170 protein-coding genes, 1 tRNA gene, 1 other RNA gene, 2 pseudogenes and 3 riboswitches (1 of these 177 running past the window's edge) are annotated in these 173,317 nt (G+C 44.2%); of the genes and pseudogenes, 76 read left to right on the forward strand and 98 right to left on the reverse strand.

The window, feature by feature from the left end; translation table 11 throughout:
* The 9 genes from GC102_RS13605 to GC102_RS13645 form a co-directional block, all read right to left on the reverse strand.
* Positions 1–217 carry the beginning of an ABC transporter ATP-binding protein gene (locus GC102_RS13605; protein WP_171640366.1) on the reverse strand. 779 nt of this gene lie to the left of the window's left edge, so 217 of the gene's 996 nt are visible here — the first part of the coding sequence; it begins with the start codon at positions 215–217; the stop codon falls past the left edge of the window.
* Positions 210–638 (reverse strand): DUF309 domain-containing protein, encoded by a 429-nt coding sequence (locus tag GC102_RS13610; RefSeq protein WP_171640364.1) that lies wholly within the window; start codon positions 636–638, stop codon positions 210–212. Before GC102_RS13610 ends, GC102_RS13605 begins: the two co-directional genes overlap by 8 nt.
* Before the next feature lie 3 nt (positions 639–641).
* Positions 642–1,439: a GTP diphosphokinase gene (yjbM, locus tag GC102_RS13615; protein ID WP_171640362.1), complete on the reverse strand. Its 798-nt coding sequence runs from the start codon at positions 1,437–1,439 to the stop codon at positions 642–644.
* 26 nt (positions 1,440–1,465) lie between these two features.
* Positions 1,466–2,563 carry a quinone-dependent dihydroorotate dehydrogenase gene (locus tag GC102_RS13620; RefSeq protein WP_171640360.1) on the reverse strand — a complete coding sequence of 366 codons (1,098 nt, stop codon included), beginning with the start codon at positions 2,561–2,563 and terminating at the stop codon, positions 1,466–1,468.
* Between the two features lie 155 nt (positions 2,564–2,718).
* Positions 2,719–3,552 (reverse strand): PRD domain-containing protein, encoded by an 834-nt coding sequence (locus GC102_RS13625; protein ID WP_171640358.1) that lies wholly within the window; start codon positions 3,550–3,552, stop codon positions 2,719–2,721.
* A gap of 17 nt (positions 3,553–3,569) precedes the next feature.
* Positions 3,570–5,018 carry a PTS transporter subunit EIIC gene (locus GC102_RS13630; RefSeq protein WP_246320905.1) on the reverse strand — a complete coding sequence of 483 codons (1,449 nt, stop codon included), beginning with the start codon at positions 5,016–5,018 and terminating at the stop codon, positions 3,570–3,572.
* Positions 5,019–5,160: 142 nt separating this feature from the next.
* The gene (locus tag GC102_RS13635; protein WP_171640356.1) at positions 5,161–6,000 is read right to left on the reverse strand and encodes a carbohydrate ABC transporter permease; all 840 of its coding nucleotides are present in this window, start codon (positions 5,998–6,000) and stop codon (positions 5,161–5,163) included.
* Positions 6,001–6,042: 42 nt separating this feature from the next.
* Complete coding sequence (locus GC102_RS13640; protein ID WP_171640354.1) at positions 6,043–6,948, reverse strand: carbohydrate ABC transporter permease; 906 nt, start codon at positions 6,946–6,948, stop codon at positions 6,043–6,045.
* A gap of 86 nt (positions 6,949–7,034) precedes the next feature.
* On the reverse strand, positions 7,035–8,390 hold the full coding sequence (locus tag GC102_RS13645; protein WP_171640352.1) for an ABC transporter substrate-binding protein: 1,356 nt from the start codon (positions 8,388–8,390) through the stop codon (positions 7,035–7,037).
* A gap of 370 nt (positions 8,391–8,760) precedes the next feature.
* Between GC102_RS13645 and GC102_RS40045 the strand changes: the two genes are divergently transcribed.
* The gene (locus GC102_RS40045) at positions 8,761–8,895 is read left to right on the forward strand and encodes a hypothetical protein (protein WP_281366891.1); all 135 of its coding nucleotides are present in this window, start codon (positions 8,761–8,763) and stop codon (positions 8,893–8,895) included.
* A gap of 145 nt (positions 8,896–9,040) precedes the next feature.
* Here GC102_RS40045 and GC102_RS13650 read toward each other — a convergent pair whose 3' ends face one another.
* The 7 genes from GC102_RS13650 to GC102_RS13680 all read right to left on the reverse strand — a co-directional run bounded on the left by GC102_RS13650 (position 9,041) and on the right by GC102_RS13680 (position 18,650).
* Positions 9,041–10,594: a L,D-transpeptidase family protein gene (locus GC102_RS13650; RefSeq protein ID WP_171690029.1), complete on the reverse strand. Its 1,554-nt coding sequence runs from the start codon at positions 10,592–10,594 to the stop codon at positions 9,041–9,043.
* Between the two features lie 130 nt (positions 10,595–10,724).
* Positions 10,725–12,347: an NHL domain-containing protein gene (locus GC102_RS13655; protein ID WP_171690030.1), complete on the reverse strand. Its 1,623-nt coding sequence runs from the start codon at positions 12,345–12,347 to the stop codon at positions 10,725–10,727.
* 30 nt (positions 12,348–12,377) lie between these two features.
* The gene (locus GC102_RS13660; RefSeq protein WP_171690031.1) at positions 12,378–14,489 is read right to left on the reverse strand and encodes a FecR family protein; all 2,112 of its coding nucleotides are present in this window, start codon (positions 14,487–14,489) and stop codon (positions 12,378–12,380) included.
* A gap of 27 nt (positions 14,490–14,516) precedes the next feature.
* On the reverse strand, positions 14,517–16,364 hold the full coding sequence (locus tag GC102_RS13665) for an adenylate/guanylate cyclase domain-containing protein (protein ID WP_171690032.1): 1,848 nt from the start codon (positions 16,362–16,364) through the stop codon (positions 14,517–14,519).
* Positions 16,365–16,533: 169 nt separating this feature from the next.
* The gene (locus tag GC102_RS13670; protein ID WP_047686106.1) at positions 16,534–16,767 is read right to left on the reverse strand and encodes a ferredoxin; all 234 of its coding nucleotides are present in this window, start codon (positions 16,765–16,767) and stop codon (positions 16,534–16,536) included.
* 74 nt (positions 16,768–16,841) lie between these two features.
* A complete protein-coding gene (mobB, locus tag GC102_RS13675) occupies positions 16,842–17,342 on the reverse strand; it encodes a molybdopterin-guanine dinucleotide biosynthesis protein B (protein WP_171690033.1) in 501 nt (166 codons plus the stop codon).
* A gap of 6 nt (positions 17,343–17,348) precedes the next feature.
* A complete protein-coding gene (locus GC102_RS13680) occupies positions 17,349–18,650 on the reverse strand; it encodes a DNA polymerase IV (RefSeq protein ID WP_171690034.1) in 1,302 nt (433 codons plus the stop codon).
* 214 nt (positions 18,651–18,864) lie between these two features.
* On the opposite strand from GC102_RS13680, the gene cimA reads away from it, so the two are divergent.
* Positions 18,865–20,484 (forward strand): citramalate synthase, encoded by a 1,620-nt coding sequence (gene cimA, locus GC102_RS13685; RefSeq protein WP_171690035.1) that lies wholly within the window; start codon positions 18,865–18,867, stop codon positions 20,482–20,484.
* Between the two features lie 89 nt (positions 20,485–20,573).
* Here the strand turns inward: cimA and GC102_RS13690 are convergent, their stop codons facing one another.
* Positions 20,574–21,107, reverse strand: a complete 534-nt coding sequence (locus GC102_RS13690; protein WP_246320906.1) for a TlpA family protein disulfide reductase — start codon at positions 21,105–21,107, stop codon at positions 20,574–20,576.
* Between the two features lie 226 nt (positions 21,108–21,333).
* Between GC102_RS13690 and GC102_RS13695 the strand changes: the two genes are divergently transcribed.
* A complete protein-coding gene (locus GC102_RS13695) occupies positions 21,334–22,626 on the forward strand; it encodes an MFS transporter (protein ID WP_171690036.1) in 1,293 nt (430 codons plus the stop codon).
* Between the two features lie 47 nt (positions 22,627–22,673).
* Complete coding sequence (locus tag GC102_RS13700) at positions 22,674–23,105, forward strand: M67 family metallopeptidase (protein WP_171690037.1); 432 nt, start codon at positions 22,674–22,676, stop codon at positions 23,103–23,105.
* Here GC102_RS13700 and GC102_RS13705 read toward each other — a convergent pair.
* From GC102_RS13705 to GC102_RS13715, 3 genes are read right to left on the reverse strand one after another with little or no spacing between them, the layout of a single operon-like run.
* Complete coding sequence (locus GC102_RS13705; RefSeq protein ID WP_171640330.1) at positions 23,099–23,833, reverse strand: exonuclease domain-containing protein; 735 nt, start codon at positions 23,831–23,833, stop codon at positions 23,099–23,101. The two genes, GC102_RS13700 and GC102_RS13705, sit on opposite strands and share 7 nt — an antisense overlap.
* Positions 23,834–23,879: 46 nt before the next feature.
* Positions 23,880–24,962 carry a DUF294 nucleotidyltransferase-like domain-containing protein gene (locus GC102_RS13710; protein ID WP_171690038.1) on the reverse strand — a complete coding sequence of 361 codons (1,083 nt, stop codon included), beginning with the start codon at positions 24,960–24,962 and terminating at the stop codon, positions 23,880–23,882.
* 39 nt (positions 24,963–25,001) lie between these two features.
* A complete protein-coding gene (locus tag GC102_RS13715; protein ID WP_171690039.1) occupies positions 25,002–26,387 on the reverse strand; it encodes an ammonium transporter in 1,386 nt (461 codons plus the stop codon).
* A gap of 306 nt (positions 26,388–26,693) precedes the next feature.
* Between GC102_RS13715 and GC102_RS13720 the strand changes: the two genes are divergently transcribed.
* A complete protein-coding gene (locus GC102_RS13720) occupies positions 26,694–27,134 on the forward strand; it encodes a MerR family transcriptional regulator (protein WP_171640324.1) in 441 nt (146 codons plus the stop codon).
* Positions 27,135–27,155: 21 nt separating this feature from the next.
* Positions 27,156–27,848, forward strand: a complete 693-nt coding sequence (locus GC102_RS13725; protein ID WP_171690040.1) for a zinc metallopeptidase — start codon at positions 27,156–27,158, stop codon at positions 27,846–27,848.
* A gap of 54 nt (positions 27,849–27,902) precedes the next feature.
* On the opposite strand, the gene gltC is transcribed toward GC102_RS13725, so the two are convergent.
* Positions 27,903–28,787 carry a glutamate biosynthesis transcriptional regulator GltC gene (gene gltC / locus GC102_RS13730; protein WP_171690041.1) on the reverse strand — a complete coding sequence of 295 codons (885 nt, stop codon included), beginning with the start codon at positions 28,785–28,787 and terminating at the stop codon, positions 27,903–27,905.
* A gap of 161 nt (positions 28,788–28,948) precedes the next feature.
* Here gltC and tpx point away from each other — a divergent pair, with 161 nt between their 5' ends.
* A complete protein-coding gene (gene tpx / locus GC102_RS13735) occupies positions 28,949–29,467 on the forward strand; it encodes a thiol peroxidase (protein ID WP_057306969.1) in 519 nt (172 codons plus the stop codon).
* A 120-nt stretch (positions 29,468–29,587) separates the two neighbouring features.
* Here the strand turns inward: tpx and GC102_RS13740 are convergent, their stop codons facing one another.
* Both GC102_RS13740 and GC102_RS13745 read right to left on the reverse strand, forming a co-directional pair.
* Positions 29,588–29,977 carry a DUF1499 domain-containing protein gene (locus GC102_RS13740; RefSeq protein ID WP_171690042.1) on the reverse strand — a complete coding sequence of 130 codons (390 nt, stop codon included), beginning with the start codon at positions 29,975–29,977 and terminating at the stop codon, positions 29,588–29,590.
* 149 nt (positions 29,978–30,126) lie between these two features.
* Positions 30,127–31,473 carry an Nramp family divalent metal transporter gene (locus GC102_RS13745; RefSeq protein WP_171690043.1) on the reverse strand — a complete coding sequence of 449 codons (1,347 nt, stop codon included), beginning with the start codon at positions 31,471–31,473 and terminating at the stop codon, positions 30,127–30,129.
* A gap of 160 nt (positions 31,474–31,633) precedes the next feature.
* Here GC102_RS13745 and GC102_RS13750 point away from each other — a divergent pair, with 160 nt between their 5' ends.
* Entirely contained in the window at positions 31,634–32,128 is a 495-nt protein-coding gene (locus GC102_RS13750; RefSeq protein WP_171690044.1) for a GNAT family N-acetyltransferase, read from the forward strand.
* A 148-nt stretch (positions 32,129–32,276) separates the two neighbouring features.
* Complete coding sequence (gene xylB / locus GC102_RS13755; RefSeq protein ID WP_171690155.1) at positions 32,277–33,794, forward strand: xylulokinase; 1,518 nt, start codon at positions 32,277–32,279, stop codon at positions 33,792–33,794.
* 57 nt (positions 33,795–33,851) lie between these two features.
* Here the strand turns inward: xylB and ssrS are convergent.
* From ssrS to cshA, 3 genes are all read right to left on the reverse strand, one after another.
* A non-coding RNA gene (ssrS, locus tag GC102_RS13760) (6S RNA) lies at positions 33,852–34,033 on the reverse strand.
* 50 nt (positions 34,034–34,083) lie between these two features.
* Positions 34,084–34,929 (reverse strand): YesL family protein, encoded by an 846-nt coding sequence (locus GC102_RS13765; RefSeq protein WP_171690045.1) that lies wholly within the window; start codon positions 34,927–34,929, stop codon positions 34,084–34,086.
* Between the two features lie 363 nt (positions 34,930–35,292).
* Positions 35,293–36,906, reverse strand: a complete 1,614-nt coding sequence (gene cshA, locus GC102_RS13770; RefSeq protein ID WP_281366890.1) for a degradosome RNA helicase CshA — start codon at positions 36,904–36,906, stop codon at positions 35,293–35,295.
* A 280-nt stretch (positions 36,907–37,186) separates the two neighbouring features.
* On the opposite strand from cshA, the gene GC102_RS13775 reads away from it, so the two are divergent.
* The 5 genes from GC102_RS13775 (at position 37,187) to GC102_RS13795 (ending at position 40,154) form a co-directional block, all read left to right on the forward strand.
* On the forward strand, positions 37,187–37,723 hold the full coding sequence (locus GC102_RS13775) for a DUF4178 domain-containing protein (protein WP_171640309.1): 537 nt from the start codon (positions 37,187–37,189) through the stop codon (positions 37,721–37,723).
* 50 nt (positions 37,724–37,773) lie between these two features.
* A complete protein-coding gene (locus tag GC102_RS13780) occupies positions 37,774–38,463 on the forward strand; it encodes a DUF4247 domain-containing protein (protein WP_171690046.1) in 690 nt (229 codons plus the stop codon).
* Positions 38,464–38,641: 178 nt separating this feature from the next.
* The gene (locus GC102_RS13785; protein WP_246320907.1) at positions 38,642–39,463 is read left to right on the forward strand and encodes a YitT family protein; all 822 of its coding nucleotides are present in this window, start codon (positions 38,642–38,644) and stop codon (positions 39,461–39,463) included.
* A 129-nt stretch (positions 39,464–39,592) separates the two neighbouring features.
* Positions 39,593–39,787 (forward strand): hypothetical protein, encoded by a 195-nt coding sequence (locus GC102_RS13790; RefSeq protein WP_029193437.1) that lies wholly within the window; start codon positions 39,593–39,595, stop codon positions 39,785–39,787.
* A 130-nt stretch (positions 39,788–39,917) separates the two neighbouring features.
* On the forward strand, positions 39,918–40,154 hold the full coding sequence (locus tag GC102_RS13795; protein ID WP_057306978.1) for a Sec-independent protein translocase subunit TatA/TatB: 237 nt from the start codon (positions 39,918–39,920) through the stop codon (positions 40,152–40,154).
* A 46-nt stretch (positions 40,155–40,200) separates the two neighbouring features.
* Here GC102_RS13795 and GC102_RS13800 read toward each other — a convergent pair whose 3' ends face one another.
* The gene (locus GC102_RS13800; RefSeq protein WP_171640303.1) at positions 40,201–41,355 is read right to left on the reverse strand and encodes an MFS transporter; all 1,155 of its coding nucleotides are present in this window, start codon (positions 41,353–41,355) and stop codon (positions 40,201–40,203) included.
* A 108-nt stretch (positions 41,356–41,463) separates the two neighbouring features.
* On the opposite strand from GC102_RS13800, the gene GC102_RS13805 reads away from it, so the two are divergent.
* Together GC102_RS13805 and GC102_RS13810 are read left to right on the forward strand one after the other, a co-directional pair.
* Positions 41,464–42,645, forward strand: coding sequence for a putative glycoside hydrolase (locus GC102_RS13805; protein ID WP_171690047.1), 1,182 nt, complete (start codon positions 41,464–41,466; stop codon positions 42,643–42,645).
* 174 nt (positions 42,646–42,819) lie between these two features.
* Positions 42,820–43,773, forward strand: a complete 954-nt coding sequence (locus tag GC102_RS13810; protein ID WP_171690048.1) for a D-2-hydroxyacid dehydrogenase — start codon at positions 42,820–42,822, stop codon at positions 43,771–43,773.
* A 57-nt stretch (positions 43,774–43,830) separates the two neighbouring features.
* Here the strand turns inward: GC102_RS13810 and serS are convergent, their stop codons facing one another.
* The 5 genes from serS to GC102_RS13835 form a co-directional block, all read right to left on the reverse strand.
* On the reverse strand, positions 43,831–45,114 hold the full coding sequence (gene serS / locus GC102_RS13815; protein ID WP_171690156.1) for a serine--tRNA ligase: 1,284 nt from the start codon (positions 45,112–45,114) through the stop codon (positions 43,831–43,833).
* 306 nt (positions 45,115–45,420) lie between these two features.
* A complete protein-coding gene (gene pfkA / locus GC102_RS13820) occupies positions 45,421–46,389 on the reverse strand; it encodes a 6-phosphofructokinase (protein WP_171690049.1) in 969 nt (322 codons plus the stop codon).
* 34 nt (positions 46,390–46,423) lie between these two features.
* On the reverse strand, positions 46,424–47,449 hold the full coding sequence (locus GC102_RS13825) for a tetraprenyl-beta-curcumene synthase family protein (protein WP_171690157.1): 1,026 nt from the start codon (positions 47,447–47,449) through the stop codon (positions 46,424–46,426).
* 31 nt (positions 47,450–47,480) lie between these two features.
* Positions 47,481–48,113: a hypothetical protein gene (locus GC102_RS13830; protein WP_171640294.1), complete on the reverse strand. Its 633-nt coding sequence runs from the start codon at positions 48,111–48,113 to the stop codon at positions 47,481–47,483.
* 28 nt (positions 48,114–48,141) lie between these two features.
* Positions 48,142–48,456 carry a hypothetical protein gene (locus GC102_RS13835; RefSeq protein ID WP_171640292.1) on the reverse strand — a complete coding sequence of 105 codons (315 nt, stop codon included), beginning with the start codon at positions 48,454–48,456 and terminating at the stop codon, positions 48,142–48,144.
* A gap of 226 nt (positions 48,457–48,682) precedes the next feature.
* Here GC102_RS13835 and GC102_RS13840 point away from each other — a divergent pair, with 226 nt between their 5' ends.
* The 12 genes from GC102_RS13840 (at position 48,683) to GC102_RS13895 (ending at position 62,031) form a co-directional block, all read left to right on the forward strand.
* Positions 48,683–50,017 (forward strand): multi antimicrobial extrusion protein MatE, encoded by a 1,335-nt coding sequence (locus tag GC102_RS13840; protein ID WP_171690050.1) that lies wholly within the window; start codon positions 48,683–48,685, stop codon positions 50,015–50,017.
* 22 nt (positions 50,018–50,039) lie between these two features.
* A complete protein-coding gene (locus tag GC102_RS13845) occupies positions 50,040–51,224 on the forward strand; it encodes an MFS transporter (protein ID WP_171690051.1) in 1,185 nt (394 codons plus the stop codon).
* A gap of 25 nt (positions 51,225–51,249) precedes the next feature.
* Positions 51,250–51,939 carry an ABC transporter ATP-binding protein gene (locus tag GC102_RS13850; RefSeq protein WP_171690052.1) on the forward strand — a complete coding sequence of 230 codons (690 nt, stop codon included), beginning with the start codon at positions 51,250–51,252 and terminating at the stop codon, positions 51,937–51,939.
* Positions 51,936–53,288, forward strand: a complete 1,353-nt coding sequence (locus GC102_RS13855; RefSeq protein WP_171690053.1) for an ABC transporter permease — start codon at positions 51,936–51,938, stop codon at positions 53,286–53,288. The genes GC102_RS13850 and GC102_RS13855 overlap by 4 nt, the downstream gene beginning before the upstream one ends.
* A gap of 12 nt (positions 53,289–53,300) precedes the next feature.
* A complete protein-coding gene (locus GC102_RS13860) occupies positions 53,301–54,404 on the forward strand; it encodes an efflux RND transporter periplasmic adaptor subunit (RefSeq protein ID WP_171690054.1) in 1,104 nt (367 codons plus the stop codon).
* Between the two features lie 86 nt (positions 54,405–54,490).
* The gene (locus tag GC102_RS13865) at positions 54,491–55,138 is read left to right on the forward strand and encodes a nitroreductase family protein (protein ID WP_171690055.1); all 648 of its coding nucleotides are present in this window, start codon (positions 54,491–54,493) and stop codon (positions 55,136–55,138) included.
* A gap of 814 nt (positions 55,139–55,952) precedes the next feature.
* Positions 55,953–57,053: an amidohydrolase/deacetylase family metallohydrolase gene (locus GC102_RS13870; RefSeq protein ID WP_171690056.1), complete on the forward strand. Its 1,101-nt coding sequence runs from the start codon at positions 55,953–55,955 to the stop codon at positions 57,051–57,053.
* Positions 57,031–58,134 carry a DgaE family pyridoxal phosphate-dependent ammonia lyase gene (locus GC102_RS13875; RefSeq protein WP_171690057.1) on the forward strand — a complete coding sequence of 368 codons (1,104 nt, stop codon included), beginning with the start codon at positions 57,031–57,033 and terminating at the stop codon, positions 58,132–58,134. Before GC102_RS13870 ends, GC102_RS13875 begins: the two co-directional genes overlap by 23 nt.
* A gap of 1 nt (position 58,135) precedes the next feature.
* Entirely contained in the window at positions 58,136–58,891 is a 756-nt protein-coding gene (gene dagF, locus GC102_RS13880; RefSeq protein ID WP_171690058.1) for a 2-dehydro-3-deoxy-phosphogluconate aldolase, read from the forward strand.
* Positions 58,884–59,900 (forward strand): sugar kinase, encoded by a 1,017-nt coding sequence (locus GC102_RS13885; RefSeq protein ID WP_171690059.1) that lies wholly within the window; start codon positions 58,884–58,886, stop codon positions 59,898–59,900. Before dagF ends, GC102_RS13885 begins: the two co-directional genes overlap by 8 nt.
* 11 nt (positions 59,901–59,911) lie before the next feature.
* Entirely contained in the window at positions 59,912–60,625 is a 714-nt protein-coding gene (locus tag GC102_RS13890) for a GntR family transcriptional regulator (RefSeq protein WP_376769371.1), read from the forward strand.
* Between the two features lie 80 nt (positions 60,626–60,705).
* Entirely contained in the window at positions 60,706–62,031 is a 1,326-nt protein-coding gene (locus GC102_RS13895; protein WP_171690060.1) for a GntP family permease, read from the forward strand.
* Between the two features lie 182 nt (positions 62,032–62,213).
* Here the strand turns inward: GC102_RS13895 and GC102_RS13900 are convergent, their stop codons facing one another.
* Entirely contained in the window at positions 62,214–62,411 is a 198-nt protein-coding gene (locus GC102_RS13900; RefSeq protein WP_028556542.1) for a cold shock domain-containing protein, read from the reverse strand.
* A 127-nt stretch (positions 62,412–62,538) separates the two neighbouring features.
* Positions 62,539–63,255: a class I SAM-dependent methyltransferase gene (locus GC102_RS13905; RefSeq protein WP_246320908.1), complete on the reverse strand. Its 717-nt coding sequence runs from the start codon at positions 63,253–63,255 to the stop codon at positions 62,539–62,541.
* 85 nt (positions 63,256–63,340) lie between these two features.
* On the opposite strand from GC102_RS13905, the gene GC102_RS40050 reads away from it, so the two are divergent.
* From GC102_RS40050 to GC102_RS13930, 6 genes and pseudogenes are all read left to right on the forward strand, one after another.
* Complete coding sequence (locus tag GC102_RS40050) at positions 63,341–63,475, forward strand: hypothetical protein (RefSeq protein ID WP_281367664.1); 135 nt, start codon at positions 63,341–63,343, stop codon at positions 63,473–63,475.
* On the forward strand, positions 63,435–63,701 hold the full coding sequence (locus tag GC102_RS13910; RefSeq protein WP_171640266.1) for a hypothetical protein: 267 nt from the start codon (positions 63,435–63,437) through the stop codon (positions 63,699–63,701). The genes GC102_RS40050 and GC102_RS13910 overlap by 41 nt, the downstream gene beginning before the upstream one ends.
* A gap of 273 nt (positions 63,702–63,974) precedes the next feature.
* Positions 63,975–64,616: pseudogene (locus GC102_RS13915) on the forward strand (TerC family protein); the annotation flags it as partial.
* Between the two features lie 283 nt (positions 64,617–64,899).
* Positions 64,900–65,082, forward strand: coding sequence for a hypothetical protein (locus tag GC102_RS13920; RefSeq protein ID WP_171690063.1), 183 nt, complete (start codon positions 64,900–64,902; stop codon positions 65,080–65,082).
* A gap of 248 nt (positions 65,083–65,330) precedes the next feature.
* Entirely contained in the window at positions 65,331–67,121 is a 1,791-nt protein-coding gene (pepF, locus tag GC102_RS13925; RefSeq protein ID WP_246320916.1) for an oligoendopeptidase F, read from the forward strand.
* A 158-nt stretch (positions 67,122–67,279) separates the two neighbouring features.
* Entirely contained in the window at positions 67,280–67,597 is a 318-nt protein-coding gene (locus tag GC102_RS13930) for a LapA family protein (protein ID WP_171690064.1), read from the forward strand.
* Between the two features lie 55 nt (positions 67,598–67,652).
* Here the strand turns inward: GC102_RS13930 and GC102_RS13935 are convergent, their stop codons facing one another.
* Positions 67,653–68,465, reverse strand: a complete 813-nt coding sequence (locus GC102_RS13935) for a DUF92 domain-containing protein (RefSeq protein ID WP_171690065.1) — start codon at positions 68,463–68,465, stop codon at positions 67,653–67,655.
* Positions 68,466–68,673: 208 nt separating this feature from the next.
* Between GC102_RS13935 and GC102_RS13940 the strand changes: the two genes are divergently transcribed.
* A complete protein-coding gene (locus GC102_RS13940) occupies positions 68,674–69,861 on the forward strand; it encodes an HD domain-containing phosphohydrolase (RefSeq protein ID WP_171690066.1) in 1,188 nt (395 codons plus the stop codon).
* 66 nt (positions 69,862–69,927) lie between these two features.
* On the opposite strand, the gene GC102_RS13945 is transcribed toward GC102_RS13940, so the two are convergent.
* A complete protein-coding gene (locus GC102_RS13945; RefSeq protein WP_171690067.1) occupies positions 69,928–70,554 on the reverse strand; it encodes a fumarylacetoacetate hydrolase family protein in 627 nt (208 codons plus the stop codon).
* Positions 70,555–70,571: 17 nt separating this feature from the next.
* The gene (locus GC102_RS13950) at positions 70,572–71,849 is read right to left on the reverse strand and encodes a CapA family protein (protein WP_246320909.1); all 1,278 of its coding nucleotides are present in this window, start codon (positions 71,847–71,849) and stop codon (positions 70,572–70,574) included.
* Positions 71,850–72,003: 154 nt separating this feature from the next.
* Here GC102_RS13950 and GC102_RS13955 point away from each other — a divergent pair, with 154 nt between their 5' ends.
* Positions 72,004–72,777 (forward strand): metallophosphoesterase family protein, encoded by a 774-nt coding sequence (locus tag GC102_RS13955; RefSeq protein WP_171690068.1) that lies wholly within the window; start codon positions 72,004–72,006, stop codon positions 72,775–72,777.
* 77 nt (positions 72,778–72,854) lie between these two features.
* Entirely contained in the window at positions 72,855–73,073 is a 219-nt protein-coding gene (locus GC102_RS13960) for a hypothetical protein (RefSeq protein WP_171640252.1), read from the forward strand.
* 383 nt (positions 73,074–73,456) lie between these two features.
* On the opposite strand, the gene GC102_RS13965 is transcribed toward GC102_RS13960, so the two are convergent.
* A complete protein-coding gene (locus GC102_RS13965) occupies positions 73,457–74,092 on the reverse strand; it encodes an O-methyltransferase (protein WP_171690069.1) in 636 nt (211 codons plus the stop codon).
* A 136-nt stretch (positions 74,093–74,228) separates the two neighbouring features.
* Here GC102_RS13965 and GC102_RS13970 point away from each other — a divergent pair, with 136 nt between their 5' ends.
* The gene (locus GC102_RS13970; RefSeq protein WP_171690070.1) at positions 74,229–75,380 is read left to right on the forward strand and encodes a THUMP domain-containing class I SAM-dependent RNA methyltransferase; all 1,152 of its coding nucleotides are present in this window, start codon (positions 74,229–74,231) and stop codon (positions 75,378–75,380) included.
* Positions 75,381–75,686: 306 nt separating this feature from the next.
* On the opposite strand, the gene gloA2 is transcribed toward GC102_RS13970, so the two are convergent.
* The 5 genes from gloA2 to GC102_RS13995 form a co-directional block, all read right to left on the reverse strand.
* The gene (gloA2, locus tag GC102_RS13975) at positions 75,687–76,082 is read right to left on the reverse strand and encodes an SMU1112c/YaeR family gloxylase I-like metalloprotein (RefSeq protein WP_171690071.1); all 396 of its coding nucleotides are present in this window, start codon (positions 76,080–76,082) and stop codon (positions 75,687–75,689) included.
* A 75-nt stretch (positions 76,083–76,157) separates the two neighbouring features.
* Positions 76,158–77,072, reverse strand: a complete 915-nt coding sequence (locus GC102_RS13980; protein ID WP_171690072.1) for an exopolyphosphatase — start codon at positions 77,070–77,072, stop codon at positions 76,158–76,160.
* Positions 77,073–77,207: 135 nt separating this feature from the next.
* A complete protein-coding gene (locus GC102_RS13985) occupies positions 77,208–77,513 on the reverse strand; it encodes a hypothetical protein (protein WP_171640242.1) in 306 nt (101 codons plus the stop codon).
* 102 nt (positions 77,514–77,615) lie between these two features.
* Positions 77,616–77,710: riboswitch (cyclic di-GMP riboswitch) on the reverse strand.
* 110 nt (positions 77,711–77,820) lie between these two features.
* Entirely contained in the window at positions 77,821–79,044 is a 1,224-nt protein-coding gene (locus tag GC102_RS13990) for an MDR family MFS transporter (protein ID WP_171690073.1), read from the reverse strand.
* A gap of 232 nt (positions 79,045–79,276) precedes the next feature.
* Entirely contained in the window at positions 79,277–80,272 is a 996-nt protein-coding gene (locus tag GC102_RS13995; protein WP_171690074.1) for a UCP032817 domain-containing protein, read from the reverse strand.
* A gap of 111 nt (positions 80,273–80,383) precedes the next feature.
* Here GC102_RS13995 and GC102_RS14000 point away from each other — a divergent pair, with 111 nt between their 5' ends.
* Positions 80,384–81,268 carry a TIGR01777 family oxidoreductase gene (locus GC102_RS14000; RefSeq protein WP_171690075.1) on the forward strand — a complete coding sequence of 295 codons (885 nt, stop codon included), beginning with the start codon at positions 80,384–80,386 and terminating at the stop codon, positions 81,266–81,268.
* A 54-nt stretch (positions 81,269–81,322) separates the two neighbouring features.
* On the opposite strand, the gene GC102_RS14005 is transcribed toward GC102_RS14000, so the two are convergent.
* Positions 81,323–82,813 (reverse strand): esterase-like activity of phytase family protein, encoded by a 1,491-nt coding sequence (locus tag GC102_RS14005; protein ID WP_171690076.1) that lies wholly within the window; start codon positions 82,811–82,813, stop codon positions 81,323–81,325.
* 170 nt (positions 82,814–82,983) lie between these two features.
* On the opposite strand from GC102_RS14005, the gene GC102_RS14010 reads away from it, so the two are divergent.
* A complete protein-coding gene (locus GC102_RS14010) occupies positions 82,984–83,478 on the forward strand; it encodes a glutathione peroxidase (RefSeq protein WP_171690077.1) in 495 nt (164 codons plus the stop codon).
* A gap of 167 nt (positions 83,479–83,645) precedes the next feature.
* Here the strand turns inward: GC102_RS14010 and GC102_RS14015 are convergent, their stop codons facing one another.
* Complete coding sequence (locus GC102_RS14015) at positions 83,646–83,867, reverse strand: YuzB family protein (RefSeq protein ID WP_171690078.1); 222 nt, start codon at positions 83,865–83,867, stop codon at positions 83,646–83,648.
* Positions 83,867–84,169, reverse strand: coding sequence for a heme biosynthesis protein HemY (locus GC102_RS14020; protein ID WP_029199372.1), 303 nt, complete (start codon positions 84,167–84,169; stop codon positions 83,867–83,869). Before GC102_RS14020 ends, GC102_RS14015 begins: the two co-directional genes overlap by 1 nt.
* A 217-nt stretch (positions 84,170–84,386) precedes the next feature.
* On the opposite strand from GC102_RS14020, the gene GC102_RS14025 reads away from it, so the two are divergent.
* From GC102_RS14025 to ytvI, 3 genes are read left to right on the forward strand one after another with little or no spacing between them, the layout of a single operon-like run.
* Positions 84,387–84,746 carry a winged helix-turn-helix transcriptional regulator gene (locus GC102_RS14025; RefSeq protein ID WP_029199371.1) on the forward strand — a complete coding sequence of 120 codons (360 nt, stop codon included), beginning with the start codon at positions 84,387–84,389 and terminating at the stop codon, positions 84,744–84,746.
* Positions 84,747–84,784: 38 nt separating this feature from the next.
* On the forward strand, positions 84,785–85,531 hold the full coding sequence (gene map / locus GC102_RS14030) for a type I methionyl aminopeptidase (protein WP_171690079.1): 747 nt from the start codon (positions 84,785–84,787) through the stop codon (positions 85,529–85,531).
* A 19-nt stretch (positions 85,532–85,550) separates the two neighbouring features.
* Positions 85,551–86,663 carry a sporulation integral membrane protein YtvI gene (ytvI, locus tag GC102_RS14035; protein WP_171690080.1) on the forward strand — a complete coding sequence of 371 codons (1,113 nt, stop codon included), beginning with the start codon at positions 85,551–85,553 and terminating at the stop codon, positions 86,661–86,663.
* A 308-nt stretch (positions 86,664–86,971) separates the two neighbouring features.
* Here ytvI and GC102_RS40320 read toward each other — a convergent pair whose 3' ends face one another.
* Positions 86,972–87,754 carry a helix-turn-helix domain-containing protein gene (locus GC102_RS40320; protein ID WP_171690081.1) on the reverse strand — a complete coding sequence of 261 codons (783 nt, stop codon included), beginning with the start codon at positions 87,752–87,754 and terminating at the stop codon, positions 86,972–86,974.
* Between the two features lie 123 nt (positions 87,755–87,877).
* Between GC102_RS40320 and GC102_RS14045 the strand changes: the two genes are divergently transcribed.
* The 4 genes from GC102_RS14045 (at position 87,878) to GC102_RS14060 (ending at position 92,207) form a co-directional block, all read left to right on the forward strand.
* Positions 87,878–90,127, forward strand: a complete 2,250-nt coding sequence (locus GC102_RS14045; RefSeq protein WP_171690082.1) for an FAD-dependent oxidoreductase — start codon at positions 87,878–87,880, stop codon at positions 90,125–90,127.
* Positions 90,128–90,207: 80 nt separating this feature from the next.
* Positions 90,208–90,287, forward strand: a riboswitch (ZMP/ZTP riboswitch).
* Positions 90,288–90,349: 62 nt separating this feature from the next.
* Positions 90,350–91,201, forward strand: coding sequence for a bifunctional 5,10-methylenetetrahydrofolate dehydrogenase/5,10-methenyltetrahydrofolate cyclohydrolase (locus tag GC102_RS14050; protein WP_171690083.1), 852 nt, complete (start codon positions 90,350–90,352; stop codon positions 91,199–91,201).
* A gap of 126 nt (positions 91,202–91,327) precedes the next feature.
* Positions 91,328–91,507: a hypothetical protein gene (locus GC102_RS14055; protein WP_171690084.1), complete on the forward strand. Its 180-nt coding sequence runs from the start codon at positions 91,328–91,330 to the stop codon at positions 91,505–91,507.
* A 499-nt stretch (positions 91,508–92,006) separates the two neighbouring features.
* A complete protein-coding gene (locus tag GC102_RS14060; protein WP_171690085.1) occupies positions 92,007–92,207 on the forward strand; it encodes a DUF2524 domain-containing protein in 201 nt (66 codons plus the stop codon).
* 41 nt (positions 92,208–92,248) lie between these two features.
* Here the strand turns inward: GC102_RS14060 and GC102_RS14065 are convergent, their stop codons facing one another.
* The 7 genes from GC102_RS14065 to GC102_RS14095 form a co-directional block, all read right to left on the reverse strand.
* A complete protein-coding gene (locus tag GC102_RS14065; RefSeq protein ID WP_171690086.1) occupies positions 92,249–92,458 on the reverse strand; it encodes a hypothetical protein in 210 nt (69 codons plus the stop codon).
* 102 nt (positions 92,459–92,560) lie between these two features.
* Positions 92,561–93,436, reverse strand: coding sequence for a M14 family metallopeptidase (locus GC102_RS14070; RefSeq protein ID WP_171690087.1), 876 nt, complete (start codon positions 93,434–93,436; stop codon positions 92,561–92,563).
* A gap of 217 nt (positions 93,437–93,653) precedes the next feature.
* Entirely contained in the window at positions 93,654–94,463 is an 810-nt protein-coding gene (gene racE, locus GC102_RS14075) for a glutamate racemase (RefSeq protein WP_312883265.1), read from the reverse strand.
* Between the two features lie 117 nt (positions 94,464–94,580).
* Entirely contained in the window at positions 94,581–95,567 is a 987-nt protein-coding gene (locus GC102_RS14080; protein WP_171690088.1) for a polysaccharide deacetylase family protein, read from the reverse strand.
* A gap of 86 nt (positions 95,568–95,653) precedes the next feature.
* Positions 95,654–96,073: a disulfide oxidoreductase gene (locus tag GC102_RS14085; RefSeq protein ID WP_047686279.1), complete on the reverse strand. Its 420-nt coding sequence runs from the start codon at positions 96,071–96,073 to the stop codon at positions 95,654–95,656.
* 109 nt (positions 96,074–96,182) lie between these two features.
* Complete coding sequence (locus GC102_RS14090) at positions 96,183–97,346, reverse strand: glucose 1-dehydrogenase (protein ID WP_171690089.1); 1,164 nt, start codon at positions 97,344–97,346, stop codon at positions 96,183–96,185.
* Between the two features lie 18 nt (positions 97,347–97,364).
* Positions 97,365–99,401, reverse strand: a complete 2,037-nt coding sequence (locus GC102_RS14095; protein ID WP_171690090.1) for a glycoside hydrolase family 15 protein — start codon at positions 99,399–99,401, stop codon at positions 97,365–97,367.
* Positions 99,402–99,573: 172 nt separating this feature from the next.
* On the opposite strand from GC102_RS14095, the gene GC102_RS14100 reads away from it, so the two are divergent.
* Positions 99,574–100,233, forward strand: a complete 660-nt coding sequence (locus GC102_RS14100; protein WP_171690091.1) for a helix-turn-helix domain-containing protein — start codon at positions 99,574–99,576, stop codon at positions 100,231–100,233.
* Between the two features lie 122 nt (positions 100,234–100,355).
* The gene (locus GC102_RS14105) at positions 100,356–101,471 is read left to right on the forward strand and encodes a phosphodiester glycosidase family protein (protein ID WP_171690092.1); all 1,116 of its coding nucleotides are present in this window, start codon (positions 100,356–100,358) and stop codon (positions 101,469–101,471) included.
* A gap of 48 nt (positions 101,472–101,519) precedes the next feature.
* Here the strand turns inward: GC102_RS14105 and GC102_RS14110 are convergent, their stop codons facing one another.
* The gene (locus tag GC102_RS14110; protein WP_171640199.1) at positions 101,520–101,891 is read right to left on the reverse strand and encodes a YtxH domain-containing protein; all 372 of its coding nucleotides are present in this window, start codon (positions 101,889–101,891) and stop codon (positions 101,520–101,522) included.
* Between the two features lie 14 nt (positions 101,892–101,905).
* Positions 101,906–102,352, reverse strand: coding sequence for a DUF948 domain-containing protein (locus tag GC102_RS14115; RefSeq protein WP_171690093.1), 447 nt, complete (start codon positions 102,350–102,352; stop codon positions 101,906–101,908).
* Between the two features lie 176 nt (positions 102,353–102,528).
* Here GC102_RS14115 and GC102_RS14120 point away from each other — a divergent pair, with 176 nt between their 5' ends.
* Positions 102,529–103,161 (forward strand): bifunctional 4-hydroxy-2-oxoglutarate aldolase/2-dehydro-3-deoxy-phosphogluconate aldolase, encoded by a 633-nt coding sequence (locus GC102_RS14120; protein WP_171690094.1) that lies wholly within the window; start codon positions 102,529–102,531, stop codon positions 103,159–103,161.
* A 43-nt stretch (positions 103,162–103,204) separates the two neighbouring features.
* Here the strand turns inward: GC102_RS14120 and GC102_RS14125 are convergent, their stop codons facing one another.
* Positions 103,205–103,837: a helix-turn-helix transcriptional regulator gene (locus GC102_RS14125; protein WP_171640193.1), complete on the reverse strand. Its 633-nt coding sequence runs from the start codon at positions 103,835–103,837 to the stop codon at positions 103,205–103,207.
* A gap of 84 nt (positions 103,838–103,921) precedes the next feature.
* Complete coding sequence (locus tag GC102_RS14130) at positions 103,922–104,353, reverse strand: DUF86 domain-containing protein (protein WP_171690095.1); 432 nt, start codon at positions 104,351–104,353, stop codon at positions 103,922–103,924.
* A 271-nt stretch (positions 104,354–104,624) separates the two neighbouring features.
* On the opposite strand from GC102_RS14130, the gene GC102_RS14135 reads away from it, so the two are divergent.
* A complete protein-coding gene (locus tag GC102_RS14135) occupies positions 104,625–105,677 on the forward strand; it encodes an acyltransferase (RefSeq protein WP_171690096.1) in 1,053 nt (350 codons plus the stop codon).
* Between the two features lie 13 nt (positions 105,678–105,690).
* On the opposite strand, the gene GC102_RS14140 is transcribed toward GC102_RS14135, so the two are convergent.
* Positions 105,691–106,356, reverse strand: coding sequence for a tetratricopeptide repeat protein (locus GC102_RS14140; protein ID WP_171690097.1), 666 nt, complete (start codon positions 106,354–106,356; stop codon positions 105,691–105,693).
* A gap of 188 nt (positions 106,357–106,544) precedes the next feature.
* Between GC102_RS14140 and GC102_RS14145 the strand changes: the two genes are divergently transcribed.
* On the forward strand, positions 106,545–106,805 hold the full coding sequence (locus GC102_RS14145; RefSeq protein WP_171690098.1) for a hypothetical protein: 261 nt from the start codon (positions 106,545–106,547) through the stop codon (positions 106,803–106,805).
* 16 nt (positions 106,806–106,821) lie between these two features.
* On the opposite strand, the gene GC102_RS14150 is transcribed toward GC102_RS14145, so the two are convergent.
* Positions 106,822–107,223: a hypothetical protein gene (locus GC102_RS14150; protein ID WP_171690099.1), complete on the reverse strand. Its 402-nt coding sequence runs from the start codon at positions 107,221–107,223 to the stop codon at positions 106,822–106,824.
* A 60-nt stretch (positions 107,224–107,283) separates the two neighbouring features.
* Entirely contained in the window at positions 107,284–109,116 is a 1,833-nt protein-coding gene (locus tag GC102_RS14155) for an SgrR family transcriptional regulator (protein WP_171690100.1), read from the reverse strand.
* 115 nt (positions 109,117–109,231) lie between these two features.
* Here GC102_RS14155 and GC102_RS14160 point away from each other — a divergent pair, with 115 nt between their 5' ends.
* Entirely contained in the window at positions 109,232–109,381 is a 150-nt protein-coding gene (locus tag GC102_RS14160; protein ID WP_156396556.1) for a hypothetical protein, read from the forward strand.
* Here the strand turns inward: GC102_RS14160 and GC102_RS14165 are convergent.
* Positions 109,359–109,874 (reverse strand): VanZ family protein, encoded by a 516-nt coding sequence (locus tag GC102_RS14165; protein WP_171690101.1) that lies wholly within the window; start codon positions 109,872–109,874, stop codon positions 109,359–109,361. The genes GC102_RS14160 and GC102_RS14165 overlap by 23 nt on opposite strands.
* Positions 109,875–109,890: 16 nt before the next feature.
* On the reverse strand, positions 109,891–110,178 hold the full coding sequence (locus tag GC102_RS14170) for a hypothetical protein (RefSeq protein ID WP_171690102.1): 288 nt from the start codon (positions 110,176–110,178) through the stop codon (positions 109,891–109,893).
* 210 nt (positions 110,179–110,388) lie between these two features.
* Here GC102_RS14170 and GC102_RS14175 point away from each other — a divergent pair.
* The 6 genes from GC102_RS14175 to GC102_RS14200 all read left to right on the forward strand — a co-directional run bounded on the left by GC102_RS14175 (position 110,389) and on the right by GC102_RS14200 (position 115,306).
* Positions 110,389–110,461, forward strand: a tRNA-Ala gene (locus tag GC102_RS14175).
* A 1,192-nt stretch (positions 110,462–111,653) separates the two neighbouring features.
* The gene (locus GC102_RS14180; protein ID WP_171690103.1) at positions 111,654–111,968 is read left to right on the forward strand and encodes a hypothetical protein; all 315 of its coding nucleotides are present in this window, start codon (positions 111,654–111,656) and stop codon (positions 111,966–111,968) included.
* A 315-nt stretch (positions 111,969–112,283) separates the two neighbouring features.
* Positions 112,284–112,763: a CBO0543 family protein gene (locus tag GC102_RS14185; RefSeq protein WP_171690104.1), complete on the forward strand. Its 480-nt coding sequence runs from the start codon at positions 112,284–112,286 to the stop codon at positions 112,761–112,763.
* Between the two features lie 74 nt (positions 112,764–112,837).
* Complete coding sequence (locus GC102_RS14190; RefSeq protein ID WP_171690105.1) at positions 112,838–113,059, forward strand: hypothetical protein; 222 nt, start codon at positions 112,838–112,840, stop codon at positions 113,057–113,059.
* Between the two features lie 241 nt (positions 113,060–113,300).
* Positions 113,301–114,806 (forward strand): alginate lyase family protein, encoded by a 1,506-nt coding sequence (locus GC102_RS14195; RefSeq protein WP_171690106.1) that lies wholly within the window; start codon positions 113,301–113,303, stop codon positions 114,804–114,806.
* Positions 114,807–114,892: 86 nt separating this feature from the next.
* A complete protein-coding gene (locus tag GC102_RS14200; protein ID WP_171690107.1) occupies positions 114,893–115,306 on the forward strand; it encodes a VOC family protein in 414 nt (137 codons plus the stop codon).
* Between the two features lie 63 nt (positions 115,307–115,369).
* Here GC102_RS14200 and GC102_RS14205 read toward each other — a convergent pair whose 3' ends face one another.
* Together GC102_RS14205 and GC102_RS14210 are read right to left on the reverse strand one after the other, a co-directional pair.
* Positions 115,370–116,242 (reverse strand): carbohydrate ABC transporter permease, encoded by an 873-nt coding sequence (locus GC102_RS14205; protein ID WP_171690108.1) that lies wholly within the window; start codon positions 116,240–116,242, stop codon positions 115,370–115,372.
* A gap of 109 nt (positions 116,243–116,351) precedes the next feature.
* Positions 116,352–117,302 carry an ABC transporter permease gene (locus GC102_RS14210; protein WP_376769370.1) on the reverse strand — a complete coding sequence of 317 codons (951 nt, stop codon included), beginning with the start codon at positions 117,300–117,302 and terminating at the stop codon, positions 116,352–116,354.
* Between the two features lie 146 nt (positions 117,303–117,448).
* Here GC102_RS14210 and GC102_RS14215 point away from each other — a divergent pair, with 146 nt between their 5' ends.
* From GC102_RS14215 to GC102_RS14225, 3 genes are all read left to right on the forward strand, one after another.
* A complete protein-coding gene (locus tag GC102_RS14215; RefSeq protein WP_246320911.1) occupies positions 117,449–119,263 on the forward strand; it encodes a sensor histidine kinase in 1,815 nt (604 codons plus the stop codon).
* Position 119,264: 1 nt separating this feature from the next.
* Positions 119,265–120,872 carry a response regulator transcription factor gene (locus GC102_RS14220; RefSeq protein WP_171690109.1) on the forward strand — a complete coding sequence of 536 codons (1,608 nt, stop codon included), beginning with the start codon at positions 119,265–119,267 and terminating at the stop codon, positions 120,870–120,872.
* 107 nt (positions 120,873–120,979) lie between these two features.
* Complete coding sequence (locus GC102_RS14225) at positions 120,980–122,656, forward strand: type 2 periplasmic-binding domain-containing protein (protein ID WP_171690110.1); 1,677 nt, start codon at positions 120,980–120,982, stop codon at positions 122,654–122,656.
* A gap of 173 nt (positions 122,657–122,829) precedes the next feature.
* Here GC102_RS14225 and GC102_RS14230 read toward each other — a convergent pair whose 3' ends face one another.
* From GC102_RS14230 to GC102_RS14250, 5 genes are all read right to left on the reverse strand, one after another.
* Positions 122,830–124,428: a response regulator gene (locus tag GC102_RS14230; protein ID WP_171690111.1), complete on the reverse strand. Its 1,599-nt coding sequence runs from the start codon at positions 124,426–124,428 to the stop codon at positions 122,830–122,832.
* A complete protein-coding gene (locus GC102_RS14235; RefSeq protein ID WP_171690112.1) occupies positions 124,364–126,190 on the reverse strand; it encodes a cache domain-containing sensor histidine kinase in 1,827 nt (608 codons plus the stop codon). The genes GC102_RS14230 and GC102_RS14235 overlap by 65 nt, the downstream gene beginning before the upstream one ends.
* 34 nt (positions 126,191–126,224) lie before the next feature.
* On the reverse strand, positions 126,225–127,847 hold the full coding sequence (locus GC102_RS14240) for a type 2 periplasmic-binding domain-containing protein (protein WP_171690113.1): 1,623 nt from the start codon (positions 127,845–127,847) through the stop codon (positions 126,225–126,227).
* 80 nt (positions 127,848–127,927) lie between these two features.
* Positions 127,928–128,815: a carbohydrate ABC transporter permease gene (locus tag GC102_RS14245; protein ID WP_171690114.1), complete on the reverse strand. Its 888-nt coding sequence runs from the start codon at positions 128,813–128,815 to the stop codon at positions 127,928–127,930.
* A 15-nt stretch (positions 128,816–128,830) separates the two neighbouring features.
* Positions 128,831–129,793, reverse strand: coding sequence for an ABC transporter permease (locus GC102_RS14250; RefSeq protein WP_171690115.1), 963 nt, complete (start codon positions 129,791–129,793; stop codon positions 128,831–128,833).
* A 287-nt stretch (positions 129,794–130,080) separates the two neighbouring features.
* Here GC102_RS14250 and GC102_RS39450 point away from each other — a divergent pair.
* Both GC102_RS39450 and GC102_RS39455 read left to right on the forward strand, forming a co-directional pair.
* Positions 130,081–130,596 (forward strand): annotated as a pseudogene (locus GC102_RS39450) (TerD family protein); the annotation flags it as partial.
* 69 nt (positions 130,597–130,665) lie between these two features.
* Positions 130,666–131,340, forward strand: coding sequence for a vWA domain-containing protein (locus GC102_RS39455; RefSeq protein ID WP_312883270.1), 675 nt, complete (start codon positions 130,666–130,668; stop codon positions 131,338–131,340).
* Between the two features lie 45 nt (positions 131,341–131,385).
* Here the strand turns inward: GC102_RS39455 and GC102_RS14260 are convergent, their stop codons facing one another.
* Positions 131,386–133,368 carry a methyl-accepting chemotaxis protein gene (locus tag GC102_RS14260; protein WP_171690117.1) on the reverse strand — a complete coding sequence of 661 codons (1,983 nt, stop codon included), beginning with the start codon at positions 133,366–133,368 and terminating at the stop codon, positions 131,386–131,388.
* A 158-nt stretch (positions 133,369–133,526) separates the two neighbouring features.
* Positions 133,527–134,696, reverse strand: coding sequence for an MFS transporter (locus GC102_RS14265; RefSeq protein WP_171690118.1), 1,170 nt, complete (start codon positions 134,694–134,696; stop codon positions 133,527–133,529).
* A gap of 139 nt (positions 134,697–134,835) precedes the next feature.
* Here GC102_RS14265 and GC102_RS14270 point away from each other — a divergent pair, with 139 nt between their 5' ends.
* The 6 genes from GC102_RS14270 (at position 134,836) to htpG (ending at position 140,129) form a co-directional block, all read left to right on the forward strand.
* Positions 134,836–135,168 carry a winged helix-turn-helix transcriptional regulator gene (locus tag GC102_RS14270; RefSeq protein ID WP_171690119.1) on the forward strand — a complete coding sequence of 111 codons (333 nt, stop codon included), beginning with the start codon at positions 134,836–134,838 and terminating at the stop codon, positions 135,166–135,168.
* 38 nt (positions 135,169–135,206) lie between these two features.
* The gene (locus tag GC102_RS14275; protein WP_171690120.1) at positions 135,207–135,866 is read left to right on the forward strand and encodes an NAD(P)H-binding protein; all 660 of its coding nucleotides are present in this window, start codon (positions 135,207–135,209) and stop codon (positions 135,864–135,866) included.
* Between the two features lie 21 nt (positions 135,867–135,887).
* Positions 135,888–136,247 (forward strand): MmcQ/YjbR family DNA-binding protein, encoded by a 360-nt coding sequence (locus tag GC102_RS14280; RefSeq protein ID WP_171690121.1) that lies wholly within the window; start codon positions 135,888–135,890, stop codon positions 136,245–136,247.
* Between the two features lie 158 nt (positions 136,248–136,405).
* Positions 136,406–137,482 carry an alpha/beta fold hydrolase gene (locus tag GC102_RS14285; protein ID WP_171690122.1) on the forward strand — a complete coding sequence of 359 codons (1,077 nt, stop codon included), beginning with the start codon at positions 136,406–136,408 and terminating at the stop codon, positions 137,480–137,482.
* Between the two features lie 45 nt (positions 137,483–137,527).
* Positions 137,528–138,118: a TetR/AcrR family transcriptional regulator gene (locus GC102_RS14290; protein ID WP_171690123.1), complete on the forward strand. Its 591-nt coding sequence runs from the start codon at positions 137,528–137,530 to the stop codon at positions 138,116–138,118.
* A 130-nt stretch (positions 138,119–138,248) separates the two neighbouring features.
* Complete coding sequence (gene htpG / locus GC102_RS14295; protein ID WP_171690124.1) at positions 138,249–140,129, forward strand: molecular chaperone HtpG; 1,881 nt, start codon at positions 138,249–138,251, stop codon at positions 140,127–140,129.
* Between the two features lie 49 nt (positions 140,130–140,178).
* Here the strand turns inward: htpG and GC102_RS14300 are convergent, their stop codons facing one another.
* Positions 140,179–140,352 carry a hypothetical protein gene (locus tag GC102_RS14300; protein WP_171690125.1) on the reverse strand — a complete coding sequence of 58 codons (174 nt, stop codon included), beginning with the start codon at positions 140,350–140,352 and terminating at the stop codon, positions 140,179–140,181.
* An 82-nt stretch (positions 140,353–140,434) separates the two neighbouring features.
* A riboswitch (cyclic di-GMP riboswitch) is annotated at positions 140,435–140,531 on the forward strand.
* A 39-nt stretch (positions 140,532–140,570) separates the two neighbouring features.
* Between GC102_RS14300 and GC102_RS14305 the strand changes: the two genes are divergently transcribed.
* The gene (locus GC102_RS14305; RefSeq protein ID WP_171690126.1) at positions 140,571–140,762 is read left to right on the forward strand and encodes a hypothetical protein; all 192 of its coding nucleotides are present in this window, start codon (positions 140,571–140,573) and stop codon (positions 140,760–140,762) included.
* Between the two features lie 164 nt (positions 140,763–140,926).
* Here the strand turns inward: GC102_RS14305 and nrdR are convergent, their stop codons facing one another.
* Positions 140,927–141,406 carry a transcriptional regulator NrdR gene (gene nrdR, locus GC102_RS14310; RefSeq protein ID WP_029199331.1) on the reverse strand — a complete coding sequence of 160 codons (480 nt, stop codon included), beginning with the start codon at positions 141,404–141,406 and terminating at the stop codon, positions 140,927–140,929.
* 108 nt (positions 141,407–141,514) lie between these two features.
* Between nrdR and GC102_RS14315 the strand changes: the two genes are divergently transcribed.
* Positions 141,515–141,739 (forward strand): alpha/beta-type small acid-soluble spore protein, encoded by a 225-nt coding sequence (locus tag GC102_RS14315; protein WP_090817514.1) that lies wholly within the window; start codon positions 141,515–141,517, stop codon positions 141,737–141,739.
* A gap of 106 nt (positions 141,740–141,845) precedes the next feature.
* On the opposite strand, the gene GC102_RS14320 is transcribed toward GC102_RS14315, so the two are convergent.
* The 5 genes from GC102_RS14320 to polA all read right to left on the reverse strand — a co-directional run bounded on the left by GC102_RS14320 (position 141,846) and on the right by polA (position 147,756).
* Positions 141,846–142,418 (reverse strand): lytic transglycosylase domain-containing protein, encoded by a 573-nt coding sequence (locus GC102_RS14320; RefSeq protein ID WP_171690127.1) that lies wholly within the window; start codon positions 142,416–142,418, stop codon positions 141,846–141,848.
* A complete protein-coding gene (gene coaE / locus GC102_RS14325; protein WP_171690128.1) occupies positions 142,415–143,011 on the reverse strand; it encodes a dephospho-CoA kinase in 597 nt (198 codons plus the stop codon). The genes GC102_RS14320 and coaE overlap by 4 nt, the downstream gene beginning before the upstream one ends.
* 25 nt (positions 143,012–143,036) lie before the next feature.
* Positions 143,037–143,780: an MntP/YtaF family protein gene (locus tag GC102_RS14330; RefSeq protein WP_171690129.1), complete on the reverse strand. Its 744-nt coding sequence runs from the start codon at positions 143,778–143,780 to the stop codon at positions 143,037–143,039.
* Between the two features lie 97 nt (positions 143,781–143,877).
* A complete protein-coding gene (mutM, locus tag GC102_RS14335) occupies positions 143,878–144,738 on the reverse strand; it encodes a DNA-formamidopyrimidine glycosylase (protein WP_171690130.1) in 861 nt (286 codons plus the stop codon).
* 357 nt (positions 144,739–145,095) lie between these two features.
* A complete protein-coding gene (polA, locus tag GC102_RS14340; RefSeq protein ID WP_171690131.1) occupies positions 145,096–147,756 on the reverse strand; it encodes a DNA polymerase I in 2,661 nt (886 codons plus the stop codon).
* Positions 147,757–147,889: 133 nt separating this feature from the next.
* Between polA and GC102_RS14345 the strand changes: the two genes are divergently transcribed.
* Entirely contained in the window at positions 147,890–148,639 is a 750-nt protein-coding gene (locus GC102_RS14345; protein WP_171690132.1) for an HAD family hydrolase, read from the forward strand.
* Here GC102_RS14345 and GC102_RS14350 read toward each other — a convergent pair.
* A complete protein-coding gene (locus GC102_RS14350) occupies positions 148,625–150,394 on the reverse strand; it encodes a GGDEF domain-containing protein (RefSeq protein ID WP_171690133.1) in 1,770 nt (589 codons plus the stop codon). The two genes, GC102_RS14345 and GC102_RS14350, sit on opposite strands and share 15 nt — an antisense overlap.
* 188 nt (positions 150,395–150,582) lie before the next feature.
* On the opposite strand from GC102_RS14350, the gene GC102_RS14355 reads away from it, so the two are divergent.
* Positions 150,583–152,160: an ATP-binding protein gene (locus tag GC102_RS14355; protein WP_171690134.1), complete on the forward strand. Its 1,578-nt coding sequence runs from the start codon at positions 150,583–150,585 to the stop codon at positions 152,158–152,160.
* Positions 152,161–152,218: 58 nt separating this feature from the next.
* On the opposite strand, the gene phoU is transcribed toward GC102_RS14355, so the two are convergent.
* From phoU to GC102_RS14380, 5 genes are all read right to left on the reverse strand, one after another.
* On the reverse strand, positions 152,219–152,878 hold the full coding sequence (gene phoU, locus GC102_RS14360) for a phosphate signaling complex protein PhoU (protein ID WP_171641475.1): 660 nt from the start codon (positions 152,876–152,878) through the stop codon (positions 152,219–152,221).
* Positions 152,879–152,903: 25 nt separating this feature from the next.
* Positions 152,904–153,668, reverse strand: a complete 765-nt coding sequence (pstB, locus tag GC102_RS14365) for a phosphate ABC transporter ATP-binding protein PstB (RefSeq protein ID WP_036635822.1) — start codon at positions 153,666–153,668, stop codon at positions 152,904–152,906.
* The gene (gene pstA / locus GC102_RS14370) at positions 153,669–154,526 is read right to left on the reverse strand and encodes a phosphate ABC transporter permease PstA (protein WP_171690135.1); all 858 of its coding nucleotides are present in this window, start codon (positions 154,524–154,526) and stop codon (positions 153,669–153,671) included. It lies immediately after the preceding gene.
* Positions 154,523–155,458 (reverse strand): phosphate ABC transporter permease subunit PstC, encoded by a 936-nt coding sequence (gene pstC, locus GC102_RS14375; protein ID WP_171690136.1) that lies wholly within the window; start codon positions 155,456–155,458, stop codon positions 154,523–154,525. Before pstC ends, pstA begins: the two co-directional genes overlap by 4 nt.
* A 158-nt stretch (positions 155,459–155,616) precedes the next feature.
* Positions 155,617–156,525, reverse strand: coding sequence for a phosphate ABC transporter substrate-binding protein (locus tag GC102_RS14380; protein WP_171690137.1), 909 nt, complete (start codon positions 156,523–156,525; stop codon positions 155,617–155,619).
* Positions 156,526–156,821: 296 nt separating this feature from the next.
* On the opposite strand from GC102_RS14380, the gene GC102_RS14385 reads away from it, so the two are divergent.
* Positions 156,822–158,750, forward strand: coding sequence for a methyl-accepting chemotaxis protein (locus GC102_RS14385; RefSeq protein WP_171690138.1), 1,929 nt, complete (start codon positions 156,822–156,824; stop codon positions 158,748–158,750).
* Between the two features lie 114 nt (positions 158,751–158,864).
* Here GC102_RS14385 and GC102_RS14390 read toward each other — a convergent pair whose 3' ends face one another.
* From GC102_RS14390 to GC102_RS14405, 4 genes are all read right to left on the reverse strand, one after another.
* Entirely contained in the window at positions 158,865–159,704 is an 840-nt protein-coding gene (locus GC102_RS14390; RefSeq protein WP_171690139.1) for an MBL fold metallo-hydrolase, read from the reverse strand.
* Between the two features lie 130 nt (positions 159,705–159,834).
* Positions 159,835–160,641 carry a flagellar motor protein MotB gene (motB, locus tag GC102_RS14395; protein ID WP_171690140.1) on the reverse strand — a complete coding sequence of 269 codons (807 nt, stop codon included), beginning with the start codon at positions 160,639–160,641 and terminating at the stop codon, positions 159,835–159,837.
* The gene (gene motA / locus GC102_RS14400; RefSeq protein ID WP_171690141.1) at positions 160,638–161,432 is read right to left on the reverse strand and encodes a flagellar motor stator protein MotA; all 795 of its coding nucleotides are present in this window, start codon (positions 161,430–161,432) and stop codon (positions 160,638–160,640) included. The genes motB and motA overlap by 4 nt, the downstream gene beginning before the upstream one ends.
* Before the next feature lie 24 nt (positions 161,433–161,456).
* On the reverse strand, positions 161,457–161,915 hold the full coding sequence (locus GC102_RS14405) for a MarR family winged helix-turn-helix transcriptional regulator (RefSeq protein ID WP_171690142.1): 459 nt from the start codon (positions 161,913–161,915) through the stop codon (positions 161,457–161,459).
* Between the two features lie 310 nt (positions 161,916–162,225).
* Here GC102_RS14405 and GC102_RS14410 point away from each other — a divergent pair, with 310 nt between their 5' ends.
* A complete protein-coding gene (locus tag GC102_RS14410) occupies positions 162,226–163,092 on the forward strand; it encodes an aldo/keto reductase (RefSeq protein WP_171690143.1) in 867 nt (288 codons plus the stop codon).
* Positions 163,093–163,225: 133 nt separating this feature from the next.
* Here GC102_RS14410 and GC102_RS14415 read toward each other — a convergent pair whose 3' ends face one another.
* From GC102_RS14415 to GC102_RS14455, 9 genes are all read right to left on the reverse strand, one after another.
* On the reverse strand, positions 163,226–163,489 hold the full coding sequence (locus GC102_RS14415) for an HPr family phosphocarrier protein (RefSeq protein WP_171690144.1): 264 nt from the start codon (positions 163,487–163,489) through the stop codon (positions 163,226–163,228).
* On the reverse strand, positions 163,486–165,213 hold the full coding sequence (gene ptsP / locus GC102_RS14420; protein ID WP_171690164.1) for a phosphoenolpyruvate--protein phosphotransferase: 1,728 nt from the start codon (positions 165,211–165,213) through the stop codon (positions 163,486–163,488). Before ptsP ends, GC102_RS14415 begins: the two co-directional genes overlap by 4 nt.
* 29 nt (positions 165,214–165,242) lie before the next feature.
* Entirely contained in the window at positions 165,243–166,400 is a 1,158-nt protein-coding gene (locus GC102_RS14425) for a mannitol-1-phosphate 5-dehydrogenase (RefSeq protein WP_171690145.1), read from the reverse strand.
* Complete coding sequence (locus GC102_RS14430) at positions 166,397–166,834, reverse strand: PTS mannitol transporter subunit IIA (RefSeq protein ID WP_171690146.1); 438 nt, start codon at positions 166,832–166,834, stop codon at positions 166,397–166,399. The genes GC102_RS14425 and GC102_RS14430 overlap by 4 nt, the downstream gene beginning before the upstream one ends.
* A 23-nt stretch (positions 166,835–166,857) precedes the next feature.
* The gene (locus GC102_RS14435; RefSeq protein WP_171690147.1) at positions 166,858–168,897 is read right to left on the reverse strand and encodes a BglG family transcription antiterminator; all 2,040 of its coding nucleotides are present in this window, start codon (positions 168,895–168,897) and stop codon (positions 166,858–166,860) included.
* A 64-nt stretch (positions 168,898–168,961) separates the two neighbouring features.
* Complete coding sequence (locus tag GC102_RS14440; protein ID WP_171690148.1) at positions 168,962–170,395, reverse strand: PTS mannitol transporter subunit IIBC; 1,434 nt, start codon at positions 170,393–170,395, stop codon at positions 168,962–168,964.
* Between the two features lie 444 nt (positions 170,396–170,839).
* A complete protein-coding gene (locus tag GC102_RS14445; protein ID WP_171690149.1) occupies positions 170,840–171,082 on the reverse strand; it encodes a hypothetical protein in 243 nt (80 codons plus the stop codon).
* A 236-nt stretch (positions 171,083–171,318) separates the two neighbouring features.
* Entirely contained in the window at positions 171,319–172,062 is a 744-nt protein-coding gene (locus tag GC102_RS14450) for a LutC/YkgG family protein (RefSeq protein WP_171690150.1), read from the reverse strand.
* A partial coding sequence (locus GC102_RS14455) for a LutB/LldF family L-lactate oxidation iron-sulfur protein (protein WP_171690151.1) occupies positions 172,055–173,317 on the reverse strand: 1,263 nt, incomplete at its 5' end. The genes GC102_RS14455 and GC102_RS14450, both read right to left, overlap by 8 nt.

The raw sequence follows: 173,317 nt of genomic DNA on the forward strand, positions 1-173,317 counted from the left end.
GCAGCAGTCCAGTTAATACTTTCATTGTAGTCGTCTTACCAGCCCCATTCGGGCCAAGAAAAGCCACAATTTCACCTTCAGGTATGGAAAAGGAAACATCGTCCACAGCTTTAACTGTGCGGAACTTGCGGTGAAACAAGCTTTTCAAAGATGCCATGAATCCAGGCTCTCGCTCATGTACTTGATAATATTTGCTCAGCTGACGAACCTCAATCATGGCCTTCCTCCTCTTCATGCCCAGGGGGGTTCAGCTTCAATTTCGCAAGAAGTTCAACCAGCTCATCATCTAGGATATGAATATTGAGGTCATATGGAGCGAACGGTTCTTCCTCTATACGCAGAAGCTTTTTTAAGTACTCCCCACTATCTCGGATCAATCTTTCCAAATCTATGCCGAGCGTATGTGCAGGGTATGGCGCTAGCTTATTTAGTCCTGCGCTAAAGAGCTTGATGGAACCGCTTACGTTTCCATTCGCATGATGATAAAGGCCCACTGCAACCTGCAGTAGACCTTGGTATAAGGGGCTTCGGCCTTCCTCCAGCCAAAGCTCCTCCATCACTTCATGACATTCGAAATAGTCTCGCTGATCATTGAAATAGTATAAGTAAGCCACATATAAACGATCATAGGTACTCATAGATCAGTTATTGTCTCCTTTTTTCGCTCTGGCGATTGCAGCCTCAATATCGGACGACAGATCACTCAAACCTTCTTCCGTCTCCCATATCTCATTAAACCTCAGCTGAAATTGAGCGGCTTCCCGAACTCTATGATAGAAATAAAGTTCCTGAATGTTATTGAGTACGATATTAACCAAATTCGAGTTATCCTCAAACATCTTCTGAGACGCAACAATCTCACCACGAATGCTGGACATTTCCTGATCTAATAGATAAGCAGCCTCGGCTGCTTTACTAAGGCGAGCTCTAACCTCAACTGGCAATTGTTCTTTATATTTATAATTCAGAGAATGCTCGATCGTCGCCCAGAAATTCATGGCGAGTGTCCGAATTTGCACCTCAGCTAATATTCGTTTCATACCTAAAGCGGTTTGAACGGGATATTCGATAATAATATGAAAGCTGCGATAGCCACTCGGTTTCTTATTGGCAATATAATCTTTTTCGTAGACTACATTCATATCCTGTCTGCTGCGAATCAGCTCGGCCAAACGATCAATGTCTTCTACAAACTGACACATAATCCGAATCCCAGCGATATCCTCGATACCGGACTCTAATTGATCCATCGGGACACTCAGGCGTTTCGCTTTCTCCAGTACACTTGATATCTTTTTGACTCGTCCCGTTACGAATTCAATAGGTGCATACTCTTCTCTACTCTTGAGTTCGCCACGCAATGTCTTGAATTTTACTTTTAGCTCCTCCACCGCTTGTTCATAAGGCAGGAGAAATTTCTTCCAATCTCGTCCATCCATCCTTTTATCCTCCATTCTGAATGAAGTCAGTGCTGATCTGCGCCGATTGCCTGGGAAATATGTGTATATCCGTCTCTCCTCAGCAAATCTAGAAGACCTTTATTCAAGCTTGTAAGCATCCCAGGTCCTTCATAAATAAAGCCCGTATACACTTCAACTAAGCTTGCTCCTGCCCGTATTTTGTCATAGGCATCTTGCGCAGTAAATATCCCTCCGGAACCAATAATCGGCAGTTTGCCTTCCGTCAGTTGATAGACACGTCTAATGACTTCCGTTGTTCGCTGCGTTAGAGGCTTTCCGCTAAGTCCGCCTGCTTGCTCGCGATTAGGGTGGACTAGTCCTTGTCTGCTGAGCGTTGTGTTCGTGGCGATAATCCCAGAAATACCGCTATCTTTAATCGTATGCACGGTTAATTCAAGCTCTTCATCCGTGAGATCCGGCGCAATTTTAACCAATACAGGTTTACCTGAATGACCATTCTTCTTCTCTTGAAGCTGCATTTCCGTTGTAACTGCATCAAGCAATCGCTTCAAATCGTTCCCATGCTGTAAATTACGCAAATCCGGTGTATTTGGTGAGCTTATATTCACAACAAAGAAATCACCATATGTATATAACTCCCGAATACATGCTCGATAATCCTCTTCGGCCTGTTCATTCGGTGTCGTCTTATTTTTACCTATGTTAATAGCTACGGGTATGTCACGTTTACCTGTCTTCCTCAGGTTTTTTGCCATCATGTCTGTACCTACATTATTAAAGCCCATTCGGTTGATAAGCGCCTTGTCTTCCGGAAGACGAAATAGCCGCGGCAGCTCATTGCCCGGTTGTGGCTTTGGTGTAATTGTACCTACTTCCATGAAACCAAAGCCTAGTTGTGAGAATCCCTTTACAGCCTTGGCATTTTTATCTAAACCAGCTGCCAGACCTATTGGATTCGCGAATTGTAGTCCCCATAATTGTTGGGCCAAGAGTGGTGAATAGGGCACTCCATACATGGATTTAAGTAATTGCTTCCCACCTGGTAAGCTCCCTAAAGCACTTAGCCCGTCAATCGTAAGATGATGCGCCTTCTCCGGATCCATTCGGAACAAGATTGGTTTTCCTAACTTCTTATACAGCATGTCCTATGCACTCCGTTCTCTAATGACTCTAACAGTCAGTTTAGCTGACAACGTACAAATATGCAATCCACTGAAAGGCATTTCGCCTCTATTTCAAACAAAAAATCCCTGCTCCATGAAGGTTGCAAGGGAATCCAGATTAGCTATTTAACCACCTATGCTTCGGTACGTTGCAGCAGTCGTTCCAGATGCATCGTCAAGTAACCCGTTTCATCGTCAGGCACTTCTAATTGGAGAGAATCACTCAGCATGAGAGATAATACCTTCGCCTTCACATAGGTGTCTCCATACTCCTCTTTAATCTTTTCAAGCAGCGAGTTCTGGAGTGTCTTTTTTTGTTTGACCCGTTCAATAACACCTTTTAAATGACTAATGAACCGCAGCGTTGAGAATGAATCATCGAAATTAAAGCCCAATTCTTTGGCTGACTCAATCGTTTGCGATACGACTCTAACTACCGCTAAGGAATCAGAAGCTTGCTCTTTTTTGCGTGCGCCATTGAAATGCATGGCCAAGAAGGCAACTTCATCTTCCGGCAATTTCACATCCAAATGATCATTGAGGAAATCTACGGACTTCTTGGCTACTTTGTATTCCTCAGGATACATATACCCAATTTCATAAGCAAATGGATTCGTGATGAAAATACCGCGCTTTTGTCGTTCGACCGCAAAGTTAATATGATCGACCAACGAGGCGTGGATCGTTTCAGAGAAGTCGCCTTCCAGCATGCTTTGCGCATAAGCGATGACTTCCTCCGTAATCCCGATAATTTTCAAATCAACCGCATTCAGAATTTGTTCGTAGTTTTTAAGAACTTCGGATGTATGCAGGAGAAATTCTTGTGTGATTTCGCCTTCACTAATGAGCATTCCTGGCGTTTTTTTGAATCCAATTCCTTTACCAAAAGCAATTGAATTTTTCCCTGATGTCAAATGTGCCATCACCACATTATGGGACAGTACATGAATGATCGTCCGTTCAATCATAAGACACCTCCGCGTTCTTAGGCTTGTCCTGATTTGTCTTTTTGCAGGTGAAGCAAGGGCTTTATACTTTCTCTAATTTGTTCCGATTCCGTACCAAAAACAACGTGTACATTTCCTTTACCAAGTCTGATAACCCCAATAGCACCAAGGTTTTTAAGCTCGCTGTCCATAACTAAATTTTCTTCACTCACCAAGAGGCGTAGTCGTGTAATGCAAGCATCTATCGAGATAATGTTAGAAGGTCCGCCAATATGTCTTAGAATGCTAGTTGGACGGTCTTCTTTCGTTTCTTCGATGGCCTCCGTGGCATCTTCTGTTTCAAACTGAACAGCTTCGTCCTGAGCGGGCACTTTGAATGGAAAGAAATGAAGATAGGTCCGAAATACGACATAATATAGGAAGAAGTACCCTATTCCAACTAAAACAATCAAATAAGGATTCGTAGATTGATGCCAGCTGAGAACGAAATCAATAAATCCGGCTGAGAAACCGAATCCCATTTTCACCTGAAGCATATTCATTATCACCATGGAAAAGCCAGTTAAGACGGCATGTATCAGATATAAACCTGGTGCTAAGAACATAAAAGCAAACTCAATTGGCTCTGTTATGCCTGTTAGGAAGCTGGTTAATGCTGCACTAAGCATCACAGGAACAACAAACTGACGATTAGAAGATGAACTTTTAATTAAAGCTAAGGCTGCAGCAGGAAGCCCAAACATAATTACGGGATAAAAACCTGTCATGAATAGTCCCGCTTCTGGATCTCCAGCAAAAAATCGGGAGATATCGCCATGCAGCAATTTACCCGTTGGCGTGATATAATCTCCAATTTGAAACCAAGCTATATTATTAATAATATGATGCAAACCCGTTGGGATCAGAAGCCGGTTCATCATTCCGTAGATGAATACGCCAATGTTCCCGTTATCAACGATCCATAAGCCGATTACACTTATGCCCTTCTGAACTGGAGGCCAGATGAAACCCATCAACACTCCTAGAAAAACCATGACCAAAGATGTAATTAACGGAACGAATCGTTTGCCACCGAAAAATCCGAGCGCCTTGGGCAGCCGGGTATGTTGGAACCTGTTAAAGAACGTGGCAGATAGCATGCCAACGAGCATACCGCCTAGAACACCCATATCCAGCCGTTCCGCAGAGTCAGTCCCCACTTGAAAATGCTTTAAGACATTGTCGAACACTAGATAGCCAACCGCAGCAGCAAGTGCCGCTATCCCGTCTCCAGACGTTAGTCCAATGGCTATACCAATTGCAAATATGAATGGCAAATTATCAAAAATCGCACTTCCGCCTAACTCGAAAATCTGTGCCACCTGCATAAGAAATGGATCACTAAACGTCATTTTCCCAATACGTAAAAGAATGGATGCCGCCGGCAGCACCGCAATCGGAATCATCAATGAACGTCCTATTTTCTGCAATATATACATAGCTCTCATGTCATGTTCCCCTATAAAAGCCTACAAGTTTGGCCGTTTCTTGTTTGCTCTTTCCTATCCCAATTATAGTAGAAAGAACACCCTCCCGGAAGGATAAAATCCTCTAGGATAAGGTGTTTTTTCTATGCAACCGAGTATACAGTTATTTCACAGCACCTGCAGTAATTCCACTTGCAATTTGACGTTGAAAGATCATATACACAATCAACGTTGGAAGTGTCGTTATTAGCAGACCTGCGAATAACGGTCCCCACTCAACTCGATACTGCATCTCTGCCTGCATAACAGCAAGACCGATTGGAAGCGTGTACTTGGTTGGTTCATTGGTCAAGACAACCCCTAGGAAGTACTCGTTCCAGTTATTCAGCATATTTGTAATCATCACCGTGATTAGACCCGGTTGAGACAAAGGCAGCATAACGCGGAAGAACGTACCGTAATGGGAGGTCCCGTCAATAATCGCCGCTTCTTCAATTTCTTTTGGCAGCGATTTGTAGAATCCTACAAGTAAGAAAATTCCAAAAGGAAGATTGAGTGCCGCATAGACCAGAATTAATCCTAACCATGTATTAATTAAATGCAAATCATTCAATAAGAAGAACAATGGAATCAATGCTAGCGCGAACGGTATCATCATGGACGAGATGTAGATCGTTAGGAGGATTTTGTTCCCTTTAAAATCATACCTAGCTAGGATATAAGCAGTCATTGCTGCAAGAATCATACCCAGAAGGGTACTTCCAACCGTTACAACAATAGAGTTCATGAAATAAGTGCTAAAATTATATTTGCTCCAAACATAGGAGAAATTTGACCAAAGCAGCGGGAATTTAGGCAATGCCCACGGGGCATTTAAGAAAAATTGCTCATTATTTTTGAGAGCATCGAGCAGTGTCCAAATCAATGGATACAGGACGGCGACGCTCCAAATAAGAAGAATGATCCAGACAAACATTTTGGCTAACGGGTTTTTGATGATCATACGATGGTTCCCCCTCCTTCAGTATCTATTTCTAGGATGACTTTAATGCATTTCGATTGTTTCTTGGCGCATAATACGCTGCAGAACAAGGGTAGTAATCAGTGAAACGATTAGGATCATGACACCGATGGCTGCTCCATAACCGAAATGATATTGTTGAAAAGCCATCCGATACAGATAAGATCCCATAACTTGGGTCGTATTATCAGGCTGTCCGCCGTTTGTCATTAATTGAACAATGACGAATGACCCATTGAGTGTCGTAATGACAATATTCACAATGGAAACCTTAATTTGCTCCCAGATGAGCGGCATGGTAATGTTGCGGAATTGCGACCATTGACCCGCTCCGTCTATATTAGCTGCTTCATAGTAGGAAGCAGGAATATTCACGATTGCAGCAATCATCAAGATCATATAGAAGCCGATACCAGCCCAAATCGTTGGGGGTAATAGCATCCAGATCGTATGCTGTGGAAATCCTAACCAAGTAATATCAACTTTATTTCCTGTGAATAGTGATAAGAACGCATTCAGGAATCCAATTTGTGGATTATAGATGAAGTTCCAGAGCACACCAATAACAACAACGGAGATCACATTTGGGATAAAAAATATGGCGCGGAAGAAACCAGAGCCTCTCAGCTTGAAACGAGTTAAGGCAACTGCGAAGAACGTCGCCAGAATCATAATGCCAATGACTTTACCTACGACTAAAAAATAATCATTCCCGATGGCTCTAAGTACAATGGGATCCTTAAATAATTCAACGAAATTATCAAACCCAATAAACGTGCTATTCTCTGACATTCCGGACCAATCATAGAATGACTTCTGCAAAGCCTGTATAACAGGGTAGATCGTAAACACACAGAAGAAAAGAAAAGTCGGAATGATGAATGAAGCGATGAACAAATTCCGTTTCCACATTTTCGAGTTGGTCTTCATTCTATCCTCACCGTCCTATCATTAAAATGGCGGAGAACTCCTAAGGCTAATGCCTTCCTTGTTCTCCGCACTGCTTCATTCAGTTCCTATTTCTTTTGTTTCGCTACGACATCTGTTACACGTTTTACCCACTCTTCAGGCGTAATTGTACCAATTGTCAATGCCACTGTTGCATCTTGCATCGCTTTGTCAACGTCTGCCGCGAAGGAGACTGTTGGCACTACAACTGTTTCAGGAGATGACAAGAATTTCGCCGCATCTTTAACGAAGTTAGGTGCTTTGGAGGAGGAGATGTCACCTTTTACGTTAGAAGGAGCACCACTCAACTCAGCCCACTGGGAAGCTTGTGTTTTAGAGAATACGAATTGCATAAACGCTTTTGCTGCTTCTTTGTTTTTCGCTTTTTTCGCAATTGCAAAAGTAGACGTAGACGTATTCGCTACAGCTTTTCCACCTTTATCTTGTGTGATGGACGGAATGAATCCGAAATCAAAGGAGGCTGGTACGTCTTTGGCCATTTCGTTTGGCAGCCATAGACCGTTCGGGATAAAAGCATCTTTATGCTGCAGGAACAAGGATTGGGAATCCGTGTGGTTGATTTGCACGGATGCTTTATCGATGTAACCTTTGTCACGAAGCTGAACGATTTTATTAAGACCTTTAATGATAGCTGGGTTTTTCCAAGCTTCTAGATTATTTGTAGACATGTCTTGCAGCAATTTGTAGTCATTATTGTTAGCAGATACGATAGCTGGAAGTAATACACCACCGTTGATGTAGTATGGATATTTACCCGTATGGATGAATGGATTAATTCCAGCACCTTTAATTTTCTCACTTACCGCTAGGAATTCTTCGAAATCTTTTGGCTCTACCCAACCTTTATCTTTGAACAGGGCTTTATCGTAGAAAATACCCCATGAGCTCATTACGAATGGAACGTTGTAGATTTTACCATCAAACTCTTGTGGTTTTTGAGCAAGCAAATCAATAATTTTCTCGCCGTCAACGTTTTTAGCATCTTTAATCCAATCCGTCAAATCTTCAAGCTGTCCGTCTGTAACCATTTGGCGATCGAACAATTCAGGTCCGTCAATGTATACGAAATCAGGTGGAGTACCAGCGATCCAACGGGGTTTCATTTGCTCGTTGATTTTTGGTCCCGCACTTTCTTTAATTTTCAGATCAGGGTTTGCTGCTTGGAAATCAGCAATAACTTTTTTCCACCATTTGTCGCCATATCCGCCAACAAAATACTGGATCTCAAAATCACCGGTTAATTTTTTGGGACCAGCAGCTGTTGGAGCCGCTGAAGCCGCTGTAGTCGGCGCAGCCGATGCAGCTGGTTTTGTTGTTTCAACTGGTGTAGATTTACCACAACCTGCTGCTACAAGTACCATAGATGCAGCCAAGCCCATTGTTGACCATTTTTTCATATTCATGTGTTCATCTTCTCCCTTTTTTAATAAGTCTGATGGTTATTTATGAAGTAGCGTAGTCTTAAATTTAACTTTCCTTGTAGTTTGCGCTACCAACCCCCTTCAGGTTTCCTCATTTTTGGCAAAAATAAAAAGGGCATAGTTATAGAAGAAGACTTACATTCTTCAATAACTAATGCCCTTACGGTAACATGTTATTAAAACTGACATATTCAATTGATATTAGCATTTCGCGTGATTAAATCTTACAATAAAATGACATGGTCGTCAATACTTGAATTATTATTCATTTAAACATTCATATTCTATGAATGACCCTACTTATGCTATGATAGAACCATATTCTTTAATCCCTAAGGAAAAGGTGATTCCAATGTCCAAACGTAAACCGATCATGTCCAATCGTAGAGCCAAAGAAGAAGTTAATAAGAAAGCGATCATTTGGACAGGATCCATTTTGCTTGTTGTCATCATTACTATGACGTTACTGATCATTTTGGACAAATGATTAGGAAAGAACTGATTGAAATCATCACATTTTGAATTGTAATCGCTTTCTCCATCGTTGTCAAGATTAAAACTTTGGAACGCTAGTACAACATAACAAAACCGTCCGAAGTACATTCAGACGGTTTTGTTATGTTTCCACTGTGTTAATCAAGCCATTTATATTTCTTACTCGGGTTGCTGTCATTGGTCTGCAATGGAAGGCCAAAAGATTGATCTGGCTTCCCTCCCCCAGCTCCAAGACCAGGACTACCACCGCCATTACCATTTCCACCGTCTGAATTAGAAGAAGGTGATAATACCCCTTTACCAATCGTCACTTTCGTTTCATGAGTCACCATGTTATAGAGCTCTTCAACGTCATCTTGAAGCATGCGAACACAGCCATGTGATTCATCTTTCCCGATGCTGGAAGGCTTATTCGTACCATGAATCGCATAAAGTGTATCCGACAAAGTCATCCCACGGCTGCCAAATTCTCCATTCGATTTGCCATTCGGATTTCGCACCTTTTCACTAATGAAGAACTCCCCCTGCGGCGTTTTCTCGCCTCCTAAGCCAACTGGGTAGCTGCGGATGATGAAATCACCACTAACGAGAGCCAAACGATACTTATCGATATCAATAACAATCCTAAGCGGTTCCAACAGTGGGTCTGCGGAAGCTTTCGGTTGCGAACTAGATGGCGCGGCCTGTTCTTTGAGCTCTTGTTTCGGCTGCTCGGTTTTATCCGCTGTTTGTATCGGATCCTGCGCTTTCCCCGCTTTTGCGCTTTCGTTAACCTTACTTACAGCTTGAGGGAACGCCTCCTGCATCTCAGGAGTGAGTCCTGGCAGGAGATTATTGGGGTAAGGTTTCGTAAGCTGTTCAGGTTTCTCTGGCAGCATTCCGGTCTTTTTTTGATAGGCCTGGATTGCACTTTGTAAGACAATAGCTTGCTCACGCTCATGCATCCAATTCGCTATGACTGGAACAAGCGCGGAGCTATCTGCGACCTCGCAGGAGCAAGTCTGAGACTGGTAATACTTTAGTGCTGCTGAACCCCCGCCTCCCCCTTTGCTCTCAACACCGATCAAAGGTTTCACCGACCTGTTCCACTCGTTCCATTTACCATCTGCACTCCGGGGAGCTTCCATGATGACAGATTCTCCCGCTCCTGATCCTGAAGATTTCAGTACTTGCTGCAGCTTCTTACCCCAATCCCCATTAGAGAAATAGAGCTTTAATCCAGAAGCCCCTTCCTGCATAGGAGGTGCAGGTGCATTCCCTGCAGTTTGAGCTGCAGCAACAGTCTCATTCGGGATGTTCCCCATATCGTTCTTCGCTAAATCCATGGCAGCGGGAACAGCTAGTAGGAGTAGAATGACCATTAACGGCATCCATTTCCCCTTACCACTGGACTTACTTTTAACAGATGTCACGGTAGTGCCTTTATGTAAGGCTGAAGAAGGTGCAGTAGGTAAAGGTCCTTCTATCGTTATTTTCTGGCGTTCAAAAGCCTCATAGATCTCCCCAGACTGTGCGAAACAATAGGCCGCTTTGCCTTCCTTGCCTTGCGCTGCGTATTCTCTGCCTAATAAGTACCAAGCCATTTTATGATCAGGATGTTCTTTCACATATTTTTTGAGATAAAGAGGATCTTCGATCGGATTATGTTGGAAAAAACGTTCCAACTGATCAATGCGATTCTTGTCCTTCAATCTAGAAAACCTCCTATCAACTACTTTGTAACTCTCTTTCATTTATCGGCAAAAATGACCTAGAGATGAAGTCATGAAAAAAAGAGCCTGGACAAGGGTTTCCCCCTGCCAGGCTCGTCTTGCGGATTGCTTATTTCACATATGATTTCGTGCGTAAAATGGCTGTTTGGTGAGCGGCATCCCACTGGACATCCAAGCCGATTTGCTCTGCGAAGAAACGCACCGGCACATACGTACGATCTTGTTTCACATAAGGAGATGCATCCGTCACTTGTTTGACGTCTGATTGACCCACTTGTTTACGAACAACGCCTGTTTCACCAATTGTTAGCTCAACCGTAACATCACCTTTGATCAGCTGAACGACTGATTTCCCAGCTAGCTCGACATATTTGACTTCATAGCCAAAAGTTTCACTTATGGCACGAACTGGAACCATCGTACGTCCACCCTGAATTTCAGGCTCTGCATCGAATAAAATCACTTTATCACCATTTACCACTTTTACTTGGTTATTGTTTGCTAGATTTCCAGGTAATTGGTAAGGAGTAATTTTACGAATTTTATTATTAGAGGAGTCAGCAACCACAATATTACCTTGAGCAGTTACAAGAACGTCATTCGGATTATAAAACTCAGCTGCTTGTTCCACGCCGTCCGCTTCACCAGTTTGGACTGTCCCAGCAATCGTTGAAACCTTGCCATTCAGCAAATAACGAATCACATGATTCAAACTATCTGAGATTAAAACCCCGCCTTCGGAGGTAACAGCAAGCCCTTTAGGGAAGTCAAACTTCGCTTTAAGCGCGTCCCCATCTGCAAAGTCTCCACCTGCATATAACTCATTTTTATCATAGATTGTTTGATTGCTTAAAACGGGTGTCGATCCAGCCACCGTAGTCACCGTCCCTGCTTGGAGGTCGATATAACGTATACGTTGGTTGCCTGTATCACTTACAAACAAGTTGCCTTTGCTATCTAAAACCAATCCAGCAGGTTCATTGAACTTCGCTGTGGCTAAGCTGCCATCTTGAAATTCACCAGCGAAAGAAGCTTCCCCTGGACGTATTTGAATAGCTCGAGTCGCAGCCGCATTCAAAGTAGAAACACTGCCGTCAACGGCTATTTTACGGATAACATGATTGAGTGAATCCGCGACATACACGGTTCCATCTCCAGCTGCCGCAACATCACTTGGGTGATTAAATTTTGCCTCAGCACCTTTTCCATCCTTACTTCCAGGAACACCATTTCCAGCCAACGTGGAAACTTGACCATTCGTATCCACTTTACGGATTGCGTTATTTGCTGAATCAGCTACATACACATTCCCTTTGGCATCTACTGCTAATCCTGTGGGCTCATTGAAAAAGGATTCTGACGATTTTCCATCAACAAGACCTCCTGTTGGAAATCCTTGGTTGTTCTTAGTAACGACAAGCTCAGGACCAGCGAAAGTTGTTACTTTCCCTCCTGAAATTTTACGAATGAGATGATTCCTTGTATCAGCGACAAGAATACTGCCATCTGAAAGTTGGACAACGCTGCCTGGAGCACGGAATGCCGCACTTAGCGCATCCCCATTCATATCTTCAAAATCGCCGATTCCTGCGAAGGTCGACACGTCCGATAGGATCTGACCATTGCTGGATAATAGAGCATCCGCCGACAATCCTGCCGCCATTGCGGATGAACCTCCCAAAAAGGTTGCGGCCACTAGGGATGAAACGAATATATGTTTTAAGGGTTTCATTGGTTTCTCCTTTTTGCTATCTTAAAATAATTAATCTGTATTAATTGGGGGCAAATTGACTGTTTTCTTAGGCAGTTCGGGAACTTCAATCGATCGAACTCCTGCATTGCTTTTATTAACAATGACAATCTTTTCAACAAAAATTGTATTAGGGGTTGTCGTTAATATTTCCAGATTTGTAAAGCCGATAAATGGAATAGTTACGAGCTTCCCAATGCCATCTACCTTAATATTACTTGATCCTTCACCAAAATTGGTTACTGCAAATACAAGCTCTTTCTTCATTCCATTTGAATACTCTTTCACATGATCTGCACTATTTGATCCAAAAATACCCGAATTACTTGCCCATTCTCCGCTATTAAAACCAATATTTGAATCATATGTTAAGTGAACTTCAACCCCATAAATTTCATTTAAATCAACAAAATCTCTCAAGTTGATATCTAAATTAAATTTACCATCCGTACCTGGTGTAGTAGCATCTAAACTTACGGCAGGAACTGCATCGCTAAACTGGAATTTAAAAGCATTCGAAGTTACATCTCCAGTTGCTCCCACTATTTTCGCCTTTGCGATCGTAACAGTTGCATCCAAGACATCATTCGCTGCTGCATGTGATGATGCTTTTCCACTGAAAGCAATTTTTATTTGTCTATCGTTAACACGAGTTACGTAAGTACTTAATCCTATTGGCAAGTTATTAACAGATACACCAGTGCTCATGTCAGCAGCAAACGTACCATTTGCTAGTGTAATCTCTTGCGTTGCAGTAATACTGCCATCGTTTGCAGCAGCTTCCGCGATAACAGTACTTGCTACTGTCAATGCAGGCACCGGAACTGGAACTGGATCTGTATCCCCTGAATTCCCCGAATTGCCTCCTGATCCCGGTACTGAAGTATTCGTCCCATTCTGTTCTTTCAATCTTGCTTCAGCTTCTGCTTTAGCCTTCTCCTCCGCCACTTTCGTTGCTTCGAGAATCTTTTTCTTTTGATCTTCCAAAGCTTTAAGCGCAGCAGCCAGCTTATTTTTGAGTTCTTCTTGCTTCTTCGCTCCTTCCAGTTGCTTTTTAAGCTTCTCTGCTTCAAGTTTTTGAAGCATCTCTTTCTTTATTTTTTCTTTTTCTGCGTCGACACCTGCCGTTTTATCTAATTCTTTAACATTGTTTAAATTTAATTTCTTTTCTTGTTTATCGATTTTTGCATTTGCTTGTTCAATGAGTTTATTCAAAGACTCTTTATCCACCTTATTTTCCGTGAGAGCCTTCTTAGCAATATTTCCAATTAAGTTATCTAAGTTTTGTTTCACTTTATCTAATTCAGCTTGATCCTTCACATATAAAGAAGTCTTATCATCCACGAGTTTGCCTTCTTCGATTTCTTTCTTTTTCTTAGCAAAAAACTCTTCATTTTCTTTATCTATTTCGGCCTTATTCAGGATAATCTCTTTAATGATTTCAGGTGATGCATCTTTAATAAAATCATCTAAATCAAGAAAATCTACTTTCAGAGACAGATCATCCGTCTCATCCCTAGAATCCAAAGAAATTTGTTGCGTTGGATATAAGTATGTAATTGTAGACTTTTGAGTGGAGTCAGCGCCGTTCTTTACAGTCGATGCGGAGACTTTCCCTGCTCCAACCGCCATCTTAATTGCGCCTGTTTTCGGATCAACGGTAACAAAGAACTGCGTTCCACGAACACCCATAACAGCTGTTGGTGTCTCAATTTCAAATTCATCATCTGATCCAGCTAATGACTTCACCTTGACCCACATGGATCCGGCCCATACTTTAAGCTTGGATTTCTTATTTCCATCTGAGGTATTTAGGTCTGACACGTTAATCTCAGCATTTTCGCCTAATGTTACGTCCGCATCCCCATTACTCAAATTAAGCGTGACGGATGAGCTAGCTCCTGTGTAAACCGTGTCGCCTTGATTTAAACTCATACTTTCATAGGCATCGTACGATTTGGAACCTCCGCCTTTCTTGATCGTTACATCACCGGATAATGCCGCAATGACAGCTACTCGAACGGTTTTTGCGTCCACAGGTTTTACAAGCAGCGCTGAGACCAAACTAAAGACTAAACAAGAACTTAAGAATAATGATACAAATGATTTCTTAGTTATTCCCACACCGAATTCCTCCCCAGCATTCATTTATTAGAGATTCCCGATAACTTCATATACCGCCACGGGCTTTTCTTTTCCTTTGACCTTAATTTCACCGATTGATTCTATCTCAAAAAGGTCTTTGACCCTCGCATAGGTCTGTTCACTAATTAGAATTTGACCTGGTTTCGCGTTCGCTTCTAATCGAGCAGACAAGTTAACCGTATCACCGATAGCCGTATAATCGAGCCTTAGATCTTCGGAACCAATGTTTCCAACAACCGCAGGTCCGCTGTTAATACCCAGACCGAATTTCACACCGATTCCATATTTTTCAATCAATCTCTGCTCAAGAACCGTAGCCTGCGACTTCATTTCAATTGCTGCTCGCACAGCCATCTCAGGGTGATTGTCATATTCAATCGGAGCGCCGAACATCGCCATGACACCATCACCAATAAATTTGTCGAGAGTCCCGTTAAATTTGAAAATAGCTTTCGTACATACATCCAGATACTCATTCAATACTTGAATAACTTGCTCGGGCTCTAGTCGTTCCGACATAGGGGTAAACCCGCGAATATCTACGAAAATAAGCGAGATATCTTTACGACTGCCGCCAAGCTTAACATCTTCACCTGACTGCAACAGCTCGTCTACTACCGTTTTGGAAACGAACCTTCCGAAGATACCGGTTACGCGGTTGCGCTCCTTCCGCTCTTCCAGGTAATGACTCACCAACGACCAAATATAGATCGTAACCAAAGCAAATTGCGGGTATACAAGAGGAGCGAAGGTTGATCCAGCAATGTAGAAGGTTAACCATACGCCACCATAGATCACGAACATTCCTAGAAAAATAAATAGGGCTGTTTTGCCTTTATATCTATGAAATAAGAAAATGGCAAGCAAAGAAATTAGTAAGATAATACCTACGCCAAAAGGCTTACTTGTATCTTTATAAAACTTGCTTTCTAATAAAGTTTGAATCATATTCGCATGTATTTCGATCCCGAACATCTTAACAGAGCTGATCGGCGTTGGATATTCATCCTGCATGGCCGTTACGAACGGTCCTACCAGAACAATGCTGCCTTGCAAAGGTAAGGGGTTTTTACTATTAATAACATCAATGAAAGAAAGTGATTCATAGCCTGTAGTTGCATCTACTTTCTGCCTAGGCAGTGTGAAAAATTCAGTCGTAACTTGATTTCTTTCGTTCGTTGGCATTACTTTATTGCCGCGTTTCCATTCTCCAGTTGCTTCATCTCGCTTCACTTTGTCCTTATCATCCAGAACTAGATTGGCAAGCGCAACGCTGAACGCAGGTATGTATACTCCATTCTCATCCGGCAGCCCGACTGGCAGTTTCCGAGCCTTACCATCCTTATCGACAAACACATTAATATGTGCCATTTGCTGCCTACTGGTTGTTAGTGTTGGAGTGGGGTAGTCGATTTTCTCAGGTACAAGATCGCCTGCTTGTTCTTGCTTGGAGGGATAGTTAATTTGGACGGGCATGATGACATTTTGATACTTCGCCAAAACATCAGCCAATGCTTTATCGTCAGCGGGGTTTTTCGAAGGTTCAGCTAAAACCACGTCTATACCAATTGCTGCTGCGCCTGACTGCTCTAGCTTCTCTATCAATTGCGCATAGGTAGTTCGATCCCACGGAAATTTCCCGATTGCTTTAAGTGATTTCTCATCAATCTTAACAATTTTGATGCGATCCTCTGGCTGACGTTCATCCACAGATTTAGCTTTCCGCAAAACATCTTGGAGGGGACCCTCAACAAAATAAAACAAGCCGCTAGAGTTAACCGTGTAGAAATATGTCGAAAATAACATCAACAAAAGTCCTACCGCTAAAGTTTGAATCCATTTCTTCTTACCCATAAGATCCTCCCAATGTTTACTAGCTTCATTGTAAGATGGCACGTAGAAAATGGCAATAAATAGTTACATGTAAATACAATTTGTTCAAAAAAAGAGCTCAATTCCTTTGCAGGAACTGAGCTCTTTCGACATTCTGCGAATCACTTCACAAAATAATGTTTTATACTGATTAGCTAAAAGGTGTATCCGCAACTTTAATGGAATCCGTTGGGCAGCCATCTTGTGCATCTTGTAGATCATCAAACAGATCTTCTGGGATTTCAGTTACCCCTTTGTTGCCGTCTCCATCAAAAATCACTTCAGCCAAACCTTCATCATCGTAATCATAGATGTCTGGAGCTGTAGCTCCGCAAGCGCCGCAAGCGATGCAAGTATCTTTATCAACAAATGTATACTTTGCCATGATTTCTAACTCCTCCTCAAATTATCCTCAATGTAAAATATAATATAAATACGGACAAAGTTCAAACCTTAAAATTAATAGCTCTTAACATATTGTTCAATAAAGTCAGCTAAACCACGGATATTGTTCAAATCGAAGGAAGGAAAAGCTGTTAAATCAAAGTTGAAATTGTCCATATCAGTTGCAATAGCAATCGGCCCAGGCTCAAGAACATGAATTATTTCACTTTGTTCTATAGTACGAAAAACAGCAATCTTTGGATGCTTTTCCTTCTTAAAGCCTTCGATAAAAACATAGTCTAGATGTGCATAAGCACTTATCTGTTCTTCTAAACTTGGATTTCGCTTCTTTTCGAACGCATGAATCCCATCTGGAGATAGGGTTACAACCGCTTCTGCACCGGACTCTACAAAAGTTGTGGAGTCCGTCCCTGCCGCTTCTTTATAATGTCCATGCGCATCATGTTTCATTACGGCTATCCGATAGCCGCGCTGCTTCATTTCTACGATTAGCTTGGCCACTAACGTTGTTTTCCCACTGTCCGAATAGCCAGCAAAGCCAATACAATATGCCATCTTTCGTCACTTCTCCTCTTCTTTGTGAAGGGGATTGTTCCTCAAATGGTCCATTTGCAGGGATGTCCCCCTCGCTTTATGATTTCTAATCAACGTTGCAGGATTGTCGCCCATCATCCCCGCAGTTAGAATCGCATTTTCCCCGAATTTATCACGAAGTCCATCCATGATGCGGTTCAAATTCTCTCGTTTAGGCTGCTTTTCATAATCGAATAGATCCAACTGAACGAACGTTTCTTCCTTCATCGTTAGATTTTGCAGCGTAATCCCAAGCAGCCGAACAGGGTTGCCTTCCTCCCATTGATGATCATATAACTGACACGACGTTCGATAAATATCGTCCATATGCTCGGTTGGCGTAGGCAAGGTAACTGATCGTGTAATCGTCCTCATCTCCGGATCACGAATCGTGATTTGGATCGTGGATGCCATTAGCTCCTGCTTGCGAAGCCTTCTTGCTACTTGATCCGCCAGATTTAAGAATACTCGGTGAATTTCTTTGGTATCGGTAAAATCCTGCGGCAGCGTCGTCGTATGCCCAATTGACTTGCTTTGTTCTTGTTCGGGGTTTACAAGTGAAGGGTCAATCCCATTAGCCGAACGCTTCAAATGTGCTCCTAAGATGCCAAAGTGTTTACTTAACAGCAATTCGTCCCCTACTGCCAACTGACCTAACGTATGGATGCCAAGTCTAGTCAGCTTATCCGCCGTCTTTTTACCAATTCCATATAAATAATTGCACGGTTTATCCCACAATACTGTGGGAACATCTCGTAGACGCAGGACAGATATCCCATTCGGTTTCTTCATATCGGAGCCCATCTTGGCAAGCAGCTTATTGGGAGCAACGCCGATCGAACAGGGCAGCTTCAGTTCTTTCATGATCTTTTGCTGAATGTTATTCGCGATCTCAAGTGGGGTTCCAAATTGTTTGGACCCTGTTATATCAACGAAACACTCATCGATTGACATGGATTCCACCATAGGTGAATAACTATAAGCAATCTGCATAAAGCGTCTTGAGAAGCTGCGATATAGTTCGAAATCAGGTCTTATCAGTATTAAATCTGGACACAACTTCATCGCCTGCCTAACTTGCATGCCTGTCTTGATCCCTACAGCGCGCGCAGCATAAGATGAAGTAACAATAATCCCTTTACGAAGCTCAACACTACCAGCAACAGCCAGAGGCTTTCCTTTATATAATTCAGGCTCAACAGCCTCATGAACAGAGCAATAGAATGCATTCATGTCTATATGCAAAATGACTCTACCTTGCTTGGGATAATGATGCTGAGTTGTCACCATTTATATTCCCTCCCATTGATAAACAACCAACTATTAGAGCCATTTTCAGCATACAAAAAATTATTCTTTCAAGCAAACGTATTTTTGCGTTATGATGTCTTTACCCATACTATTATGGTATAATCGTAAATTATACATTAGCGCTTTAAAGCAAGCACAAGCACCCACACATCAAGCACCGAAGTCACTTTGCTAGCTTTTGAAGGAGGAACCTATGCCAACATCAGTCAAAATCTTCGACACAACACTACGAGACGGTACGCAGGGAGAAGGCATCAGCTTATCTGTCGAGGACAAAATTAAAATTGCCCGCAAGCTCGATGAGCTTGGGGTTCATTATATTGAAGGCGGATGGCCGGGCAGCAACAGCAAAGATATTGAATTCTTTGAACGCGCTCGTGACATGAAATTCACAAATGCGAAGATTACTGCTTTCGGAAGCACACGGCGTAAGGATTCCATAGCTGCGGACGACATTAATCTGAACAGACTCGTGGAGTCAGGCGCTCAGGTAGCAACCATCTTCGGTAAATCATGGGACTTCCATGTCACAACGGCCATTCAAACCACGCTTGAAGAAAATCTTGCCATGATCTATGACTCCGTTCTTTATTTAAAAAGTTGCGGTCTTGAAGTCATCTATGATGCCGAGCATTTCTTCGACGGTTACAAGAATAATCCCGAGTATGCCTTGCAAACAATCAAAAAAGCACAGGACGCTGGCGCTGATTGGATAGTCCTTTGTGACACCAACGGCGGCTCATTACCCGGTGAAGTTACATCTATTGTCACTACCGTTAAACAGAATGTTACTACCCCCGTTGGCATTCATGCTCATAATGATTGCGAATTAGGTGTGGCAAACAGCCTTGCTGCTGTACAAGCAGGAGCAGGACAAGTTCAAGGAACCATCAATGGCTATGGAGAACGCTGCGGTAATGCTAATCTTAGCTCCATTATCCCTAACCTTCAGTTGAAGCTTGGCTATTCGGTTATTTCAGAAGAACAACTGAAATCATTAACGCCTGTTTCGAGATACATTAGCGAAATCGCCAACATGCATATGCCTGTTAATCAGCCATATGTTGGGAATGCGGCATTTGCGCACAAAGGCGGTATTCACGTTTCGGCCATTCTCAAGGATGCTAGCACGTATGAGCATACGAAGCCTGAACTTGTCGGCAATAAACAACGTGTTCTTGTTTCTGAGCTTGCGGGGCAAAGCAATGTACTTGTGAAAGCTCAAGAACTGAATCTAGACTTCAATAAAGAACATCAGAAAACCAAAGAAGTCATTGAAAAAATTAAAGATCTCGAGCATCAAGGTTACCAATTCGAAGGAGCCGATGCCACGCTTGAGCTTTTGCTGCGCGAAGCATTCGAAGGCTTGGAAGAGATTTTCACATTAGAATCGTTCAAAATGCTTGTTGAGAAATCCGCTAATCAATCGGTCGTTTCCGAAGCCATCGTCAAAGTGAAGGTTCATGGGGAAACGATCTATACCGCGGCTGAAGGCAACGGTCCTGTAAATGCTCTTGACAATGCCTTACGTAAAGCGCTGATCCAATATTACCCTGATATTAAGAATGTCCATCTCTCCGACTATAAGGTACGTGTCCTGGATATCAAAGGTGCTACTGCTGGTAAAGTTCGCGTTCTAATGGAATCAACTGACTTCAAGACAACATGGAATACGCTAGGTGTATCCAGTAACATCATTGAAGCTAGCTGGTATGCACTCGTAGATAGTTTGCGATATGCACTAATCGGAAGAAAACGCGTAGAGCCTGCGAACAAAGATCAACAAGAGCGCTTAGGCTTAGTAAACCATTAAGGAATAAACCTCTATCGAGATTTTTCTAAAAGGACATTCAAGAAAAGCTGCAAGAGTACGCCAACATCGGCGCTCTCTTGCAGCTTTTTTTATTCTTTAATGAGACCCGCAATTTTCTTATCCAAATCTCTAGGAGAAAGTACATGGACGACCTCGCGAATGACCCCATTTTTATCGATTAAAAAACTGGTTGGAATTGCAACCACTCGATAGGTATCCGCATTCGTTCCTTGCTTATCTAATAACACCGGAAATGGGTATTTGTAGGTTTCCACAAACTTCGTAATGTTCTCCATTTTATCACCAGGTGTCACATTGACTGCATAGAGATCAAACTGCCCTTGATATTTGTTGTACACATTCACCAAATCTGGCGCCTCTTCCTCACATGGACCACACCATGAAGCCCAGAAATTAACGAACAACGGCTTCTCTCGAGGTCCACCAATCGTGTAGTCTTTCCCATCAAGCCCTTTTAACGTAAACGAGGGGGCTAAGAAATTCACTTTTGGCGCTTGCTCAGTAGGCATAAGCGTCTCTTTATTCTGACGCTGGGCGTTTTGATAAATCGCAAAACCAGCTAAGATAACCACCAGGGCTATCACAAACACGTTTTTTTTCAAGCATATCCACCTCCACTCTGTCTATATTATCTCCAATTCCACGTAAATTCCAACATCCTAGGATAAACAACTCCGTCGTCCCACGGGGACGAGCTGGTTTGTCAAGGTTGAAGCGAAGCAAAAGTATAAAACTATACTATTTTTCAACAATGAAAATCCAAAGTATGCTTTCAACTTATATGGGAAAAGTAAACATACATCATGTTCAGAAAGGACTCACTTTATCATGCATACAAAAGCAGCCGAGGGCAAAAAAAGGTCTGAAAACATATTTGAAGACAAATCTGAAAGCAAACCTAAAAACAAACCTAAAAACAAAAAAGGCCACATTTGGGAGTACATCGCAATCGCAACTATTCCCTTAGTTCTTGTGCTAGGTAATTCGATGCTAGTCCCCATTTTACCTGATATGCAGGAAAGGATGGGCATCTCGCGCTTCCAGAGCTCCCTCGTCATTACCTTGTTCTCCATCACAGCTGGTCTTATCATTCCTGTATCGGGTTATTTATCAGACCGATTTACACGCAAAGCTGTCATCATCCCTTCACTTATTGTTTACGGCTCTGCTGGCGTTCTAGCAGGCCTTGGAGCTGTTTGGAATTCCTATCCTATCCTTATAACAGCACGAGCTATACAAGGCTTAGGAGCAGCAGGGACAGCCCCTATAGCGATGGCGCTCGTAGGAGATTTATATAAGGGCGGGACAGCGAGTAAAGCGCTTGGGCTCATAGAGGCTTCTAATGGAGCTGGTAAAGTCGTAAGCCCGATATTAGGTTCTTTATTAGCATTAATCGTTTGGTTTGCTCCATTTTTTGCATTCCCAATATTCTGTGTGTTAGCACTACTCGCAGTTATCTTCATGATTAAGGAACCGCCTAAAGAAAAGGAAGCGGAACCTCTTAAGGATTACTTGAAGCAAATTCGAAGCATTTTTCAGGAAAAAGGTCGTTGGCTCATCCCTGCGTTTTTCGCTGGCTCCATTTCGTTATTCATTCTGTTCGGTGTTCTTTTTTATTTATCCCAAATATTGGAGGAAGAACCATATAGCATCGAAGGTGTGCGCAAGGGACTCATCCTTGCTATTCCTTTGCTTGGCATGGTCATTACCTCCTATACCACCGGTGCTAAAATCAAAGAGAATGTCATATTGATGCGCTGGTTAATGAACATCGGACTCATTATGATGACCATTTCGCTAGCATTAGCCATATTCCTAAATACCAATCTCTACATATTTATCGGTTTACTTACACTTAGTGGCATTGGTACTGGTCTGCTGCTACCTTGCTTAAATACACTGATTACCGGTTCTGTAGAGCGTGAACAGCGCGGAATGATAACCTCGTTGTACAATAGTCTCCGTTTCATTGGTGTAGCATGTGGTCCACCACTTTTCGGATGGCTCATGAACATTTCGAACAAAGCCATATTCATTACCGTATCTTCCTTGGCACTTCTTATGCTTGCACTCGTGTTCTTTTTTATTAAACCTAAAGGGGAAATGAATAAAAAAGCATGATATACTAACCTCATTCTAACATGCACATTGATTAGGAGGGGGGATAGATGGTGAATGTATATATAACTGAAGAGCTCTACAAAGGCCTTATCTCCTACAGCTTGCAACGACTCCCTGAAGAAGCATGCGGTTTCATTCTCGGTGGACAAGCCCATGGCAAGGATGAAGAGCTGCAAGTGAGTACCTTCATTCCTTTACGTAATATCGCAAGTAACCCAAGAAATCGTTTTGAAATAAGTCCCGCAGAGCTGCTCCCTTATCTTATGGACAGCAAGAACCCCGTGATCGGTCTTTTCCATTCACACCCAACGGCTCCTCCAGTTCCTTCGGAGCAGGATCTACAAACACTCTGGCATTCGATTCCTACCTATTGGATCTTATCCTTTCAGCAATTGCAACATCCTGAACTACAGCTTTACCAAATAAAAAAAGCCCCACAGACCTCATATCACAAACTTGCGTTTGTCATCGGTCAGTGATGGCTTAATAAGGCGTACAAATCACCTAAGGTATCTACATTTCTTGATTTTATTTCCTCCATGAATCTAGACCACAGCTGCGCAGTCATAAGGGAATCCTCAAGCGCATGGTGACGATTCGTTACCGGAATATCGTAGGCATGAAGCAGAGAGTCCAAGCTCAAATTTTTCCTCTTCGGCATTAGCCATTTGGCAATCATCATGATATCGAGAACACGATGCGATAAGCTCACTTTGGACGTGCGCCATAAGGCCGAATTCAAGAAATTTTTATCATGCCCGGTTGCATGCGCAACGAGTATTCTTTGCCCAACAAACTCCAAGAAGTCACTTAACACTCCTATTAATTCAGGTGCGTCTGCGGCCATTTCGTTCGTAATACCCGTTAAGGTGACAATCTCATCCGGAATCTTACGTTTTGGATTTACTGTACTATAGAATGTATGATTACTTTGCACTTCACCGCCAATGACTGAGACGCCTCCGAATGAAATAATTTCATCACCGTTATAAGGAGAGAAGCCCGTCGTTTCCAAATCAAAAACAACGATTTCCATCGAGTGAAGAGGTATCTCAAAGAGGGAATCTTTCCTTTGCTCCTTCAACATGGAACGAATAAAAGCCATCTGTTGAGCACTTTGCACATCAAACATGGACGTAAGCGCTGGTGTAAGACCACCCATTTTGTACAAATGCCACATTCGCCCAGCCGGACGCATATCTTTCATCTCGAACCACCTCTCCCTATCCAATGAAACATAACATCAATTATTTCTAACCTTTTTCTGTCTCAATGTGTGAATCGATTGATTTTCTAACATACTTTTGTAACTCCATCCCCGTACGCAGGCATTGTTTTAATTCTTGCTTTATCTCTCTGGTCAACTGTTCCGCGCTTAGCTTGCCTCTTGTCGTATACATCTCGCCATCAAGCTGAAAAGGTGTCAAATCTCTAAGCTTAAGCGCAACTCCAAAAGCAGCCTGCCATTCCACAGCTAATTGCTTAGGGATGAAGGAAGATTCCTGCAGCAATCTAATTCTCTCCAACGTAGATGAGTGCATGATCCCCGCTTGAATAGCAAGAAGTCGAACCCCATTTACAATAGGAATATAGGCGCCATATTTAATGTCAAACCCACCTGAATCCTCTCCATATCTCTCCGTAATCAGATGTCCGAATACGCCCAATGTTATTCTGTGATGGAGTGTATTGGATAACAAATACTTCAAGATACTCGGATGTTCCTGAACATAAGCAAGAAACTCGCCTTTGAGCCGATCTACCATAGCTGTAGAACCGAAGATACAGCGCATGTCAGCAAGGATGAGCAAATAACGAACATTCTCCCAATTCGGCTCCATAAACCAATCTGTCATCATCTCAATATACATGGACAACGGCTTTCGCCATTGCTTGTTACTCGAGATCACATTTCCATCACAAGGCGGATAACCTAAAATATCCAACCCGCTCAGGATACACTGTACAAGTTTGATAAAATAAATATCTAATTCTTCCTCTGAGTAATCTTCACTTTCTTCATAAATAAGTCCGTTATCTTGATCACTCCAAAGCGTTTGTTCACGTCTTCCTCCACTGCCCAACAATATAAATGCATAAGGAACAGGCGGTTTCCCGAACCCTTCATCCTCCAACATATGTTCAGCCAGTTCTATCGTTCTGTGAATGAAGGCATCGTGTATTTGATTCACTTTTCGCCCAATTTCAGGTGAATGAGAGAAAAGGAGATGCTCCCGAAACATCTCATGCACCTGATCTCTGGTTATACGCATCTCATCGAACTGTTCCGATTGATAGATGCGTTCCATGATCTGTTCCATTGAGAGATGATTCATGTTGCATCCCCTTTGCTCTAGTAGAAAGTGTATGTGGTATTAAACGGACACGCCGTTTTGAGCTGCTTTTTTCATTTGTTCTGGATATCCATAAGAACCATGTTCAGATAAATCCAGACCGATAATTTCTTCTTCTTCTGTAACACGAAGACCAATTGTAGCTTTCAGTATACCTAAGATAATAAAGGAAAGAACAAGTACGAATACAAATGCTCCAGCTAAACCTAGTGCTTGAATGCCCAATTGGTGTAAACCGCCGCCGTAGAACAATCCCGCACCACCGACGCCAACCTTCGCTGAAAGCTCAGGTGTTGCGAACAAACCAGTGGAAAGAGTACCCCAAATACCTGCGATACCATGAACGGAGAAAGCATAGATCGGATCGTCGATGCCAGCTCTTTCAAACCATTGTGCTGTGAAGAATGTAACAATACCAGCTACCGCACCAATTACAATGGCAGCCCAAGTATCTACGAACGCACAAGCTGCTGTAATCGCAACAAGCGCCGCAAGAACACCGTTTAACATACTAGGAATATCTGCTTTACCGAAGTACATCCAAGAAATGATAAGAGCCGCAACTCCGCCTGCCGCAGCAGCCATGTTCGTTGTCAAAGCAATATAACCAAAGAACCCATCATTCATTGCACTTAGTGTACTACCTGGGTTGAAACCGAACCAACCAATCCAAAGAATGATAACACCGAGAACAGACAACACTTGGTTGTGACCAGGAATCAAGTTTGGCGTTTTATCTTTATTATATTTGCCAATACGTGGTTTTAACAAGATAGTAGCTACGAGCGCCGCTGTTGCACCTTGTAAGTGAACAACTGTTGATCCCGCGAAATCTTGCATCCCAAGCTTGCTCAACCAGCCGCCGCCCCATACCCAGTGAGCAACGATTGGATAAATCACGACTGTAAACAAAATTCCAAAGATGAAGTAAACTGGAAGTTTCGCTCTTTCTGCAAATCCGCCCCACGCAATCGCTAAGGATACACCTGCGAAAGCTAATTGGAACAAGAATTTAATCCCAATAGGTACATCTGAGAAAGAAAGGGATCCGAATGCCGCTGCCGCTTGATCTTCTAAGCCTGTAACGAAGAACCCTGTCGTTCCGAAGAAAGCATTTCCGTCACCGAAGGCGAAACCGAAACCTACAGCCCAGAAAGCGATGGCACATAAGCCAAAAGTTAAAATTGTTTTACCGGCTACGTGACCGGCATTTTTCATTCTAGTAGACCCCGCTTCTAATAAAGCAAAACCAGCTTGCATGAAGATGACCAAAATAGCTGCTAACATAACCCAAACGGCATCGATTGCACTTTGAAGTTGGGGTACTGTTGCTTCATCTGCAGCAAATGCGAGAGTAGGGAACAATAATGCCATAACGCCGAAAGCTAACAACAACTTCTTAACCATACGACCACTTCCTTTTTAATGTTATATTAAGTGACATGTAATGAAACTCTTAATGTCATTATATACAGGTTAAATGGGTTTGACAATAGGATTTTCTTTTAAAAATTGAAAAAAACGAAAAATAACCTCACATCGAACAGGCATAATTCGTGTTTTCGTTCATAAGTCGAGTGAAATGTTACAATTCCTATCCCAAAATCAATGTCAGGTTTGAAAAGTATTACGTTTGACTGTACGGTTTGTAATCAGGTATCATTACTATATAGAAGAATTCCTACATAACATTGGAGTAGAGGTGAACTTATTATGGGAAAAGAGAAGCTTTATAAAATCGGAGAACTAGCCAAACTTGCCGATGTCAGTTCTCGAACCATTGATTACTACACCAAGTTGAACTTGATTGAGCCCGAGAAGAGATCAGATACGAATTATCGCCTTTATAGTGATGAAACTTTGACTCGACTTAAACGTATTGAATCTATGAAGAACGAGAAATATACCTTAGAGGAAATCAAAGCGAATTTACAACAATGGAGTAAAGTGTCGCCAGATGATACAGTGAGAGATAAGCTGACATCTATCCAGATTCATCTTGAGCAGTTAATGAAGGAAGCCAAAGAATTGGGACCTATCATTCAACAGTTGAAACCAAATCAAATGAAGAAGCTTTCCCGTATCCTTACACAGCCAACCGCGGCCTGTATTGAAGCGCTAATCGTTCTTCTAGGTAAAAATCCGTTCTCATAACGAAATACGGAGGAATGTCAAATGTTCTTTTTTCATCCCATGGATTTTCTCATTATTATTGCATTCGGACTTTCGTTGTGGGCCTCGTTTCGAGTTCGGGGAACATTCAACAAATGGTCCAAAGTACCGATTTACTCAGGAATGACGGGAGCTCAGGCGGCAAGACGCATGCTTGATGCAAACGGACTGTATGATGTCCCTGTTGAAGCAGTACCCGGAACCCTATCAGATCACTATGACCCGATAGCCAGAGTAGTACGTTTATCTGAACCAGTCTACTACCAAAGCTCCATATCAGCTGTCGCAGTCGCCTGTCACGAGGTAGGCCATGCCATTCAACACCAAGTTCACTATCCAATGCTTGTCGCAAGGCACCGCATGTTCCCGGTTGTTAATTTCGCTTCCGGTGTAGCTCCCTTGCTCATACTAGCCGGCTTCTTCTTCCAACAGATCCCATGGCTACTCGGTCTTGGTATTATCTTTTTCGCAGCAGCGGTTGCTTTTCAATTAGTTACACTGCCAGTAGAATTTAACGCTAGCTCAAGAGCTAGAGATTTAATGATCGCCGAGGGCTTCATCTCTAATGAAGAAGAACGCGGGGTAGCCAAGGTATTAAATGCCGCCGCTCTTACGTACGTGGCAGCCGCATTAATCTCCGTTCTTGAACTTCTGAAATATATCATGATCTTTAATGGCCGTAATAGTGACGATTAAACATAAAAGCTCATCTTGTAGGTGTCATTCACACACACAAGATGAGCTTTTTTTTCATTGAAAATAATCACATAGAAACCGTCTGAACACTTCAGCCACCAAAGGCAGCTTCTCACCCTTTCGGCAAATTAAACCAACAGTTCTAGTGACCACAGGATCGGTCACACGAATTTTGACTGGCTGCATTTGACCGCTTTCCATTAAAGCCATGGAAGGAAGTAAGCTCACCCCCATACCCGCGGCTACTAACCCCCGAATGGTATCTGTTTCTTCACCTTCGAACTCAATCTTCGGAACGAAGCCCGCTTTCAAGCAAGCCTCCATCACAATCGTACGCAGTGTATATTCTTCACTGAACATAACGAATGGCTCATTCTTTAACTGCTCCAGTCGTATGGATGTGTAATCCGCAAGGATATGGTTGGAGGGAATAATCGCATACAGCTCTTCGGTTAACAAAATTTCACCCGAAACATGTTCATGAGTTTCTGGAAATGGCGAAATGAAAGCCAGATCTATCTCTCCCTTAGAGACATCTCGGATTAAGGACGTATAAGTCCCTTGACGGAGTCTGAATTTAACGTTAGGGTGATCTTTTTTAAAAGCTGCAACGACAACAGGGAGCAAATTGATGACCAGGCTATGTGGAAACCCAATGCGAATTTCCCCGGCTTCCGGGTCAAGAAATTCATGTATTTCGCCAACAGCGCGTTCCAAGTCCGTCAAAATCCCCTCGACTCGACTTAAGAATAAATGACCTACTGAGGTAAGATGAAGATTACGACCTTTTTGCACAAACAAATTAATGCCGAGCTCTTCTTCTAAAAGATGAATCTGCCGGCTAACGGCTGATTGCGCCACATGCATTTCTTCCGCAGCTTGGGTTACATGCTGCTTTCTTGCTACTTTTACAAAGTACTGCAATTGTCTTAATTCCACTTGGATAAATCCCCCGACTTTTCTTACGTGATTGCGAGCTTATATGATCTTCAAACATTTAAATTATAGCCTTACAGTAACGATTGGACAACCTAAGTTGAAAAAGCTTATAATAAATAAGTTGTTATTTAGCATGGAAAATAAAGGAGGAAACAGTTCATATGGCACAAGAACGTACTGGTGTTGCTACCATTAAAGGCAATCCGATTACTTTGGTAGGACCTGAAATTAAAGTGGGTGACAAAGCCCCTAACTTTACGGTTAACAAAGATTTGATGACTCAAGTTTCCCTCGCAGATTATGCAGGTAAAGTAAAGCTGATCAGCGTTGTTCCATCTTTGGATACAGGCGTTTGTGACGCACAAACTCGCCGCTTCAATGAAGAAGCAGCAGGTCTAGGCGACAATGTTGCTGTTCTTACAATTAGTGTTGATCTTCCTTTTGCACAATCCCGCTGGTGTGGTGCGGCAGGTATTGACAAAGTGATCACTTTGTCCGATTACAAAACAAAATCCTTCGGCGAAGCTTATGGCGTATTGATCAAAGAGCTTCAACTTGATATGCGTTCCATTTTCGTTATCGATGCGAATGATACCGTTCAATACGTTGAGTACCTGGGCGAAATGACGGCTCACCCTAATTATGAAACAGCCGTAGAAGCTGTCAAAAAATTAGTTTAATACGCACAAAATAAAACAGCAAGGAGGCCTAGCTTCCCTGCTGTTTTTGTTTCTTATTAGCAATAAATCTTTCAACTAACCGCGGTCTCTCGTCTTTGAATGGCCTCAATAAGAGTCTTCTCATCCTTCAATCTTATAAGAAGCAAGTTTTCTGTCTAATTGTTTATAAATATCTATAATAGTACGGTAATTGGAACCCAGATCCCCCATTGAGCCTCGGGATGCTGAATAAATGTCTACCGCGGTTTTCACGGGATTAATCCCAAATAGCGTTAATGTTACATCCTGTGTTCGTCCAGTTACTGTTTTACGTTCCGCGAGAATTTCACCAACATTTTGAACTTCGTGGAGAAGTTTATAGCCCGGCGTTTTTTTCAGAACGGCAGTGACTTCTTCCCATACTTGTTCTTTAGGAAGCTTGTAATATCTTGTTTTAAGCAAAGGATCTTTGGCTTTATCTCCGGTCGTTTCATGACTGCGAAGTAATCCGATTAAAGTTCTCTTAAGCAAAAGCCTTTTCCCCCTTCAATGAAGTACATATAGACCACTTGCCATTTCTACACTGCTCTCTATCTTACCATTGTTTAGGCTTAAGAAAAAGAGGGGAAATAAAAATCGGAGGATTGCTCCTCCGGTCTTCTATTGTATGCCATATTTTATTACCCAAAAAAAGTAGCGTAAAGTAAGTACGCATTCAAGCCTGCAATCAAAATAGCTACAAACCAACTTAGAGCAATCATCCACCTTGGCGTTACAAGCTCCCCCATCTTTTTTCGGTCCGAAGTGAACGTAACAAGCGGAATAACTGCAAAGGAAAGCTGTAAAGATAAAATGACCTGACTGAGAATGAGTAAATCTGTAGCGCCGCTCTCCCCATAAATACCAATAACAATGACAGCGGGAACGATCGCGATCATTCGTGTAATTAATCGGCGCAGCCAAGGAGTGAGTCTAATATTGAGGAAGCCCTCCATCACAATCTGACCAGCCAATGTACCTGTAAGTGTAGAATTTTGCCCTGAAGCTAGCAGCGCAACTGCAAATAGAATGCTCGCGGCACCTGTGCCCAGCATAGGACCCAAAAGGTGATATGCATCTTGTATTTCCGCTACTTCTTTACCTGCCGAATGAAAGGCCGCTGCCGAAAGAATGAGTATCGCGGCATTGACGAACAAAGCCAGCATTAAAGCTACAGTCGAATCTATCGTAGCGAATTTAATTGCTTCACGTTTACCTTCTACTGTCGGCTCGATTTTGCGCGTTTGTACGATAGATGAATGCAAATATAAATTGTGAGGCATGACAGTTGCTCCCAGAATACCAAGTGCGATATATAACATAGCTGGGTTCGTTACAATTTCTGTTCTAGGAATGAAACCAACAGCAACAGCAGCAAAATCTGGTCTTGAGAAAATAAGCTCCATCACGAAGCAAAAAGTAATTAGAGCGATTAGACTAATGACCATGGCTTCAATATATCGGAAACCCTTTTTTTGCAGCATAAGAACCAACAGAACATCTAACGAAGTAAGAATGACTCCATAAATAAGCGGTATACCGAATAATAACTGTAAAGCAATCGCAGCGCCAATAACTTCAGCCAAGTCACATGCTGCAATAGCTAACTCACACAAGACCCATAGCCCGAATGAAACTGGTTTACTATAATGATCACGACAAGCTTGCGCTAAGTCTCGACCTGTAACAATTCCTAGGCGGCCAGCCAAAGCTTGCAGCAGTATCGCCATCAAATTTGATATTAAAATAACAGAAAGCAATGTATATCCGAATTTGGAACCGCCCGCTAAATCAGTCGCCCAATTTCCCGGATCCATATACCCTACAGCTACGAGATAGCCCGGACCTACAAAAGCAAGCAGTTTACGGAAAAAGCCCGCTTTCTTTGGTACGCGCATACTCTGATGGACTTCAGGCAGACTAGGCATTGGTGAGCTACCTTTCCATCCATTGGACTCATGCTCTTGTTTTTTATATGCTATACCCATATGATTACCTCATCTTTCGCAAGACCAATAATGTTGTTCAAAGGAAACTTTATTTATGATTATACTATATGCCCCTATCTTATGCTATAGGTAAACAATCATGTGCATATAAAAAATATTTTCCCTTAGGAAAGTTTTTACAAGGAGGTATTCAACGATCATGCTGATTCGCCCAGTTGAAAGCGATACAGATATTAGGAAGGCTTATGAGATCGAGACTGCTGTTTTCTCAAAGGAAGCTGCTGCTACATTAGAAGCCTTTCAGATGAGAAAGCATGTCTTTGGATCCTATTTTCTTGTTGCAGAAAATGAGCTTGACCATCAAATTATCGGCGTAACCAATAGCGTAAAGATACATAATAAAGAATTAGCAGATGATAGTATCAAGCAAGAAACACAGCACGCTGAGGAAGGACAATACCTCTGTGTGTTGACCATAGCCGTACACCCGTCGTACCAACGACGCGGGGTTGCTACTGAACTTCTGCAACGTATCATCGAAATTGCCAGAAAAGATGATTTGAAGGGCATTGTTTTGATGTGTGAGGAGCATTTAATTTCATTCTACGAACAAAATGGATTTCTTTATGCAGCTCCATCAACATCTCAGCATGCTGGCATCCAATGGCATGAAATGAATTTAATATGGAATTAAATATCGCCGTAAGCAGGATTTCCGTTATATCATGCGAATATAATAATTAATAATCTTTGTATATTTATTAAACAAACAAAGAATATAGAAGAAACTACTTAACTACAACAACTTAACCAACAAAGGGTGAATCTTCGTGTCGTATTTCATGGGTTTAGATTTAGGAACTTCTGCAGTTAAATGCATTCTTGTGGATGACTCCGGTCAGGTGATTGGCAGCCATAGCGTCGAATATCCGCTTCAGCAACCCCATCCGGGATGGGCTGAGCAGCATCCTGAGGATTGGTGGAACGCAACAATCAAGGGTATCCGCGCTCTTTTGGAGAAAACAAGCGTCGCTGGCGAAGCCGTCGTTGGTATTGGCTTCTCCGGCCAGATGCATGGGTCGGTATTCCTGGACGAGGCGCAGCAGGTCATCCGGCCTGCGCTGCTTTGGTGTGACCAGCGCACCGCTGAGCAGTGTGCTTACATCGAGTCGACCGTCGGCGAAGCCGAACTCGGACGACTAACGGGCAACCGGGCGCTGACCGGCTTCACCGCGCCCAAGGTCATTTGGCTCCGGCAGCATGAGCCGGAGCAGTACGCGCGCGTTCGGCATCTGCTGCTGCCGAAGGACTACGTCAGGCTGCGCCTGACGGGGGCGTTCGGCATGGACATGGCCGACGCAAGCGGCACCCTGCTGCTGGACGTCGCCCACCGCAGCTGGTCGCAGACCGTCACTGAGCGGCTGGACATTCCTATGGAATGGCTGCCGCCGCTCTACGAGTCCGGCGACGTGGCCGGACACCTGCTGCCTGAAGCAGCCAGCCTAACGGGCCTAGCCGCAGGCATCAAGGTCGTTGCTGGCGGCGGCGACCAAGCATGCGGCGCCGTAGGTGTTGGCGTCGTACGCCAAGGCATCGCCTCCGTGGCGCTCGGCACGTCCGGTGTCGTCTTCGTTCACGACGACACTTATCAAGTAGATGAAGCTTATCGGCTTCATTCGTTCTGTCACGGTGTACCTGGCAAGTGGCACCGCATGGGGGTCATGCTGGCCGCTGGAGGCTCGTTCCAGTGGTGGCGCAACCACTTCGCGCACGAGGAGCTTGAGCGTGCGCAGCTGGAAGGCAAAGACGTCTACGAGATCTTGACGTCTGCAGCAGCCACAGCTCCCCTCGGGAGCGAAGGCTTGCTCTTCCTGCCTTACTTATCTGGGGAGCGGACACCGCACCCCGATCCGAAGGCTCGAGGCGCCTTCATTGGTCTAAATCTACGGCACGAAAAAGCACATCTCACTCGTGCCGTACTCGAAGGCATTACCTTCGGGCTCCGCGACTCGCTGCAACTTATCCGCGAGTCCGGCATTGAAGTCACCGAACTTCGCGTGAATGGCGGCGGTGCCAGAAGTCCGTTCTGGCGTCAAATGATTGCTGACATCTTTGGTATCCCTGTGGTCACTGTTAATTCCACAGACGGCCCTGCGTATGGTGCTGCAATTATGGCTGCTTCTGGCGTACTGCAAGAGGATATTACTACTCTCTGTGAGAAATGGATTCATATTACCGATCGCGTAGAACCAAATGTTGATAATCAGAAACAGTATGAAGCCTACTATCAAATATATCGCGGTCTTTATGGAACTCTTCAGCATACATTCCATCAACTAAGTGATTTGGCTGGTCATTGAAAATAATTAAAAAGAGGTTGAATCAGGAATCTACCTGATCAACCTCTTTTTAATACAAAAAAACCCGCCTATGCCGTCCGGTTTCGGTGCTTCAAACCCGCTCTCGCAGGTGGGTGTCCGCAGAGGTGTATTTGAGGTCCCCTTTCGAGGGCATGTCAGCCACACTTCAATGTAGGTCTCCCTAGAAACAGTCATTGGTTTAAAACAACTTAAAACCGTTACGAACATCGCAGGATTCTTTTGTATTTCTTATTATAGTGCCGTACCGGTTGATTATCAACTGGTAGGTTTAGTCTCTAGTCTTTTCATTCTCATCTTTTTTATGCAAGCTAATTTCTTTCTTACTTTCTTCTTCACCTTCAGTTACAGCTTCAGTGTCACTTTGTTCTTCCTCTTCTTGTGCTTCAGCCAACCTCTGTTGTTCCTTCTCTTCTAATTCTTGCTGCTTCGTTTGGAGTTTGGTAAAGCTGCGGTTAAACTGCCAGAACGAGAAGGTTGCCATAATACTTCCCATAAAGAAAACGACAAGGAAGAAATTAAATTTGGTCAAACAAATGTAAAGGATAGCTCCGTTGCAAAGCAGCAAAACGATCGAATTGATTGGATTGCCAATGGTAATCAATACAGCATTCTTCAAAATTTGTAAAACCTTCATATGCAAATGAACCATAATCGAGAAGAAATTGAACAAAGAAATGATAATAATGACCGTGAAAGCAATAAACAATACGGCCAATAATTTCAGTGAACTCCCCTGCTTCAAATAAAAGAAGTAGTTCACCGCAATAATTACGAAAATGATTACGAAGAAAATACCACCTACCATGCTCTGCAGGTAGTTTTCTTTATATCCACGGAAATACGTTTTCAAAAGTGGTACATCTTCTTCTCCTGTTACCCATTTCCGAGCTACAGCAAACATCGCGGAAGTTGCAGGAAATAAAGTAAACGGTGCCAAAATGGCGATAATGGGTAGTGATGCCTTCAATGCATCAACGGATGGACTTACCAAGCCCATAAAAGCAAAAAAGAAAACCGGAATCGAACATAGCATCCAAAGCAGATTAATGACCGACAAACGCATAATCCACTCCGATATTCTGTACAGTCCTCCCATAACTCCTCTAAACTCCAAAACAGCTTCCTCCTTAGCGTTTCCTTCCGGAAACTTTCTACGTTGATTGTTAAAACGCATACATCTTAAGTTGTCTTACTTTTACATTGGTTTAATTATAGCCTATTTTTCAACATATAGGTAGACGTCTAGTCGTTCTAGGTTCTTTTACATAGTATAGTATTGTCAATAAGAACTACCCCCAAATATTTTTCAGGAGGTTGATACTATGTCTCATCCAGTTGGAACATCCGCAGGTGCCATTTTGGTTCTCTTCATCTTGCTCGTTATAATAACTAGTTCTTTCGTAATTTAAACCATATACCCATGGTAAAAAGGCGAAGATCCTTCTGGATCTCCGCCTTTTTTTTGGGGTTATTCCCCTTATTTATTCACTAATGTATCTTCGCTCTTACGAGGAGCTCTTGAACGATCGCGGTTCCCAGAGTTGTTGCTTCCGTATTCACGGTTTCTGGAAGATGAACTGCTTCCACCTTCTCTGTTAGAACCATAATCTCTGCTATCTTTACGCGGGTAACGGGAGTTCGAGCTGCTGCTGGAACCAGCACCGGAGCTGTATCCGCCACCTTGACGACGATCTCCTGATCCTGAACTTGAGCCATATCCGCCGCCAACACGTCTGCCTGAGCTGCGTACATCGAATTTTTTCTTTCTTGCACGAATCGGATCTTCTGGTGTTAACTCAATATTCGTTTCCTTTTTGTCGCCTGTCAGAAGCTTCATAGCTGCAGCAAGGAGATTTACGGAATCATATTGCTCTAACATTTGAATAGCTAGGCCCTTGAATTCAGCTTGTGTATCATTTTGAAGCACATCAAGAATACGCTCAGCTGTCATTTTTTGTTTACCTTCAATGGCTTCAGCCAAGCTAGGTAATGGTTTTTTGTTAATTTTGTGGCGTGTAACTTTTTCGATAAAGTGCAGGTGATCAATCTCTCTAGGTGTTACGAAAGTCCAAGCTGTACCTTCTTTACCAGCGCGGCCTGTACGACCGATACGGTGAACATAGCTTTCTGGATCTTGCGGAAGGTCAAAGTTAATTACATGTGTAACGCCAGATACATCTAGACCACGCGCAGCAACGTCTGTTGCTACAAGGACATCAATGCTGCCGTCACGGAATTTTCTCATAACATTATCGCGTTGATTTTGGGACAAGTCACCATGAAGACCTTCAGCTGCATAGCCTCTTTTTTGAAGAGCTTCTGCCAATTCATCCACCCGACGTTTTGTACGACCGAAGATGATTGCAAGATCCGGAGCTTCCATGTCGATCAAACGGCTAAGCGCTTCGAATTTTTGTTTTTCGTGCAATTCGATGTAAGCTTGGTCAATCAATGGAGCACTAACTTGTTTAGGGATAACCGATACGTGCTCAGGGTTACGAAGAAACTGTTGTGCCAATTTTTGAATATTGGTTGGCATTGTAGCAGAGAACAACATTGTGTGACGCTCTTCTGGTACCAATTTCAAAATGGACTGGATATCATCCATGAAGCCCATGTCAAGCATTTCATCCGCTTCATCCAAAACCACTGTTTGCACATCGTCTAATTTGATTGTTTTACGGTTAATATGGTCAAGTAGACGTCCCGGTGTACCGATAATGATTTGCGGTTTTTTCTTCAATGCACGAATTTGTTTAACGATATCCTGTCCACCATAGATGGGCAAGGAACGAATGCCTTTGAAACGACCGAGTTTCTCAATCTCTTCCGCAACCTGGATGGCAAGTTCCCGTGTAGGACACATGATAAGAGCAGAAATGCGCTCTTCTTTCATATTGATTTTGTGAATAAGCGGAATACCGAAAGCAGCTGTTTTACCTGTTCCTGTTTGCGCTTGCCCGATTAAATCCCGGCCTTCCATAGCCAAAGGAATCGTTTTTTCTTGGATCGGTGTGGACTCTTCAAAGCCCATCTCCGTAATAGCGCGTAAAATCGTTGGTTCTAAACCAAACTCTTGAAATGTTTTCAAATATATTCAATCTCCTTTTGTACAGGGCAGGCTAATGCCTTGTATCTTTTTTACCCTTAAGTACGACTTCCTATCCGTGTCTATAGTTTTATTGGTGGAATACACTTTCGATTTATCATCTTCCATGATCCAACTGGCCGCCCTTAAGAACATCTAAACTATTATAGCACAAGTCATACACACATTTCCAGTAGCGTCTTACATAATGAGAACGAAACCTAACGCATAAGCTAAACGTATTACAAGGTAGAACAATAAACGGAATAGAGGAGAGTTTTCAATGTCGATATTTAAACGAGTCAGCAGCATCCTACGTAGTCAAAAACAAGAACCAACAACAACACCTATAGGTAATCCACTTGAAGATGCCCGAGTTGGGGATATTGTTAATGTAGACTTAGAGGAGTATGTCGTTTCCGGGAAGGTCATTTATTTTGACCGCGGGTTTGCTCCACATCGCTACGCTTATTATTTACAAAGCGGCAAAAATATTCAGTGTTTGATTGTGGAAAAAGGGCGAACCTATGACTGTTTCCTTTGCAGCTTTGTCGAAGGCGCATTAGATGATCCGAATGATGTCCCTACTCGTTTGGAGCTTGATGAAGATGTTACCTTCGAATTAGAGTTTCATCGCAATGATGTCACTCGAACTGAAGGAAATACTGACTTCCGCAGCGGAGACGATTGTCTCTTTTGGAGATATTTTGGACCGGACCGTAGATTCTTCTTCCTCCAATGGCAGGATGGTAAATTTATTGCTCTTGAAGGAGAGCGCACACCGGGCAATCAGATTAAATTTTTGAAATCGACGCCCTAGACAACCTATGTTATCATTAGAAATGTTTGGAAAGGAGGGATTACTGAAAAGTGAAAAGATGGACTTCATGGGTTTCTTTCTTATTGATCATCGCCCTTCTGACCGCGTGTGGCGCTGATGCCGGACGTTATATCAAAGATCAGTATCCGTTAGTTAGTGTTGACGGCAAAGGGAGCAATCTCTCCAAGGTTTATTTAGTCGAAAACAAAAGCGTCCCTGCCGTAACAGCTGAACTAGCAGCGAAAGAGTCACCGAAGGAAAAGAGCAAGGAATCTGACGATCAAATGTTCCTTGTTTATAATGATAAGGTCATTAACGTCCAAAAGGACCCTAGTGATAGTAAAAACACACTTGTTCAAATCGATAGTATTGAATATGCCAAATCACATTACGACTCCTCGTTCTTGCAAGGTTATTTGACTGCCACCCTACTTCAGTCCTTATTCGGTGGGGGATGGTTCAACAGTAAACGGCCTTACGACTATAAGGGCTATACCCGGACACCGACTTATAATGCAGGCGGCGGAAAGGCGACTACGCCAACAACGGATGTATCGAAGGATAAGAAGCCAACAACTTCAGATCGAACGGGCAGCTTCAAGACCGGTACTGGTACGCCTAGTTCAGGCAGCGACTCTACAACCCGCAAAAATGATGGTTCTACACCAAACAAGGTAACTAAACCATCTGTTAGTAAGCCAAGCACATCTAAGAAGACAGGCTCTTTCAAGAGACGTTAAATATTTGTTTTTATAAAGCTGTTGTCCATGAATTGGACACAGCTTTTTTTATCTTAACAAAGGATTAATTATTTCCATTAAAGTCCATTTAATTGACCAAAGGTAAATTATGATTGAAGTTTTAGAAGAATGAATTATACTTGCTTTATGCTGCATACTATTTTAGAGGTGATTTGTTTTGAAAAAGGCGCTAGACGCTTTCATTATTCTAGTTGGCGCACTGCTTGTCGCGGTCGGCTTCAACATGTTCCTCATTCCTCACCAACTGCTTAGCGGCGGGGTTTCTGGATTTGCCATGATTATTGGTTATTTTACGAATTTTAACATTGGGTTCTTGTATTTATTGTTTAACCTGCCATTGATGATTTGGGGATTGGTTTCAATTGGACGTAGATTTATTATGATCAGTGTAGCGTCGGTCATATTAACGGCATGGTTGATGCAAATTATACCAACAAGCTATGTTGCGCAGGAACCCATTCTTGGTGCAGTTTTTGGGGGAGTACTCATTGGAATAGGAAGCGGTATCACCTTAAGAATAGGTGGCTCAAGTGGAGGCTTTGATATCGTCGGCTTGATTTTGACTCGAAAATTTGATTTCCCTCTCGGAACCCTTCTTTCATCCATGAACGGTCTGGTCATTGTTGCACTAGGCTATTTCAAGCAAAATTGGGATCTTGCTCTTTGCTCGATGCTTGCCATCTATATTAGTGGCAAAGTTGTAGATTCTATACATATTCGCCATGTCAAAGTGACAGCGTTCATTGTAACCAAACAAAAGGAAGAGTTGCTTAACGAGCTGCTTCTACTCCCTAGAGGCGTAACTTTAGTTAAGACGGAAGGCGCTTATACGAAACAGCAGCATGATATGTTAATGACCGTCACTACGCGCTATGAACTCGTAGAATTAAAGCGAATTATTAAGAAGATAGACCCGAAAGCATTCGTGAATATCGTTGAAACCGTTGGTGTCGTTGGCGAATTCCGCAAGCTCAAGTGAGAAATCGTGCAATCCGCCTCTTTATTCCAAGTTGAATTGTGTTATAATGATAATAATTTCATATAGTTCTGGTTTCATCGTGAGTGGTTCAGGCGTAGTTCTTATTCTAATCTTTTGATTGGAAGGGTGATGCTTGTGGAGACAGTCAAATTATCCAGGATTGTAATGAAATTAACACCCGAGTTGTACCCCTTCTTAACCAGCTATGAGCTGGACTCCGAGATCGTCCTCCGGTTTGGCATTGAGGCGCTCGAAGCAGAAGATGTCATGGAAATTATTCAGTTCAGCATTACGGAACATCATAAAGACGCCCTTTATCATTAAGGGGCGTCTTTTTCTGCTCAGCTACCGCTTTATTCATACATTATTATTGAGTTTGTAATAATTAGGGTATATAGGTTATGATAAGAACATGATATAATAGTACTAAGATAAACTAATGGAGGTGTCTGGAATGGGAGCATTATCTCCTTGGCACATCATCTTAATTGCAATTGTCGCCCTTCTTTTGTTTGGGCCTAATAAGCTGCCTGAACTTGGCAGAGGTTTTGGCAAAATGTTTCGTGAATTTAAAGATGCAACGAATGGAAATGGCGGTAATACAGCTACTGATGATCAGCCTGTACCGGTCCGAAAAGAGATTAATCCTGCAGAGGTCACGAATACCGAATCAGGACAAGTTCAGAAATAAGTCCAAACACCCGGCTAATTTTGCTGCCGGGTGTTTTTATTTATCATTAGCTTCTTCTACGCATTACGGCTTGTGTACCGAAAAACATACCTGCGGCTATTGCCGACATGACTGACGCAAACACATACATGCTCGCACCTCCCCACTGCTCACTCAACCAGCCGCCCACCGAACCGCCAATAATACCGGCAAGCCCCATGAACACCATCGCAAGAATGGATTGACCCGTTGAGCCAAATTGCTCGGGAAGCAGACGCACAACATACTGTACCGCAACGATCCACAGAACAGCAAAGGTGAGCATATGTGTCGTCTGCAAACCAATTAGTACCCATGGATCGCTGAATAACGTGTAGAGCAACCAACGTATCGTATATAAGACCGAAACAAGACCTAAGATGGTCAGTTCGTGATAGCGATGTATGTACCGATTGATATAGGCAAACACCGGAATTTCGGTGCATGCTGCAATGGCCCATGCCCAGCTGACCATAGAGTCCGTAGCACCTAATTTATTCAGATATAAACCTAATAGTGCATCGTTCATTCGATGTGGAATTGATATCATCAGTACCATGACCATAAACCATAAGAAGTTTTTATTTTTGAAAATAGTACCAATTGCACTTAATGTTATTCGCTGTCCGCTGCCCTTCTCGTCTTTAATAAATGCAAGCAGTAGAAATGGGAAGATCCACAAAGCCCAATAAAAATAAGGTATGTTGGCTACCCCACCTAATTCTTCGAGGAAAAGACCCGAAATTAGAGCAACACCCGAGAATCCGATAGATCCCCATAATCGGACGGATCCATAAGACATTCCACGCTGTGCCGTTGATTTGACAACCAAATTATCGATAAGTGGAACGGATGGCAGCAAGAAGAAATAAAGCAGTAAAATAAATCCAAGTGTAAGCCCGAAACCTTTTGTTAAAAACAAGCCAAAACTTCCTAGTAAGGAAAGGCTCCAGAGTAAAAATACGATATTCTTCACCGAGTTGAACCGGTCGCTGACATATCCCCAGAATGGCTGTGCGAATATGGAGATGAACGGACCAATCATCATTAAGAGTCCAATCTCGCTTGCTGAATAACCCTTACTTTGCAAATATAAAGGTAAATAGGGCAATAAAATGGCACTAGAAGCATAGTAAAAAAAGTTAACGCCAGATAACGAAATAATTTGTTTATCAAGTTTCAATAAAGGGTACCTTCTTTCTACAAACCTCTACAAATTTCCTCTGTGCGTAGTTTCGTGCTTGCTTTATAATAAAAGCTAGAAACAAAGATTGGAGAGGACTTATACATCATGGAAATTTTACTTGCTTCACTTGCCCTAATATGGGGTAATGTAACGGCCGCTAACCCGGATGCCAGCTTTGAACAACTTGTGCAAGCTTCTCTGAATGCGAAGAATGCAGTGGCGATTGTTCAACCTACACCATCCCAAGAAACAGATCCTTTAGCACCTGTAAACAAATTGGATCCGCAGAAGGACGCACCGGTAATTAAAGGTGTTTACGCCACGGCTCATAGTGCGGGTGGATCTCGGCTCAATACACTTGTGAAGCTGCTCGACGACACGGAACTGAACTCACTGGTCATTGATGTCAAAGATGATTGGGGCTACATCACATGGGAAACAGGGAACGCCGAGCTTGATGCAATGGGAACAACTCAGAAAATTATTGGCAATATGCCAGGTTTGATGACCACCTTGAACGAACATAACATTTATCCAATTGGTCGTATCGTTGTATTCAAAGACACGATTCTTGCCAAAAAGAAACCTGAATGGTCTTTCGTCAATCCAGATGGAACTCTGTGGGGTAACGGTAAAAACCCACCGGACAGCTTCGTAAATCCATATAACAAAGAAGTATGGGATTACAATATCGCAGTAGCGAAAGAAGCCGTTAAAGCTGGATTTAAAGAAATTCAATTCGACTACGTCCGATTCCCGGAAGGTTTTGAGAAAAGAGCTGACATTCTCAAATATACAAAGGATGAACGTTCACGTATTGATGCTGTCGCTTCCTTTGTCAAATATGCCAAAGAACAATTGCAGCCACTTGGTGTTCGTGTATCTGTTGATATATTTGGTTATGCAGCCTCTGTTCCAGCAGCCGAAGGCATTGGTCAAGATTTCGAGAAAATCTCTCAAAATGTTGATGTCATCGCTCCCATGATTTATCCAAGTCATTACAGCACTGGCTGGTTTGGCTCCAAAGTGCCGGATGCAGCACCTTTTGTCACTATCGATGGAGCTTCCAAGGATACAACCAAGAAGCTGGAGGCCATTGATAAGAAAGGTTGGAAGCCAATTGTTCGACCTTGGATTCAAGATTTCACCGCTTCTTGGGTACCTGGTTATATCAAGTACGGTAAACATGAAGTGGAAGAACAAATACGTGCATTGAAAGAAAACGGCGTGAATGAGTTCCTTCTATGGAACGCTAATAACAACTACACACCTAATGTGAAATACTAACATGGAGACACCCTGAGGGCACTAAGAGCTCTCGGGGTGTTTACTTTCGTTTTCGGTTTGATTTATCATGTAATCAGGATTCATGTTACCAGAACGACTAGGAATATGTACAATCAAAGAAACTTATAGCTTTTGACTTAAATCTTTGACAGACATTAAAGGAGTTGAAGTGCAATGAATATTGTCGCCATTACTGGAATGGATCTGACTTCCATGCAAAATGAGATGCCGCAAGACTTGAAGGAACGCTGCCAATTTCATTGGTTTAAATCTTCAAGCGAGGCTGGGGAACACATTGCAGATGCAGACGTAATTATCACGGCTGGCCGCATGAATCCGGACACCCTCAAACAGGCGACCAAGCTAAAGTGGATGCAAACCATTTCTGCCGGCGTGGATAAGCTACCTCTCCTAGAGTTTGCTGAGCGTAATGTCATACTGACCAATGCCCGTGGGGTACATACAATCCAGATGAGTGAATTTACGCTAAGCCTCATGCTGCAATGGGTTCGTAAAGCGAATCTTCTCCATGAGCGTCAGCAAAGTAAAGTATGGGACAATCAAGTTACTTTTGGTGAGCTTTATGGTAAAACGATTGGTATTATTGGTGCAGGCGCCATCGGCGAAGCTGTTGCTCGCAAAGCAAAAGCCTTTGATATGACTGTCATTGGGTTGAATCGTTCCGGTTCACCTCAGCCTGCCTTCGATTCTACGGTCAGCGGAGAAGAAGGTTTAACATCTTTGCTTTCACAAAGTGATTTCGTCGTTCTTCTACTTCCTAGTACAGCTAAAACGCGAGGTTTCCTGACCAAAGAACATCTGCGCTTGATGAAACCAAGTGCTTTCTTAATCAATCTGGCTCGCGGTGATGTCATTGAAGAAGAGGATTTGATTATGGCGCTGCAAGAAGGCAAGCTGGCAGGCGCTGCACTCGATGTTTTTGAGCAGGAGCCACTACCGTCGACTTCTCCCCTATGGAACATGGACAATGTTATCCTTACTCCGCATATCGCTGGCTCTTCCGCTCACTATGCAGAACGAGTTTCCAACATTTTCTATCATAATGTGAGAGCTTTTTTAGATGGCACCGAGATGATGAATGTCGTTGATTTAACAGAGGGTTATTAACATACGATAACGTACCACATCCCCTAAGTAGAGCTCCTAGGGATGTGGTACGTTATTTTATTTGTTCGGTATGACAGTGAGCCCTCTCATATAAGGTCTCAGTGCGGCTGGCAGATAGATTGAGCCATCTGCTTGCTGATGATTCTCTAATAAAGGAATTAGAATTCTTGGTGTGGCGACAGCCGTATTGTTAAGGGTATAGCAATAACGCAGCTCACCGTTCTTATCCCTATAACGTAATCCGCTGCGGCGGGCTTGAAAGTCAAGAAGGCTTGACGACGAGTGCGTTTCACCATACGCATTGCGGCTTGGCATCCATGTCTCAATGTCATACTGCTTGTAGTTTTTGGCGCCCATATCTCCTGTACATACGGCAACGACACGATAAGGAAGCTCAAGTAAATTTAGAATATCTTCTGCATTCCGTGTGATTTGATCTAACATTTGATCAGCAGTGGCGTGATCATTCTCACAAAGAATAACCTGCTCGACTTTGGCAAATTGATGAACACGATATAATCCTCGTACATCTCTACCTGCCGAACCAGCTTCTTTGCGGAAACAATTCGATACGGCTGCCAGTTGTATCGGCCCCTTTGATAAATCTATAATCTCACCCGCATAATACGAAACCAACGGACCTTCCGATGTGCCAACTAACCATTTATTTTCATCCTGCAATTCGTAGGTCTGATCCTTCCCAGCGGGGAAAAAAGCCGCATTCTGCAGCGTCTCTTCTCGCACCATCAGAGGGACATCCATCACCGTGAACCCTCGGTCTGATAGCAAATCAAGAGCAAGCTGTTGAACAGCTCTGTGTAGGTATAGCCCCATCCCTTTAAGGTAGTAATTCCTGCTTCCAGCTACCTTAACTCCACGTGGGAAATCGAATATATCCAACTCCTCACCGATTTGCATATGATCACGAGGCACAAATTCAAACGAGGTAGGTTGACCCACTACTTTCTGTACAACATTATCTTGATCGGTAGCCCCGAGTGGAGTTTCAGGTGAAACCAGATTCGGTACAGTAAGCATCAGCTCCTTGAACCGCTCCTCAAGTATCACGAGCCCCTCTTCGTACTCCGTTAATGTTCGGTTCCAGCCGCGAACCTGATCTTTCAAAGCCTCGGCTTCTCCCATATTCTGCTCAGCCATACACTGCGCAATCTGAGCTGAAGCACGATTACGTTCTGTGCGCAGCTGATCCACTTGTTGATGCAGCAGCCTTTTCTTCTCATCTACCTCAAGCAGCTCATCAAGAGGACATTTTACCCCTTTATTTTGAGCCGCTTCCTTCACTTGCTCCTGATGCATACGAATCCATTTGATATCCAACATACCGCTCACCGCTTCCTTTTCTAGTCTGGGAAAAAGACAAAGAACGCCCCTGTCCGATTGGGACGAGGAGCGTTCTGCTCGCGGTGCCACCCAACTTGATGACGACATCATGATGTCATCATCCGCTTGGTTCCGCGATAACGGGCGGTGCCGGTTTATTTAGAGAAAGGCGATGTATCCTGCGCCTTACCGATCATGAACGTCTCCGAGTTGGATGCTCTTCACAGACCTAATGTCGCTTTGTATTTGTTCGATATTATAAACGAAGATATGAGACAGGTCAATAGCGTTTGTTCCAATGTAGACCTACTGGGATAAACGACTTGCCAATTCATAAAGTTCTGTATTAAAAGGACGCTTTGTATTTACAACTAAATCAATATCGGTAGCTACTAATTCCCCTTTGATAACACCGCATGCTTTGGAGGAATCGCCTTCCATGAGCTTACGTACAGCGAAATCACCGAGACGGCTTGCCAAGATTCGGTCATTGTGCGTAGGAGCTCCGCCGCGTTGAATATGGCCAAGAACAGTTACGCGAGGCTCAATGCCAACATACTCATTAATCTTGTTAGCAATCCCATCACCGGTTCCCGCTCCTTCAGCAACGAGAATGATACTATGACGTTTGCCATGGGAGAAGTTATCCTTCATACGATTAGCTACTTCATTAATGTCGACCTCAACCTCAGGAACGATAATCGTTTCCGCACCACTAGCTAGTCCAGCGTAGAGTGCAATCTCACCGCAGTGACGTCCCATGACTTCTACTACGGATGAACGTTCATGCGACGTCATCGTATCACGAAGCTTATTGATCGCATCCACAACAATGCTTACTGCTGTATCAAAACCGATCGTAAAGTCGGTGAATGGGATGTCATTGTCAATTGTACCAGGCAGACCCATCGTTTTGATGCCCAACTTGCTTAGCTTATTGGCACCTTGATAAGATCCATCTCCTCCAATAACGACCAATCCGTCGATACCGCGTTTACGCAAGTTTGCTGCTCCAATTTGTTGGCCTTCCGGCGTTAAAAACTCTTTACAACGAGCCGTTTGTAGAATGGTCCCCCCGCGTTGAATGATATCTCCAACGCTGCGCAAATCCATTTGGCGAATATCATCGTTAATTAAACCATGGTATCCACGTTGTACGGCATAGACCTCGAGACCATGGAATAACGCGCTTCTTACAACCGCACGGACGGCCGCATTCATTCCCTGAGAGTCTCCGCCACTTGTTAGAACGGCAATTGATTTTACTGCTGACATTTCATTTCCTCCTTCAAATTCTTCTGAATGTCATTCATGATGACGTACGGATGTACATGCTATTTAGCCAGAAAAATAACCGGGTTAATGGACTATTTTTCATAAGACGCTTCGATATTTTTTTCACTTGTTGTTGGCCGTTGACCTTTGGATCCGACAAATACAGCGCAAGCAAACCTTCGATTATCATACGATGAAATCGCGGATGTTCCAAGAACAAAATTTTGCTACGAGCCTCTTGCACGATAAAGGCAATTCTCTCAACGGTTGCTTCCATAGATTCATAATAGCTGCAAAAGTTCAAGTCTCCACCCAAGATATCTTCTTCCTGGTCGATTAAATAATCAAGTAAAATATGCAGCCCGCACACATAGGGGAAATAAGCCTCCCGTATCGAATCGACCTGCTTTTCACTCAAATGAGGATCACAAGCTGCAAGGAAAAGCATAAACATGCCTAACGTTGAACCTGTGGCTGCTGCAAATTCATTCCAAGAAATTTGGCTATACCTATGATGATGTTGATCCCACCACTGATGAAGCTCAGGCTCCCGCATATCCTTGCGAATATGCTTGTACACTTGTAAGTCGCAGTATAAGGCTACGAAATCTCGCACCTGATCGGCAACTTGAGTATATGACGGAAGGAGACTAATACAAGACTGACACTTTTGGACGAGCTCTGTTAAATAGTTACCGTCCTCTTTCTCTTGTCTGTATGCATAGTAATCGTTCAAAGGCTTAGAAGGATCAACAGCATCCAACATCGATTGGTGCAATTGACGGAAATCCTGGGGATCCAAGGATGTACTGCGATCACATAGATTATCTAAATAATCACTAATCGTTTGAAACGCAACAATGAGCGGGATGAGTACATGACGCATCGACAAATTAGCAGCCGCATAAACAGCGCCACCTTGACAATGAAATTGTTTCGTTGCGATGCTGGCTAGTGCTTGAGTGCGCAGTTCGACATCTGGGATATTCTCCGCTTTTGATTTCCATATGGAAAGCTGATCGCTTACGTCAGGTAAAATATAACGGTACACCCTAACCATTAATCTTATTGGGCCTTGTGGAACCTTTGTGCTACTTCTGTCCAATTGCTTCAAGCAGACTTCCTCCACAACTTTGTTCATAGCAATATTGCAACAATAACTGCATTTCATATCGTTGAATATGCCGCAACCATTGATCAACAATAGGATTTTGAACCAGGGATACTTGTAACTCTACGATATCTATGAATACACAAGGGATCCATTCCGGAGAAGTAATAAGTACTTCAAGCTTCTGACGAAGAGCTTCATTGTCCAAATCAGCCAAGTCTTTTACAGTCAAATAATCGCTCACACATTGTAGTAAGTTAGAGAAAATAGGATGATGGCCGACATCGTTGAACCAATACTTCGCATTGCTGTAATCCCCCTCCATCCGATGCATCAGAGCATGCCAGTAGCTGCCTGTTGCATTCGTGATTTCCTGGGCAATATCATGGGATTTATCTAAACTCTCATTTAGTAAAAAAAGACCCGCTTTAATCGCCAATCCATAAGACTCTTGCTCAGGACTGCCTTGAGTCATCATTGCTGGGACAAGTGCTTCAATGCGTGCATCCATACTTCCATCCCATTCTTCAATCGGATATAAAGCAGGTAGATGCTCCAAGAGCGGCTTTGCAATAGCTTCCAGCCAGTTATCCCCATCCTTATTGCTATGCATGCAGTCATTCTCCCTTCATTGACAACCATTATTGGTGGGTTTTCGATTCCAATTCCTGATTCGCCCGGAACCAAAGATGAAGATCATTTATGATAGAAGCTAAGTCAGCAATTTCGGAATTCAAACGGCATGATGTGGGAAAATCGTCTTCCTTATCCAGCTGATTCTGTTTGTAAATAATCGTCGCCTCTAGCTTCATAATGCGGTCCGGTATTGCACCGCGAATTTGTTCCCAATGTAATAAAATATCAACGCGCACACTGGGCGGATAACACTCCCACTCCACTTCTAACACGGGAATCTCAATTCCGAGTCTGGCATCATACTGGAAATAGCAGCTCATTCTTCTGTTAAACCTCCTTGCAGTAAAAACTGGCTGCGACTTGTTCAAGAAACATTCTACCTTTAAATGTATCACTTCAAACCTTGGGTTTCCAGTTAAAATTGTATGTCAACCTGTTTTCATTTTCTGGTATACTTAAATAACGTTTTTAAAAGGGAATTTTTAGTAAGAGTTATGCTTACAAAGCTAGTTTTGCTAAAGCAAAACTCTAAGGAGTGCGATTTAGATGACCGCTAAGACAATAAAAGAAAACATCACTTGGAAACAGCTCATCTCCTTTTTCCTCCCCCTCGGCCTTTCAGCAACACTAGTTACCCTCTCGCATGTTATTATCAATAGCACCTTGGCCAGGGCTGATAATCCGGAAGTGGTCATTGCCAGCTATGCGCTGCCTTTAAGCTTACTTGGCCTAACCGAAAGACCCGTTGTTTTGCTGCGACAAGCTTGCTCAGCTCTTGTAAGAGACCGCATCTCATTTCGAGCCATGGCAGCGGTAAGTTCTTATGTATTTGCGTGCATCATTCTAATTGGCCTCATTTTATGTTATACGCCTGTTGGAGAATGGGTATTTCTTTATTTTTTTGGAGTTGAACGTGAATTATTAGACACAACACTTAGTGTTTATCGCATCTTGATGTACGTTAGCATTTTCTCAGGTCTGCGGTGTTTATTTCACGGTATAATTATTTTTAATATGCGGACCAAATGGTTGACCATTGGTATGTGCGTGCGAATCATCGCTATGTACTTGTTATCGTTATATTTTATTACTACAGATAATGTTTCTAGTGGCCGTGTTGGCGCCATTATTTTCTTAGTGGGAATGATTATTGAAGCGATAGTTGCTGTATGGGAAGGAACAAACTTACTTCGAACCGTCATTCCAGAGAAGGCACCTGATCATCAGATTGAAACCAAACAACAAATTTTCAGCTTCTATAAGCCCCTTCTGTATTCTTCGATCATTGCCGTCGTCATTGGACCCGCCATTAATGCCATACTAGGTAAAACAACACATATTCATTTAGCGATCTCTTCTTATGCGATTGCCGGTTCCTTGACTCAATTGGTTTTGAGTTTCTTTTCTTACATTCATCAAATTGTTTTGAACTTCTATCGCAAAGATGCTAGAACTGTCGTCCGTTTCGTCATCCTTCTTAGCTTTATTCCAGGCGCACTCATCGCTATTCTTGCCTATACAGCTCTCGGACCTTGGTTTATGACACATGTCATGGGTGTTAATTCCGAACTGATGCATGCAAGCTTACTTGCCATGCGAATATTTATGATCATGACGATTGTATTCCCGTGGCTTGATTACATGAACGGTATTATTATGCTGAGAGGCCAAACGAAAATCATGGTTTTATCTCAATCTGCGAATGCTATTGTTACCGTGTTAACCTTATTCATCACCATTTCTAATGCACCCGGTTGGAATGGCTTGATCGGTGCTCTCGCGCAGTCTGTTGGTATGCTGGCTGAGCTTCTAGTCGTATTCTATATACTCAAGCGAACGTCTGAAAACGGGCAAACGTATTTTTCTACAGAAAATTTGTAAAGAAATCGAGTGATAACCACTGATGAAAACGTCTATTCCTACAAAGCCACAAGACCATCTACTCAAATTGTTCACGTTTTCCTTTTTTATGACGATGGGTATTGTCGTTACTTTTTTCCCGCTTTACTTTGATTACAAAGGATATTCCAAGCTTCAAATCGGTTTGTTGTACGCTATTGGACCACTGATTGGGATAGCAACCAACTTGCTATGGGGATTCCTTAGTGATCGCTTCCAAACCGTTAAGAAAATCATGATCATTCTAATTATTGGGCAGCTACTCACTGCCATCTTGGTATTTACCGCGGGTTGGTTCTCCCTGTTGTATATATGCTTAGCGATGTTTTTCTTCTTTCAGCAGCCCGTAAATTCATTGAATGATAGCCAGCTAATGCTAAGTATTCGAGATAGCGGTAAGAGCTACGCCTCCTTCCGCGTATGGGGTTCCATCGGTTTCGCAGTATCTGCCGGAGGTTTTGGGTTACTTCTTAGACACTTCGGTACAGGGCTCACGCCAATTCTATGCCTACTTACTATTAGCTGCACGTTAGTCATCATTTTTTTGCTAAAAGATGCGCGTCAAGGTGGCAAGAAGATGGCCTTCGGGGGCATGCTCGATATCATTCGTTCCAAGAAGTTCATCTGGTTCTTAGTGTTAATTATTATTATGTCCGTTTCACATCGTTTCAACGATGGATTCCTAGCCTTGTATATGCGCCAGCTCGGGGCATCTGATTCCCTGATTGGCTATGCTTGGATGACCTCAGCGCTTAGTGAAATACCGGTGTTTTTCTTTCTGAGCAAGCATGGACATAGGTTCAAAGAATTACCCCTGCTTGCCTTTGCCGGAATCATATATGCCGTACGATTCTTCATTATGGGCTCTATTCAAGATCCTACTTGGGTCATTGGTGTTCAATTGTTACATAGTTTAACATTCGGTATCTTCTTATTCACGGCTAACCGCTATATTAGCCAAATCGTACCTGATGAGTATCGCTCCTCTGGGCAAGCCATCTTCGCTGTTGCATGGTCTAGTATTGCGGGATTAATTAGCGGCACGTTGGGCGGTTGGATTTTTGATTTAGCTGGTGGAAGCACAGTCTATGTCATTGCAGCTTGCTTATCGATCGTCGCGGCCATAGGGTTCCTAGGCACGCATATATTTCAAAACGATGAAAGTGAAAGTATGCCCAGTGGTCGATGAGTTTTAAAATGAAGGGGTTGTTCACGTGTTAGCCATTGAACGGTTATCTCACAGTTTCCGCACAGGCCAAGAAGAAACTCCCGTTCTTCATGAGCTAAATTTCCGAGTAGAGCAAGGAGAAATGGTTGCTCTGCTCGGCAGCTCAGGCTCTGGGAAATCAACACTGCTAAATTTAATGGCAGGCCTAATGAAGCCTACCCGAGGTAGTATTTTAATCGCTGGACAAGCCATTGAGAAAATGAGCGAAAACCGCTTGGCGGAATTTCGGCGGACTCATATCGGATTTATCTTCCAATCTTATGAATTAATACCACATTTAACCGTTCGTGAGAATGTAGAATTGCCACTTGTATTCCAAAGTGTCGCAAGTCAAGAACGTAAACAACGAGCGATGGCTCTCTTACAGCAAGTCGGTATCGGGGATAAGTCAGATATGTTTCCGTCACAGTTATCTGGCGGACAACAACAACGTGTCAGTATTGCCCGCTCCTTGATTACGAAGCCAGCTATCGTCTTTGCTGATGAACCAACAGGCAATCTGGATACGAAGACTGAGAAAGAGATCATTGATCTACTCATTGACTTGAACAAGGATGGCATCACGTTCGTTATTGTTACCCATGAGCATGAAGTTGCACGCCGAACGCAGCGCATTTTGCAGCTTCGCGATGGTTATTTACTGGAAGGAAACGATCAGGAAGGTGAGGCCGGATGAAACTTAAGGATTACCTTCGTCTGGGCTGGGACCAACTGCAGCGACGCAAGGTTGTAACAGCGCTTTGTACCGTAGGAATTGCCATAGGTTCCGCTTCCATTATGGTTGCTCTAGGATTTGGCGAATCTATTCAACACTACAGTCAGAAGCAAATGAGCTTCTATCTCAAAACCGATGAAATCACCATCGTTGACCAAAACAGCGATCCTAACAGTCCTTCTAAAGTTACGTCAAGTAAGCTCGATCTCATCCGTACTTTTCCGCATGTTAAATCGGTTGCTAGTTTTCAAGATTTAGGACAATTCAGATTCACTGTCGATGACGGTAAAGAAAGCTACCTGAACCTCAAAGCAACAGAGTTGAGTACTTTAGAGGACTTCGACTCCAAGTTCCAACAAGGTGGGGCGAGTGATCAGGACAATAATATCGTTCTCAACTATGGGGCTACGCTTGGTGTCTTGGATGCAAAGACGCAGGAAGTACGTAATAAACTTATGCAGCAAAATCCTAGCAAGGAACAATCCGAAACCTACCGTCAAATGGGTGCTATTCCTTACCCCCTATATCAAAAGAAAATCTCCCTGAAATCAAATAATAATCAAGAGCAACCAGGTAACCAATCAGGCACTAACACCATCCAACCTAGTGAGGTGACAGTTCTCGTCATTGGAGTACTTAAGAAACCCGATGGATTGCCAGACTCCATGTTGCAAGGGAACAAAGCTGCCTATGTATCCCCTGAAACAGGTCTCAAAATTCTACAAGCCCAAAATAAGTCTTCAACAAATAGACATGTTCAATATTCAGAAGTTAGAGTCAAAGTTGATAGTAGTATGAATGTGAAACAAGTAGATGAAATGATCAAAAAACTTCAACTCACAACGCAGACTAATTTGTATCAAGAAGATCGCATGAAAGGCGAGTTTGCCATTGTTAGATTGCTGCTCACCGGTGTTGGCCTATTTGTTCTCTTCGTAGCTTCCATTTCCATCGTGGTCGCGATGACGATGTCCACTCATCAGCGACGTAGACAAATCGGAATCATGAAAGTACTTGGCGCAAATTTGAGACAAATCCGCAATATGTTTATCGTGGAATCTTCACTTTTAGGCATGCTAGGTGGCTTTGTAGGTATTTTGCTCTCTTATTGGGTCATTTGGGGAATTAATTTGATTATTATCAAATTCGACTCCAATAATAGCGGCGATCCCGTGGAAATCTTATTTATAAGCTTATGGATTCTTCCTGTCGGTATGTTTTTTGCGATTATGACAGGCGTTCTTTCGGGTTTATACCCCGCAGTTAAAGCTTCTCGAACCGATGCACTAACAGCAATTAAACGAGAATAGGAGATTGTTAGCATGAGGAAAAAGAAAACATGGATGCTAATTCTAACGGCTGTCATTGTCTGCGGCATTAGCAGCTTTCTATACATATCAAGCCATCCTAATCAAATGAAAACAAAAAATGCCGACGCAGGTGCTGCGTTCAATGCCCTACAATTCAAAGTTACAAAAGAAGATCTGGTTAACAGTATTGAAGTCAAAGGGAAGTCTTCTTATGAGAAGGAGACGCGCGTCTACGCACCCTTTAGTGGCGAAATAAAAACTTGGCATATAAAAGACGGGGCTCAAGTAACAAAGGGACAGCAGTTATTTGAGCTTGATGCTACACCACTAAGAAGTGAAATTGCCGCCCTGCAAACTAGCTTGAAGAAACAAAAGTTGGAAGCCGATCTAGCCAATTTCAAAGCTGCTGGTCCTGGGGGGGATAGTGGCAGTGTAGCTGCAGGTGCTGTTAGTGAAGATGATGCCCGCCAGCGCTTTGCCGCGTCAGAAGGACGTAAAATTCAAGAACAGTTGAATGCGGTCAATGATCAATCCATTCAATTGCAATTGGCTAAGAAACAAGAGAAAGTGGAGCAAGCTTCCTTCGTTGCGCCTGAGAATGGCATCTTCTTATTCGAAGACTCCTCCAAAATTCCTAAGTCTGTCGAGGAAAGCGTACGTATTGGTAAAATCGTAGATTTGACGAGATTGCAGTTGGTTTGCACGGTTGGTGAATTTGATGTATTTCGCATTAAGCCAGACATGCTTGTACAAGTAAAAGTAGATGCACTGAAACAGAAAAAGCTTCAAGGTAAGGTTGAAAAAGTATCCAAGTTTGCCAAGACTGGCACGGATCAAGGCACAAGTTCAGCTCAATTCGAGGTTACCATTTCTTTAGAACCAAATGAGCAGCTAATAGCCGGTCTCAGCCTCTCAGGAACGATAGAAACAGATAAAAAGCCTCAAACCTTAGTGGTACCCACTTTAGCCATTCTGCATGAGAAAGAAGTCTACTACGTGATGCTGCAGACTGCTCAAGGCGTAGAACGCCGTGATATCGAGATTGGGATGGAAACCCCTGAGAAAACAGAAGTACTAAAAGGTCTGAATGAAGGCGACACGGTTGTGCTGCAATAACAACTGCTTTATAATAAGCATAAAGTCTTAGTACCAAGTAACAAAATATGCACAATTCAAGCAGCAAAGGCAGGTAGTTGTTTTTTATGAATTATGAAGATTTTAAGACGATTGTACTGGAGCGCCGCAGTGTTCGAAATTTCACAGAGCAAGAAGTTGCCACGGAAGATATTCGTGAAATTATCGACTGCGCCAGATATGCACCAAGCGATACGAATTCCCAGACATGGAAGTTTATTGCGATAAGAAATAGAGAGAAAATCAAACATATCGAACAATTGACCTGGGACCAACTCCATCTCCGTGCGGCGGCTGCCGAGGAAAAGGGACTTTCTAGAGAAGCCCGCTTATTGGTGAAATCATTCGGTCCCTATGCTACAGCATTCTCCGATGCTCCTGTTCTTATCATTTGCTTAGCAACGCCTTACGAATCGAAGTTCCGTGATCGGATTTTTGATCCGATTCAGCTCGTCGAAGACAGCGTATGGGCCGAAGAAGGCATTAAGAGTTCCTGCTTAGCCTCTCAGAACCTGATGCTCGCAGCGCACGCTAGAGGCTTGGCAACATGCCCGATGACAGGCCCCGTGCTTTTGGCCCAAGACCAGATTCGAGCATATCTGGACATCCCAGAAGAATGTCAGATTAATATGGTCATCTCCCTCGGTTATCCGAAGGATCGTCCAGGCAAACTGGCACGCAAAGAAGTCGATGATATTCTTCAAATCATCGACTAATATGATAGATTGATTGGAGCTGCCGCATTCGCGGACAGCTCCTTTTGTTTAGGCGCTTTGACCGTTAATAAATAAAGGGGCTGTCCCAGAAGGGTTATAAACCTTGAGGGGGATCTACCTTAAAGAACGTATTCATAAGGACTTCCGCCAACAGTGAAAGGTCCTTTTTGGTCATATCAGAATTTATATGTATTAGAGTATGGGGTAAGTAAAGCATACTCCTTTTTATTCGTACGCTCCAGAATAAGCGCGTTTTCCGCGCTTATTCTGAACGGACACTCAGGATTGTCTGCTGAGAAGTCGATTTTCAGCTTCTCAGACTCTGTCGACTCGGCGATGACTCACTGAAAGCGCGGTTTTCACGCTTATTGGTTCGTTCACTTCTGAATAAGCGCGTTTTCCGCGCTTATTCAGAACGGACGCGCAGGATGATCTGCTGAGAAGTTGATTTTCAGCTTCTCAGACTCTGTCGGCTCGGCGAGGACTCACTGAAAGCGCGGTTTTCGCGCTTATTATTTCGTTCGCTCCTGAATAAGCGCGTTTTCCGCGCTTATTCAGAACGGATGCGCAAGACAGTCTACCGAGAAGTTGATTTCCGGCTTCTTAATTCCATTGCTTATTTCATGGCAAAATTTAATCTTTTAAACATTATAACGTTATATTTACTTCACTAATTTTCTGTGCTATTCTAACATTATAACGTTATTTTCTTTACACGATTAACACAATTCACTCCTATGTATGTGAGGAGCTATCTAGGCAATCTTAAATGTAAGCGTTAATAAATTGAATTACAGAAAAAGGTGACAAGCACATGCAAGAGAGATTCGTATTGCACAACGTAAAATACGTTAATGGAGAATGTCTCGATATTGTAATTGAAGACGGGAAGATCGCTGATTTGACCAGAGTTGGGAGTGGACATGGGAAGCATATTTTTGATTATTCTCATGTTTATGTCTCAAGTGGTTGGATTGATATGCACACCCATGCCTTTCCTGATTTTGATCCCTACGGCGACGAAATCGATGAGATCGGAATCAAGCAAGGTGTAACCACCATTGTAGACGCTGGTAGTTGCGGATCTGACCGGATTGCTGACTTAGTTGCAAGTAAGGAGCGAGCTCTAACGAATTTGTTCGCTTTTTTAAACATTTCGCGCATTGGTTTATTAAGAGTCGATGAATTATCCAACATGGCATGGATAGATCATGAAAAGGCTGTACAGGCCGTAAAACAATATAAAGATATCATTGTTGGATTAAAGGCAAGAATAAGCAAAAGTGTTGTTCGTGACTGCGGCATTGAACCTTTGCTCGCTGCGCGTGCACTTTCTCATGAAACCTCTCTCCCTTTGATGGTTCACATCGGTTCTGGACCACCTAGTATCGAAGATATCCTTTCGCTTTTAGAGAAAAAAGATATCATTACTCATTATCTGAACGGGAAAGCTAATAATCTTTTTGATGAGGATGGAAAACCGTTACAGGCGTTTACAAAAGCTATTGAAAGAGGCGTACATCTGGATGTTGGTCATGGCACTGCAAGCTTTTCCTTTAAGGTTGCGGAGGCAGCAAAACAACATCATATCGGTTTAGATACCATTAGTACTGACATCTACCGCGGGAACCGATTGAACGGCCCAGTATATAGTATGTCTCATGTACTCTCTAAATTTCTTTACTTAGGCTACTCCCTTGAAGAGGTCATCGCAGCGGTCACCGCACATGCAGCAAACTGGCTAGATAAGCCAGAGCTTGGTCGAATTCAAATTGGTGACGTTGCCAATCTAACCCTGTTTACGGTTCAAAATGAACCAACTACACTTGTTGATTCTGAAGGTGACAAGCGTATAGCAGATCAAATCATACAAGCCAAAGGAGTGGTTGTGAATGGCTCTCTCATTAAATGCTAAATATGGTCTAAAGCGTGTAATCAATGCAAGTGGACGAATGAGCATTCTAGGTGTATCTGCTCCGACAGATACGGTCATGGAAGCCATGAAGCATGGCGGGCAAAATTACGTTGAGATTGCAGATCTCGTTGATAAAGCAGGTGACTATATCGCTAATATCCTAGGTGCCGAAGCTGCGGTTGTTGTCAACTCGGCATCAAGCGGCATCGCACTCTCTGTCGCGGCTGTTGTGACTGAAGGAAATCGCCGCAAGAGTGAACGTCTGCACCAAGAGCCTATTGCTAAAAGCGAAATCATCATGCTCAAAGGTCACAATGTCCAGTATGGAGCACCCGTTGAAACAATGATCTACTTGGGAGGCGGTAAGCTCGTTGAAGTTGGCTACGCTAATGAGGGTAAAGCTGAGCATATCGAAGATGCGATTACTGAACATACAGCAGCTATTCTTTACGTAAAATCTCATCATGCCGTCCAAAAAAATATGATTTCTGTTGAAGAAGCATGGGAGATTGCACAGCGTAATAGTGTTCCGCTTATCGTTGATGCAGCTGCAGAAGAAGATATTCAAAAGTATGTAAAATACTCAGATCTTGCCATCTATAGTGGTTCTAAAGCCATTGAAGGTCCTACTTCAGGGATTATCGGCGGGAAACGAAGCTATATCGAGTGGGTAAAAGTTCAACTATACGGTATTGGGCGAAGTATGAAAGTTGGTAAAGAAACCACTTTCGGCTTACTTCAAGCGCTTGATGAATATGGCGTCAAAGAAGATAAAAGCGAACAAGAAAAAGCCGCTTTGCAAGTGTTAATGCCTCTCAGCGAATTGAAAGGTGTAAAAGTGACCATTGTACAGGATGAAGCTGGTCGTTCGATTTTCCGCGCGCGCATTCAAATTGATCCTGAGCAAGCTGGCACTACAGCCAAGGAAGTTGTCACAAGACTGCAGAGCGGTGAGATTGCTATCTACACACGCGATTATGGCGTTAGACAGGGCTATTTCGATATCGATCCACGTCCGCTTCAAGGCGATGATATTGAGGTTATCGCTGCTCAAATACGTAAACTAGTAGGAGGCAAATAATATGTCCAACATTGCAAAACGTTTCTATAAAGGCCGCGCGGCATTGAATGTATTGGCTAATAGTGTAGAGAATGCTAAAGAGATATTCGAAGCAGCGGAAGGTTACGTACTTGTAGGCGTTCTTTCCAAAGACTACCCAACGGTTGAATTAGCTGTAGAAGCGATGAAAGAATACGGAAAAGCCATTGACGAAGCCGTATCGATCGGACTTGGTGCTGGCGATAATCGTCAAGCTGCAGTTGTCGCAGCCATTGCGAAGCACTATCCGGGCAGCCACATTAACCAAGTATTCCCTGCCGTAGGTGCAACGCACGCCAATCTTGGCGACCAAGATAGCTGGATTAACAGTTTGGTGTCCCCTACTGGACGCGTTGGCTATGTCAATATCTCAACAGGCCCAATAAGCGCTGCGCAATCTGAGCTAGCGATTGTACCTGTGAAAACGGCCATCGCCCTTGTCCGTGATATGGGCGGCAATGCCTTGAAATATTTCCCGATGAATGGCTTAAGCTGTGAAGATGAATTGCGCGCTGTCGCGCAAGCGTGCGGAGAAGAAGGTTTTGCCTTAGAACCAACTGGCGGCATCGACATGGATAATTTCGAAACGATCCTGCGTATCGCACTGGAAGCTAAGGTTCCACAAGTCATCCCTCACGTGTATTCATCGATCATAGATAAAGAAACAGGTAAAACGAGAGCCCAAGATGTCCGCGAATTACTGGAGATCATGAAGAAGCTGGTTGATCATAATGGCTAAAAGAATTGCTGCTTTTGGAGAGGTCATGATGCGCTTGCAGGTGCCGGGGTATGAGCTCTTATCCCAAGCTAGCAGTTTGAATTATTCTTTCTCTGGTACTGGCGTGAATGTAAGCTCGGCACTGGCGCGCTTAGGTCATACCGGGTACCTCATATCCAGATTGCCGACAAATGCCGTGGGAGATGCTGCGGAATCGTATTTGCGAAAATTAGGTATCTCTCAATCGTTCATTGTTCGAGGCGGTAACTACTTGGGCATGTATTTTTTAGAAAATGGATTCGGTGCGCGGCCCAGCCGCGTAACGTACTCCAACCGTCAGGAGAGCAGCTTCAACACAGCACCTGAAAGTACTTATAATTTTGCTGATATTGCTAAAAATATCGATATCGTCCATTTCTGCGGCATTACCTTGGCCATGAACGATAATGTTCGGCGACACATGAAAGATTTGGCGAGAGCGGTCAAAGCGCATGGCGGCACCGTAGTTTTCGATTGTAACTATCGTCCCGGCCATTGGGGTGAAGGTGGCTATACCAAAGCGAAACCGCATTATGAGGAAATGCTGCAGCTGGCTGACATTGTCATGATGAACGAAAAAGATGCGATGTTTACCCTTGGCATGCATACTGATCAGATTGAAAGTCAAGAACAACTGATGGAGCTGATTCCAGCCGTTGCGAGGCAATATCAGATCTCTGTCATAGCAGGTACACACCGTAACATTAACGGTGACAACACGCATTCCTTGCGCGGATTTATCTATAAGGACCAAAGCTTCACCTTTTCTAAAATGCTCACGTTTTCTATCTATGATAGAATTGGTGCAGGAGATGCCTACACGAGCGGTATCGTACACGGAGAAATTCAGGGATTTTCCCCGGAGAAAACAGTTGGATTTGCAGCGGCTGCTGGCATGCTTGCACATACCATTGTAGGCGATACTCCGATGTCATCAGAAAGCGATATTCTTCGTGCGATGACGGAAGCCGTAGGCGATGTAGAAAGGTAGTGATTGGATTGGTGAATTTATCCCGTAATAAAAGACCATTATATTTACAAATCATGAATATCCTGAAGGATCGCATCTTACACGGTGTGTATCCCTTAGGATCGAATATACCGTCAGAACCCCAGCTAGAGCAGGAATTCGATGTCAGCAAGATCACCATTCGCAATGCCATCAAAGAACTTGCGCAAGAAGGATATTTGGAAAAGAGCAGCGGCAAAGGGACCAAGGTTATACGAAATGCTTCTACGTCCAAGCTTTCCAAATGGAAGCGTTTCACAGAAGTTCTAGTTGAGGAAGGCCATCAAATTCACAAGCAATTGTTGCGAGCCGAAGTTGTAACGAATAAGGTAGGCACAGAACCTTATCAATTATTTGGGGAGCGCTGTTTGTTCATCGAACGTCTTTATCACTTGAATGACACACCCTATATCCACTACTCCCACTATCTATCCATGCAAATGTCAAATATCGAACTCTCGGATTTGAATGATCAATCCTTGTATGAATTGCTTGAGGAGCACGGAATTGCCTTAGAAAAGTATCGAGATGAGTTTGCTGCTGCCACTGCTCCCTCTTATGTGGAAGAAATTTTGCATGTAAAAGAAGGAACCCCTCTATTGAAGAGATTACGTTATTCGTACGATGAACGAGGCGATCTGATTGAATTCAGTAAAGGTTATTACAGCACGGTCATGCACAATTATGTCGTCAATTACGACAGTTAAGAAACACGTAGAAAACGCAGTTCCTTTTCTCGTCTACAGATTGATAACGCTTACTACACCATGGAGAAGAGGGATTATATATGAATATGTATCTATTAATGGTTACATTGTTAGCGATTGTGATTGTTATTTTAGGGGTAGCTTGGTGGAAATGGCACGCGTTTATTAGTTTAACCGTTGCCAGTTTGTTCTTAGCGATTATGGCCGGGTTATCCATGGATAAAATTGTTGGTGCCTATGAAACTGGAGTTGGAAACGTTTTAGGCCATTTAGTTGGCATATTAGCGTTAGGTACGATTTTAGGAAAAATGATGTCAGATTCAGGCGCTGGTACACAAGTAGCCAATTTCTTCATACGGGTTTTTGGTGAAAAAAGATTGCCTTGGGCCATGCTGCTCTCCGGTTTTATTATAGGAATCCCTGTATTTTTTGACGTAGGGATTGTCATGCTGCTGCCTTTGGTCATCTCGATTCATAAATCAACGAAACAAAATATTTTGTTAATCGGCCTGCCTGTCATCGCCGGATTATCCATTGTTCATGGTCTTGTGCCGCCGCATCCTGGGGCTATGACAGCCATCGGTATCTACAAAGCTGATATCGGAAAAGTTCTTATCTACTCTCTCATCATTGCGATCCCAGCGGCGATCATTGCAGGTCCTTTGTTTGCTAAATGGGTGCATAAACGTGTGGTTCCCGAGAATGAGCCAGAACTGCTCAGTGCAAGCACAGAGCCTGAGAAACTGCCAGGTGCCGGCATTTCGTTCTTCATTATTTTATTACCTGTTTTATTGATGGTTTTATCGGTTGTTGCACCGTATCTGTCACTCCCAGTCGGATTTATGAAATTCCTAGTCTTTATTGGGAATTCAGTGATTGCGCTTCTAATCTCATGTTTTGCAGCCTTCTACTTCTTAGGCATACGTCAAGGCATGAACAAAAATTATATCAGCAAGCTATCCCATGAATGCCTATTGCCTGTAGGTTCGATTATCTTGATTATCGGTGCTGGCGGCGGGTTTAAACAGATCCTTATCGCGAGCGGCGTCGGTACATCCATTGCTCAGATGGCAGAGAATATCTCCCTTTCTCCTATTGTCCTAGCTTTCATGGTTGCTGGATTAATCCGAGTCGCGACTGGTTCGGCAACAGTGGCATTAACAACAGCGGCTGGTATTGTTTCACCGATTGTTGAGCATATGTCAGGCGTGAATTTGGAGCTGCTCGTTATCGCCACAGGCGCAGGGTCTCTTATGCTCTCCCACGTCAATGACGCCGGTTTCTGGATGGTCAAAGAATATCTCGGGTTAACGGTCAAAGAAACGTTTAAAACGTGGACGGTACTCGAAACACTGCTTTCGTTTATTGCCTTTGGAACCGTGCTCATCGTCGATATGTTCGTATAACATTGGGCTGCTCTTCAAAATAAATAAGCCTGTACGTCTCCTCTTGGGAAGTGTACAGGCTATTTTCAATAGTAAAGCGGTCAAAGAAGAATCGCAAAAAAGACAGCCCCGAATAGATACGGGGACTGTCTTTTGTTGTTTGTGCTATGACACTCTATTTATAAGTGGGAAGTCCCAGTTTCTTATAATTTTGTGACGTTAGCTGCTTGAGGACCACGGTTGCCTTGAGTAATATCAAACTCAACGGATTGGCCTTCTTCTAATGTTTTGAATCCTTCGCCCTGAATTGCGGAGAAGTGAACGAATACATCGTCGCCTCCATCAACAGAAATGAAACCGTAGCCTTTTTCTGCGTTAAACCATTTAACTGTACCCTTCAAATGAACAACCTCCTAAAAATATCGCCATCTATGACGAATAAGGAAATTATACCATTAGCAAGGTGATAAATCAACGAAAAAAACGGTGTGGATAAGCTAATATTTGTTGATGTACCAACGTTTTTCACTATGCAGATGGGTTTTTAATTATGCATAAATATTGATGAGAATTTGGCAAAAAAGGCAGGCTCGCTTCCCTTTTTTGGACCAGATATCCTTCATTTGTGAGCTCATTTATTAATTCTGATAGCTTGCTATATTCGGCTTGCCGAAAATTCAATAACGGATAAATACGCACTTCGCCACCAGGCTTACAGACACGAAGCAGTTCCTTAACGGCTGCCCGATGAAAAGAGTAGTCGAATTGATCTTCATATAGAAAGAGAAAATGACTGATTAAAACAAGGTCAAAGCTCTCTTCTGCAAATGGAAGTGAAGGAAGACAAGCAGCATGATACCTGGAAGCTGCATCTTTACTCGAGAAATCATTTACAAACTGCTTAAGGCTCTTGACGCGTCCAGCTTTGTGGTTGTCAACAGAACCATAATACGTCCAATCATACACATCTACTAACTTTTCCATTTTGGCTGCAACAAGCTCGATCTCTTGCAGACCATGCTCCGCGATCTCCTCAGCAGATTTCTCATACAGAGGATCAACCGCTTCTGAGAAGATACCTAGCTGCCGTGCTTCTACCGTAAAAGAAGATGCACCGCCTGCAACATCTAAGACTCGCTTACCAATTAAATTTTCTGTCTGCAAAATAAACATTTTCTCATATTCTGCATACGATCTTGAGGTCATCGCAACCCCAACCTGCTCATAAACACGCTTTTGTTCCATGCTCATCTCTCCTCTGCTCAACTCTTGGCCTTGCCTAACTGCCTCATAACCCATTCCCTATGGAAAGGATTAGGAGGATTTTATCATGGGACCCTCATTGGAGGCAACAAGAAAATTGACAGCTGCTTGTTTGGAAATCACCACTTTTTGTGGTACGATTGCTTATATCTTTGAGCTCAATGCAGAAACGAGGAAAACAAGTGTCAAATCAACCTTTTAAGAAACACGTTATTTACAAAAAAGATAAATGGAACATGCTGAATGTCGAGGTACAAGGCAGTAAAATCGTACTAACCGAAATAACCGATCAATGGGGCGAAGAGTGCCACACCTTCATCGGACGACCAGCTATGTTACACTGGGCTAATGAGCGGTTTGCCAAAGACAAATTCCAAGGCACAGATGAAGAATGGCAAGCCATCATGGATGCTTTCAAAGAAGTTTAATTCTTTGGTCCAAATGCCTTGACTTTCACATCCACCCTTCTTATAATTAACTTATAAGTTCATACGTATCACTCCAAAGGGGAGTAGCTGATACAGTAAAGTCGTCAATTCGGATCCTCATCAGGTCCCGGCTTTATTGGCAACGACAACGTTGTTAGCAAGACCTTTGCCATGTTTATTGGTGAAGGTCTTTTTTGATGAATTAGAGCCTTCACCGGTCACCGGTGCTAGGCTCTATTTTTTTCAAAAATACGCTTAAGGGAGTGTTCGCTCATGGATTGGTTATCAACAGGTTTCTTCGTCTCACTGCTCAGCATTATTCTCATTGATCTGGTACTTGCGGGGGATAACGCGATCGTTATCGGTATGGCTGCTCGTAATTTGAAAAAAGAAACGCAAAAACAAGTCATCCTCTTGGGTACGATAGGCGCTATTGTCATTCGTGCTCTAGCAACAATGGCCGTCGTTACTCTTCTGAAAATTCCTGGTCTTCTACTGGCAGGCGGTATTCTTCTCCTCTGGATTTCGTATAAACTGCTTAGTGAAAAGAAGAATCACGGAGACATTAAGGCCAAAGACGGCATCTGGGCTGCCATTCGAACCATTATTGTGGCTGATGCCGTGATGGGACTCGATAATGTCATCGCTGTAGCAGGAGCTGCTCACGGTAACTTCATACTTGTTATTATCGGGCTTCTGGTAAGTGTGCCTATCGTTGTTTGGGGCAGTACGCTGTTCATCAAATGGATTGAGAAGTATCCGTCGATCCTATATATCGGTGCAGGAGTTCTCGTATTAACAGCTGGTAAAATGATTACCGGCGAGAAATTCCTTTCCCCTTATTTCAACTCAAATCCGCTTGGCAAATGGTTGTTCATTGGTTTACTCATCGTAGTTGTGCTTGCAGCCGGCAAATGGTCGAAAATGATTGGCTACCAGGTCGAAGTTGGGGATAGCGGTCAGTTGACACTTCCTAAGGAATTAAGCGATGAAGCACAAATCGCTGCCGAAGATCGTTTTACCGTCAAAATGGATTCTCGCGGCAAGTTCATACTGGTCAAAGCTGAGGATGATGAAAATCCGGATGAAACGATGCAGCATGCTGGCTGAAAAAGGAATTTTCATTTGCACAGCGAAAGTTAGTATCATGCGTTAGTTAGCTAGTGTCATACTCTATAGGGATAAGGATGATTCAACAATGACCGATTCCGGATCTATCATCACATTTGTACTCGTATCCTTCTGCCTAGCCATCATTTTGATTATGAAAAAAGACAGCCTACCGGCACAAATGAAACGGTACCTAGCCTTGCTGGCGATTGTCATGGTCTCGATATCATTTGTACTAATCTTAATTAGCTTCTTTGGAGGCGGAATGTAAATTTACTTCCTTCCAGCTTTTTCATATAATCATAAATGAATGGGTTAACGGTCATACTAGGTGAAAACCATGTTATGGGATTTTATCAAGCACATCCCATGTGGGCATACGCCGGGAGCGTGACCGTAATGCGCTGGATCTATGTGACTGCGGCAATGGGACTTCTTCTAAGCTCGATCCCAGCTGCCGAATTACATGCCAAAGATAACCGATTACCCCAATCTCAAAACAAGGACAGGAGGGCTCCGATGACTCAAATATTGGAACGCAAGCAAGTACCGGCCGAGCACCGATGGAATCTAGAGGATTTATTTCCCGATCAGAAGGCTTGGGAACAGGAATTTCAGAATGTGAAAAACTCGCTTGGCAAAATCAGCGCCTTCCAAGGAAAACTAAGCGATCCCGCAACGGTAAAGCAGTGTTTCCAGTTGGAAGATGAAGTCTCTGTGAAAACAGAAAGACTGTATGTTTATGCCAACATGAAGCACCATGAAGATACAGCAGAACCAACCTACCAGGCCTTATCTGATAAAGCAAAAAAAATTAGTGTCGAAGTAGGCGAAGCGCTCTCCTTTGTTTCACCAGAAATTCTCAGTTTGTCGGATGAAAAGCTTAAGCAGCTGGTGGAAGATCCTTCTTTATCTTTCTATAAGGACACACTCGAAGAAATGATTCGTCAGAAGCCGCATACGCTATCCAAGGATCAGGAAGCTTTACTTGCCCAAGCGGGTAACATGGCCGGAGCGCCAAGCACCATCTTCGGTATGCTGAACAATGCCGATTTGAAATTCCCAAAAATTAAGAACGAAAAAGGCGAAGAAGTTGAACTTACTCATGGAAGTTACATTCAATTCCTAGAGAGCCGCAACTCCGAAGTTCGTAAAAACGCCTTCCATGCTGTCTACGAAACTTATCGCAACAATAAGAATACAATTGGCGCAACGCTTAGTGCGAATATTAATAAGAATATCTTCTATGCCAAGGCTCGTCACTACCCTTCCGTTCTTGAATCCACCCTGTTTGGGGACAATATTAAGAAAGAAGTGTATACGAACTTAATTTCCACGATTCACGATTCTTTGCCGCAGCTGCAGCGTTATCTGAAACTCCGCAAGAAGTTGCTTAAAGTCGATGAATTACATATGTACGACCTTTTTGCCCCGCTGGTTGAAGAGTTCAAGATGGACATCACCTACCAGCAAGCCAAAGAAGAAATTAAGAAAAGCTTAGCCCCATTAGGCGAAAACTACTTAAAAATTCTTCAAGACGGCTTCGATAACCACTGGATCGATGTGTATGAGAACAAAAATAAGCGGAACGGCGCTTATAGCTGGGGTGCCTATGGCACACATCCTTACGTGCTTCTGAATCATAAGGATAACTTGAACAGCATGTTCACCTTGACACACGAAATGGGTCACGCCATTCATTCGTATTTGTCCGATGAGAACCAAGAGTACCGCTATGCGCAGTATACGATTTTCCTTGCAGAAGTCGCTTCTACGCTTAATGAGGCACTGCTCATGGACTATTTATTGAAACGTGTAACGGATCCGAAAGAAAAGCTTTACTTGCTTACTTATTACGCGGATCAGTTCAGAACAACGGTATTCCGTCAAACGATGTTTGCCGAATTCGAAATGATTACACATGAGAAATCAGAAAATGGAGATTCCCTGACGCCGCAGGAATTCAGCGAAATCTACTATGGCTTGAATAAGCTGTACCATGGGAATGCCATGGTCGTGGATCAGGATATCGAGATGGAATGGGCTCGAATTCCTCACTTCTACAACAGCTTCTATGTGTACAAATATGCAACTGGCTTCTCGGCAGCAACCAGCTTTGCGAAACAAATTCTGGATGAAGGCCAACCTGCCGTAGATCGTTACTTAGGCTTCTTAAAAAGCGGCGGCAGCGACTACTCGCTGAACATCTTGAAAAAGGCCGGAGTAGATATGTCCACTCCGGAACCAATCAAGCAAGCGATGAGTGTCTTCAGCTCCCTACTTGATCAAATGGAAGAGTTAACGAAGTAATTGTACTGATAAAGGTTGAGGGCGTACGCCTTCAACCTTTTCTCAAAATATAAGAATTTATAAGTTTCACATGATAAGTCGGCTATATTTCTAGATAAACGCATCCGTCCATGAAGGACGGCGTAGCCGTTTATTTGGGGTGAAAGGATGAATGATGGATGAAGATGCAATGGATTCTCATATCTGCTTTAGTATTCGCCCTCATAACGGCTGTCTTTGCCGTCATTAACGTCGAACCGGTTCAAGTAAATTTCATGTTTGCTCAGACATCCACACCCTTGATCCTTGTCATTTTAACATCCACCTTGTTAGGCGGTCTGATTGTCGGCCTCTTCGGAATGGTACGTCAGTACAAGCTGCAGCGTAAAGTTCGGCATTTGGAAAAGCAGCTGCAGGATGCCTTATTCCCCCCAGCTCCCCCGCAACCGGCGCATGATAAAGACCAAACCGAACCAAGTGGTTCAACGGTTCATTAAGCAACCAAAAACAACCCTGCTGCACAGAATGCAGCAGGGTTGCTTTGTAGTTATTTTAAAATATCAAAATACTTATTGCTAAGCACATAACGCCTCCGACAAGCGAGGATATTGCATTAACCATATCATTTGTCATCCAGCTCATACCGCGAATCTGTGCGGCTTTCTGGCCACAATGCAACTGTTTCTCGATGGTTTTCCCGCAAACGATACACTGATACATTACTTGCAACGTTGCCCCGAGCCAAGAATCAGCCAAAGAACCAATCAGACCAGAAACAGCACCCAGTACGATCAGCGCTGCAAATACCCCTACCCCATACTCTAACTCAATCATCTGACTGAACCATCCACTAACCAGACCAATGAATGCTCCTCCCAGCAATGAAGCCAGCAGTCCTAATCCCGTTACACCACCCGATGTGCCAGCCAGAACACGCTTGCCGTTAATAATTGATCGCGGTGTAGATAAACTCATCCCACCGATTTCCGTAGCCCAAGTGTCTGCATTGACCGTTGCCATTACCCCAACAAATACAATCCACCAAGCTGGATCGGGCCAAACCGCGTTCCCTATACATAGCAATAAACCAAGACCGCCATTTGCAGCAACTTGTCCGGCATCGCGTCTCCCACCTTTAGCATAACCGCTTTCTGCTGCAGATTTACGTTGATGCTTGAGTTTAGATAATAAGGTAGAAGATACGAAGAAGGCGATAAGTGTCCCAAACCAAGCTAAGTTTCCCAGTGCAAACATCGACGTACCGAGCAGCACAGCAGCAGCCAAGCCCGATAAGGATAAAGATCCCTTCCAATAGGCCGCACCTGCGATGATCAAGCTTCCCGCCAAACCCCAAATCCACTCCACATGCAGCACTCCTATTCTTCTTCCATGCCCTTTATGAACCGTTCAAAACTCTCTCTTATTGTATCATAGTCGTATTCGAGGCCAAACGTTTACAATCCTTTTGTTGAGATCGACAAATCCATCTAAATTTTCGGTTAACTCGACAGGATGTAACCAATTCCTATGAAATTTATGATAAACTAAGTTCGGTGAATGTTAGGAGGCTGCCATGGAGAACGAACAATTCGATATAACTTCCCAGTTAAAAAGAGACCTGGATCCTCAGGAGATGCTGCGCGTCATTTTTGACTATGCAGCCAAAATTGCGAACGAACGAATCCTAGACAATGTACTTATGCTAATGGCCGATATGGGACGAGAAATGATTGTTTCTGATCGATGTACAGTTTGGTTGCTTGATACGAACAAAAATGAGTTATGGTCCAAAGTAGCTCATGGTCTCGACGAAATACGCATTCCCAGTACGGCTGGTCTTGTCGGCTATGCTGTAACCAATGATAAAGCCGTATTTATTCATGACGCTTATTCGAATGAAGAATATAAATCCTATCTCATGAATGGAGCTCTTCGAACGGATCAACAAACGGGTTACCGCACCAAAGCGCTCTTGGTTATTCCGTTCCGAAACAGCCAAGGTGAAATTATGGGTGCTTACCAAGCCATTAATAAGCTGACGGCAAGCGAACAATTTTCAGATAAAGACATGGAATATTTAACGTTAGCTTCCTCCTACGCGGGTAAGTCATTAGAATCTGCTTTGCTTACGAACGAGATCGAGGAAACGCAGAAGGAAATTATTTTTAGAATGGGGGAAATTGGTGAGAGCAGGTCCAAGGAGACAGGAAATCATGTGAAGCGTGTAGCGGAATATTCTTATCTCTTAGCCTTAGGATTAGGTATGAGTCAAGAAGAAGCTGAATTGTTGAAAATGACTTCGCCCATGCATGATATTGGTAAGGTAGCGATCCCTGATAGTGTCTTAAACAAACCTGGGAAATTAACGGATGAAGAATTCAAATTGATGCAGAACCATACACATATTGGTTATAACTTGCTCAAAAACTCCAATCGCCATATTCTGAAGACAGCTGCTGTTGTCGCTTATGAGCATCATGAGAAATGGAACGGGCGCGGATACCCACGCGGAATCAAGGGTGAGGACATTCACATCTATGGCCGAATTACAGCGATTGCTGACGTATTCGATGCACTCGGCAGTGAGCGTGTTTACAAAAAAGCTTGGGACCTCGATCGAATCTTGACTTTGTTTAAAGAGGAGCGTGGCGAGCATTTCGACCCCAAAGTGGTTGATGCATTTTTTCAACAATTGCCAGCCATCCTTCGAGTTCGTGATCAATATTCGGATGCTGCTTTAGAGGATCGGGCAGAAGTTTAATGAAGGAAAAATTAAGGGCAGATCTCTCAGGTCATAAATGACCTTAAGAGACTGCCCTTTGATCTGTTAAATGTTAATCGTAACAGCTCCGAATACTTCTTCGCCCCATAACAGCTCCAAGCGATCACCATGATGTACAGGACCTACCCCTTCAGGAGTACCTGTGTAGATGATATCGCCAGCACCTAAACCATAATGCTTTGCAATGTAATCAATGATCGTTTGAAGATCGAAGATCATATTACTGATGTTGCCGTTCTGCACAACCTGTCCATTCTGGCGAAGCTGGAAGTTCGCTTCTGTCAGCTTTGAAGCTCCTGGGAATGGTCGGAATGTACTGATCGGTGCCGAATTCAAAAAGCCTTTGGCAGGCAGCCAGGGCTGACCCTTCTTCTTAATGACGTTTTGAACATCCCGAAGCGTGAAGTCAATGCCGAGTGCATATTTGTCGACAATCTCATCCACTTGGATGCCTTCTGTGTAAGGCTTAGCGATATGTAGGACAAGCTCGGCTTCATAGTGAATCTCACCTTGATCAACGGGAAGCGTCAACTCTCCACCATCTATTGAGGCGAGTGCATGTGTCGGCTTGGTAAAAATCATCGGTTGATCCGGTACATCATTCCCCAGTTCGGCGGCATGTGCCCGGTAGTTGCGACCTACGCAGTAAATATTGCGAACAGCTTCTGTCATATTGATTGCTCCTCATCTTATTTCTTGCTAACATTTCCTTGCGCGTCCACTTGAGCGCCTATCGAGATTTTACTCAAACGCTGAAAGAGCTTTGCGCCATCTTCCATACTCATCGGAGTGGGCAGTGCTGCTTTGGTCAAAATAGGCACAAGGTGGATATCGCATTGTTTATCTTTTGAACATGCAGCTTCTAAAATAACCGTCTCCCAAGTCTTCGGGGTATCATTTGTTGTAAAAATGAAATTACCTAGACTATAAGCAATCCATTTACCTTTGTATTGCTCAAAGCCTTGTAAGACATGTGGATGACCGCCTACGATGAGATCAGCGCCGGCATCGATGTAACGATGGGCCAGGTCTTTCTGATTCTTATCCGGATTATCGCTTCTTTCCACTCCCCAATGGGTAACGACAACAACTAGATCAGCGCTTTCTTTTGCTTTCTGAATGGCTTCGACCGGCAGCTTGTAGCTATACGTTTCAGCTACACCTGGATGGCCAGGAGCTGCTTTCCACGAAGCCTCCGGAACGACACGGCTGAAGCCGAAGAAAGCAATCTTCACACCTGCTTTTTCCACGATAACTGGTCGGTAAGCTTCTTCCAAATCTTTGCCCGCTCCAACTCGTTTAACGCCCTCTTGATCGAGAGCATCCATCGTGTCCAGCAAACCTTCTGTCCCATAATCCATCACATGGTTGTTCGCTAGATTAACGAGGTCAATTCCAGAAGCTTTCAGGGCAGGTAACGCCATCGGTGAAGAACGATAGACGTAATCCTTATTTTGAACTATACCTCTAGTCGTTATGGGTGTTTCTAGATTAGCAATCGTGTAATCGGGCTTGCTCAGAAAGTCTTTGACATTTGTATAAGGGTAATCATAGCCTTTTTGTTTTAAAATATCTTCTACTTTGGAGGCCATCAACACATCACCCACAAAAGTTAACTTCACTTGCCCGCCACTGCTCGTGGGCTCACTCGATGCGATAGGAGGAGGAGTCGGGATAACGGCTTTTGCCGTAGACTCTGGGCTAGGCTTTGCGCTAGGCTCCGCACTAGCTGTGCTCGCTGTATTCGTTGGTTTGGTTGGAACAGGCGAAACACTAGCCACTGGTGAGGATGCTGAATCTTGCTCTTCTGCTGATTTACTGTTCGATGTCCAATAGGAAGCGCCTATGCCAATAGCAAAACAAGCTGCTGCGGCAAGCGTGAGTCCCCCAATTACTCTGAGTGGGGTCTTCTTGTTCGTAGAGCGTTCTTTTTTCGGTTTACGGTGACGATCTTGTCTGGATTCCAATCAAAACATTCCCCTTTCCCCCTACAAATTATAGCAGAAGAAGCCTTCGTTGGGTAATAGTAAGAGACTCTCATTTTCAGATTCATAATCCTTGTGGTATAACTGAAGCATAATTAAGTTCATTTGAGTTTATCGGAGAAAGGGAACGAAAACGTTGGAGAAAATCGCAATCATTTCGGATATTCATGGTAATTTACCCGCACTGGAAGCTGTGCTTTTAGATATTGAACGCCGAGGAATTAAACGCATTATATGTTTGGGCGACCTTGTAGGTAAAGGTCCTGATTCCGCTGCTGTCGTAGACCGTATCAAGGAAATATGTGAATCCGTTGTTCAAGGAAACTGGGATTTGGGGATTACTCTCCCGCAGGAGCAGCCTGCCGGATTGTGGCATCAGCAGCAGCTTGGTGAGGAGAGGCTCGCTTATTTGGAACAGCTGCCCTTCTCCGTTGATTTGCATGTTAGCGGCAAATTGTTCCGACTGTTCCACGCTTCTGCGAAAAGTGTTTATCATAGAGTGAAACGTAAAGCATCCAAGGAAGAACGTCTCGCGATGTTTCAAAATACGGTGATGACAGGTGCGTCGACAGATGGGAAGCAACCTGATATTGTCGGTTACGGAGATATTCATATTCCCTATCTCATAACAATCAAAAACCCATCGGAGAAACGCCATGTAAAGCACGCAAGCAGCGGCCTGATGCTCTTCAATGTTGGCAGTGTGGGAACGCCCTATGACGGCATTCCGCAAGCCTGCTACTGCGTTTTGGAAGGGGAAACCGAAGGCAATGCGCAAGCTGGATTTGCGATTCAATTCGTACGTGTTCCTTATGATATTGAATTTGCTGTTCGCTTGGCTTACGCTGCGCAAATGCCGGAAAGTCAACGATATGAACTAGAGATTACTACAGGTCTGGTTCATAAATGAAGAGTGAGAAATAATCATGGGAATTCCTTCCACAATATGGTAATATAGGCGTATCATTGAAAGTGAGGATGCCATCCATGAGGCTGAACTGGCGTAAAATTGTTTTGATCGTCGTATGTGCAGAGTTATTATTTATCTATTGGAACGGCATCAGTGCTATTTCTTTCAAGAAGCAAGAAGTCACTCACCCTAGTACCACATCACAACCGGTGCCTCCGTTAACGCAAATAAAACCAATTACTCCTGGCAAATTAAGCGAGTCTGACTTCTATATACCAGATCAAAAAGCATCTTAAAGTCACCCCGAACCACAAGTTCTTATATGTTAATGAAAAACGCTCTAAGCTATTGCTAGCTTAGAGCGTTTTTGCGTACAAAGTTGTATAAAGTGCAGCATTTTCAGCCTAAATCTCGCCATTCTGCCCTCGTTGTTGCATAGTGTACAACAATTTGGTCCTATACCGGCCATTTCGCAACAAATGGGCCCAAAATGATGTACAAACTGCAACTTCAAGTTGCAACATAGCCTTTTGGCGTGTGAATTGTTGTAGAAAATACAACATTGGTAAACACTATAGCCCACCTACCCTCACGTAAGCTGAATGACTCTAAATCGAATTTTAGAGTTATACCTACCAGTTGTGAGGATGGCCTAATGAATCAATCGACAGTCTCCGTATTACTTCACTCGTGCTAAAGCCAAGCCATCATAAGCTGGCAGGATGGTGCTTTCCAAACGAGGATCAGTGGCGATCAGCTGATTGAAAGTACGCATCGCTTGAACCGATGCTTTGGTTTGGTTCGCGTCGACGACTTTTCCTCGCATCAGCGTGTTATCCCCGGCAATAATGGCGCCAGGATTCGCCAGTTTGATTGCAAGCTCCAAATAATTCGGATAATTCACTTTGTCCGCATCGATAAAAAAGAAATCAAATCGCTCTCCCTGCTCAAGAAGATCATTCAGGTGAAGGAGTGCTTCGCCAATCCGGTACTCAACGAGCTCGCCAAGGCCAGCTTCGGTCAGATTTTGCTTGGCTACATCGGCAAATTCTTGTTTTAATTCGAGCGAAATCAGCTTGCCGCCCTCTTTCAAACCTCTAGCCAAACAAATCCCGCTATAACCGCCTAAAGCACCTATTTCCAACACCTTCGTTGCGCCAATCATCGTGACCAGCATAGTAAGCAATCGGCCGTATCCAGGTGCAATCGATATTTCGGGCATATTTTGGGTGCGAATGACTTCCTTAACTCGCTCTAGAACTGTATCCTCTTCGTATAAACCCTCCATATAGCTCTCGGCTGTTATGGTTTCCATGTTTTATCCTCCTTAGAAAAAGCATCAAAGCATCCACTTTGCGTGTTTCGTTTGTAAGTGTAACCTATTTGTCCTATACTTGTTAATTGTATGAGTTTTATGAGCGATGCACAACCCGGATGGAAGGAATCTAAACATGCCACAACAAATTGAACTAATCGCAACTTGCCCAATGGGACTTGAGGCCATCGTTGCTCGTGAAATCCGTGATCTTGGCTACAACGAGGTGACTGTCGAGAATGGGCGTGTCCGTTTTCTCGGCGACGAGCTGGCTATCTGCCGCACCAATCTTTGGCTCAGAACCGCCGATCGCATCTTGGTAAACATGGGCCAATTTAAGGCCGTGACTTTCGATGAGCTTTTCGAAGGCACCAAAGCGCTTGCTTGGCCGGACTGGATTCCGAACGATGCCGAATTCCCTGTGGAAGGGCGTTCCCATAAGTCACAATTATCTAGCGTTCCCGCTTGCCAAGGAATCGTGAAGAAAGCCGTCGTGGAGAAGCTGAAGCTTCGCTACGGAACAGAGTGGTTCCCTGAGAACGGGGCACGCTACGTGATCGAAGTCGCACTCCTGAACGATATTGCAACGCTAACGATCGACACTACCGGCGCCAGCCTGCACAAGCGCGGCTACCGCAAGCTCGTGACCGAAGCTCCGCTTAAGGAGACCATGGCGGCTGCGATGATCCTCCTCAGCCGCTGGAAGGTCGATAGACCGCTCTACGACCCGTTCTGCGGGTCTGGAACGATCCCGATCGAGGCAGCTATGATCGGATGGAACATCGCGCCAGGACTGCGGCGCAGCTTCCCTAGCGAGGCGTGGGGCAATATCCCACGCAAGCTGTGGGACAAGGCTCGCGACGAGGCCTTCGACGCGGTTAAAGATGATGTTCCGCTGAACATCATCGGCAGTGATATTGATCCCTCTGCCATCGAAGTGGCAGAGGCTGCCGCGAAGGCTGCCGGCTTGACGAAGCAGTTCAAGCTGCTCGTGGAACCAGTGGCCAAAGCCCGTCCGCGTGGCGACTACGGCTGCTTGATCACCAACCCTCCCTATGGAGAACGGCTTGGTGAAGCGCAAGATGTAGAGGTGGCGCTGCGCCAGCTCGGAGCACTCACAGCTCCTATGCCTTCATGGAGCATGTTCATCTTAAGCCCGAGCACACAGCTCGAGCACTATATGAACCGCCGCGCGGATAAGAAGCGCAAACTATTTAATGGACGGATCGAGTGTAACCTGTTCCAGTATCTTGGACCATTGCCACCGCGCAGACAAACGGACAAGTGAGAAAACCTCTATCGAGGCAAATCAGGGATGTTCAACCGCGTTTAGATGTAGGTTTTATCGCCAATAAGAAAGCGGTTTTCGGGATCCGAAAACTTATTCTTTCTTATGTGGTAAAATAAAAATCCCTCAACGGCTCATCCGACCGAACTGCATTGCATGCAGCGGTCAGACCAAGCTAGTGAGGGATTTTATTTTATAAACAAAAACCAAATCAATAACGCCCATAGGGGAATGGACACAAGAAAACTCCATAGGCAGCCTTTGGCAAACCGCAGCTTCGGCTCCTGTTCTGTTCTTTCTTGGCGATCATTTCGCATGTTCCACCAACTCCAAGGGCAGCCCATCCGGATCTGCAAAAAAAGTATATTGGTCACCGGTAATAGGATCAATCCGCACCGGTTCTACCGCAATCCCCTTGCTCTCAAGTTCTTTAACGCTTTGTTCCATATTCGGCACGACAAAAGCCAAATGCCTAAGACCCCTTGCCTCAGGCTGGTTAACTCGCAGCGGAGGGTTCGGAAATGAAAACAACTCGATCTGCTGCTCGGTTTTCCCGATGCGCAAATCCAACTTATAGGAGTCACGTTCTGCACGATACGTTTCGTGAATGACCGTTAATCCAAGTAAATCGACATAGAAGTGTTTCGATCGCTCATAATTGGAGCTAATGATCGCTACATGATGAATTTGTTCTAACTCCACTCCATTCCCCCCTGTCCCCATTTAGTGAAAAACCGCATTCCGGGAACTCCCATCCTGCAGTCCGTTTCACTTATTTTATCCGTCTGTTCTCATCGTTTCAACAATTTTCTTCAAAACTTCCTCAGCTTGCACATAGTCAACTTGGCAAGTACCAGCTGCATGATGACCGCCTCCACCATTTTGGAGCATCAAGTTACCAATATTCGTTTTCGACGAGCGATTCACAATGCTGTGACCACAAGCAAAGACGCAGTTTTGTTTATTTCGGCCATCGACGATCCAAATCGATATATTTTGCTCTGGATAAAGGGCATACACCATGAAACGGTTCCCTGGATAGATGGTTTCCACATCACGAAGATCGGTAATAATAACATTGCCTTCCGTCCGCGTATAGGTTTGAAGCATATCACGATATAAAGCATCTAATTCAAAATATCGCGCCACACGCTCTTTCACATCCGGCAATTCCATAATCTCATGAACGGACATCGTTGCACAGTGCTCCACAAGATCTTCCATCAATTGATAATTACTAATCCGATAGTCGCGATAGCGCCCTAAACCCGTTCGAGCATCCATGATAAAAGATAATAGATCCCATCCACTTGGATTCAAAATATCTTCTTTGCTGAACTGTGCCGAATCCGCTTTATCCACCCCGCGCATAATATCATCGATATCTCCGAAGGTCTCACGCCCTCCATAGTAATCATAAACAACACGTGCCGCACTTGGCGCGATTCGGGTTTCCCCTTTGAACTCAACCTTTTCGCCCATCCGCTCAAGTTCACTGGAATGATGATCGAACCACAAGCCACAACCCGCTACATAAGGGACATTGGCCAAAATATCGTTTTCCGAAACCTCGATCAAACCGTCCTGCATATCTTTGGGATGGACGAATTTCATTTCATCCACCATGTTTAACTTTTTGAAAAGCATCGCGCATACTAAGCCATCAAAATCCGAACGTGTGATTAATCTCATGCTATGTATCCCCCTAATAATAGTTCCAAAGCACTACTAAAACCTTCGACATTCATTATATCAGCTCGTGTCAATTTGTGACAATCATTTTGTCTTTATAAATCCCTTTCAGCTGGAAATAAAAAAACGGTACGCCTATATAGGCTGTACCGTTCTTAATTTGGATGATAAGCATTGATAAAGTCTTGTCAAAAATGCTTCAATTTGCGGCATCGGCGGCATTTTTACAGAAAGCTTAACCTCGCCCTTCCAGTAGAAAATCAAGATGCTATTGTTTCTCCCATGAAACATTTCAACATCCCAACAAGCTTCATTTAACGCGTATACTTCCCGATTAATCATGAGCTTTGGTCCATCCGAGGAAGGCACCAAACGGGCAACATGATTACCACATAGCGAAGTCACTTTTTGTTCTTCTTGTAGTATTCCTTCTGATTGCATGCTGCTGGATCCTCCTTTTATTTTCACATTAATTTGTTATGACAGAGAAAAACCCCACCATAGTGAACCGATCGGAGGGGTTCTGATGTTGATACCCAATCGTTCGGCGGCTGGCTGGCTGCGAGTCCGGTTTGCAGGACAAGGAAGCCCCTTTAGCTTTGCGTCACTGGCTTTCGCCAGCTTTGCCTTTGTCGAGATGTCTTACTAAATATCTAAGTCGCTAAGAGAATAAATATCTACTCTCTCAAGGATACGGGAACTCGTTTTGAAATCGAATAGTTCCTAAGAACTAATTTTGCAATATTTTTCATAAATTTTCTTTTTTCGACGTATTTTTCAACATCATTTGACGAATTGAGCCTCTCCAGTAGAAAATGGATCCCGTAATCGTAAGAACAGCCATAAGAACGTACAACGTATTTCCACCATAAGAAACGAGCAAGAACCCACCTACCCAAGGTCCAATAAAGTGGCCTATGTTCGTTAATGTTTGAGCGCCAAAATACGTGCCACGCATATGCTCCGGAGCTAATTTGTCAATCAACATATTAGCAGCGGGGTAATTTAGAATCTCGCCAAGCGTGAAAATACTCATCGAAATAATAAGCCATGCCAGCGAGTGCGAAAACGCAAAGCCAACATCCCCTAGAGCAAACATTAGGTTGCCAATTACAATTGCAACAAGCGGCGTGTACTTTTCTGCCAAACGTGTAAGTGGAATCTGCATGGCAATAACGACGATCGCATTCACACTCATCAAGATCGCAAACATTTTCACACCATCGACAAAACTCTGCTCCAAATATTGCGAAAGTGTTACCATCACCTGGGAGTATCCGATAGCACCAATAATGCCACCAAGGATATACAAGCGAAAAGTCATATCACTGCGAATCACTCGCACAGCAGAACCAAAGGTAACCGAAGATTTCTTCTCACCCTCGATTTTCTTGATGCCAAAAGCGATGAGCAGTGCGTAAAGGGTGACCGCATAAATAAAATAAATGATTCCTGTGATGAGAAAAGGCAGCGCACCGTTCATCGTAGCGAAAAAGGCCCCCAAAAGTGGTCCGACTGCAACACCAAGATTAATAGCCATATACCGCATCGAAAATACTTTAAGTCGCTTCGCAGGTTCTGTAAGGTCTGCCATCAACGCCTGCGAAACGGGCTCATAAAAGGATCGGCACAAGCCGTTCAGCATATTGAGCAGCATAAACAGGATTGGTAGTTTAACCATGCCGAAGCCTAAGAAGACGAACGCCCAGCCGAAAAGAGCTGCTAGCATAATAATGCGTCTTCCGAATCGGTCCGATAAGGTGCCTCCTATAAAACCGCCTACGGTCCCAGCCAAAGAACCCATTCCAATGACAATTCCGATCATCACCGCACTCATCGACGTATGTCTGGCTAAATAAATCGCTAGAAAAGGCAAACTCATGGAGGACGCAGCCCTAGCCATAACGGTTCCAAGAATTAACGTATGTACAATGGGATGATAAGAACTTAAAAAACCACGTAATCGATTCATTTGAGATGACTCCTATCGCTGTTTAATTTACCGCAGGTCAAGAAATCGACACCGAATTTCAATTATACACGAAAAATGACGATATGTGTCTCCAAAACAAAAAACACTCTCCGACGGAGAGTGCAAAAAAAAGCGTGTCTATTGTGTTCATAGTGTCCATGCGCCACTTTCCCACATGAAGCCCTTGGGTCATGCGATTCCACGAACGGTATGCTGCTTCCACGGGCTTACGTTAACTGCCGCCGCAACCAGACCCGCAGCTCGACCCTGACGAGCAAGAAGAACCTGAGCCGGAGCTGCAACTGCTGCTGCCACCGCCTTGATCTCCAGAACTATCACTACTGCCTCCAGAACCCCCGCAACCTGAGGAAGAACAGTTGCTTTGCTTATCTTTTGGATTCGATTCATTCAGAGGCCATTGAGAGTCCATCCCGCTTGTATAGTTATCATTATCCTGAATGGAGAAGAACATCATGGCTCCTGCCAAATACACCATGTTGTTTGGGTTTGTTAGTGAATCCTTCCAGCCTGTGTCCTCAAACCTGCGGCTATTCGCTGAATGTCTGGCTTCGTTAATCGCCTGCGTGATGAGTATGCGGATCGACTCTGCAACTTCTGGATATCGCTTCGCCTGCTCCATATCGAACCATTGCTCGGCGATTTCTTCTTCATTGGCTTTGCGAAGCAAATCTGTTCGCTGCTCATCCAGCGGATTGCGGAAAAATCCATTCCAGCACCGCGAACTCGTTGGAGCGAACTCGAACAAGTGCGCATATACCCAATCGAACCATGCACGTTCACCTGGCATTTGCTTCGGTTCACGTTCAGGTGAATGATGAATAACACCACCAGCGAATTGATCCCCGAACCGCTGATATTCTCTCGTAAACATCAGCATCTCATGCCAAATTTCATCGATTTCACTGCTAAACATCGGAGTTCTTTTTAAAATGAGATTCATCAGGAAAAATCGCTTTAATTCGAACCATTTACAGGCAAACTCGTCATCGGACATGGAAGGATTTCCAGCTTTTACGCGATATTGGAGTCTTTCTACATAATCTAGTGGAAGTGCACTATTCAGCTTAGTAACGATTCGTTCTAACGGAACACCTTCTAGCAAACCGAGCCCTTGGGGTAGATCTGCAGCTCGAAAGTCCGGTTTGGATTTCCCTATGCGACTTCTCTTGGACGGTTTGGGTGATTTTCGGAATAAAAAACGGAACATATGGCATCCCTCCCTATTTCCAATATAACACAGTAATGTAAAGAGAAGAATAACGTCGATTGGAAAACATTGTATATAGGCTCTATAATAATAGAATGGAGGTGCTGAACGATGAAAATAGCAGTAACCGGTGGCAGCGGGTTTATTGGCAAACGATTGATAGTTCATTTGCAGCAGCAAGGTCATGAAGTCATCAATATTTCACGTTCACCCAGAGCTGTTGTCGAGCATGTACGCACCGTCACTTGGGATCAACTAAAGACGGATTCGAGCGCATTCGCAGGACTGGATGCCATCGTAAATTTAGCTGGGGAGTCGATTAATCAGCGTTGGACAGCTGCAGCCAAAGAACGAATCGTTGGGTCTCGTCTAAAAGCGGCTGAGCAAGTGGCTCAGCTTATAGAACGCATGGAAGTGAAACCGAAAGTCGTCGTTAATGCTTCAGGAATGTCCATTTACGGTACCTCAGAAACCGAAACCTTTGACGAGAGAAGTCCGCATCGCCCAGTCGATTTCTTATCGAGGGTAGTCGAACAATGGGAAGGCGCGGCTGATCAGATACAGGGAACACGCATCGTAAAAGTCCGCGTTGGACTTGTTCTAGATGGCAAAGAAGGCGCATTCCCCAAAATGGCATTGCCTTATAAGCTTGGTGTTGGCGGTCCCATAGGCAGCGGTAAGCAATGGCTCTCCTGGATTCACATCGATGATATGGTGAGGCTTATCGATTTCTGCATTCAGAACGAAGCCATTATCGGCCCTGTTAATGCGACAGCTCCAAATCCGGTCACCAATAGGGAGTTTGGACGGGCATTAGCGAAAGCGATGCGAAGACCTAATCTATTCCCGCTTCCTGCTTTTATTTTAAAAATGGTTTTCGGTGAGTTATCTACGCTGCTTTTGGAAGGCCAGAAGGTGCTTCCTCGCGCATTATTAGAGCATGGCTTTACGTTTAAGTATTCTTTCGTAGACAAAGCCCTTGCTGATATTGTCTAAATAATAAAACCCAGACCACCGAGTGCGCCTCGATGAGCTGGGTTTTCGTTTACTTTATTTCGTGGATAAGTCGTCTGAAACTTGAATAAGTTGTAATTGAGTTGGTGCGCTTGTTAGTGTTAATACGCCTTTATCATCATAGCTAATACCGAAGTCATTGTCGTTTACAATCGCAATTGTATTTTTGTCAACAACCGTCAAGCCTTCAATCTTCTCATACGGGTATCCTAGTTTAGCAATATCCACAATCAATTCTTTGCTCACTGGTTGAATACCTTGGTCTTTGAGCTGCTGAACGGATAGGCTTTCCAGGTTTTTGCTTGTATCTTTTCCTAAAATATTCGTAGCCTTAGAGAAATCGGATTTGTAAATTCGTTTCAATTGTGCGTCAGCGCCCGCATTCTTATCACGCTCATCAACTAGCAGTACATCACTAGATAGTGCGGAGAGATCACTGATCACGATATCTTTTTGATTCACTTTGACGAACATGCCAGCTTGCTCAGCCACATAAACATACTCACCCACGAATTGTTTCGTTGCTAAGTCCATTTTGAGGATACGCAGATTTCTGGAAGATTCCCCTGTTTTCTTATCCGGATTTGCCATTGGACTTTGAATGGACGTGTACAAGAATTTGCCGTCTGGGGAAATCGTCACACCTTCGAATCCACGGTTGGAAATACGCGTATTGTATACCTCAGGCAATGTATCAAAAATTGGCGTTTGAGCACCGGCTTGAACGAGCTTTTCTTTAGCGCCTTTAGGTACGTAACGTCCTAGTATCGTGCCATCACGTTTCACTTGAAGAATGGATGGACGATACTCATCTGAAATCCAGAATGTATCATCAGAAGGACTGTACGCGATGCCTTCCGTATCTAGACCATCGGGATCATAACCCAGCTTCGTTATACCTTTCTCATCGTAAGGCCCTTCATCAGTTCCTAGTAAATTCGGTAGTCCTGTTATGTATTTACTATTGCTTAGTTTATCGATTTTACCATCGGGGAGTGAGAGTTTAATGGTTTCGAGGATTTCAATGTTTCCGTTTGTGATTTTGAATTTATAAATACGTGGGACATAGTTCTCGATCGGGAATGTGCGAAGCTTGTCTTTACCTACTTCACCGTTCGGTCCGCGGTCAGTAATCGTATAGAACGTATCTGCAGCATCTTTAGGTAAGTGAATAAGACCTGAGAACCCACCTTCTTGAATCCCTTTATCAAGCACAGGAGCATTTTTCCACTCAAATTTACCAGTTACTTTAGGAATATCTTTAAGCGAGATGGATTGATTCCATTCATTCCATTCGATCTGTTTACCAAGCGCTTCTCCAATGGTACGAAGTGGAACATATGTGCTTCCGTTAATGACAACGGGATCTTTATCAAGCGTAAGCGTCTTCCCACCGGAAGTTAGTTGAAACTTCACAGCAACAGCCTCCAAAGTAACTTGTCCTGCGGATACGACAGTTGTTGTAGAAACGGCACAAATGGCCGCAAGTACAATAAGCAGTCTTTTTCTTCTGAGTAATCTTTTCATGTTAACCCTCCATCATCTAATAAACTTTCACTGTGATAAGCATAATGTTTATATATTCGTGGAGTGTCAGAGGGATATGAAAAAATTGTAAATTAAAAAAATAACTGTTCAAACTCGTTAAAGTTGCGTACAATTAATTTGTGTAAAATAATTAAAAGAAGGTGACCCTTTTGAATGTTCATCAATTTACAGTTCGCACGATCCGCGGTGAAGAAAAGTCTCTTGCTGACTACCAAGGTCAAGTGCTGCTTATTGTGAATACCGCTACGAAGTGCGGCTTTGCTCCTCAATTCACAGGACTTCAAGAGCTCCATGACACATATAAGGAACAAGGTTTTAGCGTGTTAGGATTTCCGTGCAATCAATTTAAGGACCAGGAACCCGGCGATGATGTTCAAGTCGAGCAAGCTTGCCAAATTAATTTCGGTGTTAACTTTCCGTTGTTCTCCAAAATCAATGTTAACGGCGCAGACGCTCATCCACTTTACCAATACCTGAAAAAGCAGGCTTCAGGTCTTCTCGGCTCAAGCATTAAATGGAATTTCACAAAGTTTTTAGTTGATCAGCAAGGTAATGTGATTAAACGCTTCTCCCCTACCACTTCACCAAGCAAAATAGACAGCCAAATTCGCAAGCTGTTAGAGAAATCAGCTGTTCATGCTTAACTTCGTTTGAATGTGAGAAAACCTCTATCGAGGCCATTCAAAGATGAACGACCGCGTTTAGATGTAGGTTTTATCGCCAATAAGAAAGCGGTTTTCGGGAACCGAAAACTTATACTTTCTTATGTGGAAAAAAAGCATCCAACCCCAAAGCGGGCGGATGCTTTTTCTCATTTCACATACTTTTTTGCCTTTTCAATCGCTTCGTCTTCTGTTGCTGCTGTCACATAGCGTCCATTAATAAAAATAAATGCAAATCGGGAACAAGGACCGCAATATGATTTGCAGGCAACTTTGACTTCAGCATCGGGTGCAATGACACTTATCTTAGAAAGGGCGGTCTTCACTTTCATGTGTTTGCATTTATCACAAATGCGAATATCATTGCGCATTAGTGATCTCCGTGATTCCCCTTGCTTGGGTTCGTAATCATGAAGCCTTCTTCTGGTGTGTAGAAGTAATCAATACGGATACCATCCAGCAAAGGTTCATTTTTATCTAGAATAACGTCAATACCTTTATCTGTGCTTACAAGGACGTCATTTTCTGATTTATCGTCAAGACCCAAACCATAGTGAGCATGGTCACCGTGCGAATGAGTCACTTGAACGCGAACCAATAATCCTTTGTTTTCTTCTTTATCAAGCTCCAATTGAAGTACTTTAGCAGCATTACGAGAAATTTTGACGTTCATATGTACACATCTCCTGAAACTTTAATTTTTATTTCTTATTGTAAAGAATCTAAGGCACGAAATCAACCTTTGTCCCAAGTCATCCCTTACTTCTTGCTAATTCACTAAACGAACTTTAAAATACATAGTAGTGAGCACAAAGAGCACTAATTACATTGAAGAAACTAACTTACATAAAAGTTAGTTCCATACATTCAATTTGAAAGGAAGCGGTCTTATGTCAACCCTAGAGAATGAAAAAGTCGCTCCACTCAGCAACTATGTTCCTAAAGTACCCAAAGAAATCGAATGTTCGGTTGAAAGAACACTTGAAGTTATTGGCGGAAAATGGGCTTTTCTCGTGCTTCGCGAATTATTTTGCGGAACGAAGCGTTTCGGCGAGCTGCAGCGCCAGATAACTGGAGTCAGCCCTAAATCATTAACTGATATCCTTCGTCACCTCGAGGAACATGGGGTTTTGGAAAGAATGGCTTACCCTACGGTTCCAGTTACGGTTGAGTATACCTTGACACCGAAAGGCCAGGATTTGCATCAAATAATAAAAGAAATGAAGTTATGGTCAGCAAAGTGGACATAATGAATAATTAGGGAATATCACCAGAGGAGTGGAGCAAGATGATCACAATCAAATCAAAAGAACAAATTGAAAAGATGGGCAGAGCGGGTCGCATCCTGGCTGATTGCCATAAAGAAATCGCCAAAATGATTCGACCTGGTATAACCTCCTGGGAAATCGACCAATTCGTAGAGGGCTTTCTGACTAAGCACGGGGCCACTCCTGAGCAAAAAGGGTATCACGGTTATCAATATGCCACTTGTGCATCCGTCAACGACGTGATCTGTCACGGTTTTCCTAAAAAGGAGCCCCTGAATGACGGCGATATTGTAACCATCGACATGGTTGTACGTATAGATGGTTGGTTGGCAGACTCCGCGTGGTCTTATGCGGTGGGTAACATTTCTCCAGTTGCCGAGAAATTGCTGCAAGTAACGAAAGAATCTCTATACAAAGGAATTGAGCAAGCCGTTCCCGGCAACCGTATCGGCGATGTGTCGCATGCCATCCAAGTGTATGCTGAATCGCATGGTTTTTCCGTTGTAAGAGATTTTATCGGACACGGGATTGGTTCCGAAATGCATGAAGAGCCGCAAGTGCCTCATTATGGACCAGCAGGCAAAGGGCCGCGGATTAAAGAAGGCATGGTCTTCACGATTGAACCGATGCTAAATGTAGGTAAATACCACTCCAAAGTAGATCAAGATGGATGGACTGCAAGGACTTATGACGGCAGTTTGTCCGCTCAATATGAACATACGATTGCGATCACGAGTCAAGGGCCGATTATTTTAACCGAACAATAATGATACCGGAGGAACATGCATGATTTCTTTTTACAAGAAATATTGGAGGACAGCCTTTGACATTGCTCTCATTGTTCTAACCGTCTATTTATTCATGCTGTTATTTAGTTACCTATATCGCATAGCTACCCCTATCTTTCTGGCTCTGATCATTTTCATGATGATCGAGCCTTTTGCTAGGTTTTTGAACCGCAAAGGGATACGTAAGTCAATCGCATCGGCAATTTCAACCTTAGTATTCGTCCTTATTATCCTTGGCGCACTGACCGGTGCCGCTGTCATTTTCACCAGCCAGATCATGAGTCTTGTCGATAAGGTGGATGAATATCAAGCGGTGTTCAACGATCAAATTGTGCAAAAAATTAGCGAATTAAATGACCGATTCCAAACGCTGCCACCTGACGTTATTGTGAAAGCCAAAGATTATGCTGGGCAATTCGCCGGTAATGCCTCCAAGTTTATCATTGCTTTCTTATCTGGATTGGTAGCCTCGCTAACATCCTTCTCAACCTTTATGTTCAACTTCATCGTCGGGATTATCTTAGCCTACTTCCTAAGCATTGAAATTGATTCTTGGAAACGCCTTGCAGGTGAAAAAACACCAAAAACCTTCAAATCCGTCTTCTTTTTTCTTAAAGAAAATGTCGTGAAGGGTATCGTCTCCTACATAAAAGCGCAAGCCAAACTAATCTCTTTAACGTTCATTGTCGTTTTTTCCGCACTGCTCCTGTTGGGCGTTAATAATGCTTTCTCCATCTCGTTGTTGTCAGCTATATTCGATGTACTGCCATTGCTCGGCGTTTCCACATTGTTCATTCCGTGGATCATCTACCTGTTTATTGTTGGCCAAACGACTCTAGCGATCTGGCTCAGTTCCTTACTCCTAGTCGTCATCCTCGTCAGACAAATTATGGAGCCAAAGATTACTGGGGAATCACTCGGGGTATCGGCCTTTACGACCTTAGCCTTCATGATTGTATCCCTTTCGCTCTTTGGATTTGCAGGGGTCATACTTTCGCCTGTACTGATCATTCTAATCAAAGCTCTGTATACGCAAGGCTACCTCCAACGCTGGATTCGTAAGCCTGAAGATGAGTATGTTCAAGGTAAATTACCTTATAGCGGACCTTAATGGTTGGAAATACGGCTAACGTCGGCCATGGGCGAGAGTGTTTGTAAAAGTTGATATGCACGATGTTGCACTTCGTACAACATTTTTGCAAGTTTATCCACGTTTCCCACGTGAATGTTGCAAAGTATACAACATCTTCATCTTTCCCAGAAGAAATCAAGGAAATTGTTGTACGTTGTACAACTTCCCTTCCTATTTCCCCATTTATCCAATAAACCAGAACGATGCGAAGCAAAAGCATAAAACTTATACTTTCGCATCAACGAAAAAAGGCTCCAGCTTTTCCTCAGGAAAAGTTGGTGCCTTTTTTATACGCGATGCCTGCTTCGGTATATCGATGGAGCCATGCCCATTTTTTGCGTAAAAACGCGACTCAAATAAAAGCCGTTTTCGAATCCGCATTTCTCGGCAATCGCATCCAAAGTAAGCGTTGATCCCTCCAACAAGTGCCGAGCTCTTGTGAGACGCATCTCATTCAAAAACTCAGAAGGTGTTTGTCCGAACGCCCTGCGAAACTTACGGGTGAATTGTACGGGGGTTAGTCCCAGCGTTACCGCCAAATCAAATAGGGATAGGCTTGCATAAGCATATTCCGTCATGTGCCTCCGGGCTTTCTCCATCAACAAATCGACTTCTGTGGAAGGGTCATCTTTGCGATCTTGCTCTATTTTGACCAAACGTAAAAAATCGTTCACCATGTGCTGTTTATGCAGCGTGCTCTCTTCATCCCAGCCGGGAAGCTGTCTCAAATAACGATAATTGGAAGATAAACGATCTGTGTCGTTAATCGTCAATTTCCCTTTCCAAAAGGCTTCATCGCCAAAACTAGGTTCAGATATCCATACAAACTGCAGGAAGTGAAAAGACAGGGGTTCGAGTGTTTTCCTCTGAAATACGGTATGGGGTGGACAGATGACAAAGTCTCCGAACTCCGCTTCGCCTTTCTGCTCCCCAACTCGATAGGAGAATCTCCCGTCTTCTACGGCAAATATCGTCCAACAAGGATACTTATCTTCTTCAAGCATAAACTCCACTTTACGGTGCCAATAGACATGGGAGATGAGTTTAATAGTCACATCACGAAAAGCCACTGCATCACCCCTTCCATTCTGAAATAAAGTATATGTTTATTGTAACTGTCTGCATGTTCATTGGAAATAGGATATTCTACAATGAAATTAAAGATATCCTACAAACTAGTGAGGTGCTAAGTTATGAAGCATGAAATCGTTCAATCAGACATAACCGTAGTCGGTGGAGGATTAGCAGGTGTTTGTGCGGCAGTCGCTGCAGCTCGGTTAGGCCAAACTGTCTCTCTCGTCCAAAATCGTCCTGTCCTTGGCGGTAATGCCAGCAGCGAAGTTCGCGTCTGGGTATGCGGCGCTACTTCCCACGGTGTACATCGAAATGCTAGAGAAACCGGTATCATGGGTGAACTATTTGTGGAGAACCAGTACCGCAATATCGACGGAAACCCTTATATCTGGGACCTGATCGTATTGGAAAAAGTCAAAGCAGAGAAGAATATCACTTTGTTCTTGAACACGGATGTCCATGAAGTCCACGCCGATGGTGACGAGACCAATCGAACAATTCGTTCTGTCACAGGTTGGATGATGGGATCTGAACGACGTATTCGTTTCGATAGCCGTGTGTACCTTGATTGCACAGGCGACGGATTAGTCGGTTTCCTTGCAGGTGCGAAATATCGCATTGGACGTGAAGCCCAAGAGGAGTTTAATGAGGAATGGGCACCGCTCGTCGCGGACGATATTACACTTGGAAGCACCCTGCTGTTTTATACAAAAGACGCGGGTCGACCGGTCAAATATATCGCACCAAGCTTCGCAAAAGACATCACACAAACCACCATTCCCATGAAACGCGTCATTCGCAGCGGAGATAATGGCTGCTCTTATTGGTGGATTGAGTGGGGCGGTGAGCATGATGTTGTACATGAAAATGAGCGAATCCGGGATGAGTTGTCCTCCGTCATCTATGGCATTTGGGATTATATCAAAAATTCCGGTAAATTCGAGAGTGAAAACCTGACGCTCGAATGGATCGGCTCCATTCCTGGGAAAAGGGAATATCGTCGTTTCGTTGGGGACTACGTGCTCAATCAGAACGATATCATCGCGCAGGAGCAGTTTGAAGACCGTGTCGCTTTCGGTGGCTGGTCCATCGATTTACATCCACCGCAAGGGATGTACGCCACAGCCAAAGGATCTAAACATATGCATATGGACGGCAATTATCATATCCCGTTCCGTTCCCTCTACTCCGTCAACGTGACGAATATGCTGATGGCGGGACGCAACATCAGCGCGTCCCACGTGGCCTTTGGTACGACTCGCGTCATGGCGACATGTGCCGTGATAGGCGAAGCCGCGGGCACAGGAGCTGCGCTCTGCGCGGCAAAGGGCGTCTCCCCTCGTGAGCTGCACAGCAGCCACTTAAGCGAGCTTCAACAGACGCTGCTTCGACAGGATGCAGCCGTCCTCGGTCTGAAGAACGCGGATGCGGCAGACCTCGTGCTCCGCGCTGAGATGACAGCGTCCAGCACCCTAACGCGGCTTGCGCTCGAGCAATCTGCGTCGTTGCTGCCGCTGATCGCGCATGTGGCGCTTCTCGTGCCGGCAGATCCGTTCATTGACGGCATCGAGCTGCTGCTGGATGCTTCAGAGGCTACCGAGCTGACAGTCGAGCTCTGGAGCACTGGGAAGCCGCAGAACTACGTCCCACATACACAGGTGACGTCCATTCAGGTAGCTGTAGCCGAGGGTTCTCAGCAGTGGGTAAAGGCTTCCCTTTCTTGGCATCCTGAAACCGCTCAGAATGCTTTTATCATTCTCAGAAGCAACCCGGCGCTTTCTGTCCATCTATCCGCCAGACCACAAACGGGTGTGCTTTCCTTCAAGCATGATGCTGCATCAAAAGATGCCGTAGATTTTGGTGATATGCATCATCATCAGCCGGTCATTGATTGGAGCGCGAAAGCATTCATTCGGAAGCCAATCTGCTTCCGACTGCTCGCTCCCACATCCGCGTTCGCAGCCGACAAAGCCGCCGATGGGTATAAGCGTCCTTACGGAGGCCCTCATCTTTGGTCATCGGCTGGCCTTGAGGTCTCGCAACCAGAGTGGCTTGAAGCCAGTTGGCCGGAGGCTGTCCGGATTCGCACTGTACATCTCACTTTCAATGACGACGTGAACGAAGATTTAATTAATTTGCATCATCATCGGACGGAATTCGAGATCATTCCTGAACTGGTCAAAGACTATAAACTTCAGGCCTTCATCGGCGGCGACTGGACAACAGTGGCGGAGGGGCTCGATAATCATACGCGCAGGCATGTCCATCTTTTGCCGGAAGCTGTTACGACTGATCGACTTCGTGTGGTCGTTGAAGCGACGAACGGGACGGAACGGGCAGAGATTGTTGAAATTCGTTGTTATAGTTGATAGAAGGAAATCAACAGCATCCATAAATCATTTTAAGAGTTGCATATTCCATAACCTGCCATTATGATTAAATCAATTAAAAGTTGATGTGTGACTGGCGAAGCATGGATACCCATGAGGAAGCACATTGATGTGACAGCCGTACGCCTGGGCAGAGGTAAGGGGGATTCATCCCCCTTACCTCTTTGTGTTTTTACAAACAAATGAAGGGTTGAGGGTAAAATGAATGCAGACAAATTAATCTTGGATGGTACACGTGTAGCGAAAAGCATAAACGAATCTTTAGTCAAAAGAATCAACCAACTGTCTGTAAGAGGTATCCTCCCATGTTTAGCGACGATACTTGTTGGAGATGACCCTTCTTCCGAAACCTATGTACGTATGAAAAGCAGCGCATGTAAGCGGCTAGGCATTGATTCCAGACGAATCCACCTAAATAAAGCAACTACGACAGAGGAACTTATTGCCGTTATCCAACAATTAAACGAAGATCCTCAGGTCCATGGTATTTTATTGCAGCATCCGGTTCCACACCATATTGATGAAAGAGCCGCGTTTGAAGCCATTCAGATCGAAAAAGATGTGGATGGCGTTACCATGCTGGGCTTTGCTCAAAATGCTTTTGGAATGGCCAGCTTTCCATCCTGTACCCCAGCCGCTATTCTAGCTATTCTCGATTATTATCAGATTCCAATTGAAGGCAAGCACGCGGTAATCGTTGGTCGGAGTCCTATTCTAGGTAAACCCGTATCACTTATGCTGCTGAATAGAAACGCAACCGTAACCATTTGCCATTCAAAAACAAATAATCTCCCCCTAATCATCGGATTAGCTGATATTGTTGTTGCAGCCGTTGGTAAACCTGCATTTATTCAAGGAGCCTGGATTAAGGAAGGTGCTGTCGTTTTGGATGCTGGATATAATGCTGGCAACATTGGCGATGTCGATTTCGATGCTTGTCACAAAAAGGCGAGTGCAATTACCCCTGTCCCTGCTGGAATTGGTCCAGTGACCATCGCGACGCTGCTCAAACATACCGTTCTTGCTGCCGAAAAAAGTAAAATAACAACTTGAGTTTGCGACATTCTTTTTTCTAAAATAGGTCTTAATAACCCTTGTTTAACCTTACATGGTGTGTTATATTAAAAGTGCGTCAAATCAAGGTTTCCACTTCAAAAAGTTGACATAGGAGTGATACAAATGGGCAACAATTCCGTGCAAATCCCGCAAGGTGAAGAATTGATTCGTGTGGAAATGACGGTTAAGGAAGCGCTTGCACTGACAGGCACTAAATTTAACCAAAACCACAAATTAGAGACAGATGCGATAAAGAAGGTTAAACAATCCTTAGAAGATAAATTGCTGACACCGAACCATTAATCCATACCTATTCAGAGCTCAGCCCTGACGGACGATTCCAACTCGTTCGCGGGGCTTTTTAATTTTATCGCATCAAATTCGGCCGATTGCTTATAATAATCTCGCAGCTCAAAAATCCTACATTTTAAGGAGTGAACAACCATGTCTGAATCTCATAAAAAAACAGGACAATCCAAAAAAAATACAACGGCACGTGCACAAGATCAGAAAACCAACAAGAAAGGTTAGAGTTAACGGCAACATTTGACATCACAGCTCAGCCCTGACGAACGATCTTTAATCGCTCGCGGGGTTTTTATTTTTTTCGTATCAAATTCAGCCGATTGCTTATAATAATCTCGCACCGCACAAAATCCTACATTTCAAGGAGTGAACAACCATTTCAGAATCTCATAAGCAGCAAGGACAATCCAGAAAAAATACAACAACACGCACAACGGATCAGAGAAGCAATAAGAAAGGTAAGAACTAACGACATTTCACATGAGGAGGCCTATATATGCTCGATCAGTTAGAAAGCAATTATGACTGTGCGAATGCGGGCTCTGACCTGCATAGTTTAAAACAAGAGCTTGAACAATTCCAAGGACAAGCAGCCTCTTCAGACAACGAACAAGAAGAGCATCGGAATCGACTTGAGAATCAAATTCGTTTCATTGAAAATAAGTGTTCCATCACAAGCGAACATATCCCAAAATGATGAAAGTCCACGCCTTATATAACGAGGCGTGGACTTTTGCATTAGTTGACTTTTCTTCTTGTCAAAATACACGGAACACCTTTACCAACGGCTCCTGGCTCAGACATCATGGCCAAATACCGAAGCCCTCTTGTGCACGGTGTCTTACAAACCGCACATGAGGACGATTCCACAAGCCTCATCGTGTATTGCACTCTGGATGAAAGTTCTTTCTTCTTGGATGCCTTGCCCTTCCCTTTAGGTGGTGCCATATCCACGCCTCCCAACTGTTTCCTTACTTCAGTATATGAAGTCTGGGCGGAACGGTTCTTGGGAAGCATGCTCAAGTTCGTTATACTTGTCTATGACATATTTTAAAATTCCATCGCCGTCAATAGGATCGGAACCAATTCCTCATAGAGTGCTGCGAAAGATTCCACGGGCAATGGGTTTACCCCAAATCCTACTTCAACGGTAAAGCCGGGTCTACGAAATTGTTGGATGAACCAATCTTTATAACCCGCGTCACTGTCCGCCAGTTTAACAGCCTGATAGCTGCTAGCTAGGGCTAATCGCTCGGCAAATGCCTCAGATTCCGGTGGCTCATAGTCGCGATAATTCCAATAAATCTCCCTACCTTGGGTATGCAGCGCCACGACAAGCTCAAAGTCATGTCTTTCTGTAAATTGAGCTAAAGCTGCTGCCTCCGGCTCCGTCAACGGTGCCTCTCCACCGTAATCGCGCTCACCAGGTCCAGCCTTCTCTCTACGCCTTGCCTCTTCTTCCCAGTGTGCAGGGAACTGGTCATTGAGATCAACACCGCGAATATTGGCCTTCCAATTCCGGAAATCCAGCGATCCTCCATTCCAATTCAACAACTGCTCTCGGAGAGGATGTTCCTCGGTAACACCAGACAGAACAAGTTCTACGCCATCGGGATTCACCATCGGTACAACCCAAAGTGAATACTCCGATAGGAGACGTCTAATGTTGCTGCCATGCCACGCCGTCCCTCTTGCGTAGGAGCAAGCAAGGTCTTCCACGAATTGCATTAATAACGGTGTCATTATCCATTCATTGGCATGCACCGATGCGTTGAAGTGAATCTCTTTCGTACCTTGACCAATTCGTAGAGCTGGTATGCTTTTCCCCATTACACTTGCGCCTATCTCTTCTACATGAAGAAAAGGATATATCTTGCAGAGCCGATTCAGTTCTTCACAAAGTGTCCAATACCCGTATCCTAACACACGACCACCTCACAGCCCATTTACTTAGTTCGTATGGCTATGATTATGCCCGCAGGCTTAGAATCATGCGGATTCATGCGGAGATACCTTTAGCTGACGCTGGACGCATGAGTAATGTTGTACGTTAGAGACTAATCGGATTTTGGAGTTATTCCTACAGTTGTTAGCTTCCTTTAAAAATAAAAAATAGACCCTCATCAGGGTCTATTCACGTCACTTATAAAATATTAGGCACTTGCCAAACGACAGGCGTTATAGAAATTTGCTCTTTCAGCCAATTCTGCGCAATTTGCTTAAATAAATCTGGCTCACCGCTGCAAAAAAATTGATGGATGGGAAGCTGCCCCGATGAGGTCAGCATGTCGCGGTGATAAAGGATCGTGCTGATCTCTCTTGCCGTTTCGTCTGCCGAAGAAATCAACGTCACATCCGGTCCCATGGCACGAGAAATGGCCTCCACTAGGAAGGGGTAATGCGTGCAGCCTAAGATTAAGCAATCTATCGGCTTGCCGATTAACTGTCTGAGCGATTGTTCGACAACCTCGTTTGCACTATCCGCACCGAAAAGCCCTTTTTCTACGAACGGCGCTAATAGCGGGCAAGCTTCGCTATATACTTGAATGTTCGGCGAGATCAACCTTAACGCATATTCGTAGGCATTGCTGCGAATCGTTCCATCCGTACCGATAACTCCGATAACGCCGCTTCGCGTCGTTTTGATAGCGGCTCTTGCTCCAGGCAAAATAACGCCAATCACGGGAATGGATACCCGCTCACGAATATCTTCTATGGCCACTGCAGTTGCTGTATTACAAGCGATAACAATCATTTTAGGATTAAACTGAATTAAGTACTCGACGATTTGCCGAGTGAAGGTTCTTACTTCTCCAGCAGAGCGGGGACCATACGGACTTCGCGCTGTATCTCCGAAATAGATCACTTTTTCCTGCGGAAGCTGTCTCATTAGTTCTTTTACTACAGTTAATCCTCCGACTCCGGAGTCCAGTACGGCTATCGCTTGCTGCACACCTATCCGCTTCCTTTGCCGGTTAATGAAATACGTAACCACATGGATAGGATATGAGCGTACAAGCTGAAAGGTACCTAGGTGAACGTATCAGATTTCTGGTCGGACACCTACTTTTTAGGAATGAAGTTCACTCACAATTCCGAATTCATAGCCTTTTTTCTTGATCTCTTTGCAAATACGAGCTAGAGCCTGCATATTTTCTAAAGATCCTTGATGCATCAAAATCACATTGCCATCATGCAAATTATTCATAATGTCATTGTATGGATCCTCGGCTCCGTTGGCTCTCGGTTCCCAATCTCGCATAGCTGTAGACCAGAACACAGATGTATAGCCCATGCTGGATACTAAGTTCAAATTATGTAGATTGTAATGCCCATAAGGAAAGCGGAAATATTTCTCGACTTCTTTACCTGTTAGTTTTTTATATAAGGCTTCGAAATCCGTAATTTCTTTGCGAATCTGATCATCGGTCATCTCATTAAAATCGTTATGTGTCATCGTATGGTTGGCAACGAAATGACCATCAGCTACAACCTTTTTCAAATACTCCGGATTTTTCTTAATGTTATTGCCCGAAATAAAGAAATTCGCTTTCACATCGTTTTCTTTCAGCGATTTAAGCATGAGATCAACTTCAATTAATGGACCTCCAGCATCGATCGTTAAATAAACCTTTTTACCGGTCCCAACCCAAACTGCTTTCTGGTCCGCCGTGAACGATTTTGTTTCTTTTGGAAAATCAGGAACTTGCCCTGTTTTCTTTTTCATGTAATACCAGGAATAAGGCACATGATCACCAGTCACTGACTTGGTTTTGGAATTGTTGCCTACTACTGCTGGCTTTGGTGTTGCGGTTGGCTCTGGAGCCGTTGTTGACTTCGGTGTCGCACTCGTACTGGGAACAGGTGTGGATTGAGGTGTAGGTATGGGTTTAACAGTCGATTTAGGAGTTGGAGTCGCCACAGCACTTGTTGTTGCTTGTGGCGTAGTATTTTGGGCTTGACTCAAGTCTGGGGATAACAGGCTTTTGTCTGCACAACCGATCAATGATGCGCTTAGAACGATCAGTAGTGCAGCACTTTTGGTAATTGGCTTCATTGTAGCACCTCGTTTTGGAATGAATACTCACGTATTCATTTCGACAGCGCTAGACAATTTCCCTGCCTATTTTAGGAAAACGGTGTTTATTTCGTAGCTCGATATGTCATAAATTGAAGAATCGTGATGAGAATAAAGGCTGTTCCCGCAAGCATAGGAATCGTGATGAAGCCCAGCCAGTTCAAGTAATCGACATCACATGGAATTGGGCCGCAGCCTGTTGCTGATTCGTGAAATACACCCGATTGCAGCAGAACATGGTAGATGGAAATACAAGCTCCCCAGATGGTCAGCGGCAGTACATAGATGGTTAATTTGTAGTCTCTGCGCACAGCAGCAATCCCTAATAGGACAACTAATGGATACATAAGAATGCGTTGATACCAACATAATTTACAAGGAATAAAGTTCATAATCTCTGAGAAATACAGGCTTCCTAATGTGGCTATTAATGCAAGAAGCCATGATAGGTGCATCCCGTTATCTCGCAACCATTTGTTTGACATCAATGCTCGTCCTCCCCTTCCTCCTTATTATAAAAAAATTATGAAAGGAAGTCTAACAAGAGCGAAAAATGGCCAAGCAGGCATCAACAAGCCTGCTTAGCCATTTCCATTAAACGGAGAAGCTATATACTACTTCATTCATTTGTTTCACGAGATCATTCCATTGTTCCACGGGAACAATATCTACAACGGCTTTGATCGGTATGTTGTTAAAATCCAGCTTTGGCACGTCTTCCAAAGTCATCCGATTCGTGACCAAGCGGTCGAGCCAGCCTGGAAACTGCTTCTCCATTTGCTGTAAGCGGTAAATGGCGGTCTCGAAATCTTTGCGCGATGCGTTAACCGAGCCGATCACGCACTTATTCTCCAGCACCATGCTCTGGTTGAGCATGTCCGATGAAATCTCCAGCTTACGGTCCGCTGGCGTGACACCCAGCAGCGCCAACACACCGTTCGGCGCTAGAACAGACATAGCCTCGAAAGCTAGAGGGCTGTAGCCCGTGCATTCGAGGATCAGATCTATCGGCTTGCCGAGACCCTCGGCATAAGCCGTCATTGTCGCCGCGCTGCTGCTGTCAGCGCCGGCCTCCTTAAACACACCTCCGCTGTCCTTCACAAGCTGCGCTTGTAGACTGTCCTGCGGAGATTTGGACCAGACATACGCCTCCAGCCCCAGCAGGCGGCAAGTCATCGCAGCGAGCAAACCAAGCGGTCCAGATCCGAGTATGAGCGCAGTTCTCGGCTCCCAGATCAACCGCTGCTGGACACGAAGCACTTGGTCCCAAACTTTCTCAACGATGCTCTGCGGCTCGACTAGTACACCATGCTTCAGCAGTTCCTTCGGCACCTGAACCAAATATCGACCTTCTTCTTTGTAAAACTCAGAGAGGAAGCCGTGAGCCCCTTTAATGCCCCGTTCTACAAACTCACCGGTCTGACAAAAATCCGAATGACCATTGCGGCAATTGACGCAGCTTTGATTTCTGCAAGGCCGTCTTACAATTGCAGTTACGAGATCTCCAAGCTGGAATCCACTTTCCGCCCCAGCTTCAGTCACAACTCCTAGCGACTCATGCCCCGTGGTCAAATCATCCTCACCTTCGGGTGGAACGCCGTATTTCTCCTGTAGAATTTCCTTGTCGGTGCCGTCCAGTCCAACTGCAAGCACCTTTACAATGACTTCTTGAGGCCCTGAAATCATGGGATTCTTCACATCTTCAAGCTGAATAGTCGGGTTCCCCTGTCGAAGTTGCTTGACGCGAATTGCCTTCATTACTTCCTCTCCTTCCAACTAATGAACGACGGGTTCCAGTACTTTATCCTCACTCGCATCAACGGCTTGCTTCGTTCCCTTCGAGGTCAATAGCTTTAATTTTGACAAATATTCTTGCGTCACCTTAATAAAGGAAGCATGTGACCATGTCAGTGGCGACACAGACATAGGCTCTCCTGTGAAAGGATGCACTTGCTCAGCCATCGCCCCTGAAGGCGCAGCATGTAGAATTGCCCAACGCATCAATTTTTCCGCTTCCAACAAGTCCTGAACGGTTTTGGCAGACGCCACCAGCCATTCTGCGTACCAAAGGGTACATATGAACCAAGGATTGCCTGGTACCTTAGCTATGTCATTGGTAACTTGATGATAATAGTCGTTCTCGTAACGTGCGATACCTCCGATGTCAGTTTGTACCCACAATTTTTCTTTCAAAATCTTCATCGTTGCCACTATCCTAGGATCTTCAAGCTCAAACAGACCGAAGTCAAATAGTGCGTACATACTCATATCCAGTGTGTAGTCCGGCACATACGTATTTTGTTCATAATTCCAATATAAAGCCCGCAAAAAGCGATTCTGATCGGGTGCATACAGATGCTGTTCGGCTGCTTTCTTTACTTGTCCTGCGATATCTGCATAGTAGATGGAGCGTACTTTATCCTGATGATATTCGGCAAAACGTGCTGCTGCTATAAGACCGGCATATACCGATGCCACTGTGAAAGCAAGTACGCCATAACGCTCTTCCCAGAGGTCATAGGAAGGCAAAGGAAGGCCAGATGCATCCCGGTATCGAACGAGAAAGTCCGCTGCGGGCTTCACAAATTTCTCATAATCCTCACGTGAACTCTCGATCGTTCCAGCCAGCTTATGGTGATGCCATAACGTATACAGTACGAGAGCTGTCTCATCCTCTTGAATCGCAAGCTGCTTATTCCCCCGACTATCCACCCAGGGATGCCAGCTCGAGCCCACGGAACTATCAGGATTATATTTGTGCATGAGATAGCCTTCAGGAGTCAGCACCTTGATGCAGAAATCAAAAAATTTCCTAGATAATTCATAATAGCCTGCCCGGTCTAGCGCATGTGACACCAAGGCGCCATCACGCGGCCACATATATGAGTAAGTATCCTTGGCAAATTTCAAAATATCCGAATCATTCGCCGCAATGATAGCCCCACGATTGTCGACGTTTGTTCTGGTAATTAATAAGCATCGCTTATAAAATGATTCCAAATCAGGCTTCAGTAGTGAGAGCTGGTGGGCATCCTGATTCACCCATTTTACCCAATGGTCGTGCGTTCGTTGTAATAAGGCTTGCGGAGTTGCTGTGCGAAGTAATCGCTCTAAACGCTCTACCTCCTGCTTCGTACGCCCAAAACAGACCCAAAACCAGGCTTCTTTCACGCTTTTTGGCGGTAGTTTCATCGTCAATTCAATCACACCGTCAACGGATCCCTGCGCGATGGCATTTCCACCTAGATGACCATCCTCAGCATCACGCCATGTTCCTTCCAAACCGTGAATCCCTTTTTGTCCCGTCGCATAACCGCTAGGCATTGCTTTCGCAGCGTCTGGGGACAAGCAAGATAGTGACATATAACGATGACCCTTATAAAATAAAAGTGAATTCAACTCAGGATCATAATAGATCGTATCTCCGACGCCATTTCCATAGATTTGGAGATCCAAATGAAAATACAGTTTAATTTCTCTTTCCACATCAAAGCGGTTTTCTACCTTCACCTTGCGTAAAAAAACATTCTGCTGAACATCCACCCCATCACGAATAACGAAGCTTAGACCTAACCTTTCATGGGCGCAATCAGCGTTAGTAACAAGCGAATCTTCCAAATAATTGAGCTTTTTGGAAACCTCAGGATCGTCAATCCAGAAGAATCCTTCCGGACACCAAATGCCAAAATGTGAAAGATGATCGCTAGATTGATTCTCTTGACCTACTAAAGGGTAATACATGTCACGAATATTATAAGCAGCGTCGAAATTAATGAGTACATTCCCGTTTCCTATGGGTAAATCTCTTGCCATTCCATCAGCCTCTTTCCAAGATATTGCTACTAATTTACCAATTTGAGTGCTTAAATATGCACGCGGCGGTTCTTAGCTGGATTTTGAGGTAATTGGCACCAATTCGCGCCTTAAATATGTTCTTTTCTTTCGAATTCATTTACAATTAAACCATATGGAGGGATACGTTATTATGAAACAATTTGAAGGATTCGGTAAATTTTTGGAAAGCTTACGGGGTAAGATGTCTTTGCGTGAAGCGGCCCATAAAAGCGGACTTTCACATGCCTACATCAGAGACCTTGAACTAGAGCGTAATCGTTCGACCAATGAGAAAATCAAACCCTCTCCCGTCACGCTGAAAAAGCTGTCGGATGCCTACAACTATTCATATACAGAACTTATGGAGAAAGCCGGGTATCTCGAAAAAGAGGACGTCCATGCCATCAATGAGCAGGAGCTAGTCCCCATGTCGGATACACTGTTTATCGAAGTTAGTACGAAGGAAATTACTTACCATACACGAATTGGCAAAGTTAGCCGGAGTGTGAATTCTTTACTGGATTTCAGTCATTTTCTTGATAAGCTTGAAGAGCAAGGATTTAAGAAGATGGATACAGACTTATTCGTCAACCTAAATCATGTACAGAAATACATCGAAAAAGAAGGAAAACTCTATTTCGATCCTCTAGGAGTCAGCAAGTTTGTCGTTATCGCAGCGATTCGTCAGAAGAAATACCATGATTTAATCATCCGCAGCGTAGCACGGAACACAGGAATGGGATTGGAATTTCAATACGACCGTAACTCCGCAACGGATTCACTTTTCCAGTCTTTAAAGCGGCCTATTTAGGGAACAACTTACAAAAAAAGGAGAAAAGTTCAGTCATTTATGAAACTTTTTCTCCTTTCTTTTCGTTTATTTATATGGATGGTTAGATTGATTTTTTGGCAGAGAGGATAGGTAAAGAATAAATGGCTGTACAACAAACCACCTCCCAGCAGTCTTCTCGTCTAGCGAGAGTTAAACGCAAAAGATCTGCGGGAATGAGCTTTATCGTGTATGGGGTACTTGGGTTTACCTTACTTTCTGTAATGTCCTTATGTTGGTTTTTCCTTACTTCCTCAGGTTCAAATGTAAGATTAATGATGGCTGACACCTTGATTACAACCCAACACCGGGAGTGGGCCAAATATTTGATAGGATCTACAGAGTTACAGAAGCGCGTAGAAGCCTATTGGAAGCAATTCGACGAAATGGGCGATGAGAAAGATAAAGGATTCGTTGAAATTGAGCCTAACTCCCCTCTTACCCCCGTTGTTGCCAAGAAAGATTTGGTCACCATTGAGCCGATATCGGGGTCAAATTTCAAAGGACAGCTCGTCACGATTTCGGATCCTAAGAAGCTTCGAATTGCCGTACCTGAGAAAGCAGGTAAAGGGGAGAAGGTCTCCTCTATGGTCAAAAGAACCGGAGCTATTCTCGGTGTTAATGGCGGAGGATTCATCGATCCCAATTGGGAAGGAAATGGCTTCCAGCCTGAAGGAATTGTCATCTCCGGAGGCAAAATCTTTTATAATGACAAAGGCATGAACGGCACTGTGCAGGTTGTTGGTATCGATAAAGAAGGCCGCATGATTGCAGGCAAATACAAGGTTTCCGAGCTTGTGGAAATGGGCGTTCAGGAAGCTGTTTCGTTCAGCCCTCGCTTCATCGTGAATGGTGTTGGGCAGATCAAGAGCCAAGCCGATGGTTGGGGAATTGCTCCTCGAACCAGTATGGCGCAGACGAAGGACGGCTCCATTCTATTCGCTATCATCGATGGCAGACAGAAGCATAGCATAGGAGCGACGCTGTATGATGTACAGCAGATTTTCCTAGAGCATGGCGCTGTAACGGCTGCGAATTTAGATGGCGGCGCCTCAACGGTGCTCGTTCATAAGAATGAAATCATCAACAAGCCCTCAAGTGAATACGGAGAACGTTACCTCCCTACAGCGTGGCTTCTCTTCGATCATCCAGAAACGGCGAACATTAAGAACGTCTGGGAAGGTCTTGATATTCGCAAAATTGATCCTTCCAAGTGGTAAAAGAAAAAGCAGAAAGCTCTATTCTCGGAGCTTCCTGCTTTTTTTGTTTTAACGATTTCCTAGAATGACCAAATCTTCCGCAGCTTCACTTACTTCTTCAACCGAGGAGTCCGGCTCTTCGTCACTTTTGGGCTCTTTCCAGGAACGAACGGTATCTACAACGTTTACGGCTGTGTCTTTTGCTTTTCCATATAGTTCAGTTGTTGTAGTGCTCACGGTTTTCGCAACTTCTTGCGTTTTTTGACTCACGTTGCTTGCGATTTGCACGGTTTTGTCGCTAACTACTTGGGCTTGCTCCGCAATGTCACTTCTCAATTCCCTGCCGGATTTCGGTGCAAACAGAAGCGCAGTTGCTGCTCCAAGCAAGCCTCCAACAACCGCACCGATGAGAAGATCTTTACCTTTTTTTTCATTGGACATGAGAAATCCACTCCTTAATTGTCTGATTTGGCATTCCGATACGCTTGCCATCGTTGCCACAGCTCAAAACCCGTCGTTGCCCACTCCATGGCGTCTTGGATTCGCTTCTGGTGGGTATGTACAACCTTTTCCGCACCTTGAATCGATTCGTTCATCACACGTGAGGCTTTGCGAAGTGCAGAAGCAACATCCCCTATAGCAGCTCCTGCCTTCTCCACAGATTGGATACTCGGCTCTAATGTAAGTATCTGCATATGCACCTCTTCGGTGAGCAGCCCTACCTTCGTCATCAACTGCTCCGCTTGCTCTGCTGTCTCAGCTATATTCTTCTTCGCTTGAGCAGCCGTATCACCCAACTTGCCTAGTATCTGCACAATGGCAATCAACATGCGAATGGCAAAGCCGACGAGCACGATAAAAGCAACTGCGGAACTGACGATACTTATCTCTATCCATGTCATGACGGGCACCTCCTGGGAGCTAACAGCTATGAGGTTTGATGACGGCTTCTAGATGAATGCCTATGATTTACTACAGTATAGGTAGGAGCAGCTTGTTTTGACACAAAAAAGCTGGAAAAATTTCTGAGACCTGTCATAATAAAATCAAATCAAACTAGAACACTTGGAGGATTAAGATGAACAGAGAGCAAGGACTTATAGAAATCGAACGCACCCGTATCATTGCTATCGTTCGAGGTGTGCAAGAAAACCACATTCTCTCTTTAGCTGACGCACTTCTTAAAGGTGGCATCACCGTAATGGAGGTCACACTCAATACACCAGGGGCTCTGCGTATGATTAGCGAGCTGCAGGATAAATCGGGTCAGCACATGTTTATTGGCGCTGGTACTGTACTAGATCTAGAAGATGCTAAGAAAGCAGTCGATGCTGGTGCTTCATTCTTAGTAACTCCGAATATGGATGAGGAAGTGATCCGTTGGTCCAGCCAAGAGGGGATTCCGATTTTCCCAGGGGCAATGACACCAACAGAGATCGTTAAAGCATGGAAGGCAGGCGCTACGGCTGTTAAAGTATTTCCGAGTGCGAGCTTAGGTCTCACTTTTATCAAAGAATTGATGGGTCCTCTCGACCAAATTCCATTAATAGCCGTTGGCGGGGTTACGGAGGAGAATATCAAACAATTCCTAAACATTGGTTGTTACGGATTAGGTATCGGTGGCTCCTTAATTAATCTCAAAGAAATCGAAGCAGGCCGCTTCGAGTGGGTTACAGATAAAGCCGCCAGTCTTCTTGCTGCTTCACGTTAGGACATACAAAAAAACCATCTTCCTCCGTATACGAGGTTGATGGTTATTTATTTTGACTTATGATATAGACACACTTGCTTGCACCCTTCGCTAAACACTCGGTTCGCTCAACGTTCGCATCAAGCAAATTCCGAAACAAGGCTAACTCACACTGACATGCTTGTGCAAAAGTATTCGCCACCTGCGTAATCGGACAATTATGTTCACTAAACATATACGCGTCCTCACCAAGCTGTGACCAGTCCACCATGTAGCCATTCTCGTTCTGAATAAGCGCTAACTCAGCCACCCGCTCTTCCAAGCTTTTCTCGCTCATACGCGATTGATACCGGGATTCAAGCTTAGCTTGCCTGCCTTCAAAAAGACGTTCGATCTTCTCCTGACCTTCGCCTTCTAATAATTCATCTAACAAATCGAGCGTCAACTGCATGTATTTCTTGGGAAACAATTCATCTGCTTGAGGAGCTAGCGTGTAAACGTTAGATGGTCTTCCCATGGCTTGCCTAACCAGCTTCGTTTCGAGCAGATCATCCTTCTCCAAGGAATGGATATGACGCCTGACAGCCATTTCCGTAATTCCGAGCTGTTTGGAAATATCATGGACACTTAGCGGTCCCTGAGTTTTGAGCATAGAAAGAATCACTTTACGCGTGGATGTCTCAAGTGCATGATTCACTCTCTCACCTACCTCGGAACTGTCATTTAAGTCTCATTTTACAGCATTGTTAACAATAAGTAAATTAAGAAACAACTATGTATGTTATTCCAATTCACTCTTAATAAAAGCTCGAACACTACCTGCAAATTCTTCAAAAGCAGCTGGAAGTTTCGGGATTAACGGGTTCAATTCCTGGCGGTTCCAGTCGACATAATCCTGAACAAGAGGCTTTCTGAGCTTCACGAGCTGAAGCAGCGTCTCTGTCAATGTTTCTGAATAAGCGCCTTCTCCATGGACAATTTCCACGATATCCTCATAGCTGCTAGCATCTCTTAGTATAAAAGCATCGATCAGCAAGCTCCCTATATCTGTCACTGTTTCTATCGCTAAATGCAGAACACGTTCCTGCGCAAGCTGCCATACAAGATCATTGGTACCTTTCGCCCACTGCTCTTCTAATTGCTTGCTAGCATCAGCTAAAGCGGTCAGAAACTGAATTCTTTGATCAATCTGTTCATGGTTAATAAAATACATGGGGCTATCTCCGTCCTCTTTTTCGCCATTTCGTCCAAATCATCATTGCAAAAAAAGTAATAATAACCAGAAATACTAACAATACAGCCTGCATGACGTATTCGTAACTCACGTTCATTCACCCTCTTGATTCTCACTTGGTTCATTCTACTCTCAGTTTATCGCGGGCGCAGGGGAGCGTCAAGCCGATCAAGATTCTCTTGGAAACCGTATTGTTCTCTCATTTCTTTCATGATAGAGTGAAAAAAGTGAAAAAAGGAGAGTCATAGACATGTTATCAAGGCCCAAGCTTACCGAAATCAACATCGTGCGCGCTATAGCGATCATCGCAGTTCTCGTCATTCATGCTACTTCAGGCGCGACTCAGCTACCGTTAGGTACTGGGTCTCATGCAATATTTTTCATCCTCAACAAGGCCAGTTTATTCACGGTTCCACTCTTTATTTGGATCAGTGGTGTTGTCTTATTTTATACGTATTACGACCGCTGGGAGTCGGGAATGTCGCGAGTTTTCTGGACAAAACGTTTGCGAAAAATTCTGATCCCCTATGTCCTTTGGTCACTTTTTTACTACCTATTCAATCAATTCATTTTTCATGGCAGCATTGGTTTTGACGTCGTACACGTCATCAAACTGCTTATGTCGGGAAATGCCAGCTATCATCTCTATTATATGGTCATTATTGTTCAGTTCTATCTCTTATTCCCCTTGATGATGACGGCTGCTAGACGGTCTCATCGGTTTCGTCAAGGACTTATTCCTATAGGTATCGGGATTCAAGCAGCTGCCTATTGCTTTCATCATTGGGTGTATCCTCTTCCAGAATACGCCTCACTGTTTCTAAGCTATTCTGCCCTTTTTGCTTTCGGTGCTTTCATGGGGATTCATTATGCGGCGATTGTTGCTTGGTCTGTAAGGTATAAAAGTTGGATTTGGAGCATCATGCTTCTAGCAGGTGTCGCTTTCGTGGGGATGCTATTGCTCCATGAATACGGGCTCGCATCTATCGAAAATTCATGGTTCGAGCTAGCTCTTCTCCTTTATTGTATGGCGATCCCGCTATGCTGCATCCAATGGGGGCGTAAGTTGCTCGAGAGCAGTTCACCGTTCGGCACCGCGTTATCTGCCTTAGGCGGAGCTTCTTTCGGTATCTACCTCGTGCATCCCGCGCTGCTGACGCTTTGGGATCGCATCGCGCCAGATCAGGAGCAGCTCTGGCTGTACGATCTACACACGGTCGCGTCGATTCTCATCGGACTGTTTGGCTCTTGGCAGCTCGTGCGGCTGTATACGAGCGCACAAAGAAAAGGTTCCGCCAACTGAGCGGAACCTTCTTTCATTTAAAGCGGGCTAATAGCGCCCATCGCCGCTGCTGTCTGCGGCTGTAACGCGGCAAGCCGCGGTGAATATCCAGCGCTTCGCGGTAAGCGCGCTTGGCGTCCTCTGCACGGCCGAGCTGCTGGTACAGCTGGCCAAGACGGTAGTAAGCTTCAACCGACGAAGAATGCAGGTCTCGGAATTGCTCGATGAATTGCGCCGCTCTCTTTGGGGATGATGGAGCCAAAGCTTCACCAAGTCGCAAATAAGCTTCACCAAATTTGACTCGTGGATTTAATTCTACCGCTTTGAGCATATAGCTTTCACCTTTTATGAGATCCCCTAGCTTAAGGTGGCAAAGGCCAATCTCATAGTGGACGTCTGCGGATTCTTCCATAATAGACAGAGTTTGTTCCAAGTAGGGAAGCGCCTCACTGAACTTTTTGCGCTCGATTAGAATCCTTGCCAGCTCCAATTTTGCTGACGTATTATGCGGATTAGCGGCCAGGTCACTTCGCAATCTAGATGCTCTGCGGCTTAATTGAAATGGTTTAAATATGTTTGGCGTTAACCCGACAAATCTTCTGTCCAGCACGTACAGAATAACTAATAAAATTAGAAGAGCTAGGAACGGATTGCCAACAAGGCGCCATAATAAACCGAAAACAAGTATTTTGATAAGCACGATAAACCCTCCTTTCGACTTCCTTATCCTACCATAATCTTCCTTGTTTGGTCATCCCTATTCAAATAAAAAGCACCTAGCCTTTAGCCAAGTGCTTCTACTAATTACTATATATTTGAAAGATGGATCACTCATTCGAGATTTTTTTGAAGCGGTGCTATAATGAAAAGAAAAAAGGGAGTTTATCGATGAGCGATCCACGTAAAGAAATTTGGCACAAAAGAAAACAACTGGGAAGATCCAAGTATTTAATTCTGTTCGGCCTGCTCCCTTGGGGCATCGGACTCACGTTATTGTTTAGTGTCATCGAATTTCTTAGACTTCAAGAGATCAATTGGGTCTGGGTACCGATTCGTCTACTCATCTTCGTCTTCATTGGTTTCTTCGTGGCTAACGCACGTTGGCACGCCATGGAAAGCCGCTACGAACCATATACTAGACGACCTTAAGGGTCGTTTTTTTTTATTAATGTAAAAAGGTCTGATCTTCCACATCGTCTGTATGAAAAAGCGAAGCTGTGCGAGTACGTCGAAAATGTTCTTCCAGCTCTTCACGAATGGAACCAAACGACAAGATCTCTTCAATGAATGCCTCGCGCTCGCCCCACTCTTTATCAAGACCCTTGTTGTTGAACAATTCCTCAGAAACATCTTTAAACGCCTCATGTAAATTGTTATCATACCAGTCGATTTCATTCGATGCTTCTTTGCGATACACATGTCTCATGTCAAAGTCGTTATCTTTCATGGCCGTGAATTCAGCTAGTAAAATCCCATTTATGCCATCGGCTTTAACTTCAACATCGGCGCACCGAACATCATTGCGTTCCGTGAAGCGAACAATGTTCGCCTGTTTAATTTTCCTCATGTCATACCCTCCTAATGTTACCTTTTATAAAGAAGAGTATTTCCAGTTTTATAGGATTTATCAAACGCTTGGAGTGAACCATATTTTCCGAAAATCAACCCAACCCAAATCGTTAATGCTCACTCCCTTGATCGAATCATGATACGTGGTTTGCTGAGAACGATGGAGCACGAACAGAAACGATTTCTCCTCCTGAAGCACTTCAATTAACGCGTTTAGCTTACATATGCGCGCTTCTTGACTTGCATTTTGGAGAATTTGATCGATTTCTGCATCAACCCAAGCCATTTGTTCGCTATTTAAATGGGCGCGGACATAGCTATTGCTTTGCTTAAGTGTCTGAATAATATGAAGGTCATAATCGCTTTCCATGCAAATGTGATAGAATATGAGATCGGCTTCTTGGATCGTGTCCAGCCCCATCATATCTGACTTACTCCGGGTTGTCAGTTCAATCCTAATTCCAACTTTGGAACACTGCTCACAGATCCATAGCGCATCCTCGTTGTTGTTACTATATATGTACATGTGAAGGAACTCACCGTTATACCCCATTTCATCAAGAAGGCGCTTAGCCTCAACGAAATCAGTACGATAACCGGAGACAGCTTCTTTGCCTTTGCGATCCAACGTTGGTAAAAAACTGCTGGCAGGCGCTTCTCTGAAGCCTCCGAGCTCCTCAATCATTCGATCACGATCCATAATCAGGTCAATCGCTTTGCGGAAACGAGTATCCTGTTGAGGCCCTTTTTTATTCCGATTAAACGTAAGCAGACTGCAGCCGAGAATCGACTGCTCAATCTGATGCCATTCCGTATCTTTACCGACAGCACCAACGGGTTTACGAGAATTCGTATGGTCGCAAAGTACTTGCACCATATCCCAACTAGGGCCAACTTCAGATAAATCCTGCGGCAAAAGCCAGATTTCCACTTGATCCAGATGAGGCCTAACCCCAAAATAACCATCGAAAGCACGAAGTTTACAGATATAATCATCATTTCGTTCAAGCCTGAATGGCCCTGTTCCAATGGGCATACGTCCGAAGATTCCCTCGTTATCCCGACAAATTTCCTCCGGAAGGATGGCCATCGAGGAATGCGATAACTGCTGCAAAAAGAGCACATTCGGCTGCATCAACTCGATAGCAATCGCACTTCGATTCAGTACCGTCATATTCTCAATACTTTCGGTCATCCAACCTTGACACGCCGAGAGGCCAAGCTCCTTCAATCTCGAAAATGTGTAAAAAACATCATGCGCCGTCATCTCTCTGCCATGATGAAACAGCACGCCTTTTCGCAAATAGAACGTGTAATGTAAGCCATCCTCGCTAACTTCCCAATAATGCGCCAAATGGGGCTCAAAGATCGTTGTTTGCGGATTGTACACAATCAGGGTGTCAAAGATTTGATTAATGAGATGGCAGTCGAATGCATAAAAAGAGTGCGCCGGATCCAAAGTCACCAGCCATTTGTAGACTGGAAATCGCAGTGTGTCCTTATAACGCTCCTCAAGTTCGACTGCACGATAACCAAAAAAACTGAACAACCAATCGATGAAAGAGTCCTGCAGCGCCTCTCCTCTACCTAATTGGTGGATCAGTTCAATCGTCCCTTTATAATCGCCTCGGCCCGCCAACTCCATCGCCTGCTTCGAAATCATATCCTCCGAGGAGACAAGAAACGTAATCTCGGAGACATTGCCTCTTCCTCTTCCAGGCTTCCAGTATACCCAGCCTTGCTCCATCATTTTTTTAAGCAAAATCTTTACATTACGTGTTGTACAATACAATCTATCTGCCAATTCATCTAACGTTATAGGCTGTGGTTCATGTTCTACCCCATGTTCAAAACTAGCTCGAAGCTCTAAGAAATGGGTCAAAAGCTGCATTTTCAACATCCTTTCCATAAAAGGGGAAATAGTTAAAGAGAATTATACTCTTTTTGTTCCCCTTATTCTAGATGTAAACTAGATCTAACAAGGAAAAGAAAGGAAGGTGAACCGTATGCAACCTACAGATCTATACGTATCCGAGAAGCTGATGCAATGGCAGCAGCAAGATTTGGAAAGCGAAGCTCGCGAGCATTGGAAATGGAAATCGATTAAAAAAAGAAAAGTCTACATGCTTCTAACTAACTTATTCTTCTTCGTTTAATCCTAGTTCTTATCCAAAGAACCACTAGGACGAGGAGAACTGCCAGAAGTATACCCATGGCATCGACCGCAACATCAATCCCATGCCCCGTTCGACCCTTTACAAAAGTTTGATGCCATTCATCGGAAGCCGCATAAACTAACGAAATGATGGAGGAGGTGAGCAGTGCCATGATCACTTTTACAGGCTTCGCCAGCAGTGCTAAGGACCAGAGCAGGGCAAGGATAGCGAACTCGCTAACATGCCCTGCTTTTCTTATGAAAAACTCGATGGCACCGATGGGGTCTTGCCACGAGATCGTTTGGTGGTCATAGGAGAACTCCCAATGTGGGAATATGTTCATCAGTTGAACGCCCGCAAGCTTGGATTCCAACAGCGGCCGTAAGCTTTGCTGCTGATACGATTCTGCCGACTTCAAAAAAATAAACGCCATCCAAAGGACGGCAGCAGTCAAGAAAAAATAATAATAAAAAGATGAATATGATTTCGTCATGAGTGAATCATTCCCCTTAAGGATTCAATTTCTTACGAATGCTGAATAAAGCAAAAAATTCAATAACCATCAGATTTACTGCGGATACCCCATAGAAGGCCATCCCAAACATCATGCGGAACGGATCATCCGTCACTGACTTCCACCAAAACGCAGCAGCCAACGTCATAACAATATTCAAAGCTGTCGTTATCCAGAAAGAGAATCCCAATCGATTCGTTTTCCGCATTAACCACACACCGATAACAAACGGAATTACAAAAGCTGCACCTAAGAAAACCCAATACAACACCGCATTCGACACTCTTCGTCACTCCCAAACGATCAACTAGTTTATTTTAATAGGTTAGCATGAATAACCGGCTGAAAACAACGTTTGCCGCTCTTTGCAACAGAAACGTCAAATGGCTATGTATGGAAGAAAAACTATAGGAAAATTCTCCGACACAGGGCTTGCTTGAGCTGAATATTTCATGTATAATACGAAAAGTCGACATTAATTGATCGACATTGAGGGGCCTTAGCTCAGCTGGGAGAGCGCATCGCTGGCAGCGATGAGGTCAGGGGTTCGATCCCCCTAGGCTCCATACTAAAAAAAACGCGGTCCTTCGGGATCGCGTTTTTTTGTATGGAATCGGGGGAGAGAACCCCGAGGGTTCGCCCGCGCGGACGCAACGAATGAATCAACTTCAAAGAAATAGCTTCAAGTGCAGGAGCACGGCGTCTGAATCTACCGCTAAGTTCGTCTGCGTCGAGTCTCTTCGTCAGCCATTTAAATCTAGATTCATACATCCCCCTAGGCTCCATACTAAAGAAGCACTGCGACCATTAGGTTGCGGTGCTTCTTTATTTTATGGAGCTAGGGGCGAGAACCCCGAGAGGGTTCGCCCGCGCGGACGCAACGAAATGAATCAACTTCAAAGAAATAGCTTCAAGTGCAGGAGCACGGCGTCTGAATCTACCGCTAAGTTCGTCTGCGTCGAGTTATCTTCGTCAGCCATTTAAATACAGATTCATACATCCCCCTTGGCTCCATACTAGAAAAAACGCGGTCCTTCGGGATCGCGTTTTTTTGTATGGAATCGGGGGAGAGAACCCCGAAGGTTCGCCCGCGAGCCAACTCTTTAAGACCTTTGACATTCTGGGACATTCGGATGGATATTCAGAATGAAATTCATAATTCCATTGAATTTTTCCAATGGAATCGACTCTCAGGCTTCGAAATTAGTGCTTCTATTGGAAATAATCCAATGAAATTGACTTTTAGGCCGCCAATTCCCTGCTTTCATTGGATTAATCCAATGGAAGTAGCAGGCAGACAGCAATAATTCACTAAATGGGAGCTGAAATATGACTTTAGGGACATCCCCTTTGTTTATTTCTGGATCATTTGCTAAATAACACCAAAAATTTATCGCATATTTTTTCCTATATCGGACTCAAGGTTTGGTCGGCTAGCCACTCGCAACGAGGTAATGCCTGTGGAAGTATAACAAACGCTGACACTAATCATCCAGGGAACTTATCCTCAGGTTGCTGTTTTAGCCTTTTCTGAGCCCCACTATAAGCTGCTTATATTGCTTTTGGAATTCAACAATTAGTGATTCTAGGACTGGAGTAATCCGCATCGTATACGTAGTTCTCAATGTGTTTTACTGTTCTTCTTTCTCAAACCTCGAAGCTAAGTAGCCAAAAGAAAGCCCAAATAGATATAGTCAAGCATCCAGTTATTACATTTCTACATAGGTTGATGTATCAAAATTTGGAGGAGATTGCTCAATGAGTTACAACCAAAGTCATTATGTTAATCCGCATCATCCACATCATCCACATCATCCACATCACCCTCATCATCCGCATCACCCATATCACCCATATCATCCTCATATGCATCATCATCCAGTGATCATTTATCCTGTTCCCTATCCGCATCATCCACATCACTATCCAATGCCTTATCATGGTATGCACGGTGGTCACTGGCAAGGAAGCCACGGTCATAGTGGACAGTGGACCGGCCAACAGGGTGGATCGCAAGGGCAGCATCAAGGCAATTGGCAAGGTGGGCACAGAGGAGAACAACCTCAGAAGTAATTGTGTAACAGAGCCAGGCGAATTTCTCGTGCGGCTCTGTCCTACTTCCATTTAGGTGGTTTATCATTGGACTGCTTTGAGCATAATTGTTCCATGATAAGAAATATTTTGGTGGACAACCAAATGGAAAAATTGAATCAGGCTATTGAAATCATAAGTCACAATTATATATTGATTATTGGAGCGGTTATCTTCTTTGGGCTAGCGATGTCGCCAAAATTTCAGTTCATTCATGTTTAATACTTCTGAATTAATGATTAAATGTCTTTACTTTTGACGATAATTCAAGTATTAAAAATAACGGGACTGATACTTATGGATATGGTCATTCTTTACTCAGTTTGGATCATTACTATTGTTCTTTTAGTGATATTTATTAAACCGAAAAATTCGATCAAAGCACAAGTAAGTTTTTTATTTATGCAAATTCCCAGTTGGCTATTTGGGGCTTGGGTTGTCCAAAAAGGATTAATTGAATACCCTGTAGGTTTTTTAAAGATGGTTTACAAATCAAGTTTTACTTTTGAATTTTTCGTCTTCCCTTCCGTAAGTGCCATTTTTAATGTTCATTTCCCTAAAGACAAATCATGGTTTGTTAAATCTATTTACATCCTTAGTTTTCCAACAGCTATTACAATACTTGAAATCAATTTAGTAAAGTATACACAACTGATTAAATACTTAAATTGGGCTTGGTATTGGAGTTTCATTACCATAACCTTCACTCTATTAATTTCATACGGTTACTATTTGTGGTTTTTCAAAAAAATAAAGAAAATGTATGGTCATCCATAGATATAAAAAAATTCCTATTCACCTCGAACCAATTGTGTTAGATTGATTTTATAACCAGTTGGAGGTATATCCATTTGAATCCTGTCACCGAGAATTTCGTTAAGAAACATCAAAAATATTTGTCCGATAACCCCAACGAATTAAAGGATTTCGGCTCGATCTATGAACACATGCTTTTTTTCTTAACCAGTATTCTGGGTATAGATGAGCAGCAAGCTTTGCAATGTATCCTTGATCTCAAAGCGGATATGTCTTGTGATCTTCTTCCTTACATAGTTAAAAGCGAAATAATTTGAAAGCGGTTTAATTACCGGTTCAATTGGATCTTAGTTGCGAGCTTCCTACAACTAATTAGATAATCCGTAACCTCTAAGGTTGCGGTTTTTTGTTGTGATATTAATGAAAGAAGTTCCTATAATAAATTTCCACATATGCATCATAAATAAATCCATAGCCGCTTGTTTATGTAAAAGATAGTATGGAATTGCAAACGTATTCATATCGATTCTGAATTTATAACTAAGGGAGTGAAAAAGGATGAGTAGGAAGTATTCGCTCAAGCATGTGGCTGTATCGTTTTTATGTGGATCATTGTTCTTTTCCGGTATTGGCTTTGCGGCTTCAACATCGACAGACATCAGTTTGAAAAAACTAAGATTATTCGTTGACGGGGTAAACAAAAGCGCTCCAAACGGATTGTACAATAATCAGGGTGACAAGGTGCCGGAGTCGCTGATATATCAGAATACGACCTATGTTCCCGTCCGTATGGTCGGGGAACTGATCGGTAAGACCGTTGAATGGGACTCCGCTTGCAGAGCAATCATTATCGGAAGTAAACCGGGCGAGGAAGCGAAGAAAGCTGCTTGCAAAAGCACAGAGGCGCTCGATGATTCCAAGCTGCTTACTTTAGATGCGGCCACCTTGAATGAAGCGAAAAGAAAATATGTGGCTGGTGATCCGCTTGTCACGCAAAGCGTCAATAAATTGAAGCAAGATGCGGATGCAGCGATGCAAAAAGGCCCTTTGTCGGTCTTGGATAAGACCAAAATAGCTCCTAGCGGTGATAAGCACGATTATATTTCCATCGGTGTGTACTGGTGGCCGAATCCCGACACGCCAAATGGTTTACCCTATATACAAAAAGACGGTCAGCAAAATCCTGAAGTTAATACAAACGCCTTCGACCGTACGAATTTCGGTACGACAAGCTCGGGTATCCGCACACTGGCATTAGCTTATTTCTATACCGAGAACGAGGCTTATGCCGAGTATGCGGCCAAATTACTAAGAGTTTGGTATCTGGACCCTGCGACAAGAATGAATCCAAGCTTAAATTACGGCCAAGCGGTTCCAGGCGTTAATGATGGCAGAGCAGCAGGCATTATTGAAACGTTAAATATTTTGAACACGCTGGATCCTGCGACGATCTTAAATGGCACGCAGTATTTGCCCGATCAAGACTTAGTTAAATTTAAGCAATGGATCGGCGATTATATGAAGTGGTTGATGGAAAATCCGATCGGCATTGATGAAAAGAATGCCAAAAACAATCATGGCAATTGGTATGACGCACAAGTCGCCGCCTACGCCTTATTCAGCGGACACCCCGATATTGCCAAGAAAGTAATCGAAGACAACAAGAAGCGAATTGCTTCGCAAATCGAGCCTGACGGACGCATGCCGCTTGAAATTGCCAGAACTCGTTCATTGCACTATTCGACTTACAATATGGAAGCCATCACCATTGTTGCACGGTTAGGCAGTAAAGTTGGAGTCGATCTGTGGAATTACAAGACGGAAGACGGGCGCAGTATCCTTAAAGCTTTGGAGTTTCTAACCCCATACATCAGCAAGCAGAAAGAATGGGAATTTGAACAAATCAAAGCCGAAAGTCTCTCTTCGGCACTCCCGACGATGGCTACTGCTGCGAAAGCGTACGGTAAACCGGAATTCCGGGCAACTGCCGAAAAATTGTTAAAAGAAAAGGATGCGACGGCTCGGGAGAACTTGCTGTTCGCGGTTCCGAAAGCGTCTAACTAAGGAAGATGCACGATTTCCTTTTTTTATGCTACTATTAACGATAAGAGCTCAGAAATAATCTCCTCTAATAGAAAGGAGAAATGACTATGACCAAACAATTTTGGCTCAATCTGCCGGTGAAGGACCTCCATAAGTCAAAAGAGTTTTTCACCAAGCTTGGATTTTCTTTTCATCCGCGACATCACAATAGTGATGATGCCGCTGGCTTACTAATCGGAGATAGCAATGTTATTGTGATGCTCTTTCCGGAGTCCACTTTCAAAAGTTTCACGAAAAATGATATTGCAGATACGAAGCAAGGCACCGAAGTATTACTTTCCATTGATGCCGAGAGCAAAGAAGAAGTTGATGAAATGTTAAAGAAAGCGGTACAGGCTGGCGGCACTATTTACGGTGAGCCTCATGATCAGGGCTGGATGTACGGAGCCGGTTTCACAGATTTAGATGGCCATCGGTGGAATGTGTTGTACATGGATATGAGTAAGATGCCGAAGGAGTAAGAAGGCAAAAAAGAAGAACACTGTAGCCATTAAGGTTACAGTGTTCTTCTTTTTACCGACAAGCTATTCCTTGACAGCACCGATAGAAATCCCTTTTACAAAGAAACGTTGCAGGAAGACGTAGACCACCAATATTGGCAGTGCGCCGATAAATATTTGAGATGCCCGAATCGTTCGTTGAGATTGATTAGCAACTGCTGACAAATCAATCTTCGACATATCCGCTTGAACAATAATGGTTTGCATGAAACTTGCAAGCGGGAGATGTTCAGCATCTTTCATATAGATCAAGCCGTCAAAGTAAGCATTCCAATGTCCAACCATTGTAAACAATGTAATCGTCGCTATGGCCGGTAATGAGATCGGCAAGTAAATCATGAAGAAGGTTCGAAAATGACCGGCTCCGTCAATAAAGGCAGCTTCCTCGAGATCTTTAGGAACGTTACGGAAGAAATTAAGAAGTAGAATGAGGTTATAGACTGTTACCATTCCTGGCAGGATAAGCGCCCACATCGTATTCATTAAACCAAGCTTATAGATAAGGATATAGTTTGGAATCAGGCCCCCGTTGAACAGCATGGTTATGACTAAATACCAGAGATACCCAGTGCGAGCGCGAAAGACGCGAGCATCTTTGGAGAGCGCGTAAGCTGCAATTGCGTTAATGAACATCCCAAGCGCCGTTCCAAGGATAGTCCGTTTGATGGATACCCCAAGTGATGTAAGAAACTGGTCATTGTTAAACGTTTTTTCGTAGGCTTCAAGTGTAAAACCGATCGGCCAAAACGTAACCAACCCGGCGTTGGCAGGGGCATTTGAGCTAAAAGACACCATCAGTAAGTGGTACAACGGCAGTAGGCAAAGAATAGAGATTATGATCAATAACACATTATTAAACACGGAAAATATGCGATAAGATAACGTTTTGTGGTACATATGTTGTCCTCCTCAAAGTTTTCGTCAGAAAACTGGCCTCGTAAGCGTTACTTAGTTTTCGCAAGAAAACTTGCTTCGTAAGCGTTACTTAGTTTTCGTAAGCATTCGCTTAGAAAATTCGATACCCAGCGAATCTATAAGCAAGACGGTAGGATATGATGATTAAAATTAAGCTGATCAATGATTTGAATAGACCAACTGCCGTTGCGAAGCTGAATTGCCCGCTTAGAAGACCTTCCCGGTACACAAACGTGTCGATAATATCCCCCTGCTGATAGATCAAAGGGCTATACAGGTTAAACACTTGGTCGAAGTTCGCATTCAGTACATTGCCCAGAGCCAAAGTTGCAACTACGATTGCGATCGGTATAAGGGATGGTATGGTGATATGCATCGCTTGCATGAAGCGGCTCGCGCCGTCAACTTCTGCTGCTTCGTACAGCGCTGGATTAATGGCAGTAAGCGCGGCTAGGAAGAAAATCATATTAAACCCAAATTCTTTCCAGACATCACTGAAAATAATGGTAAATCGGAACCAACTACCGTCGCCTAGAAAGAAAATTGGCTTAATGCCGAACACACTGGAAAGGAACTGATTGACAAGCCCAGTCTGGGCGAGCATATCAATCAGAATTCCTGCGAGTGTGACCCATGAAAGAAAGTGGGGAAAGTAGACAAGTGTTTGGATGGACCTTTTGAGTCCCATGTTTCTTACCTCATTCAATAACAAAGCGAAAATAAATGGAATGATTAAGTTCAGCACGATCTTGGTACAAGCAAAGAACAGCGTATTCCACGTAATTTTCAAAAAATAATCATTCTCAAACATATAACGAAAATGCTTCAAGCCAACCCACGGGGAGCCGGTTATTCCCAATCCTGATTTATAATCTTGAAACGCCATAACGATCCCTGACATTGGAAGATAAGAAAAAATGAAAACCAATATGACAGCCGGCAGCACCATGAGATGAAGCATCCATGGTTGCTTGTAGCTGCTTTTCCTTTTCACGCCTTCGGTGGCCTTGTGGGTCACTTGATGTACTGTATTTACGTCCATTGCTCTCTACCCCGTTCCATAAAAACTCATTTGTATATTTTGAGAAACCCTGATATATATAGTATCAACAAACGCTACCCATAAACTATATGACAATGTTAGGATGGATAGGGTTTTGTTAGGGATATCTTCTGGGGGGATCGGTTATGGAACTGCAAAAAGGTATTGCGTTTGTCAAAAGAAGGGTCGGTACCAGGTTTAGTCTGTTTGCCAAAATGAACGGTCTTATTATCATTTTGTTCATCCCGATCATTATCGTATTTACATATTCCAATAGAATCGCATTCGATGTTATAGGCAAAGAGCTGCAGGTATCTAATATTAAACAGCTCTCTTTTCTATCTAGCCAAATTGACTCAAGGATCAATCAAATGATGGACTTTGTCATGACCTTTTCGAAAGATCCAAATGTTCAGAAATTCAATGGATTAAACATCTGGGAAGATCGCTATGATCGCATGCAGACTAGATATGCGGTTCAGGAAAAAATGGTGCTGCAGTCCGGTATTATGAACATATGGCCGGTTAAATACACGGTATATTCCCAACAGAACAAAGAAGCCATTTCTAATGCCATCAGAACGTCCGAGTACGATGAGAATTATTTGAAAAGGAATATGACCGGAAAATGGACTTATGGGGATGGCGAAACGGTGCCTAAAGGTGATCCGAAGTCCTTCTATTGGTTCTATACGGATTCTTTCGGCCAACAGGATACGCTTAGTGGAAGTAATTTGGTGGTTGAAGCCAGCTTTGGTCATGAAAATATTCAAAATATGCTGGACACTTATAAGGCAGGCGGTCAAGGAGATCCTTTCTTTTACCACAAGGGAGAGACTCCTATTCTGAATCGCAGCGCGTCCACGCAGCTATCAAGTGACCTCATCCATTATTTGGACGGGCAGTCTCTGGCAGATACGATGCAGAAGGTCGTGAGATTAGAAAATAAAAATTATTTGGTTAGTGCTGTGAAATCTCCCCTATTGGACTGGCATCTGGTTGACATTGTTCCACTGGATCAAATCTTGGGTCCGATATCGTTCAGCCGCAATCTATTCTATTTATCGATGGTCCTGCTTTTTGTAGTCGGTATTTCTTCCTCCGTGCTGCTTTACCGGAACGTTCAACGTCCGATTAGAAAGCTGATTCGCGGATTACAGAGCGTGCAGCGGGGGGATTTTTCAGTAAGGATCAACGCCAATGCACATAATGAGTTTTCTTTTCTGTTTTATCGATTTAATGATATGTCTCAGCAAATTCAAGGTTTAATTGAAAACGTGCTCAATGAAAAACTACGGGCCAGGGATGCGACTTTGAAGCAATTGCAGGCTCAAATTAATCCGCATTTTCTTTATAACTGCCTAGGCTACATTGTTAACATGGCCCAGATGAAGAACGAAGAGGCTGTCGTTTCAATGGCGTATAATCTGAGCGCATACTACCGTTACACGACCCGAATGGAGCGGGAAACGGCTAGTCTCGACGAAGAAATTCGACTGATCATCAACTATCTGGACATTCAGAAACTGCGTAACGGCAGAATTGAATATCATATCGATATACCCGAAGAGCTGATGAACCAACAAGTTCCGCGCTTGCTGCTGCAGCCGATTGTGGAAAATGCCGTCATTCATGGGGTTGGGAAATCGTATTCATCAGGTGAAATTCGAATCAGCGGCGAGATTGTAGGCGGCTACTGCAGGATTTATATCGATGACGATGGTCCCGGTATGACGGAGGATCAGCAAATGGCGTTAAATCATAAAATGCGGGAGCCCTTACAAGAGAAAATGGGCTGCGGCCTTTGGAATACCAACCAGCGGATCATTCATCAATTTGGAGATAACTCTTATCTCTATTTCACGAAATCGCATCTTGGAGGATTTCGGACAGAGATTATTTGGGAAATAAATTCGGGAGAAGAACATCGCCATCATCCATTCATACAAGGAGATACGTAACATGCAAATGATCATAGTAGACGATGAAGCTCACTGGGTAGACAATCTATCCATGCACAAACCTTGGCATACGCTCGGCATCGAACAGGTTCATAAAGCTTATTCTGCGCATGAGGCGCTTCAAATCCTCGAGACCCATCCTATCGATATTGTCATATCAGATGTCCTCATGCCCGAAATGACCGGCATAGAGCTGATAGAGCGAATCCGTATGTTTGATAAAAAAATAAAATGCATTATTTTATCCGGTCATTCCGACTTTGAGTTCACGAAAGAGGCCGTTCGACATCAGGCTGTGGACTACCTGCTTAAACCGCCGACCGATAACGAATTGTTTGACGCTGTCAAGGCTGCGATCGATCAATTGAATATGGAGTGGGAAAGCATTAGCTCCTATGAACGTACGCAATTTACCCTTCGGGAAAACTTACCGCTTCTTCGTGGCCAATTGCTGGTTGACGCCTTACGAGGTCATCGCATGCCCGCCGACGAATGGAGTCGGAAGCTGGAGAATTACGGGTTACCGTTCCATTTTGGGGACTGTGCCCTCCTTCTCGTTCGAATGGAGGAAGAATTCGGGCAATATAAAAACAATGGTCAGCAGTTGATGGAATATGCAATCATCAATATGGCCGAAGAGATTATCGGAGAATTTATAGAGGTCTGGGGAGTTAAGGAGGAGCATGGATATCTTGCCTTTCTGCTTCAGCTAAAGGAAGATCATTCTGACGTTGGGAAAGAAACTATTTTAGAAAAGCTTGCCATGCAGCTTCAGTATAAAGTGAAACAGTTCTTGAAAGGATCTCTGTCCATCGTCATCACGGAATGGTTCCAATTTCCGAACCAGCTACCGGACCATTACAGGCGTGCCTCGGCCTATTTCCGGCAAATTGTAGGGGATGAACGGGAATTCGTCATGCGGGTTGGAGATTTCGAGCAAAACGTTACGAAGGGAACCTTGGATGCTATCCATATGCCTCCTACCTTGATTAACCTGCTCGAGGTTGGGCGTTGGGATGCGGCGGAAGATAAACTAGGGACCGTGTTCGCGGAACTTGATGATAGATGGTCCGAATCCTGGGAGCACTGTATGGAGGCTGGATTTTCAATTGCTTCTTCCTTCACGCATATTGCGCATCGGAACGGCTACACGTTGGCCAACTTAATTGGACCAGAGATTGAATCCTTGCAGAGCGGAGAGGCCTTCTCCTCTATAAGCAAGCTTAGAAAGTGGTCTCTTGGCGTGCTTGGCAAGCTAAAAGAGAATGCATCGAATGAAATCAAAGATATACGATCCCTATATGTGAAGAAAGTCCAGGATTTTGCGGAGAAGAACCTTCATCTCGATGTTTCGCTTCGTGCGCTTGCAGACCACGTTAATTTGCATCCAACACATTTATCCAAAATTTATAAGATTGAAACCGGTGAAGGGATAAGCGATTACATGTCCTCTCTCCGAATGGAGCGTGCTTGTCATTTGCTCAAGACAACCGACAAAAAGGTGTATCAAATCAGCATGGAAGTCGGCTATTTGGATCCAGCTTACTTTATCAAAGTGTTTAAACGCCAGTTCAGTGTAACGCCGCAAGAATTTAGAGACGGCAATTAATTGCCTAACAAAGTCTTACGGAAACTAAAATAATCATATAGATACCTTCCCCAATAAGTTGGTAGAGTTAGCATGTAGTAATCTTACACCGTAGGGGGAAAACAAAAATGAGTACATTCAAAAAATCATGGCTGCTGCTCGTGGCCACTTCACTCATCGTGGTTTCGGCTTGTAGCAGTAAGTCCGATGAGAAGCCAGTCACTACCGGTTCGAAAGATACCGCTGCTTCCGATGCAGGATTCACCAAAGGCAAATACGATCCGCCAATTGAGATTAGCACCGTCGTCATGTTTGCCCCGCCAAAGAAGTACGTCAAAGGCGACACCAAAGAAAACAATGTCCACGATCGTTGGATGTTGGAGACGTTAGGTATCAAGCATAAAGATACATGGTACCCTGCAGGCGGGGATCAATATAAGCAGAAACTTCAGCTTGCAATTGCTTCCGGCGAGAAACTGCCAGATTTCGTATTCGTGCCAACTGACCCCGTACTAACCAACCAATTGATCGATTCCGGCCAGTTTGTTGCAATTGATGCGTTATTTGATAAGTACGCCAACAAAACTTGGAAAGACCATACCGTTCAACATCCAGAATTATGGTACCCTTTCACGAGAGATGGCAAGAAGTACAACCTGCCAATTCTGGAATATACCGACAATGACGATACGATGTTATGGCTCCGGGAAGATTGGATGGAGAAGTTGAATCTTACGGCTCCTAAGACGATCGCAGATTTAGAGAACGTGATGGATAAATTCAAGAATCAGAACCCGGACGGGCTTTCTCCGAAGGACGTCTATCCGCTCGCGATTTCCTTGAAAAACAATACGAACACATGGATGGGCGGACTTGATTGGCTGTTCGGGGCATATGGATCCGTTGAGGAGCAATGGAATAAAGATGCGAATGGCAAGCTTGAATATGGTTCTATCAATCCGGGGGCCAAGAAAGCGCTAGCGAAGCTTCAAGAATGGATGAACAAAGGCTATATTCATCCTGATGCAGCTTTGTGGGATGAAGGTAAATCTGCTGAGATCTGGACAAAAGGAAATGCAGGCGTATTGCCTGGAGCAAACTGGGTTCCTGACTGGCCGGCTCCGGATTTGATCAAGAACGTAAAAAATTCAAAATATAAAGCCTATCCGGTTCCCGCAGGTCCAGATGGACTAGCAGGCACGAAATGGCAAAATTCTGGCGTGAACAGCAGCTTCATGATTAATAAAGATGCTAAGCATCCAGAAGCAATCTTCCTGTATTACAACTACATGCTTGATAACTTGGCCAACCCTCCAATCGGAAGCAAATTCGAAAACGGATTTGCCCAAGGCTATGATTGGGACATCGTGGATGGAAAACCAACCAGTGATAAAGACAAAATCAAGGACTTCAGCAATGACTTCACATTCATAACTGGACCAGCGCGTATTCCGGACCTGTATATGAAGACGCTGGTTAAGCTTGCAGACGGCAAAAAGCCGGAAACTCCTTATGAGAAACAGATCGCGGATTTCCGCAAACCTGAAAACTGGTATGCTGCGAAAGTCGTCATGTCACAAATGGACATTCGCAAGCAAAACTATTTCACCGGTGCGGCTACGCCGACCATGATTTCGAAATGGAACCTTCTGCGTCAGTCTGAAATGGAAACATTCAACAAAATCATCTATGGCAAATTGCCAGTCAATGCCTTTGATGAATTCGTCGCCAGCTGGAAAGCTAATGGCGGTGATCAGACAACAAAAGAAGTCAACGAGTGGTTCACGTCAGTAACCAAAAAATAAATTAAGAAAACTACGATTTCAAAAACGGGCGAAAGCCCGTTTTTTTACGTCCTATTTGAGCAATGTAAGAATGAATTCTACCGAATTATTCATAAAACCCGGTTCCACTGCCTATCAGCAGCAGAGCCGGGTTTATCATGCCGTGACTGGCGATCATGTCAACGGTCTCCTAACTATTGGTTTTTTTTATATTCCGTCGGCGTAGACCCGGTATAAGCTTTGAACAGCTTGCAAAAATAACGATAATTATCTACGCCGACAGCCTCCGCCACCTCATATATTTTCATCGTTGTATGCGTCAGCAGTTCTTCAGCCTTCTTCATTCGGTACCGATTTAAATAATCGGTAAAATGCTCACCCGTTTCTTGCTTGAACAATTGCCCCGCATAGGAAGGATGAAGCTGTACGCGCTCCGCAAGATCGGAAATCTGAATATCCTCTGCATATCTTTCGTGAATAAGTCGGCACATGCTTTGAACTTCCTTGCGGTAGGACATCCTCATATGCTCCCCGAATACCCGCTCCAGCTCGCTAACCGTTTGCTCCCACCAGCTGCCAAATTCATCCCAGGTCTCGACCGATGCAAGATCGGCCATTCGCTCCATTACGGAAACTGGAATTTCCGACAAAGCCGGATCGAGCAGCTTTTGCGAGACATGTATCAGCTCCGCAGGACGTAAGGGCGGAACTCTCTCTTGCAGCAGTGGCGTGATCGCCTCGCGGAACGAGAGGGCCGAACGCTGCTGCATTGCCTTTCGTACCGCTGCAGCCCATTCCCGATACTGCGTGGGGGGAATCACCTCGAACCGTTCAGGCGCCGCGTCGGAAATCATCGGAGTTGGATCATAGAAGAAAGCGTCCAAACCATCCGCTCCCGAGCGGACCACCTCCGCCCAAGCCACTTCGCCTGTCAGTCTAAGCAGGACATGCGCATGCCCCCGAACGCCAGTTACCGCTCGCACATCATCCAGAGCAGCCCCTGCTTCCGCGCGAAGAAAGCTGAGCCTAGCGGCAGCGCTATGGATATTCGGCAAGCGCATAAACACAAACAGCCTGTCGCTTCTCCAAGGCACAGTGACAGCGACGACCTTGCCATCACCCACGTTATCTCCGTACCGACGCTCGATAACTTGTCCGGCTTCCGCCTGCAGACGTATCGCCTGCTCGCCCTGCTGACTCGCGATTCCGAACAACTCGCGCCCGCTCCAGCCGACGGACAGTAACGCGACGAAGCCCAACTGCCTTTCGATTGTGCCAAGTCCCGGCGGCAGTGGGTGGGCATCCAAGGAAGCCGGAGCAGATAACATCCGCTCCAGCCAGTGTCGTCTTTCTTGCCAGTCGCTTTGCCGCTGCTGAAGCCCTTGAAGCTGCAGCCGGTGCGCCACGTCCATGTCACGGTAGATCTCTTCGGCGACCTTGCGACAAGCCGTTAAAAGCTGATCAGCCTCCTGCACCTGCTTGATCATGTAGCCTGACACGCCAATCGATATGGCGCGCTTGGCAAAATCGAATTCCCCATAGGTGGTCAAGATCATGATATGGACCTGCGGATATCTTTCTCGCACATAGCCAGCTAACTCTAATCCGTCCATATCAGGCATCATGATGTCGGTTAGCAGTAGGTGGGGAATTTCCTGCTCCATGATGCGGATCGCTTCCTTCGCACTCGAGGCTGGTCCGATTAGCGTAAAACCAGCAGAAGCCCAGTCAACCCGCTGCGAATAATGCTCCCTTACCCACTGCTCGTCGTCCACCAGCAACAGCCTCAGCATGCTTCTCTCCCCCTTCACCCTTTATCCTAAACGCTTCAGGACCATCCGGCTCGGGCAACCTGACGCAAACTAGCAAACCCTCCTCCGCTTCTTCGGGAAAGCTTAGACCGTACGACTCGCCGAAATGAAGCCGAATTCGCTCGTGAATGTTGCGCAAACCCAAATTGTTCAGTCCTTTATGACGCCCCAATGAAGGAACACCGGAGAAAAGGCATTTAAGCTTGGAAGGCTCGATGCCAGGGCCCGTATCCGAAACTTCGAGCATTGTTGCTCCTTCACCAGACGCCATACCTGCCACGATAATATGATTCGTTTCACCTGTTCCCAGTCCGTAGAAAATGCTATTCTCGACGAGTGTAATCAGCGTGAGCTTAGGTATCGGGGCGATGAGCGACTCGTCGCGTACAACGAGATCGAGCCGGAAGACGTCCCCGTACCGCAACTTCATGAGTACATCGTATTGCTCCAGCTGACGCAATTCCTCCTCCACCGTTACGATATCCCCCTTCTTGTCCGTCGAATACTGCAGCAAGCCAGTCAGGGCGCGAAGCATTCCTGCCATCTCAGCCGCACGTCCCGCCTGATCCAAACAATAGATCGCGCTTAGCGTATTATGCAGGAAATGCGGGTGAATTTGCGATTGTAGAGCTTTCAATTCGAGCTGCCGCTTCTTCTCCTCCACCACGCGCAGATCATCAAACAATGTCTGAATACTGTCCATCATCCGATTGAACGCATCGGCAATGTAGGCGAACTCATCGTTGCGCTTGAGCGATACCCTTGCGTCCAGCGCCCCTCGGGCTCCCGCCTTCATTTGCTGAGTAATTGCGCCAACTGGCACCTGGATGTACCTAGCGATCCACATGGACAGGAAAGCCGCAAGGATAACCGCGACTAGAAGCACCACCACCATCTGCTGCTCCAGTAAGGCTAGCAACGGATATGCTTCCGATTCCTTGACGATCGAGAAGACAACCCAATTCCAGCGGTTCTGATCGCTCCTTAGCACTTTATATGCAGAGGTTTCCGTGTGGACCCTATCGTAGGACGTATGACTGGCAGCGGTAAGAGACTGCAGTTGACTGACAATAGATTCATATTCTCTTATTGCGGCAAGAGAGTTTAACGGCATATTAAAGGCGATAGGCTGACCGTGGCCAGTAAACAGAAATACAGCCTTTTCCTTGTTTTGTACCACCGAAGGACCCGTCAGTGAGGACAAATTCAAATCGAAGACGATAATCCGCTTCGTATCGATCCGTTTGGCGACTGATAGCGACTGCCTCCCCCCCGACTGATAAGGTGGACTCCACCAAACACCACTGTCACCGGACATTTGACGCACGATATCAGCAAGCTGTTTTTCCGGGACAAAGAATTGATACGAAAAAGGAGAGCTGCTTGAAATAGCATCTCCCTCAATCAAGAAAATCGCTTCGAATTCCTCCCGGTGCTGGGTCATCATGGTTTCCAGCAACCTGTCTATATCCTCTTTCCCGAGACTGTCGTTAATAACTGGATTGGACAAAAGCAGCAGAAGGCCTTGAATATTGTTCATGAACGTTTTCAAATAATTTTCCACCTGTACGACTGAATCCTGAAGCACGGCCTCGTTGTTTTGTTTGATCGGATTGAACAGCCGTTGATAGCCGAACAACCCGATCACGAAAAACAGCCCAACCACCGATAGAAAGACAAGAACGAACAGCTTTGTACTAATCCCCGTATATCTTGGGTTCCTTAACCTACGCAATAGCCACATTGCTAAACAGTCCCTTCCAATCTCAAACAGCGTCTCAGTTATCGCTCATAAATTTGATCGATTTGCCGGATGCCTGTGTCACTTGCTCGGCGTAATAACCGAAGATGTTTTTGCCGCCGTATTTGTTCATCAGCTCAGCCCGGTATTGTGGCCAATTGGAAGCATCTTTTTCCTTAAATAAAATCTGGATGTGATACTCGCTCATTTTTTTACGGAGTGTCGCCAAATCCATACCTTCCTTGATCGTCAGGCTGGTTCCAACCGATGGCAGCAGCTTGTATGTTTTCAGCTTCTCGGAAATCGCTTTATCCCTTGCCGTGATGCTTTTGTCGATAATCTCAAGGCCGAATTTATCGGTCTGACCTTGCACAAAATTTACAAACCAATTATAGATACTTAGGAAATTCCCGTTATCAAGAACATCTCTCTTGTAAGCATCCTCAATCCGTTCGATTTGCTTTCCATTGCGCTTGTAGTGAACGCCTTCTATACCATATTGAGTTAGCAAGTACCCTTCTTCGCTAGCCAGCCAATCCAAAATCTCGATCGATCGCTTCGCCTTCTCCTCCGATGTTTTGGAGCTGATCAGGAACGGGTTGCCTGGAAGCAGCTCGACCCATGTTCCTGTCTTGGCTCCGATGTGGAACGGCTGCCAATCGACGTTGGCCACGCCGGTTACCGCCTTCGTTTTCACCTGTAAGCCGTTTGCATTATTGTCATAGGCGTCGTTGCCCCCCGCGGAAAGCACGATGCCGACTTTGCCCTGCGTTGCTTTTTCGATGTGTTGTCCGCTTTTATTTAACAACCAGTCGGGATCGACCACATTCATTGCTAGCAATTTGCGGACGTCATCCAGCACTTTTTGCATCCGGATATCGGTACGGACATCGACAAACTGATCGTTTTCGAGCACGAAATCGCCTACAAGTCCGTTCTTAATGAATTCCGGGAAATCGAAGGGCAAGGTTGTGCCGTTACCGCTTGTCGAAAAGCCAAAGGTATCGTTCTTGCCATTGCCGTCCGGATCTTTTTCAGTGAAAGCTTTCATGACGGTAACCATCTCATCGTATGTTTCCGGCATCTTAAGGCCCAGCTTATCAAGCCAATCCTTACGGACGTAATACGAGCGAGATACCTTCTTCGTATACGGAACTGGAGCGCGTTTGAAAACGTTTTGCACCTGGTATTGCTTGAGATCGGTCGGCGTAATCCAATATTTGAAGTAGTTCGGCATCGCTTCAGGGGTGACGAGATTCGTCAATTCTCGTGCTATGCCGTCCTTGATGTACTTGACCGACTCCAGTCCATCCATATAAAACAGATCCGGGATGTCGCCGGAAGCGATCATCGTATTGATTTTGCTGAGATAGTCAGGCCCCGACGCCATATACAAAAGCTTCAAATCGACGTTGAATTTTTCAGCGATTGCTTTTTTAACGAAATCTTTGTCCGCTGCTGGCAATTGCGAACTGTTCGCCGCGTTAACAAACCAAGTGAGCGCCAGCTTTTCTTTCTTCACCGAGGCAGCAGGTGACTCTCCCGCTTTCGCAGAAACGGAAGGAGAGGCATTCGTTCCACCGTCCGATTTACTACTGCATGCTGCTGCGATGAGGGCTGTTGCCAGTAACACTGCCGTTATTGTCGTTGTCTTTTTCATACGCATATAGACCTCCTAATGCTTTTTTATGTATTCCCTACGTTTACTGCTTAAGAACGCAATCCGGTAAGGATGACAAGTCATCCTTTGATCGAACCAATCAGCATGCCCTTCATGAAATATTTTTGCAGAAACGGATACAGGACCAGTACCGGTACGATTGCAATGACGACGACTGCCATTTTGACGGTTTCTGGAGGTAGTGATTGCAGCTCCGATTGCGGCACAGACAGCTCCTGGCTGACACTTGGCGCTATGATCATGTTGCGCAGCACGACTTGAAGAGGGTACAGCTCGCGCTCATGCAAATACATGATGCCGGCGAAATAGGTATTCCAATGCCCGACTGCGAAAAAAAGCATGAGCGTCGCGAGAATCGGCAGCGAGAGCGGTAGTACAATGCGCAGCAGCGTTGCCAAATCACCGGCGCCGTCCACCTTCGCCGCCTCCTCTACCTCGTGCGGTAGTCCCTCAAAATATGTCTTCATGATCAGCAGATTGAATGACGAAATCATTCCGGGAATGACAAGTGCCCACAACGTATTCATCATTCCGAGCGCTTTGACGATCATATAAACGGGGATAAGACCTCCTGAGAACAGCATCGTAAAGATGATAGCAAGCAGCATGGCGTTCCTGCCCGGCAAAAACTTTTTGGACAACGGGTAAGCAAGCGCCGTCGTGGCGATCAAATTGAGCATGGTGCCGGCTACGGTAATAAATATGGTCACCTGCAGCGCCTTTGGCACAACATTGCTGCTCAGCACGGTCCGGAACGCATCGAGTGTGAAGACACTGGGGAAAAGCACGAATCCGCCACTGCGCAGCACCTCCGTATAGGGCGTAACGGACACGATGAAAACGTAGTAAAGCGGGAAGAGAGTCGCTAGACAGAACAAGCCTAGCCCTGCGTACAAAACGACATCGAATATCCTGTCGGATGAGCTCTTCTTTAATACAATCGACATGTCCGCATCCTCCTGTCACCATATGCCCGATCCTCCGAATCGTTTGGAGAGCTTGTTTGCGCCGAGCACCAGGATGAGCCCGATCACCGACTTAAATACGCCCATTGCGGTTGGGACACTGAAATCCAGCTGCTCAATCCCTCGCCGGAATATCCAGGTATCGAGAATGTCTCCAACGTCGTACACCCTGGCATTGAGAAAAATGTACACCTGATCGAAGCCCGCATCCAGAATATGTCCGATTCGCAAAATGATCATCAGCATGAACACATCACGAATGCCGGGTAGTGTAACATGCCACATTTGACGCCCTCTGCCTGCTCCGTCCATAACAGCCGCCTCGTACAGCTCTGGGTTGATCGATGACAAGGCTGCCAAATAAATGATCGCCCCGAAGCCCGTATTTTTCCAGATGTCCGTTATCAATAACATCGGCCGGAACGCATTGGAATTCGTCATGACGTCGATACTGCCCCAGCCCATATCACGAAAAAGTGTTGTCACCAGACCTGATCCCGGTGCAAAGAACGAGAACACAAGGCCGTAAACGATAATCCACGATAAGAAGTGCGGACCATATGTGATTGTCTGGACGATCCGTTTGAACCAGTTGACCCGTACTTCGTTCAGCAGCAGTGCGAGGATAACGTCGGGAAACATATTGAATAAAATCCGATAAGTGCTTAACAATACCGTGTTTTTGAGCAGCAGAGGAAATTCGGGCGATTTAAAAATTTCACGAAAATTGTCCAGCCCTATCCAGTCGCTACCCCAGAAGCCTTTGATCAGATTGTAGTCCTTGAAAGCAATAACTAAGCCGACCATCGGCGCGTAATGAAACACTAAATAATAGAGCAGCCCCGGTGCTGCAAGTATGTAAAGCCAGCGATACTTTGCAATCGTCCGCCAAAAACCGCGCCTTGCATCTTTGGGCGGCACGACAGTTTGTCCCGTTATGGTCAACTTGCTGGCTTGCATGAAATTCCCCCTTCTCCCGTGCGATCCGGTATTGTTATTTCAATTATAAAACGCTTACAAAAGCTATCTACAAAATATTATAGGTGTGAATCAGAACCGAAAATAGCACCGCATTTCAATAAAATGTCCAAAAATTAAAGAACTGAGCACACTTATGTTGACCGGTAGTTGTTGCCAAATTTGTGTTAAAGAAGGATATCAAGAGGTAACCGGTGGTAAATTGTCGAAATATATATCATGCTTGAATGACAGCTTATCTAAAGGTCATGATTTGAGGAGATGAACACATGTTACTGTTGAAAGGACAAAAAATTGATATCACAAAAGGAACAAGTCTGTCTAACCTTAGCTTGCAATTCGGGTGGTCATCGTCAGTTGCCGCAATGAACATTGACGCTGCCTGTTTTATGTTATCGGACAATAACCGATGCGAACGGGATGAGGATTTTATATTTTACGGCAATTCGTCTGCGCAGAGCGGAGCAGTTAATCATAAACAATTAGTTGGCGTAGACAAGGAAGCAATCAGCATCTCTTTATCTAAGCTTCCGAATAGCGTTGCGAAAATGGCTTTTACCCTAACGATTCATGAGGGCGAGAAGCATGGACATATGATGAAGGATATATCGAATTCCTATTTACGACTCGTTAATGCCGATAATGGTGAAGAACTATTCCGATTTGAATATGGTTCAGATCTTTCCAAGGAGACAGCCATTGTAGTCGGCGAGTTATATAGGCACAATGGGGAATGGAAATTCAACGCAATTGGAAGCGGATTTTATGGAGGATTAGAGGCATTGTGCACGAATTTTGGACTTGAGATCGCAGAGGAAGATGAGCAAGAAGTCGCTGCAGCAGCTGAGAAAACGATCTTATCGTCTATCGATTTACGCAAGAAAATCGTTCAGATCACATTGGAAAAGAAGAAGTTGACCAACTTTACCGCCAGAGTAGGCTTAGTTCTCGATATCTCAGGATCGATGCAGACATTATACAAGAACGGAACGGTTCAGGAAGTGGTTGAGCGCATACTGGCTGTTGCTTGTAAGTTTGATGATAATGCAACACTAGATGTCTGGATCTACGACAATGAATTCAGCAGGTTGCCTTCCGCTACGGAGGATGATTTCGAGCACTATGTGCAGAAGCATATTATGAATAACAAGACGATACATAAGTTTGGCCGTAATAATGAGCCGCCCGTTATGCAAGACGTGATTCGTAAATATACCGTTGAAGAAGACTCCCCCATACCCGTATTTATGGTATTCATCAATGACGGCGGTGTCGTAAAACCCATCAAGAAAGTCATCACCGAATCTGCTGTACAACCGATATTCTGGCAATTCGTAGGCATTGGCGATTCTGATTTTGAAGTGCTTAAGCAGTTGGACACGATGGAAGGACGAATCATAGACAACGCTAATTTTATTCACATTGAGGATATCGCTTCGATTTCCGATGAAACGCTATATAATCTTCTTTTGAATGAATTCCCGTTATGGCTTAAAGAGGCTACGGCCAAAAGAATTATTCGGAATTAATACACAAAACAAGGACACCCCGTTAAAGGTTGTCCTTGTTCCGTTTTATGTTTTGAATTTCTCATTAATCTCTTGAAGTTCAATAGCCATCTTAGATAATGACTCTGAGGATGCTGCGATTTCTTCCATCGATGCCAGCTGTACCTGTGCCGCAGCGGAGACATTATGAGTAGCCGATGCGCTTTTCTCCACAACATTGAAAATAGTATCCATAGCCATAATCGTTTGCTCTGCACCGCTTGAAAGCTGCTGCGAAGATGCCGAAACTGTCTGAATTTGTGCTTCTAATTCTACGACGGAATGCTGAATCAGGCGAAATAACTCCCCTGCCCTATTCATGATAGTAATTCCTCCCGTCACTTCTGTGTATGTCTCATCCATAGATTTAACAGCTTGCTGCGACTCGGTTTGAATAATTTGAATCATATCGATGATTTGATTAGACGACCTTGCGGTCTGCTCCGATAACTTCTTCACCTCTTTGGCAACGACCTGGAATCCTCGGCCATGTTCTCCCGCTCGGGCTGCTTCAATCGTTGCATTCAAAGATAACAGGTTCGTTTGTGACGAGATATCACCTATCAGAGATACAATCCCTTCAATTTGATTTGATTGTTTCATTAGATTTTGAATGACATGAGACAAGCTTTCGACAGTTCCTTTTATGGAGTTCATCTGAGTTACTGCCGTTTGGATCGTCACATTGCCTTCCATGGATATATGAGTGGCTTGCGCCGCTTTATCCGAAACCGCTTGTGCACTAGAAGCGATTTCTAAGACTTCTTTGGACATTTCGTCTACAATTCGCGCCCCTTGCTTGACGGTTCCAACTTGTTTCTCTGCACCTTCAGCCATTTGCCCAATATTTTCGGCGATGTAATGAGTTGCATTGGAAGTTTGCTCCGCGCTTGCTGTAAGCTGCTCTGACGAAGCCGCTAGCATGCTCGATTTTTCGCTGACTTCCATCAATACCAATTTCAACGAATCAATCATCTTGTTAAAAGTATGTCCTAGCTCTGAAATTTCATCTTTGGATCTCGTCTCTTTTACTCGAACACACAAATTACCTTCGCTAACTTGTTGCGAAACCGCAATCAAGCTTTTAACAGGAACGATAATCGATCGGATAATGAAATAAATCAATACAGCACCAATGATCATGGCGATCAAGACAATGTACAAGGTATTTTTCAAAATACTCGAAGCTTCTTCCGTGATTTCCTGAAGAGAAATTGTACCCGTTAATTTCCAACCTGTTAAACTGTTCGTTACGAATACCGATCTCATTGTTTGCTCATTTTGTTGGAATTGGAAAGTAGCCTCTTCCGCTGCAAACATGGGCTGGGAGATATTAACAGGTACTGGAGACCCTGCTTTTGCAGTAGGGTGTACGAGATATGTTTTTGATTTGTCGACAATGGACATATATCCATTTTCTCCGATTTTAACTTTTAACACTTCTTTTGCAAACTCGGTCATATTCAAATCAACACCAATGACCTTGGACCCATCAGACATCATTCTTGCTAGCGTAATGACAATTTCTCCATTTGTCGCGTTGACGTAAGGATCTGTAATGATCGTTTTACCTTTATTCTTCAGCGCATTTTCGTACCAGGGTCTTTTTCGAGGATCAAAACCTTCCGGCAGCGCTGCCTCAGGGTTAAGTATCATAATACCTTCGGATGTCCCTACATACGTTGAGTCCAGTTCAGGGTGAACCGCTTGAAACTTGGCGATTAAACTTTTGACAGTCGGTTCCCCACTAGTACTATTCAGCTTATTAGGCAAACTCTCAGCCAAATAATCGACATCCTTTTGGATCGGTTCGATGTATTCGCCGATTAGCTTATTTAACGATTTAACATTTTCGGTCGTTGCTTCCATAATTTGTTGTTCTGCTTTATCTTTGGAGGTCTCATAGGCAAACCAACCTAGCGTTAAACAAGGAATAAGCAAAATAGCCGCGAATGAAATAACCAGTTTGCTCTGCAATGACATTCGGAATGATTTCATGGTTAATTTCAATTGAATTCTCCTCATATGCCTAAAATAGATTCATGAATTCAATCTTATACGGAACATGTTAAAAGTCTTCTGGATGAAATGTTTAATTACTATTAGATTCCCGTTAGATATCTAACAAGGATTGCGTAATTTGTAAGGATAGGTACGGAGGGCAAGAATCATTCGAGACTATAACTTTGAACCCTCTTCCCTACCCTAAAACTGACGAAAGCTGCCGCCAACCCGAGCGCTACAATGATACTTGCTATCCATGGATGATAGAAGACAGTCGAAGTCGCGTTCGCCATCACTCCCCCCGCTCCAGCTCCCACCGCTAATCCCAAATGAATGATTGATGTATTCAAACTGAGAACGAGATTGGATGACAGCGGCGCTTGTTGAATAAAATACGTTTGGATAGCTGGACCGGTCACGAACATGGAGAACACCATAAGGGCGATAAACACTAAACTGATAACGAATGATTCCACAAAAAAAGGCAGTAGGGCTAGAACTGCTACATGAACGATAATACTCAGCGTAATGACGCAAGCCGCTCCCCATCTATCAACACCATAACCGCCTAAACGAGAACCGATAGCTCCAAAAATACCGAAAACAAGCATCATGATGCTTATATTGGAGGCTTTCAAATGTAGAACGTCCTGTATAAATGGCGTCAGATACGTAAATAAAATTGAATTACCCGATTCCCGAAAAAAGGTGAGGAACAAACCGCTTACGATGACGAGACTTCCCAACACTTTAAATTGCTGCCTGAATGGAACCGGTGCGTCCCCCTCGATCTCTGGAAGAAGGCGGAAGATTACGAATGTAATTAACAGGCTTAATAAACTTAGAATGATGAAAATGGCTTGCCAACTCCACCAGTTGGTAATGGCAATTCCAATCGGAACCCCTAAGATCATAGCGCTGCTAAACCCAAGAACGATTGTGCCGATCGCACTTCCTAGTTTCTCAGCAGGCACTAATTTGGCAACCGCACCAAACACTACGACAAGATAAACGCCTGAGCTTACCCCAAGAATAATACGAGAAACCATTAAGAGCGAAATCTCCGAACTCCCAAAAGAAGTCAGGCAGCCCAAGATAAAAACAGCCAGCGAGCCAAGCAGCACTTTCCTGCGCCCCATCCGGGATGAAAGTGACACCACAATGGGGGTTCCAATCGCAAACGCTAGAGAATAGGCTGTAATTAGCTGCCCCGCAAGTGCGATAGAAATGTTTAAATCTTCAGCGATGATATGAAGGATTCCGGCAACAACCAGCTCGGAGGTCGCCGTTAGAAATACCCCTAGGGCAAGGATGTAGATAGACAGTCGATTCATTCGATTCATTCCTTTCTGCTATTCCGTGATCGTTTTATTGAAGTATAATAAGGTTACGAAAATAATGTAAGAAGGCAAAGTATTTGGACATTATCCAAGTATTTTGACTAACTAACGATAAGTAAGAAGGTGAAGCCACATGGAACCTTTACAAGAAGAAGTGCATGACTTCTCTAACATCTGTTCCGTATTGACCATACTTGGTGCGAAATGGGCGTTCCTAGTGATCGCGGAGCTATCTAAAGGCCCGAAACGATTTAAACAGCTTCATAGAGATTTAGTGATCGTCAAGACACAATCCTTAACGGATGTGCTGCGGCATTTAGAGCAGAACGGGATTGTTCTGCGTCAAGTAACTCCTACTGTACCGATCATGGTAGAATATTCATTGACGGAAAAAGGAATTGATTTTCAAACCGCTCTCAAAGAAATGGATAAATGGGCCAAGAGATGGGAAAGCAATAACCATTAATGCAAATTCGATATAACTGAATTGAAAGGTGTGATAGATTGAACGTCCTTCTTTTCGGAGCTACGGGCATGGTCGGACAGAGCGTGCTGCGCGAATGCCTTCTCGATCCTCAAGTTCATAGCGTGCTAGCCGTAGGTAGAAACACCACCGGTCAGAATCATCCCAAATTGCACGAACAGGTTCATGCTAATCTTCTGGATCTAACTGACATTGAGCATAAACTGTCGGGCTTCGACGCTTGTTTTTTCTGCCTTGGTGTCTCTTCCGCGGGTATGAGCGAAGATCGCTATCGGGCAATAACCTATGATATTACCATGCATGTTGCTGAGACATTAGTGAGATTGAACCCTAACATGTCGTTCTTCTATGTAACAGGAATGGGAACAGATAGTACGGAAAATGGCCGCAGTATGTGGGCACGGGTGAAGGGCAAAACGGAGAATGATTTGCTTAAGCTTCCATTTATGGCGGCTTACATGTTCCGTCCAGGAGGTATTCTTCCATTGCACGGCGTCAAGTCCAAGACTAAACTGTACCAGAGCATTTACACCATATCGAAACCTCTCTACCCTTTGTTAGAAAAATGGTTCCCGAATTCGATTACGACTTCAGAAAAGATCGGACGCGCAATGATCAAAATTGCCAAGCAAGGTTATTCAAAATCAATTATTGAGGGCAGTGATATCAACCGCATTTGAGAAGAATTCGAGGAGAAGATCATGGTTACTGCTGATGAAATTAGAAGCATCGCGCTGTCTTTACCGGAAACGGAAGAACAAGACCATTGGGAAAAACCTTCCTTTCGTGTACGCAGCAAAATTTACGCGGTTATCCAACCAGATGGTGTATCACTCGTGATTAAAACGACCAAAGAGGATCGAGCGGCTTACACCACGATGGATTCTGATGTTTATCAGATGCCAGACAGCTTCCAAAACTTAGCGTTCATGATTGTTCGAATGGATCGTGTCCATCCTGAGGAATGTCGTAATATGCTTACGCTGGCCTGGAGCCTTGTAGCTCCTAAGAAGGTCGTAAAAGCTTTTAATGAAAAAGGGCAAGAGTTAAAACAAGATTAACTTACATAAACAGCTGCTTAACGCTTGGAAACCCAAGCGTTTTTTTATTGTTTGCATAGTCAATAGCCTATTGACTGCGGATTGAAAATGAATTAAGCTACACATATGATTTATAGATGAATGAATCATTCATTTAAATATAAGAACGAGGTGCACGAATGAATAAAAAACATTTAGTTTGGGATCTGCTCCTACGAAAGCTAAATCAGCGTAAAAATGCTATGAAACTTAACTTCCATACGCCAAATGGCATCGCCCAGGAACGATTCATTCAGATTGGCGGCATTGATCAGTGGATCACCATTCGCGGGGAGGATCGCAGCAAGCCCGTCCTGTTCTTCATTCACGGCGGTCCCGCATCAACTTATACCGTCTTCTCTCCATTGCTGCGTTCATGGGAGAAGCACTTTACCATCGTCCAATGGGACCAGCGCGGTGCAGGTAAGACATTCCGCAGGAATGGTGTGAATGGAAGCGGAGAAATTACTTTTGACAGCCTCGCACATGATGGGCTTGAGGTTGCCGAATTCCTATGCGAACATCTCAATCAAGAAAAAATTATTCTTGTTGGCAGCTCAGTGGGCAGCTGTATAGGTGTCATGATGGTTAAGCGCCGACCAGACCTCTTCCATGCCTATGTCGGGACTGATCAGAACGTCGGCCCAGATCCGGATCATTTGTCGTATCAGATGACACTGGAAGGACTTCGAGCTGCTGGGAACAAAAAGGGCATGCTGGCAATCGAGAGAATTGGACCTGATCCCTCGAAGTGGAGCCGCAAAGACTTCGATGAAATGAACCAATGGATCATTAAATCTATTACAACGGTTCCTAATATGATTATGGACATCATGCTGCCTGCTATTCTGTCGTCGCCGAGCCACACCATACGTGATATTATAGATATTTTCAAAGGCATGAACTTCTCCTTGGACTTTCTTTTTGATGAACTCATGACCTTTGACGTCCGCAAATTCGGGTTGGAATTTGACATACCTTTCTTCATCTTCCAAGGTGATACTGATTCTATAACACCAACCGCTTTAGCCCAAGCCTATTTCGATGATATTAGAGCACCTCACAAAGAAATGGTTCTTATCCAGAATGCCGGCCATCTCGCTGCTTTTGCTCGGACAGAGCAATTTCTAGATGAACTTAGGATGAGGATAAGTCCACTCGTAGACTCGGCAAGCAAGAAGGATGATGTTTCACTTCAACTTGAGAAGACTATATAATAAGTTTAATGAAATGATATTATGCAGATCGGAGATTGACAGCCATTGTCCCCATTAAATGAACAACAATTGACTCAGATACGTGATGATCGCAAAGAACAGATCAAGAAAGCTGCTCTTACCGTATTTGCCCGCCACGGAATCGCAGGAACCAAAATGAGCATGATCGCGGCAGAAGCTGGCATCAGTCAAGGCCTCTTTTACCGTTACTATAGCTCCAAAGATTCACTATTCACTGCACTCGTTCAAGAACTCATGGAAGAAGCAGGCAAGGAAATTGCTTACATTGCTCAAATACCTGGCACTCCCGTGGAACAAATTAAAGCACTGACTCAAGGAATGCTGGATGACGACAATAAGCATGCTTTCATGCTTATTCAACAGGCACGAAAAACGGATGATGTACCTGAAGAGGTCAAGCAAGCCCTTGAACAGCATTCCCCGAAAGTTCTTATTGATCAGCTAGTCCCTATTTTTATCAAAGGGCAGCAAGCTGGAGAATTCTCTGCAGGCGATCCTAGGGAACTGTTGTCGTGGTATTTTAACATCATCAACAGTCTGATTATGCAAGAACAAGAATATGAAGAATATGGGTTTCCCAGCGTGGATATTCTTATGCGGATTATTACGAAATAAAGCTCCGCTTTGCCATACCAATTGACATTGAAAAAGAGGAATGTTATAAAGATAGGGATGGCACTCGAAGACTGAGAGTGCTAATAATCATCTCTGACTAATTTCTACATATTCGAAAGGAGATCTCCCATTGGAAAAGAAACAGTTTCAAGCTGAATCCAAACGCTTATTGGAAATGATGATCAATTCGATTTATACGCAAAGAGAGATATTTCTAAGAGAGCTTATCTCCAATGCCAGCGATGCTATCGACAAAATTTACTACAAAGCTTTGACCGATGACACGTTGGTTTTTGACAAAGATAGTTATTTCATTAAAGTGATTGCCGACAAAACGAATCGCACACTCACACTGCGTGATACGGGTATTGGTATGACGAAGGAAGATTTGGAGAATAACCTGGGGATCATTGCGAAGAGCGGATCTTTGGCCTTCAAAAAAGAAAATGAAGCAAAAGACGGTCACAATATCATCGGACAGTTCGGTGTTGGCTTCTATTCAGCGTTTATGGTTGCAGATGTCGTAACCGTAATTAGCAGAGCTTTAGGTAGCGATGTTGCTTACAAGTGGGAGTCCACTGGCGCTGATGGCTACACGATCGAAACGGCGGATAAAAATGACGTAGGCACGGAGATCATCCTGAAAATTAAGGATAATACGGAAGATGAGAACTTCGATGAGTTTTTAGACGAGTATCGTTTAAAAGCGATCATCAAAAAGTACTCCGATTTCATCCGTTACCCTATCAAAATGGACATTACCGGAAAAAGGCTGAAAGAAGGCAGCGAAAGCGACTTCGAGGATTACCAAGAAGAGCAGCATGTCAACAGCATGGTTCCCATCTGGAGAAAAAACAAAAGTGAACTGACTCCGGAAGATTACGAGAAGTTCTATCACGAGAAACATTACGGCTTCGACAAGCCGCTCAAACATATTCACGTTAGCGCAGATGGCGCTGTAGTTTATCAAGCTATCCTCTTTATCCCGGAAAATATTCCTTTTGACTATTATTCCAAAGAGTATGAAAAGGGCTTGGAGCTTTACGCCAATGGCGTATTGATCATGAACAAATGTGCGGATCTGCTTCCTGACTATTTCAGCTTCGTTAAAGGGATGGTTGATTCAGAAAGCCTATCGCTCAATATTTCCAGAGAAATGCTGCAGCATGACCGTCAATTGAAACTGATTGCCAAAAACATTTCAAGCAAGATCAAAGGCCAGCTGCAAAGCCTGCTGAAGGACGAAAGAGAGAAATATGAGCAATTCTACAAATCCTTCGGCCGACAGCTCAAATTCGGTGTCTACAGCGATTACGGAAGCCATAAGGACGTCCTGCAGGATCTATTGATGTTCCATTCCTCCAAGGAGAAAAAGCTGGTTACGTTGGACGAATACGTGTCAAGAATGCCGGAAGATCAGAAGTACATTTACTATGCTTCTGGAGAATCGATGGAAAGAATCGATAAGCTTCCACAAACAGAGCTAGTCACAGATAAGGGCTATGAGATTTTGTATTTCACTGATGATATCGATGAATTCGCGATCAAAATGATCATGACCTACAAAGAAAAAGAGTTTAAATCTGTTTCAAGCGGTGATCTTGGTATTGAAATGGATGACAGCCAAACGGAAACCGATGCTGACAAAAATGACAACAAAGAGCTTTTCGATTATATGAAAGACCTGTTGTCAGGCAAAGTTACAAATGTAAAAGCATCCAAGCGTCTTAAAAAGCACCCTGTGTGCTTATCGACCGACGGCGATGTGACGATCGAAATGGAAAAAATCTTAAATGCGATGCCGAATAATCCTAACGTGAAGGCTGAGAAGGTATTGGAAATCAACGTCAATCACGAAGTATTCGCTTCCTTAAAAGACGCTTTTGACAAAGACAAAGAGAAACTGAATCTTTATACGGCCCTGCTCTACAATCAAGCGCTCTTAATCGAAGGATTACCCCTTCAAGATCCGGTTGAATTCACGAACGATATCTGCAAAATCATGGTTTAATACGATTAAAGCACTACAACTATTACGTTGTAGTGCTTTTTTTATAGTTTCAACCACTCTTATAGTCGGGAAAGGTTTCCTTTACCTCATATTGTTTCTTCGGATCAGAGTTTGCATACACATAAGCCAATAAGCGATCTTGATCAATTCCGAGAGAGCTAGCAACTTTTACGATATCTAATTCATAAGAAATGCTTGGAATTTGATTGGACTTGACGGACATATGCTTCAACCATCCTTCGAATAATGTAATTAATGGAAACTCAATCCGCAAATATGATATAGTTTTCTTACAAACATAAATCGGTCGATAAAGGCAAAACCACTGAAAAGTGGCGACGCAAAGCTAAAGGGACTAAAATGGCATTCGATGAATGTCCAAAATGTCAGCCAGCTACCGCCTCCGTCCGATTTATGTAGAAAGACTAGGAGGGAACAAAGATGATGGGAAAAATTACGGTGGATGGTAAAATGAGTTTGGATGTACAGCAATTGATTGATAACTTGCACCTTCCAGAAAATGATCTTTTGGACATGTTCTCCTTTAAGTTTGATAACAACGTTTTAACCCAAGATGAAGCTATTCGGTTTATTCATTTTCTCAGAAGTGAACTGGACAAACGCACTCAATAAAGGAATTATGCACGAAAGCATACAAAAATACAGTCGGTTGATGTCTAAAGATTTATTTTTTTCAAATAAATTTTAATCGCATGATTGTTGATATCGTGGGAAAAACTGAGAAAAGACAACGGGAATCCCGCTGTCTTTTTCTTATTTTTTGTCATATTTAGTTATTATTTATCCCGGAGAAGTCCGGTGTCATGCTTTCCCAATATTTGCGTTAACTCCTTCAGGAACATATTAATGTCCTTAAACTGTCGGTATACGGAGGCAAAGCGAATGTACGCCACTTCATCGACGGGGTACAGCTGTTCCATGACGATTTCTCCAATGCTTAAACTATCCACTTCAGCATGAGCCGTGGTGCGAAGCTGCATTTCCACTTCAGATACCATCATCTCAAGTCTCTCCATCGATACCGGGCGCTTCTCACAAGCTCGAATCAAGCCTCTTAATATTTTCTCTCGACTAAATTCTTCCCTACTTCCATCTTTCTTAATCACGATTAACGGCGTTTCTTCCACCATCTCAAACGTGGTGAATCTTCTCGCGCACTTCTCACATTCTCGACGACGACGAATCGATTTGTTTTCATTGGCTGAACGTGAATCAAGAACTTTCGTACCGGAATAGTCACAGAACGGACACTTCATTCGCTATCTCTCCTTTCTCTTCTTTGATCTATTACCATATGTTACATGTCATGAACTTAGGAGATATGCACACAATACTATTACCAAACGACAAGGAGGTGAACAGACATGGGCGCAGGACAATCCCGCAGCAGCAATACATTAGTCGTTCCTCAAGCTAACGCAGCGTTGGATCAGTTGAAATACGAAGTAGCTCAAGAGCTAGGTATCGCCATCCCTCAAGATGGATATATGGGCAATATGGCTACTCGTGATGCTGGTTCTATTGGTGGTAACATCACTCGTCGACTGGTACAAATCGCAGAACAATCTTTGGCTGGTCAATTCAAGTAATCTTGAAGATTAGCTACTGAATCTGCAAAACAGGAAGTATTGGACTCTAAGCCCCCAAAAGGAGCTAGTCCAATGCTTCTTTATTTTTGAAGAGGAATCCTAATCCTTATTTACCCCAATGCTGAGAATAAAGCTTCGTGTATTTTTCGTAATAATAGAGCACCCGCTGTACATAATGACGTGTTTCTCCGAATGGAATTTGATTAATATGCTCTTCCGAACCATCCCAAATATCATTTTGCTTCCATTTATTCACATTCCCTTGACCTGCATTATAAGCCGCAATCGCATAAATTAAATTACCATTATAATGCTTCTTAAGCCAGCTTAAATACCAAGAACCAAGATTAATATTTACGTCCACTTTTAATAAATCTTCCTGCACATGAGGCCCTAAATTCGTGGATTCAACAATCCACTCTGCGGTGTCAGGCATAAGCTGCATAAGGCCTAATGCCCCTTTTTTTGACTCCAAATGATATTTGTAATTCGTCTCGACCCTTATAATCGCAGCAATTAAAAATGGATCTATATTGTGTTTCGCCGCGCTCTGCCTAATTTCCTGCTCAAAGTAGATCGGGTACACCTTTCTTCCGATAAAATCGCTATTCATAAAGAGAACCAGAACAAAGCAGACAAGAAGCAGGGCAAAAACTCGTTTTTTACGTAAAAAGGTCATGAAAGCCCCTTCTCTAGCCAAAACCGCTCCACTTCAGCGTTAGTTTCTTCCCAAGTACCACTATTGTCAATGACAACATCCGCGAATTTGCGTTTCTCCTCAATGGACATCTGAGCATCTATGCGATTATTTGCCGCACTTTCCGTCAGTCCATCTCGCCCAATAAGCCGCTCCAACTGGACTGGACGAGGCACATAAACAACCATAACTTCTTGAAACATGAAGGATAAATTAGATTCGATTAATAAAGGGACATCGACCACAACAAGCTTGTCTGGAAATTGCCGTTCATAGGCTTCCATCTGTTCACGTATTTGTGCACGAATTGGCGGATGCAGAATACTTTCCAGCTGCTTGCGTGCCTCGGTATTACCAAAAATGATCTCGCCAAGCTTCTTGCGATGGAGCGATCCGTCAGCCTGAAGAACGGCTTGTCCAAAATGTGCAGCAACCTGTTCAAGAACAGGGCTGCCGGGCTCGACGACATCGCGGGCTATGGTATCCGCATCTACTAATAGGGCGCCGCGGCTAACCAGCATGGCGCTAACCGTGCTTTTGCCGCAAGCGATTCCTCCTGTTAACCCGATATTCATGGGCAAATCTCTCCTAACGTGCGTCCTACAACATTTTCAAAAGACCCATAATAATGAGTACACATCCCGGAAGTATAGACAGTTTCTTCATCCAATTCATCTCCGCATACCGTAAACCAAACCGCAAGCCTAATGCAATAAATGAACCACTTGATATAGAAATGACGGAAGCCGTTAACAGTGGAACGAAACCGATTAATGCTGCGCCAATGCCTGCACCGAACGCATCCAAAGATAGCGCCAAACCAAGCAAGGTAGCCTCTGAAGCCGAAATATTACCCGATTTGTCAACGTCTGCAATGGATGGTGTTCGCAAAATTTGAATAACAAGTCCGAAGCGTTTCAGCTCGATATTCAGTATTTCCTTCGTTCGCTGCAAAGTATCAAACGTGAGAATCTCTCCAGAACCCGAATGCTTACCCTCTTGTGAAGGAAGAACACCGCTTATCGATGCTTGATCTAAAGATGCGACTCCCCCTCGTTCCTGATGCTCCTGAGGCTTTTGTTGTCTCGTTTGAGCTAATGCCCAGATGCCAATCCCAATCAATATGAGAGCACCGATACGCTTAGCTACCAAGGGAGACATGAAGGAAGACATCAGTACACCGATCTGCATCGAGATGTAGATAATGATACCAGACCAAAGCGATATAATCCCAATGGATAGGAGTGGAATTCGTATTTTACGTAATCCATACATCACACCGACACCGAAGCCGTCCAAAGAAACTGCGAAAGCAAGAATAAGTAGTGAAACTACAGGAAGCATAATACCCCTCCTAAGAGTTTTACCTAGAAACTAGCTTGTAAGCCGTTTGTCTAGGCTAAGTACTCCATATCATATGGGGAGGGGAGGCTTCACGTGCCTATTTCTCTGACTTCTTTCGAATTCTAGTCTGCTTTAACGGTTGGCAGGTTGGGCAAATATGCGTTCCTCTGCCGCCAACGATGGTCTTGTAGATCTCACTCCCGCATGTTTTACAGGCTTGAGACTGTCTGCCATAAATGTTTAGTTGATGCTGGAACAACCCAATTTCGCCTTGTCCATTCACATACGATTTAATGGAGGATCCTCCCACTTCAACCGATTCACGAAGTGTACGAATGATAGCTGAGTGAAGGAGGACGAGCTCCTTTTTGCTCAGCAAGGAGGCTTCGCGTTCTGGATGGATGCCAGCCAAGAAAAGGGACTCGTCTACATAAATATTCCCGATTCCCACGATATATTCTTGATTGAGCAGCAGCGGTTTAATCTTCGTCGAACGATGAGCGATCCGGTCTTGAAAAGCCTCGAAGGTGAAGCCTTCATCAAGCGGTTCTAGTCCGAGCTTATGCAGCGGAGGCTGCGTGAGCTCTTCGCCTTTGGGAAACAAATGCATCGTACCAAATTGTCTAACGTCCTTATAGCGGAGCTCGCTGCCATCGGTGAAGCGGAACAACACATGGGTGTGCTTCTCGAGCGGATCTTCACCGTCATACAGACCGTACCGTCCTTCCATCCGAAGATGCGAAACCATGACGTAATCGGTAAATATGAAGCGCAGAAATTTCCCTCTGCGTTCTATCGTCTCCACCGTCTGACCTTGCAGCAGAACTTCAAACATATGAATATCGTCCGGCTTTTGGATGATGCGAGGCAGTCTGACCTGAACATGCTCAATCGTTTTACCGGTGATTAGATTGTTCAGCGTACGTCTGACCGTTTCGACTTCGGGTAGTTCAGGCACGGATGTTCACCTCTTCTTTATTGTTGATTGACCTAGCGGGCGAGATGGTGAGACCGAGAGTGCCAGATTGGCTCGCTCAGCGGCAATATCCACCAGCCTCGCCGATTTCAGGTGCTGAGAGTGTCCATTAACGCTGTTATTCAGCGTTATCACACCTCATCGAGCAAAAATATAGGAATTAGCATTGAAAAACAACGCTATTAGCAACAAATTCCCCCATAACTCCCAGCTTAGCCTTAGTTAGCATTATTTTTCAGCGTTAATGTGACGATTAACACATCTGAGCCATATTTAACACTGAAAAACATGCTTATTCATAATCGGTGGCCACAGTTATAAGTACTTGTACAAACAACTCTACTTAGCATCGTACCAAGTAAGGCCAAAGTCAACATCCGCGCTCAGCGGGACATCAAGCTTAAGGGCTGCAGCCATAACTTCCGGCACTAAGCTGCGCATGGTCTCAAGCTCCTCTTCAGGGACCTCAAAAACAAGCTCATCGTGTACTTGAAGCAGCATGCGGCTCTTGAGTCCATCTTGTTTCAAACGGTCGGCCATCTGGACCATGGCAAGTTTAATGATATCAGCAGCCGTACCTTGAATCGGCGTATTCATCGCTGTTCGTTCAGCGAAGGAACGTAGATTAAAGTTCGATGCCGTGATCTCAGGAAGATAGCGGCGGCGCTGCAGCAAGGTCGTGACATAACCGTCCCTGCGAGCATCCTTCACGATCTCATCCATATATTTGCGAACCCCTTGGAAAACAGCAAAATATTGTTCAATGAACTGAGCTGCATCCCTGCGGGTAATGTCTAGGTTCTGGGACAAGCCGTAGTCGCTGATGCCGTACACGATCCCGAAGTTGACGGCTTTGGCCTGGCGGCGCATGTTCGCGTCGACGGCGCTCTCTTCCACCCCGAAGACGTCCATCGCTGTCTTCGTGTGGATGTCCATATTCTGAAGGAACGCTTCCTTCAGATTGTCATCCTGCGAGATGTGCGCAAGCACGCGCAGCTCGATCTGCGAGTAATCCGCAGCAAGAATGTACCATCCAGGCTCGGATGGAACGAATACCTTGCGGATCTTACGGCCTTCCTCCAGACGAATAGGAATATTCTGGAGGTTCGGGAACTGGCTGCTGAGCCGGCCCGTTGCGGCAATCGTCTGCCGGTAATAGGTATGCACCTTACCGGTCTCCGGCCGCACCTCTTTAAGCAGCCCTTCGACGTACGTCGATTGCAGCTTCGCAAGCGAACGGTAGTTCAAAATCTCCCCTACGACTTCGTGGTAGGGCGCAAGGCGCTCCAGCACCTCGGCATCCGTCGAGTAGCCGGTCTTGGTCTTCTTCCAAGCTGGCAGCCCCAGCTTCTCGAACAAGATCTCGCCAAGCTGCTTCGGCGAGTTGATGTTGAACTCTACGCCGGCGAGCGTGTAGATGCGGGTCATGATCGCATCCAGCTTGCCTGCAAGCTCCACGCCGAACGCTTTAAGCCCCTCGGCATCCAACGCTATGCCGCGCAGCTCCATCTCCGCGAGCACGCCCGCGAGAGGCAGCTCTAGCTCGTAGAAGAGGCTATGCATCTCGCTCTTCTCCAGCTCTTCGCGCAGCACTGGCACGATGCGCGCAATGGCCATCGCTTTGCGACCCAAGTGGTCGCTAAGCGCAGCGAGCTCAGGCAAGCGAAACTTCGCCCCCTTGCCGAACACTTCCTCGTCGGTCTTAACGCCCGGCAGGCTGTACTTGCCCGTCAAGCCGCTCAAGCTAAGATTCGACTCAGTCGGATCGAGTAAGTAAGCGGCCAGCAGAGCATCGAAATCCACACCTTTGAGGTGGATACCTTGCCAAGCCAGCACCAGCTGGGCACGGTGCTGGTCGAAGAGCTGCTTCTTCTTGGAATCATCGCTTAGCCAATTGCGCAGCGGCTCGCCCGCTTCACTCTTCAGCAGCGCTAAGGGCACGAAGTAAGATGTATTCGTATCTCCATCATACGTAAACCAGACAACGCCAACCCCCACAGCTTGATGCGGATTTTCCCCAACAGCCTCAACATGGATCGCTGCGTTATCGCCTAATTTGCCAATCAACTCATCCATATTGTCTTTCGTTACAACAATCGCTTCCAAACTTTCGACAACTTGTTCCTCCGCCATGCTGCTTGGCCCGAAATCCATCTTTTCCAGGAGAGATTTGAACTCCAGCTTGCGGAACATACTGGATAAAGCTTGTCCATCAAAGCCATCGTAGCGGAAAACATCCCACTCGGTTTCCATCGGCACTTCGCGGAAAATCGTCGCAAGATCTTTACTCATGATGGCACTTTGCGCATGCTCCTCGACTTTTTCCTTCATTTTTCCTTTGAGACTTGATGCATTAGCAAGCACTTCTTCTACGGTTCCAAACTCATGCAGCATCTTAAGTGCCGTTTTTTCCCCAACACCCGGAATACCTGGAATATTATCCGACGTATCGCCCATCAACCCTTTGAGGTCGATGATTTGCGCAGGCGTAAGCCCGTATCTCTCTTTTATTTCAGCAGGATTATAAAGATCAACTTCGCTAATTCCTTTACGTGTAATCGCAACGGTCACATGCTCGGAAGCCAGCTGCAGCATATCCTTATCTCCCGAAACGAGAAGTACCTTCTCGCCTCTTTCATCAGCTGCCTTGGTCAAGGTTCCAATAATATCGTCAGCTTCATAGCCTGTCAGCTCAAACTGTGGAATCTTGAAAGCTTTAAGCAGCTCTTTGATCAGCGGAAACTGCTCGGAGAGCTCAGACGGCGTTTTGGCACGCCCACCCTTGTATTCCGTATATTCTTTGTGTCTAAACGTTATTTTCCCAGCGTCGAATGCAACGAGAAAATGCGTAGGCTTTTCTTCTTCTATTAATTTCAGCAGCATCGTTGTAAATCCATAAACCGCATTCGTGTGTAAACCACTAGAATTACTGAGCAAAGGCAAAGCATAAAAAGCTCGATTCGCGATAGAGTTACCATCAATAATAATAAGCTTATCCATAAGTTCGCACCCCGATTTTTGACATACTTCCTTCATCATAGCATACGAAATTAAAATAAAAAAACGGTTCCGCACATAAACATGTATGGAATCCATTATTCAATGGGCCGGTCTTCAGAAGGAGGTTCTCCATATGAGCCCTTTTTTCTCACCAATACGCAAAAAGGTTATTTTTTTCGATATGAATAATACGATCTTGGATCGCAGACAATGCTTTGATTCGGCATTCCTTGAAGTCATGAACGACTTTACAGCGAGATGGGATCCGGGCGAAATGCTTTTTACAGCCCAAGAAGCCCTGCAAAGCTATAAGATGGAGTGGAGCCGTCACCGAAAGGCACCGATTAGGAGTCCCATATCTCCTGATGAGCTTCGCCACATTTGTTTACGCAAAGCTCTTCAGCCTATGCCGGTGAACGTTAACCCTGTTTTTACACGGTCTTTTTTCGAACAGGTAGAAGAACAGGAAGACAACTTCGTTGCCCTCTTTCCCGGCGTAGAAGACACTCTTGAGGCGTTATCACATAACTATAAACTGGCTATCATCAGTAACGGAAATCGGAAAAGGTTGCAGAGTAACTTGGAGAAAATGAAACTCACCAGGTGGATCGATCAAGATCGGTTATTTAGTTCAGAGAAGGATGGACCGCGAAAGCCGCACCCCGCTATCTTTGAGAGAGCCCTAAAGACGATGAGCACGGCTTCAAACCAAAGTGTTATGGTTGGAAATTCGTGGCGTAACGATGTAGTGGGGGCCGCGTCAAGCGGCATGGATGCGATTTGGATACATCCGGGGAATATCAAGAAAATATCCGAGCGCCGAATCGGTAAACAGAAGGTCATTATTATTCGTTCTTTTAAACAATTGTTATACACTTTCTAATTCAAGGCCACTTGAGCCAATTTTTTCAAAATAATAAATACTTCCTTGATGCGCTTTTGCTTTCTTTTTTAGTAAGGCGGCTGTTTGGGAAATGTGTTCGAGTGAAATGGGAGATTCGCAGACACAGACGACTAAAGAGAGCGAAAGCGTAACTCCCTCGCTCTTTACCTTGTTGCCGCTCCGATCCCATACATACTCCCACTCCTCATCCTCATAGAACATCTGCACACCTTGTTCGAAGCGGCGAATGATTTCCTGACACAGTTGTTTTGGAGATAATGTGGCAGATATCGCGATAAAATCATCGCCTCCCACATGCCCGACAAAATCATGCGGAGTCCCACAAACCGCAATGGATTGCTGCATAATATCAGCTGTATATTGAATCAGTTGGTCCCCTTTTTGAAATCCAAACCGATCATTGAACCATTTGAAGTAATCCAAATCCGCATATACCACATGAAACGGTTTGTTCTCACTTATCCTCTTGTTCAATTCGCGATTGATTTGCAAATTCCCTGGCAGTCCTGTTAGTGGATTGGCCACACGCGCATACTCCATTCGTACATTCGTTATACTCTCAAGAATCGTTCTGATGGATGCTACTCCTCCCATCTTCCCATTGCTTGTAACGATGACTAGGTCGTACAAGTGGTTTATTGCGCGTGAGGTAGCCATCTGTGATACTTCTTCAACAGGCATCAACTCGTCCACGATTAGCGGCGATTCATCCATAATACTGTCAATGGTTCGATTCCAGAACAAGGAGAAGGCGTATTGACCGGTTAATTGTTGAAATAAGCGGTCTCTCATCATGAGGCCAATCGGCACCTCTTCATCCACGATGACAGCACCCACTGCCTCTTGATTTTTTTTGAAGTAATCAGCCACTTCCGAAATCAGTTTTTTCTTGTCAAACACTTTTACAGGAGTTTTCAGGTCGCCAATGCTCCAAGTCATACTGCCTCCTTGTACTTTGCGATGCTGCCAAATCAACATTTTATGGATGTCCTGCACCATCGCGGGAGATTCATTTGGCTTTCCAAGCAAATAGCCTTGGGCATAATGCACGCCGAGCCGAGTTAATTTGGTTAGCTCGTCCGCATGTTCAATGCCTTCAGCAATGAGGGAAATGTTCATTTTATGGGCAAAAGTAACGAACGTTTCAAGGATATACTCTTTTACTTTGTTTTTATGTATATTTTCAATGAGGGAACGATCAATCTTAATAAAATCAGGTTGAAGTTCCGCAATCGCTTGTAGGGATGAATATCCCGCACCAGCATCATCTATGGCAATTCGATAGCCTTGTTTACGGTAATGATCCAGAATCTTTTGAGCTAAGGAGAAATCCTCAATCGAACTTCTTTCCGTAATTTCAAAAACGACATTGCTTGGACGGAGTCCGTATTTCTGTAAAATCTCAAGCGTTTTACCAGGAACAAATCCAGGATCGTAAAGCACTTGTGATGAAATATTGATAAAAAGCAATTGCTGCGGATGCTCCAAAATGGATCCTTTAATCGCTTTTTCACGAGCAAGCTGCTCAAGCAAGTAGAGCTCCCCTTGCTGCTCTGCAAATTGAAACATGGCCAAAGGTGAATGAAAGGGACTATCTTTGGGACCTCGCGTTAACGCTTCATACCCCATTACTTGACCATCCTGCAGCGAGATAATAGGCTGATAAACGGAATATATGTACTCTTTATCTATCATCTTATAGAATTGTTCCAGCATTTCTGACTGAGCCTTCATGTCCATCATCCCTTACCTGAATATACTTATTTCTCTAGTCTATCAAATTAAATGACTGGCTTTATTATCCATATGTAAAATGTATGTAAAGACTTCAAAAAAAAAAGAGGGAATTCAATCTTTTTCCCGAAAAAGAGAAGGATGGATTGTTAGGTGCGTACAATGTACAAGCACGGAAAGGATTTGAAATGGAACAACAAGTAAAAATCTTGGCGGTAGATGACCGCTACGAGAACTTGCTGGCTCTGAATAGCATTCTGGCCTCTTCCAACTATGACGTTATTTCTTTGCAATCAGGCGAGGAAGTTCTGAGATATTTATTAAAAGAACCCGCTGATCACATCGCTGTAATCTTGATGGATGTGCAAATGCCTGGACTTAGCGGCTTCGAGACGGCCGAACTGATCAAGCAGCGAAAAGCTTGTCAGGATATTCCCATCATCTTCCTAACGGCTCTTAGCACCTCTATTGAGCATGTTTTGAAGGGATACCATGTGGGCTCTATTGATTATTTATTCAAACCTATTCATCCTAAAATGCTGCGCATGAAAGTCGATGGCTTCGTTAACATGCACCTCAATCATCAAAAAATCAAATATCAAAGTGAACTGCTGCATAAGCGAACGCTAGATCTCGAAGAGACCAATCGCAAGTTAGCTGAAGCAGAAGAGAAATTAAAGCAGCAAAATTTTCTTTTGGAACAATGGGTGGAAGAGAGAACCTCCGAGTTAGTGGATGCCCATGAAAAGCTTATAAAATCACAAGAACACTTCAAAAAAATGTTCATACTCTCTCCTTCTTTGATGGCTATCCGCCGTCTACCTGACCTTACTTATCTCGAAATTAATGAAAGCTGGAAACAATATACAGGCTATGGCGATGAAATCATTGGAACTACACTAGATCTCTTACGAGCTGAAATGGGTGATTCAAGGAAGTTTAATGATGTCATCCATAATTGCAAGGTCAAGTATGAAACCAAGTCCAAGGAAATTCGAACGGCCCTGCTATCAACAGAAATCATCGATATTGAAAATGAAAGCTGCTTGCTCGAAGTTGCCGTCGATATCACGGAAAGCTTGCGATTTGAATCAGAAATGGCTCGTCTAGCTCAACTCAATCTAGTTGGGGAAATGGCCGCCGGTATTGCCCATGAGATTCGCAACCCGATGACGACCATTCGCGGCTTCCTCCAATTATTTCAAGAGAACGATCGTCATATGCAAAAAGAATACATCCCTATCATGCTAGAAGAGTTGGACAGAGCGAATGAGATTATTACCGAATATTTGTCTCTGGCCAAAAATAAGCAATCCCACCAACAACCTGAAAATATCAATCGTATTATCGAAATGCTCATCCCCCTCATCCAAGCTGAAGCCGTCATGTCCGGCAAGCATGTTCATTTCCAATTCAAGGATTGTCCTGTTATTCAACTCGACGATAAAGAATTGCGTCAACTCATATTGAATATGTGTATGAATGGTTTGGAAGCAATGAGCCTCGGCGGTAAGCTGAGAATTGAAACCTACACCGAGACAGAACACGTCGTTCTACTTATTGCTGATGAGGGTATAGGAATTAATGAGGAACATCTGGAGAAGCTAGGAAGACCTTTCTTCACGACCAAAGATGAAGGTACAGGGCTCGGTTTAGCTATTTGCTACAGCATCGCTGCCAGGCATCATGCTTCGATTGAAGTTCAATCAAGTGAGGAAGGAACAACTTTCCTCATTCGCTTTCCAATTACCGCCTCACGCACATGAAAAAGGGACGCTCACAAGTCGTAATGACTTAGGAGCGTCCCTTCTATATTGGAATTACTTACACATTCAAGTCTTTGCGTTTACCTGTGACCATATAAATAACACCTTCACCGATATTCGTTGTGTGATCAGCTACACGCTCTAAGAAATGAGCAACAAACAATAAATGGGTCAACTGACGGTTACGATTGTAATCCGAGCCCATCATCCCCATCAATTCCTGCATCACAGAGCTGTATAGTTTATCCACGCGGTCATCTTTCTCGGCAAGTGCAGCAGCCCTGTGAACATCGCGTTCTGTATAAGAGACGAGGCTCTCATGCAGCATCTCAATGGCAATATCAGCCATTTGAGGAATGACTTCGAGCGGCTTAACAAGCTCTTCTCCAGCAAGACGGATCGTAGTCTTTGCAATATCTACGGCATGATCAGCAATTCGTTCCAAGTCTGTAGCGATTTTCATAGCTGTTCCAATGATTCGCAGATCACTTGCCATTGGTTGTTGTAAAGCAATTAATCGAAGGCAAAGCTCATCGATAGTTGTTAAATAATCATCAATGAGATCATCATTCTTAATGACTTGCCGTGCCGCATTCTCATCGAACTTGGCCAATGACTCCACGGACTTAAGAATCAAATCCTTCACGCTTTCCCCCATATCCTGCAATTCTTTTTGCAAAACTGACAATGATTGATGAAACCCAGGTCTTGCGTCCATTTTGCGTCTCTCCCCTCAGTTGTAGTTAACCGAATCTTCCCGTGATGTAATCTTCCGTACGTTGATCATTCGGATTGGTGAAAATCTTATCCGTCTTGTCCGTTTCCACTAAGTATCCATTTAGGAAGAAGGAGGTCATATCCGAAATCCTTGCTGCCTGCTGCATGTTGTGCGTAACAATGATGATGGTGTATTTCTCTTTCAAGGTTTGTGTCAACTCTTCAACTTTGAGCGTTGAGATGGGATCTAGCGCCGATGTAGGCTCATCCATAAGAAGTACGTCAGGTTCTACAGCTAGTAACCGCGCGATGCATAAACGCTGTTGTTGTCCGCCGGACAGGCCTAGTGCAGATTTATGCAAACGATCCTTTACTTCATCCCACAAAGCTGCTTGTACAAGACTGCGCTCTACGATTTCATCTAGGACGGCTTTCTTCTTCGTACCATGGATGCGAGGGCCGTATGCAATGTTGTCATAAATGCTCATCGGAAATGGATTTGGACGTTGAAATACCATCCCTACGCGCTTACGCAGTGAAACAACATCGGAATCGGAATCATAAATATTGTGACCATCCACGGCTACATTTCCAGTAATACGTACACTATCAATGAGATCATTCATACGGTTCAAGGTGCGCAGGAAGGTGGATTTCCCACAACCTGAAGGACCGATCAAAGCAGCTATTGTACCCGTTTCTATAGCCAATTCAATATCGTGGAGAGCATGATTATCTCCGTAAAATAAATTTAATTTGTCCGCTTTAATCTTATGCTTGGTCGCCACGATTTATTTCCCCCCGGAAAGTCTTTTTTGTAAAATTCGGCTTGGTATACTGACTAGTAGGTTAAAGATGAGTACGACGATCAGGAGCAGCGCGGCACTTCCTTTAGCGATTTCCTTGGCATCCGGAACTAACGCTTCAGCGCCAACATACCAGAGATGAACGGATAGCGTCTCTCCCATCTTCAGTGGATTAAAATCCGGAAAGTAGCGAGAAACCGATAAGCCGGCCGTATAAATTAGAATCGCGGATTCGCCTAGCGCGCGTCCTGCAATCAAAGTAATCCCCGTAATTAAGCTTGGTAGCGAAGCAGGTATGAGCACTTTGCGAATGGCTTGCCATCTGGTTGAGCCAAGTGCGAGGCTTGCCTCCCAATAAGATTCAGGAACCGTACGGATCGATACCTCTGTGACCCTTACCATAACAGGTAAATTAAGCAGAGCAACCGTCGCGGCCCCACCAATAATTGAAAACTTCAAGCCTAGCAAATTGGCGAAAAGTAAGAAACCGAACAATCCAAATACGATGGAAGGAACAGAAGCCAGAGCTTCAACCGAGATTCTCACGAGATCAGTGAACCAATTTTTTTGTGCGTATATCGCCAAGTATATCCCCGAGAATAAACCGATTGGAATGGATATCAGCAGGGATAAGAATAGGACATAGAAGGAGTTGAACAATTGCGGGCCAACACCGCCGCCAGCTTTGATCTCCTCAGACTTCCCAAAGATGAAATTCCATGATAAATGTGGAACTCCATCACCTAATATTCGAAATAGAAACCAAGCCAGAATCAATATAATAACAATGCCCGATGCCCAGAAATACATCGTGGCCAAACGATCCGTTGTTTTGCTCTTCATTTAAGTTCACTCCTTTTGGCTACGATACGGATAATGAGAATTAAGGACAAGGAGATCACCAGTAGAAGAAGTGCCATCAAATAAAGCGCATTATTCCAAGTGCTTCCGTAATTCGTATTCCCCATATCCTTCACAATCGCGGTCGTTAATACCGTGGTTGAGTCAAGGAGTGATTTCGGCATTTGCGGCGAGTTTCCAATAACCATGAATACAGCCATGGTTTCACCAATTGCACGCCCCATGCCAAGGATGATGGCTGTTAGAATACCGGGTCTAGCTGCTGGCAAAAGGACACGCCACATGGTTTGCCAACGTGTTGCTCCTAATGCCAGTGATGCTTCCTCCAGACGCCCCGGCAATGCGCGGATAGCATCTTCTGAGATAGAGAGAATAGTTGGTAAGATCATGATAGCGAGAATGATGGAAGCTGGTAAAATACCGTATCCAACCCCTCCTGTAATTTTACCGAGTGCAGGAACGATAACTGTCATGCCGATTAGGCCATAAACAACCGAAGGGATACCTACGAACAGATCCGTCGCAGGACGCATGATTTCACGCATCCATTTCGGAGCAATTTTTGCCATGAATAATGCCCCTGACAATGCAAGCGGCACTGAAAACACAACTGCAACCAATGTCATGAGCAGCGTGCTATATAAAAAAGGAAAGGCTCCGAATTTATTTTGACCTGGCGTCCAGTCAGTAGAGAAGAAAAATTCAAAAGGACTGACTCCTTGAAAAGTCTTAATCCCTTGCATTCCCACGAAAACAATGATAGAAAAAATGATGGCAGACACTAAGGCAGCACTTCCAACAAACACCCACCTCATGATGTTATCTTGTCTATGTTGTCCTTGGGTCCACTTCGTGACGATTGGACGACTTTCGTCTGATTTCGCGTTCGTTAGTTTGTCTGCTACGGAATTCAATGGGTAATTCCCCTTTCTCTTAAATCACATTACTTTTATGATAGAACATGATTGTAATTGGATCGTTAATGAATTGTTAAGAGAATGTAAAAGTTTCGTTTTTCAAAGTAAAAAAGAGCGCGGCATAGGAAGCCAGCGCTCTTAGTTTGTTCTGTTTATTATTTTTTAAGCAAATCTGCAGGCAAGAATTTCAAGTCACGAACTTGTTTACCTTGGAATTCTTTGCTTGAGATGTAAGCGATGAATGCTTTAGCAGGATCTTTCGCTTCACCTTTCGTGTACATATGCTCAACACCAAACAATTTGTAAGTACCGTTTTTGATGTTATCCTCGGAGAACGCTACATTATCAATTTTCAATGCTTTTACTGTGTCATCAATGTAAGGTGTATCTACATAACCAATGGAGCCGGACTGACCAGCAACAGCCGTTTTCATTGCACCGCTATTTTCTTGTGTAATACCGTCTTTTGTGAATTCTTTGTTATCAAGAATGATTTGTTGAACAAGTTTACGGGAACCTGAGCTATCTGGACGGTGAACAAGAACGATTTTCGCATCATTGCCGCCAACTTCTTTCCAGTTCGTTACTTTACCCATGTAAATGTCTGCTGCTTGTTGTTTCGTAACATTATCAACTTTTACATCTTTGTTTACGATTAATGCGAATGGAGCAATTGCTACTTGGTGGTCAACTAGACCTTTATCTTTATATTCAGCAGCTGGCTCAACATCGGAGTTACCGATATCTGAAGTACCGTCTGCTACGTTTTTAATTCCTGTACCTGATCCGCCTGCAGTAACGTTGATCGTTACTTTTGGATTTTTTTCCATAAACTCAGTAGCAGCTTGTTTAACTAATGGAAGAAGCGCGCTTGAACCTGAAGCAGTAACCGTACCGCTTAGTTCTGTTTTTGTTGGAGCAGCAGAAGCAGCTGCACTAGCAGCAGGTGTTGGAGAAACAGCATTTTTAGTATCTGTTTTTGCGCCGCAACCAACCAATGACCCCATCATTAATACCGCGGAAAGTGTGAATGTAATTCCTTTTTTCGACATGAACTTAAACATAGTTAGCATGTCCTCCTTTGATTTGTATGTTACTTGTTATGTTAGTCTCGATTCCACTTTGTTGTCTGTCGAACTAACTTACTTACCTATCGTAACAACCGAATGTAAAATCCAAACCCACGAAACGTAAACGTAATGTAAAACTTTTAATTCTTCTTTCATTCGTTAAAAGTATGGGTAAATTTACATATCTTTAACATAGTTTGATGCTTTAGTTAATAGAAGCACCCTATATTAATATGTATAAACACGAAAATAGTCGAATATTGTCAAGCAATATATAGGAGGAATGACTTATGAAGAAGATCAAAATCAATATGACCATGCGATTAAAATTAATTGCCAGTTTCAGCGGAGTGCTTCTCATTTTCCTTGCCGTTGCTTTGTTTAATCTGAATCAAGTGAATCAAATCAAGAAGCATATGACGGACCAGAACGATAAAGTCGAACTTAAGGTGCTAGCGCTAGAGCTTAAAAATATGGTACAGGAAATGAACATCATTGCCTCAGGGCTAGAGATTTCCAAGAAACCGGAATACATCGCAAAATACAATGCAAAGCGAAAGCCTTACAACGATTTCATTCAAAAGATTGGCGATACAGCTTCAACAGCTGATCAAAAGAAGTGGCGAAGCCAATTAATTCAATTATCCGTTGATTACATAAATAACTTCGACTCTGCGGCCAAAATGGTCCAAGACCCCAACTTGAAACCGACGGATCTGCAAATTAACCTCCTTTACCTCTATAATGAGTCTCAGGAATTGAAAGATAAGATTTTTGAACTTGTTGATAAATTCTATGTCACCTATGCAGAGGCCGCCGAACAAGCAATAACCAACTCAACGAAAGCACTTAATGAAAGCAGTAGAGTCATGTTGATCGCTTTTGCTATCGTCGTTATTGTAACCATTATTATTGCTTTTCTAATCATTAGCTCCTTCACACGTCCTATTATAATTTTACAAAATGCCGTATCGCTTATTGCCGCAGGTGATTTGTCCCATACGATTAATTCTAAATCCAATGATGAGTTAGGTAAGCTAAGTAACAGCTTCGATCATATGATCATTCAAGTTCGCCAGATGCTGAATGCTACAATGCAGATTGCTTCGTCATTATCAGAACACTCCCATGAGTTTCACCGCTTTTCTCAGCTTACAGCATCGGCTAACACAGATATCTTGAAGGCAATTACAGAAATATCGACTGGCGCTGACGAGCAAGCTATGAAAACGGAGCAAAGCTCGATGATCATTGCAGAGCTGGAAGCGGAGATTCGTGACATTACCGCTTATACCTATGAAATGAAGCGTACCAGTGAAGAGGCTGCGTCCGGTACAATACAAGGGACAGCATCCGTAAGGGCGCTGAAATCATCATCAGATCAGTCACAGGCTGTCCTGCAGAAGGTCGACGCTGCCATGATGACCTTGTCTGACAGTTCCAAGCAAATTGGCGCTATTATTCACTCGATCACGGAAATTTCTACGCAAACGAACGTGCTTGCCTTGAACGCTGCGATTGAAGCAGCAAGAGCCGGTGAACACGGCCGCGGCTTCTCTGTGATTGCGGATGAAGTTCGTCAGCTTTCTCAGCAGACGAATGATTCCTCCAAGACAATCGGCGGCATCATTCAAGCGCTTCAGAAGCAAATCAAAGAGTTACAGAGCTCACTGATCGAAGCTCGCGAATCTGCGGTTGCACAAAACCATCGGGTAGCAGACACGCTCGGTTCTTTCGAGGGCATCGAACAATCGATGAAAGGAATTATCGGGCAAATTGAACAAATCCATGTAAAAATTGAACATGTACAATCCAAGAACGACAGATTAGTAAATTCCGTTCAGTTCGTAGCGGCCATTGCGCAAGAAACAGCTGCCGGGGTCGAGGAAGTAAGTTCGACCTCGATTCAGCAAGATGCATCCATCCGCCGGATCGCCGAAGAGTCGGATGATATCCTTGAACTTGCTCAGCAGTTATTTGCAGAGATAAGCAAATTCCAGATTAGTGAGACTGATACGAAGAATCATCAGGAGAATTTTGATCTTCAATCGGAGACAATACATGTCATGAATGAGGAGCAATCCGAGGTTTTGGAAGAATATCAAATGGAACTGTTTGAAGAGGAACAAGAAAGCTTATCAACGGAAACACCACAGGATGACCTGACCAAAGGTGAATCTAAGAAAGAAAACAAAGAGCTTGCTCTCGTAGGAAAATAATTGTAACGTTAAAATCCCTCTACTTCTCCTAATTGGAAGCATAGAGGGATTTTTAATTTCGAGTATTACGACTAAGGCTAACCTAATTGTGGAGGACCATCCAATCATTACTGCCTAATGCACAAACCGACCTTCCTCAGGAATCGCTATCTTCTCGAAATCCTCCGCCAAACGGCCTAGTTCGCGGCTTAGTTCTTCACCGTTCATCGCTTTTCCATGTCCCGTTATCGCTAAAGATGGATGGAAATCTTGAAGCTTTCTAACCGAATCCCAGGCTGCTTGCCAGTCTGTCGTGAAATACTTAGGTGGTCCGCTTATTTCTTGTTCTTGCGTGAACAGCTTGTAAAGCGACTCTTGTTTAACGGTAACGAAGGCATCTCCTGCTATTAATGAACCATCTTTGGCTCGAAAAAGAGAAATGTGTCCTGGTGTATGTCCCGGTGTATGAATCCATTGCCATCCCATCAGTCCAGGAACGATACCATTAGCGGGCAAGGGATGTACATGATTACCTATGTCAATACCGTGGTTGGGAAACAGGGGGGATAGCTCGCTTACAAGCCCGCCATCAACCGTTGAATCCCCTTTAGGATAGTTGGATTTTCCCGTCAAATAAGGGATTTCCAACTCATGCGCATATACCGGAACATCCCAGTATTCCAAAAGACTCTCTATGGCCCCGACATGGTCGAAATGACCATGCGTCAAAATGATCGCTGTAGGCTTCTTATGCGCTCCAAAACGCTCCTCAGCTACACGAATGATCTCATCTGCCGATTGCGGCATACCAGCGTCAACTAAAACCCATTCTTTCTCCCTGCTTGTTGGATTGCCTATGAAACAAATATTCACAATCTGAATGCAGAAACCATATATATCAATGGCTATTTCTTTGCCTTCACCGCTTGATAATGTAGTTAGCGGGATATACGTATGCTCATATGTATGCTCCATGTAAACCTCTCCTCATCACTCACAAATTCCACGTTACTATCCCCATTTCGCTGTTAAATTACTCCGTATTTCTGGATATGAAATGTGTTATTGAACAAAAAAAAGGCAAGAGTCTAGCGACTCTTAGCCCTTATTTCGCAATCTCATCCGTCGCTTTAATGTTACGCAAGATGCTCACTTCAACTCGGCGGTTCTTCGCTCTACCTTCTGTCGTATCATTTTCTGCAATCGGCCGGTATTCTCCAAATCCAACCGAAGAGTAGGAAGCAGGCTCAATTTTACTGTTATTCAGCAGTATTTTCATAAAATTGACCGCGCGCTTGGCGCTTAGATCCCAGTTCGTTTCAAAGTCCGCTCGGCGAATCGGGATATTATCCGTATGACCTGCTACTTCAACCTCATATCCTGGATAACTGCCCAGCAAATTTGACATGGAAACAGCCAGCTTTTGGGATTCTTGTTTAATAGTAGCCGACCCTGAATCAAACAGTGCACGGTCACTAATCGTAATGGTCAGCTTCTCATTATCCAGCTTCGTCGTTAGCTGCTCACTCATGTTGTTTTCTTTAATGTAAGCATCCATGCTTTGCTTTAACTCTTTGAGATCCTTCTCTTCCTTTTGCAGCTTGGCGGCCAGCTGACTGTCGGTTTTACTATCTTCCTTCGGCGGAGGGTTCTGGCTCTTATTATTGTTTTTCGTAGAATTCCCCGCATCATTTATTGGAACCATATTCGACATCGCGAAGGGGGCTTCTCCTCCCGTGAAGGCATTGTTCAAAGACCGCATAATCGAGTCGTATTTCTTAGAATCCACCTGACTAGATGCAAACAATATGATAAAGAGGGCTAGAAGCAAGGTTAGCAAATCCGCATAGGGAATGAGCCAGGTTTCATCAATATGTTCTTCATGATCCTCATGCTTCTTCTTTTTACTCACTGTGAAGCGGCCTCCTTCGAATCTTCGTCATACGACGCACGTTCACTGTTGGCAACGAAGATCATCATTTTTTGCTTCACGGAATTGGCAGATACACCGGATTGAATCGAGAGCAGCCCTTCTACGATCATAAGCTTAATTTCTACTTCTTTCTTAGACTTCTGCTTCAGCTTATTTGCGAATGGGTGGAAAATAACGTAACCAAGGAAAATCCCGAACATCGTTGCAACGAATGCCGCTGAAATCAGATGACCTAGTTTGTCTACTTCACTCAAATTACCGAGAGCAGCGATGAGTCCAACAACGGCGCCAAGCACGCCGAGTGTTGGTGCATATGTACCAGCTTGCGTAAAAATACTTGCATATTTCTTATGTCTTGATTCCATTTCAGCAATATCTTCTAGTAATACATCACGGACAAAATCTGCATCGTTTCCATCAATAATGAGGCGCATGCCGCTTTTCATAAAAGGGTCTGACAGCTCTTCTGCCTGCTTTTCCAAGGAAAGTAAGCCTTCACGGCGTGTGATGGATACCCAATCGATGAATGTCTCGATCAGTTCTTTTTTAGGCATTAATTTCTGTTCGGTAAAAATAATTTTCATTAAGGTCGGAATCTTCTTCATTTCTGCCATTGAAAAAGCGATAAATAAGGCCGATGCTGTACCCCCGAAAATAATTAAGGCAGCGGCAGGATTCAGTAGTGCTACCAGGCTTGCCCCTTTCAATACCATACCCACACCAATGGATATAAAAGCTAATACAATTCCGATTAGTGATGACTTCTCCATATTCCAGGCACCTCTCCCTATGATCTAATTTTCATGAGTTGTCATGCTTCCTAAAGATCTCAACAAGCTTGCCAACGTTTCCTGTTCTTCCCCCAGTTTAGAAAAAAAACGGCGAGAGGCTTGCTCGACAATGTCTATTGCCTTGGATATCAACATCTCTCCAGCTGGCGTTAAAGAGATTGATTTGGCCCGCGTGTCCGTCGGATGTTCCTTGCGAATGAGGAACCCTTTCTTTTCTAAGTTACGAAGCACTTGTGATGCCATCATGGGATCAATGTGCGCATGCATGGCAATTTGAACCTGTGTCACATCCCCAAGAGGGGATTGAGAATTTAACCATTCTGTGGTTGCCAGCAAAATAAATTGAACATGCGTGAGATCCAAATCATGCAGGGCATAACGAAGATTTTTTTGCCATAGATTCGTAACCTGCCAAAGATGAAAACCTGGGCTGTCATACGGCTTTCCTTGCTCAATTGTCATTGACCCTCCGATAATTCAACAAAAAGTTGTATATGTACATATAATAAGTTTATTTATTATTTAATACAATCATTTTTTGTCGAAAAATAGGTCTAAAGTCATGTATTTTTTGTGAATATACAAACAATTTGACGAATGCTAGCGTCCTTCTCTTACTTATTTTATACTTGAGAGGAACTAATTCCTGCTTGAACCGATATCAGTATGAAGGAAACATGTTTCATATTTCAATTTGGTATGACCAGGTATCCTTTTTGGAAACGATAGGAAAGATTGAAAGTCGCCATCTTACATACGAGGAGTGAATCATGTGGAGAAACGTTCGTTTGGTTCGACCGGGCAGCAATTTCCTGTTCTGAGCTTTGGCGCTCAGCGCATTGTCGACGAACACCAGTGTACAGAAGAAGAAGCGATTCAAATTGTGAATCGTGCGATTGACGAAGGGATCACCTATTTCGATACAGCACCAAGCTACTCGGATGGGCAATCTGAGGAACGACTGGGTAAAGCATTAGCACGCGATGGACGAAGGAATGATGTATGGATTGCTACCAAAACACATGATCGAACAAGAGACGGTTCCCTGAAGCTGCTGGAAGCAAGTCTGAAGCGTCTGCAAACGGATCACGTCGAAGAATGGCGATTGCATAATATCATGACAATGGAGGAGCTTGATCAATGCTTCGCCAAAGGAGGAGCGCTAGAAGCACTTCTCGAGGCCAAGGAACAAGGAATGATCAAGCATATCTCGATCAGCGGGCACACGAATCCTCGAGTACAGTTGGAAGCGATTGAACGGTTTCCATTCGACAGCGCACTTGTTGCTTTATCTGCGTCGGATCATCTCATCTACAGCTTCGCTCATGAGTTTTTACCTAAAGCGAACGAGAAAGGTGTCGCTGTCATCGGCATGAAGGTTATGGCGCTCGGTAAGCTGGCACCCTGGTACGAGAAAGCACTCCAATATACGTTCTCGCTGCCGATATCTACAGCAATTGTCGGGATGGAATCCATGGCCCAGCTGGAACAAAATCTGGCCATTACTAAAAGCTTCAAGCCAATGACTGAGCTTGAGCAGCTTGAGTTCCTCAAAGAAATTGCCCATCTCGCTACTCCCGATGTGCTGCGTTGGAAAACAACCGATTGGGTATCCGGAGAATGGTACGTTCGTAATTAATGAGAAAACGGTTTTCGTGAACCGAAAACTTATACTTTCTTATGTGGTCAAACAAGCCAGCAAGTAAGTGCCATGACTATCGGCACTAACCTGCTGGCTTTTTCAATTGAAATGGATTGGGTTCGTCACTCGCTTATTCTTCGAAGATGTGAGTCAGCAGCGCCCCTAGCTCTTTAATTGCCTGCTCCTCTTCCTCGCCATCCACTTCCAAAGTTACTTCGTCATTCTGTTGAATGCCAAGTGTGAGCATACTAAGTGAGCTTTTTCCGTTAACCTTCTTATCACCTTTGATTACATTCACTTTGCAGGAAAACGTGCCAACCTTCTGAACGAATACTTTTGTCGGACGGGCATGAAAGCCGGATGGATTTAGGACAGTAAAGGTTTGGGATATCATTTCAAGTCACTCCTTGTTTTCTGTTCTACGAATTGTTTAATTTGGGTCTGACTGCTCATGGATAAAATCTGCTCCGTGTAGCCTGCCCACTCCCTATGTGAAGTTTGTTTAATTAACGCTCTCGCTGGCAAAATCGAGCTGGCACTCATGCTAAATTCATGGAGTCCCATACCAAGAAGAATCGGTATAGCCGTTTCGTCACCGGCCATTTCTCCACACATGCCAACCCATTTGCCTTCTTTGGCTGCTGCCTGAATAACCATTTGAATTAAGCGTAAAATGGCGGGGTGACAAGGTTGGTATAAGTAAGAAACGGTTTCGTTCATCCTATCGGCCGCCATTGTATATTGGATAAGATCATTCGTTCCAATACTGAAGAAATCGGCCTCTTTCGCCAAGAAATCCGCTGCTAGCGCTGCAGCTGGCACTTCAATCATAATGCCAACCTCTATGGTTTCGGATACGGCAATTCCTTCTTGAACTAGCTTCTCTTTCTCTTCTTGAAGTAATTGTTTGGCAGCTAGCAGCTCATCCACAATGGCAATCATCGGGAACATAATTTTCAATTGTCCATAGCTGCTTGCTCTCAGAAGCGCCCTTAGCTGTGTGCGAAACAGATCTTGCTTGCTCAGACATAGACGAATCGCGCGTAGACCAAGGAACGGATTACTCTCTACAGGGAGCTTCATGTACGGTAGTTCTTTATCTCCGCCTATATCGAGTGTACGTATGACGACAGGTTTATTGTTCATTCGTTCCAACACATGCTTATAGACCTGGAATTGTTCCTCCTCACTAGGCAGAGAGCTGCGCCCCATATAAAGAAATTCGGTCCGAAACAAACCGATGCCTTCCGCCCCATTAGCTAATACTTTTTGTAAATCTTCCACACTGCCAATGTTGGCAGCCAATTCTACGCGGCGCCCGTCTGCTGAGATTGAAGGTTGATCCAACAGCTTGCGCAGTTCGATTCTTCGCTGATCGTATGCTGCTTTACGAGCTTTGTAGGTCTCCATCTCTTCATCACTTGGAGCGATGAGTACGGTGCCCTCTACGGCATCCATAATAATCATGGTGCCCGTTTTGATTTCCACTGCCGCTGCTCCTACTCCAACAATAGCTGGAACCTCAAGCGAGCGAGCCATGATCGCCGAATGCGAAGTACGGCTGCCGATCTCCGTTACAAAGCCAAGCACATAATCGAGATTTAACTGTGCGGTATCGGACGGCGTCAAATCTTCAGCTATCAAAATACAAGGCTCGTTAATGGCCGCAATCACTGCATAAGAGACACCACGAAGTCGGCTCATAATCCGACCCGTGACGTCACGCACATCACTAGCGCGTTCCCGGAGCAGCTCGTTATCCATCGAGCTCAGCATTTCGATGAAGCTGGTCGCAACTTCATGCAGCTTAAATTCAGCATTCAAGCCTTCGCTTTCAATACCCTCGATAATTGCATCAATATAATCCGGATCTTCCAAAAGCATCAAATGTGCTTCGAAAATTTCAGCTTTTGCTGCACCCATGCGCTGTTCAGTCAAATCTTTAATCTCTTCTAACTCAAGTTTCGCTTCTTCAACAGCTTTGCGAAAACGTTCTACTTCTATAGGAGCGTCTGCCACCTTCTCAGGGGCAGGTTCGTAATGAGCATTGTTCAACCGAAAAGCTTTCGCTATTGCAATGCCGGGGGAAGCAGCAATGCCGGTAAGTCGTTTTGTCATCATTTTAGCCATTTGGGGACTCCCCTTTCTCAAGATAGATCTGATTGTTTTAATTGTTCATATTGGGTTTTAATCATCTCATGAATCATATGGTCTTCTGCGATGTTCGTATACTTCGTTATCGTTTGAGTAACTCCGAGCTTTCGCAAATCAGCTTGAATCTGGGCGGCTTCAGGATCTTCCTGATCATTAAACAAGAAAGCAGCAGCCATCACCATCGCTAAGTAGGTCGGTTTCATCCCAAGCTCATAGGCCTGCAAAGCGGGACGAACAAGACGATCATTAATGGATAACTTACGAATCGGCGATCTTCCTACGCGTGTAACCTCGTCAATCAAATAGGGGTTTATGAATCTGTTCAAAATTTTATCGATATACTGCTCATGCTGAGCTAGATCGAAGCCATGTTTTTCGATAAGCAGGGCGCCGGTCTCATGCATAACATGACGCACAAGCGAAGCAATTTGCGAGTTCGCCATCGCATCTTGAATCGTAGTAAAGCCATCTAAATATCCAAGATAAGCAGCGCTGCAGTGCCCAGTATTGACCGTAAACAGCTTGCGCTCAATGTACGGCTCCAAATGTTTCACATAATGGATACCCTCAATGCGGTGGAAGCCCTCCAGCATCTGGGACTCATCAACAACCCATTCGTAGAAGGGCTCAACCGTGACTTGCAGCGGGTCTTCATTATGTTGGATTGGAACAATCCGATCGACAGCAGCATCAGGAAATGCGATGCTTGCGTCTACTTTATCGCGCAGATATTCACTTAGATGAGCGTATACATGTTCTTTGAGCTGAGTACTTCCACCAATGGCATTCTCACATGCAATGATGTGTAGTGGCGCCGCTCCGCGTTCGATCCGCATTTCAATCCCTTTGGCGATCCCAGCAGCAATATGTTTCAGAATGTTTACGCCCACGGCTGTTGTAACCAAATCGGCCTCAGCAACGGCTCTAGCTACATCTTCTAAATTCTTACCATTAATAGCCGTAACATTTGAAACGGTGAACGTTTCTTGATCCTCATTAGCTAAGCGTACTGTATATGACTTTCTCTCCTGCAATAGCTCAACCAAGCTATCATTCACATCGGAGAAAATCACCTCATAACCGGCTTGGGACAAGATTAAACCTATGAACCCCCTGCCGATGTTTCCTGCACCAAAATGGACAGCCCTCATGACTCCATCCCGCTTTCGAAAATTTTCACCATCTCCTCAGGCGTCGCCGCTTTCATGATCATCTCCATATTCTCATCCTCGGAACAAATCATCGCGACATTCGTTAAGATATCCAAATGATCATTACCAGCAGCTGCAATACCAATGACTAAGGTGGCTTTTTCGCCTTCGCCGAAATCCACCCCCTTCGGAATTTGCACAATCGACAAACCTGTCGATAAAATCAGTGATTTGGAATCCTGCGTACCGTGCGGGATCGCTAGACCATTTCCCATATAGGTGGACAATGTTTGTTCTCGTTCCAGCATTTTATCGATGTAAGCAGCTGACACATGACCAGCTTCTACTAATAGTTGACCTGCCATCCGAATAGCCTCGAATTTATCCTTTGGCTTAGCGTTTAGTTTAATTTTATTCGTTGATAAGATCGTCATGGTTATCTCTCCCTATATCCGATTTATTTTTTATTTTCTAAAAAGGCAGCGAGTTCCTGGGATAAAAAGTGCTTGATCTCAGACTGAGTCCCCGATTTCAACAGTTCGATCATGTCTGGAATCAATAGAAAAGAACTTATTTCACTGAGCACTTCTAGGCATTCTTTCGATAGCTCCTTCGGACCCAGCATGAGCAGCAGCTGCTTTACGTCTGACGCCATCCCTTGGTCCAGCAGCAAGTCTTCCTTTAATCGAAACAACGTGAAAGAAGGCTTCCTGACCTGCTCGCTTCGAATGTGAAAGAGGGCAAGACCCGTGTCTGGGATAACTTGACTGCTTAATCGTTCTCTTTCTAGCAGCAGGTTGACGATTGGCTCCACTTCATCGATCACACCTGAGTGTCTAACATATTCACAAATGACCTCCAGAGTTTCTCTCAGACTGTGAAAGGATTGCTCGATAGGATACACCGCGAATGGATCGATGATGCTTACAATTTCGTTGACATAATGTTGAATTCGATGCAATCTGTTCGTGGAATCAGCCTCTTGAAGCGATTCATTACGTTCTCCAGCTTCTTTTTGCAGCGTAACATTTTGAATAAATAGCCTTAGCCGCTCGGCTTCTTCCTTCGTTAACAGCGGGCTTAGCTTCAAGTACTGATCTTCATCCAAAGGCAAATCCACTGTAGATATAATCAAATCGTATTCCTTTTCGGGGATACGCGCTGCTTCAAACCAAGAAGCATGACCGATAATATCAATTTGCGGAAGCTCCTTGGTAAGTCTTACGGCCAACATTTTGGAAGTCCCGATCCCACTTGTACATACGAGAATCGCTTTTACATTACGCCTAAATTGCTTTTGTCTCTCGATAGAAGCTCCGAAATGCATAACCAGAAAGCCAATTTCTTCATCTGGCACGGCAATTGCGGTTATTGTTTTATCTACAGCTCTCCGTATAGCTTCGAATAGAGCTTCATAATCTTTCTTGATTTGCGATAAAAGCGGATTACGAATGGTTGCACCTGCTTGAAGCCGCTTCAAAGCGGACTCCAAATGACTCAGCAGCCCCTCTCGTAATGAACGATCGTCGCTGAAACGAGCCGCGATACTGCTCTCCATGTTCCGGATGAGCTTCCATACGATTTCCATATAGCTTAGCTCTTCCATAGGAAGCAACTGATTCGGATGTTTGAGTGACTTAGGCTCCAGTAATTCGGCTATATAGAAAATTTCTGCTGTTGTTAACTCAATTGGAATTACCTTAGATAGATGCTCAATCGTATGCGTAAGCAGCTTATTTTGGCGAAGCGAGTACGGTTCAGGGTGCAGCTCGACCTGTCTGCCCTGCTGAATTCTAGCGATAGTTATCGAAATATGAATGAGCAAATTGGTGTAATCCTGCTCGTTTAGTTCACTTAAACCTTCATCTTCAGCAAGCCAAAGAGCGGCCTCCACCTTCGTAAAGTTTTCTTTCCCAATGAGTTCCAACAATCTTTGTGTAACTGGCGAATGCGAATTCACATTTTTCCCAAATAGATCAGCTTCATCGAGACCGTTTTTGGCAAGCTGTGCAATCATCCTGCGTTTATTCGCCTCGGAACCGCTCAAACCAACACCATACCCTCTTTTACGTACAAGGATTAGGTCAGACTTCTGGATCCAGCTATCCAGCTCATCGAGGTCGTGCGTGATGGTTGGGACCGTTACGCCCAAATCATGAGACAAAGTGAATAGTTTGACAGGCTCCTCTTCTTGCAGCAGGGTGCACAGAATCATGATTTTGCGATCCTCGGCAGAAAATTCAATGTCCGTCATCCCATATAACAATCGCCGGAACGCCTCAAGTTTTTCTGGTTCTGCTTGTAGATGTATCCCTTTCCCCGATTTTTTTTGCAAAGTTAATCCATAAGCTGCCAAAATCGTCTCCAACTCGGACAGCTCCCTATGAACCGTTCTTGTGCTTACATTGATTTCGGCAGCGATTTCTCCTGCTGTAATATCATCCGTTCGATTCATTAACAGCTCTAGGATTTGACGATTCCTGTTAGACAGGCTCATGATATTTCTCCTCGTGAACAAAATGGAGATAACGCCGGCAAATAGCCAGCGTTAGAAAAGTATATTAAGATAATCGTTTCACAAGTTCATCGTATTCTGGACTTTTCATGAAATTATCGATGGAAATGTGTTCAGCCTCCGGAGCCTTATTACGTGCTCGATCGGTTAATGATTTATGAGTGATAACAATATCTGCATCAGGTGGAATCTCACTAATTGCTGTGTTGACCACGATGACGTCGATAGCAGCCTCTTTCATTTTCTTTCTTAAAATGGAAGCTCCCATCGCGCTTGACCCCATGCCTGCATCACAAGAGAACACAATTTTTTGTACCTCGGAAGCTGGCGTCAGCGTTGAGGCGCTGACTTTTTCAGCTGCCGCAGCAGCGGGCGCTTGTTTCATTTCTTTCATTTTCGCTGTAGCCTGCTCCAAATCTTCTTCATTCTCGGTTTGCTTCGTCGTTTTCAACAACAAGGCACCGACTGCAAAAGAGACAATCGTAGATGTGATAACCCCAGTGAAAATCGGCAGCATACCGCCTTTAGGAGCCATGGCAATGTAAGCGAAAATGCTTCCCGGGGATGGCGGAGCAACTAGACCTGCATTGAACAGGGAGAACGTGAACGTACCTGTTACACCACCTGCGATAACAGCCAGGATCAGACGCGGATTCATGAGAATGTACGGGAAGTAGATTTCATGAATACCGCCAAAGAAGTGAATAATAGCTGAGCCAGGAGCCGAAAGCTTCGCTGCGCCACGTCCCACCATCCAATACGCAAGCAGGATACCAAGACCTGGACCCGGATTGGACTCCAGCATGAACAAGATCGACTTGCCTGTTTTGGAGGCTTGATCCAGAGCAATCGGACTTAGTACACCGTGATTAATCGCATTGTTCAAGAACAATACTTTACCTGGTTCAATCAAAACGTTCGCAAGCGGGAGCAGACCGGCATTCACAAGTGCTTGAACTCCGGAAGCAAGAGCTTTACTCACGACCTGAACCGCAGGACCAACTACCGAGTAAGCAAGAACGGCAAGTATAGCGCCAATGATGCCTGAAGAGAAATTATTGACGAGCATTTCGAAGCCGGATTTAACTTTACCTTCAATTGATTTATCAAACTTCTTGAGTACCCACGCAGCGAACGGACCTACGATCATCGCCCCAAGAAACATGGGGATATCCGTTCCGATGACGACCCCCATCGTGGTTACAGCGCCGATGACGCCGCCGCGTGTTCCGTGTATCATCGTACCTCCCGTATAACCAATTAGAACAGGGAGTAGATAAGTAATCATGGGGCCGACGAGCTTAGCCAAATATTCATTTGGAATCCAACCTGTCGGAATAAATAAAGCCGTAATTAATCCCCAAGCGATAAATGCACCAATATTTGGCATCACCATACCGCTCAAGAAACGACCGAAACTTTGTACTTTCACCCGGAATCCTCCGGAGGATGCTTGCTTATGTGCAGAAGTTGCACTCATTAGGATAACCTCCCTTTGTCTGTTTCATGTTACTATCGTAATGCAAAAGCGCTTACATATTCAATCAAATCAAAATCCCTTTTCGTCATGAATAATGTTGACAACATTTTAACCTACAGCTTTCTCGGCTTACGCCGTCCTTGGACGAGCGTGTATTTCATTGGTACAAAAGTTACGCCTAAGATAGTTGTCACATATACGCGAAGCGCTCGTTATAGCACCGCCGCATGGCGGTGGTCAACACTTGTTTAAATAGTCGTTGTATTCGATGGCTCCATCCGCGTGGAGTTGTATTTTGTACAACATTTGGCTAGCTAATCCACGTTATCCCTGCGAATGTTGCAAATAATACAACAAATTCTCGAGAAAGTAGCTAAATAGCAGGAAATACGGCTAAATTGTTGCACAACATACAACATCTTCAGCTTTCTAGGAAGAAATCAATTAAATTGTTGTACGGAGTACAACTTCCCATCCAACTTGTTCTTCTACTTCTCCTACTTCCTCCACTTCCAGCACTCCCACTACTTCCACTATTTCGAACTCTTCAAATTCTTCCACCATTACTACTACTTCCATCACTTCCATCACATCCATCAGTTCCACTACTTCCAATACTTCCACCACTTCTATCACTCTCAATAATTCCACCAATTCAACTGACTTCCACCTCTTCCACACTCCCACTAGCTCCATTACCTCCACTACTTCCACCACTTTCGCAATTCCACTTCTTCCACACTCCCACTACACTATCTAGCAAACAGAGAAACACGAAAACACCATCACTTTCCAAATGATGGTGCATCTATGAACAATCTAAATTCAGCAATATACGCAGCTAACTATGCAAAACAGAGGAATACTTCACTTGATAAATAAAAAAGAGCCGCAAGAGAAATCATTCCCTCACAGCTCTTTGGTTACTCAATAATAAGTGCATAAACGATGCCGGGTCCGTGGACACCAATTGTCAAATCATTCTCGATGTCGGCCGAGCGGCTCGGACCAGAGATGAAATGAATGCCTGCCGGTCTATCTTCGGCCGCAAGTTCATCGAATGGGCGCAATACTTCGCCCAGCTTTGTTTTTATACGATCCACCGGGATAATGGCAATGAACGTGGTTGGCAGCAAGCTGACACTTCTGCCTCTAGTAGCATCGGAAGTGACAACTAGCGAACCTGTGTATGCGACAGCGTGCTCAACGGCCACGATGCCGATGTCCGCTCCAGCCGCTTTCGCGACAAGCTCATCTTTGGCAGTAGGATCAGCACCTTCTGCATTCCACACCGTGATGTCGGTTTCTGTGCCAGCAAGCGCAGCACGAAGAGATTCTAGCTCCGGTTGATCCTGAATGATCAAGTGTTTGGCCTGTGTCTCCGCGATGAAGTTTGCAATGAAATCCTCTGCTTCCGCCATACTCGCAAGACGCTCCGTATGGCCCCCGGCCTTCTGCCAGTTCGACATGAACAACTGAATGCGCTGTTCGAGCGGGAGATCCACCTGCTCCCAGAATTCAGGAGCCCCCTTCATAGGGTGCTCGGGAGCTGTTTGTAAAGGCTTAGTTCTGCCTAGTCGATTAGAAATATTAGTAAAGAAGGCCTCCTGATCCTTCAGGGCTTCTTGGTGAAGCTTCTGGAGAAATGCTGCATCTGATTTAGCCATGATGATGTCCTCCTCCGCTGTCTTTGCGATCTGCCACAAGCTTCTCCATGCGGGCTTTCATCACGGAATCAAGTTCAGGGAAGGTACCTTCTAATCCCTGCTCGATATCCTTCCATGATTCACGGAATGTCTTCTTCGCCATGCTTGGCGCATACCGGTAGGAATTCCAACCTTTTAACGGACCTATTTTCGCTTTAATATGACCATCGCGAACTAACAATTTCTGCCCAATACGGCCGAGTTTAATTAACGCTTTAACCCGCTTCGCGTCGGACATTAAGAAATTAAAGCCCTTCATGCCGACCTTCTCAACAAAATCCGTCGCCCCGCGTTCTACTTTGCGTTGACGGAGATAAATGAGCATATCATGCAGTGGAATCTTCACTGGGCATGCCTCATAGCAGGCACCGCACAGGCTCGAAGCACTCGCGATATCGTCCCATTGGTCGACGTTTTTGTTAAGGGCCGGCGTAAGAACAGCGCCGATCGGGCCACTATACACACCGCCGTAGGCGTGGCCTCCGATGTGGCGGTAAACCGGGCAAGCGTTTAAGCATGCACCACAGCGAATACAGTTCAACAATTCCTGGAATTGCGGATCTCCGAGCTGCAAGGAACGTCCATTATCCAAAATAATGACGTGCATTTCTTCTGGTCCATCTCCGTCCTGCTCCCGCTGCGGTCCAGAAATCACAGACATATACACCGTGAGCTTTTGTCCTGTAGCCGAACGCGGCAGCAAGGTCGCCATCACTTCGAGATCGTCTAAAGTTGGAATGATTCGCTCCATGCCCATGAATGTAATTTGAGTCTTAGGGATGGTACTAACCATCCGCGCATTGCCTTCATTTTCGAAAAGAACGATAGACCCCGTATCCGCAATTGCAAAATTACAGCCCGTCATCCCAATGTCGGCTTCAAGGAACTTCTCACGCAGCTTCCTTCTTACATAGCCAGCCAATATGCCCGTGTCCGGTTCAAGTTTCTCGCCGGCATCCTCCGAAAGCAGATCGGCGATCTGATAGCGATTTTTGTGAATGGCCGGAATAATAATATGCGAAGGCGTCTCGCCTGCCAGCTGAATAATATATTCGCCAAGGTCCGTTTCAATCGCCTCGACACCGATTTGCTCTAGCGCATGGTTGATATGCAATTCTTCGGAAACCATCGACTTGGACTTAACTACACTTTTCGCCTTCTTGTGCTCGGCGATTTGCATCGTCAAACGAACAGCGTCTGCGCTATCTGCTGCGAA

It is taken from the genome of Paenibacillus germinis, assembly GCF_013141785.1.
GTDB lineage: Bacteria > Bacillota > Bacilli > Paenibacillales > NBRC-103111 > Paenibacillus_E > Paenibacillus_E phytorum.

Coding starts and splice junctions, on each gene's coding strand:
- GC102_RS14100 (WP_171690091.1), top strand. CDS start 99,574: ATGAAACAATTTGAAGGATTCGGTAAATTTTTGGAAAGCTTACGGGGT.
- GC102_RS14060 (WP_171690085.1), top strand. CDS start 92,007: ATGCTCGATCAGTTAGAAAGCAATTATGACTGTGCGAATGCGGGCTCT.
- GC102_RS13825 (WP_171690157.1), bottom strand. CDS start 47,449: ATGGTTAGGGTGTACCGTTATATTTTACCTGACGTAAGCGATCAGCTT.
- GC102_RS13840 (WP_171690050.1), top strand. CDS start 48,683: ATGACCGCTAAGACAATAAAAGAAAACATCACTTGGAAACAGCTCATC.
- GC102_RS14210 (WP_376769370.1), bottom strand. CDS start 117,302: ATGGACGTAAATACAGTACATCAAGTGACCCACAAGGCCACCGAAGGC.
- GC102_RS13870 (WP_171690056.1), top strand. CDS start 55,953: ATGCAAGAGAGATTCGTATTGCACAACGTAAAATACGTTAATGGAGAA.
- GC102_RS14130 (WP_171690095.1), bottom strand. CDS start 104,353: ATGTATTTTATTAACCATGAACAGATTGATCAAAGAATTCAGTTTCTG.
- GC102_RS14220 (WP_171690109.1), top strand. CDS start 119,265: ATGCAAATGATCATAGTAGACGATGAAGCTCACTGGGTAGACAATCTA.
- GC102_RS14105 (WP_171690092.1), top strand. CDS start 100,356: ATGGCTGTACAACAAACCACCTCCCAGCAGTCTTCTCGTCTAGCGAGA.
- GC102_RS13940 (WP_171690066.1), top strand. CDS start 68,674: ATGGAGAACGAACAATTCGATATAACTTCCCAGTTAAAAAGAGACCTG.
- GC102_RS14250 (WP_171690115.1), bottom strand. CDS start 129,793: ATGCAAGCCAGCAAGTTGACCATAACGGGACAAACTGTCGTGCCGCCC.
- GC102_RS40045 (WP_281366891.1), top strand. CDS start 8,761: ATGTCCAAACGTAAACCGATCATGTCCAATCGTAGAGCCAAAGAAGAA.
- GC102_RS14425 (WP_171690145.1), bottom strand. CDS start 166,400: ATGAGGGCTGTCCATTTTGGTGCAGGAAACATCGGCAGGGGGTTCATA.
- GC102_RS14225 (WP_171690110.1), top strand. CDS start 120,980: ATGAGTACATTCAAAAAATCATGGCTGCTGCTCGTGGCCACTTCACTC.
- tpx (WP_057306969.1), top strand. CDS start 28,949: ATGGCACAAGAACGTACTGGTGTTGCTACCATTAAAGGCAATCCGATT.
- ytvI (WP_171690080.1), top strand. CDS start 85,551: ATGATTTCTTTTTACAAGAAATATTGGAGGACAGCCTTTGACATTGCT.
- polA (WP_171690131.1), bottom strand. CDS start 147,756: ATGGATAAGCTTATTATTATTGATGGTAACTCTATCGCGAATCGAGCT.
- GC102_RS14200 (WP_171690107.1), top strand. CDS start 114,893: ATGACCAAACAATTTTGGCTCAATCTGCCGGTGAAGGACCTCCATAAG.
- GC102_RS14235 (WP_171690112.1), bottom strand. CDS start 126,190: ATGTGGCTATTGCGTAGGTTAAGGAACCCAAGATATACGGGGATTAGT.
- GC102_RS13625 (WP_171640358.1), bottom strand. CDS start 3,552: ATGATTGAACGGACGATCATTCATGTACTGTCCCATAATGTGGTGATG.
- GC102_RS14355 (WP_171690134.1), top strand. CDS start 150,583: ATGGAACAACAAGTAAAAATCTTGGCGGTAGATGACCGCTACGAGAAC.
- GC102_RS14195 (WP_171690106.1), top strand. CDS start 113,301: ATGAGTAGGAAGTATTCGCTCAAGCATGTGGCTGTATCGTTTTTATGT.
- GC102_RS14315 (WP_090817514.1), top strand. CDS start 141,515: ATGGGCGCAGGACAATCCCGCAGCAGCAATACATTAGTCGTTCCTCAA.
- GC102_RS13710 (WP_171690038.1), bottom strand. CDS start 24,962: ATGAATCATCTCTCAATGGAACAGATCATGGAACGCATCTATCAATCG.
- GC102_RS14330 (WP_171690129.1), bottom strand. CDS start 143,780: ATGCTTCCTGTAGTTTCACTACTTATTCTTGCTTTCGCAGTTTCTTTG.
- GC102_RS14435 (WP_171690147.1), bottom strand. CDS start 168,897: ATGAGCCTGTCTAACAGGAATCGTCAAATCCTAGAGCTGTTAATGAAT.
- GC102_RS13670 (WP_047686106.1), bottom strand. CDS start 16,767: ATGGCAAAGTATACATTTGTTGATAAAGATACTTGCATCGCTTGCGGC.
- GC102_RS13930 (WP_171690064.1), top strand. CDS start 67,280: ATGAAGATGCAATGGATTCTCATATCTGCTTTAGTATTCGCCCTCATA.
- GC102_RS14090 (WP_171690089.1), bottom strand. CDS start 97,346: ATGAAGGCAATTCGCGTCAAGCAACTTCGACAGGGGAACCCGACTATT.
- GC102_RS13810 (WP_171690048.1), top strand. CDS start 42,820: ATGAATATTGTCGCCATTACTGGAATGGATCTGACTTCCATGCAAAAT.
- GC102_RS14050 (WP_171690083.1), top strand. CDS start 90,350: ATGAATGCAGACAAATTAATCTTGGATGGTACACGTGTAGCGAAAAGC.
- GC102_RS14405 (WP_171690142.1), bottom strand. CDS start 161,915: ATGACAATTGAGCAAGGAAAGCCGTATGACAGCCCAGGTTTTCATCTT.
- ptsP (WP_171690164.1), bottom strand. CDS start 165,213: ATGACAAAACGACTTACCGGCATTGCTGCTTCCCCCGGCATTGCAATA.
- GC102_RS13885 (WP_171690059.1), top strand. CDS start 58,884: ATGGCTAAAAGAATTGCTGCTTTTGGAGAGGTCATGATGCGCTTGCAG.
- GC102_RS13990 (WP_171690073.1), bottom strand. CDS start 79,044: ATGAATCGATTACGTGGTTTTTTAAGTTCTTATCATCCCATTGTACAT.
- GC102_RS14080 (WP_171690088.1), bottom strand. CDS start 95,567: ATGAAGCCAATTACCAAAAGTGCTGCACTACTGATCGTTCTAAGCGCA.
- GC102_RS13970 (WP_171690070.1), top strand. CDS start 74,229: ATGCCACAACAAATTGAACTAATCGCAACTTGCCCAATGGGACTTGAG.
- GC102_RS14155 (WP_171690100.1), bottom strand. CDS start 109,116: ATGCAGCTTTTGACCCATTTCTTAGAGCTTCGAGCTAGTTTTGAACAT.
- GC102_RS14085 (WP_047686279.1), bottom strand. CDS start 96,073: ATGTCAAACAAATGGTTGCGAGATAACGGGATGCACCTATCATGGCTT.
- xylB (WP_171690155.1), top strand. CDS start 32,277: ATGGGTTTAGATTTAGGAACTTCTGCAGTTAAATGCATTCTTGTGGAT.
- GC102_RS13680 (WP_171690034.1), bottom strand. CDS start 18,650: ATGGTGACAACTCAGCATCATTATCCCAAGCAAGGTAGAGTCATTTTG.
- GC102_RS14165 (WP_171690101.1), bottom strand. CDS start 109,874: ATGACGAAATCATATTCATCTTTTTATTATTATTTTTTCTTGACTGCT.
- GC102_RS13610 (WP_171640364.1), bottom strand. CDS start 638: ATGAGTACCTATGATCGTTTATATGTGGCTTACTTATACTATTTCAAT.
- GC102_RS14245 (WP_171690114.1), bottom strand. CDS start 128,815: ATGTCGATTGTATTAAAGAAGAGCTCATCCGACAGGATATTCGATGTC.
- GC102_RS13700 (WP_171690037.1), top strand. CDS start 22,674: ATGGTGAATGTATATATAACTGAAGAGCTCTACAAAGGCCTTATCTCC.
- GC102_RS14095 (WP_171690090.1), bottom strand. CDS start 99,401: ATGGCAAGAGATTTACCCATAGGAAACGGGAATGTACTCATTAATTTC.
- GC102_RS13945 (WP_171690067.1), bottom strand. CDS start 70,554: ATGACAGAAGCTGTTCGCAATATTTACTGCGTAGGTCGCAACTACCGG.
- GC102_RS13720 (WP_171640324.1), top strand. CDS start 26,694: ATGGGAAAAGAGAAGCTTTATAAAATCGGAGAACTAGCCAAACTTGCC.
- GC102_RS13910 (WP_171640266.1), top strand. CDS start 63,435: ATGCAGAAACGAGGAAAACAAGTGTCAAATCAACCTTTTAAGAAACAC.
- GC102_RS14270 (WP_171690119.1), top strand. CDS start 134,836: ATGGAACCTTTACAAGAAGAAGTGCATGACTTCTCTAACATCTGTTCC.
- phoU (WP_171641475.1), bottom strand. CDS start 152,878: ATGGACGCAAGACCTGGGTTTCATCAATCATTGTCAGTTTTGCAAAAA.
- GC102_RS13775 (WP_171640309.1), top strand. CDS start 37,187: ATGTCGATATTTAAACGAGTCAGCAGCATCCTACGTAGTCAAAAACAA.
- GC102_RS13795 (WP_057306978.1), top strand. CDS start 39,918: ATGGGAGCATTATCTCCTTGGCACATCATCTTAATTGCAATTGTCGCC.
- GC102_RS13905 (WP_246320908.1), bottom strand. CDS start 63,255: ATGGAACAAAAGCGTGTTTATGAGCAGGTTGGGGTTGCGATGACCTCA.
- GC102_RS14145 (WP_171690098.1), top strand. CDS start 106,545: ATGAGCGATCCACGTAAAGAAATTTGGCACAAAAGAAAACAACTGGGA.
- GC102_RS14180 (WP_171690103.1), top strand. CDS start 111,654: ATGAGTTACAACCAAAGTCATTATGTTAATCCGCATCATCCACATCAT.
- GC102_RS14150 (WP_171690099.1), bottom strand. CDS start 107,223: ATGAGGAAAATTAAACAGGCGAACATTGTTCGCTTCACGGAACGCAAT.
- GC102_RS13715 (WP_171690039.1), bottom strand. CDS start 26,387: ATGGTTAAGAAGTTGTTGTTAGCTTTCGGCGTTATGGCATTATTGTTC.
- GC102_RS14305 (WP_171690126.1), top strand. CDS start 140,571: ATGATGGGAAAAATTACGGTGGATGGTAAAATGAGTTTGGATGTACAG.
- map (WP_171690079.1), top strand. CDS start 84,785: ATGATCACAATCAAATCAAAAGAACAAATTGAAAAGATGGGCAGAGCG.
- GC102_RS13960 (WP_171640252.1), top strand. CDS start 72,855: ATGAGGCTGAACTGGCGTAAAATTGTTTTGATCGTCGTATGTGCAGAG.
- GC102_RS14115 (WP_171690093.1), bottom strand. CDS start 102,352: ATGACATGGATAGAGATAAGTATCGTCAGTTCCGCAGTTGCTTTTATC.
- GC102_RS13635 (WP_171640356.1), bottom strand. CDS start 6,000: ATGATCATCAAAAACCCGTTAGCCAAAATGTTTGTCTGGATCATTCTT.
- GC102_RS13750 (WP_171690044.1), top strand. CDS start 31,634: ATGCTGATTCGCCCAGTTGAAAGCGATACAGATATTAGGAAGGCTTAT.
- GC102_RS13630 (WP_246320905.1), bottom strand. CDS start 5,018: ATGAGAGCTATGTATATATTGCAGAAAATAGGACGTTCATTGATGATT.
- cimA (WP_171690035.1), top strand. CDS start 18,865: ATGCCAACATCAGTCAAAATCTTCGACACAACACTACGAGACGGTACG.
- GC102_RS14440 (WP_171690148.1), bottom strand. CDS start 170,395: ATGAGTGCAACTTCTGCACATAAGCAAGCATCCTCCGGAGGATTCCGG.
- GC102_RS13640 (WP_171640354.1), bottom strand. CDS start 6,948: ATGAAGACCAACTCGAAAATGTGGAAACGGAATTTGTTCATCGCTTCA.
- GC102_RS13830 (WP_171640294.1), bottom strand. CDS start 48,113: ATGCATAGCAATAAGGATGGGGATAACTGGCTGGAAGCTATTGCAAAG.
- GC102_RS14265 (WP_171690118.1), bottom strand. CDS start 134,696: ATGAATCGACTGTCTATCTACATCCTTGCCCTAGGGGTATTTCTAACG.
- GC102_RS14320 (WP_171690127.1), bottom strand. CDS start 142,418: ATGACCTTTTTACGTAAAAAACGAGTTTTTGCCCTGCTTCTTGTCTGC.
- dagF (WP_171690058.1), top strand. CDS start 58,136: ATGTCCAACATTGCAAAACGTTTCTATAAAGGCCGCGCGGCATTGAAT.
- GC102_RS13895 (WP_171690060.1), top strand. CDS start 60,706: ATGAATATGTATCTATTAATGGTTACATTGTTAGCGATTGTGATTGTT.
- GC102_RS13920 (WP_171690063.1), top strand. CDS start 64,900: ATGACCGATTCCGGATCTATCATCACATTTGTACTCGTATCCTTCTGC.
- GC102_RS13645 (WP_171640352.1), bottom strand. CDS start 8,390: ATGAATATGAAAAAATGGTCAACAATGGGCTTGGCTGCATCTATGGTA.
- GC102_RS13655 (WP_171690030.1), bottom strand. CDS start 12,347: ATGAAACCCTTAAAACATATATTCGTTTCATCCCTAGTGGCCGCAACC.
- GC102_RS14020 (WP_029199372.1), bottom strand. CDS start 84,169: ATGAACGTCAAAATTTCTCGTAATGCTGCTAAAGTACTTCAATTGGAG.
- GC102_RS13845 (WP_171690051.1), top strand. CDS start 50,040: ATGAAAACGTCTATTCCTACAAAGCCACAAGACCATCTACTCAAATTG.
- motA (WP_171690141.1), bottom strand. CDS start 161,432: ATGGAGAAGTCATCACTAATCGGAATTGTATTAGCTTTTATATCCATT.
- GC102_RS14215 (WP_246320911.1), top strand. CDS start 117,449: ATGGAACTGCAAAAAGGTATTGCGTTTGTCAAAAGAAGGGTCGGTACC.
- GC102_RS13665 (WP_171690032.1), bottom strand. CDS start 16,364: ATGGGTAAGAAGAAATGGATTCAAACTTTAGCGGTAGGACTTTTGTTG.
- GC102_RS14390 (WP_171690139.1), bottom strand. CDS start 159,704: ATGGAGCATACATATGAGCATACGTATATCCCGCTAACTACATTATCA.
- GC102_RS14385 (WP_171690138.1), top strand. CDS start 156,822: ATGAAGAAGATCAAAATCAATATGACCATGCGATTAAAATTAATTGCC.
- GC102_RS14015 (WP_171690078.1), bottom strand. CDS start 83,867: ATGCGCAATGATATTCGCATTTGTGATAAATGCAAACACATGAAAGTG.
- GC102_RS13805 (WP_171690047.1), top strand. CDS start 41,464: ATGGAAATTTTACTTGCTTCACTTGCCCTAATATGGGGTAATGTAACG.
- GC102_RS14415 (WP_171690144.1), bottom strand. CDS start 163,489: ATGATATCCCAAACCTTTACTGTCCTAAATCCATCCGGCTTTCATGCC.
- GC102_RS14120 (WP_171690094.1), top strand. CDS start 102,529: ATGAACAGAGAGCAAGGACTTATAGAAATCGAACGCACCCGTATCATT.
- GC102_RS14350 (WP_171690133.1), bottom strand. CDS start 150,394: ATGAAGGCTCAGTCAGAAATGCTGGAACAATTCTATAAGATGATAGAT.
- GC102_RS13860 (WP_171690054.1), top strand. CDS start 53,301: ATGAGGAAAAAGAAAACATGGATGCTAATTCTAACGGCTGTCATTGTC.
- GC102_RS14185 (WP_171690104.1), top strand. CDS start 112,284: ATGGATATGGTCATTCTTTACTCAGTTTGGATCATTACTATTGTTCTT.
- GC102_RS14025 (WP_029199371.1), top strand. CDS start 84,387: ATGTCAACCCTAGAGAATGAAAAAGTCGCTCCACTCAGCAACTATGTT.
- GC102_RS14160 (WP_156396556.1), top strand. CDS start 109,232: ATGCAACCTACAGATCTATACGTATCCGAGAAGCTGATGCAATGGCAG.
- mobB (WP_171690033.1), bottom strand. CDS start 17,342: ATGGCATATTGTATTGGCTTTGCTGGCTATTCGGACAGTGGGAAAACA.
- serS (WP_171690156.1), bottom strand. CDS start 45,114: ATGTTGGATATCAAATGGATTCGTATGCATCAGGAGCAAGTGAAGGAA.
- GC102_RS14110 (WP_171640199.1), bottom strand. CDS start 101,891: ATGTCCAATGAAAAAAAAGGTAAAGATCTTCTCATCGGTGCGGTTGTT.
- GC102_RS14450 (WP_171690150.1), bottom strand. CDS start 172,062: ATGGCTAAATCAGATGCAGCATTTCTCCAGAAGCTTCACCAAGAAGCC.
- GC102_RS13620 (WP_171640360.1), bottom strand. CDS start 2,563: ATGCTGTATAAGAAGTTAGGAAAACCAATCTTGTTCCGAATGGATCCG.
- GC102_RS13835 (WP_171640292.1), bottom strand. CDS start 48,456: ATGAGCTGCTATTTCCAGTATGATGCCAGACTCGGAATTGAGATTCCC.
- GC102_RS13745 (WP_171690043.1), bottom strand. CDS start 31,473: ATGGGTATAGCATATAAAAAACAAGAGCATGAGTCCAATGGATGGAAA.
- GC102_RS14380 (WP_171690137.1), bottom strand. CDS start 156,525: ATGTTTAAGTTCATGTCGAAAAAAGGAATTACATTCACACTTTCCGCG.
- pstA (WP_171690135.1), bottom strand. CDS start 154,526: ATGAAGAGCAAAACAACGGATCGTTTGGCCACGATGTATTTCTGGGCA.
- GC102_RS13855 (WP_171690053.1), top strand. CDS start 51,936: ATGAAACTTAAGGATTACCTTCGTCTGGGCTGGGACCAACTGCAGCGA.
- GC102_RS13965 (WP_171690069.1), bottom strand. CDS start 74,092: ATGGAAACCATAACAGCCGAGAGCTATATGGAGGGTTTATACGAAGAG.
- GC102_RS13995 (WP_171690074.1), bottom strand. CDS start 80,272: ATGTTCCGTTTTTTATTCCGAAAATCACCCAAACCGTCCAAGAGAAGT.
- GC102_RS14000 (WP_171690075.1), top strand. CDS start 80,384: ATGAAAATAGCAGTAACCGGTGGCAGCGGGTTTATTGGCAAACGATTG.
- GC102_RS14345 (WP_171690132.1), top strand. CDS start 147,890: ATGAGCCCTTTTTTCTCACCAATACGCAAAAAGGTTATTTTTTTCGAT.
- GC102_RS14135 (WP_171690096.1), top strand. CDS start 104,625: ATGTTATCAAGGCCCAAGCTTACCGAAATCAACATCGTGCGCGCTATA.
- GC102_RS13725 (WP_171690040.1), top strand. CDS start 27,156: ATGTTCTTTTTTCATCCCATGGATTTTCTCATTATTATTGCATTCGGA.
- GC102_RS14065 (WP_171690086.1), bottom strand. CDS start 92,458: ATGGCACCACCTAAAGGGAAGGGCAAGGCATCCAAGAAGAAAGAACTT.
- nrdR (WP_029199331.1), bottom strand. CDS start 141,406: ATGAAGTGTCCGTTCTGTGACTATTCCGGTACGAAAGTTCTTGATTCA.
- GC102_RS13865 (WP_171690055.1), top strand. CDS start 54,491: ATGAATTATGAAGATTTTAAGACGATTGTACTGGAGCGCCGCAGTGTT.
- GC102_RS14005 (WP_171690076.1), bottom strand. CDS start 82,813: ATGAAAAGATTACTCAGAAGAAAAAGACTGCTTATTGTACTTGCGGCC.
- GC102_RS14045 (WP_171690082.1), top strand. CDS start 87,878: ATGAAGCATGAAATCGTTCAATCAGACATAACCGTAGTCGGTGGAGGA.
- GC102_RS13705 (WP_171640330.1), bottom strand. CDS start 23,833: ATGAAAGATATGCGTCCGGCTGGGCGAATGTGGCATTTGTACAAAATG.
- yjbM (WP_171640362.1), bottom strand. CDS start 1,439: ATGGATGGACGAGATTGGAAGAAATTTCTCCTGCCTTATGAACAAGCG.
- pfkA (WP_171690049.1), bottom strand. CDS start 46,389: ATGTCAGCAGTAAAATCAATTGCCGTTCTAACAAGTGGCGGAGACTCT.
- GC102_RS40050 (WP_281367664.1), top strand. CDS start 63,341: ATGGGACCCTCATTGGAGGCAACAAGAAAATTGACAGCTGCTTGTTTG.
- GC102_RS13980 (WP_171690072.1), bottom strand. CDS start 77,072: ATGAGATTAATCACACGTTCGGATTTTGATGGCTTAGTATGCGCGATG.
- coaE (WP_171690128.1), bottom strand. CDS start 143,011: ATGAATATCGGGTTAACAGGAGGAATCGCTTGCGGCAAAAGCACGGTT.
- pepF (WP_246320916.1), top strand. CDS start 65,331: ATGACTCAAATATTGGAACGCAAGCAAGTACCGGCCGAGCACCGATGG.
- GC102_RS14055 (WP_171690084.1), top strand. CDS start 91,328: ATGGGCAACAATTCCGTGCAAATCCCGCAAGGTGAAGAATTGATTCGT.
- GC102_RS13695 (WP_171690036.1), top strand. CDS start 21,334: ATGCATACAAAAGCAGCCGAGGGCAAAAAAAGGTCTGAAAACATATTT.
- GC102_RS14240 (WP_171690113.1), bottom strand. CDS start 127,847: ATGAAAAAGACAACGACAATAACGGCAGTGTTACTGGCAACAGCCCTC.
- GC102_RS14280 (WP_171690121.1), top strand. CDS start 135,888: ATGGTTACTGCTGATGAAATTAGAAGCATCGCGCTGTCTTTACCGGAA.
- GC102_RS14300 (WP_171690125.1), bottom strand. CDS start 140,352: ATGTCCGTCAAGTCCAATCAAATTCCAAGCATTTCTTATGAATTAGAT.
- GC102_RS14230 (WP_171690111.1), bottom strand. CDS start 124,428: ATGCTGAGGCTGTTGCTGGTGGACGACGAGCAGTGGGTAAGGGAGCAT.
- GC102_RS14430 (WP_171690146.1), bottom strand. CDS start 166,834: ATGACGATCTTATCAACGAATAAAATTAAACTAAACGCTAAGCCAAAG.
- GC102_RS13985 (WP_171640242.1), bottom strand. CDS start 77,513: ATGCAATCAGAAGGAATACTACAAGAAGAACAAAAAGTGACTTCGCTA.
- GC102_RS13790 (WP_029193437.1), top strand. CDS start 39,593: ATGCTTGTGGAGACAGTCAAATTATCCAGGATTGTAATGAAATTAACA.
- GC102_RS14205 (WP_171690108.1), bottom strand. CDS start 116,242: ATGTACCACAAAACGTTATCTTATCGCATATTTTCCGTGTTTAATAAT.
- GC102_RS14285 (WP_171690122.1), top strand. CDS start 136,406: ATGAATAAAAAACATTTAGTTTGGGATCTGCTCCTACGAAAGCTAAAT.
- GC102_RS13875 (WP_171690057.1), top strand. CDS start 57,031: ATGGCTCTCTCATTAAATGCTAAATATGGTCTAAAGCGTGTAATCAAT.